Below are 227,290 nucleotides of genomic sequence, written 5' to 3'. Positions count from 1 at the left end.
CCGACCACCACTTCATCCGCTCCATCTATTTCTTCGACCCCAACGGCATCCGGCTCGAATTGACCCTGCGCCTGCCCGTGGACGACTACGTGGCCCGCAAGCGCCGCAGCGCCCATGACGACCTGGCCGCCTGGACCCGCGACAAGGCCGCCGGGCTGATGCCCGGCGCCACCGGCACCAGCAGCCAGCAGCGCGGCCAGGCCCACGCCAGCTGAACCGCCCACTTTCCATTCATTAAAGGAACACCATGAGCAAACCCTTCGCCTCCCAGGCCGACCTGGCGGAAAAGAAGATCTCCTTCGAACGCCTGTCCGACAACGCCTACGCCTACGTTGCCGACGGCGACCCCAACTCGGGCGTGATCATCGGCGACGACAGCGTGATGGTGGTCGACGCGACCGCGACGCCGGCCATGGCGCAGGCGCTGATCCGCGCGATCCGCGGCGTCACGGACAAGCCCATCCGCCACGTGGCGCTGACGCACTACCACGCCGTGCGCGTGCTGGGCGCGTCGGCCTTCGCCGCCGAGGGCGCGGCCAACGTGTACGCCAGCCGCGGCACGCATGAGCTCATCGTCGAACGCGGCCAGGCCGACATGGACTCGGAGATCGGCCGCTTCCCGCGGCTGTTCCAGTCCGCCGAGACCATCCCCGGGCTGACCTGGCCCACCGTGGTGTTCGAGCGCGAACTGACCGTGTTCCTGGGCAGCCTCGAAGTGCGCATGCTGCACCTGGGCGCAGGCCACACCCGGGGCGACTCCATCGTCTGGATTCCTTCGCAGGGCATCTGTTTTTCCGGCGACCTGGTGGAGTTCAACGCGGGCGTGTACACGGGCGACGCCTATCTGTCCGACTGGCCCGCCACGCTGGACGCGCTGCAAGCGCTGCAACCGCGCCAGATGGTGCCGGGCCGCGGCCCGGCGCTGACCACGCCCGCCGCCTGCCGCGAAGCCATCGGCTACACGCGCGGCTGGGTCGAAACGCTGTACGGCTGCGCGCGCCAGGGCGTGGAGCAAGGCAAGAGCCTGAAGCAGGTCTATGAGGACACGCGCCGCGTGATGGACCCCGAGTTCGGTCACGTCGTCATCTACGAACACGCCATTCCCTTCGATGTTTCGCGCGCCTATGACGAGGCCAGCGGCATCGCCGATCCGCGCGTCTGGACCGCCCAGCGCGACCGCGACATGTGGGCCGAACTCACCGCCTGATCCCGCACGACAAGGCCCCGGCGCGGGCCTGCCTATCCGATACGGAGTACCTGAAGATGAAACTCGCCACCCTGACCAACGGCGCCCGCGACGGCGTCCTGGCCATCGTCAACCGCGACCTGACCCGCATGCGCGCCGTGCCGCACATCGCGGCCACCTTGCAGCAGGCGCTGGACGACTGGGCCCGCGCCGCGCCGCTGCTGCAGGCCGAATACGAATCGTTGAACGCCGGCGACGGCGCCAGCCTCCCCTTCGACCCCGCCCGCTGCGCCGCCCCCCTGCCGCGCGCCTACCAATGGCTGGACGCATCGGCCTACCTGAACCACGTGGAGCTGACGCGCCGCGCCCGCGGCGGCGAGATGCCGCCTTCGTTCCTGACCGATCCGCTGATGTACCAGGGCGCGTCGGATGACTTCATGGGCCCCTGCGAAGACATCACTGCCGCCAGCGAGGAACTGGGCGTGGACCTGGAAGCGGAGATCGTGGTGGTGACCGACGACGTGCCGCTGGGCGTGGACGCCGACACGGCGCTCGAACACATCGTGCTGCTGGGCCTGGTCAACGACGTGACCCTGCGCAACGTGGTGCTGCCAGAGCTGTCCAAGGGCTTCGGCTTCCTGCAGGGCAAGCCCGCCTCGGCGCTGTCGCCCGTGCTCGTCACGCCTGATGAGCTCGCCCCCTACTGGCGCGGCGGCAAGCTGCACCGCGCCATGCAGGTGTGGCTCAACGGCCAACAGATCGGCCGGCCCCAGGCGGGCGAGGAAATGCAGTTCCACTTCGGCGAACTGATCGCGCACGCGGCCCGCACGCGCCGCCTGGGCGCGGGCACGCTGGTGGGCAGCGGCACCATTTCGAATGCCAGCGACGCGGCCGGCGTGTGTTGCCTGGTCGAGGCGCGCGTGCGGGAGATGTTGCGCGACGGCGAAATGCGCACGCCCTTCCTCAAGCATGGCGACCGTGTGTGCATCGGCATGCGCGACGACGCGGGCGCAAGCCTGTTCGGCGACATCGACCAGCAGGTGCGCATTCCCGGCACGCGTCCCATGCCTGGCACCGTATCGGCCGACGCTTCTGAGCCCGCCGCCGCCTGACCGGAGACTGCCATGGCCGATACGCCTGCCCTCACCCTGCACAGCTACTGGCGCAGTTCCGCGGCCTACCGGGTCCGCATCGCCCTGGCCTTGAAAGGCCTGCCTTACCGGCAGGTCACCTGGCACATGGTCAAGGGCGAGCACCAGCAGCCCGCCTACCGCTCGCTCGCGCCCTTCGGCCTGGTGCCCATGCTGGAAATCGACGGCCTGCGCCTGCAGCAGTCGCTGGCCATCATCGAGTACCTGGACGAGCGGCATCCCGGCGCGCCGCTGCTGCCGGCCGATCCGGCGCTGCGCGCGCAGGCCCGCGCGCTGGCGCAACTGGTCGCCTGCGAAATGCATCCGCTCAACAACCTGCGCGCGCTCAAGCGCCTGCGCGCCCAGTTCGGCGCGGATGACGAACAGATCCAGGACTGGTACCGCCACTGGTGCGCCGAGGGCTTCCAGGCCTTCGAGGCGGCGCTGCCCGTGGCGCAGGACGGCGGCTACGCGCTGGGCGCCGCGCCCACGCTGGTCGAGTGCTATCTGATCCCGCAGGTCTACAACGCCTTGCGCTACGGCGCGGACCTGACGCCCTTCGAACGGGTCCGCGCCATCGTCCAGGCCTGCGCCAGCCTGCCCGCGTTCGTAGCGGCCCGTCCGGAAAACCAGCCCGACGCGCCGCAGAGCGCCGCGGCCTAGGCAACGCCTCCCAATAAGAAGCTGAACCGCCGCATTCCCCCACGGAGACAACCATGCAGACAGAAATTCCCGCCGACGGCGCCGCCGTCGCTTCCGCCCGCCGGGCCGCATCCGGCCCGCTGGTCAGCGCCGACGACCGCAAGGTACTGGCCGCCACCCTGGTCGGCTCGGCCATCGAGTGGTACGACTACTTCATCTACGTCCAGGCCGCGGGATTGGTGCTGGGTTCGCTGTTCTTCGCGCCATTCGCCAAGGAAAATCCCGAGCTGTCGCTGATCCTGTCCTTCGCGACGGTGGGCGTGGCCTTCCTGTTCCGGCCGCTGGGCGCCATCGTCTGCGGCCATCTGGGTGACCGCTACGGCCGCAAGCGGGTGCTGGCGGCCACGCTGATCCTGATGGGCGTGTCCACCGCGCTGATCGGCGTGCTGCCCACCTACGCGCAGATCGGCATCTGGGCGCCGGTGATGCTGGTGACGCTGCGCGTGCTGCAAGGGTTCTCCGCCGGCGGCGAATGGGGCGGCGCGGCGCTCATGGCGGTCGAGCACGCGCCGCGCGACCGGCGTTCGCTGTTCGGCGCCTTCCCCCAGATCGGCGTACCGCTGGGCATGATCGTCGCCACCGGCGTGCTGTGGTGCATTACCTCCCTGGTCGGCCCCGACAACTTCATGGCCTGGGGTTGGCGCGTGTCTTTCCTGCTGTCCATCGCGCTCATCATTGTCGGCGTCTTCATCCGCCGCGCAGTCGAGGAATCGCCGGTGTTCCTGGAGATGCAGTCGCGCCGCAGCCATTCCTCGGCGCCGCTGGGCACGCTGTTGCGCAAACATCCGCGCCAGATCCTGCTGACCACGCTGATCTTCGTGGGCAACAGCACGGCGGGTTACCTGCTGGTCGGCTTCTTCATCAGCTACGGCAGCCGGGCGCTGCGCATGCCGCCACAGCAGGTGCTGATGATCTGCACGCTGGCCGCGGCCTGCTGGCTGGGCACCACGCTGCTGGGCGGCTGGCTGGGCGACCGCATCGGCCGCGTGCGCACCTTCCAGCTCGGCTACGTGCTGCTGGCGCTGTGGGCCATACCGATGTGGTCCTTCGTCGACTCCGGCGACGTCATGCAGTTCGCCTTCGCCCTGGCCGTGCTGTCGGTGCCGCTGGGCCTGACCTACGGCCCGCAGGCCGCGCTGTACGCCGAGATGTTCCCGGCCGACGTGCGCTACTCGGGCGTGTCGGCAGGCTACGCGCTGGGCTCCATCCTGGGCGGCGCCTTCGCCGCGATGATCGCGCAGTCCATCATCACCGCCACCGGACAGTCCTGGCACGTAGGCGTCTACGTCATCGCCATGGCCGTGGTGTCGTTCGTCGCCGTGAGCCTGGTCAAGGACCGGCCCGGCGTCACGCTGCACGCCGATTGAACTTGATCCTCTGCCAAAGTCACCTGCCCTCGCACGCCATGAGCACCTTCATCCGCCAGGACGACCTGATCGAATCCATCACCAGCGCGCTGCAATACATCAGCCATTACCATCCGGCCGATTACATCGCGCACCTGGCCCGCGCCTATGAACGCGAAGCCAGCGCGCCGGCGCGCGACGCCATGGCTCAGATCCTGGCCAGCTCGCGCATGGCCGCCATCGGTAAGCGGCCGATCTGCCAGGACACCGGCATCGTCAACGTCTTCCTGGAGGTCGGCATGGACGTGCGCTGGGAGGGCTTTACCGGTAGCCTGGAGGACGCCGTCAACGCCGGCGTGCGGCACGCCTACCTGGACCCGGACAATCCGCTGCGGGCCTCGGTGGTGGCGGACCCGCTGTTCAGCCGCCGCAATACCCGCGACAACACGCCCGCCGTTATCAACACACGCATCGTGCCGGGCGCAAGCGTGGCCGTCACGGTCGCGGCCAAGGGCGGCGGTTCGGAAAACAAGGCGCGGCTGGCCATGCTGAACCCAGCCGACAGCATCGTCGACTGGGTGCTGGCGCAGATTCCCGCCATGGGCGCCGGCTGGTGTCCGCCCGGCATGCTGGGCATAGGCGTGGGTGGTACCGCCGAGAAAGCGGTGCTACTGGCCAAGGAAAGCCTGATGCAGCCGCTGGACATGCACGAACTGCAGGCGCGGGCGCAGCGCGGCGAAATACTGGAGCCCGAGGACGCGCTGCGGCTGGAACTGCACGAGCGGATCAACGCGCTGGGCGTGGGCGCGCAGGGCCTGGGCGGCCGCACCACCGTGCTGGACGTGAAGATCAAGACCTACCCCACGCATGCGGCCGCCAAGCCCATCGCGCTGATCCCCAATTGCGCGGCCACGCGCCATGCAAGCTTCGTGCTGGACGGATCCGGCCCCGCGCACCTGGCCCCGCCCTCGCTGGATCTCTGGCCCGACCTGGGACCCGGGCGCGGATCCAGCGCCGGTCGGCGCGTGAACCTGGACACCCTCACCCGCGAGGAGGTCGGGTCCTGGCGCGCCGGCGAAACCTTGCTGCTAAACGGCCGCATGCTGACCGGACGCGATGCCGCGCACCAGCGCATCCGCGAAATGCTGGCCCGCGGCGAGCCCCTGCCCGCCGACTTCCGCGGCCGCGCCATCTACTACGTGGGCCCGGTGGACGCCGTGCGCGACGAGGCCGTCGGCCCTGCCGGCCCGACCACGTCCACGCGTATGGACGGCTACACCGACATGATGCTGGAGCGCACGGGACTGCTGACGATGATAGGCAAGGCCGAGCGCGGCCCGCAGGCGATCGAGTCAATCCGACGCCACCGGGCGGCCTACCTGATCGCCGTGGGCGGCGCGGCCTATCTCGTCTCCCGCGCCATCCGCAGCGCCCGGGTGGTCGCGTTCGAGGACCTGGGCATGGAAGCGATCCACGAGTTCGAAGTCCAGGACATGCCCGTGACCGTGGCGGTGGACGCGGAGGGCGGCAACCTGCATGTGTCCGGGCCGGCGCAATGGCGCCGCACGGCGGGGGCCAGGGAGATACCGGTGGCGCTGGCGGGCGCTGCCTGACCACGGGGATTGGCGTCCCCTCGAAGGCGCCGCGCGGTATGCGCCACGGCTCGGCGCGTGTTCAATCCAGCTTGAATTCCACCACGGCTCCGCCGCTGCCATAAAGCGGCGCATATTCCAGCACATTGGCGCCGCGGAACCGGTCGCCCAACGCGCCCAGCAGCCAGGACATGTGCTTGAAGCCCATCTCCGCCTTGGCCTGCCCGGCGTACTCGGGCATGAGTTCACGCAGTTTTCCGGCGTCGCCGCTTTCCAGCAGCGCCAGCATGCGGCGGTTCCAGTCGTCGTCGGTCTGGGAAATCAAGCGGTCGGATTCCGGCGCCACAGGCTCGCGGAACATGGTGTTGGACAGGCCGCCTATGCCGATGACCGCCGCCCGCTTGCCCTGGGCCGCGGCCGCCTGCAAGGCGATGCGGCTGAGCTGCTCCGTCTGCGCGTTGTCGTGATACAGGTTATTGGCCGCCAGCGTCACGGGCAGCTTGTCGGTGCCGAAGCCCATCAGCGTGCTGACCGTGATGGTGCCCGTATCGATGGGAAACTGGTCGTAGTCCACGCCGCGCGCATGGATGCCGGCGTCGCGGCAGCCCTGCACGCAGGCTTGCGCCAGGCCTGTATCGCTGGCGATGTCGAAGGGCAGCTCGCCGTACTCGTGCCAGTTCTCGTCCACGTGCACACCGGTGCTGCGCGCGCGGGTGATCCACAGCTGGTCCAGCACCGCCATCCACTGCGTCGAATACACCAGCACCACGTCGGGCCGGGAAGCGGCCAGCGACTCGCCGGCCGCGCGCAGCGCCTGATGCAGCCGCCCCCAGGGCGCCACGTCGCTGCGCAACTGCGGCAGCGGGCTGCCGGGAACGAGAAATGCGGAAACGAGAGTCATGGCATGTCTCCAACGGCTAGGCCGTAACGCCAGCGGGGGCTTCAAGGCGGGACAGCCCGGCCTCCTGCAGATTCCATTCCATCACCGCGTTGCCCGTGCCGATCACGGTGCCGTAGCCATGGAACTTGCCCGCCAGCTGCGGATAGCCCATGGCCGCGTGCATCCAGGTGAACGCGCCGGATTTCACTTCGGCGAAGGCTTCGTCGATGAACTGGGGCAGGAGTTCGAACACCTCGCCCATCCTGCCCTTGCGCATCAGTTCGATCATGCGGATGTCCCACAGATAGCCGTCGTAACGCGCCGGATGCTCCTTGGACATGTCCTCGGGCACCTCGGGCTGCTCGTGGAAATGCCAGTGCGACAGCGTATTGCTGGCCAGCAGGACCGCCCGCCGCCCGCTCTTGCGTATGGCTTCGCGCGTGGCCCGGCCCAGCAGGTCCATTTCCTTCTGCCCTTCCTGGGTGTCGAGGTAGTACGGCGTGTTGTTCGCCGACAGCCCCACCACCGGGATGTCCCATTGCGGCCGCACCATGTGCAGCGTGGTGATGGTGCCGTAGTCCACCCTGAACTTCGGATTGCGCATCATCTTGGTGACCAGGCCCAGCTTGCTGCCTTCCTCGCAACAGGCTTCGGCCAGTTCCACGTCCACGTCCATGCCGAAGTCGTAGCGGAACAGGTCGGGAAAGATCGGATCGACCGAGCGGCCCGCCAGGCGCGGCACGCCCAGGAAATGGTGGCCCACCTGGGTGATCCAGTGCGGCGAATGCACCAGCAGCACGTCGGGCTGCAGGCGTTCGATGCTCTCTCGCACGTGGTCGTAGGCCCAGCGCAGGCTTTCCCAGCCGCCGCGCGAGCGCGGCTCGTTCTGCGGCGGGTTCTCGCCGTACACCAGGTGCGGCGGGTGGGGAGCCAGGAATCCGGAAAGAATTTCGCCGTCCTTCATTGCTTACTCCTTTGCGAGAGCAGTGGGAACCCGTTAGGCCGATGCGACGCCTGTCATTTTGTACGTATACGTACTTGATTCAAGTATCGATTCGTGCAAGGCCGCTGTCAACGGGCGGCGCGTCCTCAGAAGATAGGGAGTTTCCCCGAGCGGCCACGAAAAAAAGGAGCAGCGATAGCTGCTCCTTTGAAAAGACCCTACGAAAAACCGTTTCCATCATCGCGTGCGGAGATGGCCGGTTTCTCGCGGCGCCGGCGGGCGCGATATAGCCTTGGGCGGCATTACACGCCATCTTTGGCCCCATGCATATCACTGAAATTGGGTATTTTTCGTCCGGCAGCAACGTCAACGCATAGTTGGCCACATCCAGAAACAACCGCCCGCGCCACTCCGATATCATCGCGGCTCCCTGCGCCCCGCCCGCCCGTCCATGCGTCCATCACCCGCCCGCCGCCGCCTTTCCTCCCGCCACCTGACCCGCCTGATCGTCCTGGCCGCATTGGCTGGGGCAGCCGCCGGCTTCGGCCCGTCCGTCCAGGCGCAGACTGCCCGCAAGCCTTCGCCCTACGAGAACTCTCGGCCGTTGACTCCCGACGAGCGCGCGGCGCAGCCAGCGGAAGACGCCAAAAAGGCGGGGCCGGCCTTTCTGGGGAAAATCCAGACCCAGGCCGAATTCCAGCAGTTGGCCCGGGTCTACAACCCCGGCACGCCGTTGGAGATCCCCCACGTACTGTTCGTGATCGACCGGAAACAGGGCGGCAAGATCTACTATCTCAACACACCGCGCTACTCGCTGCACGAGAACTTCGCTCGTGAACGTCGCCTCTTGCCCGCCGACGACAAAGCCACGCTGATCGCCCAGTACAAGGACCCGCAGCGGCGTCTGCTGTTCGGCACCCTGAGCTGGCAGCGCGACCTCCCCGGCTACACCTATGAATTCTGGGAAGGCGACCGGCTCACTCCGGAACTGCTGCAGCTGACCGAGGAGAAACTGCAGGCCAGCTTCTACCAACCGGTGCGCTTCAAGGCCAACTCCACGCTGCATGAACAGCTCGCGCAAAACGCCGGCCTGAAGGCCGTGACGCAGGAATCTCTGCTGCGCGAACAGACATTCCTGCCGCTGAACACAGGTCAGGCCCAGGGCCGGCTGCGCATCGTGGCCTCGGTGGACGACACGCCGGATCTGGCGCCGACCGACATCCTGGTGCTGGACGAGGTCCCGGTCGCGCTGCCGCCCGTGGCCGGCCTGGTCACGCAACGGCCCTCCACCCTGCTGTCCCATGTCAATCTGCTGGCCAAAGGCTGGCGCATCCCCAATGCCTATGTGCGCGATGCCGTCGCGACGCTGCGCGAGCACGACGGCCAGTGGGTCGAGCTGACCGTCACCAATAATGCCTATCAGGTGCAGCGCATCGCCAAGCCTGAAACCGCGCCGCCGCCCAAGGCCGCGCGGCCGCTGCCCAAGCCCGACCTGACGGTGAAGGCAATCAAGCCGCTCTCCGGCATGGTCACACGCGACAGCCGCCATTGCGGCGTGAAGGCGGCCAACCTGGGCGCGCTGAAGTCGGCGCTGCCACCCGCGGCCACCGTGCCGGACGGCTTCTGCATCCCCTTCGCGCAGTACGCGGCATTCATGGCGCAGCTGCGCGTGCCGCAACGCATCGCCGCGCTGGAACAGCGGGCGGACTTCGCCAGCGATGCCAACGTGCGCCGCGCCGAACTGGCCGCGCTGCGCCAGGACATCATCCAGGCCCAACCCGATCCGGCCTTGGCCGCGGCCTGGCGCGAACGCTGGCAAAAGCAGTTGCAGGGCCGCGGCGTATTCGTGCGCAGCTCGTCCAATTCCGAAGACCTGCCGGGATTCAGCGGCGCCGGGCTCTACACCACCGTACCCAACGTGACGCAGGCCGACGCGCTGGCGCAAGCCGTGCAGACCGTGTGGGCCTCGGTTTACAACTACGAAGCCTACGAAGCCCGGCGCGCGGCCGGCATCGGCCAGGACGGCGTGGTGATGGCGGTGCTGGTGCAACAGGCCGCCGCGTCTGACAGCTCGGGCGTCATGATCACCCGCGATCCCTTCGACGCCTCGCGCCGCTACGTCACCTACATCTCGGCCAAGCGCGGCCTGGGCATCAAGGTGGTGGAAGGCAAGCGCCAGGCCGAACAGCTGATGTACTCCAGCTGGTCCAAGGCAGTGCAGGTACTGACCCGCTCAGCCGAGGACACCCAGTTGGTAGCCGACGCAGCGGGCGGCGTGCGCGAAGTGCCGATCGAGGGCGCGCGCCAGGTGTTGAACGATGCCCTGGTGGCGCGCCTGGCCGCGGTAGGCAGCCAGGTCAAGCAGCGCCTGGGCGGCGCGGACCAGGATATCGAATGGGCCGTGCAGGGCGACAACATCCTGATCCTGCAGGCCCGGCCGTATATCGACGGCAGCCGTTAGGCCTTAATCCGGACTCGCTCCCGAGGCCTGCACGACCTGCTTCCACTGCATGTACTCGGCCTGCTGCCGCGCCGCCAGCTCGGCCGGGCCGTCGTGCATCATGGTGACCCCCAACTGGTCGAACTTCTGTTGCAGCGCCTGGTCGGCCAGGACTTTGCGGATGGCCAGATGCAAGGTGTCGATCGCCGCGCGGGGCGCTTCCTTTGCGCCATAAAACGCCACCCACAGGTCGCCGCGGAATCCCGGTATGGCTTCGTTGATGGCAGGGACGTCGGGCAGCAAGGCGTTGCGCTTTTCGCTGCTGACGCCCAGCGCGCGCAGCTTGCCGGCCTTAATGCCTTCCACGGCCGAGGGCAGGCTGGCGAACAGCATCGGCACCTGATTGCCCATCACATCCGCCATGGCTGGCGACACGCCGCGATAGGGGATGTGCTGCATGCGCAGCCCGCCCATCTGGTCCAGCATGACGCCCAGCAAATGGTTCAAGGTTCCCGCCCCGGCCGAGGCGTACTGGTACTTCTCCGGATTGGCCTTGATCAAGGCCATGAATTCCTTCATGTCCTTCGCGGGAAAGGCCGGGTTCACGCACAGCACGTTGGGCACTTCACCCACTGCGGCGATCGGCGCGAAGTCCTTGATGGGATCGAACTTCGCGTCTTTGTAGACCCAAGGCACGATCAGCTGATTGCTGTTCGCCGTGAACAGCACGGTGTAGCCATCCTGCGGCTCGCGCAGGAACGCCTGCGTGCCCACGACGCCGCCAGCGCCGGGCTTGTTGATGACGACCACCGGCTGTCCCAGTTCGGCGCCGAGTTTTTCCGCCATGATGCGCGCAACGATATCCACCGTGCCGCCGGCCGCGGTGGGCACGACGACATTGATCGGACGGTCGGGAAAAGCGGCATGCGCCTGCCCCAATCCCGTCACCGCCGCGGCGGCGCACAGGGCCAGCACGCCCTGCCTCAGTTTCTTGAATCTCATTTCATTCCCCTCGCTGTTTCAGCAGATGATGTAAATCCCGGCCGACGGCGAGCAAGGCCAGGTCCTTGCCCAGATCGCCGACCAATTGCATGCCCATGGGCAGTCCCGCGCGGCTGAATCCGGTCGGCAGGTGCAGGCAAGGCCACCCCAGCACCGACCAGATCTTGTTGTATGAAGCGTCGCCGGTGTGCTCCAGCCCAAGGGGCGCCGGACCCGGCGTGCTGGGCGTAAGCACCAGGTCGGCGCCGCCATAAAGCGCGCCCCAGCCGTGGCGCAGCGCGGCCTGAATCCCGAGCATCTCGTGGTACTCCCCTGCCCCGATGGCCAGGCCACGCGCCACCGCCTGGCGCAAGACGCCGCTCAAGGCATGACCCTGGCGTTCCACCACCGGCCCCAGACTGCGCGCGAACTCGTAGTGCATGATCACATCGTGCGCCTGCAGCAAAAGCGCCGTCTCGCGCTCGGCTTGCACTGGCACGCACTGCACGCCATGCGCGGCCAGCACCGCACGGGCGCGATCGATCTCGGCATGGCTCTCGGCACACAATCCGGCTTTCGGATTGTTCAATTGCACCGCGACGGTCAGTTGGCGGCCGGACGGTACGGGCGCGTGCGCGCCGCCCACGAGCACGTCCGCGATGAGCTGGGCGTCCGCCACGCTATTCGCGTACCAGCCTATGGTGTCCAGCGATTCGCAGGTGAGCTTCATGCCGTCCCGGAACACGCGCCCGGCGCTCGGTTTGAATCCCACCACTCCGCAATACGCCGCCGGGCGGATCATCGAACCTCCGGTCTGCGTGCCCAGCGCGGCTGGCACCATGCCGGCCGCCACCGCGGCCGCGGACCCGCTCGAGGAGCCGCCAGGCGTGTGCGCCAGCGCATGCGGATTGCGGGTGGGGCCCGGCGTCCTGAACGCAAACTCGGCCGTCACGGTTTTGCCCACCGGAATCGCGCCCGCCGCGCGCAACATGCCCACGCTGCAGGCGTCGAACGCCGCATTGCCGGCAATCAAGGCGGGCGCCCCAAAACCGGTAGGCATGTCGGCCACGTCGATCACGTCCTTGATGCCGATGGGCACGCCGGCAAGCGCGCCGGCGGCGTGCCGCGCCGGTTCCATCTGCTCCAGCGCCACGGCGGGCAGCACATGGCTCCATGCGCGGATTGCCGGATCTTGCCGCGCGATGGCCGCCAGGCTCTGGCGCGCCGCCGCGAACACCGCCGCTTCGCCATCCCGCACTCTTTGAGCGATGGCAGCGACTGACGCAGAAATGGAAGCGAGGGACATGTGCGGATCCGGAATGCCGGCGGTGTGTAGCGATGTGGCATCTTAGGAACTCGACTAATCTATGTCCAATATGTAATTTCGCCCTAATTATGTCGAAATCCGAATTAATCTTCGTGGACGGTCGCTTGCTGGTCCTGTTCTGCACGCTGGCGGAAGAGCTGCACTTCGCGCGGGCGGCGGCACGCCTGTTCATGACCCAACCGCCCCTCACGCAGCAGATCAAACGACTGGAAGCGATCGTCGGCGTGCCGCTGTTCGTGCGCACCACGCGCTCGGTGAAATTGACGCCCGCTGGCGAAATCATGTACGAGCGGGCGCGCAAGATCGCGGCGGACACCCAGCTGATGCTGCGGCAGGCGCGGCGCACGGCCCGCGGCGAAACCGGGTCGCTGGTGATAGGCATCACGCCCAGCGCGGCAAGCTCGCCGCTGGTGTCGGCGCTCAGCCATTACCGCGATGCGCACCCCGAAGTCCGCATCGATCTGCGCGAAATGAACTCCGTCGACATGGAGCCCGCGCTGCGGTCGCGCGCGGTCGATGTGGCGCTGATGCGTCCGCATCCGCTGGATGCGGATATCGTGACCCGCGTCATCTACGAAGAGCCCCTGCGCGTGGCGCTGCGCCATGATCATGCGCTGGCGCATCAGCGTGATGTTTCGCTGGAAGAACTGCTGGAATTTCCCCTGGTGGGCTACCGCCAGGACATCTCGCCGTACTTCCGCAATATGATCCAGGCGCTGTACGCGCGTGCGCAGCTGAAGCCGGAAATCGCGCAGGAAAGCGTCATTCCCACCTTGCTGACGCTGGTGGAAGCCGGCGTCGGCCCTGCACTGGTGCCCCAATCGTTGTCCCGAATGCGTTCGGATTCATTGCGCTTCCTGCCTTTGCGCGATGTGGCTGGAGCCACGGCCCAGGTGGTGTTGGCAGCGTTGCGCGACCAAGGCAACCCTGCGGTGGAAGGATTCAGCGCCGCATTGGCGCAAGCCGTAACCCCTCGCTAGGCACTGTCCGGGCTTGCGGTGGAACGCCGCGCAAGCGCGGCGTTCCCTTGCGCCTAGATATGCAGCGCGTGCCCCAGCGCCTTGAGCGCCGCTTCCTGCACCGCTTCGCCCAGGGTCGGATGCGCATGGATGGTGCCCGCCACGTCTTCCAGCGTGGCGCCCATTTCCAACGACTGGCCGAACGCCGTCGACAGCTCCGACACGCCGCGTCCCACCGCCTGCCAGCCCACGATCAGGTGGTTGTCGCGGCGCGCGACCACGCGCACGAAACCGTCGGTGGATTCCAGCGTCATCGAACGCCCGTTGGCGGCAAAGGGGAAGGAAGCCGTCAGGCAGTCCAATCCCGCGCTTTCCGCCTCGGCAGGCGACAGGCCCGCCACCACGACTTCGGGGTCGGTGAAGCAGACCGCCGGGATCGAAGCAGGCAGGAAGTGGCGGCGCTTGCCCGAAACCAGCTCGGCCACCATCTCGCCCTGCGCCATGGCGCGGTGCGCCAGCATGGGTTCGCCGGCGATGTCGCCGATGGCCCAGACGTCGCGCATGGAGGTGCGGCACTGGTCGTCGATGCGCAGCGCGTTGCCCTTGCGGTCGAGCTGCAGGCTTTCCAGCCCCCAGTCCTGCGTGCGCGGACGCCGTCCTACCGCGATCAGCACGCGGTCGGCCGGCAGCAGGGTTTCGACGCCCGCCGCGTCCTGCACGCGCACCGCGTTGCCGGCGCCATTCAGGCCCAGCACCTTGCGGCCCAGATGCAGCTCCACGCCCATTTTCGCCAAGGCGGCGGCCACCGGCTTGGTGAGTTCGGCGTCGTAGGTTGGCAGGATGCGGTCCTGCGCTTCCACCACGGCCACCTCGGCGCCCAGCTTGCGGTACACGGTGCCGAGTTCCAGGCCGATATAGCCGCCGCCCACCACCACCAATTGCTTGGGAATGCTGGAAGGCGACAAGGCTTCGGTGGACGACACCACCATGCCGCCGAACGGCATGGACGGCAGCGGCGTCGGTTCGGAGCCCGCCGCCAGCAGCAGATGCTCGCACTGGATGCGGATGGCGCCGGACTCGCCGCCATCCACTTCCACGGTCTTGCCGTCCAGCAGCCGGGCCCAGCCGCGCACCACTTCCACGCCGTTCTTCTTCAACAACGCAGCAACGCCGCCGGTCAGCTTGCCGACGATGCCGTCCTTCCAGGCCACGGTCTGGGCCAGGTCGATGGCGGGCGCCGACACGGAAATACCCAGCGCCGACTTGCCCGCGTAGTGGCGCGCCTTGTCGAATTCCTCGGCCGCGTGGATCAGCGCCTTGGAGGGGATGCAGCCGATGTTCAGGCAGGTGCCGCCCAGCTGGGCGCCTTCGACCAGAATGGTCGGCACGCCCAACTGGCCGGCGCGGATGGCGGCGACGTAGCCGCCAGGGCCGCCGCCGATCACCAGCAAAGTCGTAGTCTTAGTGATCTGGCTCATGCTTACTCCACGAAAAGCAGCGCGGGTTGCTCCAGCAGCGCGCGCACCGCCTGGATGAAGCGCGCCGCGTCCATGCCGTCCACCACGCGGTGGTCGAAGGACGACGACAGGTTCATCAGCTTGCGCGCCACCACGGCGCCATTGCGGATGGCGGGCCGCTCGACGATGCGGTTCACGCCCACGATGCCGACCTCGGGATGGTTGATCACCGGCGTGGTGACGATGCCGCCCAAAGGCCCCAGGCTAGTGATGGTGATGGTCGACCCCGACAGTTCGTCGCGGCTGGCGCTGCCCGTGCGCACCGCCTCGGCCAGACGGACGATCTCGGCCGCCATGGACCAGAGATCGCGCGCCTCGGCGTGGCGCATGACCGGCACCATCAGGCCGCCGTCGCTTTGCGTGGCGATGCCGATGTGGACCGCGCCGTAGCGCGTGACCACGCCGCCCTCGTCGTCGTAGCGCGCGTTGATCTGCGGGAAATCGCGCAGCGCCACCACCATGGCGCGCGCCAGCAGCGGCAATAGCGTGAGCTTGCCGCGCGTCGCGCCCCACTTCTGGTTGAGGCTGGCGCGCAGCTCTTCCAGCTCGGTCACGTCGATTTCCTCGACGTAGCTGAAGTGCGGAATGCGGCGCTTGGACTCGGCCATCTTCTGCGCGATCTTGCGGCGCAGGCCGATGACCGGCACGTTTTCCTCGTCGTTACGCTCGGCGTAGGCCACGCCGCCGCGGGCTTGAGCGCCCCCGCCCTGCCCTTGCAGATAGGCGTCCAGGTCCTCGTGCAGGATCCGGCCTGCCGGGCCGCTGCCGTGCACGTAGCGCAGTTCGATGCCCAGGTCCCAGGCGCGTTTGCGCACCGCCGGCGAGGCCAGCGGTTTGTCGCCGGGCTGGCGGGCGACGGCGGCGGACGCCTGGCGCGCGGGCTTGGCCAGCGCAGCGGGCGGCGCGGCCGGTTTCGCGGGTGCGGCAGGCTCAGCCTTCGGCGCTGGCGCGGGCTGCGGCGCAGGCGCTGCGGCGGCAGGCTGTGCCGCAGCGGGAGCCGCAGCCGCCTTGGCCGGCGGCGCATCGGCGCCCGGCTTCAGGTTGCCCTCGCCTTCGACCTCCAGGCGGATCAGTTCACCGCCCACCGCCATGACCTGGCCCACGTCCCCGCCCAGCGCGACCACGCGGCCGACCACCGGCGCGGGAATCTCGACCGTGGCCTTGTCCGTCATGACGTCGGCCAGCGGCTGGTCCTCGGCCACCATGTCGCCGATCTTCACGTGCCAGGCGACCAGTTCCACTTCCGCGATGCCTTCGCCGATGTCGGGCATCTTGATGACATGAATACCCATCTCTCAACCCTCCATCGCGCGCTTGAACGCTTCGCCGACCCGGCGCGGGCCGGGGAAGTACGCCCATTCCTGCGCGTGGGGATACGGCGTATCCCAGCCGGTCACGCGCTCCACGGGCGCCTCCAGATGATGGAAGCAGTGTTCCTGCACCAGCGAAATCAGCTCGGCGCCGAAGCCGCAGGTACGCGTGGCTTCGTGCACCACCACGCAGCGGCCGGTCTTCTTGACCGAGTTGACGATGGCGTCCAGGTCCAGCGGCCACAGGCTGCGCAGGTCGATGATCTCGGCGTCGATGCCGGTTTCCTCGGCGGCCGTCAGCGACACGTGCACGGTGGTGCCGTAGGTCAGCACGGTCAGCGCGTTGCCGGGGCGCACGATGGCTGCTGTATCCAGCGGCACGGTGTAGTAGCCGGTGGGCACCACGCTGCCCGGCCGTCCGGTCCAGGGCGTGACGGGCCGGTCATGGTGGCCGTCGAACGGGCCGTTGTAGAGCCGCTTGGGCTCCAGGAAGATGACCGGGTCGTCGTTCTCGATGGCCGCGATCAGCAGGCCCTTGGCGTCGTACGGGTTGGACGGCATCACCGTGCGCAGCCCGCAGACCTGCGTGAACATGGCCTCGGGGCTCTGGCTGTGCGTCTGGCCGCCGTAGATGCCGCCGCCGCAAGGCATGCGGATGGTCATGGGCGCGACGAATTCGTTGACCGAGCGGTAGCGCAGGCGCGCGGCCTCGGACACGATCTGGTCCGAAGCGGGATAGAAATAATCGGCGAACTGGATCTCGCAGACGGGACGCAGGCCGTAGGCGCCCATGCCCACCGCCACGCCGACGATGCCGCCTTCGGAGATGGGCGTGTCGAACACGCGCGAGCTGCCGTACTTGGTCTGCAGGCCTTCGGTGCAGCGGAACACGCCGCCGAAATAGCCGACGTCCTGCCCGAACACCACCACGTTGTTGTCGCGCTCCAGCATCACATCCATGGCCGAGCGCAAAGCCTGGATCATGGTCATCGGCGCGGAGGCCGGACCAGCGTTGTTATCGATAGCCATGATCAGACTCCGAGCTGCTGACGCTGCCGGCGCAGATGCTCCGGCATGTCCTTGTACACGTCTTCAAAGATGCTGGCGGCGCTGGGAACGTGGCCGTCCACCAGGGTGCCGTAGCTTTCCGCTTCCTTCTGCGCCGCCAGGATCTCGGCGTCGAGCTCGGCCTTGACGGCTTCATGCTCTTCGTCGGACCAGATGCCCAGCGAGATCAGGTGCTTCTTGAAGCGCGCGATCGGATCGCCCAGCGGGAAGTGGCTCCAGTCGTCGCCGGGGCGGTACTTGGAGGGATCGTCGGACGTGGAGTGCGGCCCGGCGCGGTAGGTCACCCATTCGATCAGGGTCGGTCCCAGATTGCTGCGGGCGCGTTCGGCGGCCCAGCGCGAGGCGGAGTAGACCGCCAGGAAATCGTTCCCGTCCACCCGCAACGAGGCGATGCCGCAGCCCACGCCGCGGCCCGCGAAGGTCGCGCCCTCGCCGCCGGCGATCGCCTGGAAGGTGGAGATGGCCCACTGGTTGTTGACCACGTTCAGGATGACCGGCGCGCGGTAGACGTGGGCGAAGGTCAGTGCGGTGTGGAAGTCGGCCTCGGCGGTGGCGCCGTCGCCGATCCAGCCGGAGGCGATGCGGGTGTCACCCTTGATGGCCGAGGCCATGCCCCAGCCCACCGCCTGGATGAATTGCGTGGCCAGGTTGCCCGAGATGCTGAAGAAGCCCCGTTCGCGGTCGGAGTACATGACCGGCAATTGGCGGCCCTTGAGCGGATCGCGTTCGTTGGACATCAACTGGCACATCATGGTGACCAGCGAGGCGTCGCGCGCCAGCAGGATGCTTTGCTGGCGGTAGGTCGGGAAGCACATGTCGCCCTGCTCCAGCGCCATGGCGTGGGCCGTGCCGATGGCCTCTTCGCCCAGGCTCTGCATGTAGAACGAGATCTTCTTCTTGCGCTGGGCGGTCAGCATGCGCGCATCGAACAGACGCGTCTTCAGCATGTTGCGCATGCCCGCGCGCAGCTGCTCGTGGCTGAGTTGCGGCGCCCACGGTCCGACGGCGCTGCCGTCGTCCGCGATCACCCGGACCAGGCTGTAGGCCAGTCCGCCGGTATCGACCGCGGCAACATCAATGGGGGGTTTGGGCACATCGCCGGGCGGCGACAGGTGCAGGTAGGAAAAATCGGTCTTGCAACCCGGGCGCCCTGTAGGCTCCGGGACGTGCAACTTCAACGGCCCATATTGGCTCATGTATTGTCTCCACGCTTGATCGTGTCATGCGCATTCTTCTTACCAAGACACTGCCCAAGGGGGTGACCTCGGACATTGCCATCGTCGGCCGGTGCAAAGGGATGAACATGCACGACCGGCAGCCAGAGTAGCACAGGGTGCAGCCCCGAGACAGGGGCCGCGCCGGGCCTCGCTACCAGCGGTAGCTGAGAGTCGCGTAGAGCGTGCGCGGATCGCCGTAGCGGCAACCGGTGGCGCCGGCGCACGACAGGTAACCACGGTTGAACAGGTTGCGCGCGTTCACGGTCAAGGACAGGCCGCTGAACTGGGGCGAGACCGCGCCGAAGTCGTACGCGGCCATCGCGTCCACCAGGAACTGGCCCGGCACCTCCGCGGGATAGCCCGGCAGGTTGGTCGAACTGGCGTAGCGCACGCCGGCGCCCAGGGTCAGCCCGGGCACGCCCGCCGCCGTCAGGTTGTAGTCGGCCCACACCCCGGCGCTATGCAGCGGCACCAGCGTGGTGCGCTGGTCGACCAGTTCGGGCAAGGTGCTGCGGATGGTGCGCGCATCGGTGTAGGCATAGCTCGCGGTCAGGTTCAGCGCCCCCAGCCGCGCCTTGGCCTCCAGTTCCAGGCCGCGCGAGCGCGCCTTGCCGGTCTGCACCGAATAGGTCGGATCCACCGGATCGGCGGTCAGGGCGTTGGTCTGCGTCAGGTCATAGACGGCAGCGCTGTATAGCATGTCGCTGCCAGGCGGCTCGTAGCGCAGACCCAATTCGTACTGCACGCCCTTGGTCGGCTTGAAGGCATTATCGGCGCGGTCCATGCCCACGGTGGGCGCGAAAGACTGGCTCACGCTCACATAAGGCGCCAGGCCCGCCGGCGCGAGGTACACCAGGCCGACCCGCCCGGTGGTGGCCGTGTCCCGCTGCCGGGTGGCGGCGCCGCTGGCATGGCTGCGCTGGTCCGTATCGGCCCAGTCCTGGCGCCCGCCCAGCACCACCACCCACTGGTCATGGATCTTGATCTGGTCCTGCAGGTAGAAGCCGATGCCGTTCGAGCGCGTCACGAAGCCGTTGTTGCGCGCGGTGTTCACCACCGGCACCGCGCCATAGACGGGATGATAGATGTCGCCCAAGGGCGCCACCGTGCCCGAGTGGCGGCTGGTGTCGTAGTTGCTGCGGTAATAGTCCAGGCCTGCCAGCACCGTGTGCTGCAACCCGCCCCCCTCCAGCTTGAATTCCAGCGAGGTGTCGGCGGCGATGCCATACGAGTTCTCGGTTCGGCTCACAACCCCGCGCCGCAGCGTAGTGCCATTGGGTTGCAGGCCACCGAACGACAGATAGTCCCACTCGCCGTAAGCGGTGAAGTAGCGCGCGCTCTGGCGCAGCTTGACGCGCTCGTTGAAGGCGTGCTCGAACACGTAGCCGGCGGTGTAGGTGTCAGTGTCATAGCGATCGAAGTCCGGTTCTCCGATGAACAGGTCGCGCGGGATTTGGCCGTTCAAGGTGTTGGCCGCCGGCATCGGAGCCGCGAAACGCGTGCGGATGCGCTGGTAGCTGGCCAGCAGCGTCAGCGAGGTCGCCGCGTTGGGCCGCCAGCTCAGGGCCGGCGCCAGGTAGGTGCGATCGTCGGGCACGTGATCGACCCAATTGTCGGCGTTGCGCGCCAGGCCGGTCAGGCGATAGGACCAGGTGCCATCTTCCGTCAGCGCGCCAGCGAAATCGCCCGACACCTGCCGGCGGGCGTAGCTGCCGGTCTCAAGGTTCAGTTCGCGCAGCGGCTCGGTGGTCGGGCGTTTGCTGACGGTGTTGACCACCCCGCCCGGCGTGAGCTGGCCATACAGCACCGAGGCCGCGCCGCGCAACACCTCGACACGTTCCAGTCCATAGGGTTCCTGGCCGCCATCGTAGACGTTGGACTGCAGCTTGAGTCCGTCGCGCAGCAGGCCCGAATTGCCGGTGGCCACGTTGAAGCCGCGCAACATCAGGTCGTCCACCATGCGGCTGAAAGCCGGCGACTGGGCCGCCACACCCGGCGTGTAGCCCAGCGCGTCGGCGACGCTGGCGGCCTTGACGACGCGGATCTGGTCGCTGGTGACCACCGACACCGATTGCGGCGTCTCGATCAGCGACGTGTCGGTCTTGGCGCCGGCCATGCTGCGCAGGGCCACGTAACCGTCGACGTGGCCGGTGGGCGATTCGGCCGCGGCGGTCACGCGCACGGGCTCCAGCATGGCCGCGCCGCCCTGCGGCAGGGGTTGCGCGCTGAAGGTGCCGTTGGCGGTGATCCGCAGCTCCAGCCCGCTACCCATCAGGGCCAGCCGCAAGGCCTGTTCGGCGGTGTAGACGCCGACCACGGCGGGGGCCTGGCGACCAGCCACCAGCGCCGGCTCGACCGACACGGCACGGCCGCTCTGGCGCGCGATGCGGGTCAAGGTGTCGGCCAGCGGCGCAGCCGGCAGGTTGTAGCGCAGCGCGGCGGATGCGCCCGCCTGGGTGCTGGATTGCGCCTGGGCGGTGCCGGCCGGCACCGCCAGGGCAATGAGGAACGCGGCCGCCAGGCGCGGCGCGGAACGAACGGGGAACATGGAATCTCCTGCTGCAAGTGTGTGCTTCAGGAGGTATGTCCAGCGGACCCGGCGCAAGCGATCATTTTTTTTCGACTGACGGGCTGCGCAGGTCGATGCTGACCAGCCAGCCGGTCAGCGCGCGCACCTCGATCGGCAAGGTCTGGCGCAAGGACTCCAGCACCTGATCGGTGTCGTCCAGGGGAAAGGCCCCCAGCACCCGCAGCCGGGCGGCTTCGGGCGTGATACGCAGGAAACCGCGCCGGTACGGCCGCAAGGCCGACACCACCTCGCCCAGCGACCGGTCGCGCACCACCAGCATGCCGTCCCGCCAGGCTGCAGCCTCGGCCAGCGCTGCGTCCGGCGCGCCGACGCCATCCGCGCCGAAACGCGCGCCCTCGCCCGCCGCCAGGACCCGCCGCTGGCCGGCCGCGCGCACTTCGACACTGTGTTCAATCACGCTGGCGATGCTGCCCCGCTCATCGCGCGCCACCCCGAACACCGTGCCCAGGGCTTGCACCTCGCCATCGGGACTGGCGACGATGAACGGCCGTGCAGCATCGGCCGCCACCCGCACGTACACCGCGCCGGCCCGCAGCCGCAGCACGCGGGCGCGGCCGCCAAATTCCAGGTCCACCGCGGAGCGGGCGTTCAGGGTCAGCAGGCTGCCGTCCGGCAATGTGTGCGTGCTGCGCTCGGCGGTGCCGCTATGCAGATCGGCGGCCAACGTGCGCAATGGCGTCTGCCGGTCGACCAGGACAGCCAGGCCCCCGGCCGCCAATGCCAGCCCCAATGCGTTGCGCAAGGCCCGACGCCGCGCCGGCGCGGTAGCCAGGGCGGCTCCCGCGGCGCGCGCCGGGACCCCGTCGGGTAACGGCGCGAACGTGTTCTTCAACGCCGCGGCGACCGTCTCCCAGGCGGCTGCGTGGCGCGGGTCGGAGCGGCGCCAGGCGTCGAAGCCGGCACGGTCGGCGTCGCCAGCCACGCCCGACGACAACAGCACCATCCAGTCGACCGCGGCCTCCAGGTCCGCCGGCAGCGTGGGCCCGCTCATGCCGCCAGGCGCGCCGCGACGCAGAGCGTGACGGCCTGTTTCATGCAGCGCCTGACGGTGATGCCCGACACGCCAAGGCGCTCGGCGATCTGCGGATACGTGAGTTCTTCCAGCTGGTTCAGCAGAAAGACCTGGCGCGTGCGCGCCGGCAGGCGTTGCAGGGCGCGGTCTATCTGCATCAGGGCCTCGACCGCCAGCGCGCGTTGTTCCTCGCTGGGCGCATGAGCCTGCGGCAGCAGTTCAAGGCTGTCGAGATAGGCCCGCTCGAGTTCGCGGCGACGCCAGAAGGTGTACAGCGTGCGCTGTGCCAGCGTGGTCAGGAAGGCGCGCGGTTCCCGGATGACCTCGGCCCGACTGCCGGTCAGCACCCGCACGAAGGTGTCGTGCGCCAGGTCGGCCGCATCGTGGCGGCAGCCCAGCCGGCGGCGCAGCCATTCCTGCAACCATGGATGATGGGCCTCGTACAGCTGGGCGGCGGTAGGCTGCGTCGGCTGCGCAGAATGGGACATGGGGGGAGGCGCGATAGCGGGTCAATAAAAATAAGAATTATTGTTATTTATTCCCCGCCACGCAAGCGCGGCATGCGCCCCGCCTGCCCCATCCCAGGCTTGGAGCGCTCTATACTTGCCGTCCCTGATTCCCTGGAAAGCCACGTGCCCGGATCGACAGCCTCAAGATGGTTCAGCTGGACCGGCATCGTCTTCGCCGCGCTGTACCTCGCCATCGTCATCCTCTGCGTTGCCGGCGCGCTCTTGGCCGACGGCGATGACAAGGGGCGTTTCGTGCTGCTGCAGTTGCCGCTGGCGCCGCAACTGGCGCTGCTGCATGAACTGAACCTGGACCGCCTGCTGGGAGACCTGTCCTGGGTCGGCGGCTATCTGCTGATCGGGCTGCCCACGCTGGCCCTCTTCTACTTCGCGGGCTGGGGCCTGGAGAAGCTCGTGCGCGCCGCATTCCGGCCGATCCCGGGCCGGCGCTAAGCCGGAGATGCCATAAAAAAACCGGCCATGGGCCGGTTTGCTTCATCCAGGGCGGCAGACTCAGACCGGACCGGTCCACTCCGTGACGAATTCGCGGTAGTCCGGGCGGTTGGCCGGCGGTACGGCGCAAGCCGGGGTGCCGATGGCCAGAAAGCCCAGGAAACGGTAGTCCAGCGCGTCCAGGCCCAGCGCGTTCTGCACGTCTTCGACGTAGGTGCCGATGCCGGTGCTCCAGAACGCGCCGTAGCCCAGCATGTGCACGGCGTTCAGGAGGTTCATGGTGGCGGCGCCGGTGGCCAGCAGTTGTTCCTGCTCCGGGATCTTGGTGTTGTCGTGCGCAATCTTCTGCGCCACCGCGACGAAGAGCGGCACGCCGGCCATCCATTCGCGCACCGACTTTTCCTTTTCCGGCGTCATGCGCGGATCGCCGCTGCGCTTGACGGCGTCCAACGCCAGATCGGCCAGCTTGCCGATGGCCTCGCCCTGGATCACCACGAAACGCCACGGGCGCAAGGCGCCATGGTCGGGCGCCGACATCGCCGCCTGCAGGATCTGTTCGAGTTCCTCGGGCTTGGGCGCCGGGGCGCGGAGGAACTTGAAGGAACGGCGGGTATTCAGGGCGTGCAGCGGGGTGGCGGTCTGGGTCGTGGTCATCGGATCGGGCGTCAATGAGAAAGAAACACAATTCATATTACGCCACTCCGCCGCCCCAGGCCGTCATCCCCCCGGACCGCCAGAGGTCATTCGATCTGGATGCCGACCTCTTTGATGACCCCCGCCCAGCGCGTCAGCTCCGCGTTGACGAACTGGCCCAGCTCGGCCGGGCTGCTGGCGCCGGGCGTGGCGCCCTCGCCCTTGAAGCGGGTCTGCAAGGCCGGCACGGCCAGCGAGCGCGCCACCGCCTGGTTCAGCACCGCCACCACCGCATCGGGCGTGCCCTTGGGCGCCATCAACGCATTCCAGGTGTTGATCTCGTAGCCCTTGAACATCGGGTCCTCCGCCACCGTGGGCACGTCGGGCAGTTCGGCCGAACGGTCGCGGGTGGTCACGGCCAGGGCGCGCAGCGCGCCCGCGCGAACCTGCGGCAAGGCTGCCGGCAAGGTGGCGAAGCTGAACTGGGTTTCGCCGCTCATGACCGAGGAATTGGCCAGCGACCCGCCGCGGTACGGCACGTGCTGGATCTGCACCTTGGCCTCCGAGGCGAACATGGCGCCGGCCACGTGCACTGGCGAGCCATTGCCGCTGGAGGAATAGTTCAGGTCGCCCGGTTTCTCGCGCGCCAGCTTGACCAGGTCGGCCACCGACGCCACGGGCAGCTTGGGATTGGCCACCAGCACCAGCGGGATGGACGCGATCATGCTGACCGGCGTGAAGCCGCCCACCGGGTCGTAGCCCAGCGATTTCTTGTACACGACCGGATTGATGCCATGGCTGGACACGGTCGCCATGAACAAGGTGTAGCCATCCGGCGCGGCCTGCTGCACGGAGGCCGCGGCGATGTTGCCGGCGGCGCCAGCCTTGTTCTCGATGATGACGGGCTGCTTGAGCTCCTTGCTCAACTGCTCGCCCAGCGCCCGGGCCAGGATGTCCGTGGTGCCGCCGGCGGCGTAGCCCACCACGATGCGCACCGGCTGGCTTGGGTACGCCCCCTGCGCGTGCAGCGGCGCCGCGCACAGCCACGCCGCCAGGCCAGCCAGGCCCGCCCTCAGATAAACCGCTTTCATGTCTGTCTCCTCGTCGCCGCGCTTCTGCTGCGCGGTCTATGGCCAGGCCGTCCCCGGTGGGATCGGTGGCCGGGTTGATCCGGTCCGCGGCGAATTCAGGACGCAAGCCTCCCCGGGCCGCGCCGGCGACGGCGCGGACCTGAAAGCCGCGTAGGGAATCCGGCCCGCGGCCGGAGATCAGGTACCGGTGAACACCGGCGCTCTCTTTTCCGCGAACGCCTTGCGGCCTTCGCGGTAGTCATTGCTTTCGAAACACTCCAGCACCAGACGGCGCATGCCTTCCACGTCGACCTCCGGTCCCAGCTGCTGAAGCTGTCGGATCATCTTCTTGCCGGCGCGCAGCGTCAGCGGGGCGTTGGCCTGGATCTGGGCCAGCATGGTTTCCAGCACCTGCGGCAGTTCGTCCACCGGCGCGACCCTGCGGATCAGGCCCAGCTCCTTGGCTTCGCGGGCGTCATAGCGCGCCGCCGTCAGGAAGATTTCCAGCGCGTTGGCCGGGCCGACCGCCGTCACCAGGTTGCGGATCGCGGTCAGGCGGTAGCCCAGGCCCAGCTTGCCTGCGGGAATCGCGAAGCTGCTGTTGTCGGAAGCGATGCGGATGTCGCAGCACAGGGCGATGTTCAGGCCGCCGCCGATGCAATAGCCCTGGATGTACGCGATCGTGGGCTTGTCGTAGTCGTACAGCGCCAGTTGCGCGGTTTCGGCCACGCGCTCGTACTCCACCACCGCGTCTTCGCCGCTGCGCAGCTTGTCGAACTGCGAGATATTGGCGCCGCTGACGAAGGCCTTGCCGCCCGCGCCCTGCAGCACCACCGCCCGGATCTCCGGGTCCTGGCGAAAGGCTTCCAGCACTACCGGCACCGCTTCCCACATGGCGAACGATACGGCGTTGTGCCGCTGCGGATCGTTGAAAGTCAGCCAACCTATCGCGCCACGCTTCTCGGCCACGATGTTGTCGGTAATGTCGCCCCGCAGGATGCGTTGTATGGTCACGGTTGCTTTCCTTGTATGACTGTCTGGTGCCGTTGTATGCCGTTGGTCAGGTGGACGCGCATGGCAAGGCGCGCTGCCTCGCTGTCGCCGGCGACGATGGCATCGAAGATGCGGTGATGTTCGCGTTCGATTTCCGGCACGCGCTCGGTGCCGGCGCTGGTGTAGCGCAGCGTGCGCACGGCGCCGCGGAACACGTGGCGCAGGTGCGCCAACAGGCGCACGAAATAAGGGTTGTTGGTGGCCTCGCCCACGGCCATGTGGAAGTCCAGCGCGTGGTCGGCGGCGGCCTGCCAGTCATTGCCTGCCGCGTCGACCCGTTGCAGGGCCTGGCGCAGGGTTTCGATCTGTTCGGGGGTACGGTGCAGGGCCGCCTGCGCGGCCGCGCCGGATTCCAGTTCCACCCGCAGCTGGAAGATGTGCGCCAGCGGCTCGGGCTGCAGCAGGTCTTCCGGCGCGATTTCGAAATTGCGCGTGCCCACGTCCTGCGCCACGAAGGACCCCACGCCGCGCCGCGTATCCACATACCCCGACAGCTTCAGCCTCGCGATCGCCTCGCGCACCACATTGCGGCTGACGGCGAACATCTGCGCCAGTTCGAACTCGGTGGGCAGGCGCTGGCCGGGCTCGAATTCGCGCGCCACGATCTTCTGGCGGATCTGCGAAGCGATCTCGTCCGGCAGGTTGTCGGGGCGTCCCAGGCTGGAAAAGACCTGGTCGGCGGCGGCGGTGGATGGTGCGTTCATGTCTGGGCTGTCTCCGTCTGGGCCGCCGGATACGCGGGCGGCCTTGGCGGCGATTTTATGCTCGGTGCCTGGACGTATCCCTTAAATGACGCCTTCGCGGGCCAGCTGCTGCAAGTCGGCAGGCGCCAATCCCAGCATGCCGCCATAGACGTCGCCGTTGTGCTGGCCGCGTTCGGGCGCGGGCGCCATTTCCCCGGTGGTGGAACGGCTCAGGATCATGGGCTGCCCCACCACCGAAATCGGCCCCAGCGCGGGATGGCGGATCTCGCGGCTGAGCCCCAGGTGGCGCACCTGCGGATCCTCGAAAGTCTGGTCCATGCCCAGGATCGGACCGCAAGGCACGCCTTCCTTGTTCATCAGCGCTATCCATTCGGCGGTGGGCCGGGTCGCGGTGCGCGCGCCGATGGCCGCGTTCAGCGCGGGTCGGTTGCGCGCCCGCAGCGGCACCGTCAGGAAGCGCTCGTCCTCGATCAGTTCCGGCAATTCCAGCACGCGGCACAGGCGCGCATAGATGTCGTTGCCCATGGCCGCGATGTTCATATAGCCGTCGCTGGTGGGGAACACGCCGGTCGGGCTGCTGGTGGGATGGTCGTTGCCGCTCTGGCCAGGCACCTCGCCGTTCATCAGCCAGCGCATCGCCTGGAAATCCATCATCCAGACCTGCGATTGCAACAGCGATGTCTGCACCCACTGCCCTTGCCCCGACACCTCGCGCTCCAGCAGCGCGATGAAGATGCCGATGGCGCAGAACAGGCCCGAGGTCAGGTCCGCCACCGGAATCCCCGCCCGCATGGGGCCGCGGCCGGGTTCGCCCGTCACCGACATCAGCCCGCCTATGCCCTGCGCGATCTGGTCCAGCCCCGGGCGTCCGGCGTAGGGGCCGTCCTGGCCGAAGCCGGACACGCTGGCGTAGACGATGCGCGGGTTCACCTGGCGCAGCGTCTCGTAGTCGATGCCCAGCTTGAACTTGACGTTGGGCCGGTAGTTTTCCACCACCACGTCGGCCTGGCGCACCAGGTCCAGGAACAGCGCCCGGCCCTGCGGATGCTTCAGGTTCAGCGTGACGCTGCGCTTGTTGCGGTGGGTGTTCTGGTAGTCCGCGAACTGGGCGGAGCCGCCCGGCTTGTCGTCCTGCTCGTCGCCCGGCTCTTCGATCTTGATGACGGTGGCGCCCCAGTCCGCGAACTGGCGCACGGCGGCGGGACCCGAGCGCACTCGCGTCAGGTCCAGAACGGTGAATCGGCCCAAGGGCTTGGAATCCATGCTTGTCTGCCTCTCTGTATGGCGCCGCCAATCGTCGACCGCGGCTGCCTTGTCATTATTTGTTGGATGTTGGACATCTTACATGCTGATTTTGGACGCAACAAGACGCCACCGCGCTTTTTGCGCGGCGGGTTTTCCCTAGGCCATCAGGCCCGTGCTCCGTGATGCCGCCCTGTCCAGGGCCGCTGTCAGCCCAGGTGCGTGTGGCGTTCCTGGCGCTCTTCGACCTGCATTTCGCTCAGGCCATGCAGGATGCCGCAGTCTTCCGTGTCGGGCCGGGCCGACAGGCAGCGCTGGCGCAATTCCGTGAGCTGGGTCTTGAGCTGGGTCAGTTCGGCGATGCGTTCATCCACGTGGGAGATGTGCTCGTCGAACAGTTCGTTGATGGGGCCGCAACCGCTCTGGTGGTTATCCGCCAGCGACAGGATGGCGCGGATCTCGTCCTGCGTCATGTCCAGCGCGCGGCAGTTGCGGATCAGGCGCAGCCGCTCCAGATGGGGCTGGCCGTAGCTGCGGTAGTTGTTCAGTCCCCTTTCCGGGGCTGGCAACAGCCCTTCTTTCTCGTAATACCTGACGGTCTCGACCGTGGTTCCGGCCGCCGTGGCCAATTCGCCGATACGCATCGCTGCCTCCCGGATCGCATCCGATTGATATAGGGGGTTGACCCTATAGTAACTCCAAGGTGTGGAATAGCGTCACCAGCTTATTTCAAGGCAGAGGACGATGTCTTTACCTCCGGTCAAAAAACACGAACATATGCCCGCCGGGCAAGGCGGCGCCTGCTGCGCGCACGACGGCTGCGACGCGCCCGCCAAGAACGCCCAGGCCCAGGCCGGACACGATCATGCGGGCCATGATCACGCGGATCACAGCCACGCGGGCCACGATCACAGCCACGACCATGCCGGCCATGACCACGCGCACGATCACAAGCACGATCGCAGCCACAAGCACGACCACGGCGGCGACGCCTGCTGCGGCCATGGTGATGGCCAGCCCTTCACCGTTTCGGGCGCCGGCGCGGCCACGCTGACCGCCGGCCCGGGCCAGTCGCTGGCGCGCCTGCGCATCGGCCAGATGGACTGCCCCACCGAGGAAACGCTGATCCGCAAAAAGCTCGACAACATGGCCGACGTCCACGCGCTGGACTTCAACCTGATGCAGCGCGTGCTGACCGTGGTGCACGCCGAAGGCGCGCTGGACCGTGTCATGGCCGCCATCAAGTCGCTGGACATGACGCCCGAGCCCCTGGCCGACAACGCTCCCGGCACGCCAGCCCCTGCCGCCAAACCGGTGAACTGGTGGCTGATCGGCGGCTCCGGCGTCCTGGCCGCGCTGTCGGAACTGTCGCATTTCGCCGGCTGGCCGCTGGGCGTCACCGCAGCCCTGGCCGTGGCCGCCATCCTGGCCTGCGGCATCAGCACCTACCGCAAGGGCTGGATCGCCGTACGCAACGGCAACCTCAACATCAATGCCCTGATGAGCATCGCCGTCACCGGCGCCGTGCTGATCGGCCAATGGCCCGAAGCGGCGATGGTGATGTTCCTGTTCAACGTGGCCGAACTGATCGAAGCCCGCTCCCTGGACCGGGCGCGCAACGCCATCCGTGGCCTGCTCGACCTGGCGCCGGAAACGGCGACCGTGCGCCAGGCCAATGGCGACTGGCTCGAAGTGCCCGCCGCCAGATTGCAGGTGGGCGATATCGTGCGGGTACGCCCGGGCGAACGCATCGCCGCCGACGGCATCATCGTCAGCGGCAGCTCGGCGGTGGACCAGTCCCCCATCACCGGCGAAAGCCTGCCCGTGGAAAAGACGCAGGACGACCCGGTCTACGCGGCCACCGTGAACGCGGCCGGCTCCTTCGAATACCGCGTCACGGCGGCCGCCGGCAACACCACGCTGGCGCGCATCATCCACGCCGTCGAACAGGCGCAAGGCGCGCGCGCGCCGACCCAGCGCTTCATCGACCGCTTCTCGCGCATCTATACGCCGGCCGTGGTGGGCATCGCGGTGCTGGTGGCGGTGCTGCCGCCGCTGTTCTGGAACCAGCCCTGGTTCGACGCCATCTACCGCGCCCTGGCGCTGCTGATCATCGCCTGCCCCTGCGCGCTGGTCATTTCCACGCCGGTCAGCATCGTCAGCGGCCTGACCGCGGCCTCGCGCCGCGGCATCCTGGTCAAGGGCGGCGTGTACCTCGAAGAAGGCCGCAACCTGAAATGGCTGGCGCTGGACAAGACCGGCACCCTGACCCACGGCAAGCCGGTGCAGACCGACATCCAGGATTGGGACGTGTCTGACCAAAGCCGCCAGCCGGCCGCGCTGGTCGCCGCCAGCCTGGCCGCCCGCTCCGACCACCCGGTATCGCTGGCCGTGGCCAATGCCGCGCGCGACGCCGGCACGGCCTTGCTGGACGTGCAGGACTTCACCGCCCTGCCCGGCCGCGGCGTCAGCGCCACGCTGGACGGCGTGACCTTCCAGCTGGGCAACCGCCGCCTGATGCGCGAACTGGGCGTCTCCAGCCCCAAGCTGGAAGCGCGCCTGGACGAACTGGAACGCCAGGGCAAGAGCGCCATCGCGCTGACCGACGGCAATCGCGTGCTGGCCGTAGCCGCCGTGGCCGACACGGTCAAGCCGACCAGCGCCGCCGCCATCGCGGACCTGCACGCCCTGGGCGTGCGCACCCTGATGCTGACGGGCGACAACACGCCCACCGCGCAAGCCATCGCGCAACAAGTCGGCATCGACGAAGCCCGCGGCGACCAGTTGCCCGAAGACAAGCTAGGCGCCATCGAAAGCAAGCTGGCGTCTGGCGGCCGCGTCGGCATGGTGGGCGACGGCATCAACGACGCCCCCGCCCTGGCGCGCGCCGACATCGGCTTCGCCATGGGCGCGGCGGGCACCGGTACCGCCATCGAGACGGCCGACGTGGCCCTGATGGACGACGACCTGCGCAAGATCGGCACTTTCCTGCGTCTGTCCCACGCCACGCATTGCGTGCTGGTGCAGAACATCGCGCTGGCGCTGGGCATCAAGGCCGTGTTCCTGGCCCTGGCCATGACCGGCAACGCCACGCTGTGGATGGCGGTGTTCGCCGACGTGGGCGCGAGCCTGCTGGTGGTGGCGAACGGCCTGCGGCTGTTGCGGGCGGCGCCTGCGGCACACTGACGCGGAGCAGTCCGATTCCCGGTGGCGCATGCATTGCATGGCCGCCGGGAAAAGCAGGCCTCAGCCCGCCTGCTCTTCCTGCGGCCAGTCGCGCAGCACCGGCGCGTCCGGCGCGCCAGGCCCCACGTCGCGCAGATGGTCGTGCTGCAGCAGCGCCATGCGGTAGGCGTCGCGATAGCCGCCGTTGGAAAAGAACTCTTCCTTCAACAGTCCTTCGATCTGGAAGCCGCAGCGCTCATAGATGTGCACGGCGGCGGTGTTGTCCTTGTCCACCACCAGATAGACCTTGTGCAGGTTCAGCACGCGGAAGGCATAGCCCACAGCGATGCGCGTCGCCGCCTTGGCGTAGCCCCGGCCCTGATAGCTGGGCGCGATGATGATCTGGAATTCGGCGCGGCGATGGATGTAGTCGATTTCCACCAGCTCGACCAGGCCGGCGGGCTGCCCGGTGTCGTGCTCGATGATGAAGCGCCGCTCGTTCTGGTCGTGCAAGTGGCGGTCATACAGGGCGACCAGTTCGTCGTAGGCCTCGTAAGGCTCTTCGAACCAATAACGCATGATGACGTCGTTATTGTTGATCTTGTGCACGAAGTGCAGGTCGCCACGCTCCAGGGGGCGTATTTTGATATCGGTTGTGACCGACATGGTGATACCTCCGAAAGTGCGCCCATTGTAAGCGGGCGCGGCCCGGCGCGCTGGCGCTCAGCCGCCCGAGAACGCCGGCAGGCGTTGTTCTATGCGCCGCATGACCTCATTGGCGGCGGACGACAGCGGCCGCCCCAGCCGCAGCAGCGCCTGGCATTCGGGCGCGCTCAGGATGGGATGCGCGATGGGAATCGCCACCAGTTCGCCGCTGGCCAGCTCATGATGCACGCCCAGGTTCGGCATCAGCGTCACGCCCGCTCCTGTCATCGCGTACTGCTTCAGTACGCGCAGCGAATTGGTGGTAAGGCTGGGCGTCAGATGGATGCGCTCGGTGAATTCCAGCAAGTCCACCGCCTGGCGCAGCCCGTAGGGCGCGGACATCAGCGCGAAGGGATACGGCATGATGTCGGCGATGGTCAGCGGCCCGCGCCTTGCGGCCAGGGCATGGCCGCGGCCCGCCAGCAGGCAGACCGGATGCTTGCGGCTGGCGCGGCAGCGCAGCCGCGGGTCCACCGGCGGGTTGTAGGCCAGCCCGATGTGGGCCGCGTCCGAGGCCACCGCCTCGACCACCTCATTGACCGAACCGACGTTGACGCTGATGTTGATCTGCGGATATTCGATGCAGAACGGCCCGACCACGTGTTCCATCAGGCCGTCGATAAAGCCTTCGCTGATCATCAGCTGCACGTTGCCGCGCTGCATGCCGCGCAATTCCTGCAGGCGCGCATTCAGATGCTCCTGCTGGGCGCGGCAGCCGCGGTGGTACTCCAGCAGCATATCGGCGGCCTCGGTGGGCGTCAGCCCGCGCGAGCGCCGCTCGAACAACTGCACGCCCAGTTCCTTTTCCAGCAGCTGGATCTGCCGGCTGATCACGGAGGCCGCGGTATCCAGCTTGTCGGCCGCGCCCCGTATCGAGCCGCAGGCCATGACCTCGTTGAAGTACTTCAGGCGGACCTGGCTGATTTCCTGCATGTCCCGCGTTCCTGGGGCGCCTGGTGGCGCCGGTTGAAGGTGATTCAAGCGTTGCCCACAGGGCAACGATAATTTATCACCCCGGTCATTGTTCGGAACGCCCCTGTCTTCCAATAATGGCGGCCGCGGAAGCCACAGGGTTTCCGGCCCAACCCCAGCCAGCGCGGGCGCCAGACCCGCGCGAGGAGACATGCAATGCCCCATCCGACCACGCCGGGCGCGGACCCGCGCCTGGCCCCGCTCTATCGCAAGATCACGTGGCGCCTGCTGCCCTTCCTGCTGCTCTGTTACGTCTTTGCCTACCTGGACCGAATCAACATCGGCTTCGCCAAGCTCCAGATGCAGCAGGACATCGGCATTTCCGACGCCGTCTACGGCCTGGGCGCCGGCATCTTCTTCCTGGGCTACGTCATCTTCGAAGTGCCCAGCAACCTGTTGCTGACCCGCATCGGCGCTCGCCGCACGATCAGCCGCATCATGGTGCTGTGGGGCCTGACCTCGGCCTCGATGCTGTTCGTGCAGGGCGAATGGAGCTTCTACGTCCTGCGCTTCATGCTGGGTGTATTCGAAGCCGGCTTCGCGCCCGGCATGATCTTCTACCTGACCTACTGGTACTCGCAGTCGCGCATGGCCGGCGTCATGGCGGTGGTGATGCTGGCCGGCCCCATCGGCGGCATCGTCGGCGGCCCCGTGTCGGCCTGGATCATGACCGCGTTCTCGGGCGCGCACGGCCTGGACGGCTGGCAATGGATGTTCCTGTTGGAAGGCCTGCCCTGCGTGCTGCTGGGCGTCATCGCGTACCGCTACCTGGACGACAAGCCGGCCGAGGCCAAGTGGCTCAGCGCCGAGGAAAAAGCGCTGCTGGCGGCCGACCTGGAGACCCGCGGCACGCAGCAAAAGCACGCCTTCAAGCAGGTGCTGCGCGACCCCGTCATCTACGGCATGGCCCTGACCTACTTCTGCCTGATCTGCGGCATCTATGCCGTCAGCTTCTGGCTGCCCACGCTGCTCAAGCTGGCGGGCGTGCACGACACCATGGAGATCGGCCTGTATTCCGCCATCCCCTACATCGCCGCGGCGGTCTTCATGCTGTGGTTCGCGCGCAGCTCGGACCGCATGCAGGAACGGCGCTGGCATACGCTGATTCCGGCGCTCCTGGCCGGCGTGTCCCTGTGCATCGCCACCGCCGCGCCGACGCAATTCGCGCTATCCCTGAGCGCGATCACCCTGGCCACGGGCTTCATGTGGGCCTCCTACACGGTATTCTGGGCGATTCCTTCGCAGTACCTCAAAGGAGAGGCAGCAGCCGGCGGCATCGCCCTCATCAACAGCATCGGCCTGCTCGGCGGATTCCTCAGCCCGTCCATCATCGGCTGGTCCAAGGAAGCCACGGGCACGCTGGCTGGCGGCCTGTACGTGATCTCCGCCTTGCTGGTGGCAGGCGCCTTGCTCCTGCTGGTGAACCGTCCGCCCCGTTCCGCGCCCGCCCGCGCCTGAAGTCCAACCCACAGGAAACGATCATGCATATTCTGGTTGCTGGCTTCCAGCACGAAACCAACACCTTCGCGCCGTCGCTCGCCGCCTACGACAACTTCGTGCGCGGCGAAGGATTCCCCGCCATGGTGCGCGGCAAGGACATGCTGGCGCTGCGCGAGGTCAACATCCCCGCCGGCGGCTTCATCAACGCGACGCTGGCCCAGGGCCATACGGTCGAGACCGTGATCTGGGCGGGCGCCAGCCCCTCGGCCCATGTAACCCGCGACGCCTACGAACGAATCGCCGGCGAAATCCTGGACGCGGCCCGCAACGGCAGCTACGACGCCGTCTACCTCGACCTGCACGGCGCCATGGTCGCCGAACACCTGGACGACGGTGAAGGCGAACTGCTGGCGCGCGTGCGCCAGATCGTCGGACCCGACGTGCCGGTGATCGCCAGCCTGGACCTGCACGCCAACGTCACCGCGCAGATGCTGCAGGAAGCCGACGGCCTGGCCGCGTTCCGCACCTATCCGCATGTGGACATGGCCGACACCGGCGAGCACGCGGCGCGCCTGCTGCAGGCCCGTATCGCGGCCGGCGACAGCTGGAGCCGCAGCGAACGCCGCCTGCCCTTCCTGATTCCGATCAACGGCATGTGCACGATGCTGCAGCCGTCCAAGGGTGTGTACGAGCTGCTGGAAAGCCTGGAGCAGACTCCGGGCGTGGCCTCCATCTCGTTCGCGCCCGGCTTTCCGGCTGCGGACTTCCCCGAGTGCGGCCCGGTGGTCTGGGCCTACGGCACCGATGCGGCAGCCGTCGAACGCGTGACCGAAACCCTGTACCAGCGCGTGCTGGAACTGGAGCCGCAATGGTCGCCCGACTTCCTCGAGCCGTCCGAGGCCGTGCGCCGCGCGCAGGCGCTGGCGGCGGGCGCATCGCGCCCCGTGGTCATCGCCGACACGCAGGACAATCCGGGCGCGGGCGGCGACGCCAACACCACCGGCATGCTGCGCGCGCTGGTGCAGGCCGATGCCCAGAATGCCGCGCTGGGGCTGTTCTACGACCCCGAGGCGGTACGCCAGGCCACCGCGGCCGGCATCGGCGGCAAGGTCCGCCTGAGCCTGGGAGGCCAATCGGGCGTGGCGGGCGACTCCGCTTTCGAAGGCGAGTTCGTGGTCGAAACCCTGTCGCCCGGCAAGCTGCGCTTTGACGGGCCGATGATGAACGGTATGGACGTGGACCTGGAAGCCGTGGCCGGCCTGCGCATCGGCGGCGTGCGGGTGGTGGTCAGCGCCACCAAGTCGCAGATGCTGGACCGCAACCTGTTCCGCGTCGGCGGCGTGCAGCCCGAGGAAATGGCAATCCTGGTGGTGAAGAGTTCCGTGCACTTCCGCGCGGACTTCCAGCCCATCGCCCACGAAGTGCTGGTGGCCAAGGCGCCCGGCCCGATGCAGGCCGACCCGGCCGACCTGCCCTGGACCCGGCTGCAGCCCGGCATCCGCGTGCGGCCGCAAGGCAAGCCGTTCTCTTACTGAACGCCCCGCCCCGCCGCCAGCCGGCGGGGTTTGCTTTCGCGCGGCGCAGTGGCAGACTGGAAGCATGAAAAAGCTCCATACGCTCGCCTATCCGCGCCTCGGCGCGTCGGACTCCGCGTTCATCGAGGAGTTCCGGCGCCAGCATGACGGCCAGCATCCGCTGGTGCAGGCGCACTTCACCATGGCATTCGGCTGCGCGGGCATCGACGAACAGGCCTACCAGCAGCACCTCGAAGAGGTCGCAGGCCTGCACGGCCCGATAGACTTCGTATGCCGTTACGCCATGCTGGGGGCCGACCCCGCGCACGCTTACGCGTACCTGGTTCCCGATGAAGGCCACAGCCAGCTGTCGCGGCTGCATGACGCCCTGTACCGCCAGGTGCTGGCGCCGACCTTGCGCCTGGACATTCCTTATGTGCCGCACATCACCATGGGGTCGTCCACCAACCGGGCACTGATGAAATCGCTGTGCGATGAATTGAACCGCAACGGACTTGAAATTCGCGGCACGGTCGACAAGTTGACGATGGCTGTCCTGGAAAATGGCGTGCTGACGGACCTGACTTCGGCCCGGCTTTCCGGCTGAGGGGCCCGGCACCGCCTGCCCCGCCCCCGCTCACTACTTCAGCTTGCCCTGCGGATTGACGAAGTCTTCCAGCGTCAGCCCCTTTTCCTTCAGGATGGCTTCCAGCAGCGGCTGCAGCTTGCCCAGGCTTTCCTGCACGGTTTCGCGCACGGTATCGACCACCACCTGGGTGCTGCGTTCGATCTCGATGTTGACGAAATCGCCCACCTGCTTGTCCTCGAACACCGTCATGCGGCGGGTTTCCGGAATCAGCCAGACCTCGAACCAGCCCTCGGCGCGGTTGACCTCCGATACGGTCAGGCTGGCGCCGTTGATGGCGATATAGCCCTTGGCGAAGACATACTTGCGGAATGCCTCGGGGATGCTGAAGCGCATCAGGCGGTTGGTATCGGACGACTTCACCATCACCACTTCAGAGGTGAAATCCACGTGCCCGGACAAGGGATGGCCGCCGATCTCGGCGCCGTCCTTGGCGGCCCGCTCGACGTTGGCGCGGTCGCCCTCCTGGTAGCTGCCCAGGGTGGTGATGGCCAGGCTTTGCAGCATGACGTCGAAAGTGGCCTGGGTCTCGGACAGGATTTCCGTGACGGTCAGGCAGACGCCATCGGTGGACACGCTGGCGCCGATGGCCAGGTCCACGCAAAAACCAGGGGGGAAATCCAGCGTGAAAGTGCGCAGGCCTTCGCGATCCGCGATCTTGGCGATCTTCGCGGTGCCTTGAACAATACCGGTGAACATACGGATCCTGAATGCGGGGCGGCGCCCCTGAAGCAAAACATCAACGTTAACCGATATTTTGCCAGGGGCCGGGCCGCCCGCAAGCCGGGATCAGTGGCGGATGGCGATCGTCTTCAGGGTGGTGAAGCCGTACAGCGCTTCAAAGCCCTTCTCGCGGCCATAGCCCGACTGGCGCGAACCGCCGAAAGGCAGCTCCACGCCGCCGCCAGCGCCGTAGTTGTTGATGAAGACTTGACCTGCGCGCAGCTTGCGCGCCAGGCGCAGCTGGCGGCCGCCGTCGCGGGTCCAGACGCCGGCCACCAGGCCGTACAGCGTGCCGTTGGCGATTTCCAGCGCCTCTTCCTCGGTGTCGAACACCATGGCGGCCAGCACCGGGCCGAAGACTTCTTCCTGCGCCAGGCGGCTGTTGGGCGGCACGTCGCGGAACAGCACGGGCGGTTGGTAGAAACCGGCCTCGGGCGTGCCTTCCTTCAATTTGCCGCGGGCCGCGACCTTCATGCCTTCAGCTTCGGCTTCAGCCAGGAAGCCGCGCACGCGGTCCTGCTGGCGCGCGTTGATCAGGGGGCCCACGTCCAGGTCGGCCGCGGCCGGACCGGTAACGGTGGCCGAGAACGCGTCGGACAGGCGCTTGAGCACCGTTTCGTACACGCCGCGCTGGATCAGCACGCGGCTGCCGGCCGAGCAGGTCTGGCCCGCGTTCTGGATGATGGCGGCCAGCAGCACCGGCATGGCGGCGTCCAGGTCGGCATCGTCGAACACGATCTGGGGCGACTTGCCGCCCAGTTCCAGCGTGACCGGCACGTGGTTTTCGGCGGCGGCATGCGCCACCATCTTGCCCGTCTGCGGCGAACCGGTGAACGAGATGTGGTCGATGCCCGGGTGGGCGGACAGCGCCGCGCCGGCTTCATGGCCATAACCCGTGCAGATGTTCAAGGCGCCTGCCGGCAGGCCGACCTCGGCCGCGATCTCCGCCAGCTTCAAGAGCGACAGGCAAGCGTCTTCCGCGGGCTTGACCACGCACGCGTTGCCCGCGGCCAGGGCCGCGCCGACGCTGCGGCCGAAGATCTGCAGCGGATAGTTCCAGGGCACGATGTGGCCGGTGACGCCGTGAGCTTCGCGCACCGTCAGCACGGTGAAGCCCGGGGTGTAGGGAATGGTCTCGCCATGCAGCTTGTCGACCGCGCCGGCATAGAACTCGAAGTAGCGGGCAACGGCGGCGGCGTCGGCGCGCGCCTGCTTGATGGGCTTGCCGGTGTCGGCCGATTCCAGCTGCGCCAGCTCTTCCTGACGCTCCAGCAGCGCAAAGGCGATACGCATCAAGAGGCGGCTGCGCGCAGCGGGCGCCATCTGGCCCCACTCGCCTTCAAAAGCCTCGCGCGCCGCGGTCACGGCGCGGTCCACATCCGCCGCGCCCGAACGCGCGATCGCCTCGAAGGGCTTGCCATCGGACGGGTTCAGGACGGGAATGGTTTCACCGGTGGCGGCGGCCACCCATTGGTTGGCGATAAAGTTCTTCTGAGTCACGATGTGCGGAGTAAAGTAGCGGCCGAACGGCCGGTTGCAGGGATATGGCGTCGCGCGCGGGTTGCGTTTTGGTTTCGGGTCAAGGTACGGGAGCGCGCCGCAACTTGTCAATTGAATTGACAGCTTTTATCCCAAGAGTCAGGATATTTCCCGACCACCTCGGGTAATCCCTAATAATTCAGCGGCTTAACGCCACCCCGGATTTGTCATGGTGACTGACAAGCCCGGCAATGCATGTAGGAATGACGATGAGCAATGTGCGGGATCCACAGCTGGAATCGCTGCTGCAAGCCGTGGACCGCCCCCGTCCTGAATTGGACGTGCTGGCGGAAGTGGCTTCGGGCCTGGGCTACGTGCGCGCCGAACGCTTTGCCGAGCGCGTCTACGAAAGCCTGTTCTATGCCATTGCCACCGGCAAGATCGCGCCCGGCAACAAGCTGCCAACGGAACTGGAGCTGGCCGCGCTGTTCGAGGTATCGCGACCGGTGGTGCGGCAGGCGCTGGATCGGCTGCGCGAAGACCAATTGGTGGACTCCATCCGCGGCTCTGGCACCTATGTGCGCGCAAAACCCGACCTGATGGGCGGCATGCCCGCGGTCGACCCGGCGCGCCGCGTCGGCCATATCCTGGAAGGCCTGGAACTGCGCATGGTGATCGAGCCCGAATGCGCCTACCTGGCTGCGCTGCGCCGCACCGACGAAGACCTGCGCGAAATGGACCGCATGCTGACCGGCTACGAAGAAGCCGACGCTTCCGGCGCCATCGCCCACCATCACGATTACGGATTCCACCGCGCCATCGCCGCGGCCACCAGCAACCAGCGCTTCGTGCAGGTGCTGAAATCCCTGGAGTACGACGTCAGCCACGCCGTGAACGTCATGCGCCACCTGGTCCACAGCGAACCCTGGAAGCGCACCCGCGCCGCCATCGAAGAACACCGCCACATCTACCGGCTGATCCAGGAACAGGACGCCGAAGGCGCGCGCAACGTCATGCGCGCCCATATTGAAAAAGCCCGCAGCCGCATGCTGAACAGCGGCTCGGAACATTGAGCAGGAAGCCTTAACTACATGTCATCGCAACAACGCCCCTCCCTGGACCTGAACCAGCAGCTCGTCGTCGTCACCGGCGCCAGCCGCGGCCTGGGCGCCGCCATCGCCCGCGCCTTCCTGCGCGAAGGCGCCAAGGTCGTCGTCAACTATCTGAACAGCGCCGAACGCGCGCAGGCACTGGCCGCCAGTGCGCCTGACCGCGCCATCGCGCTGCAGGCCGACGTGCGCGACCCGGCCGCCGTCGCCGCCATGTTCGCGCAAGCCGCCAAGCATTTCGGCCAGCCCGTGACCACCGTCGTCAACAACGCCCTGCCCGCCTTCCAGTTCAACGGCGATGCCCGTCCGCATGCCGGCGCGCTGGACTGGACGCAGATGAACGCGCAGCTGGAAGGCAGCGTGCGCGCCGCGCTCAACACCACGCAGGCCGCTCTGCCCGCCATGCGGACCGCTGGCGGCGGGCGCATCATCAACGTGGGCACCAACCTGGTCCAGAACCCGGTGGTGCCATACCACGACTACACCGCGGCCAAGGCGGCGCTGCTGGCCTTCACCCGCACCTTGTCGCATGAACTGGGCGCGGACGGCATCACCGTCAATATGGTGTCGGGAGGCTTGCTGCGCACCACCGACGCCTCGGCAGCCACGCCGGACGCGGTCTTCGACATGATTGCCGCGGGCACGCCGCTGCGCGAAGTCACCACGCCCGAGCAATTCGCCGACGCCGTGCTGTTCTTCGCCAGCCCCTGGTCGCGCGCGGTGACGGGCCAGAACCTGATCGTCGACGGCGGACTGGTGAAGGGTTGAGCCGCGTTGCGCCAACACGGCGCGCTATGCCTGCAATCGTCTCGCGCTGATTTCCACTGCGGCGTACTTGATGCCCTTGAGCGCGGCGTCCTCGCTCACGAAGGCGGAATCGCCCACGCCTATCCGCGTCCATTCGCGGCCTGGCGCGGTGCGCACCCAGGCTTCGTAGCCTTGCTGCGACGCAAGCGGCCTGAGTTCGTATTCGAGCTGATGCCCGTTGAGCCTGATCACTCCGGTTCTCATTGTTTTCTCCCCGGCGCCTCAACGCTGGCCCGCGATGGCGCAGGCGCGCATCAGGATGTGCCCAGGCCCCGCGGGCGTTGCGCGGTAGTCCTGCGCCCGCACCACTTCTGACACGCGCTGCCCGTCCGCCATCCATTGGCGGGCGACGCTGACGACATCGGTGAACTCGGGTTGCGGCCCGTCCAGCAACCAGCCGACGATGGGGACGCCAGGCATGACGGCCACACCAGGAGAAACCTGATCCAAATCAAGGGGCTTCATACTCCTCTCCGTTCAGGGAACTGTAGGGAGCGTAGACGCCGGGTCAATTCTCAGGCATTAGAAAACCGCAAAAAATAGAACATTTTGTGTATTCCCCGCCAGCGGCGCGGAGCAATCATCCCTGGCTGAGCACGCCACGCAGGGTGGAAATAAAAATTCACACATAAACTATCTGGGTGGCGCCGAGGAACGGCTGCCTCTCATTGCGCGGCAGCCAGCTCGGCGGGCGCCAAGGTCGCCGGATCGCGCGCAACCGGCGTTTCGATTGCCACGATCTGGCCATTCTCCATCCGTATCAGGCGGTCGGCCAGATGGAAATAGCGGTCGTCGTGGGAGATCACCAGCACCGCCGCGCTGATCGAGTTTGCTGCGGGGAAGGAGATGCAAGCCGCGCATGGCGGCATGGCGTCAATGGAGGCAGACGTGGCGAGAACAGGCCTGAAAACTAGGCCTTGCCGCCGAGGTCCTTAGTGCCCGGAACATCGATATCGTTCGCGGAAGGAACCAGACCCGCCATCAACCACAAGCGGCCAGCCTTGTCGTAGGCCTGGCGATGTGCCGCATCGGCGGCGAGCCATTGCACCAGCTCGGCTTCGTCGGTTGCATCGAAACTATCGTGCTCGTGCTGGCGTAGCACCCAGGACCAGGCAACATCCCAGACCGGGTCTTGCTTCGAATTGATGTCATCGCCCATAGGCTACCTTGGGGGCTAAAAGGCTGGTTGGCGCTATGGTAAAGGAAAAGGTTATCCACGATAACCTCTCTGAGGGACGACACGCTGTCCAAACCGCATGCCTGCGCCCACCTGGCCCAAGGGCAACTGCGCAGCCTGATGCCTGCGGGCTCAGGCCTCCAGCAAATCGCGGCAGCTGGCGACGGCTTCGGTGGCATCCCGGAGCATGAAGTTCACAAGCGTGGCTGAGCAGCCCATTTGCCGCGCAACCTCCCGCTGCGTCAAACCGCCGAGCCTGTAGAGTTCGAAGGCGCGCCGCGTCCTGGGCGGCAAGGTGCCCAGGATCTGGTCAATGGCATCGATCACCTGCCGCTCCTGGAAGCGCCGGTCCGGGACGCAGCCGCCGGCGACCTGCGGCAATTCCCCGTCGTCGGTATAGATGCGATACGTAGATTCGACGGCCTGACGGCGGCAGTGGTCCAACGCCAGATTGCGGACCACTTGGCAACAATAGCTATAAGGTTTGCTGACATCGCGCGCGCATGCCCCTTCCATGAGTTTCAGGTAGGCGTCTTGCGTGACTTCGTCCGCGATCTCCGGCGTGCCCACGATTCTTTGCGCGATGCGACGAAGCTGCGCCCGATGCGCAATGAATATGTCTCCAAGCCCCACTCCCTGCGTACCCATGGACATTGAAGCGCCTCCGCGCAAAGATTTATGGTGACTTGTAATAACTCAATCTATTGCGAAAAATTATCATTAATGAAAAATCGAATGTCTATCGCCGCGCCCTCGTTTTCGCCCTAACCTGGCGCTTTTTACAGGGATTCGAATCTGCTCCAGATTGCTTGCGGCACGAAGCCTCGAAAGCCTCTACGTCAACTTCAGAATGGACAGCCCGCCGGCTCGGGCTGCGCGGCCACGGTATCATCTGCGTCTGTCCCCGGCGACCGCCGACCACGCCCCGGATGTATGGCCAGATGATTAACTGGAACCGGGACCGTGGCAGGCGACGCCGCCGCAAGCCGCATGAATGAACGGTCTACAAAAACCATGAAATTAGCCACTTGGAACGTGAACTCCCTGAATGTGCGCCTGCCGCAGGTGCTGGACTGGCTGGCAGCCAATCCCGTCGACGTGCTGTGCATCCAGGAACTCAAGCTCACGGACGACAAGTTCCCCGAGGCCGCCTTCACCGAAGCCGGCTACCATGCCGTCTGGGCGGGCCAGAAAACCTATAACGGCGTCGCCATCATTTCGCGCGTGCCCGGCACGTCGATGGTGCGCAACATTCCCGGGTATGAGGATCCGCAGCAGCGCGTCCTGGCGCTGACTTTCCCCAGCCCTGAAGGCGATGTGCGCGTGGTCTGCGCCTACTGCCCCAATGGCCAGTCGGTGGGTTCGGACAAGTACGCCTACAAGCTGGACTGGTTCGAAGCCATGCGAGCCTGGCTGGCCGACGAGATCAAGCAGTATCCGCGGCTGGCCGTGCTGGGCGACTACAACGTCGCGCCGGCCGACGAAGACGTGCACAACCCCGAAAAATGGGCAGGCCAGGTGCTGGTGTCCGAGCCGGAGCGCAAGGCTTTCGGCGCCCTGCTCGACCTGGGACTGGCGGATTCCTTCCGCCTTTTCGAGCAACCGGAGAAATCCTTCAGCTGGTGGGACTACCGCCAGTTCGCGTTCCGCCGCAATGCCGGCCTGCGCATCGATCATGTCCTTCTGTCCGCGCCGCTGGTCAAGCGCTGCACCGCCTGCGTCATCGACAAGGAGCCGCGCCGCAACGAACAACCGTCCGATCACGCCCCGGTCGTTGCGACCTTGGCATTCGCCTGATTTTTTGTTCGGCGGCATATTGCGCAGGCCAAGAACATTCCTGTATAGTCTTGGTCTTGCTTCATTGGGGCGGTAGCTCAGCTGGGAGAGCGTCGCGTTCGCAATGCGAAGGTCGGGAGTTCGATCCTCCTCCGCTCCACCAAAATTCCCGCCAAGACAGGGCACTACATTTAACGATGTAGTGCCCTGTCTTGCTTTATGCGCCGGGTTCCGGCATCTGCCGAATCTCGATCCCGCAACGTGCGGAAATCGACTGGCTGCCAAGGCGCCGCCCACTTATCGTAGAAGTCCGAGCAACGCGGCGCGAGCGACGGCTGCAGTCCGATTCCGGGCGCCGAGCTTGGAAATGGCGTTTTTCGTATGGAATCTGACCGTCGACTCGGCAATCGCCAGTATTTCGGACACGTCGCTGCTGGTCTTGCCGTCCGCCGCCCATTTTAGAATTTCGGTCTCGCGACGCGTCAGCGGAGTATCTGGCGTTAATTTAAATCGCGGCAGCAAGACCCTGCTGAGCGCCAGGTGCGCAACGGTCACCAGCCATCGCATGCGCAATTCCTTGCTGAGCAGTTCCTCATCGGAGAGTTGCTCCTTCTGCCTGGCCAGCGTCAGCATTCCGCCGGTTCCGTACGCGTCCAGGTTCGACTGGGCCCATCCCACACAAAGCCCGGCTGCCTGCGCCTCGTCCCAAAGCTCTGGCGTTTTGGCAAACACCCTCTCCGACCAGACGATAGGCAGCGCAGACTGGCTGCAGTGTTTTACGGTAGGGTCGACTTCCACGTAACGCGCCTGCGCGTAGCGCTCCTGCCACACAGTCGGATAATTGCTGATCATGACGACCTGAGGGTTGGTAAACGGCAAGGCCGTCCCCACTGCATACCCGCAATAAGTAAACCCCAAATCCAATGCAGCGGCTGCCACCTTCGTGAAAACAGCTTGCTCAGTGGTTGCGCTATTAGTCGCCAATAGAAGGTCTTGTGCCCACGGCTTCATTCTGAATTCCGTCCCCGTGCATTTGCATCGCAATCATTTGAAAATCGCACGGCTGAAATCAAGAAAAGGCCGCTGTCGCAATATAGTTAAACTCCTGAAATATTTCAAAATATAAACAAACATGATTACTTGTTTATATTTTATTTATTGACTGCCGGCATTCAAACGCTTGCGTCGGCGCGCACCGTCGTCGCAGCGACTCGCAGCGCATCCAGGAACAACGATGCCGCAGCCGCGGCGCGCGCATCTCGCCGCGTCATGATGCCCACGGGATGCAGCCGCGCCTGCAAGGCCAGCGGCAGGATGGCCAGTTGCCCGTTTGCCGCCAGAGAGCGCGCCACACGCAGCGGGATGGCCGACAGCAGCGAGGTCCGCTGCAACAACGAGACGATGGTCAGGATGGCGCTGGATTCGATGGCTACCTGCGGAAAGCCTGCGCCGCGCGCCGAGACGGCGGCGGCGACCATGCTGTAGAGCGCGGCGTTGCGCGACGGCAGCACCCAGCGGCAGTTGTCCAGCGCGGCGCCGCTCAGGCGGCTGCGCGAGGCCAGCGGATGGGCGGGGCCGCAGACGACTGCGGTAGCCTCGTCGTAAAGGATCTCGCATTGCAGATCCGCGTCCGCACCCTCCACCCCCAGCCGTCCCACGACGCAGTCCAGCTCGCCCGCACGCAAGGCGGGCAGCAACTGCTTTTCCAGGCCCTCGGACAGCTCTATGCGCAGAGCTGGATGGCTTTCTTGCAGGCCTTGCACCGCAAGCGGCACCAGCAGGTGCGCGACCACCGGAAAAATGCCTGCCCGGACCTTGCCGGTCGCGCCGTTGGCGGCCGCCGCGAGTTCGGCGTGCGTGGCGTCCAGCTCATTCAGCAGCAGACGCGCGCGATCGATCATCAGCAGGCCCAGCGCGGTCGGCGCGACGCCGTGATGCGAACGCTCGAACAAGGGCTGCCCTGCCAGCGCCTCGGCCTCGCCCAGGAGCTTGCTCAGCGCGGGCTGGCTAAGGTGCATGGCTTCGGCTGCCCGGTGCAGATTGCCGACCCGTCCCAGCTCGTCCAGCAAGACCAGGTGGCGGATGCGCAGGCGCGATCGCAGCTGCTGCAAAGTGGCGATTTCCGGCATGGAATGCGTCCGGCGAGTTGGTTATCGATTGATAAGGAATCGCAATTATCCAGTTATCGCCAACACGCCCATACTAGGGTCATCCCGCTAGCCGGGCGATATCCAGAAAAAAGGGGAATAGCCATGTTTCATCGTCTTGCCGCGCTGGCGCTGGCCTGCGCCCTGGCGCCTGCCGCCGCGTCCGCCGACATCCGCATTGGCGTGATCGCCAGCAGCACCGGACCCGGAGCCTCCATGGGTTCGCTGTACCGCAGCACCGTGCCGCTCCTGCCCAAGACGCTGGGCGGCCAGCCGGTGGAATACATCGCGCTGGACGATGCGACCGATCCGTCGTCCGCGGTGAGGACCGCCCGCAAGCTGATCACCGAAAACAAGGTGGACGCCATCATCGGCCCGAGCAACGTGCCAACCTCGATGGCGGTCACGGAAGTCGCCCGCGAAGCCCGCACGCCGCAACTCTCGCTGGCACCCATCGCGGTCAGCCCGGACCGCGCCGAATGGATCTTCGTGGTGGCCCACGGCATAGACCTCATGGTGGACTCGCTGACCGCCGACATGGTCAAGCGCGGCGTGAAGAGCGTGGCCTACATCGGGTTTTCGGACGCCTGGGGCGACGCTGTCTACCGCGCCTTGCAGGAATCGGCCGCCAAGCGCGGCATCAAGGTGCTCAGCAACGAACGCTATGCGCGCACCGACAACTCGGTCACGGCGCAGGTGCTGAAGATCGTCGCCCTCAATCCGGGCGCGGTGCTGGTCGGGGGCTCGGGCACGCCGGGCGCCCTGCCCCATCTGTCGTTGCGCGAACGCGGCTATCAGGGCGTTCAGTACAACACGCATGGTGTGATCAACAAGGATTTCCTGAAGCTCGGCGGCAAGGGAGTCGATGGCGTGATCGTGCCCAGCGGGCCCGTGCAGGTGGTGGAACAGCTGCCCGCGGACAGCCCGATCAAGCCGGTCGCCACGCGTTACGCCCAGCAGTATGAATCGACCTACGGCGCCGACTCTCGCAACGCCTTCGCGCCATATACCTACGACGCCTATCTGCTGCTGGACGCGGCCGTGGCCAAGATTCCGGCGGGCACCCAGCCTGGCACCCCGGCCTTCCGCCAGGCGCTGCGCGACGCCCTGGAAAGCCTGCAGGGCACCATCGGCACACAGGGCATCTACATGATGTCGCCCACCAACCACAACGGCCTGGACGAGCGCGGCGTCGTGCTGATGCAGGCCCGTTCGGGCGCCTGGCAGTTCCTGCCGTAAGCCGCCCATTTGCAGCAGGAGTCCGCATGACCGGCGTACACATTCCTTATGGCGCGTATTGGAGCACGCCTTTCTCGCGCTGGCAGGGCAGCCTGTCGCGCCTGCACAGCCTGCGTTTCGCGGCCTGGACCGCGAGCCGCGAACTGGAACGCCGCGGCATCGCGCCCGCGGCGCTGCAGAGCGCGGTGCTGGGCTGCTCGGTGCCGCAGCAGGGCTCGTTCTACGGCTTGCCCTGGGTGGCCGGCATGCTCGGCGCGCCCCATCTGGCGGGGCCGGTGGTTTCGCAGGCTTGCGCCACCTCGGCGCGGGGCCTGGCCACGGCCGCGGCCGAACTCATGCTCGGCAACGCCGAGACCTCGCTGGTCCTCATGGCCGACCGCGTGTCCAACGGACCGCAGCTCTACCATCCCGATCCCGCCGGCCCGGGTGGCTCCGGCGCGCATGAAAACTGGGTGCTGGACAATTTTTCTCACGATCCCTGGAGCGGCCTGTCCATGCTGCAGACCGGGGAGCGCGTGGCCGAGCGCCACGGCATTTCCACGGACGAGCAGAATGCGGTCACGCTGCGCCGCTACGAGCAATATGCGCAGGCCTGCGCCGACGACCGCCGGTTCCAGCAGCGCTACATGACGCTGCCCTTCCAGGTGCCCGACGCGCGCTACGCCAAGACCGCATCGGTGCTGGAAGGCGATGAAGGCATCCACGCGACGACGGCGGAGGGTCTGGCGCGGCTGACGCCCGTGCTGCCCGGCGGCACCATCACCTATGGCGGGCAGACGCATCCGGCCGACGGCAACGCCGGCATGATTCTGGCAACCGCCGAACGTGCGCGTGAGTTGTCGCAACGTCCTGAAATCGGCATCGAGATACTGGGCTTCGGCCAGTCGCGCACCGAAAAGGGCTACATGCCGCAGGCGCCCATCGAAGCCGCCGGCCATGCGCTGCAACGCGCCGGCCTGGCCGCGGCCGACCTGCATGCGGTGAAGACGCACAATCCCTTCGTGGTCTCCGACATCGCGCTGGCGCGCGCCACGGGGTTAGACGTCATGGCCATGAACAACTATGGCTGCTCGCTGGTGTGGGGCCATCCCCAAAGCCCGACCGGCCTGCGGTCCGTCATCGAGCTTATCGAGGAACTGGCCGAGCGCGGCGGCGGACTGGGCCTCTTCACGGGCTGCGCGGCCGGCGACAGTGCAATGGCAGTGGTCCTGCGCGTGGACGCTGGCGGAGCTGCACGATGAGCCAATCCAGCCTCGAAGGCGTCCTGCGCATTCCCGCGCTGCTGGCCCGCGCGGTGCGCGACTGGCCCGAACGCACGGCCTTGGTCTGCGGCGCGCGGCGCGTCGATTACCGGCGCTACGCCGCCGAAGTCTGGGCGACGGCCCGCCGTCTGCAAGCATGTACGGTGTCCGGCGCGCGGATCGCAACCCTGCTGGGCAATTCAGACCTGGCCTGTGTGGTGACGCTGGCGTTGCAGTGCTCCGGCAACCAGCATGTGCCGCTCAATCCGCTCTATACGGCGCGCGAACTGGAATTCATCCTGCGCGACGCGCAGCCCGCGCTGCTGATTGCCGATGCCGCGTCCATCGCCGTTGCGGCGCCGCTGGCTGCGGCGCTGGGCATCCGCTTGGTCGCGGAAGACGAAGCCCGTGCGTGGCTGGAGCCTGGCATGGACGATGCGCCGCTGGACGATGCCGAGGCCCAGGCGCCCGCCCTGCTGCAATACACCGGCGGCACGACCGGACATCCCAAGGGCGTGATCCTCGGACGCGACGCCATCGCCACCAATGTGTTGCAGCGGGAACTGGCGCTGCCCACCCGCTACGGCGCCGACAGCGTGCTTTGCGCCATGCCGCTATTCCATTCCTATGGCATGGCCATGGGCCTGTTCCTGGCCGCCAGCGCGGCGGCCACGTTGGTGGTGCTGCCGCGCTACCGGCCCGACGACGTCTGCGACGCGGTGGAGCGCGAGCGTATCACGCTGTTTCCGGGCAGCCCCACGATCTATACCGGCCTGCTGTCGCATCCGCGCTTTGGCGGCACCGACTGGTCCAGCGTGCGGGCCTGCTATTCCGGTTCCGCGCCGCTGGCCGAAGAGGTGCACCGGCGCTGGGAAGCTGCGGTAGGCGCGCCGATCTACGAAGGCTATGGCCAGACCGAGGCCGGCCCCATCCTGACTTACAACGGCCCGGCCGGAACCCGCCATGGCTCGGTTGGCACGCCCGTCGCGCGCACCGAGGTGCAGGTGGTCGACCTGGAAACAGGCTCGGTCGTGCTGGCGCCCGGCCAGCGCGGCGAAATCCGCGCGCGGGGGCCGCAGATCATGCAAGGCTATCTGGCCAGGCCCGACGCTACCGCTGAAACCCTGCGCGACGGCTGGCTGTACACGGGCGACATCGGCGAGTTCGCGGAGGACGGATTCCTGTACATCCGGGACCGCAAGAAGGATCTGGTGATTTCCGGCGGCTACAACGTCTACCCGCGCGAGGTCGACGAAGTGCTATACCTGCATCCCGACGTGGCCGAAGCCGCGGCGGTGGGCTGGCCCGACAGCTACCGCGGCGAGGTCATCCGCGCCTTCGTCGTCCTGCGGCCGGGCGCGGCAATCGACGAAGCCGGGCTGATCGCGCACTGCCAATCGAATCTGGCGCGCTACAAGGTGCCGGCGGTCATCTGCATACTCGACGCCCTGCCCTATACGGGCGCCAACAAGGTGGACAAGAAGGCGCTGCGCGCGCCATGAACGCAGCGCGGCGCTCGCTGAAAAGCGCCGCGCTGCAAAGCGGGCGCCTAGACGGGATCCCGATCCAGCCGGCGCACCGCCGCGCTCAGCGTCGAAAAATCGAACTCCTTGCGGCCGCGCAACACGCAGCGCATCAGCACGGTCGTCACCACCGGCACCACCGCCGCCAGCAGGAAGGACTCCAGCAGGAACGAGGGCTTGTCGCCTGGCGCCGGGAAGTAGAACAGGCCGGCCGCCAAGCCGGAGATGGTGGCGACGGTGGCGGTGAGGCCGTCGTGCTTGCGGCTGAACAATCCGTAGAAGACCGGGAAGGCGGCCGCGGAGCACAGCAGGTCGGCCAGCAGGAACAGGTACAGCACGCTGTAGCCTTGCGAGGCCACGATCATGACCGGAATGGCCATCAACAGCACCAGCCAGCGCGCCAGCCGCTTCATGGTCAAGGAACTGGCGTTGGGCATCAGGCGGCGCATGTCGACCGCGATGATGCTGGAGACGGCGCTGATCGCCGTGTCGGCGGTGCTCATGACCAGCGACAGCCCCAATGGAATCAGCGCGATCACGAACCATGCGGGGGCATGCGGCATGATGACGCTGAAGAGCGCGATGGAGCTGTCTCCCTGCGGCGCCAGGCCGACGAAGGCCAGGCCGAACAATCCCATGAGGAAGATGAAGGGCGCGACCAGCAGGCCGCCCAGCAGGAAACCGTTGCGCATGGAGCGCGCGTCGCGGGCGGCATAGATGCGCTGCCAGTTGCCCTGGTGGAATATCCCGGTCAGCAGGATGGCGACGAAGAAGGTCAGCCCCGCCTTGATGCCCACCGGATCGGTCAGGTCCAGCAACTGCGGCGCCTTGGCCTGTAGCGCTTCGATGGTGGGCATGGCCCCGCCCGCGGCTTGCCAGCCGACCAGGCACAGGATCACCAGCAGGGGCACGATCACCATCATCTGCACCTGGTCCGTGAAGATGGACGAGCGCAGGCCGCCGTAGGTGGTGTAGAGCAAGGTGGTGCCCATCACGATGGCGGCGGTGGCCCATAGCGGCACGGGGGCCAGCATGGTGACCAGCTTGGCGATCGCCGTGACTTCGGCCGACAGCGCAATGAAGAGATAGAACAGCATGATGAACAGCGCCAGGCCGTACATGGGCCGGCCGTAGCGCGCCATCAGGAATTCCGTCAGGGTGTGGCCGTGGGGGATCAGTTCGCGCATGCGCCGTCCCAGCGGAATCATGACCAGGCGCGGCGACATCGATCCCAGCGCGTAGCCGATGACCGCAGCCAGGCCGCCCCAGGTCGCCGCCTGCGCCGGCGAGAACAGGATCCAGGCGCCCAGGGTCGAGGCCATCAGCGTCAGGATGGTGCCGAAGGCGCCCTGGCTGTTGCGGGCGACGATGTAGTCTTCCAGCGTGCCGCGCTTGCGGCGGGTGTACAGCACGCTGGCCACGGCAAAGCCGCCGGAAAACAGCAGCAGCCACATCAGGGCGGTTGATTGGGTCAACATGGGTATCGGTCCTCCCGCTGCCGGCGGACAGCCGGACGCGCAACGCGGCGGCCCCGCCACGCTGGTGCGCAGGCCGCAAGATGAATGAAAGTCTAGGGAGGGCGCGCGGACTGCGCGATGTCCTTCCCTTCGCCGGCATTACCCGGATCAGGTTCAAAGGGTTACCGCGATGCCGCGGAATCTCAGCCCTTGCAGGGCTCCCCCAGGAATTGCCGCAAGATTAGGAGAGCGGCACGGCAATGTCAACGCGCCAGGCACGGACGACCGCCCACGGCTTTTGTGCTAAGTTCGCCCGCGTGCGGCGGCAGTTTTCCTGCCCGCCGCCGCAATCGTAGAGCCTGACCATGCCTATCGCGCCTTTTACCGCCCCTGCCCGGGCCGGATCGCCATGCTGCATCTGAACCTGTTCATCTTCGGCTGCGGCCACCATCGCGCCGCCTGGCGCCATCCGGATTCGGCCGCCGAGCGGCTGGGCGACATCGCCTATTACGAGGAACTGGCGCGCACCGCCGAACGCGGCAAGCTGGACGCCATTTTCTTTGCCGACGGACAATCGGTCGACAACATCGGCGACGGCCCGCGCTGGCACCTGGAACCGCTGACCGCCATGGCCGCGATTGCGCGCGCCACCTCCCGCATCGGCCTGATCAGCACGGTCTCCAGCACCTTCTTCACGCCCTTTCACGCAGCCCGCATGGTGGCCTCGCTGGACCATATTTCGGGCGGTCGCATGGGCTGGAACGTGGTCACGTCCATGTTCGACGCCGAAGCGCGCAACCACGGCTACGAGTCCATGCCGGGGCACGACTGGCGCTATGCGCGCGCCGAGGAGTTCGTCGACGTCGCATTGAAGCTGTTTGACTCTTGGGACGCGGATGCCCTGGCCATCGATCGCGCCGGCGACTATGGCGTGCCTGCGCGCGTACACAAGATCGGCCATCATGGCGGGCATTTCCTGGTCGATGGCCCCCTGACGGTGCCGCGTCCCCCGCAAGGCCGCCCGGTGCTGTTCCAGGCCGGCGCCTCGGACCAGGGCCGCGATCTGGCCGCGCGGCGCGCCGAAGCGATCTACGCCGTCGCCTACGACCTGCCCGCGGCGCAGGCCTACTACCGCGACATCAAGCGGCGCGTGCTGGCCGCCGGACGCCCGGATTTCGTGCCCATCATGCCGGGCCTGGTCACCTACGTGGGCTCGACCGAGGCCGAAGCCCGGGCCAAGCAGCGCGAACTGGACACGCTGCTGCCCAGCGACGCATCGCTGCGCCAGCTGGGCATGTTCGTGCTGCAGGATTGCTCCGCCTGGGAATTGGACGCGCCCGTCCCCACCCTGCCGCCCCTGGCCGAATTCACCGGCCCCAAGGGCCGCTACGCCACCATCCTGCGCATCATCGAAACCGAAAAGCCCACCGTGCGCCAGTTGCTCGGAAGGTTGGCGGCCGGCGGCGGCCACTGCACCATGGTGGGCACGCCCGAACAGATCGCCGACAGGATGGAACACTGGTACCGCAACGAAGGCGCCGACGGCTTCAATCTGATGCCGCCTTCCCTGCCCGGAGGCATCGACGATTTCGTCGAACAAGTGATTCCGGTGTTGCAACGCCGGGGTTTGTTCCGCACCGAGTACCAGCACCGCACGCTGCGCGGGCACCTGGGGCTGGAATCCCGATAGGCCGGCGCAGCGGCCCCTGGCCGGCCATTTCGGTCCTGCGCGCAGGATTATCCGGCTTGCGTGACAGGCCGCCTGTGCTTGGCCTTCGCGGCATCGCGCGCGGCTGCCTCGACGATCAGGGCCTGGCGTTTACGCGAAGTGGCCTGGCGCCTGGCCGCTGCGCGCGTCGCGATCCAGTCGTAGAGCAGTACGCCCGGCTGGCGCAACAGCGCCGCGGTCAAGATACCGGCGGCGGCACCCAGCAGGCCGAACAACAACCCGTGCATCAGCGCGCTCCCTGTTCCAGCTGAAGCCGCAGAATGCGCCTGAGTTCCAGGATCGCCTGCGGCGTCTCCTGCACGCTGTGCGAGAACGGAATGATCTTCTCGGACTCGGCTCCTTCCAGATGCGCGCTGCGGTACGGCACCAGCCCGTCGTCCGAATCCGCCAGCGGGACGCCGGGCGTATTGTTCGCAATGATGCTGTGGTAGCGCACCGCCGGCGAAATCGGCATGGACTCGGTCAGTTTCACAAATCGGTCCTTTTCGCTCAGGTTGTCCACGCCATTGGGCACCCGGATCGAGGTTTCTGGCCGGGGCGGCCCATCGGCGTCGGCCAGCCTGTTGAGCTTGGCGAACTGCCTGACTACGGTCACAGGCAGCGTGATCAGGTTGGACAGCCAACGCGACAAAGTGTTCTCGGCAAATGGCGTACCCCGGTGCGGCGCCGCGATGAACACCGCGCGCGAGATGCCGGGAAATGGCTCGAAGCTCAGCACCGGGTCGAATTCAGCATGCGCCTCGGCCAGGCGGGTCTCGTCCAGCTTGGCGTGGTCGCGCAATGCGTCCCACAGCACGGTGCCGGACGAGGATACCAGCAGCCGGCTCAGCACGCCCCCCATGCTGTGCCCGATGATAACGGCGTCGCGTGAAGCCTGCGCCGCCCCCATGGGATCGAAATGCTCGATCGTCTGGCGCAGCGCATCGCGGATGGCGCGGTTGTTCAGCGCCAGCGGCGTGTTGGTCGGGTAATAGACCTGCCAGATCTGGTAATTCTGGCGCAGGGTTTCATCGCCCAGCACCTCGTTGGCGACGTTGATCCAGGCCTCGGGGCTGCTCGCCAGCCCGTGCAGCATGACGACGGTGCGCCGGTCCGGGTCGTAGGGCTGTAACAGGTATACGTGCGGCGCCTCGATGCCCTCTTCCTTGCCCAGCACGTTGCGCAGCGCCTGGGTGGCGAAGCCCGACCGCGCCAGCCACAGGCCGTAGCCCGACGTGAAGTTGGCGGCCAGCGGCACCTTCGTGCCGGCCAGTTCGACCGAGTCCCGCTTGTATGGATCGTAGGCCGCCAGGGTCGCATTGTGCGTGGCCATGACTTCCTCCAGCGTGCCGCCGGGAAAAGCCATGATGACGGTCACTGCCGGAAACGGCGTTTCACTGTACGGCGTCTTGAAGGTGTCGGCATCGTTGACACGGCGCGCCGTGACCGCCACCAACTCGGCGCCGAAGCCGTCGCGCCGGTACATGCTGCGCAGCCCCCGGAAGGTCAAGTTAGCCGCGGGCACCAGTTCGTGCGGAAACTGCTTGCCGCCGGGCAGCTTGACATCGGACATCTCGCCCACGACCTGCCAGGGTCCCGCCGCCATGCTGGCCCCGGGTTCCGGCGGACGGCCGCGATGCTGCTCGAACAGGCGCGTGACGGCCTGCTGCACCGCGTAGTTGTAATAGTCGCGCACCTGGGTCTGGCGGTCCTCGAAGGCGCGGTCGCTGGGCGAGCGCGGCGTGAAGAACAGATAGGCATAGGCGGCCCGCGCCGTCTGCAGATAGGCGTCCAGCAGCTCGTCCTGGCCGGCCTGGCCGTCGGGGCGCTGCTTCTCCGTGGCCAACGCCTCCATCAGCCAGACTTCAGACAGCGTGGAGAGGCGCCGTTCGCTGTCCAGCCCATCCATGGTGGCAAGCGCGCGGGTACAGGCGTCGCGATCCTTGCGGCATTCCTGCGCGTTCAGGCCCAGCACGGCCATGGACTCGCGCGCGGAGGCGCTCAACTGGCCGGTGGTGAGCACGTCGCCGCGGCGCTGGGCGATGTAGTCCTGGGTGCTGACGGAAGACACCTTGACACCTGCGCAGCCGGCGCACAGCAGCAGGGCCAGGATCGCGCCGCCCTTCGCGCCGGCCGCCCGGATTCCGCTCACTGCGCGGCCCCAGCGGATGCCGGCTGGCGGATGGCCCGCGAAAACTCGACCGGATCGGGGCCCGGCAAAGCGGGCTTGCCAAGGTAGGCTTGTTCGCGCAGCTTGGCCAGCGGCTTGCGGGTATCCAGGCCGCCTTGTTCGTAGAGGTATTCCGGCAGGTAGCCGGACAGGAGGATGCGGTAATCCATCGGCAGGCCCGGCACGATGGCGCGCACCATGCTGTAGACCAGCGTCGTGCAATTGGCGGTCACCGTGTGATAGAAGCGCGGCGCGTCGGCCAGTTCATTCGCGGTGCGCACATAGGACAAGAACAATTCGCGCATGGCGGGCACGGGCATGTCGACGGGATACAGGTACACGCGTTCGGCGCGCGGCCCGGCCCGCACGTAGAGGATGTCGCGCTCCTGCGCGGCGATCACGCTCAGTTCGAACTGCTTGAAGAAGCCGCCGATCTCGGAAAACTGCTCGCCGCGTTCCTTGCGGATCTCGACCGAAAACACGACGTGACGGCCGTCGGTGAAACCGAAGGAGACCAGCGTGTGGGCGATGGCCGGGCTGCCCCAGTACGACAGGACCATGTCCACGGAAACGAGCTCGTTCAGGTTGTACTGCTGGCTTTCCCAGCGCGCCGTGTAGCGCGCGTCGGTATCGGCCTGCCAGTCGAAGTCGCGCACGCTGTCCAACGTGACGATGGATCCGGAGACGCTGCCGCGCAGCGTGCGCGCCACATCGTCCGCCCAGATCCGGTCGTTGGACGGGGCCAGCGTCTGCCACCAGACGCACAGCGCGGCCATGCCGATCAGCCAGGTCCAGGCGGATCGCCGCGTGCGTCCGCGCCACAGCGCGACGGCCGCATACAGGCACAGCGCGGCCCAGGCCAGCGCCGCTGCGCCTTGCACCACTGTGCCGCCCGGCATGCGGTAGAACAGCGCCAGACCGCCCCACAGCGCGGACAGGATAAGAACAAGACTGAAGATGACGCGTCCGGCGATCGCCAGGCAGCCGCGCCCGGGTCGATTACATGCCGCCATGCTGTTGCACGATTTCCAGAACGCCGTTGATCACGAACTGCACCGCCATGCACACGAGCAGGAAGCCCATGATGCGGGAGATGGCTTCCACCCCGCCCTGCCCGATCACGGCCACGATGCGCCCGGCCGAACGCAGGCATATCCAGAACAGCAGGCCCAGCAGGGAGAACACGAGGATGGGAGTCACCGCCAGCACCCAGGGCGCATAGGTCTGCGTCACCGAGGCATCGAGGGTCGCCGCGCCGCTGATAATCATGGCGATGGTGCCCGGGCCCGCCGTGCCAGGCATCGCCAGCGGCACGAAGGCGATGTTGGGCGTCTGCCGATTGGCCTGGGCATCAGCCACGTCGGCCTCGGAGGCGGTCGACGGCGCGGATGGGAACACCATGCTGAAGCCGATGCTGGCCACGATCAGCCCGCCGGCGATGCGCAGCCCCGGGATCGAAATGCCGAAGGTATGCATGATCCAGGCGCCGGCGTAGTAGGTGACCAGCATGATGCCGACCACGTAGAAGGCGGCCTGCCTGACCTGGCGTTCGCGCTCTTTATAGGGAATCTGCTGGCCCAGGGACAGCAGCAATGTCATGGAGGTCAGGGGATTGGCCAGGGGCAGCATCAAGGCCAGCCCCAGGCTGACCAGTTTTCCCAATTGAACCAGGTCGTCGATCATGGTGATGAGCGCTGCGGGCGCCGGCGTTGCGGCGGGTCACAGCTGCTTGGATGATGTTGCAAGCGCGTAATGTACTATACATTACACAAATTCAACCAGACATCCGCCTGGTGCAAGAGAGTCCGCGACCGATACGCGGCCATGGGAATGAAGTGAATACGATTCCAGACGATACGGCGCCGCGCGCGCTGACCAGCCGGGGCGAGGCGCGCCGCGAGCGCCTGCTCGAAGCCGCAACCCAGTCACTGCTGGAGCACGGCTACGCGCAAACTTCCATCCAGCGCATCGTGCGCCAGGCGGGCGGGTCGGCGGCCACCGCCTACCAGCTATTCGGCAACAAGGAAGGCCTGCTGGTTGCGGTGCTGGAGCACGAATTGAACGGCATGCGCGCGGCAGTCTTCGCCGACGCCATGCTGGACCAGCCCGTCGGTCCCGCTCTGCATGAACTTGCGCGACGCCTGCTGACCTACGCCCTGCAGCCCAAATCGGCTGCGCTCTACCGCCTGATCGTGTCGGAATCGCATCGCCTGCCGCACCTGGCCGAATCCCTGCGGCAGGCGGTGGAAGTGCAACTGCACGCGCCCCTGGAACAATGCCTGACACGCGCTTGCGCGCGCGGCGAATTGCGCATCGACGATCCGCGCCTGGCAGCGCGTACCCTGGGCAACCTGATCAACGGCATCGCCTCGCACGCGCGGCTGACCGGCGGCCGCGCCGACGGCCCCGACGCAGACCATCTGGCCACCTGCCGCTACGGGGTGGATACCCTGTTGCGCGCCTTCCGCGCGTAATCGCCGCGCCACTCGCCCCACCCAGCCCGCGCCAGCATCAGCGCCGGCCAGAGCATGCAGGCCGCGGCCAGCCATAGATTGGCCCGCAGCCCCAATGCGTCCACGCTGGGCACGCCCAGCAGCGAACCTGCCGCGATGCCCAGGTTGAACACCGCGACGAACAGCGATGTGGCGGCTTCCACGGCATCCGGCGCGGCCTTCATCATCCAGGTTTGCAGCGACACCGACACCGCGCCATAAGCCAGGCCCCACAGCAAGAGCAAGACCGCGACGGCCGGGCGCAACTGCCCCAGCATGCCCAGCAGCAGCAAGACCATCAGCAGGCTGACCGCGATCATCAGCAGCGTCGCGGCCGGCCGCCTGGCGGCCGCAGTCCCGCCCAGGAAGTTGCCCGCCACACCCGCCGCGCCGTAGGCGAAAAGCAGCGGTCCGATCCAGTTCTCTCCGAACGCCGCGTGGATCTGCAGCAGCGGACGGACGAAGGTGTAGGCCATGAAATGGCCCGCGACGAGGAACAGCGTGATCAGGAGACCCCGCCGCAGGCCCGGATTGGCCAGCTGCAACACCAGTTGGCGCGGACGCAGCGAACGCGCGGTGGGCAACGGCGGCAGGTTGAGCAGATTCAGCAGCAGCACGGCGGCGCACAGCGCGGCCATGGCGCCGAAGGCCGCGCGCCAGCCAGCCAGCTCGCCGATGAAGGCGCCCAGCGGTACGCCCAGCACGGACGCCACCGCTACCCCGCCGAAGATGACGGAAGTGGCCAGTCCCACCGAGCCCGCCCCGACCAGCCTGCCCGCCAATCCACCCGCGATCGCCCAGATGCCGCCGATGCAAAAGCCCACCAGCACCCGCGCCGCCAGGAACCACGCCATGCTGGGCGCCCAGGCGCTGGCCGCGTTGGCGCAGGCCAGCAGCGCCAGCAAACCGCAAAGGATCACGCGGCGGTCCGCCCCCTTCGCGCCGATGACGACCAGCGGCGCGAACAGCGCCGCCAGGATGGCCGGCACGAACAGCATGAAGCCGCCCATGCCCACCGAAACGTCGAGCGCAGCGGTAATGGGCACGAACAGCCCCACCGGCAGCATTTCGGTGGTGACCACGCAGAAGGTCGCCAGGCCGACGGCGATCACGCCCAGCCACGCACGCCAGCCAGCGCGCTCAGGCATGGGTTCGGTAAACGAAGCGCCAGCGATGGCGTGGTCTTCAGGGGAAATGCCGCGAGTCATGGTCAAAGGTTCCAGGCAAGGCCCAGGCCGGGCCGACTCCTGGGCAGTCTACTGTTTCCATTTCGCTGATAAAGTAGGAAAACCAATAAACACAAGGGACGAATCGTGCGCAATTCATCCTACCCAGCCGCCCGTCTGGACCACATCGGCGATCTGCTCGCGTTCGTGCGCGTGGCCGACACCCAGAGCTTTACCGCCGCGGCCGAAAAGCTGGGCCTGTCGCGTTCGGCCGTCGGCAAGTGCATCGCGCGCCTGGAACTGGGCCTGGGCGCGCGGCTGCTCCACCGCAGCACGCGCAGCGTCAGCCTCAGCGACGAAGGCCGCGTCTTCTACGAACATGCGCAGCGCATCCTGTCCGAAGTGGACAACGCCACCGACGCCATGGCCAGCCGCAAGCAGGCGCCGCGGGGCCGGCTGCGCATCGACCTGCCGGTATCGCTGGGACGGCTGCACATCATGCCGCTGCTGCGCGACTACCTGCGCGATTGGCCCGAAGTCGAGGCGGACGTCAGCTTTTCCGACGACTACATCGACCTGGTGCGTGACGGCGTGGACGTCGCCATCCGCATCGGCGGCGAAACCGACAGCCGGCTGGTGCGCCGGGTGCTGGCGCCGCATCGCCTGATCACCTGCGCCGCGCCCGGCTACCTGGCCCGCCACGGCGCGCCAGCCAGCCCGGATGACCTTGCTGGCCATCGCACCCTGGCCTACACCCATGCCGGCGCACTGGTGCCCTGGCGCTTTGCCGTCAACGGACAGGAACGCAGTGTTCATGTCACTGGACGGCTGAGGCTGGGCAACACGGAAGCGCTGCGCGACGCCGCGCTGGCGGGCGAAGGCATCGTCCAATTAGGCGCCTTCCTGGTGGGCGAGGATCTGCGCGCCGGCCGGCTGGCGCCGGTACTGGAATCGGTAGCGCCGGCCGGCGCGCCGGTGTGCGCGGTCTATCCGCACCGGCGCCACCTGGCGCCCAAGGTGCGCGTCCTGATCGATGCCATCGCCGACAGATGGCGCGGCGGCGCGCCCTGGACCAGCGACGCCGCGCCGCCGCGGCCATAGGCGCGCGCCCGATCCACTATGATTGCCGGCATTGCCCCGCCGGGCGCAATACCGGACACCCAGGGACGCTGCCAGGCATGCCCTTGCCTGCGCCCCGCCATTTCCCCCGGAGTTTTACTTGAGCGACATCTACCAATTCAGCCGCGGCACGGCGCCGCTGCTGATCTCCATTCCCCATCTGGGCAGCATGATCCCCGACTCGCAGCGCGCGCAGATGACGCCGCTGGGCCTGCAGTCGGGCGACACCGACTGGCACCTGGACACGCTGTACAGGTTCGCCGAGGCGCTGGGCGCGTCCGTCATCGGCGCGCGCTATTCGCGCTACGTGGTGGACCTGAACCGCCCGCCCAACGATGAAAGCCTGTATCCCGGCCAGACCAAGACCGGCCTGTGCCCGACCCAGACCTTCCGCGGCGACGCCCTCTACCGCAACGAGGCCGTCCTGACCGACGCGGAACGCGAACACAGGCTGCAGACCTACTGGAAGCCCTACCACGCCAAGCTGTGCGAGGAGATCGACCGCATCAAGGCCGAGCACGGCACCGTATTGCTGTGGGAAGCGCACTCGATCGCCAGCGTGCTGCCGCGCCTGTTCGAAGGCAAGCTGCCCGACCTGAACATCGGCACCGCCGACGGCGCGGCCTGCGCGCCCGACATCCTGGCGCCCGTCGAAGAGCGGCTGCGCGAAAACACCGCCTACACCTGGGCGGTGAACGGCCGCTTCAAGGGCGGCTACATCACGCGCCACTACGGCAAGCCCGCCGACAACGTCCACGCCGTCCAGCTGGAAATGTGCCAGTCCACCTACATGGACGAAACGCATCCCTACGCCTATCGCCCCGACCTGGCGGGCAAGGTCATCCCGCTGGTCGAAAGCATGGTGCAGTCGGCGCTGAAACAGACCGAAGCGCGCCAGCGCTGACCGCAAGCCGGTCCCCACCCCGAACCGCCCCAGGCGCTTGCCGCCTCGGGGCGGTTTTTTTTTGTCTCGGCGCTCGGGTATTCCCCAATTTTTCACATCACAATCCAAAACGTAGTATCTCAACCGCGCTACGTAAAACATTACGAGCCATAACGAAAAATACGCGGAGACAGAAAATGAAGACATGGAGTCACGCCGCCTGCGGCGCGCTGGCGCTGTGCGCCCTGTATGCGACAGGGGCGCGCGCCGCCGATCCCGACACGTTCAAGATCGGCGGCGTGGTCTCGCTGTCGGGGACCTACGGCATCTTTGGCGAAGACATGCGCAAGGGCGTCACCATCGCCATCGAGCAGCGCGGCGGCAAGGTGCTGGGCAAGCCCATCCAGGTCACCTGGGAAGACGATGAAACCAAGCCGCAGCCCGCGGTGCAGAAAACCACCCGCCTGATCTCCGATGGATCGCAGATGATCTTCGGCGCGGTCAGCTCGGCCAGCACGCTGGCCATCATGAACATCGCCAAGCAGCGCAAGATTCCCCATCTGGTCACCATGTCGGCCGACGACAAGATCACGGTGCCGGGCGGCTCGCGCTATACCTTCCGCACCTCCAACACGCTGGGCATGGAGCAGCGCATGGCGCTGGCCTACTCCAAGGAGCAGAAGCTCAAGCGCATCTACGGCGTGACGGCCGACTACCAGGCCACGCGCGACAGCTGGGACTGGTACCGGCGCGAAGCCGAGAAGGCCGGCATCGAGATCGTGGGCGCCGATTTCCCGCCGCTGGGCAATCGCGACTATTCCTCCATCGCCGACAAGATCGCGCGCTCCAACGCCGACGGCGTGGCGCTGTTCATGACGGGCTCGGACGCCGTCACCATGGTCAAGCAGGCCGGCCAGATCGAACTGGGCAAGACGCGCAAGATCTTCGGCCCGGTGATCGCCGACGAGACCATGGCGGCCGGCGTCGGCCCCACCGCGGTCGGCGTGCAGTCGGGCGTGAGATATCACTTCACCGTCGAGAACGACGCCAACAAGGCATTCGTCGAGGCTTTCCGCAAGAAATACAACGAGTTCCCCTCGGCCGCCGCTGGCGAAGCCTACGACGGCATGAGCTGGTGGCTGGACGTGGTCGACAAGACCGGCACCTGGGACAAGGAAAAGTGGGTCGAGGCGTTTGCCGCCAGCGAGCGCACCAACTCCGTGGAAGGCAAGAAAACCATGCGCGCCTGCGACCACCAGGCCATGCAGAACGGCCTGTGGGGCGTGGTGGACACGGGCAAGCCGCCGCAGCCCGCCTACGTCATGGACATCGTCAAGGTGTTCCCGCCGGAGCAGGTTTTCGAACCCTGCGCGGGCTGAAGCCGCCGAGTGACGCACCCGCCGGTCCTCGTGGACCGGTTTTCCCCCCGGCGCGCCCCTGCGCGCCGCCTGACGGATTTTTGCCATGTCCACCGTGATCATCGGCCTGAGCCTGGGAATGCTGCTGTTCCTGCTGGCGTCCGGCCTTACGCTTATCTTCGGCATGCTGGGCGTCATCAACTTCGCCCATGGCGCGCTGTACATGCTGGGCGCCTACCTGGCCTTCGACATCCAGCTGCGCACCGGTTCCTTCATCGCCGGGCTGGTCGTGGCAACGGTGGACGTCGGCCTCGTCGGCGTGGCGATGGAACGGCTGGCCCTGCGACCGCTGTACAACCGCCCGCACTTCTATCAACTGATCCTGACCTTCGGCTTCATCCTCGTCATCAGCGAGGCCGTGAAGTTCGTCTGGGGCCTGGGCTACCAGGAAACGCCGATGCCGGCGCTGCTGGCGGGCACGGTCGAACTGGCCGGCAGCACCATCCCCGTCTACCGCCTGTTCGTCATCGTCTTCGGCCTGCTGGTGTCGGCCGCGCTGTTCTTCGTGCTGGAAAAAAGCACCTTCGGCATGCTGGTGCGCGCGGCCAGCAGCGACGGCGAAATGGTGCGCATCCTGGGCCTGCCGGCCGCCACCATCCGCAGCGCGGTGTTCGGCGTGGGCGCGGCGCTGGCCGGGCTGGCCGGCGCCATCTCCGCGCCGTTGTTCCCGATAGAGCTGGGCATGGCCACCAACACCATCATCGACTGCTTCATCGTGGTGATCCTGGGCGGGCTGGGCAATATCCGCGGCGTGGTCGCGGCGTCGCTGTTGATCGGCATGGTGCGTGCGGTGGGCTACACCTTCATGCCCAGCTGGGTCGACATCCTGACGTTCGCCATGCTGATCGCCACCCTGCTCACCCGTCCGCAAGGACTGTTCTCCCGCCAAGCGAGGCTGGCATGACGACTTCCCGCCAAGATGCCGCCATCGCGGCAGGCGTGGCCGCCGCGGTGATCGCGGTGCCCTTCTGCACGCAAAACGACTTTCTCCTGAACCTGACCATCCTGATCATGGTGTGGTCCATCTTCGCCGTGGGTTTCGACCTGGTGTTCGGCCTGCTGGGCATGGTGTCCTTCGGCCACGCGGCCTTCCTGGGCACCGGCGGCTACGCGCTGGCGCTGGCCACCCAGCGCTACGGCCTGCCGTTCGAGGCCGGGCTGGCGCTGGCCGTCGTGGCGGGCGCGGCCTGCGCCTGGATCTTCAGCGTGTTCGCGCTGCGGGTCTCGGGGATCTTCTTCGCCCTGGTCACGCTGGCGCTGTCGCAGCTCATGTACATCCTGGCAGACAGCAAGTTGCGCGAATGGACCGGCGGCGCCGACGGCCTCCCCGGCATCGGCCGGCCGGAACTCGCGGGGATAGACTTCTTCGATACCGTGAACTTCTATTGGTATGTCGCCGCCGTGTTCGCCCTGGTGATGGCGCTGATGGCGATGCTGCGCGCTTCGCCATTCGGCCGCGCGGTCGCGGGCGTGCGCCAGAACGAGATCCGCTCCGCCCAGCTAGGCTACAACGTGCAGCGCCTGAAACAGATCACCTTCCTCGTGTCCGGCGCGATCGGCGGCCTGGCGGGCGGACTGCTGGCCGCGGTGCTGATGTACATGAACCCGCAGATGCTGCACTGGACCACCTCCGGCGACGTCATCATCATGACCCTGCTGGGCGGCGCCGGCACCCTGTGGGGGCCGGTGGCCGGCGTGCTGCTGTTCGAGGCGCTGAAGGAATGGCTCAGCGGCTGGACGCCCTATTGGTACGGCATCCTGGGCCTGGTCTTCATCCTGGCCACGCTGTACTTCCCGCAAGGAGTGCTGGGCGCGCTGCAGGCCCGCTGGAGCCGCAAGCGCCCCGCGGCGCCCGCTCCCGCCAGTCCATCCGCGCCCGCCGTGCCGCTGGCGCCGCGCGAAGGGAGCCCGTCATGAGCGATATCGCACTGCAATGCGCACAGGTCAGCGTCACCTTCGGCGCGCTGCGCGCCATCGAGGACTTCAGCTACACCTTCGAAACCGGCCGCGTCTACGGCCTGATCGGCCCCAATGGCGCGGGCAAGACCACCCTGCTCAACGTGCTGTCCGGCAACCTGCCCGGACATGGCGGGCGCATCCTGTGCCACGGCGCGGACATCTCGCGCCTGCGGGCCCATGAGCGCGCCAGGCATGGCATCGGCCGCAGCTTCCAGATCACCAAGATCTTTCCTGAAATGACGGTGCTGGAGAACCTGCGCATCGCCGCGCAGATCAGCCACTCGCATCTGCTGCCGTTCTGGCTGGCGCCGCGCTACGACCGCCGCCTGGCGTCCACCATCGACGCCATGCTGGAACTGACCGACCTGACGGCATGGCGCGACACCGTGGCGGGTACCTTGTCTTACGGCTTGCAGCGCGCGCTGGAGCTGGGCCTGACGCTGCTGCCGGACCCGCGCATCCTGCTGCTGGACGAACCGCTGGCCGGCGTCGGCCACCATGAGATAGCCGCCGCCACCCGCCTGATCCGCCACGCCGCCGCCGGCCGCACGGTGCTGCTGATCGAACACAACATGGACGTGATCATGACGCTGTCCGAACACATCGTGGTGCTGTCCAACGGCCGCAAGGTGGCCGAGGGACCGCCGGCCGCCATCCGCGACGACGCCACCGTGCGCGCCGTCTATCTGGGCGAGGAGGTGGCGGCATGATCGAACTGCAACATGCCAGCGTGCACTACGGCCAGGCGCTGGCGCTCAAGAACATAGGCTTGCGCGCGGCCCAGGACGAGATCGTCGCCATCGTCGGGCGCAACGGCGCTGGCAAGTCCACCGTGCTCAAGACGCTGATCGGGCTGCTGCCGCTGTCCGCCGGCAACCGCCTGATCGCCGGCCAGGACGCCACGCGCCGCGCCGTCGAACAGATCAGCCGCGACGGCATCGCGCTGGTGCCCGACACGCGCCGCATCTTCCCCAACCTGACGGTGCGCGAAAACCTGCGCATGGGCGCACTGGCGCACCAGCCCGGCTACTGGACGCAGGACCGGGTGCTGCAGGTCTTTCCGCGGCTGGGCGAACGCATAGGCTTCCATGGCGACCAGCTATCCGGCGGCGAACAGCAGATGCTGTCGATCGCGCGCGCCCTGCTGGGCAATCCGCGCGTCCTGCTGCTGGACGAGCCGACCGAGGGGCTGGCGCCACGCATCGTCAACGAACTGATCGAGGTCTTCGCCGAAGTCCACCGCCAGGGCACCGGCATCGTGCTGGTCGAGCAGAACCTGAAGGTGCCTGCCCGCCTGGCGCACCGCCAGTACGTGCTGGACCACGGCGAAATCGCCTGGAGCGGATCGGCCGCGGAAGTCCAGGCCGACCGCCACATCATCGAATCCATCCTCACCACGGGCATCCAAGCATGAGCAACGACACCACCTACATCGCGGGCGTGGGCATCACCCGCTTCGACAAGCAGCCGGCCAAAAGCGTCAAGGACCTGGTGCGCGACGCGGTCACGCAGGCGCTGGCCGACGCGGGTTGCGACGCCGCCGACCTGCAGGCGGCCTATTTCGCCACCGCCGGCCAGGGTTCCATCGAAGGCCAATACATGGTGGCCGGCCAGGTTGCGCTGAAGGCCATGGGCATCGCCGGCATCCCCGTCGTCAACGTGGAGAATGCCTGCGCCAGCTCCAGCACCGCGCTGAACGCCGCGCACTTGTACGTAGCCTCGGGCGCGGGCGACATCTGCCTGGCCGTGGGCGTGGACAAGCTGTTTTCCGAGGACAAGGCCAAGAGCTTCGCCGTGTTCGACGGCGCCTGGGACGTGCACGACGCGCCGGCGCAGATGGCGCGCCTGATGGCGCTGGCGCCCGACGTGACGCCCCCGCCCGGCTTCGAAGAGCCGGGCAAACGCAGCGTGTTCATGGACATCTACGCCAGCCTGGCGCGGCTGCACATGAAGACCTTCGGCACCACCCAGCGCCAGCTTGCCGCCGTGGCCGCCAAGAACCACATGCATTCCACCCGCAATCCGCTGGCCCAGTTCCAGTACCCCATGACGATAGACGAGGCCCTGGCCGCCCGGCCCGTGTCCTGGCCGCTGACCCTGCCCATGTGCGCCCCCATCAGCGACGGCGCGGCCGCCGCCATCGTCTGCAACGCCCAGGGCTTGAAGCGCCTGCAACGCGCCCGCGCCGTGCGCTTGTACGCCAGCGTGCTGCGAACCGCCACCGACCGCCCGGCCGACCGCTACGACCGGCACCTGTGCCATCTGGCCGCGCTCGAGGCCTACGAGCGCGCCGGCGTCGGCCCGCAGGACATGTCGCTGGCGGAAGTGCACGACGCCACCGCCTTCGCCGAGATCCAGCAGACCGAGGCGCTGGGCTTCTGCGCCTTCGGCGAAGGCGGACCGATGGCCGAGTCCGGCGCCACCAGCCTGGGCGGCCGCATCCCCATCAACGTGTCCGGCGGCCTGTTGTCGCGCGGCCACCCCATCGGCGCGACCGGGCTGGCGCAAGTCCACGAAATGGTGATCCAGCTGCGCGGCGAAGCCGGCGCTCGCCAAGTCGAAGGCGCGCGCTTCGCCATCGCCGAGAACGGCGGCGGCTTCAACGGCGTGGAAGAGGCGGTGACCTGCATCACCCTGCTTGGCCGCTGATCCGCGCCCCCATCAACCCAGAGACCGCCATGCATCTCAGCTCTCTCTTTCACCGCAGCGCCACTATTTACGCCGATCAGCCCGCGCTGGCAGCCGGCACCCGCGATCCCCTCAGCTACGCCCAGCTTCAGGCCCGGGTGCAGGCGCTGGCCGGCTGGCTGCGCGGCCCGCTGGGCCTTTTGCCCGGCCAGCGCGTCATGCTGGCGCTGCGCAACCACCCCAGCTACATCGAATCGATGCTGGCCATCTGGCACGCCGGCCTCTGCGCCGTGCCGGTCAACGCCAAACTGCATCCCAACGAACTCGAATACATCCTGCGCGACAGCGATGCGCGCCTGTGCCTGTCGCAAGGCGAATTGCTGCAAGCGCTGGCGCCCGTCGCCCGCAGCTTGCCAGCGACGCGCGTGGTGGACGTGGAGTCGGCCGAATACGCGGCCGGCGCCCTGGGCCAGCACTTGCCCCTGGAAACGCGTCCGCCCCAGGACCTGGCCTGGCTGTTCTATACCAGCGGCACTACCGGCAAGCCCAAGGGCGTCATGCTCAGCCATGCCAACCTGGTCGGCATGTGCCTGAACTTCTATGCCGACGTGCAGCCGGTACAGCCCGGCGACGCCATGGTCCACGTGGCGCCGCTGTCGCACGGCGGCGGCCTCTACAGCATTCCGTACTGGCTGCACGGCGCCTTGCAGATCGTGCCCGACAGCGGCGGCCTGGACGAAGAAGAACTGTCCGGGCTGCTGACGCACTACCGCAACGTCAGCCTGTTCGCCTCCCCCACCATCGTGCAGCGCATGGTGCGCCACGCCCGTCAGGCAGGCGGCCCGCCGCCCGGCCTGCGCACGCTGATCGTGGGCGGCGCGCCGTTCTACATCGAAGACATCAAGGACGCGGTGGCCTGCTACGGCGCGCGCGTGGCGCAGATCTACGGACAGGGTGAAAGCCCCATGTCGATATCGGCCTTGTCCGCCGTCCAGATCGCCGACGCCGTGGCCCGCAACGATGACGCGCTGCTGGGCTCGGTGGGGTACATCCAGTCGGCCATGGACGTCGAAATCCGCGAGGCCTCCGGCCGGCCGGCAGCCCCTGGCGAATTGGGCGAAGTCGTCGTCAGCGGGCCGACCGTAATGCAGGGCTACTGGAACAATCCGCGCGCCACCGCCGACACGCTGGCTGGCGGCTGGCTCCATACGGGCGATATCGGCATCCTGGACGAACGCGGCCTGCTGCACCTGAAGGACCGCTCCAAGGACGTCATCATCAGCGGCGGCACCAACATCTATCCGCGCGAAGTGGAAGAGGCGCTGATGCGCCACGATGCCGTGCAGGAGGTCTCGGTGGTCGGCAGCCCCGACCCCGAATGGGGCGAGTCGGTGCTGGCCTTCGTGGTGCTCAAGCCCGGCGCCCGGGCCTCCGAGCAGGATCTGGACCGACTCTGCCTGGAATCCATCGCGCGCTTCAAGCGCCCCAAGCGCTACGTCTTTCTGGAGGAGCTGCCCAAGAACAGCACCGGCAAAGTGTTAAAACGCGAACTCCAACAACGCGCGCTTCCGACTCCATGACCCAAGCTTTCCCCCTCTTTGGCCGCACCGCTGTCAGCCAGACCGAAAAGGCCTATTGCACCCTGGAGGAAATGATCGTCACCGGCGAACTGCCGCCTGGCAGTCAGTGGTCGGAAACCACCCTGAGCGAACGCGTCGGCATCGGCCGCTCGCCGGTGCGCGACGCCCTGCAGAAGCTGGCGTTTCAACGCCTGGTGGAAATCGCCCCGCGCCAGGGCATCTTCATCTCCGAGATCGACTACCAGGGCCAGTTGAAGATCATCCAGGCGCGCCGCGAGATCGAACGGCTGATCGTGGCCCAGGCCGCGCAGTGGGCCGACGACGGCGAACGCGCCGAATTGGCGCAACTGGCCCGCGAACTCGAAGACCTGAAGGCCGTCAACGACATGCGCATGTACATGCGCCTGCATTTCACCCTGACCAGCCAGATCGGCGCCGCCTCGCGCAACAGCTACGCGGCAGAGTTCCACGCCATGCTGCAGACGCTGGCGCGGCGCTTCCTGTACTTCCACCAGAAGCGCCACCCGGACCTGGTGCAGATCTGCGAGCTGCACATCCAGCAGATCAACGCCATCGTGGAGGGATCGGTGGAGCGCGCCATCGCCACGGCGGAGGCGCGCAACGACTATGCCGAGAACCTGGCGCGCAACATCCTGATGGAGCTGATCGTCACCTCGGCGGTCACCATCAGCAAGCCGCCGCGAGGCCGCAGCGGCGCGGACTGACGCCCGGGCGCGGTCTCAGCGCCCCGCGTCCACCAGGTTCTGCCAGGCGCCGGTGCTGCGCCCCTCTTCCGCCAGGAACTCCACCAGCGTCGGCAAGGCGGCGTCCATCGGCCGGTTGGCCTGGATCCGCATCACGTAGCCCCAGGAGCCCGGCATGCGCAGGTGCGGCACCAGGGGTACCAGCCGGCCGCTGGCCAGTTCCTCGTCAATCAGCGGCGCGCGGCCCAGCGCGATGCCGACCCCGGCAGCCGCGGCTGCGGCGACCGTGCTCAGGCCGCTCAGCACCATGGGTTCCTGCCAGTCGGATTCGGCCAGGCCCAGCCGCGGACTCCAGGTGCGCCAGTCGGTCTCCGGGCTGTCGACGTGCTTTTCCTCCAGCCAGCGATGGCGCAGGAACACGCCAGGATCGCCGCGCTCGGCCGGATCGACCAGCGACGGACTGCACACGGGCACCACGGTTTCGGTCATCAACGGGATGTCGCCGGGCTCGGCGATATGCGGCCCCATGGCGCGCACGTGCAGGAACGCCAGGTCGATGTCCTGGCTTTTCCAGGCCGGGTCCTGGCTGGCGTGCAGGTACACCTGGATGTCGATGCCGGGATGCAGCTCGATGAAGCGTCCGATGCGCGGGGCCAGCCACATGGCGGCCAGCGACGGGTTGGCGGAAACGTTCAGGGTATTGCGCCGTTTGCCCCGGGCGGAGGCCCGCACGTTGCGGCAGGCGGTCTCCAGCAGGGTCAAGGCCTGTTGCACGGATGCCAACAGGTCCGCGCCCGCCGCGGTGGTTTCTGCGCGGCGCACCGTGCCGCCGCGGCGCAGCAGCGCCACCCCCAGGTCCGCCTCCAGCGCCCGCAGTTGATGGCTGACGGCGCTCTTGGTCACGTGAAGTTCGGCGGCGGCGCGGCTCAAGCTGCCCAGGCGGGCTACGGCCTCGAAGGCGCGCAAGGCCGCCAGGGGCGGCGTGTGGTTGGGAAGATCGGCCATGGGTCAAGTCTAGCTCAACCCTAGATTGAAAAACTATCGCTATCGCCGGGTCGCGGGATCGGGGACCATGCAAGCACTGAAAGGAGTTTGCTATGTATTTCGATTCGCGCCTTTGGCAGTTGACGGCGGGCTTGCGCGCCAGCATGGCGGGCGGCATTTTCCTGGGCCTGCTGGCCCTGGCCGCCGGCATCGCCCGTTACGTGTTCCTGGGCCAGTTGCTGGCCCGCGTATTCGATGGCGCACCGTCGCAGGACTGGCTCGCGCCGGCGCTGTGGGCCGCCGCCATGGTGCTGCTGCGCGCCTTCCTGGACCATTGGCGCACCGTGCAGGCCAACCGCTGCGCCGCCACCGTGCAGCATGCGCTGCGCGCGCGGCTTTATGACCGCATCGTGAGCCTGGGCCCGGCCTGGTTCGCCAACCAGCGCACGGGCGGCGTGATGCTGACGGTGGTCGACGGAGTCGAGCAGTTGCAAGCCTTCTTCGGCCAGTACCTGCCGCAAGTCGCGATCGCCGCCGCAGCGCCCTTCGCCATCTTCGCCGTGATCGCGTTCTGGGACGTGCCCACCGCGCTGGTGTTCCTGGCGGCGGCGCTGTTCGCGCTGTTCGGCCCCATGGCCGTGCACATGCTGGACCGCCGCGCCAGCCTGGCCCGCAGCAAGTCCCTGAACGATTTCGGCGAGGACTTCCTGGACGCCGTGCAGGGCCTGCCCACGCTGAAGTCCTATGGCCAGGGCAAGGCCTGGGGCCAGCGGCTGGCCGCCCGCGCCCGCAGCCTGTCCGACAACACCTTCTGGGTGCTTTCCGTCAGCCTCTTGACGCGCGGCATCAGCGACCTGGGCGTGGCCCTGGGCGCGGCGCTGGCGCTGACGCTGGGCGCCTGGCGCGTGGCCCACGGCGACATGAGCGTGGAAGCCCTGCTGATCGTGCTGATGGCCGGCACCGAGATCTTCCGCCCGCTGCGCGACCTGCGCTCGGTACTGCACCGGGGCATGCTGGGCCAGTCGGCCGCCGCCAGCATCCATGCGCTGACGGATGCGCAGCCGCTGACACCCGCCCCCGCCGCCGGCGGCAAGACCCCGGGCCGGCTCGCGCCCACCATCGAATTCGACAACGTGGCGTTTTCCTACACCCCCGAGCGCCGCGCCCACCAGGGCTTGAGCTTCCGGATCGCGGCGGGCGAACGCGTCGGCGTGGTCGGCCCCAGCGGCGCCGGCAAGTCGACCATCGTGCGCCTGCTGCTGCGCGAATGCCTGCCCCAATCCGGCAGCATCCGCATCGGCGGCCATGACGTGAACGAACTGGATACGCAGGCACTGCTTTCGCACATCGCGCTGGTAAGCCAGGACATCACGCTGTTCCATGGCACCATCGACGACAACCTGCGGCTGGGCCGCCCCGACGCCACCCACGAACAGGTGCGCGCCGCCGCCCGCGCCGCCAATATCGACGACTTCATCATGGCGCTGCCTGAGGGCTACGCCACCCGCATCGGCGAGCGCGGCCTGCAGCTGTCCGGCGGCCAGCGCCAGCGCGTGGCGATCGCCCGCGCGCTGTTGCGCGACGCGCCCATCCTGATCCTGGATGAGGCGCTGTCGTCGGTGGATACGGAAAACGAAGCGCTGATCCAGCAGGCGCTGGACCGCCTGATGGCCGGCCGCACGACCTTGATCCTGGCCCACCGCCTGGCCAGCGTCATCGGCGCCGACCGCTGCCTGGTGCTGGACCAGGGCCGGGTCGCGGAGGAAGGACCGCACGCAGAACTGATGCGGCAAAACGGCCTGTACTACCGCCTGATGCACGAACAGGCGGCCGCGCACCGCAATCCGTCGGCGGGATCGCCTGCCTCCGCCGCTGCCGTCCCCGCGGAAACGACCGACCGCAACGCCTCCGGCGAAGAATCCGGCGCGCAAGGCCCGGCCCTGCGCTCGCTGGACGCGGACGCGGTCCAGGTCGGCTGGCGCGCCACGCTCGGCACCCTGCTCTCGGTGGTGCGGCCGTGGCGCGGCACGCTGACCGCCACGATCCTGCTGGGCGTAGCGCGGGTCGCGGCCTACATCGGCGTGGGCGTGTTCAGCGCGCTGATCGTCGCCGCCATCCGCGACGGCCGCGACTACTCGGCCCTGATAGCGGGCCTGCTGGTCGCCGCGCCGCTGGCCGCGCTGTTCCACTGGCTCGAATCCTGGCTGGCCCACGCCATGGCGTACCAGCTGCTGGCCGACATGCGGGTCAAGCTCTACGACAAGCTGGAGCGCCTGGCCCCGGCTTACCTGTTGCAGCGCCGCTCCGGCGACCTGGTGGCGCTAGCCACCCAGGACGTGGAAATGGTGGAGTACTTCTACGCGCACACCATCGCCCCAGCCATCGTCTCGGTCCTGGTGCCGCTGTCGGTGCTGGGTTTCCTGGGCGTCTACAGCTGGCCGGTGGCGCTGGCGCTGCTGCCCTTCCTGGCCTATGCGCTGGTGTCGCCGGTGCGCGGACGCCGCAAGGTCGACGCGCTGGGCGACAAGGCGCGCGAGGCGCTGGGCGAGATGAGCGCCCACACCACCGACACCATCCAGGGCCTGGCCGACCTGACCGCCTTCCAGGCCACCGGCCGCCGGCGCGATGAATTCCTGCGGGTGGCGGACCATTACCGTACGCGCCGCCTGGACATCCTGGACGACCTGTCGCGCCAGACCGCGGGCTTTGAAATCGCGATGGGCCTGGGCGGCCTGGCGGTGGCCGTCGTGGGCGCGCTGCAGGTATCGGCCGGCGCGCTGTCGGCCGGCATGCTGCCTTTGCTGGTGCTGATCGCCCTGGCGACCTTCTTGCCAGTCTCCGAGATCTCGCAGGTCAGCCGGCAATTGGCGGACACCATCGCCGCCACCCGCCGCCTGCATGTGGTCGCCAACGAGCCCGAACCCGTGACCGACGGACCGCTGCCGGCGCCCGTCTCCGCCCACGGCCTGTCGCTGGCCTTCGACCACGTGAGCTTCGCTTATCCAGGCAAGACCGCGGACACCTTGCGCGACCTGAGCTTCAAGGTGCCGGCCGGCGCCACCGTGGCGGTGGTGGGCGCATCGGGCGCGGGCAAGAGCACCGTGGCCAGCCTGCTGCTGCGCTTCTGGGATCCGCGCGCGGGACAGGTCAAGCTCGATGGCGTGGACCTGCGGGAACTGCAGCTGGACGGCCTGCGCGAACGCGTAGCGCTGGTGACGCAGGACACCTATCTGTTCAACGACACGCTGGAAGGCAACATCCGCCTGGCCCGCCCCGAAGCCAGCCCCGAGGACCTGGCGCGCGCGCTGGAACAGGCTGCGCTGGCGGACTTCGTGCGCGCCCTGCCGGAAGGCCTGGCGACGCGCGTGGGCGAACGCGGCATGCAGCTATCCGGCGGCCAGCGCCAACGCATCTCGATTGCCCGCGCCTTCCTGAAGAACGCGCCCGTGCTGATCCTGGACGAAGCCACCTCGCACCTGGACACCTTGTCGGAAATGCAGGTGCGCGGCGCGCTGGACGTGCTGATGCGCCATCGGACCACGCTGGTCATCGCGCACCGCCTGTCGACGATACGCGATGCCGACCTGATCCTGGTGCTGGATCGCGGCACGCTGGCGGAGGCCGGCACGCACGACCAGTTGCTCAGACGGCAAGGGGTCTATGCGCGCCTGGCCAGCCACCAGGGCGGCTACGCCGTCAATAGCGCAACGTCTCTACCGACTTAGCGTTGGCGCGCACTTCCGCATCCGTGAACCAGACCCGCTTGTTGCCGAAGCTGGTGTACAGGTCGAACTGGTCGCGGATGTGGGGCGACGGCGTGCCGTCCGGGGCGACAAAACCGCTTTGCCCCGGCGCCACCACGTCCACCGCGCGCACGCCTTTGCCATCGAACACCGTCATGTTGTTCTCGGTGCCGCGGTTCTGCGTGGCCGCAAAGCTCAGCACCGCCTTGTCATCCGCCTGCGGCACGCCCAGGAAATTCTTGGGCGCGAACACCATGGGCGGCGCGGGTATGCGCCAGCTTGCCGGATCCTGGCCGTAGGTCTTCTGCAAGGCCGCCAGCGCATCGTCCAGCGCGGCCAGGCTCACGTCCCGCGGCCGCTGGCCATTGAAGAAGTCGTACTTCTGCGGCACGCCCGAATCGCGGCCGGCCAACGCGTTGAACAGCGCCTTCACCCCCACCGTCAGGTTGACCGAACCCGTGGCGGGCGCCGCCTGCGTCGGATAGCCGGTGGCGCTGTACCACTTGAAGAAGTCCGCTGGCATCTCGTCGGCCAGCGTGCGCTTGAGCATGGCGCGCAGCCAGGCGTCCATCACGGCAGGTCCCGCGTTGTCGTAGTAGCCGGCCTGCTTGTCGCTGGTGGCCATGCCGTCCCAGGACGCCAGCCCCGCAACCAGCCCGGCCCGCGCATCGTCCGCCGGCAAGCCCTGCACCGCCTGCTGCAGATACGGCAGGAAGTGGCGGCGGTTGACGTCGGCATAGCTGGTGGTGCGGATCAGGTCCCACATCTGCTGCGCGCTGACCTTGCCGCCGTTGGCCGTCATGGCTTTCAGGCGGGTCTCGATCTCGGCGTAGCGGTCGGCCTGGCCCCACACGATGGCGAACAGGTCGGTGGACGGATAACCGCGCATGGGCTGGTTGTTCCAGTTGGCGATGAAGCCCTGGCGCGGGTTGTAGACCTGCGGATTGGTCGAGAACGGCAGCATGCCGTCCCAGTCCATCTCGCCCGTGCCCGGCACGGGCAGGCGCGGATCATGGCCCGGACGGCGCTTGGGATAGAAGCCCGTGTGCGCGTAGCCGATGTTGCCCTTGTCGTCGGCGTAGTACCAGTTGATGGTCAGCGCGTGCCGCGCCGCCTGCTGCTTCCACTGGTCCCAGTTGCGCGACTGCGCCTTGTGGGTCCAGGCCATCAGCGATTGCAGCTCATAGCCTTCCCAGGCGCGCGCCTTGGCATAGGCCACGTGCTGCTTGTCGTCGAACTTGGTGACGATGCCGTGCACCGTGCGGTACACGTCCATCACCACCGGCTGCCCATCCTTGACCTCGATGAGCTCGGTGCGCTTTTCCATCGTCTTCCAGACGCCGTCGTGGAAGTAGCGGGTGCGGTCGTTCGGGTCGAGCTTTTCGGCGTAGATGTCCACGTCGTCGCCAAAGCCCGCGGTCGAGCCCCAGGTCACGTGCGCATTGTGGCCGAACAGGATGCTGGGATAGGCGAACGGCGTGTTGCCCACCACGTCGAAACCCGCGCCGTGCAGGCCGATGCCGTAGGTGTAGGCGGGATTCCACCAGCCGAACTGCGGCCCGTTCAGCAGGATGGAACGAGCGTCCTTGGCGTGGTCGCGGCCCACGATCCACATGTTGCTGGTGGTCGGAAAACCGGCGATGCCCGGCTGCCCCGATTCCGCGAACTGCGCCAGCAGGCGCGCCGACGCGGCCGCGGGCGTCTCATCCAGCACGCCGCGCGTCTGCGGATCGCGCGCCACGCGTTCCAGCATGGGCGGCGTGCCGTCGTAGCGCGGCAGCGCATAGGACAGCCTGGCGGACGGCTTGGCGCCATCGGGCCGGTACACGCCCTCTTCCTCGGGCACGGTGGTGGGCGCGCGGCTGTCGGTCATCCAGCGCAGCTGGTTGAAGATCTGCATGGCGCGCTCGTCGCCATGCTGGTCCTTCAGGGCAGTCAGCAGCGCCAGGTTGTCGATCTCGCTGTTGGCATCGGAAAAACGATTGGCCATGGTGCCCACGAACACCATCGCCACGTCATAGGCCGTCCAGTCCGCGGGCTGGAAACGCAGATCGTTGAATTCCTTGGGCATCAGGCTGCCGGGCTCGGCCCGCACCCGCGCGATCCAGGCGTTCATGCCGGCCGCATAGCCGTCCAGGATCTGCCGCTCGGATGCGGGCAGCGCGGCCAATTGGCGCTGGATGCGCTCGGGCGAGAAATTGCCGCGGATGGATTTGTCGAACGCCACCATGGGCTGGCCCAGCACCTCGGCCACGCGGCCCTGGGTACTGCGCCGCGCCATTTCCATCTGGAACAGGCGGTCCTGCGCCACCGCATAGCCGTAGCCATAGAAAATGCCGTACACGGTGTTGGCGTACACATGGGGCATGCCATAGCCGTCGCGCCGGATCGTGACCTGGCCGCTGGCCGCGCCGGCCGGACGCAACGCGGCCTCGGACTGCTTCTGAGCGTGCTGCTGGACTTCCTGGGCATGGGCTTGGGCGCCCATGGCCGCGCAGGCCGCCAGGATGGCGGCCGACAACAAGTGCTGCTTCATTCGAATCTGTCTCCGTATTTGACGAGCCGCGCCGCGGTGCGAGCCCCGGGCACGGTTTGCGGCGCCTCTGCGGGCGTCGTCTGGGACCATGATACGAACAGCCTATTTATAATTCCAATGCATTTATTTCATAGTATTTATGCGGCTTGGACATGGATTTCCAGAAACTCAAACACCTGCTGGCGGTGGTCGAACACGGCACTTACTCGCGCGCCGCAGAGGCGGTCAACCTGTCGCAACCGGCGCTCAGCCGCAGCATCCAGGCGCTCGAAGCCGAACTGGGCCTGCCTCTGCTCGACCGCGGCACCCGTCGCGTGCGCCTCACGCCCTACGGCGCCTGCGTGGCCGAACGCGCGCGCCGCATGCGCTTCGAAGAAGCGGAGCTGCAGCGCGAACTGAAAACACTGCACAGCGGCGAATCGGGCACGCTGTCCATCGGCCTGAGCCCGGCGCCCGCATCGCTGCTGCTGTCGCCCTTCCTGGCCCACATGGCAGAGCGCCATCCCCAGGTACGCGTGGGCGTCGAACTGGGCGCCACCGCCGCCTTGCTGGAAATGCTGCGCGACGAACGCATCGACGCCATGGTCTGCGACGCCCGCATGCTGTATGACGCGGCCGACCTGGAAACCCGCGCCCTGCCCCCGCTGCGCGCGGGCCTGGTGTGTCGCAGGGGCCATCCCATCCTTGCCCACAAGCGGCCCGGCATAGAACAGGTCCGCCAGTACCCCGTGGCATCCACCACTCTCAGCCCGGAAGTCTCGCTGCGGCTCGCGGAAACCCTGGGGCCGGGCGGCGCGCCGGAACAAATGGTCACCCACCGCTGCGAGAATCTGGACGCGCTGGTGGAACTGGCGCTGCGCACGGACGCCTTGCTGCTGGGCGTGATCTGCGTCACGCGGCAGCAGCAGGAAGCCGGGCTGCTGGTCGAAGTGCCGATCCCGTCCGACCCGCAACGCCAGGGGCACTATGCGCTGGCCCGGCTGGCGGGGCGCACTCCGTTGACGGCACAGGATGCGCTGTATGAGTTCACCCGGGAATGTTGGAACGGATTCTTGGCGCCTATCGGCGCGTCGCCAGCCTGAAAAGGACGAAGCTGAGCAGCGCAGCCGCAATGTTGTAAAGCATGGCCGCCGCCAGCGCGCCTCCGTAGATCGATGCGCCGTCGCTGGCGGGCAAGCTCCCCGCGGCCTCAAGCATCGTGAAGATGACGCCGCCCACTACCGCCACGCCCGCGGAAGTCCCGACGACTTGCAAGGTGCTGAGCATGCCGGAAGCCATGCCGGCCTGTTCCTCCTGCACCGCCCCCAGAATGGCGTTGAATGCCAGCGGGATCACCAGCCCTTGCCCCGCGCCATTCAGCACCAGTGACGCCACCAACAGCGCCAGATTCTGGGGCTGCGTGGCGGCGGTAGCCGCGGACAGCGCCAAGCCCGCGGTAAAGACCAGCACACCGAACAGCAGCGCCCCGCGTCCATAGCGGGTGGCCAGTTTCGGACCGGCAAGCGACGCGCCAAAGAACGCCAGCGCCGAAGGCGTGAACACGGCGCCCGCCGCCAGCGGCGCGAACCCCAGCCCGAACTGCAACAGCAGCGTCAACGCGAAGAAGAACGAACTGATGGCTGAAAAAAAGAAAAACACCGCGCCTATGCCTGCCACGAATGGCCGGTTGGCAAACAAGCCCATATCCAGCACAGGCACGCCACCGCGCCGGGCCAGCGCTTTCTCATAGCGGACGAAATACGCCAGCACACCCAACGCCAGCACGGGCCCCGCAAGCGACCACCAGGGCCATCCATGCTCTCGTCCCTCCATGACAGGCACCAGGATCAGGGCCAGCCCGGCAGCGCCCGCAAGCGCGCCGCGCAGGTCCACCCGCGTCGGAACCGGCGCGCGCCATTCGGGAAGCGCCCGCCGCCCCGCCAGCAACGCGGCAATGCCGATCGGGACGTTGATGAGAAACACCAGCCGCCACCCCAAGTCCAGCGGATTCAGCGTGATGAGCATGCCGCCCAGCAACTGCGAAATGCTTGCGGCCACGCCCTGCACCGCGCCCATGATGCCGAACGCGCGCCTGCGCGCCTCGCCCTCGAACACCACTCTTATCGAAGCCAGCACTTGCGGCATCAGCACGCCCGCCCCCACGCCCTGCAGGGCGCGCGCCAGGATGAGCTGCCACGGCGTGACCGCCAACCCGCATAACGCCGAAGCCACGGTGAACAGCCCCATGCCCGCCAGGAACAAGCGCCGCCGCCCGAACAGGTCGCCCAAACGCGCGCCATTGATCAGGCACAAGCCATAAGCCAAAGCGTAAGCCACCACGATCAGCTGCAAATCGGTATCCGATGCCGACAAGCCGCTCTGGATGCTGGGCAATGCGACATTGACGATGAAGAGATCCAGGATCGTCACGAAGTTGCCCGTCAACAGCACAGCGAGGGCGCGCCAGGGGCGGTTCTTTTCAGCTTGCAGCGCAAATTCAGCGTTCATTCTTCACATTTATATATGTACGATCGTATTTATAGTATCGTGAAAGAATGAAACCCGTGCAAGCAGAAAAACAAGGTCCGATGAAACCGTTGCCCCCCTCTCCCCCACCCGATGGCCGCCGCTTGCGCGGCGAGCGCGCGCGAGCCCGCGTGCTCGACGAAGCCGTAAAGCTCCTCTCCGTCGAAGGACTGGGCGGCCTGACCTTCGGCCAGGTGGCCGACTTGGCTGAAGTGGGAAAAAGCAATCTTCAGGTTCTGTTCGGCGACAAGGAAAACCTGCAACTGGCGGCCTTGGCCCATGCGATAGGCCTGTACCAGACCCAGGTTGTCGAGCCAGCCATGCGCAAGCGCACGCCGCTGACGCGGCTGCGCGCCCTGATGAACGGCTGGTTCGACTTCGTGGAAACCCGCCAGCTTCCGGGCGGCTGCGTCATCACCGCGGTAAGCAGCGAATATCGTGCGCGTCCCGGCCCCTTGCGCGACGCCATCCAGCAATACCGCGAAGCAGGACGCACGCGTCTTTACGGATTGATCCGCGAGGCCCGGGCGCAGGGACAAATCGCAGCCGACGCCGACGAGGCGAAACTGGTCATGGAGCTGCTGGCCTACCAGGCATATGCCAACGTCGCCGCGTCGATGGACGACCATGCGGAGTTCGGCCGCGCCAAGGCGGCTGCCATGGAAGTGCTTGCAAAAGCGGCTCGCTGACAACGGCGAACCCGGGTTCCGGCCAGACCGCCTACGCTTTCTTGCGGCCCGGTTCTTGCGCCACCGCCTGCATGCTCAACCAATGTGCAACCGCCTGGACAGGCGCCGAGGGCGGCCGGTCGGCGGGCATGGCCAGATGGTAGGTATGCCCGGCGATCTCCGGGCCGAAGGGCTGCACCAGATGGCCCGCTTCCAATTCTTCGGCGATCAACGCCAGGCTGACCAGCGCCACGCCATGGCCGGCGACGGCGGCCTGTATGGCGTGGCCTTCATCGGAAAAGCGCAACTGGCCCGCCTGCCGCGGCAAGGAACGCTGCGCGACCGCGAACCAGCGCTCCCAGGTCGGATTGTCCGGATGGGACCATTTCCAGTTGAAACGGATCAAGGGCACGCCGGCCAGATCGTCCGGCGATGCCACGCCCAGCCGCGGATTCGCCACGGGCGCGAAGCGGTCCGTGAACAGCGGCTGCGCGACGAGGCCCGGATACGGCCCGCGGCCATAGCGGATCGCGATGTCGACCGCGGCCGATCGCAGATCGACCACGTCGTCGCTGGCTTGCAACTGTAGATCGATGCCCGGATGCTTGCTGCGGAAATCCGCCATGCGCGGCACCAGCCATTTCACCGTGAACGCGTTGGTCGCGGAGATGGTCACCTGCATCCGCGTGCGCTGCTGCGTCAAACGCGCCAGCGCCGCCTCGAAGGCATCGAAACCATCCCGCAGCACAGGATAGAGCTGTGCGCCCGCCTCAGTCAGCGACACCCTGCGCACGTGGCGATCGAACAGCGCCAGCCCGGTCTGCGCTTCCAACGCGCGGATCTGATGGCTGACGGCGGTCGGCGTGACGGCCAGTTCCTCGGCGGCGGCCTTGAAACTGCCCAGGCGCGCGGCGGCCTCGAATACGCGCAGTCCAGAGAGCGGAAGAGATCGGCGTTGCATGGTCATGGATGAGATTTTCTCATCTTATAGCTGATAAATGAACCTTTGTCAGCGTCCCGGCAGATTCCTACATTTACGGCATGGACCAGCGATTCTCGCGCTGATTCACAGATCAACCATAAATGAAGGAAATCGCATCATGCTACAGCGCGTCATCACCCAGCCCGACAACTACGAACCCTTCCTGCTGTCGCAAGGCATCCAGTTCGGCAATCTGCTGTTCATCTCCGGCCAGGCTGGCGCCGGCGATGACGGCAAGATCGTCGAGGGCGGCTTTCTGGCCCAGGGCGAACAAGCCTTCCTGAACTTGCGCCGCGCGCTCGAAGCCGGCGGCTCCAGCCTGAAGGACGTCATCAAGGTGACCATCTTCGTCACCGACATGGGGCACTTCCAGGACGTGGTCACGCTGCGCCGCCGCCACTTCTCGGCTCCCTACCCCGCCGACACGATCGCCGAGATCAAGGCGCTCTACGACCCGGCCGCCATGATCGAGATCGAGGCCATCGCGGCCGTCCGTCCGCAGGAGGGCCGTTGACATGGGCGCGCTCGACTATCGTACGAACGACGCGGCGCAGGCCGGACTGTTCACGCCGCTGCAGCTGGAAAGGGGCTTGACCCTGGCCAATCGTCTCGCCGTCGCCCCCATGACCCGCGTCAGCGCCACGGAAGATGGCCGCGCCACGCCGCAGATGGCCGATTACTACGCAGCCTTCGCGGCCGGCGGCTTCGGCCTGGTGATCACCGAGGGCATCTACACCGACCGGGCGCATGCGCAGGGCTACCTGTTCCAACCCGGCCTGACCGACGAGGCCCAGCGCGACGCCTGGCGCCCCGTGGTCGACCGTGTGCATGCGCACGGCGGCCGCATCATCGCGCAGCTCATGCACGCGGGTGCGCTGTCGCAGGGCAACCCATACCGCGGCACGACGAAGGGTCCCTCGGCCGTACAGCCCAAGGGACAGCAGATGGCGTTCTATCGGGGCGATGGGCCGTACCGGACGCCTGAAGCCATGTCGGACGTGGACATCGCGGAGGCCATCGACGGCTTTGCCCAGGCCGCGCGCCGGGCGCAGGAGGCCGGCTTCGACGGCGTCGAGATACACGGCGCCAACGGCTACCTGCTGGACCAGTTCCTCACCACCCACACCAATCTGCGCACAGACCGCTATGGCGGCAACCTGGACAACCGGCTGCGCTTGACGCTGGAAGTCATCCAGGCCGTACGCCAGGCTACGGGGCAGCGCTATGTCGTGGGCGTGCGCAGCTCCCAGGGCAAGGTCAATGACTTCACCCACAAGTGGGAAGGCGGCGAGGCGGATGCGGCGCAGATCTACCGCACGCTGGGCGCCCAGCCCATCGACTACCTGCACACGACCGAGTTCGAGGCCTGGCGTCCGGCTTTTGGAGATCAGGGCCCAAGCCTCGCGGCATTGGCGCGGCGGCACGTCGCGGTCCCGGTGCTGGCCAACGGATCGTTGCATGACCCGATGGCGGCCAACGGGATGATGGCGCGGGAGGAAGCGGACTTCGTTTCGCTCGGGCGCGGCGCGCTGACGCATGCCGATTGGCCCGCAAGATTGCGCGCGGGCGCGGCGATGGAGAGTTTTGATCGGGGGTTGCTGGCGCCGATTGCGGATCTGGCCAATGCGGCGCGGCATCGCGAGGCACGCCCGGAATGATGATCCTATACAATTAGCAATCATTCCCATTAGCGTTTGAACGGAAGCCCCCTTGCCTAGCGCCGACTTTGCCTCCTCCGACGATTTCGTCAGCCTGTATCGAGAGCATCACGGCTGGCTCGTGCAGATGCTGCGCCGCCGGCTCAGCGGCAACACCGAAAACGCCGCGGACCTGGCGCACGACACCTTCGAACGCGTCATGCGCAGCGAGTCGCGCGCGGCGTTCGCCGAGCCGCGCGGTTTCCTCACCACCGTCGCCAAGCGCCTCCTTATCGACCAGTCGCGCCGCCGCGCGGTGGAACAGGCCTATCTGGAAACGCTGGCCTCGCGCAGCGAGGCCGTCGAGCCTAGTCCCGAAACGCATGCGCTGGTGATGGAGGCGCTGAACGCCGTATGCCGCATGCTGGAGCAGTTGCCGCCGCGGGCGCGCCGGGTCTTCGTGCTGGCGCAGGTGGAAGGCCTGCCCTACCGCGACATCGCCCAGCAGCTCGACATTTCGGTGGCGGCCGTGCAGCGCGACATCGTCAAGGCCTGGGAGCATTGCTACGCGGTGCTGTACGCATGAGCGCCGCCCAAGCCGAACGGCTGCATCCCGACATCATCAAGCAGGCGGCGCTCTGGATGATGCGGACCGGGGACGCGCCCGATGCGGCCACGCAAGCCGCCTGTGCGGCTTGGCGTCAGGCAGACGCGCGCCACGAACTGGCTTGGCAGCGCCTGCAGGGCATCGGGCGCGAGGTCCACACCATCAACACCGGCAAGGTGTCCGAAGGCGCCGCCAGCCAGACCATCCTGCGTTACTGCGAGCAGCGTTCGCGCCGCAGCGTCATGAAATGGGCCACGGGCGGCATCTGCCTGGGCACGCTGGCATGGGCGGGCGCGCGCGAAGGCTGGTGGGAAGGCAGCACCGTCTATCGCACCGCCACCGGCGAGCAGCGGACCATGACCCTGACTGACGGCACCCTCTTGACGCTGAACACCGACACTGCCGTGGCGTTGCGCTACGACGCGCAGCAACGCCGCGTCACGCTGCGCAGCGGAGAAATCCTGATCGCGACGGGCGCGGATGGCGCCGGACGCCCCTTCAGCGTGCAGACCCGGCACGGCCTGCTCACGCCGCTGGGCACGCGCTTTACCGTCCGCCAGCTGGACGACAGCGATGGCTCGACGCGTCTTGCCGTCTTTGAAGGGGCTGTGCGCGTGGATCCCGCCGGGCGGGTCGTGCATGCCGGCGAACAGGCGGAATTCGACGGACGCACGCTGGCTCCCGCAATCCGTGTCGACGGCACGGAGCCTGCCTGGGCCGCCGGCATGCTGGTCGCGAACCGCATGCGGCTGGACCAGTTCCTCGCGGAACTGGGGCGCTACCGCGTCGGCATCCTGCGTTGCGACCCCAGGGTGGCGGACCTCGAAGTCACCGGGGCGTTCCGCATCGACGACACCGACCGGGCGCTGGAAGTCCTGGCCGGCGTGCTGGACCTGAGGCTGCGATACCGCACGCGCTACTGGGTCAGCGTCGATCGCGCCTGACGTGCAGAGCCTCAGCCTGGGCGATCTTCCAGGAAATTTGTAACGACGGCGAAGATTTTCGGATGTGGTTCGTTAGACATAGAGACAGACCCGAGGCGCCCGCGGTCTGGCCTTACCCATCGACGAACCAGGAAGCCCTCATGGCAGCACGCCATACACCCTCTACTCTTGCCGCGCCCCAGACCCCCGGGGTAGTCCCGGCGCGCTTGCGCCTTGCCGTCCATCTGGCCTTGGCCGCAATGGCCCCGCTCGCCGCGCCCGCCGTGTCCTGGGCCCAGCCCGCGACCGCGCAAGGGGTCGCCTTCGCCATCGCCCCCACGACGCTGGACGAAGCGCTGGGCCAGTTCGGAGTCGCCGCCAACGTCACCGTGGCCGCGTCGCCGACGCTGACCCGCGGGGTGATGACGCAAGGGCTTAGCGGCCGCTACACCGCGGAACAGGGCCTCACGCGCCTGCTCGCAGGCACGGGCCTGCAAGCCGTGGCCAACGCCAACGGAGAGGGTTATCACCTGCGCCGCATTCCGCAGGGCGACGCGACCACGCTCGCGCCAGTCACGGTGACAGGCATGGCCGACCCGGCCGTCACCGAAGGCACGGGCAGCTATACCAGCGGGTTCGTGACCATAGGCAAGGGCGAGCAGACCCTGAAAGAGATTCCGCAATCGGTCACGGTGGTGACGCGCCAGCGCATGGACGACCAGAACGCCAACACGCTGGACGACGTGCTGGCCAATAGCACCGGCATGACGCTCTACAAGAGCCCGATGGGCGGCAACTACGTGTTCTCGCGCGGCTTCCGCGTCGACAGCTACCAGTTCGACGGCGTCAACCGCGCGTTCTATTACCCCCAGGCCAACAGCTTCACCAGCAGCACCGTGATCCTGGACCGCGTCGAAATCATCCGCGGCGCCACCGGCCTGTTGCAGGGCGCCGGCTCGCCCAGCGCCGCGGTCAACCTGGTGCGCAAGCGCCCGCTGGCCGAAAACCAGGTGCAGTTGTTAGCCAGCGGCGGCTCCTGGAACAACTACCGCGCCGACATCGATGCGACCGGCCCCTTGAACGCGTCGGGCTCCCTTCGCGGACGCGCCGTGGCCAGCTACAACGATCGGGACTACTTCTACGACAACGCCGACAGCCGCACCGGCGTGCTGTATGGCGTACTCAGCTACGACCTGGGCCCCGCCACCACCTTGACCGGCGGCGTCAGCTACGAAGAACTGCGATCCACGCCGTTCTTCCACGGCCTGCCCCACTACACCAACGGCGACGACATCGGGCTGAAGCGTTCGACTTCGCTCTCGCAAGACTGGAACCGCTGGAACGGCAAGCAGACCACCGTGTTCGCCGAGCTTGCGCACCGCTTCAACCAGGACTGGTCGCTGAAACTCACCGGGACTTCTACCCAGGAGTCCAACGATTCCAAATACGCCTTCACCGAAGGCGCGGTCAATCCGGCCACCGGACTGGGGCCGACGATGTACGCCGGCATCTTCGATTTCTCCACGCACAACAAGGCGCTCAACCTGGATGTGGACGGCGCGTTTGAGGCGCTGGGCCGCAAGCATTCGATCAGCGTGGGCGCCAGCATCAACGAACTGACCAGCAAGAACGATTTCGCGACCGCGCGACTGAACCGCGCCGTAAACGTCTGGGACCCGGATCACCATGTGCCCGAACCCACCGACGACTGGCTGCGCGAGAATGCCTACCGCGGCGCCGCGACCGTCATCACGATGAAGCAGACCGGCGTCTACGGCGTCGGCCGCTTCAAGCTGGCCGATCCGTTGACGCTGGTGGCGGGCGCCCGCGTCAGCTGGTACGAGAACACCGGCAAGTACCGCGACGACGGCAAGCAGTACACCGACCCCTACAAGGAAAACGGCGTCGTCACACCGTACGGCGGCCTGATCTACGCCTTCAATCCCCAGTGGTCCGGCTATGTCAGCTTTGCGGAAATCTTCGAGCCGCAGAACGCCGTGGACGCGTCGGGCCAGATACTCGACCCCATCATGGGCAAGAACTACGAAGCAGGCATCAAGGGCGAGCTGCTCGATGGCCGGGTCAACGCCTCGGTCGCTCTCTTCCGCGTCGACCAGAAGAACCGCGCCCAGCAAGACCTGGTCAGCGCATGCACCGTGGGCGACGTCTGCTATCTGTCCAGCGGCAAGGTGCGCAGCCAGGGCGTGGACGCCGAAATCAGCGGCGAGGTGGCCCCGGGCTGGCAGCTGTTTGCCGGCTACACCTTCAACACCCTCAAGTTCCTGGACGACACCGAGGTATCAAGCACCAACTTCGGCCGCACGGTAACGCCCAAGCACATCCTGCGCCTGTGGTCCGACTACCGCCTGCCCGGCGAATGGTCGGCGTGGACCTTGGGCGGCGGCGTGAACTACCAGACCGGCAGCTACACGGAAACCCGCTCGGTGCGAGTCTCGCAGGCGCCTTACGCCGTCTGGAATGCACGCATCGGCTACAAGATCAACAAGAACTGGTCGGCGGCATTGAACGTGAACAATCTCTTCGACAAGACCTACTACCAGACGATAGGCGCGCCGGGCTGGGGCAGCTTCTACGGCGAGCCCCGCAACGCGACGCTGACGGTGCGCGGGACCTTCTGATAGAGCGAAACGATTAAGTAAAATGGTTTTATCTCAATAAACCATGAATTTTCATCATGCTTGATCGTGTCCATCTATCCATCGTGCAGGAGGTCGAAAAGCAGGGTTCGCTGACTGCCGCCGCTGGCGTCCTGCACGTGACGCAGTCGGCCCTGAGCCACAGCATGAAGAAGCTGGAGCAGCAACTGGGCACCGACATCTGGCTGCGCGAAGGCCGCAGCCTGAGGCTCACGCAAGCCGGCCAATACCTGTTGGCGGTGGCCAACCGGGTATTGCCGCAACTGACCCTGGCCGAAGAACGACTGCGCCAGTTCGCCCAGGGAGAACGCGGGTCGCTGCGCATCGGCATGGAATGCCATCCCTGCTATCAATGGCTGCTGAAGATCGTCTCGCCGTATCTGGCAGCCTGGCCGGATGTGGACGTGGACGTGAAGCAGAAATTCCAGTTCGGCGGCATCGGGGCGCTGTTCGGCTACGAAATCGACCTGCTGGTCACGCCTGACCCGCTGAACAAACCCGGGCTCGTGTTCGAGCCCGTGTTCGACTACGAACAAGTGCTGGTCGTCGCCGGCAACCACCCTCTTGCCCGGGAGGAGTACGTCACTCCCAAACAGCTTGCCAACGAAGTACTGGTGGCTTATCCGGTGCCGGTAGACCGGCTCGACATCTACAACATGTTCCTGACGCCGGCCGGCATCATACCCAAGCGCCACAAGGCCATCGAGACCACCGACATCATGCTGCAAATGGTCGCCAGCGGCCGTGGGGTGGCGGCGTTGCCGCGGTGGCTGGTGCTGGAGTACGCGGACACGATGCATGTGGTGCCAGTCCGCTTGGGCAAGAAAGGCATTGCCAAACACATCTATCTGGGTGCACGCGAGGCAGATATCGGCATCGACTATCTGCGCGCATTCATTGAACAAGCGAAAAAGCCTGCCACGGCTTGATTCGCGGCTGCGGCTGCTCGCCAGGCGGTCTGATCTTCCGGCAGATCGGCCGCGCGCTCATCCATGAATCAGACTAATTGATCCATTAGATCAATTCACTTTTATTCATGGATTGCCCGACATAAACTACGCCCCCTGTACCGCCAAAGTCAAGACTGCTGAATAAAGAAAGAAAACAGGCAGCGCTGGAAAAGCAGGAAATAGACGCGGGTTTTATCTCAGGATTCAGGGCAGCAGAGCACCATGAGTAAAGAGTTTGCATTTGCCATCAAGAGCATTTGTTTCGATGAGGACTATCGTCCTTCAGACAATACGCGGATCACAACCAACTTCGCCAATCTGGCCCGGGGCACGAGTCGCCAGGAGAACCTGCGCAACACCCTCCGGATGATCGACAACCGCTTCAATGCCCTGGCGCATTGGGACAATCCCAAGGGCGACCGATACGCCGTCAACCTTGAGATCATTTCCGTCGAGATGAGCATCCCCGGCGCAAGCAGTGGCAATGCCCTCCCCTTGATCGAAATACTGAAGACGAGCATCGTCGACAAGAAGACCAACGAACGCATCGAAGGCATCGTCGGGAATAACTTTTCCTCGTACGTGCGGGATTATGACTTCAGCGTGCTGCTGCTGGAACACACCAAGAACCAGCCGGTATTCAGCGCTCCAGAGAATTTCGGAGACCTGCACGGGAAGCTGTTCAAGTGCTTTGTAAATTCAAGCACTTACAAGCAGCACTTCAGCAAGCCGCCCGTGATATGCCTGAGCGTATCGAGCAGCAAGACCTATCATCGGACTGAAAACCAGCACCCTGTACTGGGCGTTGAGTATCAGCAGGATGAATATTCCCTGACTGACGAATACTTCAAGAAGATGGGCATGAAGGTCCGCTACTTCATGCCGCCGAACAGCGCCGCGCCTTTGGCTTTTTATTTTTCCGGCGATTTGCTGAGCGACTACACCAATCTGGAGCTGATCAGCACCATCAGCACGATGGATACCTTCCAGAAGATATACCGGCCAGAGATCTACAACGCGAACTCCGCGGCAGGAAAATCCTACCAGCCCAGTTTGAAGCATCAGGATTATTCCTTGACCCGGATTGTCTACGATCGAGAGGAACGTAGCCAATTGGCTATCGAGCAGGGAAGGTTTGTCGAGGAACACTTCATCAAACCGCACCAGGCGATTCTTGAGCAGTGGTCCGCCAACTACCCTCTTTGACCAATCAAAAATATCAAGGCATCTATTGTGAAAAAATTGCTCCCTACTTCCACTGCCGGCAGCTTGCCTAAACCCTCCTGGCTTGCTGAACCCGAGAAACTCTGGTCTCCCTGGAAATTGCAGGACGAGGGCTTGGCCGAAGGCAAGCAGGATGCGCTGCGTCTGTCGCTGCAGGAACAGCAGCACGCCGGCATCGATATCGTCAGCGATGGCGAACAAACGCGTCAGCATTTCGTGACGACGTTCATCGAGCACCTGGAAGGCGTGGACTTCGAGAACCGCAAGACCGTCAGGATCCGCGACCGCTACGATGCGAGCGTGCCGACGGTTGTGGGCGCCGTGGCGCGCCGCAAGCCGGTGTTCGTCGAAGATGCCAAGTTCTTGCGCCAGCAGACCAAGCAACCGATCAAATGGGCCTTGCCGGGTCCCATGACGATGATCGATACGCTTTACGACGGCCACTATCAAAGCCGCGAAAAGCTGGCGTGGGAATTCGCCAAGATTCTCAATCAGGAAGCCAGGGAGCTGGAGGCTGCGGGTGTCGACATCATCCAGTTTGACGAGCCCGCATTCAACGTGTTCTTTGACGAGGTGAATGATTGGGGCGTGGCCACGCTGGAAAAGGCCATTGAAGGGCTCAAGTGCGAAACCGCCGTCCATATCTGCTATGGCTATGGCATCAAGGCCAATACGGATTGGAAGAAGACGCTGGGATCGGAGTGGCGGCAATACGAAGAGGCTTTTCCCAAGCTGCAAAAATCCAGTATCGACATCGTCTCGCTGGAATGCCAGAACTCGCGCGTCCCTATGGATCTGATCGAACTCATCCGGGGCAAGAAAGTGATGGTGGGCGCCATTGATGTGGCAACCAACACCATTGAAACTCCCGAGGAAGTCGCCGACACCCTGCGCAAGGCGCTTCAGTTTGTCGATGCCGACAAGCTCTATCCTTGCACCAACTGCGGCATGGCTCCCTTGTCCCGCGCAGTCGCACGAGGCAAGCTGAGCGCCTTGAGCGCCGGCGCGGAAATCGTCCGCCGGGAACTCTCGAACTGATTCCCAGGCGGAAATGGTCGTCGCGCGGCTCGCGACGACCAAATCGAGCTGCACCCAGTATTCAACCCCCACTATGTCACTTTCCAGTACTGCGATCGAGCCCAGGCGCTTTCGCGAAGCTCTCGGGCACTACGCGTCCGGCATCACGGTAATCACATCGCAGATCGAAGGCGAGCCGATAGGCTTCACCTGCCAGTCATTCCACAGCGTTTCGATGAATCCGCCGTTGGTGTCGTTCAATGTGATGTGCAGTTCGGCCAGTTATCCCAAAATTCGCCAGGCGGGTCGATTCGTAGTCAATATTCTCTCCGACGAGCAAGTCAGGATTTCCAACCAATTCGCGCAGCGCGGCACGGACAAGTGGCACGACGTGGACTGGCAGGAATCGCCGCTGGGTAACCCGATCATTGCCGGCAGCCTGCATTGGCTTGATTGCGAGATTTATGCCGAACACGCCGCAGGCGATCACCTGATCGTGATTGGCGAGGTGAAAGCGTTGGATCTGCAAATCGCTGCTTCCACGCAGCCATTGCTGTATTTCAAAGGGCAGTATCGGAATATCGCCGCGCATGGCGCGATATAAGGTCTCGCCTCCTCCGCCCGGACACCGGCTTACAGCATCTGCCCATGAACGGGGCCTGAAGCCACCGCATTAGGCGACTGCAGCCGAGGCTGCCCGGAGCCATCCGAAGCGCAGCCCCACCGGGGCGAGCATCGGAATGGCGCAGGGCAGCCTCGGCGGCTAAAGAACGCCGACGTCCGCAAGCCCGAGACCCTGCCGCTTCGGTGTTGTGAGGCGGCGTTCTTGAGTCGCCGGCGTCCGGACTGCGGGATTCCGATGCTCGCCCCAGTGGGGCTGCGCTTCGGATCCCTCCGTCCGGCCCCCGCCTCACGGCATCTGCCCATGAACGGGTCCGAAACCAACGCATTAGGCGACTGCCAGCCGAGGACCCCGGAGCCATCCGAAGCGCAGCCCCACCGGGGCGAGCATCGGAATGGCGCAGGGCAGCCTCGGCGGCTAAAGAACGCCGACATCCGCAAGCGCGAAGCCCTGCCGCTTCGGTGTTGTGAGGCGGGGTTCTTGAGTCGCCGGCGTCCGGACTGCGGGATTCCGATGCTCGCCCCAGTGGGGCTGCGCTTCGGATCCCTCCGTCCGGCCCCCGCCTCACGGCATCTGCCCATGAACGGGTCCGAAACCAACGCATTAGGCGACTGCCAGCCGAGGACCCCGGAGCCATCCGAAGCGCAGCCCCACAGGGGCGAGCATCGGAATGGCGCAGGGCAGCCTCGGCGGCTAAAGAACGCCGACGTCCGCAAGCGCGAAGCCCTGCCGCTTCGGTGTTGTGAGGCGGGGTTCTTGAGTCGCCGACGTCCGGACTGCGGGATTCCGATGCTCGCCCCGGTGGGGCTGCGCTTCGGATCCCTCCGTCCGGCCCCCGCCTCACGGCATCAGCCCATGATCGGGTCCGAAACCAACGCATTAGGCGACTGCCAGCCGAGGACCCCGGAGCCATCCGAAGCGCAGCCCCACCGGGGCGAGCATCGGAATGGCGCAGGGCAGCCTCGGCGGCTAAAGAACTCCGACATCCGCAAGCTCGAGGCTCTGCCGCTTCGGTGTTGTGAGGCGGGGTTCTTGAGTCGCCGGCGTCCGCGACCTCGAAGCCCTACCCCCCGCACTGAAGGTACGCCGACGGCGCGACGGCAATCGCGATCTTTCCTTGGATACCATTGTTGGGACTTTCCAGCCGCGCATGAGCCTGTGCAATGTCGGCAAGCGCATAGACCGCGCCCACGTGCGGCCGCAACTGGCCGCGCGCGACCAACGCGCTCAATTCATCCAGCTTGCCGCGGTTCTGCCGCGTGAACACGAAGTGGTAGCTCGCGTTCTTGCCCCAGGCCTGGATCAGGTTTTGCGGCTGGGCGATGTCCACGATCGAGACGACCCGCCCCAATTGCGCAAGCGCATCGGGGCTGCGCGCAAGCGTGTCGCCGCCGATGGTATCGAACACGACGTCGACGCCGCGCCCGCCCGTTTCCCGCATGACGGCCTCGACGTAGTCTTCCTTTTCGTAATCGATGACCACGTCAGCGCCCATGCTGCGCGCGAACTCGGCGTTGGCGGCGCGCACGGTCGTGTACACCTGCGCTCCGATGGCTTTGGCCAGCTGGATAGCCACATGGCCGACGCCGCCCGCGGCGCCGTGCACCAGGATGCTCTCCCCGACTCTCAGCCCCGCGCGCACGACCAGCGCTTCCCAAGCGGTCCCGCCGACCAGGCTCAGGCTTGCCGCCTCAAGATGACTCAGCGCGGGCGGCTTCTTCCCGACTATGCCTTCCGCGGCGACGTGATACTCGGCATAGCTGCCCGGCCCGTCGAAGATTTGCGGGGTGTACCAGGCTTCGTCGCCAGGAACGAAAGCCGTCACGCCCGGCCCCACCGCTTCGACCACGCCCGAGACGTCGTGCCCGGTAATGGCCGGCAGCGGCACCAGATCGGCATAATCGCCGCGCCGGACCTGGTAATCCAGGGGATTGATCGAGGTCGCATGTACCCGGACCAGGACTTGTCCCGCCTGCGGCACCGGCTTGGGCAATTCGCGGAGTTCGAACGATTCCGGGCCGCCGAATGATTTGAGTGTCATCGCTTTCATGGTTTTCCTTGTTTCGAAAAATAGGGATATCGGGAAATACCGATATTTACCTGCAAAAAAATTACAGCTCTTTCCCGATGAGCCCGGCAAGAGCACGTATGGTTGCTTCGTTCCGCTTGTAGTAGGTCCACTGCCCGATGCGCCTGGCTTCCACCAGGCCCGCGCGCTGCAGCGTCGCCAGATAGTCGGACACCGTGGACTGCGACAGCCCCACGCCTTCCTGGATGCTGCTGACGCAGACCCCCACCGTATGAACGTCGCCCTCGTCCTGCGGCGGGAAGTTCTTGGCGGGATCCTTCAGTCCTTTGAGGATCTCAAGGCGCGTACGGTTGGAGAGGGCTTTGAATATTTCGAGCAGATCCATGGCGCCATGATATCGGGATTTCCCGATATGTCAATAAATTGGACTCGCACGAACGCCTGCTCGTCTGCTCACTTGTCCACCGACCGCATGTCGCAAGTCGTCTCCGACGACGAGCAGACGCCGCGAAACCACGCCCGTCCCCGCGTGCGGTCCTTGGACGCCAGCGGCTCGAACGTGTCGCTGTTGCGCATCTGGTAGTCCAGCAACAGCCACTCGCCTTCGCAGGCGGCGATGCCGCGCAGCGTAGCTCTTTCGGTCAGCCAGTCGCTGCCCAGATCCAGCAACCGTTCACTGCCGGTGTCGGGGCGGGCGTAGCCGCGCGCAGACTGGATGCCGACCTGTGCATCCGCGGCCTCGATCCAACCCTCGCCCCGATATACGGGTCGCGGCTTGCTCTGTTCGTCGCCGGTCTTGTCGTCGCTGGCGTTCCTGATTTTGAGCCAGCCGTCGCGCGCCTCGGTCACGTCGAAGGTCACGCTGTAGTAGTCGATCTCGGGATCAGGGCCATCGCCGCGAGTGGTCGGCAGGCTGCCCACCACCGCTGCCTGGGCGGATGCCGCCGCGCGCACCTGGATGGCAGGCTTATCGTTCGTCGTCCATCCGGAGAAGCTGCATGCGGTCGGGCCCGGCGGGGTCCAGGCGGCAGGCTTGGAAGGCGTCTGGGCGTTGATGGCCGGCGACACGGCCAGCGCGGCAAGCGCCAGGAAAATCCGTCGCATGGTCATGGGCTTGGTCATATGTCAGTTGCTGTTGATCCAGTCCTGCGCATCCCGCACGAACCAGGGCAGGTTCAGGCGCTCTCCTTCGCCGGATTGTATGGTCAAGCGTTGGTCCGAGGAGCCGGGGGTATCGCTCTTGCCCTGTCCCGTGGAAGGCGCGCGGCTGCGATAGTCCAGCTCGGTTTGCTGGGGAGGTTTATCCGCGCAGGCGGCGATCAAGGTGCATGCGGCCGCGGCAAGGACGGTCCGCAGCGCCGGACGGAATATCTTCATGGTATTCAGGTTCCCGCTGAAGGGCACAGGCCAACGTGCCGGAAAATCAGGGCCTCCAGCCCATACCTTACTCGCAATGCAAAGCCAGCGTTGGCGCCTCAGATCGGCATATTGAAATAGACGACCCGTTCCGTCTCCCTGAACCCCAGACGCGTATGCGCGGCCTGGCTCACGACATTGTCCAGCGCGGTATCCGAGGCCAGCTCTTTGCAGCCCCTGTCCCGCGCCCATGCCCGGACGGCGTCGATCAAGGCCCTGGCCGCGCCCTGTCGCCTGGCCTCGGGCATGACATACAGGCCCTCCAGGAACGCCACGGGACTGGAGTCGGTGCCATTGACGTAGTCCGTCCTGATCGCAGCTTCGGCAAGGCCGATCGCCTGCCCGTCGTCGGCGCGCGCCAGGAACTGGACGTATCGGTCCGGCGCGCAAACCTGATCCTCCATGTCTTCCTGATGCTCAGACGCTGACGCGTCAGGCCAGAGCGCCATGCGCAGTTGCAGCCAGGCGGCATCCCGGGAGGAGGTAATCGGGGCGGTTTTCATGGGCAGGGTTTGTGTTCCGGATGACGCGTGGAAATTTATCACTCTGCCCTTCTTGCTGTCGAAGCGTATCCGGCCTCGGCCTGCCCCGCCCTACTCCTGCACCGGCACCGTATAGTTCAGCGCCAGCCGGCCGCCATCCGCGTACACCGTCTGCCCGGTGACGTAGCTGGCGTCATCGCTGGCCAGGAACACCGCCACCTTGGCGACTTCGTCCGTCGATCCCAGGCGCTGCATCGGTATGCGCGACAGCACGGTCCTGCGGGCTGCGGGATTGCTGGTGATCGTGGCGAGGATTTCGGTGTCGATGCTGCCGGGGCCGATGGCGTTGACGCGGATGCCGTGCGGCGCCAGGGACAGCGCCATCGACTTGGTCATCTGGCGCACCGCGCCCTTGCTGGCGCCGTAGGCCAGCTGGTCCGGCATCGCCAGTTCCGCCGTCATCGAGGACAGCGTCACGATGGCGCCGTTGCCGCGTCCGCCAGCCACCATGGCGCGCGCGGCGGCCTGTGCGACCAGAAAGGTGCCGCGCACATTGACGTTCATGACCGCATCCAGGTCTTCGAGCTTCAGGTCCAGGAAGTCCGCCGCGCGGATCACGCCGGCGTTGCAGACGCAGATGTCCAGGCCGCCCCAGCGCCGCACGCACTCGTCGGCCAGCTTCTGGGCATCAGCCGGATCGGTCACGTCCGCCACCAGCGCGGCGGCGCGATCGCCCAGCGCGCGGGCCGCGGCCATCAGTTCGGCCTCCTTGCGGTCGGCCAGCAGCACGTATGCACCCTCGGCCGCGAAGCGCCGCGCGATCGCCAGTCCGATGCCACCGGCCGCGCCGGTGACCAGCGCCACCTTGTCCTGCAATCTCATCTCAGACTCCTACGTAGGCGGCCACCAGGTCGGGCCGCTGGGACAATTCCGCCGAGCTGCCGCGCCACACCGTCACGCCCTTGTCGAGGATGACGTTGCGGTCCGACAGGCGCAGCAAGGCCGTGGTGTTCTTGTCCACCACGATCATCGATAGACCTTCGGCTTTCAATTGCGCCAGCACGCGCCAGATTTCGGCGCGCACCACCGGCGCCAGCCCTTCGGTCGCTTCGTCCAGCACCAAGAGGCTGGGGTTGGTCATCAGCGCCCGGCCCAGCGCCAGCATCTGCTGCTCGCCGCCGGATAGCTGCGTGCCCAGGTTGGCGCGGCGTTCGTGCAGGCGCGGAAACAGCTCATACACGCGTTCCAGCGTCCAGCCGCGGCCGCCGCCGCGGTGTATAGCCGTGGCGATCAGGTTTTCTTCCACCGTCAGCGTCGGGAAGATCTGGCGCCCTTCGGGTACCAGCGACAGGCCCAACCGGCCGATGCGGTACGGCGCCAGTCCGCGCAGGGAACGCTCGCCATACCGGATGCTGCCCTGGCTGGCCGGCAGCAGGCCGAACAGGCATTTGATGACGGTGCTGCGGCCCATGCCGTTGCGGCCGATGAGGCCGATGACCTCGCCCTGGCCCACGTCCAGGTCTACGCCGAACAAGGCCTGGCAATGCCCATAGGCCGCCGTCAATCCGCTGATGCTCAACATGGCGGCTCCTTATGCGTCGGCGTCGTCGCCCAGATAGGCGCGGCGCACGTCGGGATGGTTGCGTATCTGTTCCGCGCTGCCGGTGGCGATGACCTTGCCGTAGACCAGCACGCTGATGCGGTCGGCCAGCGCAAACACGGCGTTCATGTCGTGTTCGACCAGCACGATGGTGTAGCGGCCCTTCAGGCTTTGCAGCAAGGCGATCACGCCCGCGCTTTCCGCCGCGCTCATGCCGGCCATGGGCTCGTCCAGCAGCAGTACCGACGGCTCGCCCGCCAATGCCATGGCGATCTCCAGCTGGCGGCGCTGGCCATAGGCCAGGCTGTCCACCTGGGCCTCGGCCACGTCTTCCAGCTTGCAGGCCCGCAGCGCCGCGGTCGCGGCGCTAACCACGTCGGCGCAATCGCGCAAGGCGGTCCAGGCCGACAGGCGCCGGCGGCGCTTGCGCAAGGCTGCCAGGCAGGCGTTGTCCAGCACCGTATAGCTGTCGAACACCGAGGTCACCTGATAGGAGCGCAGCATGCCCAGCGCCACGCGTTCCTGCACCGAGGCGCGGGAAACGTCGGCGGCGCCCAGGCGCACGGCGCCGCCATCGGGCCGCAGTTCGCCCGACAGCAGGTTGATCAAAGTCGTCTTGCCCGCGCCGTTGGGGCCGATCAGCGCGTGCAGTTCGCCAGGCGCCACGTCCAGCGACACGCCGTCGGTCGCCTTCAGGCCGCCGAAGCGGCGCACCAGGTCCTGCGTGGACAATCCAACGGGCGCGGCTGCGGTTTGCATGCTCATGCCGAAGCCTCCTTGGCGATCGCGTCCGGCGGGCGGCGGTCCTGTTGTTCACCCGCGGCCGGCGGCTGGGCCGTCGGCGCGGCGGGCGGCGGACGCCGGAGCCAGGCCAGGGAGTTGGCATAGCCGCCCTTGGCCACCATGGCGATGACCACCACCGCCGGCCCCATCAGCAGCATCCAATGCTGCGTCATGCTCTTGAAGGCCTCTTCCATCAGCAGATAGGCAACGGCGCCGAAAATCGGCCCCAGCACATTGCCCAGGCCGCCTATCACCACCATGACGATGAGTTCGCCCGACACCGGCCAGGACATGTAGCTGGGCGAGGCGAAGGCGGTCAGGTTGGCCAGCAGCAGCCCGGCCACGCCGGTCAGCACGCCAGAGGCCACGTAGGCCGTCAGGCGCACGCCGAACACCGAATAGCCCAGCGCGTCAACACGGCGCGGGTTGGCATGGGTGGCGCGCAGGATCATGCCGAAGGGCGAGCGGCGCAGGCGCAGCATCGCCAGGCTGGACACCAGCAGCACCGCCCAGGCCGCCCAGTACACGGGCTGGCTGCCGCCCAGGTCGAACAGGCCGAAGGAACTGGCTTCGTAGATGTTCAGGCCGTCGTCGCCGCCGTACTCGCGCAGGCTGACCGCCAGGAAATAGAACATTTGCGCAAACGCCAGCGTGATCATGATGAAGCCTATGCCCGAGGTCCGCAGGCAGACCGTGCCGACGATCAGCGCCACCAGCGCGCACACCGCGATGCACACGGCCAGCTGCAGCCAGCCGTTGCCAAACCCGTAATAGCTGAGAATGCCCACGGCATAGCAGCCCAGGCCCAGGAACATGGCGTGGCCGAAGCTCACCAGTCCGGCAAAGCCCAGCACCAGGTTCAGCGCCAGCGCGGCCAGCGCATAGATCAGGATGCGCGCGCCCAGCGTCACGTAGAACGGTTCACCCAGCCATTGCGCCACGAAAGGCACGCCGGCCAGGACCAGGAACAGCAAAGGCAGCGCCCAGCGCCGGTATGTGTGTTCTTGCATGATGATCCAACCCCAGTACAAGCGCGCGTCAACGCCGCGCCGAGAAGACCAGGCCTTGCGGCCGGAACGCCAGCACCACGGCCATCAGCACGTAGATCAGCATGGAGGCGAGCGCCGGCCCGACCGCATTGGCGACGGAAGCGTCGAACACGGCGCGCAGCATGTCGGGCAGGAAGGCCCGGCCCAGCGTGTCTATCATCGCGATCAGCAGCGCCGCGACCAGCGTGCCGCGCACCGAGCCGATGCCGCCCACGACGATCACCACCAGCGCCAGGATCAGCACCGGCTCACCCATGCCGGACTGCACCGACAGGATCGGCCCCGCAAGCGCGCCCGCCACGCCGGCCAGCACCGCGCCCAGCAGGAACAGCAGCGTCTTCTGCAGGTCCACGTTGGCGCCCAGCACGCTGGCCATGGGCGCATTGCTGGCGCCGGCGCGGATCAGCATGCCGAAGCGCGTGCGCTGGATCAGGAACCAGGCGCCAACCGCCACCAGCGCGCCCACGCCGATGATCATCAGGCGATACACCGGATAGTCGTTGCCGAACAGGCTGACCGCTCCTTCCAGCCCCTGCGGCACGGCGGCGTAGTACGGCCGGCTGCCCCAGATAACCGAAGCCAGTTCATTGAAGAACATCATCAGCCCGAAGGTGGCCAGTACCTGATAGAGGTGATCATGCTTGTACAGCGGCCGCGCAATCAGGCGTTCCAGCGCCACCCCTACCAGGCCGCTGCCCATCACCGCCGCCAGGATGGCGAAGGCGAACGAGCCGCTGGCGTTGTAGGCGGTGGCGCCCAGGAAGGCGCCGATCATATACAGCGACCCGTGCGCCAGGTTGATGAAGTTCATGATGCCGAAGATCAGGGTCAGCCCCGAGGACAGCAGGAACAGCAAGGCGCCGAGCTGCAGGCCATTAAGCATCTGCGACAACAGCAAGGATCCGTTCATGGGGCGTCTCCCGGGACGTTACTTCAGCGGGCAGTCGGCCACGTAGGCGTCCTGATGGTCGGTGAACACCTTGGCCAGCTGCTTCAAGCCCACGCCGTCGCCTTCCTTCACGACCTGGTAGGCATACAGGTCCTGCACCGGCATGTTGTTGCTGTTGAAGCGGAACTTGCCGCGCACCGTGGGGAAGTTGGCGCCGGCCGCCTTCACCGCCGCGGCCAGGGCCTTGCTGTCACCGACCTTGCCGCCCTGCTGCTTGATGGCGGTATCCAGCAGGAACGCCGCGTCATAGCCGCCCACCGCATATTCCGACGGCAAGCGGCCGTACTTGGCCTTGAAGGCCTCGACGAACTTGCGGTTCTGCGGGTTGTCCAGCGTGGTGGCCCAAGGCGTGCCGTAGATCGCGCCCACCGCCTGCTCTTTCAGCGCGGTCAGCGTGTTGGAATCGATCAGGCTTTCCGAGAAGAACGGCAGCTTTTCCATCAGGCCGGCCTGGCGCAGCTGGCGCACGAAGTTCACGCCCACCCCGCCGGTATAGAACACGAACAGCGCGTCGGGCGAGGCCGACTGCATGCGCGAGATCTCGGCCGAGTAATCCAGCTGCCCCAGCTGGGTGTAGATCTCGTCGGCGGGCGCGGCGCCATAGAAGCGCTTGAAGCCCGCCAGCTTGTCCTTGCCGGCCTGGTAGTTGGACGACATCAGGTAGGCGCGCTTGTAGCCCTGGTCCTTGACGTACTTGCCCATGGCTTCGGACATGCTGTCGTTCTGCCAGCCGAGCACGAACAGATTGGGCAGGCACATGCGGCCGGCGATGGGCGCGGGTCCGGCGTTGGTGGACAGCGCCACCACGCCCGATTCCTTGATGCGCCGCAGTTCGGCCATGAGCACGTTGGAGAAGCCCAGCCCGACGATCACGTCGACCTTGTCCTTCTCGATGAACTTCTGCACGATCTGCGCGCCCACGTCGGGCTTGAGCTGGTCGTCATCGCGGATCACCACCGCCTTCTGGCCGCCCAGGCTGCCGCCCAGCTGCTCGATGCCCAACATCAGGCCGTCGTACTGATCCTGGCCCAATGCCGCCTGGGGGCCGGACAGCACCCCGGTAAAGCCGATGCGGACGTCCGCCATTGCGGCGTTGGCCACGGTCAGGGCCGCGACCGCGGCCAGCGCGGACAGGCCGCGTGCGTATGCTTGCATGCTAAGTCTCCTTGGGGGATGGACGGCGGCGCCGTTCTGCGCGGCGCCTGCCGGTACTAAGGCCTGCTTACAGGTCAGAGCTTCACGCAGACATTGCGCAGCTCCGTGTAGAACTCGAGCGAATGCACGCCGCCCTCGCGGCCGATGCCGGACTGCTTGGCTCCGCCGAAGGCCGTGCGCAGGTCACGCAGGAACCAGGAATTGATCCAGCAGATGCCCACTTCCAGGGCCTGTCCCATGCGATGGGCGGTGCCCACGTTGCTGGTCCAGACCGAGGCCGCCAAGCCGTAGGGCGTGGCGTTGGCCAGGGCGACGGCTTCTTCTTCCGTGTCGAAGGGCGCGATGTGGCAGCAGGGGCCGAAGATCTCCTGCTGGATCACGGCCGAGCTTTCCGGCAGGCCGGTCCAGACCGTGGGCTGGATCCAGGCGCCGCCGGCCAGGTCGTCCGGCATGTCCGGCACGCCGCCGCCGGCCACCACCGTGGCGCCTTCTTCACGGGCGCGGGCGTAGTAGCCCAGCACCTTGTCGCGATGGCGCTGCGAGATCAGCGGACCCAGGTTGACGCCGGGATCCTTCGGACGGCCCAGCTTGAAGCCGCGGGCGCGCTCGCCCAGCGCCGCCACGAAGCGGTCGAAGATCGGCCGCTGCACGTAGACGCGCTCGGTGCCCAGGCAGACCTGCCCGGTGTTGTCGAAGGCGGCCCGCGCGATGCCGGCCACCGCCTTGTCGAAGTCCGCATCGGCGAACACGATGCCGGCATTCTTGCCGCCCAGTTCGAAGGACACGGGACGCACGCCCACCGCCGCGGCCTGCATGATGGCTTCGCCGGTGCGGGTTTCGCCTGTAAAGGTGATGCCGTCGACCAACGGATGGCGCGTGAGCTTTTCGCCCGCCGAACCGGGGCCGCGGCCATGCACCACGTTATAGACGCCGGGCGGCACGCCGACCTCGTTCATGACTTCGCCCAGCAACGTGGCCGTGGCCGGGGTGTCTTCGGAAGGCTTGACCACCACGGTGTTGCCGCAGGCCAGCGCCGGCCCCACCTTCCAGGTCATCAGCAGCAGCGGCAGGTTCCACGGGCAGATCACGCCGATTACGCCGCGCGGCACGCGCACGCCGTAGTTCAGGGCATGGCCGCCATCCGGCGTTTCCAGGTCGAAGGTCTCGTTGGGGATGTTGCGCACCAGGTCGGCGAAGATCTTGAAGTTCGCCGCGCCGCGCGGAATGTCCAGATGGCTGGCCAGGTCGTAGGGCTTGCCGGTGTCGGCGATCTCGGCATCGACGAATTCGTCGAAGCGGCGGATGATGCCGTCGGCCACCGCGTGCAGCAACTCCACGCGCTGCTGCGTCTTGAGTTTGCCCCAGGGGCCGCGCAACGCCGCCTTGGCGGCCCGCACGGCGGCGTCGACCTCGGCGTCGCCGGCCTCGTGGATGCGCCCGATCAGGCGGTTGTCGACCGGATCGCGGTTGTCGAACGTCTTGTCCGTGGCGACCCATTCGCCGTTGATGAAATTGCGGAAATCGGTCATTGCGTCCTCGGTTGTGACAGGTCTGCCAGCGCCGCTTCAGGGTCGCCGGCGGTCAGGTATTCCCACATGCGCTCGTAGATCCGGCCCGTGCCCACGGCGCGGGTCGCCGCCTCTTCGGGCGAGAACGTGGGCGCGCCGTCGGCCAGGCCGGCCGAGCGCAGTTGCCATTCGATGCGCGCGGCATCCTCCAGATACCAGGTCAGCACCACGGCATGCATCAGCGATTCGGCTGCCACCACCGCGCCGTTGCCGCGCATGGCCACGGCGCGGGCCGCGCCCAGGGTCTGGGCCACGCCGCGCGCCTGGGCGTCGCTGCGCACCAGTTGCGGGTCGTCCCAGAGCGGCACGGACGGAGAGAAATACGAACCCATCCCATGGCGCGGCTGCGGCGTCACGCGGGCCGAGGACAGCGTCATGACCGTGGGCGGCATGGAGCGCACCACCCCGCCCACTTCGGGGCGCATGCGGTAGATGTGCTGGTGGATGCGGACCTCGCCCAGCACGCCCTCGGGCAGTTCGCCGTGCACCGGCACCACCGTGCCCGCCTCGCCCGGTTCGATCAGGCCCATGGGCCGCGCGGCGCATACCAGGAAGTGATCGGCGTCGAGGCGGCTGCTGCAATGGCCGTAAGCGTGGACCAGGCCGGCGCGGGCCAGGCCGCGCGCCGCCGTCCGCACCAGCGCTTCCTGGCCGGCATCGGCTTTCATCGGCGCGGCGCTCACGTCTTGAACTCCGGGATGTCGGGCTTGGCGCCCCACATGCAGAACGAGGACGGCACTGCGGGGAAGCTGCGCGGCCGGTAGGTCTTCTCGTCTTCGGCGGTGATCAGGCGCACGCCGGTGGAGTACTCGTAGATCATGCCGTCGGGGCCGTCGAAGTACAGGAACATCGCCCCCGAGGTCGGATGGCGCCCCGGGCCGAAGCGGATCGGCACCTGCCATTCCTTCAGCTGGTACCAGGCACGCATGATGTCGTCGATGCTTTCGACCTGGTGGTTGATGTGCTGCACGCCCGGATAGCTGGACGGGAACAGCGCGATCTTGTGGTGCACTTCGTCGATGCGCAGCAAGGGCGCTTCGCCGATGCGGTCGCTGACCCGGGCTGAAAGCAGCCCGGTCCAGAAGGCCTCGTCGCGTCGCGCGTCCAGCGTGCGCAGGCCGATATGCGAAAAGCCCGTCACGCCGGCATCGCGGCTGGGGAAATAGCGGCGGCCGCTGTGGTGCGGCGCGTGCACCAGCTCGATGCGGTTGCCGGACGGGTCGATGAAACTGAGGAAATCGCGTACGTAGCGCTGCTCGGCGTCCTCGCGCTTGCCCGCGGCGACCTGATAGCCGCTGCGCTCCAGCACCGCGCCGGCATGCTCCAGTTCCTCGGACGTGTCCACTTCGAACGCCGTCGTGTGGTCGCGCGGATCGCCTTCGAAATAGCACAGGGTGTGGTCGCGCGAGTCGGATTTGAAATAGACCGCGCCGTGCTCCTTGCGCGCCACTTCCAGCCCCAGCACCGCGGTCGCGTAGCGGACCGCGGATTCCAGGTCGCGGGTACCCAGCCGGACGTACCGGATGTCGTGTAGCCGTATCACTGCTTGTCTCCAGGTTGCGCCTGCCGCCGGCTGATTACCGGTCGTAGTCTCGACGCTTTTTTTCTACGATAAGCAGCATAAATCTCGGCGTCAATAATTTTTATCGAGATTTTTTAAAGCCAGTGATAAAGTAGCTCCCATGTCAGACGGCGCCACCCTCCCCCCGCTTGCCCATTCCGCCTCGGCCAACACCCTGGTCGGCGCGGCCTATGTCAACCTGCGCCGCGACATCATCCAGGGCGTGCATCCGCCGGGCTCGCGCCTGCGGGTCGAACACCTGAAGGACGATTACGGCGTGGGCGCGGGCACGTTGCGCGAAGCGCTGGCGCTGCTGGTGTCCGACGCGCTGGTCATCGCGCAAGGACAGCGCGGCTTTCACGTCACGCCGATTTCGCTGGAAGACTTCCGCGACATCACCGAGAACCGCGTGCTGCTGGAGACCCAGGCCCTGCGCCAGTCCATCGCCCTGGGCGATGACGACTGGGAAAGCGCGGTGCTGGCCGCCTTCCACCGTCTGAGCAAGGCCGAACAGCGCCTGGCAGCCGACCCCGACACCCGCTTTGAAGAGTGGGAACAGCGCAACCGCGAGTTCCACCGCGAACTGATCCGCGCCTGTCCGTCGCGCTGGCTGCATCACTTCCTGGGCATCCTGTACCAGCAGGCCGAACGCTACCGCCGCCTGACCGTCACGCGCAAGCCCATCGCGCGCGACCTGGACGACGAACACAAAGGCATCCTGGACGCCACGCTGGCGCGCGATGCGGACCGCGCCTGTGAATTGCTGGCCGCCCACATCCGCCTGACCTACGAGGCCGTGGCGCGCCTGCCTCCCACGCTGTTCACCCCGGATTGAACGCCGCGTCAGTTGAAAAAAACCCACACCGGCACGCGCCTACCCGTTGATTCGCCTACACCACTTCTATAGAATCTTCAATTCGGGCCTCTGCCCATTCCCTTTCCCCACATCTCACACCATTGGGAGGCGCAAGATGATGAATCCGCATACCGCCATCCCGCGCGTGTCCCCGCGACGTCATTAAGTCGTCGCCCGCGCGGACCCATCGCTGGATGCCTATCTAGCGACCGGTCCTCCGTGCCCGCCCCAAAAACCTGAACGCAATCGCCCGCGCCTCGCCGCGCAGGCCGCTCCTTCCTCTTTCCACACAAGGACTCCCGGCGTCCTGGTGACGCCGGGCCATTGCAATGGCCAGAAAAAAAATCGATCTACGAGGACAGACCTTCAAGGATGTCCTTGGCTTTACCTTCCGCCATTGGCGCGCGCAGCCCTGGCGCACCTCCGGCATCATCGTGCTGGCCCTGCTGTCGGCGGTGACCGACGTGCTGACGCCGCTGTACGCCGGCAAACTGGTTGACGCCGTGGCCTCGGGCGCGGCTGGCGACGAGATCGTCTGGAGCGCGGCGCTGACCGCGTTCTGGCTGCTGCTCGCGCTGGGCATCGGCGGCACGCTGCTGCGTCAGGCCGTGTTCCAGAACATCATCACCTTCACGCTGAAGATGATGAACGGCATCGTCTCCAACGCGTTCTACCGCGTGCAGCGTTTCTCCACGGACTGGCACGCCAACAGCTTTGCCGGCTCCACGGTGCGCAAGATCACGCGCGGCATGTGGGCGGTCGACATCCTGAACGACACGCTGCTGATCGCGCTGCTGCCGTCGGTCGTGATGCTGGTGGGCGCCACCGCGCTGCTGGGTGTGCACTGGCCCATCATGGGCCTGGTGGTGGGCCTGGGCTCGGTGCTGTACATCGCCGTGACCGCGGCGCTGTCGCTGGGCTATGTGGCGCCGGCGGCGCGCCTGGGCAACGCCTGGGACACGCGCATGGGCGGCGCCCTGGCCGACGCCGTCAGCTGCAACGCGGTGGTCAAGGCCTTCGGCGCCGAAGACCGCGAAGAAGTCAGGCTGGACCGCGTGGTCGACAAATGGCGCCGCCGCACCCGCCGCACCTGGATCCGCGGCACGATCAACGGCGGCATCCAGGGCGCCATGCTGGTCGCCATGCAGGCGGGCATCCTGGGCGCGTCGCTGCTGCTGTGGTCGCGCGGCCAGGCCAGCGTGGGCGATATCACCTTCGCCCTGACGATGTTCTTCATGCTGCAGGGCTACCTGCGCGACGTAGGCATGCACATCCGCAACCTGCAACGCTCGGTCAACGACATGGAAGAACTGGTCGCGCTGGAAAAGCAACCGCTGGGCGTGGACGACCGGCCCGGCGCGGGCGAGCTGCGCGTGACGGCCGGCGAGATCCGCTTCGAGGACGTGACGTTCCGCTATGGCGCGCACGACAAGGCGTTGTACGACCATTTCTCGGTACGCATCGCCCCGGGCGAACGGGTCGGCCTGGTCGGCCATTCGGGTTCGGGCAAGACCACGTTCATCAAGCTGATCCAGCGTTTGTATGACGTGAACGACGGCCGCATCACGATCGACGGGCAGGACATCGCCCAGGCGCGGCAGGCGTCCCTGCGCAGCCAGATTGCCATCGTGCAGCAGGAGCCGGTGCTGTTCCACCGCACGCTGGCGGAGAACATCGCCTATGCCCGCCCCGGCGCCACGCAGGCCGAGATCGAGCAGGCGGCGCGGCTGGCCAGCGCCCATGACTTCATCATGGCGCTGCCCAAGGGCTACGACACGCTGGTCGGCGAACGCGGCGTCAAGCTGTCGGGCGGCGAACGCCAGCGCGTGGCCCTGGCCCGCGCCTTCCTGGCCGATGCGCCCATCCTGATCCTGGACGAAGCCACGTCCAGCCTGGACAGCGAAAGCGAGGTGCTGATCCAGCAGGCCATGGACCGTCTGATGGTGGGTCGTACCACGCTGGTGGTGGCGCACCGCCTGTCGACGGTGCGCGCGCTGGACCGCCTGCTGGTGATGGACCGCGGCCGCGTCATCGAGGAAGGCAGCCATGACGCACTGATCCGCCTGAAGGGCGGTCTGTACCGGCGCCTGTTCGAACGCCAGGCGCTGGAGCTGACCAAGGGCCTGACGCAGTCCGAACTGCTGGAGGACGGCGCGGTTCCGCCGCTGCCGAAGGATGAGGAAGCCGACGAGTCCTCGTACGCCTACGCCAAATAGGCCGGACAGCCGGTCCCGTAGCGCAAGCTGCGGGACCGGCCGCTTCAGGCCGGACGCTGGGCCACGGTCAGGCGCAGGCCGAAGCCGATCAATGCCAGCCCGAACACCCGGCTCTGGATCTTCTGCGCACGGGGGCTGGCCGACATCCAGCGCCCCACCGCCCCGCCCGCCAACGCGCACAGCACGTCCAGCGCCAGGCCCAGGCTGACCAGGATCACGCCCAGCACGGCGAACTGCTGGCCTATCGGCCCCTGGGCGGGCGACACGAATTGCGGCAGCAGCACCGAGCAGAACAGCAAGGCCTTGGGATTGAGCACATTGGTCAGCACGCCGCTCAATAGCGCCGGCCCCAGCCCCGCGCGGCTCGCGGGCGCCTGCCCGGTGGCATCGTAGGACACGGGTCCTGCGCGCAATAGCCGCACGCCCAACCAGACCAGATAGCATCCCCCCACCGTGCGCGCCGCGTCGAACGCCCAGGGATGCGTCTTGAACAGCGCCGCCAGTCCCAGCGCGGCCAGGGTCACGTGCGCGGCCCGCGCGATGGCCAGCCCCACGGCCACCGCCAGCGCCTGCCCTCTGCCGCGCAGCACGCCGGTTTCCAGCAGCAGGATCATGTCGGGTCCCGGCACCACGTAGACGATCAGCAAAGCCCCTAGAAACATCGCCATATCCGCCATTTTCCCGCTCCTTTTCGTCCTGGCTCAGGCGATCATTCTAGGAAAACCAGGCTGGCATGTGCATCCTATTCATGCCATTCGATTTATGATGATTGGCATATTCCGCCAATCCAATAATCCTTATCCTGATTTCATGCCAAAACGCGAATTGGACGCCTACGACCGCCGGATCCTCGAGGCCCTGCAGCAGAACGGCCGGCTGACCAATGTCGAACTCGCCGAGCAGATTGGCCTGTCCCCTTCGCCCTGCCTGCGGCGGGTGCGGCTGCTGGAAGAAGCCGGCGTCATCCAGGGGTACGAAGCCCGCCTGGCGCCGGACGAAGTCGGCCTGGGCCTGACCGTCTTCGTCGGCATCAAGGTGGAGCGGCACCACGAGCGCGACTCCGCCCTGTTCCGCGAGGAGGTCAGCACCTTGCCGGAAGTCATCGCCGCGCATCTGGTGTCGGGCGAGTCCGACTTTCTGCTGCAAGTGGTGGTGCCCGACCTGCGCGCCTACGAACGCTTCCTGCTGGGCACGCTATTGAAGCTGCCCGGCGTGAAGGACATACGCAGCAACTTCGCGATCCAGACCGTCAAGCCGCAAAGCCCGCTGCCGCTGGATCATCTGGCGAAGTGAGCGCGCCGCGCGCTCGAACTCAGGCCATCGCGGCCGCGGCCCGGTCCACCGCCTGCGAGCGGCGTTCGAAGCGCGCTTGCGACATCTCCAGATAGCGCTGCACCACGGCCGGCTCCGAGGTCTTGGGCGTGCCACCGGGAAACGGTGGTTGGGGGTCATATTCGATCTGCAGCTGTATCAGCTTGGCCACGTCCTCGCCGCACAGGTCCGCCACCACCTTCAGCCCCATGTCGATGCCCGAGGTCACGCCGCCCGCGGTGTACAGGTTGCCGTCCACGCACATGCGCTCGTCGCTGGGGATGGCGCCGAAGCGCGACAGCAGTTCGCGCGCGCGCCAATGGCTGGAAGCGCGCCTGCCGCGCAACAGGCCAGCCGCGCCCAGCAACAGCGAACCGGTGCAGATGCCGAATACGTAGCGTGCCCCCAGACCCTGCGCGCGCGTGAACGCTACCCAGTCGGCGTCGACAATGGCATCATCCGTGCCCGGCCCGCCTGGCACCACCAGCAGGTCGCAGGGCGGCGCCGATGCGATGGTCTGCGTGGGCACGAAACACAGCCCGCGATCGCTGCGCACCGGATCGCGCGTTTTTGCGACAAAATCCACGGTGAAGCCCGGCGCGCCTGCCAGCACTTCATACGGCCCGGTCATATCCAGCTGGGTCAGCCCTTCAAACAAGAGAAAATTCACATGCATGACGATGCTCCGTTAGAAACGACGACTCCCAGCATAGGCGGACGCGCCCGGACGCGTGCGCCAAATACTGCGCCGGATGCGCCATTGCGCGTGCAGTTCGTCCTGTATGACGGCTTCCAGCCGCTGGATCTGGCCGGACCGTGGCAAGCCTTCAGTTCGGCCAACGAGGAAGCCGGTCGCAAGCTCTACCGCCTGGGCACCATCGCCGCGACGCCGCTGGTCTCCACCTGGGAACAGGGCCTGCGCATGCAGGTGGACGGCACTTTTGCCGACGATGGCGATGAGCGCCTGGACATGATGTTCGTGCCCGGCGGCCCCGGCGCCGATTTCGCGGGCGCCCATGGCGAGACGCGCGCCTGGCTGCGCCGCCGCGACGCGACCGCCGGGCGCACCTGCAGCGTATGCACCGGCGCCTTCGTGCTGGCCGCCGCCGGCCTGCTGGACGGCCGCGCCGTCACCACCCACTGGCGATCGGCCGACCGGCTGCGCCAGCTTCACCCGGCCCTGCGCGTCGAAGACGACCGCATCTACGTCGAAAGCGGCAAATACTGGACCTCTGCCGGCGTCACCGCCGGCATCGACCTGGCGCTGGCGCTGATCGAACGCGACTTCGGCGCGGACCTGTCGCAACGGGTTGCGCGGCGGCTGGTGGTCTTCATGCGCCGCAACGGCGACCAGCGCCAGTACAGCCAGGCGCTGCGTTTGCAGGACCGCGTGGCCGCACCATTCCGGGACCTGGTGGAAAAAATCGAGGCGCAGCTATCGGCGCGCTGGTCGGTCGACGACATGGCCGACGCCTGCCAGATGTCGCGCCGCACCTTCCAGCGTAAATTCGCCGCGCATTTCGGCGTCGCGCCCACGGAAGTGCTCAAGCGCCTGCGCCTGGAGCGGGCGCAGGCGCTGGCGGCGTCCGGCAAGGTGTCCAGGAAGGAAATGGCGCGCGAGTTCGCCATACACGCGCCGCCGCAAGGGACGGCGCCGCAAGCCTGAGCAACCGCGCAACGCAACAAGCAGCTAGCCGGCAAGCCCCACCGACACTCCCCCGCACACATACAGCATCTGTCCCGTCATGAAGCCCGCCCGCGGGTCCATGAACATGGACACGGCATGGGCGACCTCTTCGGGTCGGCCCACGCGCCCCGCCGGGATCGCCGCCTCCAAAGCCAGCGTCTGCGGCGCGCCCGGCGGGTTGGACTGGTTGAACAGTTCAGTCGCGATGGGTCCGGGCGCCACGGTATTCACCGTGATGCCGCTGCCCGCCAGCTCCAGCGCCCAGGTGCGTGTCATCCCGGCCAGCGCCGCCTTGGAAGCGCCGTAAACCGTGCGCCCGTCCTTGCCCAGGGCGGCGCGGCTGCCAATGTTCACCACCCGCCCGTAGCCCGCCGCCCGCATGCCGGGCAGCAGGGCCTGCATCAGCAGCACCGGCGCCGTGACGTTCAGCGCCATGATCCGCGCCATCTGTTCCTGCGTCACGTCCCCGATGCGCGCGACCTGGATCATGCCGGCGTTGTTGACCAGATGCAGGACCTGGCGCTCGGCCGCCAACTCCTGCGCGGAGGCCACCGTGGCCGCAGGGTCGCCCAGGTCGACCGAACGGAACGTTTCGCCGGGCAGGAGCGCTGCGGGCGCGCCGCGGCTGAAGTTGACGACCTCGAAGCCATCTTCGATCAGGCGCGCGACGATGGCGCGGCCTATGCCCCGGCTGCCGCCGGTGACCAGTGCGGTGGGCGTTTTCATTGCGCGGTGATTCCCTTGTCCTTGATGAGTCCGCCCCACTTCTTGCGTTCCCCGGCTTCGAAGGCCGCCAGGTCCGCGCCGAAGAGCGTGCCGGGCCTGGCGCCCATGCCGGCAAAGTTGGCCGCGACGGCCGGGTTCTTCAGCCCGCTGCGCGCGGCTTCGATCAACTGCTTGACCACGGGTTCCGGGGTATTGCGCGGGGCGTAGAGCGCAAACCAGGCGGTGACGTCAAAGCCCGGCAGTCCCGATTCCGCCACGGTGGGCAGGTTGGGCACCGAGGCGTCGCGCGCGGCCGACGTGACCGCCACGCCCCGCACCAGATTGCCATCCTTGATCTGCGCCAGCGCGCCCGGCAGGTTGTCGAACAGCAGGTCGACCTGCCCGCCCGCCACCGCCGGCAGCGAGGCGGACGTGCCCTTGAAAGGCACGTGCAGCATGGTCACGCCGGCCATGGCCTCGAAATAGGCCCCGGTAAGATGCACCGAGGACCCTATGCCCGGCGACGCATAGGTCAGCTTCTTGTCCTTGGACTGCTGGGCCGCCTTGATCACGTCGGCCACCGTCTTGTAGGGCGACTTGGCGCTGACGGCGATGACGTTGGGCGTGGTGGACACCAGCGCAATGGGCACCAGGTCGCGTTCGGGGTCGAACGCCATGTTGTTGTAGAGGAACTGGTTGATGGTCTGGGTGCCGATGGTGCCCAGGCCCAGCGTGTAGCCGTCGGGCTTGGCGCGCGCCACGTAGGCCATGCCGATATTGCCGCCCGCGCCGGGCTTGTTCTCGACCAGCACGGTCTGCTTCAGGCCCGGCTCCAGCGCGTGAGCGATGGCGCGGCCAAAGATGTCGGCGCCGCCGCCCGGCGGATACGGCACGACGACGGTCACGGGATGATCGGGATAGCCGGCGGCCTGGGCCGCGGGCAAGGTCAGGAAGGCCAGCGCGGCCAGGGCCGGCGCAGTGATCGCCAACCTGCGCTGCAGGAATTGCGTCATGGGCTTGTCTCCTATCGAACCCGCTGATTGCGGATTTCTTTTTAAAGTACGTAAATACGTACTATATTCATAAGAACATAGAAAACCTCCAGGAGACAAGCAGATGAAACGCTGGACCCAACGCCCCGAAGGCTCCACCTGGGGCGACTTCGGCCCGGATGACGAGATCGGCCGCCTGAACCTGCTGACCGAGGAAAAAGTGCTGCAGGCGGTGCGCGAAGTGCGCACGGGCAAGGTGTTCTGCCTGTCCCTGCCGCTGGACCTGCCTGGCGGCAACGTGCTGAACCCGCGCCGCCACGCGCCGATGCTCAAGCCCACCTTCCGCGAAGGCACGCCCTACCTGAACTTCCAGATGTCGCAGGTGCAGCCCGAAGCCGTGGACGTGCTGTCCGACGACCAGGTCACGCTGTCCATGCAGTACTCCACCCAGTGGGACGGCCTGTGCCACGTGGGCGCGCTGTTCGACATCCAGGGCGATGGCCAGGCGCGTCGCGTCTACTACAACGGCTACGCCGCCGGCGTGGACGTGTTCGGCGGCGCGGATCCCGACAAATCGGACGACGCCTGCTGCCCGCCCGGCGGCTCGTACGCGCGCAAGCTGGGTATCAACCGCTACGCCGAAAAAGGCATGCAGGGCCGCGGCGTGCTGGTGGACCTGGCGCGCGCCTACGGCCCCGGCCGCACGGTCGTCGACCTGGCGGCCCTGCAGGCCGCCATGCGGGCACAGAACGTGACGGTCGAACACGGCGACATGTTGGTGCTGCGCACGGGCTTTGCCGAGGCGATCGTTGCCATGGACGGCCAGCCCGATCCGCACAAGCTGGAGCAGACCGGCGCCGTGCTGGACGGCTCCGACCCGGCGCTGCTGGACTGGATCACGCAATCCGGCATCGCCGCGATCTGCGCCGACAACTACGCGGTCGAAGCCTATCCGGCGCGCACCTCCGGCCCCGGCCACTCCATCCTGCCGCTGCACCACCATTGCCTCTTCAAGCTGGGCCTGCCGCTGGCCGAACTCTGGTACCTGAAGGACCTGGCCGACTGGCTGCACGCGCAGGGCCGCAACCGCTTCCTGCTGACCGCCCCGCCCTTGCGCATGCCTGGCGCGGTGGGTTCTCCCGTGACGCCCATCGCCACGGTGTAAGCCATGAACATGCCGTACTCGACGTTCTCCGAACACCTGGACGCCTTGGTCGCGCGCCGGCCCGATGCGCCGCTGCTGATCGACCAGGACCAGCCCATCGGCGCCGCGCAACTGCGGACGCAAAGCCGCGCGCTGGCCGCCGGCCTTGCCCGCATCGGCGTGCGCCCGGGACAGCGCGTGGCGGTCTGGCTACCCAATTGCGCCGCCTGGGTGGAATCCTTCCTGGCCTGCGCGCACCTGGGCGCGCTGGTGCTGGCGGTCAACACGCGCTTCCGGGCGCTGGAGCTGGCCGACATCCTGGGACGCGGCAAGGCGGACTGGCTGGTGTTCTGGCCGGGGTTCAAGGGCATAGACTTCCAGGGCATCCTGGGCGAAGTGGCGCCGGAACACCTGGAGCGCCTGCAAGGCGTGATCGCGCTGACGAATGCCGACGAGGCGCTGCCCCCCAGCTTCCATGGCAAGCCGGCGCACCGCTACCAGGACCTGCAGTCCTGCACCGACACAGCGCCGCCGGCCCGGCCCAATGCGGGCGTGCTGTGCTTCACCACGTCTGGCACCACCTCCAAGCCCAAGTTCGTGCTGCACGACCAGCGCACCTTGTTGAACCACGGCGCGGCCGTGGCGCGGGCCTATGGCTATGACGAGGGAAGCTGTGTACTCGCCAGCGCGCCGTTCTGCGGCGCCTTTGGCTTCGCGACGCTGGTCGGCGGCCTGGCGCAAGGCGCGCCCGTGGTCTGCGCGCCGGTGTTCGACACCGCCCAATCCGCCGCAGCGGTGCGCCGCCACGCGGTGACGCACACCTACGCCAACAACGAGGCCTTGGTCGGCATGATGCGGGCGGGAGCCCAAGGCGACTTCGCCTCGGTACGGCTGTTTGGCTTCGCCAGCTTCACGCCGGCGCTGGACAACATGCTGGACCTGGCCCGCGAGGCCGGCGTGCCGCTGACCGGCCTGTATGGTTCCAGCGAGCTGGTGGCCCTGGTCGCCGGCCAGCCGCGCGATCCCGCCGAGGGCGACGTGTCCGCGCGCCACCAGCCCGGCGGCACGCTGATCTACCCCGAGGCGCGCGTGCGCGCCCGCGATCCCGCCACGGGCGAAATCCTGCCGCATGGCCAATCCGGCGAACTCGAAATCCTCTCGCCCAGCCTGATGCAGGGTTATCTGGACAATCCCGAGGCCACCCGCGGCGCCTGCACGGATGACGGCTACTTCAAGACCGGCGATCTCGGCTACACGCTGAATCCGCGCCAGTTCGTGTTCCAGACCCGCATGGGCGACTCGCTGCGCCTGTCCGGCTTTCTGGTCAATCCGGTGGAAATCGAACAGGTAGTCGAAACCCTGCCGGGCGTGCGCGCCTGCCAGGTGGTCGGCGCCACGCAAAAGGGCAAGACCGTGCCCTATGCCTTCGTGCTGCTGCAGCCGGGCGCAGCCGCCGACCCCGCGGGCTGGACCGCCGCGTGCAAAGCCGCGATGGCGGGCTTCAAGACGCCGGCGGGCTTTACCGTGCTGGATGCATTCCCCTCGGTGGAAAGCGCCAACTCGGTCAAGATCCAGAAGCACCGGCTGCGCGAGATGGCCGATGCCATGCTCGCGGCTCCGAACACGACGCCCTCCGCCTGAACATGGCCGACCCCAAGCTTTTCTCGCGGAGCCCCCAGCCGCTGTATCTGCAGGCGGCGGCGCTGTTTCGCAGCAACATCCAGAACCGCACCTGGCGGCCCGGCCAGCAGATCCCGCCACTGGAAGCGCTGATGGAAACCTATGGCATCTCGCGGGCGACCATCCGCCAGGCGTTCGGCCTGCTGGAAGACGATGGCCTGATCCGCCGCTCGCGCGGATCGGGCACCTTCGTCAATGCCGAACTGCCCGAAACGCCCACCCTGCTGATCCCCAAGACCTGGGCCGAAACCGTGGAACTCAGCAATCAGCTGGGCACGGTTTCACTGGTGGAGTCCAACGCCGATTCGCCCCTGCCCGACACGCTGGGCATGCCTTGCGGCGCCGACCGCAGCGGCAGCTTCCAATATTTGCGGCGGGTGCACACGACCGATGGCGCCCCCTTCTGCTATAGCGAGGTCTTCCTGGATAGCGCGCTGTTCCGCAAGCATCGCGCCCGCATCCGCAAAAGCACCGTGGCGCCGGTGCTGGACCAGTACTACGGCGCACGCATCAGCGAAGCGCGCCAGGTGCTGAACGTGATCCAGGCCGGCCAGGAATCCGCCGAGTCCCTGCAGATTCCCGTGTCCTCGCCCGTGGCGGAAATACGCCGCTACGCCTGCATCGATGGCCGCGTGGTGTACTTCGCGCGGCTGGAGTTCCCGTTCAGCAAGGTGCGGATGGAATTCGACCTGCTGTCCCATCGCTAGACCACATTCAAGACAAGGAGGCATCCCACCTCGACCCGCCAGCGTCAAGCCAGAACAGAGCGCCGCAGCAGATCCCCAAGCGCCAGCAGTATCCGAACAAGATCCGGCATAAAGGAGACCCACCATGAAATGCCGTAGAACCCCCCGGATTTCCCTGAAGTTGCGCAGCACGCTAGCCCTGTTATCCGCCTTTGCCGCCGCGCCCTGCGCCATGGCGCAGGCGATCTCCGACGACGTGGTCCGCCTGGGCCTGATCCTGGACATGAGCGGCGTGTACGCCGACGTCACGGGCAAAGGCAGCGCGACCGCCGCCGAAATGGCCATCGCCGACTTCGGCGGCAAGGTGCTGGGCAAGAAGATCGACCTGATGGTGGTGGACCACCAGAACAAGGCCGACATCGCCGCCGCCAAGGCACGCGAGTGGTACGACACCCAGAAGGTCGACGCCATCATGGACGTGGCCGGCTCCGCCCCCGCGCTGGCCGTGCTGGAAGTGGCGCGCGAGAAAAAGAAGATCGTGGTGTTCAGCGGACCCGGCACCGAGCGCATCACCAACGACCTGTGCTCGCCCTATTCCGTGCACTACACCTACGACACCTGGTCGCTGGCCAACACCACGGCGCGCGCCACGGTCGAGCAAGGCGGCAAGAGCTGGTATTTCCTGACGGCCGACTACGCTTTCGGCCACACCTTGCAAGCGTCCGCCACCGAAGTCGTCAAGGCCAACGGCGGCACCGTGCTGGGCGCATCGCGCCACCCGCTGGGCTCCAGCGACTTCGCCTCGTACCTGCTGCAGGCCCAGGCCAGCCGCGCGCAGATCGTGGGCCTGGCCAACGCCGGCGGCGACACGGTCAACGCCATCAAGGCCGCCAGCGAATTCGGGCTGACCAAGGGCGGCCAGAAAATGGCCGGGCTGCTGCTCTACATCAATGACATCCACGCCATCGGCCTGGACGCCGCCGCCGGATTGACGCTGACCGAGGCCTTCTACTGGGACATGAACGACCAGACCCGGGCCTGGTCCCAGCGCTACTACGACAAGCTCAAGAAAATGCCCAACATGAGCCAGGCCGGCACCTACTCGTCGGTGATGCACTACCTGAAGGCGGTGCAGGCAGCCGGCACCGACGAGCCCACGGCGGTGATGAAGCAGATGAAGTCCATGCCCATCAACGACTTCTTCGCCACCAACGGCCGCATCCGCGAGGACGGCCGCATGGTGCATGACATGTACCTGTTCGAAGTCAAGAAGCCGTCCGAGTCCAAGCGGCCCTGGGACTACTACAAGCTGGTGGCCACCCTGCCCGGCGACCAGGCCTTCATGCCGCTGTCGCGCTCGTCCTGCCCGCTGGTGAAGAAGTAGCGGTGACGCGGGCGCCCGGTGGGCGCCCGCCATGTCATGCCCGCAGCTTGCGGTCCAGTTCCAGCACCGACTGGTACAGCACGCGGGTGCCATCCAGCAGCTGCGCGGGTTCGATCCACTCTTCCGGACAGTGGCTGCGGCCGTTCAGGCAGGGGATGAAGATCATGCCGATGGGGCCGGTGGGCGCCATGTAGACCGCGTCGTGGCCCGCGCCGCTGGGCAGGCGCATGGAGGCGTAGCCGAGCTGGTCGGCGGCGGCCTGCACCGCGTCCATCACCAACGGCGTGCAGTCCGTCGGCCGCGCGCGGCTTAGCTGCGTGAAGCTTGCGGACAGGCGCAGCGCGGTCAGGTCGGTGGCCACGCCGGCCATCAGCGTTTCCGGGAAGGCGTCCAGCACGGCATCGCTGTCGCCGCGCATTTCCAGCGTCAGCTCGACCCGGCCTGGCACCGCGTTGGCGGCGTTCGGCGTCATGGACAACCGGCCCACGGTGGCGACCACGTAATGCGGATTGCCGCTGGCGGCGCTGGCCTGACGGTGGGCGGCATCGATGATGCGGGCCGCGCCCACCAGGGCGTCGCGGCGGATGTCCATGGGCGTGGTGCCGGCATGATCCGGCTGGCCTTCCACCGTGATCAGCACGCGGCGGATGCCGACGATGTTGGTGACCACGCCGATAGGCAGGCCGCGGCTTTCCAGCACCGGGCCTTGTTCGATATGCAGTTCGACGAACGCCGCGGTGCCGTCAGGGCCGCGCAGCGGCGCGCCCAGCGCCGAGGGGTCGCCGCCGATGCGGGCGATGCCGGCCGCGAGCGTCTCGCCTTCGGGATTGCGGGCCGCCAGCATGTCGGGCGTCAGCTGGCCACAGAGCGCGCGGCTGCCGACGCAGGAAATGCCATAGTCGCTGGGCTCCTCGGACAGGAAGTCGATGACCTCGAAGGGATGTTCCAGCTGCACGCCTTGCTCGCGCAAGGTGTGGGCCACTTCGATGCCGGCCAGCACGCCGATGATGCCGTCGAAACGGCCCCCGGCCATCACGGTGTCGCAATGCGAGCCGGTGGCGATGGGCTTGCGCGCGGGATCGCGCCCGGCCAGCGTGCCTATCAGGTTGCCGCCGGCATCCAGGCGGGTCGCCAGGCCCGCGGCCTCGAATTCGCTGCGCAGCCAGGCGCGGGCCTCGTCGAACAACGGCGAGAACGCGCGGCGCGTCCAGGGGACGTCGGGCAGGGTGAAACGGGAAAGGGTTTCGACGCGGGCCCAGAGGCGCTCGGCGTTCAGGGGAGGAAACTGCACAGACATTGCCGTTTCCCTCAGGCCTGGCGCGGACGCAGGAAGCGGCCGTCGCCCTTCTGATTGACGATGCCCTTGCCATCGTAGACCTGCTGGCCGCGGCACCAGGTGCCCGCGACGCGCACGGTGAACTCGCGGCCTTCGAACGAACTCCATTGCACCGCCGACAGGCTGGTAGACGGATCGAAGGCATAACGTTCCGGCTTGAGGATGACGATGTCGGCGTCCTTGCCCACCTCCAACGAGCCCTTGCGGTCATCCAGCAGGAAGTGCTGCGCGGGGTTGCGGCTCAGTTGGCGCACCACCATGGACGGCGCGATGCCATGCTCTTCGCAGCCGGTCCAGAAAGCGGGCAACAGCGTTTCCAGGCCCGGGCCGCCGGACGAGTTCTTGAATACGTTCGGATTCTGCTTGCGCTCCAGGCCCCAGCTGACATGGTCCGACGACACGAAGGTGCATTCGTCCTTGGCGATATGGGTCCAGAGCAGGTCGACCTCGGCCTTGGGACGGATCGGCGGATAGTGCTTGGTCTTCGCGCCGAAGCGGCGGGTGTGCTCTTCGTGGTTCAGCATCAGATACTGCACGCAGGTTTCGATGCTGGCGCGATGGCCGTTGCGGCGGTACATGTTGCAGATCTCGAAACCGCGGGAAGTCGACACGTGTACCGCATGGGCGCGCGCGCCGGTTTCGGCGCCGATCTCATAGATCAGCGCCGTCGCCAGGTTCTCGATCAGCGGCGTATGCGCGCGCATGAACGCGTCCCAGCCGGTGTCGTCGGCCTCGACCAGCCGCGCGATGTTCTTGCGGGTCAGTTCCTGCATCTGGTTGTGCACGCCGCAAACCAGTCCGGATGGAGCGATCAGGCGGAAGGCTGCGTACAGATCGTCTTCCTCGATGCGGGGAAATCGGCCCGGGGTCGCTTCGAAGGTCGAAAACTTGAAGGCGCATACGCCGCCTTCGATAAGCCCCGCCGCGGCCGCCACGCCGTGCTGGGTGTTCAGGGTGCCGAACAGCGCCACGTCCACATGGCAATCGCGCTCCACCTCGGCGATCTTGGCGTCGAGCTGCGGACGCGAAGCCACGGGTTCCGGATCGTCGTAGGGCATGTCGACCATGACCGTCACCCCGCCGGCGGCAGCCGCGCGCGATGCCCAGCCCAGTCCTTCCTGGTTCAGCTGGCTGCCCGAATGCACCTGGCCGTCGACCACGCCGGGCACGATCCACTGGCCCCGCGCATCCACGCTGTCGCGGCCCGCGGGGGCCTCGCCAGCGCCGCGCGCCGCGACCTTGCCGTCCCTGACCGCCAGCCAGCCGTCCATCACCACGCCATCCGGGTCGACGATGTTGCCGCGCACCACCAAATCGAAATCGCTCATGACCGCTTCCATCCTGTGTTGAGTGCAGGCAGTGTAGGAGCGGCCATCCAAAACGTCTTATGCTTATATGTGCGTGAGAATTAACATCAGGTTAAGCATATGAAATTGAATCTGCGGCAGATCGAAGTCTTCCGGGCCATCATGCTCAGCGGCTCCATCAGCGGCGCATCCAAGCTGCTGTTTGTTTCGCAGCCCGCGGTCAGCCGGCTGATCGCCTATACGGAGCAGCGCCTGGGCTTGATGCTGTTCCAGCGCATCAAGGGCCGGCTGTACCCCACCCCTGAGGCCCACCGGCTGTTCGTGGAGGTCACGGCGCTGTACCAGAACGTGCAGCGCGTGAACGAGGTCGCCGAAAACCTTGCGGAGAACCGCGAAGGCCAACTGCGGCTGTCGTGCAGCCCCAGCCTCGGCCAGTCCCTGCTGCCCCGCGCGATCGCGCAGTTCCGGCGGCAATTCCCGGAAGTGCGCATCGTCCTGCAAACCTTGATCCCCACGGTGATGCAGCAATCGCTGTTGACGCAACAGGTGGAACTGGGCGTGGCCTACATGCCGGTGGAACACCCCAGCCTGGCGTGGCAGCCGCTGTATGAAAACCAGATCGTGGCGGTGCTGCCCAAAGGGCATCCGCTGGCGGCGCGCGGCCGCGTGACGGTGCACGATCTGGCCGAAGAGCCGCTGATCGGTTACAGCGCGGACATTCCCTTCGGCATGTTGATCAACAAGCTGTTCGGCGGCGAACATGCACAACCCGAACCGCGCATCGAGGTCCAGCAGGCGCACGTCGCCTGCGCCCTGGTCCAAGCTGGCGCAGGCGTGGCGCTGGTGGACGAGATTACGGTAGCCGGGCCGATCTGGTCGGAAGTGGTGACCCTGCCGATCATCGGCACCGTGAACGCGCCGGTCAATGTGTTTCATCTCGCGCTCCAGCCCCTGTCCCGGCTGGCGCTAGCCTTCATCGACGTGCTCCACAAGCTCGACCAGCGCGGCTGAATCAGCCCGGCGCCTCGATCACGCGCCTAGGGGATATCCCTCAGACCCTTTTCCCGCTGCCCAACCGCTCCGCTATGAGCGCGTCCAGCAATTAACATCATGTTATGTACAAAGCATAAAAGGTAATACGACATTATCAGGGCTGCTTCCTATGATCCCCCGTCCATCCCGCAACCGTTGCGGGAATCATTGAAATGAGCAACCGGGAGGAAAGGCGTCATGGGAAGAATTTTGACGATGCAAGATGTCGAGGCTGCGGTTCGGGGCGGGTCGGTATTCGCCTGCGGCGGAGGCGGCTGGGCCGAGCATGGGCGTGAGCTGGGCTCGCTTGCCGTCACCATAGGCCGCCCTGAACTGGTAACCATGGATGAGGTGCCGGACGACGCCTGGATCGCCACGGCGGCCGCGATTGGCGCGCCGGGCGGGCTCACCGACTGGCAAATGCTGGGCATCGACTACGTCAAGGCCGCGCAACGGCTGCAGGACGCGCTCGGAGAGCGGATCTACGGGCTGATCATCGGCCAGAACGGCATGTCCAGCACGCTGAACGGCTGGCTGCCTTCGGCCGTGCTGGGAACCAAGGTCGTCGACGCCGTCGGCGACATCCGCGCCCACCCCACCGGCGACATGGGTTCGCTGGGATTGGCGGGCAGCCCGGAACCGATGATCCAGTGCGCGGTGGGTGGCAACCGCGCCAGCAATTCCTATATGGAGCTGACCGTCCATGGCGCCACCGGCAAGGTATCGCCGGTGCTGCGCAAGGCGGCCGACATGGCGGGCGGCTTCATCGCCAGCTGCCGCAACCCCATACGCGCTTCCTATGTGCGCCGCCATGCAGCGCTGGGCGGCATCAGCAAGGCCCTGGCGCTGGGCGAGGCCATCATCGCCGCACAAGCGCGCGGCGGCAGCGCGGTCATCGACGCGATCTGCAAAGCCACGCAGGGCGAGATCATCGCTTCCGGCAAGGTGGTGCGCAATACGCTGCGCTACACCGACGAAGCCTTCGACATCGGCACCGTCGAAATCGGCGAAGGCGCCTCCAAGCGCGTCATCCATGTGATGAACGAACACATGGCGGTGACCGACGGCCAGGGAGAACGGGTGGCCTGCTATCCGGATGTGATCACCACGCTGGACAGCGACGGCAACCCCGTCAGCGCGGGCAAGCTACGCGAGGGCCTGCAAGTCAGCGTGCTGCACGTGCAGAAGCAACACATCCCCCTGTCTTCCAGTGTGACGGATCCTTCCGTCTATCCCATCGTGGAAAAGGCGCTGGGCATGAACTTCACCGACTACGCATTGGCATCCTGAGGTAAACGGCGTGAAACGAGAATTCAACATCCCCGGCGGCAACACCCTGCGCTGCAAAGGCTGGCGCCAGGAAGCGCTGCTGCGCCTGCTGGAAAACGTGCTGGCGGTGGGCGAAGACCCGGCCAACCTGGTGGTCTACGCCGCGCTGGGCCGGGCCGCGCGCGACTGGCCCGCGCATGACGCCATGGTGCAGGCCCTGATGGAACTGGAGGAGGACCAGACCCTCATCGTCCAGTCGGGCAAACCCATAGGCGTGCTGCGCACGCATCCGCAAGCGCCAATCGTGATCATGGCTAACTGCAACATGGTCGGCCAGTGGGCGCATGCCGAGAACTTCTACCAGATGGAACGCGACAACCTGATCTGCTGGGGCGGACTGACGGCGGGCGACTGGCAGTACATCGGCTCGCAAGGCGTGATCCAGGGCACCTATGAGATCTTCTCGCGCATCGCTGAACGCCACTTCGACAACGATCTGCGGGGACGCTTCATCCTGACGGCGGGCATGGGCGGCATGGGCGGCGCGCAGCCGCTGGCCGGCCGCATGGCGAATGCCGCCATCCTCACGGTGGAGATCAACCCCGAGCGCATCGAAAAACGCATCAAGGCAGGCTTTCTTGAACGGCGCGCCGACACCCTGGACGAAGCCCTGGAGTTGATCCAGGCGGCACAGGCCCGCCGCGAACCCGTTTCGGTCGGCCTGTTGGGCAATGCCGCGGACGTCTACCCCGAAATCCTGGCCCGCGGCATCGTGCCCGATATCGTCACCGACCAGACCTCGGCGCACGACCTGGTCTACGGCTACATTCCCGCCGGGCATACGCTCGAACAGGTGGCCGACATGCGCCGCAGCGACGTGCCTGGGCTGATGGACGCCAGCCGCGCCTCCATCGTCCGCCACGTCACCGCGATGCTGGGATTCAAGGACCGCGGTTCGATCGTCTTCGACAACGGCAACCTGATCCGCACCCATGCGAAACAGGGCGGCGTCGAGCGCGCGTTCGAAATCCCGGTTTTCACCGAGGCGTTCCTGCGGCCCCTGTTCGCGCGCGCCATCGGTCCGTTCCGCTGGATCGCGCTGTCCAACGACGCGGACGACATCCGCAAGATCGACGACTTCCTGCTGCAACGTTTCCCGGACAACTTCATCGTGTCCAACTGGATCCGGCTGGCGCGCAAGGAAGTGCCGTTCGAGGGCCTGCCCGCGCGCATCGCCTGGCTCGGCCACGGCGAGCGTACCGAGCTGGCGCTGGAAGTGAACCGGATGGTGCGCGAAGGCGTGCTGAGCGGGCCCGTGGCCTTCACACGCGACCACCTGGACGCCGGCGCCATGGCCCATCCGAACATCATGACGGAAAACATGCGCGACGGCTCCGACGCCATCGCCGACTGGCCGTTGCTCAATGCCATGATCAATTGCTCGTCCAGCGCCGACCTGGTGGCGATCCATTCGGGCGGCGGCGGATACAGCGGCTACATGACCAGCGCCGGCGTAACCGTGGTGGCGGACGGCACCGAGGCCGCCGACCAGCGCCTGCGCCTGTCGATGACCAACGACACGGCCAGCGGCGTACTGCGCTATGCGGATGCGGGCTACGAAGACGCGCTGGACGAAGTGCGCAAGAAGAACATCGCACGAATCGACACCCCCCGATACAGCCACAACAGCCCTGGACAGAGCGACTAGCGACCGTGGGCGGCACGATGCTTGAAGGCGTGCGCGTGCCGCCGCAGGGCCAAGGGGCGGCGGTTCATTTTCAGTTTATTCAGAGCGTGCTCCAAGCACGCATGATTCCAGGGGAAAGCAATGAAAGACATCACGATCAATCCGGGAGCCGGAGCTCCACCCGGCCGTCCGGCGCATCAGGCCACGGCGCAGGAGCGCAGCGGCCGCAAGGCAGTGATTGCCGCGTCGGCCGGCAATGCCCTCGAATGGTATGACTTCACCGTCTATGCCCTCTTCGCTGTCTACATCGGACAGAACTTTTTCCACAACTCCGATCCCACCGTGCAACTGATGGCCTCGTTCCTGGCCTTCGGCCTGGGCTTCGTGGTGCGTCCCCTGGGCGCGTTGGTGCTGGGTTCCTATGGCGACCGCGCCGGCCGCAAGGCGGCATTGACCCTGACCATCATGCTGATGGCCGTGGGCACGCTGCTGATCGCGGCAGCTCCGCCGTATGCCGCGATCGGCGTGGGCGCCCCGCTGCTGATCGTCTGCGGCCGCGTGCTGCAAGGTTTCTCTGCCGGCGGCGAGGTCGGCGGCGCCACCGCCTTCCTGGTCGAACATGCGCCAGAGGGCAAACGCGGCCAGTATGCCTCGTGGCTGCAGGCCAGCATGGGCATCTCCAACCTGCTGGGCGCGCTGGTGGCGACCTTGGTCACCACGCTGCTGACCGAACAACAGGTGGGCGAATGGGGCTGGCGCGTGCCGTTCATCATCGGGCTGGCGATCGCGCCGGTGGGTCTGTGGATGCGCCGGGCGCTGGACGAAACGCCGCATTTCCGCGAGGAACAGGCGCGCCAGGAGCGCCAGGGCGACCACGTCAAGGCGCCGCTGCTGGCGGTCCTGCGTAACTACCCCAAGGAGCTTCTGACCGGCCTGTGCATGTCGGTGCTGTGGGCGGTCGGCCCCTACGCGCTGATCATCTTCATGCCCATTTATGTGCAGAAATCGCTGGGCTTCTCCAGTTCACAGGCCTTCACGGCGGCGCTCGTGGGCAATCTGTTTCTGATCGGCGGTTGCGTATTTTCCGGCACGCTGTCGGACCGCTACGGGCGCCGCACCGTTCTGCGCGCAGCGGCGCTGATCCTGCTGATCGCCGTCTACCCGCTGATGATGTGGCTGAAGGCGACACACACCCTGGGCGCACTCATCGTGGTGCAATCGCTGTTCTGCCTGATGGTGGCGATGTACGTGGGCGTGGCCCCCGCGGCCTTGTCGGAAGTGTTTCCCACGGCAGTCCGGTCTTCGGGCATGTCCCTGTCGTACAACACGGCGGTCACGGTGCTGGGCGGATTCGCGCCCGCCATTCTTACCTGGATCACCTACACCACGGGCGTGGCGTTTGCGCCCGCGCTCTACGTGATGGGCGCCTGCGTGGTCGCACTGGTGGCGCTGACCCTTCTTCCGCAGGGCCGCCATGTTTGACGCGCGCAAGACATGGATCGCAGCCGCCGCCCTGACCCTGGCCGGCTTTTGTTCGGCGCCGTTCGCGGCTGAACCGCCCGGCTCGGCCGAGCTGGTGCTCCTGGGGGTCGCCGGCGGCCCGACCTGGTACGGGGATGACTCGCCGCACGGAATATCCTCGGCCGTACTGGTGGATGGCAAGGCCTACGTCGTCGACCTGGGCTCGGGCGCCTATCGCCAGTTGCGCCGCGCGGGCGTCAAGCCCGGCTCGGAGCAGGCCGTCTTCCTGACGCATCTGCATACCGACCACATCATCGATCTGGCCAACCTGCTCATGTATGACCCCAGCGCCCGCCGCCGCGCCAAGGCATCGATGCAGATTTACGGGCCTGGCCGGCGCGGCGCGCTGCCGCCGCTCGCGCCTGGCATGAAGGACGCCCCCGTGATCCACTCGGAGAATCCTTCCGCGGGGACTCGCGACCTGGTCGAATCGGTCATTGCCGGCATGTCGGCCGATCTGAACATCCGGGTGCGCAGCGAAGGCGTGCCGGACATCCGGCAGTTCTTCCAGGCGCACGACATCGAGGTTCCGGACGGCGTGGTCAAGGACCCCAACACCGACCCGGCCCCGCCGATGGACCCGTTCCCCGTCTGGCAGGACGAGCGCGTCAAGGTCAGCGCCATCCTGGTTCCGCACGGGCTGGTGTATCCCAATTTCGCCTACCGTTTCGACACCAAGGCGGGTTCCGTGGTGTTCTCCGGCGATACCGCGGTCAGCGAAAACCTGATCAAGCTGGCCCGCGGCGCGGACTTCCTGGTGCACGAGGCGATCGATCCGGCCTGGGTCGACCACATCGTCGGCGCCAAGCCCTGGGATGCCCGCCAGCAAGCGTTGGCCCGCCAACTGCTGGAAGCCCACACCACGCCGCAACAGGTCGGCGAAGTCGCCACCCGCGCTGGCGTCAAGACGCTGGTGCTGTCGCACCTGGTCCCGGGCGACGCCCCGGCGGAGCATTGGCTCCAGGCACGGCAGACCTTCCAGGGACCGGTAGTGCTGGGACAGGACCTGCTGCGCCTGCCCCTCGGTCCCTAACGCCCGACCCACCCCCATTTGCACGCTTTCCTCCGCGGACCGCCAGTCGGTCCGCGGGGCGCGCCGCATCCACAGCATCCGTAGCTTCCGTCATGCCAGGAGTCGCAATGCCCACGCTGAACTCACCGTTCTCCCCTACCCGCCTCCATGGCGCACTCATCCGCCGTTCACTGGGCGCCGCCCTGCTCGGCGCCTTGCTCTGGCCATTGGCCGCCACCGCAGCCGCCTGCGCGCCAGTCGAGCTGGACGGCCGCTCGCTGACCCTGGCGCAGATCGAATCCGTGGCCAGGCAAGGCTGCCGCGTGACGGTGGCCGATGACGCAATGCAGCGGGCGGAACGCTCCTATGAGCTGCTGCTGGCGTATGCCCGGTTGGACCGCCCGGTGTACGGATTGAACCGGGGCGTGGGTCTGAACAAGGACCAGACCATATTCCAGGGCGGCGCGATTTCGCCCGAGGTCCGCAAGCTGTCGGAGCAGTTCAACCGCAACCTGCTGCGCTCGCACAGCGCCGCCTACGGCAGCGAGGCGCCCCAGGAAGTCACGCGGGCCGCGATGCTCATCCGGCTGAACACGGCCCTGTTCGGCGGCGCCGGATTGCAGCCTGCCGTGCTGCGCCAGTACGCCGAGTTTCTCAATCGCGGCGTGACCCCCGTCATGTTCGGCGAGGGCTCGGTCGGGCAGGCCGACATTACGATTCTTCCGCAGATCGGACTGGCGATGATGGGCGAAGGCCAGGCCTACTACGGCGGTCAGCGCCTGCCCGCGTCGCAGGCATTGCGTCAGGCGGGCCTGACGCCGATACAACCCTTCGGCAAAGACGCGCTGGCCATCGTCAGTTCCAATGCCTATGGCGCCGCCGTCGCGTCGCTGGCGGCGTTGGACGCCGCCAGGCTGCTTTCCCAGGCCGATGCGGTCGCCGCGCTGTCGCTTGAAGGGCTGGACGGCAACCTCGCTCCGCTGTTGTCCGCGTCCCAGGCCCAACGCCCGTATGACGGACAGGTAAGCACGGCCCAACATATCCTCACGCTGTTGCGTGGCAGCTCGCTGTGGCGGCAGGACCCGAAACGCGCGCTGCAGGATCCGTTGAGCTTTCGCACGGTGAGCCAGGCCCATGGGGCCGCCCGGGACATGCTGGAGCTGCTGCAGCGACAACTGCTGCTGCAGATCAATAGTTCCGACGACAACCCTACCGTGGCGCTGGATGCCCGGCCCGCAAGCGATGCCCAGCCTTATGAATTGCAGTTCTACGTCACGCAGGGTCCAGTCCAGGGCGCCGTGATTCCCAACGCCGGATTCGATCCCAGCGCCTGGGCGCTGCCCTTGCAGAGCATGGGCGTGGCCTTGTCACAGGTGGCCCAGTTGTCGGCGCAGCGCACGCTTCGGTTGACCGATACGGCGTTCACCGGGCTGCCGCGGTTTCTCAGCCCGGGCAATGGCTCGATCGGATATGGCCCGATCCAGAAAACCGTCTCGTCGCTTGCCGCCGAGATACGGGTACTGGCGCTGCCGATCGCCACCGATGTGCAGCCCCAGGCCGGCAATATCGAAGACGTGGGGACCAATGCCCCCGCCACGGGCCGCAGAGTGGCCGCTCAGATCGACCGGCTGACCACCCTGCTCGCGGTGGAACTGATGCACGCCGCCCAGGCGGTGGACTTGCGCGTGGCCAAGCATCCCGATTTCGCCGTCGGGACAGGCACTGGTGCGTTGCGGCATGACTTCCGCGAGCGCGTCCCCTACATGAAGGAAGACCGCCGCAACGACGAAGACATCGTCGTTGCGGCCGATTTCCTGGCTCACTCCAGGCAGCAGCAGCCGGCAGCGGCCTCTACGGCGCGCTGACGCCTCCCAGCCTACGCCGCCACCGCCTCCTCCAGCATCTCCAGCCGGTCCTGCCCCCAGAACACTTCGCCCCGGTACACATACGACGGCGATCCGAACACCCCAGCCGCGACCGCGTCGTTGGTGTTGCGGCGGTAGACGGCCTCGATGCCGGGCTCGGCCGCCGCGGCCAGCAGCGCCGGAGCGTCCAGCCCCTGCTGTGCCAGGATGGCGCGCAGGGTGGCCTCGTCGGAGATGTCCTGCTCGTCGCACCACTCCGCTTTCAGGATCGCCTTGTACAGCGCCGCCACCGGCAGGCCGGCATGGTCCGCCGCGATGACGATGCGCGAAGCCAGGCTGGCATCCGGGCACATATAGGCCGGTTGCGGATTGACGCGGATGTCCAGCTTGCGGCACCAGCGCGCCAGCTCCGTCACGCGGTAAGCCTGGCGCTCAGGTGCGCGCAGGCCCAGCAGGATGCCGCCGGTGCGGGCGTAGACCTCGGGCAGGTCCACCGGCAGGTAGCGGATCACCGCCTGCTGGCGCGCCGCCAGCGCCTCCAGCCTGTCGGCGCCGAGGTAGGCCCAGTCGGAGTTCATCCAGAAGTAATAGTCGATGGTCTTCATGGCGTCCTCAGGTTGGCGCGGGCCGGCACCCGCAAGGCCGCAACCGCAGGCGCCTCGCTGCGCATCAGCCAGGCGCTGAACAGGGCGATCACACCCAGGATGCTCAGGTACCACACCACGTACTGGGGATCGCCCCCGCCCTTGGCCAGCAGCCAGGTCGCCACGATGGGCGCCAGGCCGCCGCCGATGGCGCCGGACACCTGTACCGCCAGCGATATGCCCGTGTAGCGCACCTCGGCCGGGAACTGGCTGGAGAACAAGGTGCCTTCCGGCCCATAGAGGCAAGCGTAGACCAGGCCGACCGCCAGGCAAACCGCCAGGATGATCCAGCCCGTGTCCCGCGTGCCCAGCAGATGGAAGAACACCGGCGCGCACGCCAGGATGCCCAGGGTGCCGGCCATGAACACCCACTTGTGCCCGATCTTGTCGCCCAGCATGCCGAACAGCGGCATGGTGAACAGCGCCACGGCCGCGCCCCAGATCGTGGCGTCCAGCATCACGGAACGCGCAATGCCCAGCGTGCCCGTGGCGTAGGCCAGCGAGAACGTCACCACGGTATAGAACCAGGTCACTTCCGCCAGCCTTGCGCCCACCACCACCAGCAGCGCGCGGCGATGGTGCTTCAGGACTTCCGCCACCGGCACTTCGACCTTGGCGCCCTTCTCTTTCATCTGCTCGAAGTCTGGCGACTCGGCCACCTTGACCCGGATGAACCAGCCCACCAGCAGCAGAACCACGCTGGCCAGGAAAGGCAGGCGCCAGCCCCAGGCCAGCATGTCGGCCTCGGGCAAGGTCGCGACCGCCCCCATCGCCAGCGACGACAGGATCAGGCCCGGCGCCACGCCGGCTTGCGGCAGGCTGCCGAAAAAGCCCTTCTTGCCATCCGGCGCATGCTCCACCGCCATCAGCACTGCCCCGCCCCATTCGCCGCCGACCGCGATGCCTTGCAGGAAGCGCATCAGCACCAGCAGCACCGCGGCCCAGTAGCCGATCTGTTCATAGGAAGGGATCAGTCCGATCAGGATGGTGGGCACGCCCATCAGCAACAGGGTGATCAGCAGCATGGATTTACGGCCGATCTTGTCGCCGTAGTGGCCGAAGATCACGCCGCCCAGCGGCCGCGCGAAAAAGCCCACGGAATAGGTGGCGAACGCCGCCAGCGTGCCCGTCAGCGGATCGAAGGAAGGAAAGAAGATCTTGTTGAAAATCAGCGCGGCAGCGGTGCCGTAAAGGAAAAAGTCGTACCACTCGATGGTGGTGCCCATCATGCTGGCCAGTCCGGCCGTCACGTAATCGCGGCGCGAGCGCGCAGCCGCAGGCTTGGTCGTCATCATCATGACTCCCCGAAAAAAGTTCTGGAGGAATGGGGCTGCGCGGTATCAGGCGGCGGGCAGCGGCAAGGGCGCAATGCCATGCGTCTGCCGGGCCCAGTAATTGAACGTCGCATTGACGATCGAGGGCTTGAGCAGATAGTCGTGCGCTTCGCGCGCCAGCGCGTCGTCCACCGGCGTCAGCGGGCCGAAGGCCTGCGCGCGGATCTGCATGCGCGCCGCGCGTTCCAGGTAGACCGACAGGTAGGTCGCCTCTTCGCAAGACACGCCGGCCGTCAGGTAGCCGTGATGCGCCAGGATGATGGCGCGCTTCTTGCCCAGCGCGCCGGAGATGATCACCCCTTCCTGGTCAGCGATCGGCACGCCTGGCCATTCCCCCAGGAAGGCGCAGTCGTCGTGCAAGGGCGTCATGTCCATCTGCGAGATCACCAGCGGCTGGCGCGCCGCGGCCAGCGCCGAGGCCCACGGCGAATGCGTGTGGATGATGGATTGCACGTCGGGCCGCGCTTCGTATACCCACAGGTGAAAGCGGGTGGCCGGGTTGGCCATGCCCTCGCCCGTCAGCGTGTGCAGGTCGCGGTCCACTTCGATGAAATCGGCCGGCGTGGCTTCGTCAAAGCCCAGCCCGAAGCGCAGGGTCCAGTAGGCCCCCGGGCGCTGCGAACGCACGCTGATCTGGCCGGCGAGCCCGGCTTCCTGCTCGGTCATGGCCAGGATGCGACAGGCATAGGCCATGGTTTCCTGGATGCTGCGCGGCACGGCGCGCAGATGGTGCGCCATTTCCTGCGTGGCGCGGGTGTCGAAATAGGATTTCTCTCGTAATGCGGTGCTCATGTCTTCCCCTGTGTAATGCCCGCGCCATCGGCGCCACCGGACGCCGCGCGAGGTATGCACAGTATGGAAAGCCATGCGCAATACAGCCATGCAGCCACGGTCATAGCTGCTATTCGACCCGCCAGGCCGGCTATTGCGCCGCGATGCGGTGGGCGACGGCCAGCAGCTCGCTCACCAGCGGCAGGGGCTGGCGGTTGGCCAGCGTGATGGCGACCACGCGCCGCCGCAAGATGGGGCTCTGGACCCGGACCTTGCGCAGGCCGTACTCGGTCAGCAGCTTGTCGGGGATGCGGGACGGCAGGATACAGGCGCCCACGCCCGAGGACACCAGCTTGAGCATGGCGTCTATGGTTTCGGCCTCGGCCACGAACTCCGGCTCCAGCCCCGCGCTATGGATCATCTTGCGCAGCGCATAATGCGGCGGAAAGCCCACCAGCCGCAGGTCCATGCCGGCCAGGTCGACGTCGTCCTGCATGGGCACGTCGCCGCGCACGATCAGGCACATGTCGTCATCGAACAGGGTGGCCGACGCCAGGTTGTCCGAAGCCACAGCCGCGTCGTAGACGAAGCCCACGTCCGCCTTGCCGCTCTCCACCAGCGCCACCACCTCGGGCGAACTGCGGCCCATTACGGACAGGTTCACGTGTTCATGGCTGCTGACGAAACTGGCCACCACTTCTGCCATGAAGTAGTAACTGAGCGTATGCACGGTGGCCAGCCGGACCGTGCCCTGCGTCACGCCTTCGCGCTGGCGCACGGCCTCCAGCACCCGGTCGATGTTCCTGTACGCGGGCTGGATGCCGTCGAACAGCCGCGCGCCGGCCTCGGTCAATTCCACGCCGCGGCCTGTGCGCACGAACAGCGGCTTGCCCACGTGGGCCTCCAGCGCCGCCAGTTGCCGGCTCAGCCCGGACTGGGTCTGGTCCAGGTCCTCCGCAGCACGCGATAGCGATTTGAGTTCCGCGATGCGCAAGAAATAGCGCAACTGCCGGTCCGGTGTATCCATGCTGCCCTCCCGCCCCCTTTTTGATGCGCTCATGCTGGCGCGGTTGACAGTGTGCACCAGCGACCGGTCCGGCACTACGGGGATTTGCGCTAAGGCCGGGTTGGCGTACCCTGGCATACCCAGGCCTCTGCCACGAAAAGGAACCTCGCATGACCGCGTCCCCGCCCCAGCGTCCCATCGCCGCCACCATCGCAGCAGTCGTGCGCGACGGCCGCGTGCTGCTGGTGCAACGCGCCAACCCGCCTGACCAGGGCCGCTGGGCCTTTCCCGGCGGCAAGATCGACGCGGGCGAAGGCGTGCTTGCCGCCGCCGCGCGTGAACTGCTGGAAGAAACCGGCGTGCGCGCGCAACCGCTGCACGTGTTCGACGCGGTGGACGTCTACGACCGCGACGACGCGGGCGCGCTACGCCGCCACTTCATCCTGATCGCGGTGCTGTGCCGCTGGCAATCCGGCGAGCCGGTGGCGGGCGACGATGCCGCCGACGCCCGCTGGGTGCCGCTGGAAGCATTGGACAATCATTCGCTCGCGACCAGCTTCGGCGTGGCCGAACTGGCGCGCAAGGCGGCGGCGCTATCATCGGCCGCGCCGTAGCGTTTCAGGCTGGCTCCCCCAGGCCGCTTTCCAGCAGCCAATCGCGAAACACCCGCGCCTTTTCCGGCATGGCGCCCCTGCCCGGCCACACGAGGTAGTAGCCAAACTCCTCCAGCCAGGCGTCGCCGGCCAGCCGGACCAGGCGTCCAGCAGCCACGTCATCCTGCACCATCGCCACGGGCAGCAGTCCTGCGCCCTGGCCAGCGGCCACGGCCTGCAGCAGCAGGCTGCCATCATCGAACGCGGGCCCACGCGGCATGCCCGCGTCCTCCACGCCCTGCGCCGCAAACCACAGTTGCCAGCCGTTGCGCGCTTCGTCATGCACGCGCGGCCAGCGCAGCAGTTCCCGCGCGCCAGCCGGCATCCCCAGTTTCGCCACCAAGCCGGCCGATGCCACCGGCACGACTTCCACGGTCAGCAGGTGTTCGCTTTGCAATCCCGCATAGCGGCCCAGTCCGTGGCGGATCGCGATGTCCGCGCCGTCCCGGCCGAAGGCCGCCAGCGCGTTGCTGGTGACGAGCTGCAGGTCGATCTCCGGATGGCGGGCATGGAAGTCATGCAATCGAGGGATCAGCCAGGCCGACGCGAAGAACGCGGTGGTGCTGAGGGTGAGCACGCGGCTCTCGGGCGGCTGGGCGACACGGGCGGACGCGGCCAGGATCTGGCGGAAGGCATTGCGCACCGGCGGCAGGTAACCGTGGCCGGCATCCGTCAACTGAATGCCGCGGTTCACGCGCAGAAACAGCGCCACGCCCAGATGCTGCTCCAGCGACTTGATCATCTGGCTGACCGCGCCGGGCGTCACGCATAGCTCCTGCGCCGCGTCCTTCACCGACAGATGGCGGGCCGCGGCTTCAAAGGCGCGCAACGCGTTGAGCGGAGGCAGTCGCGAAGAGCTCATTTCCGAAGAGTTCAATGATTTAGTTTTTCTAATTCAAATCGAATAGAAATCATGGTTTGTACGCTGGTCCAGCAGACATTAACTTGATCGGATCTGTGACGAATAGAAGATGGATAAAGAATAGATGAACTATACGGAAGATATCAAGGCCGCCGACCTGTACCAACTCGATCTGCTGGCGCTCGCCGCCCTGATCCGGGCGGGCGAGGTCTCGCCCGTGGAGATCACGCGCGCGCAACTGCGGCGCATCGAAGCGCTGGACGGCGACCTGCGCAGCTACGCCCATGTGACCGCGGCCTCTGCGCTGCAGGAAGCCCAGGCCGCCGAAATCGAAATACGCCAGGGGCGCTACCGCGGCCCCCTGCATGGCGTCCCCCTCGCGCTGAAGGACCTGTTCCGGCGCAAGGGCGTGCCGACGGCTGCCGGCGCCGCGCTCCACCGGGGCGTGCCCGCCGACCATGACGCCACGGTAGCCAGCCGCCTGCGCGACGCGGGCGCCGTGCTGCTGGGGCAGCTGCAAATGACCGAAGGCGCGTACTCCGACCATCACCCCGACGTCGCGCCGCCGCGCAACCCCTGGCACGCGGATTACTGGATCGGCATCTCATCCAGCGGATCGGCGGCGGCGACGGCCGCGGGCTTGTGCTTCGGCGCGACAGCCTCGGACACCGGCGGTTCCATCCGCTGGCCTTGCGCGGCCGCGGGGCTGACCGGCATCAAGCCGACCTGGGGCCGTGTCAGCCGCCACGGCATGTTCGAACTGGCGGCCTCGCTGGATCACGCCGGCGTCATCGCGCGCAGCGCGGCCGACGCCGCGGCGCTGCTGGAAGCGATTGCCGGACCCGACGCGAAGGATCCGACCGCGTTGCAAGCGCCCGTGCCGCGCTACGCCTTGGAGGCCGCCGTTCCCGCTGCCGGCCTGCGGATCGGCGTGGATATGAACTGGAACCACCGCAACGTCGATGCGCAGACCCAACGCATGATGGAATCGGCAATGCAGGCCTTCGAACAGCTGGGCGCAACCCTGGTGCCGCTGCAGTTCCCCATCGAAGACGCGGCGCAGGCCGTGCGCGACTGGGCGCCGCTCTGCGCGGTCGAAGCGGCGGTGGCTCACGCCAGCACCTATCCATCCCGCAAGGCGGAGTACGGACCGGTGCTGGCCGGCGTGATCGAAGCGGGACGCTCGCTATCCGGCCTCGACTACCAGCGCATCCTGTTGCGTCGCATGGCCATGCGAGGCAAGGTCGACGCCTTGTTCGGCCGCGTCGATGCGCTGCTGACGCCAGTGCAGCCCATGGCGCCGCTCACGCTCGAAGCCATCAGCGTCCTGGGACTACAGCCCGGGCTGGTCGAAGCGCTGCAACGCTATACCTGCGTGTTCGACATGACCGGGCATCCCTGCCTGACGCTGCCCGCCGGGCAGTGCGAAGCCGGCATGCCCATGGGCCTGCAACTGGTGGCGGCCCATCTGGGCGAGCCCGTGCTGTTCCGCTTGGGCGCCGCTTTCCAGGCGGCGACAAGCTGGCATCTGCGCCGGCCGGCACTGTGAGGCCGAAGATGAACACGCATGCGCGGCACGGCGCCAGCCGGATCTTCCACGGCTGGCGGGTGGTGGCCGCGGCCTTCGCCATCACCTTGCTCGGCTTTGGCAGCGCCTATTCCTTCAGCGCCTTCGTCGACGCCTTGCAACGCGACTTTTCCGCCACGCGCGGCGCGGTGTCGCTGGTGTTCTCGCTGGCGGGCTTTCTCTACTTCGGTTTCGGCGTGGTCAGCGGTCCGCTGGCGGACCGCTACGGCTCGCGTCGCATGGCCTGGATAGGCATGCTGCTGGTGGCGTTGGGCCTGGCGCTTGCCAGCGCCGCGCAGAGCATGATGCAGATCTACCTGGCCTACGGCCTGGGCGTCGGGTTGGGCGTGGGCTGCGCCTATGTACCGGTGGTGGGCGCGGTGCAGCGTTGGTTCCTGCGCCGCCGCGGGCTGGCCTCGGGGCTGGCCGTCAGCGGCATCGGCGTGGGCACGTTGCTGGTGCCGCCGCTGGCGTCGGCGCTGATCGAACTGTGGGGCTGGCGCGCCGCGTATCTGGCGCTGGCCGCGGCGGTGGCTGTCCTGGGCTGCGCCGCGGCGCGCTGGGTTGAAAATTCGCCGCAAGACCGCGGACTGCAACCCGACGGCGACGCAGCCTCCACAGTCCGCGCAGCGCCGGCCTCCCCGCCCGCCGGCGTGCCGGTGCTCACCGCCATCCGCAGCAGGGTCTTCCTGCTGCTGTACCTGGCAGCCATGGCCGGCGCCTTCGGCGTCTTCGTGCCTTTCGTGCATCTCATCCCGTACGCCTTGGATCATGGGATCGCGCCGGGGCTGGCCGTGCTGCTGCTGGGCTTGGTCGGCGTGGGCAGCACGGCCGGCCGATTCCTGCTGGGCACGCTGGCCGACCGCCTGGGCCGGCGCGCCTCGCTCGCCACGATGTATGGCGGCATGGCGGCGTCGCTGGCGCTATGGGGCGCTTGCGGCCAGTTCTGGACGCTGGCTTTGTTCGCCCTGGTGTTCGGCGCGTTCTACGGCGGCTGGGTGGCGCTGATGCCGGCGGTGGTCATGGATTACTTCGGCGGCCGCCACGTCAGCGGCATCATCGGCGCGCTCTACACCAGCGTGGCGTTCGGAACGCTGATCGGTCCGGTGGCGGCGGGCCATGCGTACGACCTCAGCGGCTCCTATCTGCTGCCCATCGTCGCCAGTGCGGCGGGCAACGCTTTGGCGGCGGCGATCACGGCACTGCTGCCGCGGCAAGGCGCGACGCAGGCCGCGCCGCGCCCAGCTCTACTATAGGGGTCCATCCAGGCACTTCCGGCGCCCCATGTTCGACACCTACCTTTCCCGCTGGCAACTCACTCCCGACGGCGCTCCCGTCATCACGCACGCCGCCCAGTTGCTGCCCGTGCGCCATCACGGCCTGCCCGCCATGCTCAAGGTCTCGCACGAGGAAGACGAAAAGCAAGGCGGCGTGCTGATGCGCTGGTGGGACGGCCAGGGCGCGGCGCGCGTGCTGGCTCACGACGACGCAGCCATCCTGCTGGAGCGGGCCACCGGCACGCGCTCGCTGGCGGACTACGCCCGCAACGGGCGCGACGACGAGGCCACCCGCATCATCTGCAGCGTGCTGCGGGACCTGCATGCCCCACGTGCCCAGCCGCTGCCCGCGCTGCGTCCGCTGGAAGAATGGTTCGAGGAACTGTGGCCCATGGCGCAGGCGCAAGGCGGCATCCTGGCGCACAGCGCGCGCCACGCCCGCGCCCTGCTCGACAGTCCGCGCGACCTGACGGTGCTGCACGGCGACGTACACCACGACAACATCCTGGACTTCGGCGAACGCGGCTGGCTGGTCATCGACCCCAAGCGCCTGCATGGCGAGCGCGCCTTCGACTACGCCAACATCTTCTGCAACCCGGACCTGGCAGATCCCGTTCCGCCCGTCGCCATCGTGCCTGGGCGCTTCGAGCGGCGGCTGGAGCTCATCGTTGCTCAGTCGGGCCTGGAGCGCCGCAGGCTGCTGCAATGGATCCTGGCCTGGTGCGGACTCTCCGCCGCCTGGTTCATGGGCGGCGGCGAAGACGCCGCGATCGACCTGGACATCGCCCGCCAGGCGCACGCGCTGCTGGAACGCTGAATCGCCGCCGCTGTAAACAAGGCATTCGGCTCGATGCGGTAAGGTGTAGCCCCACACCCCTTATCTCTTCATTCCCGGAGTACCGAATGACCGGATTGTTCATCGTGGTGGCGGCGCTGGCGTTCCTGATGCTGGCGGCGTATCGAGGCTACAGCGTGATCCTGTGCGCGCCCATCGCGGCCATGGGCGCGGTGCTGCTGACCGACCCGTCGGCGCTGGCGCCCGTGTTCTCGGGCATCTTCATGGAGCGCATGGCGGGCTTCGCCAAGCTCTACTTCCCCGTGTTTTTGCTGGGCGCCGTGTTCGGCAAGCTGATCGAGCTGTCGGGCTTCTCGCGCGCCATCGTGCAGGCAGTGCTGCGCCTGATCGGCGCCGAACGCGCCATCATGGCCATCGTGCTGGTCTGCGCGGTGCTGACCTACGGCGGCGTGTCGCTATTCGTGGTGGTGTTCGCGGTGTATCCGTTCGCGGCCGAGATGTTCCGCCAGGGCGGCATCCCGAAACGGCTGATGCCGGGCGCGATCGCGCTGGGCGCGTTCACGTTCACCATGACCGCGCTGCCCGGCACGCCGCAGATCCAGAACATCATCCCCACCACTTTCTTCGAAACCACCACCTGGGCCGCGCCGTGGCTGGGCCTGATCGGCGCCTGCTTCACGCTGACCGCCGGCATCGCCTACCTGGAGTGGCGGCGCAAGCGCGCGGCAGCCGCGGGCGAGACCTACGGCACCGACCTGCGCAACGAACCGGTCACGCCGCCCAATGAACGCGAGCACCATCCGCTGATCGCGCTGCTGCCGCTGGTGGTGGTGGGCGTCGCCAACTACCTGCTGACGCGCTGGATACCGGGCTGGTATCCGGCCGGCTCCGAAGTCGCGCTGCCGGGCCTGCCCAAGCCCATGCCCGTCAACGCCGAGGACCAGGTGGCGCTGTGGGCGGTGATGGGCGCGCTGATCGCGGGCATCGTCACCATCCTGCTGTTCTCGTTCCGCGGCATCAAGGCGCATTTCGCCGAAGGCAGCAAGAGCGCGGTGTCGGGCGCGTTGCTGGCCTCGATGAACACCGCAGCGGAATACGGCTTTGGCGGCGTCATCGCCGCCCTGCCCGGCTTCCTGCTGGTGGCCGACGCGCTCAAGGCCATTCCCGACCCGTTGGTGGGCGAGGCGGTGGCCGTGACCTCGCTGGCCGGCATCACGGGTTCCGCCTCGGGCGGCATGAGCATCGCGTTGGCGGCCATGGCGCAGACCTTCATCGACAGCGCCCACGCGGCGGGCATCCCGATGGAAGTGCTGCACCGGATCGCCGCCATGGCCAGCGGCGGCATGGACACGCTGCCGCACAACGGCGCGGTGATCACGTTGCTGGCGGTCACGGGCCTGACGCACCGGCAGTCCTACGGCGACATCTTCGCCATCACGCTGATATCGACCACTTCGGTCTTCCTGGCGATCGCGGTGTACTACCTGACCGGCATCGTCTGAGCCAGGCCGGCTGCGATGACCTCCGCCAGCCATTGCGTGAAGACGCGCACCCGCGCCGACACCTGGCGGTTCTGCGGATACAGCACCGACACAGGCATGGGCGCGGGCGGCGCGCCGGGCAGCACGATCTTCAACTCGCCCGCCGCCAGCTCGCGCTCGACGCGGTAGCGCGGCACCTGCACCAATCCCAGGCCGGCCAGCGCCGCACCGGTGTAGAGCTCCGCGCCAGTCACGCTGACCACGGCCCTGGGGCGTACCTGCACGTTCTTGCCGTCGACCATGAAATCGAGCGGCAGGCTGCGCCCAGTGGCGCTGGACAGGTAGTCCACCGCCCGATGGCCTTCCAGATCTTCCAGCCGCCGCGGCTCGCCGTGGCGCGCCAGATAGGCGGGGCTGGCCACCGTGACCTGCGGCATCAGCGCGATCTGGCGCCCCACCAGCGAGGAATCCTGCAGCGTGCCGGTGCGCAGCACGCAGTCCACGCCTTCGCGCACCAGGTCCACCAGCCGGTCGTCCTCGCCCAGTTGCAGCACGATGTCGGGATAGCGTTCCAGAAAGGCCGGCAGGCCGGGCATGACGAAGAACCTGGCCAGCGTGCCCTGCGCATTGACGCGCAACAGGCCCTTGGGCGAGGTGTCCAGGAAGGCGCCGTCGGCCTCTTCCAGATCCGCCAGGAGCCGCACGCAGCGCTGGTAGTGGGCCTCGCCATCATGGGTCAGCCGCACCTGGCGCGTGGTGCGTTCAAGCAGCCGCGCCCCGAGGCGCGCTTCCATCCGCTTGACCAGATTGGTGACCGTGGGCCGCGGAATCTGCAGGTCCTCTGCCGCCTTGGAAAAGCTACGCCTTTCGGCGATGCGCACGAACACCTGCATTTCCTGGAACCGGTCCATTGTCACTCGCCCATTATTAATGCAGATGAAATTATGTTAGCGAATATAGAGTAATTATCTTTTTTCTGGAATAGTTCAAGATACGCCTCACCCCCATCCAACCGGATACGACATGAACACCCAGGCCACGCAACGCATCGCGCTCGTCACCGGCGGATCGCGCGGCATAGGCGCCGCCATCGTCCGCCGCCTGGCGCGCGACGGCCACGCCGTCGCCATCAACTACGCCTCCAGCGCCGCCGAGGCCGAGGCGCTTGCCGACGAAATCCGCGCCGCGGGCGGCCGCGCCCTGGCAGTGCGCGCCGACGTGTCCCGGGCGGACCAGGTGCGCGCCATGTTCGACCAGGTGGAAGCGGGACTGGGCCGCATCGACGTCCTGGTCAACAGCGCCGGCATCCTGAAGATGGTGCCGCTGGCCGAGACCAGCGACGAGCTCTACGAGCAGACCTTCGGCATCAACACCCGCGGCACCTTCAACACGCTGCGCGAAGCTGCCACGCGCTTGGCCGACGGAGGCAGCATCGTCAACGTGTCCAGCACCACCATCGCGCTCAACCTGCCGAACTACTCCGTCTACATCGCCAGCAAGGCGGCGGTGGAAAGCCTGACCCAAGTGTTCGCCAAGGAATTGCGCGGCCGCCGCATCACCGTCAACGCGGTGGCGCCCGGCCCCGTCGCCACCGACCTCTTCCTGAACGGCAAGAGTCCCGAGCTGATCGAGCACTACGCCAAGATGCCCCCGCTGGAACGCCTGGGCCAGCCCGATGACATCGCCAACGTGGTGTCGTTCCTGGCAGGCCCCGAGGCAGGCTGGGTCAACGGGCAGATCCTGCGCGCCAACGGCGGCGTCGCCTGATCCGCCGCATTCCGAAGCGGTACAACGCAAGTCCGCGCGCGGCCATTCGGCCGCGCCATCCCTCATCCCTACGCATGAGCGCGCCGCTTTCGGCGCGTGCGCGGCGCATCGCCCCGACAGCCGCGAATTTGCGTGTATCCCTCATCCGTTTTACCCATGCCCCCATCGCCTGATGGGTTGAGCGGCTGCGCCCGCTCGTCGCGTTTCTCCATTGATCACTCGGGCCTTTGACTTACGGACAAGTCTGGCCAGCTGGACGAGGTTTGCATGAGACGAGAGCCGGAAGGTCTGTATTAGGCTGATCCCGTAGTACTCCGACTCACCTTGATCAATTGGACGAAAGTAAATGAATCAACTCATTCATCCGGATTGCCACCCCTTCACCGCCGCAGGCAACCTGAAGCAGCTCTCGGCGTTCTACGAGGAGGGACGTCGGGTCATGTGGATGATGCTGCGCGCTCAACCGCGTCCGTGCTTCAACCATGAATTGATCGACGAGATCATGACCCTGGCGCGCGCCGCCAAAGACTCCGGCCTGCCCATCGATTTCTGGGTCACCGGCTCGCTCGTTCCTCAGATCTACAACGTGGGCGGCGATCTGAATTTCTTCGCGGAAGCCATACGCACCGGCAAGCGCGAAGCGCTGCGGGCGTACGCCCGGGCTTGCGTGGATTGCGTGCATGCCGCCACCCGCGGCTTCGACACCGGCGCGATCTCGCTGGCGATGATCGAAGGCACCGCCCTGGGCGGCGGCTTCGAGGCCGCGTTGGCCCACCACTTCGTGCTGGCGCAGAACACCGCCCGCATGGGCTTTCCTGAAATGGCGTTCAACCTCTTCCCTGGCATGGGCGGCTACTCGCTGGTGGCACGGCGTTCGGGCATGAAGCTGGCCGAAGAGCTGATCGGCACGGGCGAATCCCATACCGCCGAATGGTTCCATGGCCGCGGCCTGGTCGACGTGCTGTTCGAGCCGGGCGACGCCTACAAGGCCACGCGCACCTTCATCGACGTGATGCGGCCCAAGCTCAACGGCATGCGCGCCATGCTGCGCGCGCGCCAGCGCGTGCTGAGCCTGTCGCGCTCGGAGCTGATGGACATCACGGAAGATTGGGTCGAAGCCGCGTTCTCGATCGACCCGAAGGACCGCGCCTACATGGAACGCCTGGTGATGGCGCAGAACCGCCGCAGTTCTTCCAGCGCGGAGTCCGCGCTGGAAGCCACCATGCATTGATGCGGTAAGGCGCTGCCGGCTGCGTCAGGCAATGAGATGCAGCCGGCGGCGCTGAGCCAGCCAGGCGGTGAACTCCGCCGCCGGCATGGGCTTGGCGTACAGGTAGCCCTGTTTGGCGTCCACGCCCAGGGTGTCGACGAACACGGCCTCTTCGGTCGTTTCCACGCCCTCGGCGATCACCTTCAACTCCAGCGTGCGCGCCACCGCGACGATGGCGCGCGCCAGCGCCTGCGACACGGGGTTCTCGTTGACGCCGCGCACGAAGCTGGCGTCCAGCTTGATCGCGTCCAGCGGAATGCGGGCAAGCTGCGACAGCGAGGAATAGCCGGTGCCGAAGTCGTCCAGATGGACTCGCGCGCCAAGTTGGCGGAACTGCTTGATCAGTTCGATGGCGGCGCCTTCGTCGTCGATCAGGCAGCTTTCGGTCAGTTCGATGTCCAGCAGGCAGGGATCCAGGCTGGCGTCGTTGATGGCGCGCATGAAGTCGCTGACCACGCCCTTGTCGTTCAACTGCCGCGGCGACACGTTGATGGCAACGCGGATATTCAGGCCGTCGCGCTTCCAGGCCGCGGCCTGCCGGGCCGCTTCGCGCATGACCCACACGCCCAGCGGCGAGATCAGGCCCGACTCCTCGGCGTACGGAATGAAGACGGCGGGGCCGACCATGCCGCGCTCCGGCGAGCGCCAGCGCACCAGGGCTTCGACCCCGTCGACCTCGCCGTTGCGGCCGGCCAGCTTGGGCTGGTAGTACAGCATCAGATGGTCTTCGGCCAGCGCCTTGCGCAGGTTGGTGTCCAGCCAGACGTAGTCCGCGTTGCGGCGGTCCATCTCGGGTTGGAATACGCGGTAGGTATGGCGTCCCGCTTCCTTGGCCACATACATGGCGATGTCGGCGCTGCGCACCACGCTGTCCAGGTCGGCGCCGTGGTCGGGATACATGGCGATGCCGATGGAGCAGCTGGTGTAGACCTCGATCAGCCCCTGACGGAAAGGCTCGCGCAGCCGTTCGATGATGCGCTGGGCGGTCGCCTCCAGTTCCCAGGTCTGCGCGGCCTCGTGCAGCACGATGAATTCGTCGCCGCCCAACCGCGCCAGCGTCTGGCCTTCTGCCAGGCAGGACGAGATCGCGACCGCCACCGACTTGAGCAGACGGTCGCCGAAGCCGTGGCCGTAGTGGTCGTTGATGCGCTTGAAATTGTCCAGGTCCAGGAACAGCACGCCGCCGCGCCCATCCTGGCCCGCCGCCAGCGCCGCCTTCAGCCGCGTGGTGATCGCGTGGCGGTTGGGCAGGTTGGTCAGCATGTCGGTGTTGGCCAGCACCCGCAGGCGCTCCTGCGCCTGGCGTTCCTCGGTGATGTCGGTGCCCGAGCAGATCAGGTAGACGCGCTTTTCGCCGCTGCCGCTGGTGACGAACTTGTTGCGGAACAGGAAAAGGCGCGGCCCCTTGACCGTATTGATGAGGCGCTCGGCCTCGTAGGATTGTCCGCGCTTGTAGAACTCGGCGATATTGCGGCGCGAGGCGATCGCCTCTTCGCGCGTCATGAACATCTCGAACACGCTGCGGCCGATGATGTCCTGCTCGCGCTTGCCGGTGTATTCCTCGCTGAGCTTGTTGAAGCGCTGCACCCGGCCGTTCTGGTCGACGATGACGATGACCGAGTTGGCCTCGGACACCACCGTCTCGGCGAAGGACAGGCCTTCGACCAGATCCTTGGCCACGGATTCAGTATCGGAATGGGCGGACGCGGTGCCGGCCCATTCGTTGGGATTGATCTTGCGGCCCACCAGGTGGAGCCTGAGCATGTCGCCATACAACGAGATGTCGATGCGCACACTGGACGTGATGCCCGTCAGGCTGCGTATCGTCTCGGCTTGTTCCGGGCGCAACGCCATCGCGATATTGGCTGCGCCCTTGACTGCGGCAAGTTCGAACGCGTCGCTATCGGCGGACAGACGCCAATACGGACTGTGCGTTCCGAAATGCGTGTACAGAATCGACTTTTCGTCCTGGTCGTCTGTCATTGTTATCCCCCTTCTGCCGTCCTGGGAAGGCCCGCAAACTACATTACGGCCTAGTCTATTCGGGGTCAACCACTGTATACAATCTCGCGAGAGCTTTATTGCGGTTTATTGCGTCCCCTTTGGCGGTTCATAGCGCAAAAGTTTGCATCCACCCTTTTTTCAGTGCGTATTCCCCAGTTTGCGCGCAAGCCTTGTTGCGTCTTTCGTGAGCGCATGCACAAACAAAATCGCCGGAGGTTCCAGGCGGAACTTCCGGCGTGTGACGTATAGCCACAACTTTAGGGGTATTAATCCCCCTTCACACCCGCTTCGTCGATGACTTTGGTCCAACGCGCCAACTCGGCCGACACGCGGGCGCCGGCGTCGGCCGGCGTGGTCCAGGTGGCGATGGCACCCTGGTTCAGCAGCGAGGCCTGGACCTCAGGCTTGGCCAGGATCTTCTTCAGTTCGCCATTCAAACGCTCGATCACCGGCGCCGGGGTATTGGCCGGCGCCACGATGCCGAACATCGAACTGACCTCGAAATCCTTCAGGCCGGCTTCGGCCGCGGTCGGCACGTCCGGCAGCGCGTCCACGCGCGCAGCCGAGGTCACCGCCAGCGCGCGCAGCTTGCCGGCCTTGATGCTGCCCTGCGCCGCGGGCACGGTCTCGATCATGCTGAGCACCTGCCCGCCCATCAGGTCGGTCATGGCTGGGCCGCTGCCCTTGTAGGGCACGTGCAGCACGTCCACACCCGCGGTGCGCTTGAACATTTCGGCGGCCAGATGCTGCGGCGAACCATTGCCGGCAGAACCCATGGTGATGTAGCCGGGCTTGGACTTGGCCAGCGCGATGAACTCGGCCAGCGTTTTCGCCTGCACCGACGGATTCACCACGAACACCAGCGGCACCGTGCCTACGATGGACACCGGCGCGAAGCTCTTCTCCACGTCATAGGTGACGCGGCCGCGGTACAGGGCGGCGTTGATGGAATGGCTGGTCAGCGCGCCCATCAGCAGTGTGTAGCCATCGGGCTGCGCCTTCGCAACCTGGTCGGCGCCGATGTTGCCGGCGGCGCCCGCGCGGTTCTCCACGATCACCGACTGGCCCAGCGCGCCGGTCAGCTCCTGCGCCAGCACGCGGCCGATGACGTCGGTCGCGCCCCCGGGCGGGTACGGCACGATCATGCGGATGGGCTTGTCGGGGTAGGCGTCGGCGGCCAGGGCGGGAGCGGACACGCCGGCGCACAAGGCCAGCAGGGAAAACAACACGGCGCGGCGCGGCCGCAGACGCAGGTCTGACATGTAGGTCTCCTGCCGGGATGGGTATAGGAATGAAACGGACGCCCGGCTCGTCAACCGCGCCAGTGTAGGTTCGACAACTTGATTGAAGAATCAGAATTTTTCTATCGACTGATCCATATGAAGGATCAATTGAAAGACGCCGACAAATCGCTTGCAGCCGTTTTCAAAGGCTGGCTATGATGCCGTCGTCGGATTATCAATAATATTATCGAGATCAAAATGAAGGACGAAACCAAGAACAACGCAGCTGCGCCCGGCCCTTTCAGCAGTGACGGCGCCAGCGCGCACGGCGTGGCCCGCGGGCTCACCAACTATGGCGACACCGGCTTTTCGCTGTTCCTGCGCAAGGCCTTCATCAAGGGCGCGGGTTTGACCGACGACGCCTTGTCGCGCCCCATCATCGGCATCGTCAATACGGGCAGCAGCTATAACCCCTGCCACGGCAACGCGCCGCAACTGATCGAAGCGGTCAAGCGCGGTGTCATGCTGGCCGGCGGCCTGCCCATGGACTTCCCCACCATTTCGGTGCACGAGAGCTTCTCCCAGCCCACCAGCATGTACCTGCGCAACCTCATGTCCATGGACACCGAGGAAATGATCCGCGCCCAGCCCATGGACGCGGTGGTGCTGATCGGCGGCTGCGACAAGACCGTGCCGGCCCAGCTGATGGGCGCGGCGTCCGCCGGCGTGCCCGCCATCCAGCTGGTCACGGGATCCATGCTGACCGGCTCGCACCGCGGCGAACGCGTGGGCGCCTGCACCGACTGCCGCCGCTACTGGGGCCGCTACCGCGCCGAAGAGATCGACGCGGCCGAGATCGCGGACGTGAACAACCAGCTGGTCGCCAGCGTGGGCACCTGTTCCGTGATGGGCACGGCCAGCACCATGGCCTGCATCACCGAAGCCCTGGGCATGATGGTGGCCGGCGGCGCGTCAGCCCCGGCCGTCACCGCCGACCGCGTGCGCGTCGCCGAGAAGACCGGCGCCACCGCCGTGGCCATGGCCGCCTCGCGCCTGACGCCTGAGCGCATCCTCACCGGCAAGTCCATCGAGAATGCCCTGCGCGTGCTGCTGGCCATCGGCGGCTCCACCAACGGCATCGTGCACCTGACGGCCATCGCCGGCCGCCTGGGCATAGACATCGACCTGGCCGGACTGGACCGCATCAGCCGCGAAACGCCCGTGCTGGTCGACCTGAAGCCCTCCGGTCAGCACTACATGGAAGACTTCCACCACGCCGGCGGCATGCCGGCGCTGCTGCGCGAGCTGCGCCCCTACCTGCACCTGGACGCGCTGACCGTGTCGGGCCGCACGCTGGGCGAGGAACTCGACGACGCCCCGCCCGCCTTCGCGCAGGACGTGATCCGCACGGCGGCCTCGCCCATCTACCCCGTGGGTGGGCTGGCCGTGCTGCGCGGCAACCTGGCCCCCGGCGGCGCCATCATCAAGCAATCCGCCGCCAACCCCAAGCTGATGGAGCACGAGGGCCGCGCGGTCGTGTTCGAGGACGCCGAAGACATGGCGCGGCGCATCGACGACGAGACGCTGGACGTCACCGCCGAAGACATCCTGGTGCTCAAGCGCATCGGCCCGACCGGCGCGCCCGGCATGCCCGAAGCCGGCTACATGCCCATCCCCAAGAAACTGGCGCGCGCCGGCGTGAAGGACATGGTGCGCATCTCCGACGGCCGCATGAGCGGCACCGCCGCCGGCACCATCGTGCTGCACGTCACGCCCGAAGCCGCCATCGGCGGCCCGCTGGCCTACGTGCAAAACGGCGACCGCATCCGCCTGTCGGTAGCCAACCGCGAGATCGCGCTCCTGGTGGACGACGCCGAACTCACGCGTCGCGCCGCGGCCCAGCCCATCGTCCGCCCCGTCGCCGAACGCGGCTACCGCAAGCTGTTCCTGCAGACCGTGACCCAGGCCGACCAGGGCGTGGACTTCGACTTCCTGCGCGCCGGTGTCACGCGCGACACCGTGCCGAAGAAGTAGGCGGCAAATCCATGGACGCCCTCGCCCCCGACTCCGCGCAGGTACTGGCCCCGGACGCCGCGCAGGCCGCGGTCGCCATCCTGGAAGAAGACATCGTCTTCGGCCGGCTGCACCCGCGCCAGCGCCTGACCGAAGACGAACTCATGGCGCGCTTCGCGCTCAAGCGCCACGTGGTGCGCCAGGTCCTGGCCGACCTGGAGGCGCTGGGCGTGGTGGAAAAAAAGCGCAACATCGGCGCGGTCGTGCGCGCCTACGCGGTGCGCGAAGTCATGGAGCTGTACGCGCTGCGCCAGGTGCTGGAAGTGCATGCCGCCAGCCAGATCCCGCTGCCCGTGCCGCAGGCGCGGCTGGCGGCGCTGGTGGCCGTGCAGCGCGAACACGATGCGGCGGTAGCCGATGGCGACGCGCGCCGCGTGTTCCGCAGCAACCAGCGCTTTCATCGCGAGTTCTTCGGTTTGCTGGACAACGCGGTGCTGGGCCAGGCCATCGAGGAATACGCCCGCCGCACCCACCCCATCCGCTTCGGTTCGCTGGCCGCCGCCGGCTACCGCGAACGCGCCCGCCAGGAACACTGGGCCATGATCCACGCACTGCGGGATGGCGACCGGGAGGGGTTGATGGCGCTGTGCCGGGAGCACCTGCTGCCGTCGCGGGACGCTTATCTGGCGGCGGAACAGACGCGGCTGGGGGCATGAGCCCACACCCGGCGCCGGTCGCCAGGCGACCGCGCCGCGCCTAAAATGGTGTTCCCAGCCGCAGGACGCGGCTGCGTTGAATCTGAAGACCGCCCCGCGCGGCCGCTTTGGAGTCGAACATCATGAACACTGCTCCTAGTGATCGTGTTTTCTCCGGATCCATCCCGCAGTTCTACCAGCGGTACATGGTTCCTCTCGTCTTCCAGCCCTATGCCGCAGACATCGCCGCGCGAACGGCGGCGCTGCATCCTGCGGCCGTGCTGGAGATCGCCGCAGGCACAGGCGTAGTGACGCGCCAACTCGCGGAGCAGTTGCCCGCCGGCGCGGCCATCGTCGCCACCGATCTGAACCCGGCCATGCTGGAACAAGCCCAGACGCTGGGCGCAAGCCGCGCCATCACCTGGCGCCAGGCCGACGCCCTGCAACTGCCTTTTGAGGATCAGGCCTTCGATGCCGTGGTGTGCCAGTTCGGCTACATGTTCCTGCCGGACAAGGCTGCGGCCTACGCCGAAGCGCGTCGGGTCTTGCGGCCGGGCGGCGCCTTCCTGTTCAACGTCTGGGACCGCATCGAGGACAACGCGTTTGCCGATACGGTGGAACAGGCCCTGGCGCGGCTGTTCCCCGGTGATCCTCCCAGGTTCATGAGCCGGATTCCGCATGGTTATTACGACGCGGCCGTCATCAGAGCCGACCTGGCCCGCGCCGGATTCACCGGCCGCCAGACGCTGGAAACCATTGCATTCGAAAGCCGCGCCGACACGCCGCAGACGGCTGCAATCGCCTATTGCCAGGGCACGCCGCTGCGCAACGAGATCGAGGCCCGCGGCGCGGACATGCTGGGGCAGGCGGTCCATGCCGCGACCGATGCGCTGCGTGCGCGCTATGGCGCGGGGCCCATCGCAGGAAAGATCCAGGCGCATGTGATCACGGCGCCGCGCGGCGCATAGCTGCGCGACGGCCGCGCGATGAACCGGCGGCGGGCGGCCGTTTGTCCCGCCGCGCCGTCCCGGTTAAGCTTGCAACCTTCTCTCCTTCCACCGGAGCACTCAGAGTGAACAAGTAAATGCCGGGATGCCCACGCATCTTGCCCCCCTCGCTGCCTGGCGCGCGAGCCGCATTGCTTGTTCGATTCTGATGTCTTGCAGGACCTGGCCCCTATCGGCGCGCCGCGTCCTGCTCCCTTCGGGCACAGGCTCGCGGATCGCGTGTCCATCGGCAGTTTTCCCCTTTTGACAGAAGGAAAACGCAATGCCTGCGACTGACACCATCGATATCTATGAACACAACCGCGCCGCCTGGGACCGCCAGGCCGCGCAGCAATGCGCCTGGTCGCAACCGGTCGGCCCCGAAACGATCGAGGCCGCGCGCCGCGGAGACTGGCAGGTGCACATCACGCCGCGCGCACTGCCCGCGGATTGGCTGCCGGCGATGTATCCGGTTCCGCGCATCCTGTGCCTGGCCTCCGCCGGCGGCCAACAGGCGCCCGTGCTGGCTGCGGCCGGCGCGGACGTGACCGTGTTCGACGCTTCGCCGCTGCAACTGGCCCAGGACGACATGGTCGCGCGCCGCGACAGCCTGGCGCTCGCAACCGTGCAGGGAGACATGCGGGATCTCTCGGCGTTCGCCGACGCGTCCTTCGACTGCATCGTGCATCCGATCTCCAACCTGTACGTGCCCGACGTGCGGCCTGTTTGGCGGGAGTGCTTCAGGGTGCTGAAGCATGGCGGCAGGCTGCTCAGCAGCTTCTACAACCCGGTCGTGTTCGTCGGCGACCGCGCGCCGGAACTGGCCGAGCAGGGCCTGATCCGGCCGCGCTTCCGGCTGCCCTACTCGGACCTGCGCGACCTGAGCGCATCGGAACTGGCGGAAAAGCAAGGCCGGGGCGACGCGCTGGTGTTCGGGCACAGCCTGGGCGAACAGATCGGCGGCCAGCTGGAAGCCGGGTTCCTGCTGAAGGGGTTTTATGAAGATGAACAGCCCCAGCCGCGCTTCCTGATCGACCGCTTCCTGCCGACGTTCCTGGCCACATACGCAGTCAAGCCCTAAAGATCAAGGGGCGTCCCCTGGACGCCCCTGCCACCTTACTTGAACGGATTGGCGTCCGCGCCGTAGGCGCTGCCCCCGTAGCCGCTGCCCCCGACCTCCAACGAGACCGAACTCGGGTCGACCACCGCAGCCGTCCCCTTGTAGTGCATCACCATGCCCGGGAAGGCCATCACCGCGGCCACCATCAGCAGCTGGATCACGATGAACGGCACCGAGCCCCAGTAGATCTGCCCCGTCGTGACCGGCTCGATCATCTTGCCCGTGACCCGGTCCTTGTAGCGGTCCCGTGGTGCCACCGACCGCAGGTAGAACAGCGCGAATCCGAACGGCGGATGCATGAACGAGGTCTGCATGTTGACGGCCAGGATCACGCCGAACCAGATCAGGTCGATGCCCAGCTTGTCGGCCACCGGCCCCAGCAGCGGCACGATGATGAACGCCAGTTCGAAGAAGTCCAGGAAGAATGCCAGCACGAAGGTCAGGATGCTGACCACGATCAGGAAGCCCCACTGTCCGCCCGGCAGGCCGGTCAGCAGATGCTCGACCCACAGGTCGCCGTTGACGGCACGGAAGGTCAGGCCGAACACGGTGGAACCCACCAGGATGAACACGACGAAGCAAGACAGCTTGGTGGTCGTGTCCATGGCCTGCTTGAGCAGGTCCAGCGACAGGCGGCGGCGCGCCACCGCCATCAGGATGGCGCCCACCGCGCCCATGGCGCCGCCTTCGGTCGGCGTGGCCACGCCGATGAAGATGGTGCCCAGCACCAGGAAGATCAGCGCCAGCGGCGGAATCATCACGAAGGTCACGCGCTCGGCCAGGGCCGACAGCAGGCCCAGGCCCAGCGCCTTGTTCACCAGCGCGATGACGAAGGCGGTTGCGCCCCAGAACAGCAGCGCCACCACGATGCGCTCGTCCATCGGCGCCGTGTTGTTCTCGACCCAGAGGCCCAGGAAGTAAGCGGACACGGCGGAAATCGTCATCAGCACCAGCAGCGACCGTCCGCCTCGGCCGCCGTTCGGCTCCTGGAAGCGGCGTGCCTCTTCTGGCAGCGCGGGCGCCGAATCCGGCTTCAGCAGGCTCATGATGACGATGTAGACGATGTACAGGCCCGCCAGGATGAAGCCCGGCACCATGGCGGCGCGGTAGATGTCGCCGATGGAACGTCCAAGCTGGTCCGCCAGGATGATGAGCACGAGCGAAGGCGGAATGATCTGCGACAAGGTGCCGGACGCGGCGATCACGCCGCTGGCCAGCTTGCGGTCATAGCCGTTGCGCAACATGATCGGCAGCGATATCAAGCCCATGGAAATGACCGACGCCGACACCACGCCCGTGGTCGCAGCCAGCATCGCGCCCACGAACACCACCGCGATAGCCAGGCCGCCGCGGATCGAGCCGAACAGCTGGCCTATGGTCTCCAACAGGTCCTCGGCCATGCCGGATCGCTCCAGTACCAGGCCCATCAGCGTGAAGAACGGCACCGCCAGCAGCGTGTCGTTGGAAATGATGCCGAACACGCGCTGCGGCAGCGCCTGGAACAGCGAGGAGTTGAGCAGGCCCAGCTCCATGCCGACCAGGCCGAACAGGATGCCGTTGGCCGCCAGCGCGAACGCCACCGGAAAGCCCAACAGTAGAAATATGATCAGCGTCGCGAACATGATCGGCGCCAGATTGGCAATGAGAAACTCCATGATCAGCGACCCTTGTTGTTCAGTTCGTTCTGCGCGGCCGCCTCGCGCGCCTGCGCTTCGCGGGCGATTTCCTCGGCCAGTTCTTCTTCCGCGCTCTTGGCTCCCTCGCGTTCGCGCGGGTCGCGGCAACGTCCCATCAGGAAGCCCACGCACTTGATCAGATGCGACAGCCCGGCCAGCACCAGCAGCGCGAAGCCCACCGGAATCAGCAGCTTCACCGGCCAGCGGATCAGTCCGCCCGAATTGGAGGAATATTCATTGCTGAGGTACGAATCCATGAACACCGGCCAGGACAGGTACATGATCAGCAGGCAGGCCGGCATCAGGAAGAACAGCACGCCGAAGATCTCGATCCCGATCTGCGCGCGGCGCGACAGCCGCGACGCAATGATGTCCACCCTGACGTGGTCGTTTTTCAGCAGGGTGTAGCCTGCGGTCAGCAGGAACATGGCGCCGAACATGTACCACTGCAGCTCCAGCCAGGCGTTGGAGCTGTCGTGGAATATCTTGCGCATGATGGCGTTGCCGGCGCTGACCAGCACAACCAGCAGCGTGACCCAGGACACGGCCCGGCCCATGCGTAGATTGATCGCGTCTATGCCACGCGACAAGGCGAGTAGTGCTTGCATCTGTTTTCCCCAGAATCGTTTCTAATCACGCACCTGCCCCACATTCAGCCCGTGGTGCCCCGGGCTTGAACCCATCAATCGTCTTCGCGGTGGTGGCGCAGCCAGGGCGTCAGGCGCCGTTCCAGCCACACCAGCAAGGCAAACAGCAGCATGCCCATCAGGGCCAGCACGAAGATCGCGGCGAACACCCGCACCGTGTCGAAGGTGCCCTGGGCACTCATGATCACGTAGCCCAAACCGCGCTGCGAGGACACGAACTCGCCCACGATGGCGCCCACCAGCGCCAGCGAGATCGAGACCTTCATGCCCGCCAGGATCGAAGGCAACGCGCTGGGCAGCCGCACCTTGAAGAAGAAATCGCGCCGCGAACCCTTCAGCACGCGCCCCAGGTCCAGCACGTCCTGCGGCACCGAGCGCAGGCCATGGACGGTGTCCACGATCATCGCGAACACGGCGATCAGGAAGGCGATGGCGATCTTGGGTTCCGCGCCCGTGCCCATCCAGATCACGAACAGCGGCGCGATGGCGACCTTGGGCACGCTGTTCAGCGCCACGATCAGGGGATAGATGAAGCGTTCGAACCAGCGCGACCCCACCAGCATGACGGCAATCGCCACCCCGGCCACCACTGCCAGCGCAAAGCCCGCCAGCGTGGTCATCAGTGTGTAGGCAGCGTGGCCGGCATACCAGCTCCATTCCGCGGCCAGCTCCAGCGCCACCTGGCCGGGCAGCGGCAGCATGATGGCGCGCACATGGAAGATCCGCGCGGCGGCTTCCCACAGCAGCAGGAAGACCAGCACCGACACCAATCCGGCCATGCGCCGGCCCGCCCCTTTCAAGAGCGCGCTCATTGGACGGACTCCAGTCCGGACGCGGCGCGCGCGCCCTCGTCTATCAGGCCCATGCTCTGGAACATGCCGCGGATGTGCCGCACGTATTCGCCGAATTGCGGCGTCTCGCGCAACGCCAGCGGCCGGGGCCGCGGCAGGTCGATTTCTATGGTTTCGAGGATCCGGCCCGGGCGCGGCGAGAACACCATCACCACGTCGCCCAGGAATACCGCCTCGGCGATGCCGTGCGTCACGAACAACACCGTGTTGCGAGTTTCCATCCAGATCCGCTGCAGCTCGACGTTCATCTGGTCGCGCGTCAGCGCGTCCAGCGCGCCGAACGGTTCGTCCATGAGCAGCAGCTTCGGATCGTCCACCAGCGCCCGGCAGATGGCGGCGCGCTGCCGCATGCCGCCGGACAGTTCGCGCGGATAGCTTTCGGCAAACTTTTCCAGCCCGGTCAGGGCCAGCAGCGCGCGCACCTTGTCGGCATAGGCGGCCACCGGCTTGTGCGCAAACTCCACCGGCAGCAGGATGTTGCGGCGCACGTTGCGCCACTCCAGCAGCGCGTCGCGCTGGAACACCATGCCCATGCCGTCCGGCGGCCCCTGCACGGGCACGCCCTCCACCCGCAGCTCGCCGCTGGAAACGGTCTCCAGCCCCGCCACGCAACGCAGAAAGGTGCTCTTGCCGCAGCCGCTGGGTCCCAGGATGCTGACGAAGCGGCCGCGCGGCACGTCGACCGACACCGACGCCAGCGCTTCCACCCCCGCCGCGCCGGGGTAGCGCTTGCGCACGTCCGTTGCGGACACGGCCCACTGCGTCATGGTTGCACCAGGCTGTCGTAGCGTTCCGGATGCACCAGGTCGGGCGCATAGAACGTGGCGGGCTGCGCGCCGGCGCTGATCAGCCCGACCGTCGACAAGGTGGCGACGGCCTGCGTCCAGTCCTGCGGCACGATGGCGCCCAGCCGCGCGCCCGCCGCCGGCTGGCCGAAATACGGCTGCAAGGCGTCGATCTGCCCGCGCAGCACCTTTTTGTCCAGGCGCGCCTGCGGCCGCTGCGCCAGGATGGCGGCGACCGCCTCGTCCTGATGGCCGGCGTAGATGTACTCCCAGGCCCGCGCGCTGACGCTGGCAAAGCGCGCGATGGCATCGCGCCGCTGCGCCAGCTTGGACTCATTGGCGAACAGGCCGAAACTGGGCATGTTCAGGCCGAAATCGGCGAAGCGCACCGCGCTGGACGGGCGATTCTGCGACACCACGGGCAGGAAGAACGGAATGGTGGAGAATGCCGCGTCGGCCCGCCCCACGGCATAGGTCGACGCCTTGCTGGCGGCGTCCACGTTGATCAGTTCCAGGTCGCTCTTCTTGAGCTTGCCCGCGGCCAGGAAGGCATCGATGAACGGCGCTTCCAAGGAGCCCGCCGTATAGGCCACCTTCTTGCCCTTGAGCTGCGCCGGGCCGGTGATGCCGGCATCGGACGGCACCAGCAGCCCGATGTCGCTCTGCCTGGCGAACACAGCCACGGCCTTGACCGGCATGCCTTTCTCGCGGGCGATCATGGCCGAGGCCAGGGCGGCATGCCCCAGATCGAAGCTGTCGCCGGCGCCAACGATCTGCACCGTCGTCACGGATCCATTGCCGTCCTCCAGCGTCACGTCCAGGCCGGCCTGCTTGTACCAGCCCTTCTGCTGCGCCAGATGGAATGCGCCGTGCACGCCCCAGGGCGTCCAGTCCAGCCGCACCTTCAAAGGCTCCAAAGCCTGGGACCAGGCGGGCGCGCTGAGCGCGACAGCAGCCAGGCCCAGCAACGCGTTGCGCCAGTTTCTTGCGAATACCGCGAGCATGATTTTCCCCGTTATGTGCCGACACAGCGCGGCCGCGCCCCGCGGCCGCTGGTACCCCGCGTGTTCAGCCGCCGCGGCCGAACCACCGCTTGATGCGCGCCCACAGCACGCTGAAGAACATGGCCGTGGGATTGAAGCTGGCCTGGACCGGCGCCTCACCCGCGGCAGCGGGTCGACGCAGTCTGGCCGTGACGTTGTTGCCGAAGTCCGCGATCATGCGGCGCACGAAGTCCTGCACCAGGCCCGAACGCGAAAACTGCGCCAGCGGCCCCTGCAGCGAATACAGCAGGTTCACGTGGACCTGCGTCTCGTTGGCCGACAGCGCCTCCAGGCGATACGTGATGTCGCCGTTGGCGCGCGACTGGCTGAGCGAGTCCTGCCCCGCGCCGCGAAACACCGCCTGCATGGCCGCGTCGTCGCGTTCCAGGCGGGCCGCGCCATTGAAGGCGGCGGACATGGGGCCGAACTTGATCGCGATCTTGCCCTTGACCCGGTCGCCTTCGTGTTCCTCGATCGAAGCGCCCGGCAGGCAGCTGGCCAGGGCTGGCAGGTCCACCATGAAGGCCCAGACGTCCGCAGCCGGGAAAGGCACCTTGAAGCCGCCGTCGATCTGGCTGCCACGGCCCTCTTTCTTGCCTTCCTTCTTGCCGGCCGGGGCTGCGGCCGGAGCCGGCGCCGCAGCGGCGCTTGCGGCCGGCTGGCTGGCCGCCGCTGGCGTGAACCCCGCGAACGCCACCGGCTTTTCCGCTGCTGGCGCAGCGCCCCGGCCCTGCGCCTGAGCGGCGCGCAGCGCCTCTACCGCGGGGTCGGGCTGTTCCCTGAGTTCGGCCAGCACCGACATGACGGCGGCGACGATGCCCATGTATCCGGTGCAGCGGCACAGATTGCCGGACAGCTCCACACGCACCCGGCCTTCGTCCGCATCCGGCAGGCGCAGCACGATATCGCGCGAGGTCGCCAGCATGCCCGGGGTGCAATAGCCGCATTGCAGGGCGTGGTGTTTGGTAAAGGCGGCGCGCAGCCGCTGCATCACCGGATCGGCGTCATAGCCTTCGATGGTGGTCACCTGCCGGCCTTCGCAGGCCACCGCGAACGAGATACAGGAGCGCACCGGCGCGCCATCCACCAGCACCGTGCAGGCGCCGCAGACCCCGTGCTCGCAGCCAAGATGGGTGCCGGTCAGGCGTGCCTGATCCCGCAGGAAATCCCCCAGATGCATGCGCGCGGGCGCCTCGTGCGATACGCGCTTGCCGTTTACTTCCAATGTCACCTGAACCATGCTCATTCCTGTCAACCCAAGGCCTGCGCCAGGCAGCGCGTCACCGCGGTCCCGTGCAGCTTGCGATGGTGTTCATCCTTGTCCTGCATGACCCCGGCCAGCTCGCTGGCCAGCAGCGCGTCATCCAGGCCCGCCAGCCCCTGCTGCGCGATGCGCGCGGCCAGTTGGGTCAGCAATCTGGGCGCGCCGTCCAGGGCCCCCACCGCGATGCGCGCCGTCTTCGAGGACGGATCGAACCACGCGGCGCAGCTGGCCTCGGCGAACTCGCCGGTCTTGCGGCAGAACTTGTAGTAGCCCCAGCGCGCCTGCGGCCCGGCTTCCGGGATGTGCACGGCGGCGATCAGCTCGTCTTCGCGCAGCCCGGTGGTATAGGCGCCCTGCATGTAGTCTTCCGCCGGCAGCATGCGCACGCCGTCCGGCCCCGCGATCTCCAGCGTCGCGCCCAGGCCGACCACGGTCAGCACCCAGTCGGCCGCCGGATCGGCATGCGCCAGGCTGCCGCCCAGCGTGCCGCGGTTGCGGATGGCGCGATAGGCGATGCCCGGCGCCACCTGCTGCATGGGCGTGCCGCGCAGCAGTTCGTGCACGCCGTCCTCGATCTCGGCATGGGTCACGGCCGCGCCGACGCGCAGCTTGCCATTCTGGCGCGACACCGTGCGCAGTTCGGACAGGCCGGAAATGTCGATGACGACGGGCGGACGCGCCAGGCGCAGATTCAACATGGGGCCCAGCGATTGGCCGCCAGCCATGAGCTTGGCGCGGCCCTCGTGCCCGCGCAGCGCCCGCAAAGCGTCCTGCAGGGTGTCCGGGCGGGAGTATTCGAATGCAGCGGCCTTCATGCCGTCACCTCCGTGGCGACGGTTGCGGTCTTGCGGCTGCCCTGAGCGATGGCGGCCAACACCCGGGTTGGAGACAGCGGCGTGCGCAGCAGTTCGACTGCGCCCAATGGCCGCAGCGCGTCGTTGACCGCGTTGAACAGCACCGCCGGCGGCGCGATGGCGCCGCCCTCGCCCATGCCCTTGGCGCCGAACTCCGTATGCGGCGACGGCGTCTCGAAGTGGTGCAGGCGCATGTTCGGAACCTCGGTGGCGCCTGGCAGCATGTAGTCCGCCAGGGTCGAGGCCAGCGGCTGGCCGTTGTCGTCGTAAGGTGTTTCCTCGTAGAACGCGGTGCCTATGCCCTGGGCCACGCCGCCTATGGTCTGGCCTTCGACCACCATGGGATTGATCATGGTCCCGCAGTCCTCCACCACCACATAATCCAGAATTTCCACGCCGCCCGTACCCGGGTCCACCGCCACCACCGCCGCATGGGTCGCATAGGTGAAACAGCCGGTGTCGACCTTGGGCTTGTAGCCCACGGTGACTTCCAGGCCAGCGGCGTCCACGTCGGGCGGCAACAATTGCGGCCGCAAGTACCAGGCGTCGGCCACGTCCTTGACCGACACCGACTTGCCGCCGGCTTCCAGCCGGTCGCCGTTCCAGGTCACACTGGCGGGATCGGCCTGCAGCAGATGCGCGCCGATATGCGTGAGCCGCGGCAGCAGGCGCTTGCAGGCCTGCGACACGGCGCCGCCGGACATCACCAGCGAGCGCGAAGCGTAGGTGCCGGTGGAGAACGGCGTCTGGCCGGTGTCGCCATGCAGCAGCTTGATGCTGGCCACGTCCACACCCAGGATTTCGTTGGCGATCTGGGCAAAGGTGGTTTCCATGCCCTGCCCGTGCGAATGCACGCCGACCCGCAGCTCCAGCCCACCGTCCGGCGTGACCCGCGCGGTGGCTTGGTCAAAGCCCGGTATCACGGGCGTGCCCCAGGCCGCGAACACCGAGGTGCCGTGCGCGGCCTGTTCGGTGTACGTCGCCAGGCCCACGCCGATGAGGCGGCCGTCGGCCTCGCCCTGGCGCTGGCGTTGGCGGATCGCGTCCACGCCGATCATGTCCATGGCCTGTTGCAGGCTGGCCGGATAATCGCCGCTGTCCAGGTGCTTGCCGGTGACGTTGACGTAGGGCATCTGCTCGCCCTGCACCAGGTTCTCCTGGCGGATCTCCCAAGGCTCGCGCCCGACCTCGCGGGCGATCGCGTCCATCGTCAGTTCGATGGCGAAGCACACGCCCGTGCGCGCCACGCCGCGATACGGCACGAAGCCCGGCTTGTTGGTGGCCACCGCCCGCGTCACGCAGCGATAGCCCTTGAATGCATACGGTCCCGGCAGGTTGCCGATGGCCTGGCCCGGTTCCAGGCCGATGGTGAACGGCCAGACCGAATAGGCCCCGCCGTCGATGGTGATCTTGGCGTCCAACGCCAGCAGCTTGCCGCGGCGATCCGCGTAGGCCACCATTTCATAATGGTGCTCGCGCGAATTGGCGCCCGCGGTCAGGTGTTCGCGGCGGTCTTCGATGAAGCGGAACGGCTTCTTGAAGGTCTTGGCCAGCCAGGCTACGCACAGCTCTTCCTGCTGCAGCACGCACTTGTAGCCGAAGGCGCCGCCCACGTCCGGCGACACCACCCGCACCCGGCCCTGCTCCAGGTCCAGGCACTGGGCCAGCACGCTGCGGATCATATGGGGCACCTGGGTCGCGCTGACCACCACCAGCTGGTCGGCCTGGTGGTCCCAGTAGGCCAGCACCGCCTTGCCTTCCATCGGCACCATGCATTGCCGCGACAGGTCGATCTTGCGGCGCACGACCACGTCCGCCTGCGCTGCCAGCTCATCGAACTGCTTGTCGACATTGAGGGTGACGAAGACGTTGTCGCGCCACTGCTCGTGCAAGAAATCGCCCTGGGCCGCCTGGGCGCTGACGACGTCCGCATACACCGGCAGGTCGTCGTAGTCGACCTCGATCATCTCGGCGTAGTCCTCGGCTTCGGCGCGGGTCGGCGCGAACACCATGGCCACGGGCTCGCCCACGAAGCGCACCTTGCCCGAGGCCAGCGGCGGCTGGGCCGACACCTGGTAGCTGGGCAAGGTGGAATCCGCCACGATGTCGCGCGCATCGGCCATGGCCTGGCGCACAAACGCCTTGTCCGCGATCTGCTCGGCCACGCGCACCGAAGCGATGCGCGCATGCGCCAGCGGACTGCGCAGGAAGGCCACCTCGCAGAGACCGGGCATGGCCATGTCGGCCACGAAATTGCCCTTGCCGTGCAGATGGCGCGCGTCCTCCTTGCGCGGCACCCGCGCGCCCACTCCCTGCGGCTTGCCTGGCCGGCCGTGCGTATCGGCGTTTGCTGTCGTCATGACTACCCTTTATCTCCTGTTAGTGTCCTGTCCCGTAGATGCGCCCGCCTGGCGAAATTCCTCCACGAGCATCGGGGCTAGGCGCAAACCGCAGCGATACCCGAAGGTATCGCGAGGATTTGCAACGACGCCCTGACGTTCATGGGGGGATTTCGTGCGGGCGTATCTGCGGGGCAGGACACTGGTTATTTGGCCTGGGCCTTCGCCACGGCGGCGAAGGTGTAGTTGTCCAGCGGGCTTTCAGCCACACGGAACCAAGCCGCCTGCTCGGCCTGGAATTTCTTCCAATCGGGGAAGATGGCGGCGAAGTCCGGGTTCTTGGCCGAGAGTTCGGCCCACAGTTCCTGCGAGGCGTTGTACGCCGCGTCCATCACTTCCTTGGGAAAGAAACTGACCTTGGCGCCGCCGGCAATCAGCTTGCGCAGCGCCAGCGGATTGCGCGCATCGTAGTTGGCCAGCATGCGCATGGTCTGCTCGCCGGCCGCCGCCTCGAACGCTGCCTGGTAGGCCGGCGGCAGGGCTTCCCATGCCTTGTCGTGCACCATGCTGGTGATCGAGGCGCTGCCTTCGAACCAGCCCGGCGAGTAGTAGTACGGCGCCACCTTGTTGAAGCCCAGCTTCTCGTCGTCGTAGGGGCCGATCCATTCGGCCGCGTCGATGGTGCCCTTTTCCAGCGCGGGATAGATGTCGCCCGGCGGGATCTGCTGCGGCACCGCGCCCAGCTTGGACAGCACCATGCCGCCGATGCCGCCGATGCGCATGTTCAGGCCCTTCAGGTCGGCGACCGACTTGATCTCCTTGCGATACCAGCCGCCCATCTGCACGCCGACGTTGCCACAGACGTGGTTGACGATGTTGTACTTCTTATAGAGCGCGCGCAGCATCTTCAAGCCGCCGCCGTAGGCGATCCAGGCGTTATGCTGGCGCGCGCTCAGGCCGAAGGACAGGCCGGTGTCGAAGGTCAGGGCGGTGTTCTTGCCGATGTAGGCCGTGCTCAGCACGTGGTTGCATTCCACCGTGCCATTGCTGACCGCGTCCATGTTCTGCGCCGCGGGCACCAGTTCGCCGCCGGGAAAGGCGCGGATCTCGAACTTGCCGTCGGTCAGCTGCGCCACGCGCTTGCAGAGTTCTTCGGCCGAGCCGTAGATAGTGTCCAGGCTCTTGGGCCAGCTGGTGGACATGCGCCAGCGCACCGACGGCGCGGATTGCGCGACGGCGGGCATGCCCACGGTGGCGAGGCCCGCGCCGGCTGCGCCGGCGGCTTGTGCGAGGAAACGGCGTCGTTGCATTCATTGCTCCCGATCTGGTTCGATTGAGTCCCCTTGGACCCGCCTCAACTCATGCCAACGCCACTCGCGTACATCCGAAAAAAACGTTAGCACACTGAATTGTTGATCAGCATACTGACAGTAATTTTGAGTGTCAACAAGGTAAATCCCCACTGCCGACGCCCGCGAAACGCCTGGGTTTCCACTCATTCCGGCGGTTTTTTTTCACGGGTCCGAGGGCTATTTGCGGGTACTCCTTACATATAGCGGACGGTCGCGATTGCGCACCGCGAACGCCGTGCATAATAGGCCCGCGCCGCCGCCCTTCGACCCGCCGCCTGTCGGGGAAATCCCTAGCTCCTGACTTGTTTTTTTAGGCAGTACACTGACGACAATTACTCAGCATACTGACGAGCGAGTTGATATGAACTGGATCCGCATTGCCTCTACCGACCAACTGACCGAAGACGACGAGGTGATCCCCGTCGCCGCCGGCGAAAAGCAGCTTGCGCTGTATCGCATCGAAGGCGAGTTCCACGCCTCCGACAATGTCTGTACCCACGCCTACGCGCTGCTGTCCGACGGCTATCTGGAAGACGGCTGCATCGAATGCCCGCTACACCAGGCCAAATTCGACATCCGCACCGGCCAGGCCATGTGCGCGCCCGCCACCACTGGCATCCGCATCTATCCGGTCAAGGTCGAAGGCCAGGACATCTATGCCAACCTGCAAGGCTGACCATGGCTGACGCAGATCCGATCCTCATCATCGGCGCCGGCCAGACCGGCGCGGTGGCGGCGGCCACGCTGCGCGGCCTGGGCCACGCAGGCCCCATCACGCTGATCGGCCAGGAAGCGCACGCGCCCTATGAGCGCCCGCCCCTGTCCAAGGACGTGCTGCAAAGCCCCGGCGCGCATGGCCAGACCGCTGTGCACCCCCAAGACTTCTATGCGCAGCAAGGCGTCACCCTGCTGACCGGCATGCAGGCCTTGCGGATCGACGCTGCCAACCGTCTGGTCGAACTGGCCGACGGCCGCAGCCTCCCCTATAGCCGCTGCCTGCTCGCCACCGGCGGGCGGGCGCGCGAACTGCCCAGCCTGCCGCGCGGCACGCCGGGCGTGCATTACATCAGGACGCTGGACGATGCCGCGGCGCTGCGCGCCGCCCTCGCGCCGCAGTCGCGCGTGGCCGTCATCGGCGGCGGCTTCCTGGGCCTGGAGGTGGCGTCCACTGCGCGCGTCCTGGGCGCCGCAGTCACCGTGCTGGAAAGCGCGCCCCGCTTGCTGGAACGCGTGCTGCCCGCGGCCCTGTCGGATTGGCTGGCCGAACGCGCCCGCCACGCCGGCGTGGACCTGCGCCTGGACGCGCGCATCGCGCGCACCGACTGGCAGCCCCATGCGGATGCCGCTGTGCGGCATCAGGCGCGCTTCAATATAGAACTGCAAGACGCTTCCTCTATCGAGGCCGACGTCGTGGTGGTGGCCATCGGCCTGGTGCCCGACGTATCGCTGGCCGCACAAGCCGGTCTGGCGCTGGATCCCGCCAATGGCGGCATCGCGGTGGACGCCGCCTGCCGTAGCAGCGACCCAAATATATATGCGGCCGGCGATTGCGCCAGCCAGCACCGGCGTCACCTGAACATGGCGCTGCGGCTGGAATCCTGGCAGAACGCCAACGAACAGGCGCGCGCGGCCGCGGCCGGCATGCTGGACCAGCCCGCGCCGGCCGAGCCCTATCCGTGGTTCTGGACGGACCAGTATGGCTGCAACGTACAGATGTTGGGCCTGCCCCAGCCGGACCTGGTCTATGCCTGCCGCGGCGTGCCCCAGGCGCAGGCCGAGGCGCCCAAGTTCATCTGGCTTGGCCACCGCGACGGCGTGCCGGTGCATGCCATCGCCATCAACGCCGGCGGCGACCTGCGCCAGCTGCGCGTGCTGTTCGAACAAGGCATCGCCATCGATCCCGAGCGCTATGCCGACGAGACCGTGGCGCTCAAGCCGCTGGTGAAAGCCTGCCAGCAAAACGCCGCCGCGTCCTGACCCCACCATTACCGCCCCCGCATCGACAGGAGCTTTTCATGTATCAATCGCAAACCGTCATCGGCCTTACGATGGCGTCCAAGGACACCGCCCTGGCCGACTGTGTCTGGCCGGAAGACGCGCTGCACTACATCCCCGACTGGGTCTACACCAGCCGCGCCGTCTACGACCAGGAAGTGGAAAAGATCTTCCACGGCAAGACCTGGAACTACGTGGCCCTGGAAGCCGAGCTGCCGAACCCGGGCGACTACAAGCGGTCTTATGTGGGGCCGACCCCGGTGGTGGTGTCGCGCGCCGAAGACGGCTCGGTCAATGTGTTCGAGAACCGCTGCGCCCACCGCGGCGCGGAGTTCTGCCGCCACAGCCAGGGCAACGCCAAGGAATTCGTCTGCCCCTACCACCAGTGGTCCTACGACCTGAAGGGCAATCTGCAGGGCATCCCCTTCAAGCGCGGCGTGAACCGCGAGGGCGGCATGCCCAAGGACTTCAAGAACGAAGACCACGGCCTGCGCAAGCTGCGCGTCACCACGCGCAACGGCGTCATCTTCGCGTCCTACAGCGATGAGGTCGAACCCATCGAGGAATACCTGACACCCGAAATCCTGGCCGATTTCGACACCGTCTTCCCGGGCAAGAAGCTCAAGATCCACGGTTACTACCGCAACGAGCTGCCGTGCAACTGGAAGATGTACCACGAGAACCTGAAGGATCCGTACCACGCAACCCTGCTGCATTCGTTCCTGGTGGTGTTCGGGCTGCTGGTGGCGGGCAACAAGTCCGCCATGCTGGTCGATCCGGTGCATGGCCGCCATGGCACCATGGCTTCAGCCAAGAGCGAGGACAAGTACGCCAACGTCAGCGAAGAGAACAAGAAGGAAATGCGCTCCTTCCACGACGGCCTGCACCTGCAGGACGACCGCTTCCTGGAGTTCGTCAAGGAATTCGACTCGCCCTGGTCGGTCACCATGCAGACCGTCTGGCCCAACCTGATCGTGCAACGTGAAATGAACACGCTGGGCGTGCGCCAGATCGTGCCCAACGGGCCCGACAGCATGATCATGCAATGGACCATGTTCGGCTACGAGGACGACACGCCCGAAATGGAGCGCCATCGTCTGCGCCAGGGCAACCTGATGGGGCCGGCGGGCTTCCTCGGCCTGGAAGACAACGAAGCCATGAAGTTCGTGCAGGAAGGCGTGCGCCGCGCCAGCACCGACGTCAACGTGCTGAAGCTGGAGTCCGGCAAGCAAGGCACCTCCAACACGCTGATCTCGGAAGCTGCGATCCGCTCCATGTACAGCTATTACCGCAGCGTGATGGGCTTCTGAGGCAGGAACCAGGAAACATGAGAACCCGATTCGAATACTCCCCCCGCAAGATCGATCCCGCGCGCGCCATCGCGCTGCGACTGGAGATCGAGGAATTCCACGCCGACTACTGCGCCGCCCTGGACGCGGGCCAGGTCGAGGCCTGGCCGGACTTCTTCACCGAGGACGGCCTGTACCGCGTCACCGCGCGCGAGAACGCCGAACTGGGCCTGCCCGTCGGCCTGGTGTACTCCGAAGGCCGCGCCATGATGCATGACCGCGCCGTGGCCATTTCTCGCACCCAGATGTTCGCCCCGCGCTACATGCTGCATCTGGTCAGCAACACCCGCGTCATCAGCGAATCCGCGGATGGCGAGATCGAGTCCCAGGCGGCATTCATGCTGATGCAGACGCTGGTGGAAGGTCCCACCACCCTGCACCTGGCCGGCACATACTACGACCGCTATACGCGGCAGGACGGCGTGCTCAAGCTGAAGGAACGGCAGGTGGTGTATGACACCACCATCCTGGCCAACGACCTGGTCTATCCCGTCTAGAACGCGGAAGGGCAATGTAAAAAAAGGGTTGCGCCCCGTGGCGCAACCCTTTTTTTTGTTCCGGTCTGCGGCGCCAGCTCAGGCCTGCGTAGCGCGCATGGCTTCGTCCCGCGTCAACACGGTGGCGTACTTCTGCTGCATGTCGAAGAGGTTGGCGTCATGCGGGCCGATGGCGCGGTCGCCCACGCAATCCGACACCACCAGCGGCCGGAAGCCGTACTGCATGGCGTCCACCACGCTGGCCCGCACGCAGCCGCTGGTGACCGCGCCCGCCACCAGCAGCGTCTGCACGCCGCGTTGCGACAGCCAGGCCGCCAGGCTGGTGCCGAAGAACGCCGAAGGCACCGTCTTGCGCACCACCAGTTCGCCGGCCGCGGGCGCAAGCTGCGGCACGATGGCGCTGTTGTGGTCCGCTTCCTTCAGGGTCAGCATGCCCGGCACCTTCAAGGTGAAGATGTTGTGGTCCGCGTCGTCATCGGCGAACACGATGCGGCTGTGCGCCACCGGCCAGCCCTGCTTGCGCGCATGCGCCAGCAGGCCTACGGTCTGCTCGATGGCCTGGGGGATGTTGCCGCCGCCGAACACAGCCGGATCGGCAAAGCCGTTGACCAAGTCCACGATCAGCAGGCCATAGGGCGCCTTGGGCGCCATCGCCGTGCCGAAACCCTGGCGCGCGTAGGCCGAGATATCGTCATTCATGTAGGGAACTCCTAGTACGGTGATTGCGTGCTAAGCCTGGAGGCCGGCACCGTCCAGCACCTTGCCCTGGCGCACCACGTCCTCCCCGTCCAGCCGCACCGTGCAGGCGCGCAGGGGGATGTCGATGTGGCAGGTGGTGGTCCGGTTGCCGCCGGCCTCGTTGTTGGGACCCAGCGAGAACAGGAAATTGCCCTCGTAGGCGCGCGCGTCCATGCCTATGGTGGCCTCGCGGTCGTACAGCCCCAGCGTGGTCCAGTGCGCGCGCGGTTGCAGGCCCCAGCCTATGTGCGAAATCGCGTAGGCTTCCGGGTCCTTGAACGAGGCCACGTACTCGCGCAGCAGTTCCGCGTCCACGCCGCCGTCGATGCGCGTGGCGTAGCCGTTCTCGACCGTCAGCTCGATGGCCGAGCGCACGTAGAGCTTCTGCGGCAGCAGGATGTCGCCGACGTCGATCACGATCTTGCCGTTGGCGCCGCCTTCGTTCGGCCAGGTCAGCACGAAGCCGCTGGGCCAATGGTCCCAGCGCCCGGGTTCGTCGACGAAGCCGTATTCGCTGATGGCCGGGAACTCGCCCAGTGGACAGCGCAGGTCCGTACCCGCCTCGGATACCACGCTCATCTCGCGCGCCGCGCCGATGCGCGCGGCGGCCGCCTTGACCCGCGCACGGTCGGCCTCGGTCGGCACCAGCCGCGCCAGCACTTCCGGCGGCTCCACCGCCAGCAGGATCTTGGTGCCGGTCGCCAGGATCTCGTGCTGTTCCGGAGAGAACAGCAGCGTCATCAGGTCCAGTACCAGGTCGCTTTCCTTCAAGGCCGCAATGGCGGCCTTGTTGCCGGTCAGCGGCGTGGTGCCCAGGTAGGCCAGCGAGTCCCGGCTCAGCGCCCGCTCGCCATTGACGGGCGGCAGGTCCAGGCGGTTCACGATGGCGCCCATGGCTTGCGTCGCGATCAGCGCCGTCGCCAGGGTTTGCGGATGGGTGGCCGCGCTGGTCAGCACCGTGACGGTCTGCCCCGCTTGCAGCTTGGACAGGGTCAGCACCTGCTGCCAGGCCTTCACCATTTCATAGTCGCTTATAGGCATGATGCCCTCCTTGCTTGACGGTCGCGCGCTTCAGCCGCGCGCCAGCGGCGCGCCCAGGAAATCGCCGAAGGCGGCATAGAAGCCTTCCTCGTTGTCCCACGGAATCATGTGGCCGGCGGCGGGCACGCGGTGGTGTTGCGTGCCGGGCGCCAGCCGTTGGATCTCGGCCACGTCGGCGTCCAGCACCACGTCGCCCCGCTCCGCCGTGATCAGCAGCACCGGCACGTCCAGGCGCGGCAGGTCGGCATGGATGTCGTCGCTCTGGAAGGCCTCGAAGCTCTGGATGATGGCGCGCTCGTCGCAGGTGTGCAGCCATTCGGCGCGCAGCTGGCGCTGCTCCTCGGTCCAGGTCGGGCAGAACGCGCGCATGGCCTCGGCGTCCATGCCGTGCCGCGCCTGCGCCATGGAATCGACGTACCAGGGCAGTTTGGCGGGATACGGCCGGCGGCCGGGACCGGACACCGGCGGGTCCACCAGGACCAGGCGGCTCAGTCCTGCCGGCTTGCCGCGCCCGGCGCGCACGCCGATGCGTCCGCCCATCGAATGGCCGACCACGCTGTAGCGCGCCAGGCCCAGCGCCTCTGCGAAGGCCAGCACGTCGGCGGCTTGCGCGTCCAGGCTGTAGTCCAGCGTCGCGCCGGCTGCGGACAGGCCGCGGCCCCGCACGTCCAGCACATAGGTGTCGAAGGCCGCGCCGAAGCGCTCGCCGACGAAGCCCCAGGTGACCGCCGGGCTGGTGATGCCCGGCACGATGATGACCGGATCGCGCCCCGCCCCACGTTCGCCGCCGTAGCGCAGGTAATGCTGGCGGATGCCGTTGGCATGGACGTTGCCGCCGTACAGGAAGTTGCTCATGTCGGTCTCCCGGGCTGGACTCAGAGTTTGAACAGGCGTCGCGCGTTGCCGTTGCAGATCAGTTCGCGGGTCGCGTCGTCCATCGGCGTCTGCTCGATGAATTCCACGGCCAGCGCGGTCGATTCGTAGGGATAGTCGACCGAGAACATCACCGCCTCGCGGCCCATTTCGGCGATGGCGGCCATCAGCGTGGGAGGCGAACAGACCCCGGACGTGGTGATGAGGATGTTGCTGCCCAGGTATTCGGAAGGCGCGCGCGCCAGCTTGATGCCGTGCGAATAGACCGCGAAGCGGCTGTCGAAGCGCCAGCGCAGGAACGGCAGGCCTTCGCCCATGTGGCCCAGGATCAGCTTGACGGCGGGGAACCGGTCGAACACGCCGCCGAACAGCAAACGCAGCGCATGGGTGGCGGTTTCGACGCCCCAGCCCCAGCATGCCCCCACCAGCTCGGGGTGGCCCGAGTAGGCCTGCGGAATGACGTAGGGATCGGACGGGTGCAGGTAGACGGGCACGTCCAGCTCCTGCACCTTTTCCCAGAACGGGTCATAGGCGCGGCCGTCGTAGTACACGCCATTGGTGTGGCCGTTGATCAGCGCGCCCTTGAAGCCCAGCTGTTTGACGCAGCGCTCCAGTTCTGCGGCGGCGACCACAGGATCGTGCATGGGCACGGTGGCGAAGGCGCCGTAGCGCGTCGGGTGGCGGGCCACCTGCTCGACCAGGAAATCGTTGTTCTCCTTGGCGCGGCGCAGCGCGACGGCGGCGTCGGCTTCGGCCTGCACGCCCGGCCCGGTCTGCGACAGGATGACATAGTCGATGCCGCCGCGGTCCATTTCGCCCAGCCGGACTTCGTCGAAATCCACCAGGCGCGCGGCCAGGTCGGCCAGCACGGCGGGATCGATGTGCTGCGCGAAGCTCTTCGAATAGTCCTTGAATCCGACCGCGGTGTAGTGCTCCTCAAACGCGATCTTGCGTACTTTGCTCATTCCCCTACTCCCAGTTTGATGGCGCGGACCCTGTCCTGCCACGGCGCGTCAGCATTGTTTATCAGTACACTGACTATTACATCGGAACAACCGGAATCGCGCGCAGCCGCTTTCCCATTGGGAAAAGCCCTGCGAGGGCTTCCGAATTTACGTCAGTATACTGACTTTATAGTCAGCGTACTGACAAATTAGGGAAATCCCGAAGCGCAAAAAAAAGGCCGCCGCGGCGGCCTTGCCTGCAGGCGGCGTTCAGCCGTCTTCGTCCAGGTCGGCAGGCGTGTCGACATCGCGCAACACCCCGGGATCATCGACGGGGACCAATTGCAGGCCGGGCCCTTTGAGCAGCCGCCGCGCGCCTTCGTCCCCGCTCAGCGCGGCGAGTTGCGCCAGCAGGTCTCCGCGGAATCCCACCGGGTGGCCGCGCTGCCCCTGGTACGAGGGCGCGGCCATGGGCGCATCGCGCAGCGCCTCCAGCACGCTCGCCAGGCTGGCGCGCTGGATCCAGGGCATGTCGGCCAGCGCGACCAGCACCGTGGCAGGCGTGCCGGGCAGGCCCTGCAAATACTGCGCCGCCGCGGCCAGACTGGCGCCCATGCCCTCCTCTGCCAGGTCGGTCTCCAACACCACGCAGTCTTCAGCCCGCAGCAATCCGGCCAACGCGGCGCTGCCGGGCCGCACCACGGCGACGACCATCTCCACCGCCGCGCGCAGCGTGCGCGCGCTGGCCGCCGCCACGCGCGCGCCCTGCGGCAGCGGCGCCAGCAGCTTGTCGGCGCCGGGCCGCTGCGCGGCGTAGCGCGAGCCCCGCCCCGCAGCCAACAGGATGCCGACACGCGCGGGAATCGGGTAGGGATAGACACTAGAGACAGTCGCCATGATGATCAGTATAGTGAATATAAGCCGTGGCAGCGCCGCGGCCTTTCACTGTGAGAAGCCGATGAACGCTCTGGATCTGGACGTATTGCAACATGCGCGGGACTGGGTAGCCGCGGGCAGCCGCGTGCACCTGGTGACCGTGGTGCAGACCTGGGGATCGGCCCCGCGCCAGGCCGGGGCCATGCTGGCGCTGCGCGAGGACGGCCGCATGGTCGGGTCGGTTTCCGGCGGCTGCATCGAAGACGACCTGATGCTGCGCGCCCGCGAAGGCACGCTCGAGGATGCCCCGGCGCGCCTGACCTACGGCGTCACCCGCGACGAGGCCGCGCGCTTCGGCCTGCCTTGCGGCGGCACGTTGCGCCTGATCAGCGAACCGCTGCGCGACACGCAATGGCTGGACCTGGTGCTGCAATCCATACGCGGCCATGGCCTGATCCAACGCACGGTGGACCTGCAGGACGGCAGCAGCTCGGTGTCTCCCGCCGGTCCGGCCGACGGCCCGGACTTCGATGGCCGCATCTTCCGCAGCGTGTACGGCCCGCGCTGGCGGCTGCTCATCATCGGCGCCAACCAGACCGCCCAGGTGCTGGCCAGCATCGCCGCCACGCTGGATTTCCACGTCACGGTCTGCGACCCCCGCGAGGAGTTCTACGGCGACTGGAACCAGTCCCAGGCTACCTTGCTCACCAGCATGCCCGACGACGCCGTGCTGGAAATCGGCACCGACGAGCGGACCGCCATCGTGGCGGTCACCCACGATCCCAAGCTCGACGACATGGCTTTGCTGGAAGCATTGAAATCGCGGGCCTTCTATGTGGGCGCGCTGGGTTCGCGCGCCAACCAGCAGAAGCGCCGCGAGCGGCTGCGGCTGTTCGACCTGGACGACAGCCAGATCGCCCGCCTGCACGGCCCGGTGGGCCTGCGCATCGCCAGCAAGACGCCGGCCGAGATCGCCGTGGCGATCGCGGCCGAACTGATCTGGGTGCGCAACACGCTGGGCGACGGCGAAGCCGCCCGCAGCGCGCCGCAGACCAGCGCGCTGCAAGGCTGAGCCAGGCAGCCGGCCTCGGCCCTACATGGGTTTGAGCGTGGTGCGGCTGTACTGGTTATTGGCTTCCACCAGGGTGGAAAGCAGCTTCATGAAGATTTCCTGATTGCGCGTGGACAGCGGCTCCAGCAGGCGCTGCTGGGCGCGCGCCATGCCTTCCTGCAGGATGCCCATGATGCGCAGGCCTTCCTGGGTGATGACGGCCTGGCGCGAGCGCTTGTCGTTGGGATTGATGCGCCGTTCCACCAGGCCGCGCTCCTGCAGGCGCTTGACCACGTCTGCGGTGGTGGTGCGATCCAGCCCCAGCTCCATGCCGATGGCGGTCTGGTCCAGCCAGGGACTGAGCGACAGCGCGGTCAGCACGCCATACTGCACCGGCGTCACGTTCTGCGTCTTGCACTCCTCGTAGAACATGGCGTAGTGGATCTGGTTCAGGCGCCGCACCAGATATCCCGGACGCGACCAAAGCACCTGCTTGGCCGGATCGAAGATCTTGGTGTCTGTCTTATGAGTTGCGACGCGCTTCTGGGACGTCGTCTTTTTCTGTACATCCGGCACGTTGAGGCAGCTCCAGTTTAGTTAGTGTACTGAGGATAATACCACCGGCCCGGCCTGGCGCGCCTGCTGCGCCAGATACTCCTTCAAGGTCTGCACCAACGCCGCCGCGGCGGGCGACAGGCTGCGGTTGCGGGCCGTGACCAGCCCGATCGAACGCTCGGCCACCGGTCCGATCAGCGGACGCTGGACGATGCCATTTTGCGCTACCGCCGCGGCGGCGATTTCGGGCAGCGCGGCAACGCCGAATCCGCATTCGACCATGGCGACGATGGTGGTCAGATGCTCGGCCTCGAAGGCCGGCGTAAAGCGTATCCGGTTCTGCAGGAAAGCCCATTCCGTGTACTGCCGCACGCTGCTGGGCTGCACCATGGACACGTGCCCCGCATCCGCCGTATCGGCCCAACGCAGCGGACCGCGGGCGCGCGCCAGTGGATGGGCTTCGGGGATCAACAGCAGGAAACTGTCGGACATCAGCGGCACGTAGTGCAGATCCGCATGCTGCGGGTCCGCCGCGGTCAGGGCGAAGTCGACTTCGCCCGCGCGCACCAGATCGAAAGCCGGCCCGGACAAGGTATCGCGTACTTTCAGGGCGACCAGCGGATGGGCCTGGCGATAGGTCATGAGCACCCGCGGCAGCAGGCGGGCCGCGATCGAGGGCAAGGCCGCCACCGACACCTGCCCCTGTTCCGCGTTGACGATGCCGCTGACCGCGGCAATGGCGTCGCGGAAGGCCACTTGCAGCGCGGCAGCCTGCTGCATGAAGACCTCGCCGGCGGCGGTGAGGCGGACGGTGCGCGTGGTGCGGTCGAACAGGCGCACGCCCAGCGCCTCTTCGATGCGCTGGATCTGCGTGGACAGAGCCGATTGCGACAGGTGCAACTGCGCGGCGGCCTGGCGGAAGTTGAGCGTGCGGCCCAGCACCAGCGTGGTATCGATATCGCGCATCGAAAGATTGATCTGCATGCCTGGCGCGGCCCCTCTATTGATCTAAATATAAGATCATTCTATCCAAAAAATCTGATTCATCAATCAAAACCGGTTCTCTACACTCGCCCGCAGCGTAGTTTCAGATAAAGGAGCAAACCATGCAGACGGACGCGATAGCGCTGCCCAATCCGGGCGCGGCGCATGCGGTGGTGGTGGGCGGCGGCACCATGGGCGCCGACGTGGCCGTGGTATTGACCCGCGCGGCCTGCCGGACCACGGTGATCGAATCGAATGCCGAGCGCGCGGCGGGCGTGCCCGCCCGTGTCGCGGAAAACCTCAAGACCATAGGCCGGGAAGCGAACGCCGCCCTGCTGTCCACCGCCGCCAGCCTGGACGAGGTGGACTGGTCCGGCGTGGACCTGGTCATCGAGTGCATACCCGAACGCCTGGACATCAAGCAGGCGCTGTTTGCGGACCTGGCGCAACGCGCCCGGCCCGATGCCATCCTGGCCAGCAACAGCTCCAGCTTCCCGATCAGCGCCATCAGCCAGGGCCTGGCTACCCGCGGCCGCATGCTGGGCCTGCACTTCTTCATGCCCGCGCATCTGGTGCCGCTGGTGGAAGTGGTGCTGGGCGAAGCCAGCGACAACGCCTGCGCCGACACGCTGATCGAATTCATGCGGCGCTGCGGCAGCGTGCCGGTGAAGGTGCGCCAGGACCTGCCTGGCTTTCTGGCCAACCGCCTGCAGCACGCGCTGTCGCGCGAAGCCTTCGACCTGATCGACCGCGGCATCGCCTCGCCGGAAGACGTGGACGCGGCAGTGCGTTTCGGCTTCGGCTTCCGCTTCCTGGCGGCCGGCCCGGTGATGCAGCGCGACCATGCCGGCATCGATGTGCATGCCGCCGCCGGCGCCACCATGTACCCCACCTTCTGCAACGCCAGCGAGCCGGCGCGCTGCCTGACCGAACGCGCCCAGGACGGACGCCACGGCATGAAGACGGGCGAAGGTTTCTACACCTGGACGCCCGAAACCATTGCTGCCGAGCGCGCGCGCTACGACCGCCTGTTACGCGCCGGCCTGGACCTGATTGCACCCGAACTGCCGGAGATCAAGCCGTGAGCAACACCCCCCTGCCCCGCGCCGCGCTGGCCGACTCGCCCGTCATCATTACCGTGGCGCCCAATGGCGCCTACAAAAAGGCCGCCGACCATCCGGCCGTGCCGCTTACCGCCGAGGCTCTGGCGCACGAAGCGCGCGCCTGCCTGGACGCCGGCGCCGCCATGATGCACATGCACGTGCGCAAGCCTGACGGCAGCCACCTGCTGGACGCCCAGGCCTACCGTGACGCCCTGGCCGCGGTGCGCGGCGCCGTGGGCGACGAACTGCTGGTGCAGGTGACCAGCGAAGCCGCCGGCGTCTACAAGGCGGCGGAACAGATCGCCCTGGTGCGCGAATTGCAGCCCGAGGCCGTGTCCATCGGGCTGCGCGAGATCGCCGTGCCGGAGATCCCGGAAAGCGAGCTGGCGGCTTTCCTCGCCTGGATCGCCGAGCGCCGCATCATGACCCAGATCATCCTGTACGACGAGGGCGACGTGCGCCGCTGGCTGTCCCTGCGCGCGCGCGGCCTGGTGCCGCCAGGAGCGTGGTCGGTGCTGTTCGTGCTGGGCCGCTACAGCGCGGGCCAGACCTCTTCGGCCTATGACCTGCTGCCCTTCCTGGCCGCGTACGACCAGTCCCTGCCGTGGGCGGTATGCGCCTTCGGCCCCGAGGAAAACGCCTGCGTCACCACGGCCGCAGCGTTCGGCGGCCACATGCGCGTGGGTTTCGAGAACAACCTGAAGCTGCGCGACGGCAGCACCGCACCGGGCAACTCGGCGCTGGTATTGCAGGCCGCGCAAGGCGCGCAGGCGTTGGGCCGCCCGCTGGCCACGGCCGCTGACGCGCGCCGCATCTACGGGGCGATCGGCTGACTCCGCCTGGGCGGCGCTACTGCGCCGCCCCTTCTATCGCTTGCGCAACGCTGATTGCCTGCTCCTCCGAGTTCATCGTCAGGTTCAGGATGCCCTCCTCCATGGGGCCTGCGATGCGCGGCACGCCCACCAGCCTGCCGTCTATCGTGAACACCAGCCACTTCCCGGGGTACTGGCGGCCGATCTGCGCCAGCTTGCGCGCGCCTGGCGGCGTGAATCGCAAGCTGACAAAAGGCTGCCCCTCCCGGGTCTTCATGGGCGTGGCGGTATTCAGGTCTGCCCGGGTAAGCGCGGGCGCCAGCAGGAAGTAGTAGGTCTTGTCGGACATGCGCAGCTCGCGCAGATCGGCGCCCGGCTGGTCCTGCGCCAGGCGGAACTCGACCGCCGGGATGGCCGTCCGCGCCCGCGCCGCGGTGTCTTGCGGCGCAGGCTGGGCGGCGCGGGGCGCGGCATTCGCGCCCTTCTGAGCCACCATGGGCTGGCAAGCCGCCAGCAATGCGCTCGATGCAATCAAAGCCGGAAGAATGATGCGACGTGTCATGGCTGTATACCTCTCATGAATCATTGAGGCCGCAGCTGCGGGCCGCGAGCCTGCGTTCGTGCCACATGTATTCACCATTGATATCCCACTCCCACGCTAGCGCCGTAGTCGCCGCGCGAACTGCTGCTGGCCAGGCCCTTCACCACCCATCTTCCGCTGTCGGACACCGTGGACAGCCCCATGGCAAAGCCGCTTTCTCCGCGCCACGTACCGCCGCCCATGCTGAACATGCTCCTGCCGGGCAGATAGGCCTGCGGCAGCGCCGACATCGCCATGGCGGAAGCCACGCCGGCGCTCAACCGGTTGTCCAGCCCTTGCACGTTCTTGCGCAAGCCCGCCACCTGCTTGCTCAGGCCGCTTTCTACTTCTCGCAACTGGCTCACGTTCACCGCGTCGGTTCCCGCAGCGCCGCGGGCCACGTGCGTGATCTGGCGTTCGGCTCCGGCCGCGCCCACCGAAACCGTGTCGTCGCGGTCGGCGACAGACCCCGCGCCCAGCGCCACGGCATTACTGCCCGACGCCTTGCTGCCGTTGCCCAACGCCGTGGCTCCCGCGCCGGACGCCTGCGCGCCATTGCCGATCGCGGTGCTGTTCTTACCCGAGGCCACGGCGCCCGCGCCGCCCGCCGCCGAGTTGCCGCCGCTGGCCTTGGGCGGCTTGGCCGCCTTTACTTCCTGGCTGGTCTGGAACATGCCCGCGGCGCCATTGCCGATGTTCGTCACATCGCCTTCGATGCCGGTCATGCGTTCGTCCAGCGCGGTGAGTTGGTCGCCGACCTGGAGCACATTGCCTGCCACGTCCTGCAAGCGTTTGTCGGTATAGTCGTTGGCCTGCTTGAGCGCGCCGTCCAGCTGCCGCAGATTCACGGCGTCCGTGGCCTCGCGGCCGTCGGCCAGATTGCTGAGCGTGCGTTCCGCGCCCGACGAGCCCACCGACACCGTGCCGGCCGACTTGTTTTGCGCCTCCGAATACTTGCCGGCATAGCTCTGCGCTCCCCGGTCCGCCACGGCGCCTCCGCCCAACGCCACGTCGCCATCCTTCCCTGCGACCGCGCCGTTGCCCAAGGCCACCGAGTTCACCCCGTTGGCCGCCGCGCCCGGTCCGACCGCGATACTGCCTGGACCATTGGCCTGTGAATCCGGCAGCGCCGCCGACGCCCCGCCGTTGGCATGGAAGTACTTGATTCCGGCGCCGCCCTTGGTGAAGTTGTCGACCGTATCGCCTATAGCCTTCACGTACTGGTTGGTCTCGAACAACTGCGAACCATTGACCGCATCCGTGCTGTCCGCCGACAGCGCGCCCCGCGCCACATTCCTCAGCACGGTGGCCGCCCCGCCGGGATTAAACGTCACCATGCCGTAGTTGCTGGTGCCGTCCGCATTGAGGTCGTATTTCACCCCTCCCGCGTCGAGCCCGCTCACATTCGAGGCCAGCGCCTTCAACTGGCTGACGTTCACGGCGTCGGAATCCACAGTACCCGCAGCCACCCCGTTGATCTGCCGATACATGCCGGCATCGGCGTCACCCACAGACAACGCGGCCAAGGTGCTGCGCGTGGCGTTCACGGACGCGCCATTGGCGCCCAGGGGCACATATCCTGCTGCCCCGGCCACCGTCTTGGCGACCGATCTCGCACCCAGCGCTACGCCACCGCCCGCGACAACCTGGCTGCCGGCGCCCAGGGCCACCCCCTGGACGGCATCAGCCAGGGCCTGCGTTCCCGCCGCAATGCTATCCGCTGACGTGGTACGCGCCTGCTGTCCCAGGGCGATGCCGCCGGGCGCCCCCTGGTCCACTACCGCCCGATCCCCGATCCCCAGGCCGCGGTCCCCATTGACCACGGCCTGCGGGCCGACCGCGATCGACTCAAGCCCTACCGCCAGCGAATCGGAAGTCGTCGAGTTCACATGGAAGTACTGGGTCCCAGTGGTCGTCAAGGAGCCGATCGCGCCGGTCAGTTGGCGCAAAGTCACCGCATCATGCTCCTCGGTCCCGTCCGCCACGTTGGTAATCTGGCGGTACGCGCCATCGCGACCCACGGATACCGCTCCCAGCAAGGTGAGATCCGCCGTGTTGAACGGCACCAGGGCGCCACCGCTGCCGACCGCAAGGCTGCCCGTGGTCGGCGTCAGCGCCCGGGCGGACACGGAGCCTGAACCCAGCGCCACGCTCCCTTCCTGGCTCGCCTGGGCATCGCGTCCCAACGCCAGCGCGTCGCCGGCCGACGTCCGCGCGTTGTAGCCCAGCGCCGTGCTGCCCACGCCCTGCGCGTAGGCATCATCTTCCGCCAGTCCCAACTCGTTGGTCCGCGCATAACGCAAGCCCAGCCCATTGTCGGCCTTGCTGATCAGGCTAGGGTTCCCCGTCAGGTGTGTGTACGTGTCGCCCATGGTCGTCAGGGTATCGCCCATGCCCGTCAAGGTATCGCCCATGCCCGTCAGCCTGTCGCCCACGCGCTGTACGTCCTGGTTCGTCTCATGCAGTTGCGCGCCGTTCACTGCATCGGTGCTGGTGGCCGTCACGGCCCCGCGCGCCAGGTTGGTCAGCCTGGTGCCGCCCGTCATGCCGCCGTCCGTCGATGCCGATCCCGCCAGCGTGATCAGGTTCTTGGGATCGCCCGCGTTGCCGTCATAGGTCACCGCCCGGTCGCCCAGGCTGCCCACGTTCTCGGCCACGGACTTGAGCTGGCTTACGTTCACCGCATCCGTGTCGGACGCGCCCGCGGCCAGGTGGCTGAGGCGGCGTTCCGCGCCCGCCGAGCCTATGCTCACTTCGCCGACTGGCGCAGCGCCCGCCACCGCCGCCGTACCTGAGCGGTACGCCGCCGCGCCCAGCGTCGCGCCATTGGCGACCGCGTTCGCGCCCAGCGCCACGCTGCCGGCATGGCTTGCCTGGGCCTCGCGGCCCAGCGCCAGCGCGTTGTCGGCCGTGGCTCGCGCGTTGTAGCCCAGCGCCGTACTGCCGGGGTTCTGCGCATAGGCGTCGCTGGGCGTCAACCCGCGCTCGTTGGTCCGCGCATAGCGGATGCCCAGGCCGTTGGCGTCCGTGTACGTTGCGCTCGTGTCCCCGGTGAGATTCGCCAGCGAGCCGCCGAGGCTGGTGAGCGTATCGCCCAAGGTCGTGACCGTACCGCCGATGGTCGTGACCGTATCGCCGAGATTCGTCACGGTGTCGCCCAGGGTCGTGACGGTGTTGCCCATGCTGGTCACCGTGTCGCCCATGGTCGTGACCCTGTCGCCCACGCGCTGCACGTCCTGGTTCGTCTCGTGCAGTTGCGCACCGTTCACCGCATCGGTGCTGGTGGCCGACACGGCCCCGCGCGCCAGGTTGGTGAGCCTGGTGCCGCCCGTCATGCCGCCGTCCGTGGATGCCGATCCCGCCAGCGTGACCAGGCTCTTGGGATCGCCCGCGTTGCCGTCATAGGTCACCGCCCGGTCGCCCAGGCTGCCCACGTTCTCGGCCACGGACTTGAGCTGGCTTACGTTCACCGCATCCGTGTCGGACGCGCCCGCGGCCAAGTGGCTGAGGCGGCGTTCCGCGCCCGCCGAGCCTATGCTCACTTCGCCGACTGGCGCAGCGCCCGCCACCGCCGCCGTACCTGAGCGGTACGCCGCCGCGCCCAGCGTCGCGCCATTGGCGACCGCGTTCGCGCCCAACGCCACGCTACCGGCGTGGCTTGCCTGGGCCTCGCGGCCCAGCGCCAGCGCGTTGTCGGCCGTGGCTCGCGCGTTGTAGCCCAGCGCCGTACTGCCGGCGTTCTGCGCGTAGGCATCGCTGGGCGTCAACCCGCGCTCGTTGGTCCGCGCATAGCGGATGCCCAGGCCGTTGGCGTCGGTGTATGTCGCGCTCGTGTCCCCGGTGAGATTCGCCAGCGAGCCGCCGAGGCTGGTGAGCGTATCGCCCAAGGTCGTGACCGTACCGCCGATGGTCGTGACCGTATCGCCGAGATTCGTCACGGTATCGCCCAGGGTCGTGACGGTGTTGCCCATGCTGGTCACCGTATCGCCCATGGTCGTCACCCTGTCGCCCACGCGCTGCACCTCCTGGTTCGTGTCATGCAGTTGCGCACCGTTCACCGCATCGGTGCTGGTGGCCGACACGGCCCCGCGCGCCAGGTTGGTGAGCCTGGTGCCGCCCGTCATGCCGCCGTCCGTGGATGCCGATCCCGCCAGCGTGATCAGGCTCTTGGGATCACCTTCGTTGCCGTCATACGTCACCGCCCGGTCGCCCAGGGCATTCACCGCCTGATTCGTCGCATTGAGCTGCGAACCGTTGACGGCATCCGTGCTAAGGGCGCCAAGCCGCCCCGCCGCAACGTTCGTGATGGAGCGCTCCGCACCCGTGCTGCCCACGCTGACCGTGCTGGCGGGCGCCGACCCGGCGAACGAATAGGACCGCCCCGCGATCGCGGCGCCAGACGTGCCGACGGCGGCAGCAGTCGCGGAGCCCGCCCCCAGCGCGACGTCGTCCGAGTTGGTTGCGACCGAATCGAACCCCAACGCCATGCTCCGCGCCGCCAGCGCGTTGGCATCGTTGCCTACGGCCAACGCCGCGGCGCCCGCAGCCGCCGAGCTATTGCCCAGCGCGACGGCGCCTGGTCCCGAGGCCCGATTGGCATTGCCCAACGCCACCGAGTTTTCACCGATCGCCGAGCTGCCGCGACCGATAGCCACCGCGGAGAAGTTTCCTGTTGCGCCATCAGCCACGCTGCCAATGCCCAGGGCCACATCGCCATCGCGCCGTGCCTGCGCACGCGTGCCTATCGCAACGGAATCCGCCCCCATGGCACGCGATTCTCCTGCGACCGCAACGGCGTTGAGCCCCGATGCCTGCGCACCCGCCGCCGCCGAATTGGACGAATTATTGCCGCCGATCGCGACGCTGCCGACGGCCGTGGCACGCGCCCATTGACCAAGAGCGGTCGAACCCAGGGCAAGGGCTCCGGCCTGCATGCCTACAGCGGTGCTCCGAATTGCCGCCGTAGCCGCAAACCCCAGGGCGGTCGCGGCATTGCCCGTCGCCGTCGCTTGAAAGCCCAGGACCTGCACGCCGGTGTAGCCGCCGCCATCAGCATCGCATCCGATAACGTTGGACCACAGGCCGGATCCATCGCTCGGAGTCTTGCCCGCAGGATAGGCTACGCCGTCGGGTCCCGTCGCCTTGGGAGAGGCGCAACCATTCGGGTTGTACGTTGATGCATGAACCTGCGGACCCGTACCCGCCAGACCGGCAAGTATCGCAAGCCCCGCTGCGATATCCAGCCGCATGTTCAGCTTCAGGCGCTTCCGAATGGACTGCCGGCCTCCCGCCGCGTCTTCGTCCGCATCGATCCAAACGTTCCTGAGTATCTTGTTCATGAATGGATGCTCCAGTTCAAAAACTCTAGGGAAGTTCTCGTCTACGCAGCCATTACGTGTGACTCAAACGGCACCCGGAACACGCTGCGGCGACTAACGCCACCCGCTATGCAAGCGGCCGGGCTCTCGCCAACTGCGCCACGCAAGCGGTCGATCTATTGATGGAGATGGAAAAGGAAATGCGCCAGGACCAACGCGGGACGCCTCGCTTGCCGGCGGAGGAGTCCCGCAGCGACTGCATCGGGTGATGCATTGAGGCCAAGACTACGGCGCGCAATTGCAATCGCACATTGCACTTGGGCCTATGGGACGTATCGGCGCAGCCTTCCTATGCCGGCTGGCCGCAGGTAGGTAACAGCGGAAACCAACATTTCCGCCATTCCACCCACTAAACAAATGGACCGCTCATCCGTCTCAGAATCGGGGCATTGGTTTCATGAGGAGCGTTCCGTGGATTTGTTGGCAGCGATACGCATTTTTCTCCGCGTGGTGGAACGCGGAACCATCTCGGGCGCGGCGCGCGATCTCGACATGAGCCAACCATCCGTGAGCGAACGCATCGACAAGCTGGAGCGTTTCCTAAGCGCCCGCCTCTTGGTGCGCAGTTCGCGCAAGCTGAGCTGCACGGCTGAAGGCCGGACGTTCTACGAACAGGGCAAGCAGCTGCTGGACGCGGCGGAATTGACAATAAATTCCGTATCGTTAAGTAACGCCAAGATACAAGGAAGCCTGAGACTCGCCGCGCCGCAGTGCCTGGGCGAGATCGTGGTTCCCAAGGCCCTGATGAACGTGCGCACGGCACACCCCGATCTGCACGTGGATCTCATGCTGAACGACACCATCGCCGACCCGGTCACCGAGGGCCTCGACATTTCGCTGCGGCTGGGCCGCCTCAATGAAAACGGAGGCTATATAGCTTTCCCGCTTGGCTGGGTGGCCCGCAAGCTGGTCGCGGCGCCTTGTTACCTTGCGGCTCACGGCCCCATAGAAACGCCGGCGGACTTGGCCTTCCATCCGTTCATTCGTTTGAAGGCCATTTTCGCGAACGACCAGGTGCCGCTCTCGCGCGAAAACGGGCCGGTGGTCCAGACGCGCATCAGGACCGCCATGACGGTCAGCCACTGGCGTCCCATGTACGATCTGATCCTCTGCGGCGGCGGCACGCGGCATCCTGCAGCATCCCGCGTGCGCCAAGGCACTGGCGCAAGGACGCCTCGTCGAACTGCTGGACGGCTATCGCGTTCCGCCGCTTCCGCTCAATGCGCTGATTCCGCCCCTGCGTCCGATGCCGCAGCGCGTGCGGGCGGTCCTGGACCTGTTGAAGCGGGACATTCCAGCGCTGCTCCCGCCAGCTGCTTGAACCGCCCATCCGTCCCAGCACATTGTTACGCCGTGGTGCAACATTGACGCCCTTCAAAGCCATCTGCTAAAAGCTTCGGTATCCGCACGTTAAACGCAATGCCCCAACTGTCGTAGTGAGGTGCTGTGTGCAAAACGAGTCCGATGGCTACACCAAGCCTCAGGAACTACGAAGTTTCCTGTTCCTGACGGCTGTCATGGCCCCCGTCCTGTCGGTCATCATCGTGGCAGGCTACGGTTTCCTCGTCTGGTTCTATCAGCTGATTGCCGGCCCTCCCGGTAGCTGATGCGACGCGACGGAACCCCTCCCATGTCCGCGCTCCCCCACTCCGCGCCGCCTGCGGCGCCGCCAGAGCTGCACATCGCCAGCATGGTGGTGCACGCCGCGCCGCGCCGCTTGCCCGACGTCCGCCAGGCGATTCTTGCAATTGCCGGAGCGGAAATCCATGGCGCTTCCGACACTGGAAAGCTGGTGGTCACCCTGGAAGCCCCCTCCACCGACGACATGATGGCCCGGATCTCAGAGATCCAGCGCCTGGATGGCGTGCTGGCTTCGGCGCTGGTCTACCAGCACGCCGACTCGCTGGACGCGATGAACGAGGAGATTGACGATGGCAATGGCTCGTAGAGACTTCATCAAGCAATCTGCCGCGGCCGCGGCCGCGACTGTGGCTGGCATACCCATCGTCGGTTACACGCAGAACATCGTCACCGAATCCGAGGCCGCCAAGCTCAAGTGGTCCAAGGCGCCCTGTAGGTTCTGCGGGACCGGCTGCGGCGTGAACGTCGCCGTGAAGGACAACCAGGTCGTGGCCACGCACGGCGATTTCAACGCCGAGGTGAACAAGGGCCTGAACTGCGTCAAAGGTTATTTCCTGTCCAAGATCATGTACGGCAACGACCGGCTGACCACGCCGCTCTTGCGCATGAAGGACGGCAAGTACGCCAAGGACGGTGAATTTGCCCCAGTGTCCTGGGACCAGGCCTTCGACGTCATGGCCGAGCAGTTCAAGCGCGTACTGAAGGACAAGGGTCCCGAGGCCGTGGGCATGTTCGGCTCGGGCCAATGGACCGTCTGGGAAGGGTATGCCGCGCTCAAGCTGATGAAGGCGGGCTTTCGCAGCAACAACCTGGACCCGAACGCGCGCCACTGCATGGCCTCGGCCGCGGTGGGCTTCATGCGCACCTTCGGCGCTGACGAGCCCATGGGCTGTTACGACGACATCGAGAACGCCGATGCCTTCGTACTGTGGGGCTCCAACATGGCGGAGATGCACCCGATCCTGTGGACCCGCGTGACCGATCGCCGACTGTCCGCGCCCAAGACCAAAGTCGTCGTACTGTCCACCTTCGAGCACCGTTCCTACGAGCTGGCCGACATCGCGCTGACCTTCACGCCGCAGACGGACCTGGCGATCCTGAACTACATCGCCAACCACATCATCCAGACCAAGCGCGTGAACCGGGATTTCGTGGACAAGCACACGACTTTCCGCGAAGGCAATGCCGACATCGGCTACGGCCTGCGGCCCGATCATCCGCTGCAGAAGGCCGCCAAGAACGCGGGCGACGCCGGCGGCTCCAAGCCCATCACGTTCGACGATTTCGCCAAGTTCGTTGCCAAGTACGACCTGGACTACACCGCCAAGCTGAGCGGCCTGCCCAAGAAGCAGCTGGAAGAGCTGGCCGAACTCTATGCCGACCCGAAGGTGCGCGTCACATCCTTCTGGACCATGGGTTTCAACCAGCACACCCGCGGCGTATGGGCCAATAACATGGTCTACAACATCCATCTGCTGACCGGCAAGATCTCCACGCCGGGCAACAGCCCGTTCTCGTTGACCGGCCAGCCCTCGGCCTGTGGCACCGCCCGCGAGGTGGGCACCTTCTCGCACCGCCTGCCGGCCGACCTGGTGGTGACCAATCCCAAGCACCGCGCGCACGCCGAGGAAATCTGGCAGTTGCCCGACGGCACGATCCCCAGCAAGGTGGGTGCGCATGCGGTCCTGCAGAACCGCATGCTCAAGGACGGCAAGATCAACGCCTATTGGGTGATGGTCAACAACAACATGCAGGCCGCGGCCAACCTGATGAATGAAGGCCTGCCCGGCTACCGCAACCCCGACAACTTCATCGTGGTGTCGGACGCCTACCCCACCGTTACCACTATTTCGGCCGACCTGATCCTGCCGGCCGCCATGTGGGTCGAAAAGGAAGGCGCCTACGGCAACGCGGAACGCCGCACCCAGTTCTGGCACCAGCTGGTCAACGCGCCGGGCGAGGCGCGCTCGGACCTGTGGCAACTGATGGAGTTTTCCAAGCGCTTCAAGGTCGAGGACGTCTGGCCTGCCGATCTGCTGGCCAAGAAGCCCGAATACCGCGGCAAGACGCTGTTCGACGTGCTGTTCGCCAACGGCAAGGTCAACCGCTATCCCAACACCGAGCGCGACAAGGACTACGCCAACCAGGAAGCCGAGGCTTTCGGCTTCTATGCGCAGAAGGGGCTGTTCGAGGAATACGCCGAATTTGGCCGCGGCCATGGCCACGACCTGGCGCCGTTCGATACCTACCATGAAGTGCGCGGCCTGCGCTGGCCCGTGGTCAAGGGCAAGGAAACGCTGTGGCGCTACCGCGAAGGCAGCGACCCCTACGTCAAACCAGGAGCCGGTTTCGAGTTCTACGGCAACGCCGACGGCCGCGCCGTGATCTACGCCCTTCCCTATGAACCGCCCGCGGAATCGCCGGACAAGGAATACCCGTTCTGGCTGTCCACCGGACGCGTCCTGGAACACTGGCATTCGGGCTCGATGACGCGGCGGGTGCCGGAGCTGTACCGGGCCTTCCCCAACGCGGTCTGTTTCATGCACCCCGATGACGCCCAGGAAATGGGCCTGCGGCGCGGCGTCGAGGTGGAGGTCGTGTCGCGGCGCGGCAAGATGCGCACGCGCCTGGAAACCCGCGGGCGCGACAAGCCGCCGCGCGGCCTGGTGTTCGTGCCCTGGTTCGACGCTGGCCAGTTGATCAACAAGGTCACACTGGACGCCACCGATCCGATCTCGTTCCAGACCGACTTCAAGAAGTGCGCGGTCAAGATCGTCAAGGTCTGAAAGGCGAACCGGAGACAGCCATGAACCTACGCGCCCTTACTCTCGCGACATGCGTCATCCTTGGTTCGGCCGCCTGGGCGGCGCCGCCGCTGGAGGTCGAAGACCCCATGCGCGGCCCCACCCCGGTCGCGCAGGAAACCGACCCGCCGCTCATCAGTCCGGTCGAAAACAAGGACATCCGCCGCATGCGCACGTATTCCATGCAGCCGCCCACCATTCCGCACAAGATCGACGGCTACCAGGTCGACAAGGACTTCAATCGCTGCCTGGCCTGTCACGCCCGCGTGAACACCGAGGAAACCCAGGCCCCGCCCCTGAGCGTGACCCACTACATGGACCGCGACAGCAACGTGCTGGCGGAAGTCTCGCCGCGCCGCTACTTCTGTGTGCAGTGCCACGTGCCGCAGACCGAGGCCAAGCCTCTCGTGTCCAATACTTATCAGGACATCGATGTGATCCTCAAGCGCCTGTCCGCCCCGGCGCCCGCCAAGAAGTAAGCGACCGGAGGCAGCCATGCTCGGACTCATCAAGCGCTACTGGAACATCATCCGACGGCCCAGCGTGCATTTCAGCCTGGGCTTCCTGACGGTCGGCGGTTTCATCGGCGGCATCCTGTTCTGGGGCGCCTTCAACACCGCCATGGAACTCACCAACACCGAGAAGTTCTGCACCGGCTGCCACGAAATGCGCGACAACGTGTACGCCGAGCTGAAAGGCACCATCCACTTCACCAACCGCTCCGGCGTACGCGCGCTGTGCTCGGACTGCCACGTGCCGCACAACTGGACCGACAAGATCGCGCGCAAGATGCAGGCGTCCAAGGAAGTCTGGGGCAAGATCTTCGGCACCATCGACACGCGCGAAAAGTTCGTTGAAAAGCGCCTGGAGCTGGCCCAGCACGAATGGGCGCGCTTCAAGGCCAACGATTCGCTGGAATGCCGCAACTGCCACAATTACGAGTACATGGACTTCACGCGCCAGAGTCCGCGCGCGCAGAACATGCACTCCACCTATCTGGCGGACAAGAGCAAGACCTGCATCGATTGCCACAAGGGCATCGCCCACAAACTGCCGAACATGGGACCGGGCCCGACCTCCATGGCGCCCGAGCCCACGGGCCCGGGCAAGGAAGTGGCGCATGCGGCCCGCTGATGCGCCGCCGCCCATGCTTTGCGCGCGCGGCCTGACCAGCCGCCGCGGCTATTCCGCGCCCGTGGACTTCGAGCTGCATGGCGGCCAACTGCTGCATGTGCGCGGCGCCAACGGCAGCGGCAAGACCAGTCTTCTGCGCATGCTCGCGGGCTTGCTGCGGCCGCTGGCCGGCAGCGTGCTGTGGCGCGGCGGCGACGCACGCCACGATCCCGCCGGCTACCGTGCCTGCATGGCCTACCTGGGGCATGGCAACGGCCTGTGCGGCGAACTGAGCGCCGCCGAGAACCTGCGTTACGCCCTGCACGTCGCCGGCACGCCGCAGGCAGAAACTCGTTTATCGGACACCTTGCGCGCATGGCGCCTGGAATCCTGCGCCGACATGCCCGCCCTGCGCCTGTCCCAGGGACAGGGCCGGCGGCTGGCGCTGGCGGCGGTCGTGCTCGGCGCCAAGCCCCTGTGGCTGCTGGATGAACCCGACGCCGGGCTGGACACTGCCAGCCTGGAGCAATTGCGCCTGGCGCTGGAAGCCCACCTCGCGGCTGGCGGCGCCGCCGTGCTCGCCTCGCACCGCGAACCTGGCACCGCCGCCGCACATACTCAAACCCTGGACATGGATGACTACGCGGATGCTGGCTACGCTGTCGCAGTTGGCATTGCGTGAAATCCGCCTGGCCTGGAGACGGCCCGCGGACACGCTGGGCGCCACCCTGTTTTTCATCGTGGCCGGCACGCTGTTCCCCCTGGCGGTCGGTCCCGACCCCGCGCTGCTGCTGGCCATCGGGCCGGGCGTGCTGTGGGTCTGCGCCCTGCTCGGCGTCCTGCTGACGCTGAACCGGCCTTTCGCCCAGGACTACGACAACGGCGCGCTGGAACAGCTGCTGGTGTCGCCGCATCCGCTGCCGCTGCTGGTGGGCGCCAAACTGGCGGCGCACTGGTTCAGCAGCTGCCTGCCCCTGATCCTGGCCAGCCCGGTGCTGGCCCTGCAATTCGGCCTGTCGCCGCAGGCCATCGGCATCCTGGTCCTGTCGCTGCTGCTGGGCACGCCGACGCTGGCGCTGGTCGGCGGGCTGGGCGCGGCGCTGACGCTGGGCCTGCGCGGCGGCGCCCTGCTGCCGCTGCTGGTGCTGCCGCTGTATGTGCCGGTGCTGATCTTCGGCGCTGGCGCGGTGTCGGCCTCGCACGCCGGCATGGGCGCCGGACCGCAATTGTCATTGCTGGGCGCATGCCTGTGCCTGGCCATCCTGTTATGCCCCTGGAGCGCCTCGGCGGCGCTGCGCGTGGCGCTGGACTGAGGACGCCATGCACAAGCATCCTGCCCTGAATGCGTATCCGCCGGCCGCGGCAGCCGGCGCGGGCTGGCTGCGCTACGCCTCGCCCGCTGCCTTCTATCCGCTGGCCGGCCGCATGATTCCGTGGCTGGCGCTGGGCGCCGCGCTGTTCGCGGCCGCAGGCCTGTATGTGGGGCTGGCCGTCGCCCCCACCGACAGCCAGCAGGGCGAGGTCTACCGCATCCTCTTCATCCATGTCGGGGCGGCCTGGATGTCGATGTTCCTGTATCTGGTCATGGCGCTGTACGCCGCGCTGGGACTGATCTTCAATACCCGCCTGTCGTTCATGATGATGCGGGCGCTGGCTCCCACCGGCGCGCTGTTCACCTTCCTGACCCTGTGGACCGGCGCGCTGTGGGGCAAGCCGACCTGGGGCGCCTGGTGGGTATGGGACGCGCGGCTCACCTCCGAACTGATACTGCTGTTCCTGTACCTGGGTTTCATGGCCTTGCAGGCAGCCGCTGCCGACGACGCGCAGCGCGCCGACCGCGGCGGCGCCATCCTGGTGCTGGCGGGCGTGATCAACGTGCCCATCATCTATTTTTCGGTGCGCTGGTGGAGCACGCTGCATCAGGGCGCATCGATCAATCTCACCACCGCGCCCAGCATGGCCCATATCATGGTGACCGCGATGCTGCTGATGGTGGCGGCGTTCTGGCTCTATAGCGCAGCGGCCGCGCTGGCGCGCGTGCGCGGCATCATTGCCGAGCGCGAGCCGGGTGCGGTCCGTGCGGACCGGACGCGGCGGGAGGCGGCATGAGCTGGCAAGCGCTATTCTCGCTGCAAGGCCACAGCCCCTATCTGCTGGGCGCGTACGGCGTGACGCTGGCGCTGATCGGCCTGGAAGCGTTGGTGTTATGGCGCCGTAGCCGCGCCCGGCGCGCGGCGCAGAATACCGCCCGCGCTGACGGGACGGCGCGATGAGCCCGCGCAAGCGCCGCGCGCTGGCCATCCTGGGCGGCCTGGGCCTTCTGGCCGCGGCCGCCGCGCTGGTGCTCAATGCCCTGCAATCCAACCTGGTGTTTTTCTTCAGCCCCACGCAGGTGGTGGCCAAGGAAGCGCCCGCCAGCGGCAGCTTCCGCGTCGGCGGCCTGGTGGAGCAAGGGTCGCTGCGCCGCGAGGCCGACGGGCTGACGCTGCGCTTCGTGGTGACGGACACCGCGCACACCGTGCCGGTGACCTACCAGGGACTGCTGCCCGACCTGTTCCGCGAGGGTAAGGGCGTGGTGGTGGCCGGCAAGCTGGGGCCGGACGGCGTGTTCCGCGCCACCGAGGTGCTGGCCAAGCACGACGAGAACTACATGCCGCCCGAGGCCGCCGATGCGCTCAAGCGCGCGGGCGCCAAGCCCAACGCCATGCGCGCGGAGGCGCAATGATTCCCGAGATCGGCCTGTTCAGCCTGATCCTGGCGCTGCTGGTGGCGCTGGCGCAAGGCGTGCTGCCGCTGGTGGGCGCAGCCACCGGCTGGCAGGCGGGGCTGAGGGTGGCGCGGCCCGCCGCCATCGGCCAGTTCGGCCTGACCACCGTGGCCATAGGCTGCCTGGCCTGGGCGTTCGTGGACAACGATTTTTCCGTGCTGTACGTGGCCGCGAATTCGCATGCGGACCTGCCCGCCGCCTACCGCTTCGCGGCGGTGTGGGGCGGACATGAAGGATCGCTGCTGTTGTGGCTGTACCTCCTGACCGCCTGGACCCTGGCCGTGGCGCTGTGCAGCCGCCGCCTGCCCCTGCCCTTCGTCGGCCGTGTGCTGGCGGTGATGGGCTGGATCAGCGTGGGCTTTCTGCTGTTCCTGCTGTTCCTGTCCAACCCCTTCGAGCGGCTGATGCCGCCCGCCATGGCCGGGCGCGACCTGAATCCGCTGTTGCAGGATCCGGGGATGATCGTGCATCCGCCCATGCTGTACATGGGTTACGTCGGCTTCTCCGTGGCCTTCGCCTTCGCCATCGCGGCGCTGCTGTCGGGCGAACTGGACGCCATGTGGGCGCGCTGGGTGCGCCCCTGGACGCTGGCGGCCTGGACCTTCCTGACCATAGGCATACTCCTGGGCAGCGCCTGGGCCTATTACGTGTTGGGCTGGGGCGGATGGTGGTTCTGGGATCCCGTGGAAAATGCCTCCTTCATGCCCTGGCTGGCGGGCACCGCGCTGATCCATTCCCTCATCGTGACCGAGAGGCGCGGCGCTTTCCGCAGCTGGACCGTGCTGCTGGCGATCTGCACGTTTTCGCTCAGCATCCTGGGGACGTTCCTGGTGCGCTCGGGCGTGCTGACCTCCGTCCATGCCTTCGCCGTGGATCCCGGACGCGGCCTGTACATACTGGGATTCATGCTGGTGATCGTGGGTGGATCGCTGGCGCTCTATGCCTGGCGCGCCCCCACGGTAGGCCTGGGCGGCGGATTCTCGCTGCTGTCGCGCGAATCCCTGCTGCTGTCCAACAATGTGGTGCTGACGGTGGCGGCGGGCTCGGTGCTGCTGGGCACGCTGTATCCGGTCGTGCTGGACGTGCTGGAGTGGGGCAAGATCTCCATCGGTCCGCCCTATTTCGAAGCCGTGTTCGTGCCGCTGATGACGCCGGCCATTTTCCTGATGGGCGTCGGTCCGGTGGCGCGCTGGAAGCAGGCAGAGCTGCCCGACCTGGGCCGCCGCCTGCGCGTGGCCTTCGCAGTCAGCGTCGCGACCGCGGTGCTGCTGCCGCTGGCCATGCCGGGCCCGGCGCGGCTGGGGTCGCCCATGGTGATGCTGGGGCTGTGGCTGGCCGCCTGGTCGGTCGCCAGCGCCGCGGCGCACGCCTGGCAGCGGCTGACGGACGGCGACGGCCAATGGCTGCGCCGGCTGGGCCGCCAGCCGCGTTCCTGGTACGGCATGCTGCTGGCGCACGCGGGTGTAGGCATCTTCATTGCCGGAGTCACCCTGGCCAACGGCTATGAAGTCAAGCAGGAGCTGCGGATGGAGCTCGGCTCCACCCAGGAAGCGGGCGGCTACGCGTTCACCTTCGCCAGCATTGCCCCGGCTGCCGGGCCGAACTACAGCGCGCAGCGCGCCGTATTCCCGGTGACCCGGGACGGCAAGCCGGTGCTGACGCTGTATCCGGAAAAGCGCCTCTACACGGTGCAGGACATGGCGCTGAGCCAGGCCGACATCGACAGCGGCTTCACCCGCGACCTGTTCGTGGCGCTGGGCGAACCGGTGGGCGACAAGGCCTGGACGGTGCGCCTGCAGGTCAAGCCCTTCATGACCTGGATCTGGACGGGCTGCATCCTGATGGCGCTGGGTGGTCTGCTGGCGGCCGGCGACAAGCGCTACCGCCGCGCGCAGGAGCCGGCGCGTGCGCCGCAGCCGGCCATGCCCGCCGCCGCGCGACCCACGCGGGAGGGAGCCTGATGCTGCGTTACCTGGTGCCGCTGGCCGCCTTCCTGGCCATGGCCGTGTTCCTGGCGATGGGCCTGTCGCGCGATCCGCGGGCGGTTCCCTCGGCCATGATCGACAAGCCCGCCCCCGCCATCGGCCTGCCCGTCCTGCTGGATCCCGGCAAAAAGCTGGAGGTGCAATCGCTGCGCGGCCAGGTCTGGCTGCTGAATGTGTGGGCCTCCTGGTGCGGGCCATGCAAGGACGAACTGCCGGTGCTGCGCGAAGCCGCCCGGCGCCACGGCATTCCGCTGTACGGCTTGAACTACAAGGACAAGCCGGAAGAAGCCGAAGCCTGGCTGGCGCGCAACGGCAATCCCTACATCGCATCCGCCAGCGACATCGACGGCCGCGTCGGCATCGAATATGGCGTGTACGGCGTGCCCGAGACCTTCGTGATCGACCGCGACGGCCGCATCCGCTACAAGCAGCTGGGCCTGATCACGCCCGAGATCTGGCGCGACCGCATCCAGCCCGCCATCGAGGCGCTGCGATGAAGCGGCCCGCTGCCCTGTCTTGCAGCCTGTTGCGGGCCGTCCTGCGCACCCTGCTGCTGGCGCTGGCCTTGACCGCCGCCGCGCGCGCGCAAGTCCACGCTGGCGCCGCGCAGCCCTTGCCGCCTGTCCTGGAACAACGCGCCGACAAGCTGGCCCATGGACTGCGCTGCCTGGTGTGCCAGAACCAGACCCTGGCCGAGTCGAACGCGCCATTGGCCCAGGACATGCGCAAGCTGATCCGCGATCAATTGGCGGATGGCCGCAGCGACGCGCAGATCATGCAGTTCTTCGAAGACCGCTATGGCGACTTCGTGCGCTACGACCCGCCCTTCAAACCCATCACCTGGCTGCTGTGGCTGGGACCCTTCGCCCTGCTGGCGCTGGGCTTCGTGGTGCTGGTACGCACCTTGAAGCGCCGCGCCGGCGCGCGCGCCCCCCTGACCGCCGACGAACGCGCGCGCGCGGCGCGCTTCCTGGATACCGGCTCATGACCACACTCTGGATCATCGTGGTGCTCCTGCTGCTGGCGACCCTGCTCTGCCTGGTCCCGCCCTTGCTGCGGCGCGCGCCCGCCGCGCAACCCGAATCCGAGGCCAATGTGCGCGCGTTCTATCTGGCGCAGCGCGAGCAGTTGCGCCGCGACATGGACAACGGCAGCCTCACTGCCGCTGCGGGCATGCGTGCGGAAGAAGAGCTGCAGCGCGACCTGCTGCAGGATCTGGACTTGCGGCGCGGGCGCAGCGCGCCCTGGGCCGGGCAGCGCGCGGGCATCACCGCCGCCTGCCTGCTGACCGTGCTGATCCCGGTGGCGGCCGTGCTGCTGTACGGCCAATTGGGCAACCCGCGAGCGGCGGCCAGCGCCAGCGCGGGCCAGCCCGCCGAACCCCACGCGGCCGATACCGGCACCGACATGACGCTGGCCATCAATGCCCTGGCCCAGCGGCTGCGGACCGCGCCCGATGACGCCGACGGCTGGTACATGCTGGCGCGTTCGTATGAAACCCTGGGACGCTATGTCGATGCAGTGGCGGCCTACCAGCAGGTGCTGCGCCTGGTCCCCGGCCAGCCCGCGGTACTGGCCGACCTGGCCGACGCGCTGCTGTCGGCCAACCAGGGCAACCCCGACGAAGCCTCCATCGGGGCAGTGGCGCAAGCCCTCGCCGCACAACCGGATCAGCCCAAGGCCCTGGCCCTGGCCGGCATGATGGCGTTGCGCCGCGGCGACGCCGCCGAGGCGCTGGCGCATTGGGAACGGTTGCAGGCCCAGTTGCCGCCGGACTCTGAAGCCGCGCGGCAGATCCAGTCCAACATCGCGCAGGCGCGCGCCATGGCGGCCGCGCCTGCCAGTACAACTGCCGGCGCATCGACCGCGGCATCCGCGGCTTCGCCCCCCGGATCCGCCCCTGTCTCGGCATCGGCTCCTGCGTCCGCCGGCGCAGCGCCCGCGCCCTCCGCGACCGCCGCCCGCATCAGCGGACGCGCCAGCATCGCCGACGCGCTGCGCGGGCGGGTCCAGCCCTCCGACACCGTGTTCATCCTTGCGCGTCCCGAGGAAGGGTCGCGCATGCCGCTGGCAATCCTGCGCATGCAGGTCTCGGACCTGCCGCGGGATTTCGTGCTGGACGACAGCAGCGCCATGTCGCCGGACGCGACCTTGTCGCGCGCCAGCAAGGTGCGGGTGGAGATCCGCGTCAGCAAGTCCGGCACGGCCGCCGCGCGGCCGGGCGACCTGGGCGGTGCGCTATCCGGCGTCGGCATCCATACGGATGGACTGACGCTGGTAGCCGATACCGTCGTGCCCTGAGGCACACGATACCGGCCGCCTGCGTCCTCAGACCCGCTCGATCCGCGCCGGCAGCCCCTGGCGCACCGCCGCGCCGGACACCCAATCGATCCAGACGTTGGCGTGCTCGCCGCGCGTGGCGTCGCCGAATCCCAGGTCGTTCAGGTTCACGCCCGCGGCCAGCGCCGGATCGTGCGCCATGGGCTTGCCATCCACCACGTGCGCGCGGGCGCCCAACTCAGTGTGGCCGTAGCCGTGCTCGATCCCCACCGCGCCCGGCTGGATGCCGTCGCGCAGCAGCGCCAGCCCGGTCACCGCGCCGCCCGGCGTCACGATGCGCACCGCATCGCCGTTACGGATGCCCAGGCGTTCGCCGTCCTGCCGGTTGATCGATACCGGGTTGTGCGGATGCACCTGGCGCAAGCGGTTCACGCCGATGGACATGGAGCTCATCAGGTTGGACTTGAACGAGCTGAGCAGGAAGGGCCAGTCCTGCCGCGTGTATTGCGCGCGCATGTCGCTGCCGTCGGCCAGCCGCGTCGGGTACCAGGTCGGACAGCCGCTGTAGCGCTCGCCCGTCATGGAATGGCGAAAGCCCGCCAGTTCCTCGCTCCAGACCTGCAGCGGCTTGGCATAGGCCATGCGCGTCTGCCGCGTTCCGCCCTCTTCCACCCAGGCATCCTGCACTTTGTCGAAGCGCCCACCGCGGCTCATCACCATGGCCACCTGACGCCATTCGCCCGGTTTGAGCTTCTGCTGCAATAGCGCACCATAGCGGTCCACGCCGGTGAGCGCCATGTCGTCGTCGCTGGCCTCGGGCACGGGCTTGCCCGCCGCGAAGGCGATGTTGGCGATGCCGCGCAGGAAGAAGTCCTCCGGCGTGTCCAGCGCGTACTTGGCGCCGTCCTTGTCGGAGATGGCGCCCGCGCCGAAGCCCGGCATGCCCAGCCGCTTGGCGCAGGCGATCAGGAAGGTTTCCAGGCAGACCGGCTCGTCCGTGGCGGTACGCGCCACGCGCGGCTGCACGGCCGGCCAGCGCACGGTGGACGCCTTGGCCACCACGTCCGCCCAGGGCGCGGAGACGCCCCAGCTTTCGTAGGTCACCGTATCCGGCACGATGTAGTCGGCCAGCGCATTGGTCTCGTTGATGAAGGGGTTGATCGATACCGACAGCGGCAAGAGGCGCGGATCCTTCATCTTGTCGATGATGACGTTCTTCAGGCCGGCGATGCCGTAGATCGGGTTGCTCATGTGGTTGAACCAGACCTTGGCATGGTACGGATAGCCCGCCAGCGCGGACGCCAGCATTTCCGAGCTGAGCCCGCCGGTGGCCGGATACCAGGGCGCCGCGGCCGGATAGGCCGATTGGCCGGCAGCCTTTTTGCGCTTGAACTCGCTGGACTTCTCGTACGGGAAGCGGTTGCGCGACAGGCCCACGCCCTTGGGCGTGGCGCGGTTGGCAAAGCCGGCGATGTTGTAGCGCGGCCCCTGCCCATAGGGGGGGAACGGACCCGCGTCCAGCACCAGGCCGCCTTCCACGTTGAGGTTGCCCACCAGCGTGTTCAGCATGGCGATGGCATAGGCCGTATAGAAGCCCGAGCCGCTCATGGTGCCACCGTGCGCATCGGCCACGGCGCGCTTGCCGTAACTGGTGAAACGCTCGGCCAGCGACGCGATCTTGGCGGCCGGCACGCCGCTCAGTTCCGCGTATTCGTCCAGCGTCTTGCGGCGCGCTTCCTCGCGCAGCAGCGACAGCGAACTGCGCACGCGCAGCGCTTCTGGCGCGCCATCCATGCCGGGCGCGGCGACCGCGTCGTCCACGAACAGCGTGGCGGGCGCGGCCGCGGTGTGCGGCGCCAGCGTGCCGTCTTCCAGGCGCACGACGTACACGTCTTCCCACTTCTCGCCGGCATCGGCCGGACGCGGCCAGCCCAGGTCGGCGCCGCGCAGGAAACTGCCCAGGCGGGGATGACCAGGTTCCGCCACCACCAGATGGGTGGCGTTGGTCCAGGCCGCCTCGCCCGCGGCCTTCATGGCCGCAGGGCCGGGCTGCGCCAGCGCGCGGGCATCGTAACGTTCGTTGTCCAGGATCCAGCGGATCAGGCCCATGGCCAGACCCAGGTCGCCGGCCGGATTGACCGGCACCCATTCATTGCCCGATCCCGCCGACAGGCTGGACGAGGCAGGCAGCATCGGCGACACGACCACGTACGTAAAGCCAGTCTCTTCCGGCCGCACGCGGGCCTCGGCCAACTGGCGGGCCTGGCGCTGGAACGGGTTGCCGGCCTGCGCCGGCGCCGCGCCGATGAACAGGCCGAAGCGCGCGTTGTCCCAATCCGGCTTGCCGTGGGGCATGCCCTTCAGATCGCCCAGCGCCGCCCCCGCGCCCACGCGGAAGCTCTGGCCGCAATAGGAACCGTGGTTGCTGAAATTCACCGTGCCGAACGATTGCCCGGCAAAGCGCTGGATCAGCGGCGTACGGCCTTCGTTGGACGCGTCGGTGAACAGGAACTGGTTGACCTTGGCGCCATACTCGGGATTCTGCGGATCCAGCGGCGTTTCGCGGTCAAAGATGGCGCGCAGGCCGTCCACCTGGCCTTCGCCAAACAGATCGCCGCCTTCGCAGACTTCCTGAACCAGCTGTTCGAACGAGATGGTCTGCCACTTGCCCTCGCCGCGCTTGCCCACGCGCTTGAGCGGCTGCAGCACGCGGAACGGGCTGTTCATCTGCTCCAGCATGGCCGAGCCGCGCGCGCAGGACGTGGCGCGTCCTTCCAGGCCGTTGTCGCCGCCCAGTTGCGCATAGACGTCGCGCACCGGCGCTTCCATCGCGGCCGGTCGGGTCGTGGCCAGCGGATGGTAGGGGTTGCCGGCCACGCGCAGGATGCGGTTTTCCTTCGTGTCCACGCGCAGGCGCACGCCGCACTGGGTCCAGCAGCCCAGGCAGCTGGAGGGGCTGACCGTCTGGCCCGGCTGGGCGCTGAGCACGCCGGTCAAGGGATCGATGCGGAATTCCGGCGTCAGTGAATTGCCGCGCACGGCATGCGCCGTGGGCACGCCCGCCGTGCCTTGCGCCAGGCCCTTCACAGCCCGGACCACGGTCTCGCCGTAGCCCGCCGCGAACGCCGCCATGCCGCCGGCGACCACGCCGCCGCGCACCATCAGCTTGCGCCGCGCCTCGTCGCGCGGCTGATTGGCGGCCTCGTCCGGCGGGGCGTCGCGCTTGTCGTCTTCGTGTTGCTTGTCCATTGCTTTCATTCCATGTTCTTTCGTCTAGGGCCTGCGCACACACAGGCCCGGGCGACGGCGCTCAGGCCGCCACGCCGCGCGTGCGCGCTGGGAACAGTTCCAGGGCGTAGGTCACGGCGGCAACCAGCGCCACACACAGGCCCAGCACGCCCACCATGCCCAGCAAGCCATCGCTGCCCCAGGGCATGTCGTACAGGTAGAGGCCGGCGCCGTACTTCGGCACGCCCTGCACGCTCATGAAGACCACCCAGCGGAAGATCCACGCAGCCGCCAACATGGTCAGTGCCAGCGCCGCTGAAGGCAGCGGCGCGGCCAGCGTGCGCGCCGGGCGCTGCAACAGCGCGATCATGCAGAAGCCGGTCGCCACCGCGCCCGCCAGGCTGACGCGCCAGATCGGGAACTCGGCGAACAGGCGCAGCGCGGCGTCGAACGAAGGGTCCATGCCCAAGAGGCCCAGCAGCGCCCAGGCGCCGGCGCCCAGCGCCATCATCACCACCGCCGTCACGCTCAGGCTGCGCAACAGTTCCACCGGCATGGCCTGCGTGCCGCCCCGCAGCCAGCGGCCCACCAGGAACATGGCTCCCAGCGCGCCCAGCCAGGCGGTCAGCGCAAAGTTCACCGGCAGGAACACCGTGTGCCACAGCGGCCGCGAACGCAGCACCATGACCTCGGCGCCGGTATAGACCAGGATCGACAGCGCCGACACCGCCAGCGCCATGCCCAGCGCGCGCACCCAGCCGATGCGGCCCCACCACCAGGCGGCGCAGAACAGCAGCGCCAAGGTCACGAACACCGGCAGCAGCAAGGCGCCCAGCCACATCCAGGACCAGGGCGTGAAATGCGCGTAGAAGTGCCAGAAGCGGCCCGGCTGGTGCAGGTCCGCCAACAGCGACACGGGTGCGGCGATGGCGCTGACCAGCAGCACCGTCACGGCCGCGGGCAGCAACCGGCGGGCGGGCGAACCCGCGCTGCCAAAGGCCGCGAAAGCGGCGGTCAGCGCAGTGGTGGCGCTGATGCCGATGAGGAAGAAGTACTGCACGGCCCACGGCAGCCAGGCGGCGTCGTAGACCGGGGTCAACAATTCAGAGATCTGCATGGTCATCCCCTTCGATGGCTCAATGACCGCCAGCCAGCCGCACGCCGGCCTGGCCGTCGACCTGATGGACGAACGCATCGGGCAGGCCGATGTAATAGACGTGGGGATCGGTCTTCATTTCGGGCTTGAGCACCTTGATGTCCTGCTTGTGCTCGACCAGCAGCTTGGAAATGGCGCTGTCGGGATCATTCATGTCGCCGATGACGCGCGCGCCGCCCACGCAGCTTTCCACGCAGGCCGGCAGCAGCCCCGCTTCCAGGCGGTGCTCGCAGAAGGTGCATTTGTCGGCGGTCTGCGTTTCGTGGTTGATGAAGCGGGCGTCGTAGGGACAGGCCTGCACGCAATAGGCGCAGCCCACGCAGCGCTCGTTATCGACCAGCACGATGCCGTCTTCACGCTGGAAGGTGGCCTGCACCGGACAGACGGGCACGCAAGGCGGGTTGTCGCAATGGTTGCAGAGGCGCGGCAGCATCACCATGGAGGCGGGGCCGCCGGCGTCGGGCAGGACTTCGTATTGCAGGACGGTGGTGCGGAACTGCCCGATGGGAGGCAGGTTCTCCATGGAGCAGCTGACCGTACAGGACTGGCAACCGATGCACTTGCGCATGTCGACCACCATTCCGTAGCGCTTGCCCGGCATCCCCGGACGGCGCGGCGGCTGGCCGTTGATGCCGGTAGCCTCGGCGCGGATGGGAATAACGGTGGCCGCGGCCCCCAACCCCAATAAGCCCTTCAGGAAGCCACGTTTACCCGGGAGTGGCGGTTCCGGGGGGCTGGCGGGGGTACTCATAGTGCTTCTCCAAGCGTTAATTCTGTTACGGGAATTAACTTATCACTTGGAGTTATATAGAGACTTGATAAGGATCAAACCGGGGACGGATAAGCGTAAACCCGGAGCCGGTCCGCAACCCAACCCGTCAATCATCGACCTTGAGCGCCCGGCCCCAGGCGGCCAGCTTGTGCTCGAACGAGGCCGCCGCATGCGCCGGGCTGGTCGAAGGCAAGTCCATGTATTCCAACGGCACGGCCAGCCCCGGCAGCACGTGGCGGCGGTACATCGCCGCGGCCTTGGCGCCGTTGAAGCAGACCCGGACGATGCCAGGGTGGCGTTCAAGGAAGGTGGCGAAGTCATTGGCGACCAGGGTGTCGCCACGGATATCGGCGTCCAGGCTGCCGGGACGTTCACAGGCCTGCAGCACGTCCCACAAGGCGATGCCGGCAGCCTGCAGGGCCAGCAGGCGCTGTGCATAGTCCAGGCCGGGATCGAAGCCGAAGACGCTGGCCGCGATGGGCCAGAAGGCGTTGCGCGGATGGGCGTAATAGCGGCCCTGCCTGAGCGATGCCACGCCGGGCATCGAACCCAGCACCAGCACGCGCGCGCCAGCCCCCGCCACCGGGGCGAAGCCCTGGACCTGATCGTTATTGCCGCCCGCCTGGGCCGTGCGCATGCCGTCTTCCATGCCCAAAGGATACGCCAGCCGCGAGTTCCGCCTCCACTGTCCGATCCATGGAACAGTGCTTATCAATGCCAGGGACTACCGCCGAAGAGGTGGCGCCCTTATCTTATTAATCATGACGGACGGCCCCGCTGGGGCCGCGCAACAGGAAATACGACCATGAAGAAGATCCTCGGATTGCATGCCAGCCCCCGTCCCCACTGGGTGGGCGACGGCTTCCCGGTGCGCTCCATGTTCTCCTACAACGACAAAGGCAAGAACACCAGCCCGTTCCTGCTGCTGGACTACGCCGGCCCGGCGCAGTTCGAGCCGGCCGAGCATCCGCGCGGCGTCGGGCAGCATCCGCACCGCGGCTTTGAAACCGTGACCATCGTCTACAGCGGCGAAGTCGAGCACCGCGATTCCACCGGCAACGGCGGCGTCATCGGTCCCGGCGATGTGCAATGGATGACGGCGGCCTCGGGCATCCTGCATGAGGAATTCCATTCCCACGCCTTCACCCGCAAGGGCGGCGAGCTGGAAATGGTGCAGCTCTGGGTCAACCTGCCCGCCAAGGACAAGATGGCGCCGGCCGGCTACCAGGGCATCCTCGACGCGGACATCCCGACGGTGGACCTGCCGGACGGCGCGGGCAAGCTGCGCGTGATCGCGGGCAACTACGCGGGCCACGCGGGGCCGGCGCGCACCTTCACGCCGATGGACGTGTGGGACGTGAGGCTGACCGCCGGCAAGTCGGCGACCTTCCCCGTCGCCGAAGGCCGCAACAGCATGCTGGTCGTGCTGCGCGGTACGGTGCTGGTCAACGGGGAAACCGTGGCGCGTGATGCGCAGCTGGCGCTGTTCTCCCTGGAGGGCGAGGACATCACCGTCGAAGCCAACAACGACGCGGTGTTCCTGGTGTTGAGCGGCGAGCCCATCGACGAGCCGGTGGTCGGCTACGGCCCCTTCGTGATGAACACGCAGGCGGAAATCGTCGAAGCCATCCAGGACTTCAATGCCGGACGCTACGGCAAGATGCACTGAGGCAACAGGGCCGGCTGGCCTCTCGTTCCGCGCAGCGGGGCGGGACGCTAGGACCGGCCCTGTTCTTGCGCGCCCCGCCGCAAGCGGCCCAGCCTGAGGCCGTCGCGGATGTTCAGTCCGATCAGCGCCAGGTTGGCCGCGCCTGCCGCCAGCTCCAAGACCTGCACCCCGTAGAACACCCCGTCCAGCAAGCCCGCCTGCGCGCGCAGCGCCAGGAACACCGCCGCGGGAACCAGAATCAGCAAACCATTGGCCGCGATGAAGGGCATGCGTTTACGCTTGGCCAACAGCAGCGGATGCCTGCCCTTGCCGCCCATCAGGAAACCGCTGGCGGCGGTCAGCATCATGACGGGCACGAAACCCAACAGCGCATAAGCGATGGCAAGCTTGACCTGGGCCACCGCGGATGCGGCCAGGAACAGTTCGGACGCCACTGTCGAGATCCAAAACGCCGCCAGAAACAGCAGCGTCAACAGGGCGGCAGCGGCATGGATTCTATGTTTCATGATCTTGCTCCGGTAACGCGGGAACGTGCGCGGCCAGCAGGCCCGCCAGCACCCTCCCCGCCGTTTCCAGTTCAGCGGCGCTGAAGCCGCCGGCCAGTTGGCGCGCGCGCTCCTTCCAGCGCGCGTCGATGGCGCCATAGACGCGCCGCCCCCCATCGGTCAGCTGGTACAGCGGCGAGCGTTTGTGCTGCGGATTGGGGCGGACCTCCACCAGTTGCGCCTCGGACAGCAGGTTCAGCTGCTTCTGCGCGCCCTGGCGTGTCACGCCCATCGCGGCGGCGACCTGCGGCGCGCTCAAAGGCTGCCCTGCCAGCGCCAGGGCGCCCAGCATCTGCCAGCGGGCGCTCGTCAGCGCCTCGGGCGCGACGAAGGCGTCGCCCCAATCAAGCAACGCGCCGTTCAACTGGAACAAGGTCAGGATCACCCCGGTGAGCCGTTCTTCCTTGGTTGGATTCATTTCTGGCCTCCTGTGCATTGCCTAATTGACAACCAGTTTCCAATATTGGAAACCGGTTGTCAATATACGCTTGCAAGAGGTTTTCTGCGCATGTCGGATAGCCGACGCCAAAATCGGATAGGTCCGGCCTCCTCTGGACGGGTTTTCCACCAGTCCGCCCTGTCCGGCGCAGCTTTACTATCAAAGCCTTCAAGGCCCCGGCAGTGGAGTTTCCCCATGCTCGACACGATGCAGTCCGCCACCAGCACGACTTGGCCGCCGGCCGCGCCGCGGATCGAGTCGGTCCTGGGCCTGCCGGCGCAGCAATTGTTCGCCTCCGGCGATCTGGACGAAGCCCGTTCCATGGTCGGCCGCGTGATGCGTCCGCACCACCTGGGCGTGGTCGGCGCGCTGCAGCGCCTGGACGCCCGCATGCACCACCAGCCGCTGGGCGAGGTCTCGCTGAATCGCCTGCGCTATGGTGCCAACGTCGAAATCCGTCCCGGTCCGCTCGAGGACTTCTTCCTGGTGCAGATGCCGTTGTCGGGCTGCGCCCGCATCAGCAGCGGCCCGCAGCAAGTGGATTCGACGCCCGAGGTCGCGTCGGTCGTCAGCCCGGACGACGACCTGGCCATGCGCTGGGCCGACGACAACGACCAGTTCATGCTGCGCGTGGGCCGCTCGCTGCTGGAACGCACCCTGGTGGGCCATCTGGGCTGCGCGCTGGATCGGCCGCTGCGCTTCCAGCTGGGGTTCCGCTGGCGCGAATGTCCAGCTTGGCGCTGCCTGATGAGCTATCTGCTGGACTGCTCCACCCAGCACGCGAACCTGGCCGAACACAAACTCATCGTGCATCAGATGGAACAGCTGGTCGCCGCCACCTTGCTGGCGGCCCAGCCCCACAACTACACCGGCGCCCTGCCCGGCCGGCGTGGCGCAGTGCTGCCGCGCCACGTGCGCAGCGTGCAGGACTATTTGCAGGCGCATGCGCACGAACCGGTCACGGCCGAGCAGCTGGCGCGCATCGCCGGCGTCAGCGTGCGCAGCCTGTACGCGGGATTCAAGGAATTCCTGGGCGTCAGCCCCATGCATTACCTGCGCGACCTGCGCATGGAACGCGCGCACGCCGAACTGGTCTCGGGCGAAAGCCGCAACATCGCCGGGGTGGCGCTGCGCTGGGGCTTCGCGCACATGGGGCGCTTCAGCGCCGGATATAAGGAACGCTACGGCGTGAGTCCCAGCCAGAGTTTGCGGCGACGCGGGTGAGGCGGCGGCGCTTCAGGGTCGGGCTGGCGCAGCCGGCTTGGCCTTGGCAGAGGAGTCCTGCGCCATGACCTCCCGCGCGATTTGATTGATCCTGGGAGCGGCCTTCATGGCGCCGTCCTTGTGCTGTGTCAGGAATTGACGCGCGTAGTAGCGCTCGAGCTCGCAGGGGTTCGCATTCTTGCCCGTAAAAGCCACGGAGGCGTCTATCAGCTTGCCCGCATGCGCCTGCTCGGCCAAGACGCGCTTGCGCATGGCCTGGATTTTTTCCGCCGCGTCCTTGCGCCCTTCCTGGGAATTCAAGCGCTGGGCGAGCCTGGCGCGCAGCGCGGCCGGGTCTGTCGGCGCGCGGGCCAGGTCCATGCCCAGGCTCGCTTGGGCCAGGGCCATGGCCACCATCCCCTGGACCTCCGGCCCGTCTGCCGGGTACAGCCTGCAGGCTGCAATGAAACCCATGTGCGCGACCGCCTTGTCGCCGAGCCACTCCTGGCCGTCGCTACCCATCGCAAAACCCAGCGAATTGCGCATCGGCTCCTGTACTTCAAAGCTGCTGCTGGTGTTCTGCGCTGCGGCAAGTCCGCCGCACAAGCAAAGCGCCAGCGCCGAAATCGTTCTTTTCATCATGTCCCCCTGTGAGCGCTCGCCGGCGCGGATATCTCCACGCGGGATGCTATTCCACCGTCAGCCGGAATGGTGCGCGAGGCCCCAAAACGCCCACGGAAGCATTCCTGCAGTTGCATCCGAACAACGCATGCCTTCCTCATCCGTTGACCGCTATGGCGCGGAAGGTGCATTTCCAGGACACTCGCGCAACAGGAAGCTCGCTGGTACGACGCAGCCCCGGGGAAGGAAACTCGATGAAAACGCTAAAAAGCAGTCTTCTTCTTTGCGCGACGCTGTCCATCGGGACGGCATTCGCCTCGGACGATATCGACATGAAGGCGTTCGAGGCGTCGAGCCAGGCCTTGCGGTCGGCCGATGCGAAGGCCGAAGCCAGGCGCGCAGCCGTCGCCGCGCTTTCACCCCGACTGCAGAAAATCCCGCTTGGCGAACGGGCCGGCGCGCACATTGGGGCGGCCGGCGCTTGCGCCATCGACGTTCCCATCGACGACCTCAATAAGCTGTCTTCGCTGGCGGTGGCGGAAGCGGTCATAGGCAAGCCGCTTGCTCAAGTCCCCTACGACCCCAAAGCGATCTTGAAAGCGACCAGCGACGCGATTCGTACTCCGGAGGCGGCCGCTGCGGCAACCAAACGCCAACAGCGGGCGAAAAAACTGGCTCAGAACGAGCGCGACTGGGTTTCCCGAGTGCGGGTCGAGGTCAAAAAGATCAATCCCAAAGGCGAGCCCAGCGACTGCCGGCATCTGCGTGGACAGATCGATGATCTGCTGGAAAATGCGGAACGCGACGACTCCCTCGACAAGGCCGAACTCGTTCTATTTACCGTCCAGGAACTTCAAGGGCAACGCAAGCAGTCCGCCCGCTGAGGTGCCCCTCGCCTAAGACTGCTCGACCCAAGGCGCCGCCGCCTCGTCCCGGCTCCAGTGCCGCCAGCCGTACCGGTAGGCGTGCTGCAAATAGGGTCCACGCAAGATTCGAGGTTCACTGTCCGTGGCCTGTTCCGTGCCGAGCAAGTGCAGAACCTGGGTCCAGTCCGCCAGCCCGCACCGGGCGCCGCGCAATGCCGCATCCGCAAGCCGTCCAGCCTCCTCGACCGATTCCGCCCGCACCAGGAAACAGGTATCCGCGCCATCCGGACCGCCAGTGTACGGGTCCTCGGATTCGTTGCCCCAGCGTATCGCTTCGTACAGATTCATGTCCCTGCCCCGTCCCATCGACAGCGCAACGATACCAGCAGGACAGCCCCGCAGAGACGGACAGCCAGGGCCTTCCAGTGCAGCCGCCAGACCTAGAACGGTATCCCCAGCTTCACATACAGCTGCGCGCCCTCGGGCCGGTTCTTGACCTTGAAGTCCTGCTGCCACTTGGCCGTGAACAGCCAGCCTTTTTCATTCATGTAGCGCACCGAGGGGCCGAAGCCGAAAGCGCGGGCGCGGCCGGCGGCGCTGTTCGGGCCGCTGTCGTCGGTGACTTGCTGGAAGGCGTAGCCGCCCACCCCTAGCACCCAGCCCTTGCCCACGCCCCAGCCCAGCGCGTAGTCGGCGTGCAGGGCCTGGCCTGAACGCGTATCGGTGGCGGAATTGGTGAAGTTGAAGTCGTACATGACTTTCAGGTCGGCGTTGAAGCCGTCCGGGCTGATGCGGCTCAGGGCGAACACCGGCTGCGCGGTCCAGTAGTTCTTGCCCAGGCTGGACGGGTCCTTGCGGTCGTATTCGCCGGTGGGCGCGTACATGTCCAACCCCACCACGTAGTGCAGGCTTTCGGACGGGTGATAGCCCAGCGCCACGCCCAGCGTCATGTCGCCCAGGCCGGTGCTGCGGTTGCGTTGCCCAGCAGCCTTGGCGGTCACGTCCAGCAGCGGCGCGATGGCGTGGAAGGCCAGCTGGCCGCCCATGACCTGCTGCTGCGTAACCCAGATCAGGCGCGGCGCCAGCACATTGACGTCCACCTTGAAGCCGGGCACCGGCACGCGCTGGCCGTCGTTGCCGCGCAGCGTGTCGTAGCGCGCCCCGCCGGCATAGACCAGCATGTGCACGCCGGGCGGAGGCAGCGCGCCCGACATGAAGTTCTCCAGTCCGTCCGGATAGATGCCCAGGCCGCCGCCCTCCGTGGCCTGGGCTCCCGTGCCAGCCAGCGCCAATGCCAAGGCGCCAGCAAGCCGCCGGATTTTCAGGTGTCCGTTCATGTTCCCCTCCTGCCTATTTGTTGTGCGACGAGATAGCCGGAACCGCCCCCCAGGCCGGGGCCCGGGTGGGTGGCGGCGCCGATGTGAAAGAGATTGCGCAGCGGCGTGCGGTGGCCGCGCGCACCCTGGCTTCCGGCGAAGGGCCGCAGCCAGAAGAACTGGTCGGGCGAACACACGCCCGAATAGGGGTCGCCGCCCACCAGGTTGCGGTTCAGGCCTTCCAGGTCCGCCGGCGAGTACGCCCGCCGGCCGACGATGCGCCGCGCCAGGCCCGGCATCACCCGTTCCATGCGCGCCTGCACCCGGTCGGCCATTGCCTCGCGCACGGCCTCGTTCCAGCGGCCGTCGGCAGGCGCCGCGATCTCGCCCGCGGCATCGCCCTTGATCCGCGCCGGCAGTTCCTGCATCTGCACCCACAGGATCCAGCCGCCCGGCGGCGCGCGCGTCGGGTCGACCGCGACGGGCTGGCCGATGGCCAGCGTGGGGCGCGCGGGCAGCAGGCCGTTGTTGGCCTCGGTCACCGAAGCGCAGACCTGTTCCATGCTCTCGGTCAGATGCACCAGCGGCACGTGGCGCAATTCCGGCGTCAGCCAATCCGGCGGCGCATTCAGCGCGAAATGGATCTGCATGCCGCCGCGGCCGTAGCGATAGCCAGCGGCGCGTTCGCGCACGGCGGGCGGCGCATCGGGCAGCAACTGGCCGTACAACTGGCCGGGCGTCACATTGCAGACCACCGCTACTGTCGCGCGATATTCGCGTCCGCCCGCCAGCACGCCCACCGCGCGGCGCCGCTTGCCCTGGCCGCTTGTGATGATGCGTTCGACCTCGGCGCCGGTCTGCAGGCGGCCGCCGTATCGTTCGATGACGGCGGCCAGCGCGTCCACCACGCCGCTGCCGCCGCCCTTGACCACCGGCATGCCGCCGGCCACGACCGCGGCAAAGGTCAGCTTGCCGATCAGCGCGGAACAGGCGTCGTCCGGACCCAGGCCGGTGTGCAGTACCCAGGGCGCGATCAATGCACGCGCGGCATCAGACTGCAACGCGCGTTCGGACCAGCGGCGAAAGCTCTCCATCGAGTCGGCGGCAAAGGCGGCCAGGCCGTCCATGCCGCGCTTGCGCCATTCGCCGAATAGCAGCTTGAGCATGCCCGCGCCGTAGGGATTCTGGCCCAGCAGGCCGAAGGTCAGCGCCGCGTCCTCGCCGAACAGGCGCTGCGCCATGGCGCCGAAGGCTGCGCCATCGCCGGGCGCCCAGGCATCCAGCCGCCGCGCGCTGTCCGCCACATCCTGCTTCAAGGCCAGGCCCGAGCCGTCGGGCAGCACCAGCCCGGTGGCGTACTCGCCCTGCATGAATTCCAGTCCGGCTTCCTGCAACGCGGGTTTGAGCGCCGCATAGGCGGGACTGCCGACAAACAGCGGATACCAGCAGGACAGCACGTCGTGGCGGTAGCCGGGAAACAGCTCCTCGGTGCGGATGCAGCCACCCAGCCTGTCGTTGCGTTCCAGCACCAGCACGGACTTCCCGCGCTGCGCCAGCAAGGCCGCGCAGACCAGCGAATTCATGCCGCTGCCGACGATGATGACCTGCGCCTCTGACTCCAGGGGCATGATGCGCTCCGATGGGAAAACAGGCCGCCCGGGCCCGTGGACATTGAAAGGAATCGCGTGCGAGCCCTATGCGGCGCTCAACGCAGTGAAGCGCCCTGCATGGAACACCAACGGCGTGGCCGTCACGCTGGCCACGCGCAGCACCCGGCCGAACAGCAGCAGGTGATCGCCCGCGGGGCTTTGCTGGTCGTTGGCGCAGACCAGGGTGGCCACCGCCCCTTCGATGGCGGGCACGCCTTCCGGCACGTCGTGCACGGGCGCTCCCGCGAACTTGTCCGGAACAGAAGAACTGGCAAAACGCAGCGCCAACTCTTCCTGGCCGCAGGCCAGCACGCTGATGGTGAAGTGGCTGCAATCGCGGAACGCCGCCAGGTTGGGCGAATGGTTCACCAGGCTCCACAACACCAGCGGCGGGTCCAGCGACAGCGAGGCGAAGGAGTTGATGGTGAGCCCGACCCGGCGGCCGTCCGGACAGCGCGTGGCGACGATGGCCACACCGGTCGGATAGCTGCCTAACACGCCGCGCAGGACCTTGGGATGCAGATCGGTGCAGCCCCAGTCCAGGGGCAGGCCCGCTGCGCAATCGGGCTTCATGCCGCCGCCCGCGCCGGCTGCGCCGCGATGAAAGCCTCGCAGGCCGTGGCGTCGCCCCACCAGGGGTACAGCGACGGCGGATGGTTGAAGCCGTTGGCGATGGTGCTGGCGATCGCCGGCGTGAGGTCCGCGGCCTGCAGCAATTTGAGCAGGTGCGGCGCCGGCGGCAGCAGCATGGAGTTGGTCCATTCCACCACCGCGCCTGCGTAGTCCCAGAAGCGTTCGAAGGTGCGCTGCATCCATTCGGCCGTGAACGTAGCGTCGCCATGCGCCAGAATGGCGTCCAGGTACACGGCGCAGGCCTTGGTGGCGTTGTTCGAGCCCTGCCCCGTGATAGGGTCGTTGGTCACCACCGCATCGCCCAGGCCGAACACCAGCCGGCCCGACGGCAGGGTCAGCACCGGCTTGCGCACCGTGGGCGCGAAGCTACCGGCCAGGATGCCGTTGGCGTCGGTCAGCTCCACCGCGCTGCAGCGCTCGGCCTCCCAGGGCAGATAGCTGTGCAGGATATGCAGGCTTTGCGCCAGATGCTCCTGCGGCGACTTGATGTCGCGCCAGCAATCCATCGGCCCGCCAGGCACGCCCTCGAACACCATGATCTCGCAGGGACCGCTGATGGTCAGCGCCGGGAACACGAAGTACTCGCCCACGCCCGGAATCAGGTTGAAGGCGACGCGAGAATGATCCGGCGCCGGGCGCATGCCGTGCACATAGGTCAGCGCCAGCGCGCGCTGCGGCCGGTCGAAGCGCGAGCGCAGCGCGTCGCGCTCGAACAGCTTGACCACCTCGCCCTTGCCCGCGGCCAGCAGCACCAGGTCGTGCGAGGCGGCCAGCAGTTCCAGTTCGGCCACGCCGCCGTCCTGGATCAGCAGCCTGCCGCCGCGCGCCGCGAACAGCTCCATCCAGGCCGGCATCTTGATGCGCTGGTCCACCGCCTGCGCGGGCCGGTCCAGGCGCGCCACCCAATCGATCAGCTTGTGGCCGGGCCGCTCCGGATGCGGGATCGCCAGGCCGATGCCGTCGACGGTCGGGCATTCCGCCTCCCACTGGTTCAGGCCCAGGTCACGCTCGATCTGCAGCGAGGCATCGAACATGCACTGGCTGGACATCACTTTGCCGCGGCGGATGTCGTCCGGTTCGCGGTTGGTGACGACGGTCACCTCATAACCTTTTTCCAGCAGTCCCAACGCCAGGGGCAGGCCGGCCTGCCCTCCACCCACGATCGCGATTCGACGCATGTTTGTTCTCCTTTGTTTGGCTAGGCGGCCAGGCGCGGAATCGCGGGCTTGGCCTGTTCGGGACCCATGGCGGAATAGCCGCCGTCCACCGCGTAGTCGGCGCCGGTGACGAAGCTGGCATGGTCTGAGAGCAGGAAGGCGACCACCTCGGCCACTTCGGCCGGATCGCCGGCGCGGCCCAGCAGGTGGTAGTCCGCGGCCACCCGGTCGGTCTTGGCGCGGTCGCCCTGCGTCAGCTCGTCCATCACGCGCGACCAGGTCCAGCCTGGCGACACGGAGTTGACGCGGATGCCGTCGGCGGCATAGTCCATCGCCATGTTGCGGGTGACTTGCAGCAGCGCCGCCTTGGACACCGGATAGAGCCAGCGCCCGGTCTGCGCGACGCGCGACGAAATGCTGGTGAAATTGACGATGGCCCCGCCGCCAGCGGCCAGCAGATGGGGATGGACCGCGCGCGCGACCATCACGGCGCTGACCACGTTCACGTCGAGCGCGCGCAGCCAATCGGCGCGGCCCGATGCGGCGCCGTCGTCCAGATAGGTCGCGGCCAGGTTGACCAGGAAATCGATGCGGCCAAAATGCGCCGCGGCGTCGGCCACGCCGCGCTCCAGTTGCGCGTCGTCGGCAATGTCCACCGGCCAGAAGCGCGTGCCGGCCGGATCGGCCGCGGCCACGCGTTCGCCGCCGGCCGCGTCGATATCGAACAGCGCCACACGCATGCCGTAGGCGCGCAGCGTGGCGACCACGCCCGCGCCGATCAGCGTGGCGCCGCCGGTCACGATGGCCACTTTATTGTCCAGACCCTTCATCGCATCACCTCGCCGTTGGCTGATTGAGTGAGGCGAATACTGGCGTGGCGCGCCTGGCCCGCGTTAGCCGGATCCGGCCGACGCTATCCGCAAACTGCGCTTATTCGAGGCAAGCTTGCGCCAGGTCCAACAGGCGTGTCCGGAAAATGCGCCGGCTGTCCGTTCCCTGCGGATGCCGGCTACGCCGCTGGCCGGGCGCGGCCCGGCTTGCGCGAGGTCCGCGCATGCTCCTTGATCAGGCGCACGAAGCGCTGCACCTGGCGGCTGGGGCGCTCGAATCGCGAACGCACCAGGCTCAGCGACAGCGGGATGGACTCGCGCAGCGGCCGCGTCACCACGCCGGGCCAACCCTGCTGCCCGACCGAGAACTCGTCGACGATGGCCACGCCCGCGCCGACCCGGACCAGGGCGCAGGCCAGCTCGGCGCGCACGATTTCCACGGCCGGATTCCAGCTGACGCCAGCGCGCTGGAAGGCCGCTGCCACCAACTGCCCGAACGGGATGTTGCGGTTGTAGAGGATCAGCCGGCACTCGGCCAGCTCGGCCAGGCTGACTGCCCGCCTTGCGGCCAGCGGATGGCCTTGCGGCAGGATGCAGACCATCTCGCCCGTGGCCAGCGGCTCCACGACCAGATTGGGATGGTCTATCGGCAGCACCGACACGGCCAGTTCCGCCTTGCGTCCCAACAGCTCATGCGCCATGTCGGACAGCAGCGTGGTGTGGAACTTGAGCCTGACGTCGGGATAGAGCTCCATGTACTGCGCGATCACCGGCGGCACGAAGTTCAGCGCCAGGCTGGGGCTGGAACACAGGGTCAACGCGCCCTCCGGCCGCTCGGCCAGGTCGCGCGCCAGTTCGTCGATGCGCAGGGCCTCGTCGAACAGCGGTCCCACTTCCTGGAACAGGCGCTGCGCTTCAGGGGTGGGCGTGAGCTTGCCCTTGTCGCGCTCGAACAGCTGCAGGCCCAGGCTTTGCTCGGTATGGGCGATGAGACGGCTGACCGCGGGCTGCGACACGAACAGCAGCTTGGCCGCGCCATTCATGGAACCGGTCAGCATCACCGCCCGGAACGCTTCCATCTGCCTGAGTTTGAATCGCATGGCTGACCCGATAATCGTTTGTTATAACCCCTGGCCAACTTAGCATAAGCGCTGAAATGGCGCTTTCATTAGCATCCCAGATGGCTCCTGGCGCGCTTTCCAGGACGATTCGATAAAGGGAATGCATGACTCTCACAGTAGGATTCGTGGGCCTGGGCATGATGGGTCTGCCCATGCTGGAAAACCTCGCCCGCGGCGAGGAGCGCTACAACATCCTGGCGTATGACCGCGACCCCGCGCGCCTGGAGCGCCTGGCGGACCACCCCGCCTGGAACCAGACGCTCAAGCCGGCCGCCGGCCTATCGGCGCTGGCCGCCTGCGACGTGGTCATCACCATGCTGCCCGACAGCGCCATCACCAACGCGGTGATCGAAGGCGAGCACGGGCTGGCGGGCGTGATGCGCCCAGGCTCCGTGCTGCTGGACATGGGCTCGTCCAACCCGGCCGAAACGCTGCGGCTGGCGCCGCTGTTGCGCGCGGCGGGCGTGACGCTCATCGACGCGCCGGTGTCGGGCGCGGTGGCCAAGGCGGCCGCTGGCACGCTGGCCATCATGGTGGGCGCCGATGCCGACGGCCTGGCGCGGGTGCGTCCCCTGCTCTCGCGCATGGGCGCGTCCCTCATCCACACCGGCGCCGTGGGCTCCGCCCATGCGATGAAGGCGCTGAACAACTACGTCTACGCGGCCGGCCTGCTGGCGGCCAGCGAAGCGCTCTTGATCGCGCAGCGCATGGACCTGGACCTGGAAGTGTTCACCGATGTGCTCAACGCCTCCAGCGGCCGCAACGTCGCCACCGAAACCAAGCTGCGCCAGTTCATCGTGCCCGGCACCTACAACGGCGGCTTTGCCCTGGCGCTGATGGCCAAGGACCTGCGCACCGCCGATGCGCTGCAGGCCCTGGCCGGCGTTCCGGCCTCGCAGCTGTCGCTGTGCACGGCGCTATGGCAGCGCGCGCTTGCAGACATGCCGGCCGGCGTGGACAACACCGAGATCCACCGCTATCTGCAGCGCCTGGAAACCCCGGCTCCCGCCTGAAGCGCCGGACGCCAACGATAACGAGATCCACAGGAGACAAGCATGAAACGATCCGCCGCCGCGCTTGCGCTGGCGCTGGTGCTGGGCGCCCCGCTCGCGCCCGCCGGCGCCGCGGGCTACCCCGACCATCCCATCCGCATGGTCGTACCCTTTCCGCCAGGCAGCATCACCGACGTGGTGGCCCGCAGCCTGGGCAAAGCCATGGCCGACGATCTTGGCCAGCCGGTAGTGGTGGAAAACAAGCCCGGCGCCAACGGCATCATCGGCACCCATGACGTGGCCCGCGCCAAGCCCGACGGCTACACCCTGGTGGTGGTGGGCGTGTCCACGGCGGCCAGCGGCGTGAGCCTGTTCAAGGACCTGCCCTACAACCCCGCCACCGACCTCGCGCCCATCGGCGCCGTCGCCGAAACGCCCTATCTGCTGGTGGGTTCGCCGCGCATGCCGGGCAGCAAGGTATCCGATCTGTTTGCCTATGGCGCCCAGCATCCCGGCAAGCTGACCTATGCCTACGGCTCGGGCAGCGCGCAGGTGTTCGGCGCCAAGCTGGCGTCCATGGGCAAGATCAACGTTACGCCGGTGCCCTACCGCGGCGGTCCGCAGGCGCTCACCGACGTCATCGGCGGCACCGTCGACCTCACGTTCACCGATCTGGCCAACGGCCTGCAGCAGGCGCGCGCCGGCAAGGTCAAGACCTACGGGGTCAGCACTCCCGAACGCTTTCCGCTGGCGCCGGACATCCCCACGCTCAATGAAACCGGCGCCGCCGGCTTCGATCTGACCGTGTGGTTCGGCTTGATGGGTCCGGCCGGCCTGCCCGCGCCCGTGGTGGAACGCCTGTCGCAATCGCTGGGCAAGGCCCTGGCCAACAGCGAACTCAAGCAGACCTATGAGCGCCAGGGCCTGACCGTCAAGCAGCAGACCCCGGCCGAATTCGGCGGCTTCGTACGCGCCGAGATCGACAAATGGGCGGCCATCGTCAAGGAAACCGGCATTCCGCCGCAATAGAACCTCCTCTTTCAACTGCTACCAGGAATTCCCCGCATGTCGCTGATCGATATCCGCAAACGCTGCCTCATCCTCGAGACCACCTACCACGAGAACGGCCCGGCGCCCGAGAGGCCACTCAAGCTGGCGGCGTCCTGCGCCGTCATCCGCAATCCCTACGCTGGCCGCTACGAGCCGGATCTGATGCCCTTCATGGCCGAACTGCGCAGCCTGGGCACGCTGCTGGCGACCGAGCTGGTCGAGACGCTGGGCGGCAAGGACCAGATCGAGGTCTACAGCAAGGCCGCCATCGTCGGCCTGGACGGTGAAATGGAGCACGGCGCGGTCTGGCACGAGGCCGGCGGCTGGGCCATGCGCAGCGTGCTGGGCGAACCCCGCGCCATGGTGCCCGCCGTCAAGGCCGTGGCCGTAGCCGGCTACCGCATGATGGTGCCGGTGCACTACATCCACGCTTCGTATGTGCGCAGCCACTTCAACAGCATCGAGATCGGCATCCAGGATGCGCCGCGCGCCAACGAGATCCTGTTCGCCCTGGTCATGGGCACGGGCGGCCGGGTGCATTCGCGGCTGGGCGGGCTGACCAAGGAAGCCGTGTCCGTGCACGACGGACAGCGGTAGGGAGACTCAGGCGCCCGGGATCGTCAGCGACAGGCCCGCGCGGTCGGCCACGTTGCAGATGTGGGCGCGCATGGCGCGCCGCGCGGCGTCGGCCGAACCGGTAGCCAGCGCGTCGATGATGGCCGCGTGTTCGTAGATGGGCTCGCGCACGCGCGCCGGATCGGCGAACGCGACCTGCCGGCTGCCGTCCACCACTTCGGCGATGTTCTCGGCCAGGTCCAGCAACATCGGGCTGCCGGCGATCTCGTACAGGCAGGCGTGGAAGGCGCGGTCGCCTTCCGACATGGCCACCAGGTCGCCGGCGTCGGCGGCCTGTTCCATGTGCGTGATGGTGGCGCGCAGGCGGGCCAGCCCCGCCTGGGTGACGACGCCCGCGGCCAGGCCGGCTGCCAGCTCCTCCAGCTGGTTGCGCACCAGATAGACATCACGCAAGGCATAGCGGCCCTGGAAACGCCAGCGGCCGTAGGCGCTGCCCAGGCCTTTTTCGCCGGGCCGGGCGATGAACACGCCGCGGCCGGCTTCGCTGCGCAGCAGTCCCAGCCCTTCCAGCATGGTGATGGCCTCGCGCAGCGAGGCGCGGCTTACGCCCAGTTCCTCGGCCAGCTGGCGCTGCCCCGGCAGCTTGCCGGCCTCGGCCCAATCGCGCTGGCGGATGCGGGCCTGCAACTGCTGGGCTATGTGTTCGACGGTGTTCATCGCGGAATTCTCAAGGCAGGGGTGCGCGGCCGCCCCCGGTTTGGCGTTGACAGCCATATACTGCCTGGGCATTATGACATTCAACTGGTCTGACCGGTTAGGATAAAGCCGTACTGCAATGCGCCCCGGCATGGCCGCGGGCCCCACGCACTTTCTCGTACATAGCGCCGCTCATGACCGACCTCTACGATCGATTCGCCCGCGCCGTCGACGCCATGGCCCGACTGGCTGACTACCCCTATGCCGAACGCCGCCAGGCCTGGCTGGACCGGCTGCGCGTCAACCTGCCCGAACTCACCGTGCTGGACTCGCTGGCGCCGGAAGCCGAGCTGGGCTACCTGGCGCCACCGCCCGCTGCGCCCGCCGAACGGCTGCCCGCCGCGCAGGCAGGCCGCGGCGTCGCGGTGTCGCGCCATGCGCGCGGCATCGCCGCCATTGCCCGTGAATGCCGCGAGGACCCGGCGCGCGCCGCCGACGCCGCCCGCGCCGCGCTGGCCGCGGCCCGGCAGCAGGCCGGCCTGAATGCCTTCATCAGCCTGTCCGACACCCCGGCGCTGGACGGCGCTGCGGCGGCCGCCGCGCGCCGGCTGCGTGAAGGCGCGGCCATGCCGCTGATGGGCGTGCCGATCGCCGTCAAGGACTTGATGCAGGTCGCGGGCTTTCCCCAGACCAACGGCAGCGGCGGCCTGAAACCGCCACCCGCGCTGCACGACGCGCTGGCCGTGGCGCGGCTGCGCGAAGCCGGCGCGCTGGTGGTGGGCACGACCAACCTGCACGAACTGGCCTACGGCATCACCAGCGAAAATCCCCATTACGGCTGGGTCGGCAATCCCCGCGGGGCGGGCTACACCGCGGGCGGCTCCAGCGGCGGATCGGCCGCGGCGGTGGCCGCCGGCATCGTCCGCCTGGCCGTCGGCACCGACACCGCGGGCTCCATCCGCATCCCCGCCGCCTGCTGCGGCGTGGTCGGCTTCAAGCCCACCTTCGACGCCATCTCGCGCGACGGTGCGCAGGCGCTGGGCGCAAGCCTGGACCACCTTGGGCCCATCGCCGCCAGCGTGGCCGACGCCGCCCTGGCCTATTCCATCATGTCGGGCCAGGCCGAACGCACCGTCAGCGCCGGCGCGCTGACCGGCCTGCGCGTGGGCGTGCCGCGCAATTACTGCTACGACCCGCTGGCCGAGGACGTGGCGCAGGCGGTCAACCATGCCCTGGCGCGGATGCAGGCCGACGGCGCCACGCTGGTGCCGCTGGACCTGCCGGGCGTCGAGCACAGCGCGGCGCTGCAATTCGCCACCCTGTGCAGCGAAGCCACCGACATCCACTGGCGCCGGCTGATCGACCAGCCCGAGACGCTGGGCGACGACGTGCGCGTGCGCCTGGAGATCGGCCAGTTCTTCCCCGCCACCTGGTACACGCGGGCGCAGCGCGGCCGCGCCGCGCTGGCGCACATGTTCGACCAGGCGATGCAGTCGGTGGACGTGCTGGTCACCCCCACGCTGCGCATCGAGCCGCCGCGCTCCGGTGCGGGCGCGGTCAACATCGCAGGCCGCGAAGTGCCGCTGCACACGGCCGTCACAGGCCTCACCATGCCCTTCAACCTGACCGGCATGCCGGCGCTGACGCTGCCCTGCGGCAGCGGCCGCAACGGCCTGCCGCTGGGGCTGCAGATCGCGGGCGCGCGCGGCGCCGACTGGCGCGTGCTGAATACCGCCGCCCGCATCGAAAACCTGCTGGCGGCCTGACGCCCCCCTGCCGGGCCGGCGCCAACGCCGGCCCGATGCTGGTAAGCCCTAACTGGTCAGACCGGTACTACAGGATTACAAACGAGCAGAGTTCCCGCCCGCCGACGCCTCGCCTGCGCGAGCGGCGGCATCGCCGCACCTCCTTTCCAGAAGGAAACCACGATGAAACTGCTCCGCTTAGCCGCAGCCGTATCCGCGGTCGTACTCGCCTCCGCCGCCCATGGCGCCGATCCCGTCGTCATCGGCGTGAGCATCGCGCAGTCCCCGCCCGGGTCGGTGGTGCAAGGCACCCAGGTGAAGGACGGCGTGGAAATCATCGCCAAGATGATCAACGACAAGGGCGGCGTGCTGGGCCGGCCGCTGAAGATCATCTACGAAGACAACCAGGGCATTCCGGAAAAGGGCCGCGCGGCGGCCGAGAAACTGATCTCGCGCGACAAGGTAGTAGCCGTCACTGGCGGTCACCAGAGCTCGGTCTGCCTGGCCGAAATCGAGGTCGCGCACCGCTACAAGGTGCCCTACGTCAACACCAACTGCTGGTCCGACGACGTGCGCGCCAAAGGCTATCCGGAAGTCTTCAATCCGGCCAACTACAACACCCGCGTCTCAAGCGCCATGGCCGACACCATCGCGGCGCTGAAGGTCAAAAGCGTGGTCGCCTTCGCCGAGAACACCGACTACGGCATCGGCCAGGCCAAGCTGTTGGGCGAATTCCTCAAGAAGGCCGCGCCGCAGACCCAGTACAAGTACGTGGCGCTGGACCGCGCCGGCAAGGACTTCACGCCGGCCGTGCTGCCGTTGCGCGCAAGCCCGCCGGACTTGGTGGTCAACATCATGCTGCCGCCGGCCGCCTACATCCTGATGAACCAGTTGTACGAACAAGGCGTGGCGCCCAGCGCCAAGACCTGGTTCTACGACGGCGCCGGCATCGCCGACTATCCGGACTTCTGGAAGAACGTAAAGGAAGCCGGCAAGTACATGCTGGCCTTCGGCCTGTACCACCCGCAGATGCCCATGCCGCAGATAGGCATGGACGTGGCCGCCACCTACCAGAAGCAGGCCAAGACCGAACCCAACCGCCTCATCTTCCAGGCCGCGGACTCGGTGCTCCTGATCGCCCGCGCGATCGAAGAGGCCAAGTCCACCGACAGCGCCGCCATCATCAAGGCGCTGCAGGGCATGCAGTTCGAAGGCGTGCGCGGCAAGTTCAGCTTCTCGCAGCAGCCGGGCTACACCTACCAGCAGTGGGTCGACATCCCCTACGTCACCTACCAGTTGACCGAAGTCGACCAGCCGCTGAGCAAGACCACGCTGATCCAGGCCACCGGCCAGCCGCTGCAGGTGGAAAAGCTGGTCAAGCCAGCCAAATAAAGAGAATGCGCCCCCAAAGCGGGGGCGCCGCCCTCGGCAAAAGTACCGGATCGCCTCCACAGCATGACCGCAACACGCCGGGCCCCGCCCCGGCGCCAGGGAGAATCGAGTGCTGGCATTGGACCTGTTCGTCAACGGCCTGATCATCGGCCTGTACTACGCGCTGATGGCGGTCGGCCTGACCATGATCTTCGGCATCCTGAAGGTCGTGAACTTCGCCCATGGCGAGTTCTACATGATAGGCGCCTACACCTACACCCTGGTCTCGCTGGCCCTGGGCGTGCCGCCGTGGCTGGCGCTGCCCGTGGCCGCCGCCGCCGGCGCGCTGCTGGGCTGGGCCACGGAACGCTGGCTGATGCGTCCGCTGTACGCGGGCTACGGCTCCTGGGGGCTGATGAAGGACGAGTACGCGGTGGTGGTCACTTTCGGGCTGTCGCTGCTGCTGATCAACCTGGTGGACAAGGTCGTGGGCCCCTACCCCATGCGCGGCCCGGCGCTGTCGGACGTGACGCGCATGGCGGTCGGTCCTTTCATGATGAGCGGGCAGAAGCTGATCACTGCCGGCCTGTCCATCGTGCTGCTGATCGGGCTGGCGCTCTTCATCAAGCGTTCGCTGTGGGGCCGGCAGGTGCAGGCGGTAGCGCAGAACCGGCTGGGCGCCTCTATTGCCGGCATCGACACCGCGCGCGCCAGCAGCATCATCTTCATGGCCTCCGGCGTGCTGGCGGCGCTGGCCGGGGCGCTGCTGGCGCCGGTCATCAATCCGGCGCCGGACGTGGGCGCGTTTCCGGCCATCAAGTCCTATGTGATCGTGGTGATAGGCGGCATGGGCTCGATTCCCGGCAGTATCGTCGCGGCGCTGGCGCTGGGCGTGCTGGAGAGCTTCGGCGCGGTCTACCTGTCCTATGACTACCGCGACACCTTCGGCCTGGCCTTGCTGATCCTGATCCTGCTGTTCCGGCCCAAGGGCCTGTTCGGCGAACGCGCGCGGGAGGTCTGAACATGGATCCGCTGGCCCATCCCAATCTGCTGCGCAACAAGCTGACCCAGGAAATGCGCCTGTCGCTGGCGTTCCTGGCCGTGCTGGCGCTGCTGCCGCTGGGCGTGTCCTCGCCGTACTGGCTAGGCGTGCTGATCGTCAGCATGTACTTCGCCATGCTGGCTTGCGGCTGGAACCTGCTGGCGGGCTACGCCGGCCAGTTCTCGCTGGCGCCGGCCGCCTTCGCCATGCTGGGCGGCTACACCACCGGTCTCCTGGCCTATCACTGGAAGGTGCCGCTGTGGCTGGGCCTGCCGCTGTCCGCGGTGGTGCCGGGGCTGATCGGCCTGGTGCTGGGCCGCATCGTGCTGCGGCTGTCGGGCCCCTACCTGGCGCTGACCACGCTGTCCTTCGCCGAGATCGTACGCCTGGTGATCTACAACTCCATTGACTTCACGCGGGGCGACCAGGGGCTGCACGTGCCAGCGCTGCTGGAAAGCCGCGTGGGCAACTATTACCTGTTCCTAGCCGCGCTGGCGGCGGTGACGCTGCTGATCTTCCTGCTGCTGCGGGCGCGCCCGGGACGTTTCCTGCAGGCCATCCGCGACGACGAGATCGGCGCGGCCAGCCGCGGCATCGACGTGGTGCGCTACAAGACGCTGGCCTTTCTGGTCAGCTGCGCCATCTGCGGCTTTGCCGGCGGCCTGTACGGCACCTTCGCGCAGCTGGTCAGCCCGGAACTCGGCATCGTGACGCAGACCGGCATGGTGATCGCCATGGTGGTGATCGGCGGAATGGGCACGCTGGTCGGGCCGCTCCTGGGCGCGGTGCTGGTCTACGTCGCGTCGGAATTGCTGCGCGACGCGGGCAACATCCAGATGATCGTGTTCGCGCTGCTGGTCATCATTTTCGCGCGCTTCTTCCGTGAAGGGCTGTGGGGCCTGGCGCGCCGCGCTATCCTGCGCCGCTCCGGCGACGCCCGCGCCAGCGCCAGGGGGGCCTGATGCCACTGCTGCAGATATCCGGAATACAAAAGCGTTTCGGCGGCCTGCTTGCCGTGAACGGCGCGGGCATGGACGTCGCCGACGGCGAACTGCTGGGGCTGATCGGCCCCAACGGCTCCGGCAAGACCACCCTGCTCAACGTGCTGTCCGGCCACCTGGCGGCGGACGCGGGCCAGGTGCTGCTGGACGGCCGCAGCGTGATGGGGCTGAACCCCACGCGACTGACGCGGCTGGGCGTGCTGCGCATGTTCCAGATGACCCGCGTCTTCAACCGGGTAAGCGCCTACGACAACCTGATCGTATGCGGGCTGGCCATGGGCCTGGACGAGGCGGCCGCCAGCCGCCGCGCGCTGGAACTGCTGGACGAGCTCAAGCTGACCCACGTCATGCACCTGGACGCGGGGCAGCTGTCGGGCGGGCAGAAAAAGCTGCTGGAGTTCGGCGCCTGCTTTATGGCGCCGCCGCGCATCGCGCTGCTGGACGAACCCTTCGCCGCGGTGCACCCGGTCATGAAGGAAACCATGTCGGAATTCATCCGCCGCCGCAACCAGAGCGGCCAGACCTTCATCCTGGTCAGCCACGACATGCCGGTGGTGGTGGACCTGTGTGCGCGCTCGGTGTGCATGAACGCCGGCCGCGTGCTGGCCGACGGCCCCACGCAGCAGGTGCTGCGCGAACCCGCGGTGATCGAAGCCTATCTGGGCGAACCGGGACAAGAGGAGCAGGACCATGCCTGACACGCTGCTCGCCATGGAAGGCGTGACCGCGGGCTACATGGGCGACATCGACGTGCTGCGCAACGTCTCGCTCACGGTGCAGGCCGGCCGCATCAGCGGCCTGATCGGCCTGAACGGCGCGGGCAAGTCCACGCTGATGAAAGCCATCTGCGGCTTCCTGCGACCCAAGTCCGGCCGCGTCACGCGCGCCGGACGCGATATCTCGGGCCAGCCGCCGCACCGCATGATCGACGACGGCCTCTGGTACATCCCGCAGGAATCCAGCCTGTTCCCCTACCTGACGGTGGAGGAGAACCTGCGCCTGCCGCTGGAGGGCCGGCACAAGCGCTACGGCGACGTGCTGGAGCCGCGCTTTACTGAAACGCTGGAGCGCTTTCCGGTGCTGAAGGAAAAGCTCAAGGACCAGGCCGGCAACCTGTCCGGCGGCCAGCAGAAGTCGCTGGAATTCGCCAAGGCCTATATGGTGCAGCCGCAGGTCTGCCTGATCGACGAACCCAGCATCGGGCTGGCGCCGCGCGTGGCGGCCGAAGTCTTCCAATGGATCCGCGCCTTCGCCGACGCCGGCATGGGCATCCTGCTGGTGGACCACAACGTGCGGCGCGTGGTGGCCATGTCCAATCACATCTACGTGCTGAGCCTGGGCGAAATCACCGCCTCCGGCTCGCCCGAGGATTTTGCCGGCGACCTGCATGAACAGGTGCGCGAATGGCTGGGGATCAATTTCTGATGGCTGCCCACACCCTGATAGCGCAGCCTCTGGCCGCTGCGGCGTTCGCACCCTATGGCGAGGTCGTCAGCAGCGCCGGCCGCGCCGGCCGCTCGATCAATGCGGGTACCTCGCTGCGCGTGGAAATGGGCGAGCCCGATCTGCTGGACGCGGGCGGCCGGCCATCGCTGTCGGTATTCCGCGCGCAGGCGATCGCCCTGCCCTTTGCCGCCCGCATCCTGGAACGCCACAGGCTGGGCAGCCAGACCTTCCTGCCGCTGGCGGGCACGCCTTATGTGGTGTTGGTTGCGCTGGGCGCAGAGGCGCCGGACCTGGCCACGCTGCGCGCCTTCATGGCGGGCGCGGGCGTGGGCATCACGCTGCGCCGGGATGTCTGGCACCACCCGTTGATGGCGCTGGCGGACGGCGAATTCGCCGTGCTGGAACGCGCGGGCCCCACGGTGGATTGCGAAGTGATCGATCTGCCGGACGCGCCCTGGACCATCCAGGCCGCCTGAACTACGCCGTGCGCCGCCAGACGCTGGCCAGCCAGGGCTGCTGCTCGCGCGGCAGGCCCTGCGGCCGGTAGTAGTGTTCAAGTTCCTCGAAGCCGGCCGCCGTCAGCAGCGCGCTCCAGCCTTCCAGGTCATGGTAGGCGCCATAGCGCCCGCGATTCCAGCCTTCCTGGTTGCCGCCGCGCGGGTTGGAGCTGAACAGCACACCGCGCGGCTTGAGCGCGCCATGCAAGGCGCGCAGCACTTGCGGCAGCTCCTGGCCAGGCACGTGGAACAAGGCGGCGTTGGCAAAGATGCCGTCGAAGCGCGCCGGCGGCAGGGCAAGGCGCAGAAAGTCCTGCTGCCAGACCTCGCAGCCAGTAGCCTGCCGCGCCATCTCGACGAAGCGCGGCGTGCCGTCCAGGCCGACCGCGCGATGGCCCAGGGCCGCGAACGTTTTCAGGTCGCGGCCCGGCCCGCAGCCGAAATCCAGGATGTCGTAGGGAGGTTCGCCTTCGATGTGACGCAGGAGCGCCGCGATGTTCTGGCTGACGTCGTGGTCGCGCGTGCCGGCCTCGAACGAGTCCGCGTTCTCTTGGTAGTGCGCGACGGTCAGCGAACTGATCTTGGCGAGGTCTTCAGCGTCGAGTTTCATGGGGTGATTGTGCCGCAAAAAACAGCACGCGGCCGTGCCGGAAGCCGGCTCCGTCCGGCCGTCTGGCAACCGGGCGGATCCGTCTCAACCTGCGCAAGCTTCCCATGGGGTGTCAGACGCCTGACGAGCGCCAGCGCCAGACACCCTCACGACGCCCGGCCTCAGGCCGCCAGGCGGCCTTCGATGCTGGCCTTGGTGGCCGGCAGGTCTTCGGGCAGGCCCTGCTTGAGCTGGGCGAAGAGCTCCTGGTGCAATGCCAGTTCGTCGCGCCAGGCGGCGGCGTCCACCGACATGACCTGCTCGAACTTGTCCGGGCTGAACTCCAGGCCCGTCCAGTCGATGTCCTGGTAGCTCGGCGAAATGCCGAACACCTGGTCCACGCCCTTGGACTGGCCGTCGATGCGGCCCAGCATCCAGCGCAGCACGCGCATGTTGTCGCCGAACCCCGGCCAGACGAACTTGCCGTCCGGACCCTTGCGGAACCAGTTGACGCAGTAGATGCGCGGCAAGGTGGCGCCGGCGGCTTCCAGCTGTTTGCCCAGCTTCAGCCAGTGGCTGAAGTAGTCGCTCATGTTGTAGCCGCAGAACGGCAGCATGGCGAAGGGATCGCGGCGCACCACGCCCTGCTGGCCGGCAGCGGCTGCGGTGGTTTCCGAGCCCATGGTGGCGGCCATGTAGACGCCTTCGACCCAGTTGCGGGCTTCGGTGACCAGCGGCACGGTGGTGGAGCGGCGGCCACCGAAGATGAAGGCGTCGATGACCACGCCTTCGGGGTTCTCCCATTCGGGGTCGATGGACGGGCATTGCGCAGCCGGCGCGGTGAAGCGCGCGTTCGGGTGCGCCGCCTTGCGGCCGGTTTCGCGCGCAATGGCGGGCGTCCAGTCCTGGCCCTGCCAGTCGATCAGGTGCGCCGGCGGCTCGTCCGTCATGCCTTCCCACCAGACGTCGCCGTCATCGGTGAGCGCCACGTTGGTGAAGATGACGTTGGCCTTGAGCGTGGCCATGGCGTTGAAGTTGGTCTGCTCGCTGGTGCCCGGGGCCACGCCGAAGTAGCCGGCTTCCGGGTTGATGGCGTGCAGGCGACCGTCCTTGCCGGGTTTGATCCAGGCGATGTCGTCGCCGATGGTGGTGACCTTCCAGCCGTCCATGCCTTGGGGCGGGATCAGCATGGCGAAGTTGGTCTTGCCGCAGGCCGACGGGAAGGCGGCCGCCACGTGGTACTTGCGGCCCTTGGGCGAGGTCACGCCAAGGATCAGCATGTGTTCGGCCAGCCAGCCCTGGTCGCGGCCCATGGTGGACGCGATGCGCAGCGCGAAGCACTTCTTGCCCAGCAGCGCGTTGCCGCCGTAGCCCGAGCCGAAGCTCCAGATTTCGCGGGTCTTGGGGAAGTGGACGATGTACTTGGTCGGGTTGCACGGCCAGGCCACGTCGGCCTCGCCTGCGGCCAGCGGCTTGCCCACCGAATGCACACAGGGCACGAAGTCGCCGTCGGCGCCCAGCACGTCATAGACCTGCTTTCCCATGCGCGTCATGATGCGCATGTTCACGGCTACGTAGGGGCTGTCGGACAGTTCCACGCCGATGTGCGCGATGTCCGAACCCAGCGGGCCCATCGAGAACGGCACGACATACAGCGTGCGGCCGCGCATGGCGCCGTCGAACAGGCCGTTGAGCGTCTCGCGCATGGCGGCGGGTTCGGCCCAGTTGTTGGTCGGGCCGGCATCCTCGGCGCGATCGGAGCAAATGAAGGTGCGGTCCTCCACGCGGGCGACGTCGGAAGGATCCGAGCACGCCAGGAAGGAATTAGGCCGCTTGGCGGGGTTCAGCCTGCGCATGGTGCCCGCCTGGACCATCTGTTCGCACAGCCGGTCATATTCTTCCTGGGAACCGTCGCACCACACGACCTGGTCCGGCTTGGCCAGCGCCACAAAGCTGGCGACCCAGTCGATCAGGCCGCGGTGCTTCACATAGGCAGGCACGTTCAAGGCTGCCAATCCCCCATCCAAAGGCTTATTCATCGGGGTTTATCTCCATACTAGTAAGGCTAATGGTGATACGGCCCCAATTGGCATGGGGCCGTATCAATTTGCGCCATCATACTTGCAGCGGCTGGCTGCCCGTCAACCCATCCTCTTGGACGACATTGTCACCGGTTGAGACCGGTCAGGCGTAGCTGCCGTCGCGCAGCTCGCGGCGGATGATCTTGCCGGTGGCGGTGGTCGGCAAACTGGTTACAAAACGGATCGCGCGCGGATACTCGTGGGCCGCCAGGCGCTTGCGCACGTGGGCCTGCAGTTCCTTCACCAACGCGTCATCCCCTGCATAACCTTCGTTCAGCACCACATAGGCCATCACGATCTCGGTGCGCTGGGCGTCCGGCACGCCCACCACCGCGGCCATGCGCACGGCGGGGTGGCCGATCAGGCAGTCCTCGATGGGGCCGGGGCCGATGCGGTAGCCGGCGCTGGTGATGACGTCGTCGTTACGGCCGACGAAGCGGATGAAGCCCTGCGCGTCGCGCACGCCCTGGTCGCCGGTCAGCAGGTAGTCGCCCGCGAACTTTTCGGCGGTGGCCTCGGGGTTGTTCCAGTAGCCCAGGAACATGACGGGATCCGGGCGCAATACGCCGATGTTGCCCTCCTGTCCATCGGCCACTTCGACGCCCCGCTCATCCACAATAGCGACGCGGTGGCCCGGCGCAGCGCGGCCGATGGCGCCGATGCAGGGGTCGAACAGGGACGAGCAGGACGACACCAGCATGTTGCATTCGGTCTGGCCGTAGAACTCGTTGATGGTCACGCCCAGCACGCGCCGGCCCCAGTCTATGAGTTCCGCCCCCAGCGACTCGCCGCCGCTGGCGACCGAGCGCAGCGCCAGCGCGCCGGCGCCGGCCGGCAGCTCGGCGCCGCGCATCATCTTCAGCGCGGTGGGTGGCAGGAAGGTGTGGGTCACGCCATGGCGCGCCATCAGCTCGAAGGCGCTGGCGCCGTCGAACTTCTCGAAGCGGCGCGCCAGCACCGGCACGCCGTGGTGCCAGGACGGCAGCAGCACGTCCAGCAGGCCGCCGATCCAGGCCCAGTCGGCCGGCGTCCACATCAGCGCGGCATTCTCAGGGAAGAATTCGTGCGACATCTCCACGCCCGGCAGATGGCCCAGCAGCACCCGGTGCGCGTGCAGCGCGCCCTTGGGCTTGCCGGTGGTGCCCGAAGTATAGATGATGACGGCCGGGTCGTCGGCCGCCGTCGCCACCGGCGTGTAGCCCTCGGATTCCGCGGCCAGCGCGGCGTGAAAAGGTACGGCGTCGTCCGGGCAGTCCTGGTCGATGCAATAGACCACCTTCAGGTCGGGCAGGCCGGCGCGAATCTCGCGCAGCTTGCGGCAGCCTTCGGCGTCGGTCACCAGCGCGGCCGCGCCGCTGTTGGCCAGGCGGTACTGGATCGCGTCCACGCCGAACAGCGTGAACAAGGGCACAGCCACCGCGCCCATCTTGTAGACCGCGATATGGGTTACCGCCGTTTCGGGCGCCTGCGGCAGGTAGACGGCAACGCGGTCGCCGCGCTTGACGCCGTGGCGCTCCAGGCTGTGCGCCAGGCGGTTGGACAGCGTCTTGATCTGATCAAAGGTGTAGCGCGATTGCGCGCCGTCGCTCTGCTCGTAGATCAGCGCCAGCCGGCCGCTGCCGTCGGCCCATTTGTCGCAGGCGTCGACGCCGATGTTGTAGGCCGCAGGCACCTGCCATTGGAATTGGGACGCGAGCTGCGCGTAGGAATCGGCTCTGGACAGCATGGTTTGTCTCTGATGTTGTTGTCGAACGCGCCGGCGCCCGGCGCCAGCGATGTAACGTCTTGCCTCAAACTTGACCCTGGCTCAATAATAAGCCCCCGTCCCCCCGCAGCCCACTCCCCCCGCATGGAAAAAGCCGCCACCGTCCCGATGCGCCGACCGCCGGCCAGCGCCAAATCCGAACAGCGCATCCGCGACATCCTGCGCGTCGCCCGCCAGGTCTTCTCCGAAGCCGGCTTCCAAGCGGCCACCACCACCGAGATCGCGCAGCGCCTGGGCGTGTCCGAAGCCACGGTGTTCACTTATTTCGGCGGCAAGCGCGAACTGTGCGTGCGGGTGATCAGCGACTGGTACGACGAGATCATCGCCAAGGTCGAGGACAGCCTGCCCCACGTGCACGGCGCGCGGGCCCGGCTGCATTTCCTGGTGCATGCGCACCTGCGCCACCTGCTGGCCGAAGGCACCGGGCTGTGCGCCTTCATCCTGTCCGAAGGGCGCGCGCGCAACGACGATTTCGGCGATGTCTACGCGGGCCTGCAGCGCCGCTACACCGCGCCGCTGATGGGCATCCTGGCCCAGGGCCAGGCCGACGGCGACATCCGCCGCGACATGCCGCTGCGGCTCTTGCGCTCGGCCGTCTACGGGCCGATGGAGCATGTGCTGTGGGACGCCATCCTGCGCGGCGCACGGGTGAACGTGGCCGCCACCGCCGACCAGTTGGTCGGCTTCCTGTGGCAGGCGCTGCAGCCGCCCGCGCAGGACGCCCTGGCGCTGGCGCAATTCCGCGGCGAAGTGCGGGACGCCCTGCATCGGCTTCAATCGTCGGAAAACAAGGACGGCGGCTCGTACTGAGGAAAGCCGTTGTAGGCTTCGCCCCGTTCGGCGGGCGCCAGGGTCCAGGAATGGCGGGCATTGGGCACGCCGCCATCCACCCGGATGACGCTGCCGTTGATGAAGGCCGCGGCCGGCGACAGCAGGAACACGACCGCCGCCGCCAGCTCGGCCTCGGTGCCGAAGCGCTGCAGCGGCACCTTGGTGCGCAATTCGCGCAGCACGGCGCGGTAGTCCTCGTCGTAGCTGTCCATGCCGCTGGAAGCGATCCAGCCCGGCGCCACCGCGTTGACGCGCACGCCTGCATGGGCCCATTCGCAGGCGGCGGTTTCGGTCAGGTTCCAGACGCCCGCGCGCGCCGCGCCCGAATGCCCCATGCCCGGCATGCCGCCCCAGATGTCGGCCAGCATGTTGACGATGGCGCCGCCGTGCTGGCGCATGTGCTGGGTGTAGACCTCGCGCGACATCAGGAAGGTGCCGTGCAGATTGTTCTGCACTACCGCGTTCCAGCCGTTGTAGGTGATGCGGTCCAGCGGCGCCGGGAACTGGCCGCCCGCGCAATTGAACAGGCCGTCGATGGCGCCGTGCCGCGCCAGCGCATCGGCAACCGCGCCGCGCACGCCGGCCTCGTCGCGGATGTCGCAGGCGTGCAGGCTGATGCGGCCGCTGGCCTCGGGGTAGATCCGGCAGATTTCGTCCTGCGCCGCCTGCAGCTTGTCGAGCTTGCGCCCTACCAGCGCCAGGCCCGCACCCAGCGACGCCAGCTCGTGCGCGGTGCAGCGGCCCAGCCCGCTGCCGCCCCCGGTCACGACGATGGTCTTGCCCTGATACAGCGCCGGCCGGAATACCGACGCGTAGCGTTGGCCGGCGGCGACGCCGCCTGCTTTCTGGCTCATGTCTCGCTCCATTATTTTTTTTGAGGATAACTCAATATTTGTTCCGATTCGATGGCTGGAACAGAAATTTCAACCTAGAATTGACCGCTAGCCCGCCGCTTTGTTGAGCCTGAATCAAGAAAACTGGAGACCCGGAATGACCACGCCCGCCCCGCTGGACATCGCCCACGACGGACCCATCACCCGCCTGACGCTGAACCGCCCCGACATGCGCAACGCGTTCGACGACACGCTGATCGCCGCCCTGACCGGCGCAGTGCAGGCCGCGGTGGACGACCCCGCCGTGCGCGTGCTGCTGCTGACGGGCGCGGGCAAGGCCTTCTGCGCCGGCGGCGACCTGAACTGGATGCGCAAGATGGCCACGCTGACCGACGCCGAAAACCGCGCCGACGCGGCCAAGCTGGCCCGCATGCTGCACGCGATCTGGTCCTGCCCCAAGCCGGTGGTGGCCTGCGTCAACGGCGACGCCTATGCCGGCGGCATGGGCCTGGTGTCGGCCTGCGACATCGCCATCGCCGCGGACAGCGCGCACTTCTGCCTTTCGGAAACACGGCTGGGGCTGCTGCCCGCCACCATCAGCCCCTATGTGCTGCGCGCCATGGGCGAGCGCGCGGCCAACCGCTACTTCCTGACCGCCGAGCGCTTCGACGCCACGACCGCGTTCCGGCTGGGCCTGGTGCACGACGTCGCCCCCCTGGCCGACCTGGCGCAACGCGCCGAGGCGCTGTGCCTTGCCCTGTGCGACAACGGCCCCGGCGCGGTGCAGGCCAGCAAGCGGCTGGTGCGCGATTTCGCCGGCCGGGAGATCGACGCAGCCCTCATCGCCGACACAGTGGAACGCATCGCGGCCGTGCGCAGCACGGACGAAGCGCGCGAAGGCGTCGGCGCGTTCCTGGAAAAGCGCGAACCTTCCTGGCGCCTCAGGCGCTAGGCGCCCAGCCGCTCGGCCAGGAAATCGACGAAGGCGCGCAGCTTGGGCAGCGGGTGCCTGCTGTCGGGCCACAACACGGAAAAGCGGCCGCCAGCGTCGAGGTGCTCGTCCAACACAGTGATGAGCCTGCCTTCGTCCAAAGCCGCCCGCAGCGCGAAGTCCGGCAGGTAGGCCAGACCCAGCCCGGCCTGTGCCGCGCCGATCAGCGCCTCGACACTATTGAAGGTCAACGCCGCGGGCTGCGGCGCGAGTGGCCCGTCGCGGAACTGCCAGTGCTGCGCCTGGCCCGAGCCCGGATAGCGATAGGCCAGCCTGGCGTGGCCATCCAGGTCGTCCGGCGTGCGCGGCGCGCCATGCGCGGCCAGATAGGCGGGCGCGCCCGCCACCACGAATCGATACGGCCCCAGCGGCCGCGCCCTGAGGCGCGAGTCAGCGAAGTCCCCGCTGCGTATCACTGCGTCCAGCCCCTCGCCGATCACGTCGACGATGCGGTCGTTGAAGTCCAGGTCGAGTTCGATCTCCGGATAAAGGCGGGTGAATTCAGGCAGCAGCGGCAGCAACAAGCGGTAGCCGATGGCCGGCACGCTGACCCGCAAGCGCCCGCGCGGCGCTTCGCGCCCCTGCGTCACCTCGGCTTCAGCCTCATCCAGCTCGTGCACGATGCGCAAGCAGCGCTCCAGATAGAGCGCGCCCGCTTCGGTCAGGCTGATGCGCCGCGTACTGCGGTTGAGCAGGCGCACGCCCAGCCTGTCCTCCAGCCGCGCCACGCTCTTGCCCACCGCCGAGGCCGACAGGCCCAGATGCTCGGCGGCCGCGACGTAGCTGCCGCGCTGCGCGGCATGGACGAAGGCATGTATTCCGCTCAGGCTGTCCATTTCCGCTCCATTAAGGAATATTTATCCGCTTAGATAGGAAATACGCGGCATTTTTGTTTTATTGACGCGATTTTATCCTTCATCGACGCCTATCCCGGCTATTCCAACCTGATTCGTCGATGCCTTCCTCTACCTCAGTTCCCGTTTCCCCTGGCTGGACCATGCTTGCCGTCTGCACGGCCGCCCTGATCCTGCCCTTGAGCTTTTCCGGCGGCGCCATCGCCACCCCCGCCATCGGCCGCGATCTGGGCGGCCACGCCCTGGCGCTCGGCTGGATCACCAACGCCTTCATGCTGAGCTTCGGCAGCCTGCTGATGGCGGCAGGCACGCTGGCCGACGCCTATGGCCGCAAGCGTTTGTTCGTGGCTGGCGTGGCCTTGTTCGCGCTGGTATCGGTTGCGCTGGCGTTCGCACCCACTGTGGCCTGGCTGGACGGCCTGCGCGCGCTGCAAGGCGCGGGCGCCGCCGCAGCCCTGGCCGGCGGTTCGGCGTCCCTGGCGCACGCCTGCCCTGGTCCGGCGCGCACCCGCGCCTTCGGCCTGCTCGGCGCCAGTTTCGGCGCGGGCCTGGCGCTGGGGCCGATGCTGGCCGGCCTGCTGATCGACAGCCTGGGCTGGCGCTCGGTCTTCTTGTCGAGCGCCGCCGTCGGGGCGCTGGCGCTGGCCGTCGCCCTGCCCCGGATGCAGGAATCGCGGGACCCGCAAGCGGGTCCGCTGGACTGGGCGGGCAGCCTGGCCTTCACCTGCGCGCTGGCGCTCTTGACCTGGGGCATCCTGGAAATGCCTGCCGCGCGCGGCGCGTCCGCGCTTGCCTGGAGGCTGCTGGCCGCTGCGGCGCTGTGCCTGCTGGCCTTCGTCGCGATCGAGCGCCGCGTGCGCCGGCCGATGCTGGACCTGACGCTGCTGCGCTATCCGCGCTTTGTCGGCGTGCAGATGCTGCCCGTAGCCACCTGCTATTGCTATGTGGTGCTGCTGGTGTTGCTGCCGATCCGCTTCATCGGCATCGAGGGGCGCAGCGAAGCCAGCGCAGGATTGGCGATGGCGGCCCTGTCCGCGCCGCTGCTCTTCATGCCGGCGGTCGCCGTCTGGACCATGCGCTGGATGAGCGCGGGCCGCAGTTGCGCGCTGGGCCTGCTGGCCGCAGCCCTGGGCCTGTACTGGCTCAGCCGCATCGGGGTGGAACACGCGCCCCAGGCCGCACTCTGGCCCATGCTGCTGATCGGCGCAGGCACCGGCCTGCCCTGGGGCCTGATGGACGGCCTGTCCATGAGCGTCGCGCCGCCCGAGCGCGCCGGCATGGCCGCCGGCATCTTCAGCACCACCCGCGTAGCCGGTGAAGGCATCGCGCTGGCCAGCGTCAACGCCTTGCTGACCTTCTTGATCGCCCACCGGCTCGGCGCGGATCCAGGCGCCGCCGCGCAATACCTCGCAGCCGGCGACATGGCGCAAGCCCTGGTCCATCAGCCCGGCGCGGCCCCGGCCCTGTTGCGCCAGGCTTATGACGACGCCTTCCGCCAACTGCTGCACGCGCTGATCGCTATCACCCTGGCCTGCGCTGCGGTGGTGGCGCTATTCCTGGATGCGCCACGCAGCCAGACCTTGCAGGCACGCATGCCATAATTCCTGGCGTATTTTCAGGAAGTCTCATGCCACACGCTTTTCCTCCCCTGAACGCCGAGCGCCTCTGGGCCCGCGTCGAAACCCTTTCCCGTTTCACCCTGCCCGACGTCCCCTGGACGCGCCGCGCATTCTCGCCGCTGTTCGACGAGGCCCGCGCCTGGCTGCGCAGCGAGTTCGAGGCCGCGGGCCTGGCGACCCGCCTGGACGCCGGCGGCAACCTGATAGGCACGCTGGCCGGGCGCGATCCCGCGCGCAAGCCCATCGCCACCGGCTCGCATTGCGACACCGTGATGGCCGGGGGCCGTTTCGACGGCATCATCGGCGTGCTGGCCG

General features: G+C 67.2%; 207 protein-coding genes, 1 tRNA gene, 4 pseudogenes and 1 riboswitch (1 of these 213 cut by a window edge). Of the genes and pseudogenes, 108 read left to right on the top strand and 104 right to left on the bottom strand.

Annotation, left to right across the window (positions count from 1 at the left end):
* The 6 genes in view from IB268_RS09485 to IB268_RS09460 are tightly spaced (at most 56 nt apart) and all read left to right on the top strand, a layout consistent with a single transcriptional unit that may run on beyond the window.
* A protein-coding gene (locus tag IB268_RS09485; RefSeq protein WP_225591346.1) for a VOC family protein crosses the window boundary here: on the top strand, positions 1-215 show its 3' portion. It extends 388 nt beyond the left edge of the window; 215 of the gene's 603 nt are visible here — the last part of the coding sequence; its start codon lies beyond the left edge, outside the window; its stop codon occupies positions 213-215.
* 32 nt (positions 216-247) lie between these two features.
* The gene (locus IB268_RS09480) at positions 248-1,207 is read left to right on the top strand and encodes an MBL fold metallo-hydrolase (RefSeq protein WP_192354152.1); all 960 of its coding nucleotides are present in this window, start codon (positions 248-250) and stop codon (positions 1,205-1,207) included.
* 56 nt (positions 1,208-1,263) lie between these two features.
* Entirely contained in the window at positions 1,264-2,298 is a 1,035-nt protein-coding gene (locus IB268_RS09475) for a fumarylacetoacetate hydrolase family protein (protein ID WP_192354151.1), read from the top strand.
* Positions 2,299-2,310: 12 nt separating this feature from the next.
* Positions 2,311-2,979: a maleylacetoacetate isomerase gene (gene maiA, locus IB268_RS09470; protein WP_119449485.1), complete on the top strand. Its 669-nt coding sequence runs from the start codon at positions 2,311-2,313 to the stop codon at positions 2,977-2,979.
* 53 nt (positions 2,980-3,032) lie between these two features.
* Positions 3,033-4,385, top strand: a complete 1,353-nt coding sequence (locus tag IB268_RS09465) for an MFS transporter (protein WP_054456581.1) — start codon at positions 3,033-3,035, stop codon at positions 4,383-4,385.
* A gap of 38 nt (positions 4,386-4,423) precedes the next feature.
* Positions 4,424-5,977, top strand: coding sequence for a fumarate hydratase (locus IB268_RS09460; RefSeq protein ID WP_192354150.1), 1,554 nt, complete (start codon positions 4,424-4,426; stop codon positions 5,975-5,977).
* A gap of 61 nt (positions 5,978-6,038) precedes the next feature.
* On the opposite strand, the gene IB268_RS09455 is transcribed toward IB268_RS09460, so the two are convergent.
* Entirely contained in the window at positions 6,039-6,857 is an 819-nt protein-coding gene (locus tag IB268_RS09455; protein WP_054456580.1) for a tRNA U-34 5-methylaminomethyl-2-thiouridine biosynthesis protein, read from the bottom strand.
* Positions 6,858-6,873: 16 nt separating this feature from the next.
* Entirely contained in the window at positions 6,874-7,800 is a 927-nt protein-coding gene (locus IB268_RS09450; protein WP_054456579.1) for a tRNA U-34 5-methylaminomethyl-2-thiouridine biosynthesis protein, read from the bottom strand.
* Between the two features lie 430 nt (positions 7,801-8,230).
* Between IB268_RS09450 and IB268_RS09445 the strand changes: the two genes are divergently transcribed.
* A complete protein-coding gene (locus tag IB268_RS09445; protein ID WP_192354149.1) occupies positions 8,231-10,240 on the top strand; it encodes a PEP/pyruvate-binding domain-containing protein in 2,010 nt (669 codons plus the stop codon).
* 3 nt (positions 10,241-10,243) lie between these two features.
* On the opposite strand, the gene IB268_RS09440 is transcribed toward IB268_RS09445, so the two are convergent.
* Both IB268_RS09440 and IB268_RS09435 read right to left on the bottom strand, forming a co-directional pair.
* On the bottom strand, positions 10,244-11,221 hold the full coding sequence (locus IB268_RS09440) for a tripartite tricarboxylate transporter substrate binding protein (protein WP_192354148.1): 978 nt from the start codon (positions 11,219-11,221) through the stop codon (positions 10,244-10,246).
* A 1-nt stretch (position 11,222) separates the two neighbouring features.
* Positions 11,223-12,506, bottom strand: coding sequence for an amidase (locus IB268_RS09435; protein WP_192354147.1), 1,284 nt, complete (start codon positions 12,504-12,506; stop codon positions 11,223-11,225).
* A gap of 113 nt (positions 12,507-12,619) precedes the next feature.
* Between IB268_RS09435 and IB268_RS09430 the strand changes: the two genes are divergently transcribed.
* Positions 12,620-13,507 (top strand): LysR substrate-binding domain-containing protein, encoded by an 888-nt coding sequence (locus IB268_RS09430; protein WP_233564481.1) that lies wholly within the window; start codon positions 12,620-12,622, stop codon positions 13,505-13,507.
* A gap of 53 nt (positions 13,508-13,560) precedes the next feature.
* Here the strand turns inward: IB268_RS09430 and lpdA are convergent, their stop codons facing one another.
* The 7 genes from lpdA to IB268_RS09395 all read right to left on the bottom strand — a co-directional run bounded on the left by lpdA (position 13,561) and on the right by IB268_RS09395 (position 22,688).
* Positions 13,561-14,964: a dihydrolipoyl dehydrogenase gene (lpdA, locus tag IB268_RS09425; protein ID WP_054456575.1), complete on the bottom strand. Its 1,404-nt coding sequence runs from the start codon at positions 14,962-14,964 to the stop codon at positions 13,561-13,563.
* 2 nt (positions 14,965-14,966) lie between these two features.
* Positions 14,967-16,295, bottom strand: coding sequence for a dihydrolipoamide acetyltransferase family protein (locus IB268_RS09420; RefSeq protein ID WP_192354146.1), 1,329 nt, complete (start codon positions 16,293-16,295; stop codon positions 14,967-14,969).
* 3 nt (positions 16,296-16,298) lie between these two features.
* Positions 16,299-17,342, bottom strand: a complete 1,044-nt coding sequence (locus IB268_RS09415; RefSeq protein WP_054456573.1) for an alpha-ketoacid dehydrogenase subunit beta — start codon at positions 17,340-17,342, stop codon at positions 16,299-16,301.
* Between the two features lie 2 nt (positions 17,343-17,344).
* Positions 17,345-18,577 carry a 3-methyl-2-oxobutanoate dehydrogenase (2-methylpropanoyl-transferring) subunit alpha gene (locus IB268_RS09410; protein ID WP_175213193.1) on the bottom strand — a complete coding sequence of 411 codons (1,233 nt, stop codon included), beginning with the start codon at positions 18,575-18,577 and terminating at the stop codon, positions 17,345-17,347.
* Positions 18,578-18,749: 172 nt separating this feature from the next.
* A complete protein-coding gene (locus IB268_RS09405; RefSeq protein WP_192354145.1) occupies positions 18,750-21,146 on the bottom strand; it encodes a TonB-dependent siderophore receptor in 2,397 nt (798 codons plus the stop codon).
* Positions 21,147-21,207: 61 nt separating this feature from the next.
* The gene (locus tag IB268_RS09400) at positions 21,208-22,179 is read right to left on the bottom strand and encodes a FecR domain-containing protein (RefSeq protein WP_192354144.1); all 972 of its coding nucleotides are present in this window, start codon (positions 22,177-22,179) and stop codon (positions 21,208-21,210) included.
* Complete coding sequence (locus IB268_RS09395) at positions 22,176-22,688, bottom strand: sigma-70 family RNA polymerase sigma factor (protein ID WP_175162625.1); 513 nt, start codon at positions 22,686-22,688, stop codon at positions 22,176-22,178. The genes IB268_RS09400 and IB268_RS09395 overlap by 4 nt, the downstream gene beginning before the upstream one ends.
* Before the next feature lie 144 nt (positions 22,689-22,832).
* On the opposite strand from IB268_RS09395, the gene IB268_RS09390 reads away from it, so the two are divergent.
* Entirely contained in the window at positions 22,833-23,159 is a 327-nt protein-coding gene (locus IB268_RS09390; RefSeq protein ID WP_192354143.1) for a hypothetical protein, read from the top strand.
* A 60-nt stretch (positions 23,160-23,219) separates the two neighbouring features.
* On the opposite strand, the gene IB268_RS09385 is transcribed toward IB268_RS09390, so the two are convergent.
* The 6 genes from IB268_RS09385 to cadR all read right to left on the bottom strand — a co-directional run bounded on the left by IB268_RS09385 (position 23,220) and on the right by cadR (position 28,505).
* On the bottom strand, positions 23,220-23,813 hold the full coding sequence (locus IB268_RS09385) for a nitroreductase (RefSeq protein ID WP_041653427.1): 594 nt from the start codon (positions 23,811-23,813) through the stop codon (positions 23,220-23,222).
* 86 nt (positions 23,814-23,899) lie between these two features.
* Positions 23,900-24,883, bottom strand: coding sequence for a tripartite tricarboxylate transporter substrate binding protein (locus tag IB268_RS09380; protein ID WP_082401186.1), 984 nt, complete (start codon positions 24,881-24,883; stop codon positions 23,900-23,902).
* Between the two features lie 177 nt (positions 24,884-25,060).
* A complete protein-coding gene (locus IB268_RS09375) occupies positions 25,061-25,876 on the bottom strand; it encodes an enoyl-CoA hydratase (RefSeq protein WP_192354142.1) in 816 nt (271 codons plus the stop codon).
* A complete protein-coding gene (locus tag IB268_RS09370; protein WP_192354141.1) occupies positions 25,873-26,619 on the bottom strand; it encodes a FadR/GntR family transcriptional regulator in 747 nt (248 codons plus the stop codon). The genes IB268_RS09375 and IB268_RS09370 overlap by 4 nt, the downstream gene beginning before the upstream one ends.
* An 81-nt stretch (positions 26,620-26,700) precedes the next feature.
* Positions 26,701-27,882 carry a CaiB/BaiF CoA-transferase family protein gene (locus IB268_RS09365; RefSeq protein ID WP_054456565.1) on the bottom strand — a complete coding sequence of 394 codons (1,182 nt, stop codon included), beginning with the start codon at positions 27,880-27,882 and terminating at the stop codon, positions 26,701-26,703.
* A gap of 188 nt (positions 27,883-28,070) precedes the next feature.
* Complete coding sequence (gene cadR, locus IB268_RS09360) at positions 28,071-28,505, bottom strand: Cd(II)/Pb(II)-responsive transcriptional regulator (protein WP_054456564.1); 435 nt, start codon at positions 28,503-28,505, stop codon at positions 28,071-28,073.
* A gap of 133 nt (positions 28,506-28,638) precedes the next feature.
* Between cadR and IB268_RS09355 the strand changes: the two genes are divergently transcribed.
* Positions 28,639-31,047: a cation-translocating P-type ATPase gene (locus tag IB268_RS09355; RefSeq protein ID WP_225591345.1), complete on the top strand. Its 2,409-nt coding sequence runs from the start codon at positions 28,639-28,641 to the stop codon at positions 31,045-31,047.
* 60 nt (positions 31,048-31,107) lie between these two features.
* Here the strand turns inward: IB268_RS09355 and speG are convergent, their stop codons facing one another.
* Together speG and IB268_RS09345 are read right to left on the bottom strand one after the other, a co-directional pair.
* Positions 31,108-31,692: a spermidine N1-acetyltransferase gene (speG, locus tag IB268_RS09350; RefSeq protein ID WP_013393257.1), complete on the bottom strand. Its 585-nt coding sequence runs from the start codon at positions 31,690-31,692 to the stop codon at positions 31,108-31,110.
* A gap of 57 nt (positions 31,693-31,749) precedes the next feature.
* On the bottom strand, positions 31,750-32,664 hold the full coding sequence (locus IB268_RS09345; protein ID WP_119449121.1) for a LysR family transcriptional regulator: 915 nt from the start codon (positions 32,662-32,664) through the stop codon (positions 31,750-31,752).
* Positions 32,665-32,859: 195 nt separating this feature from the next.
* Between IB268_RS09345 and IB268_RS09340 the strand changes: the two genes are divergently transcribed.
* The 3 genes from IB268_RS09340 (at position 32,860) to IB268_RS09330 (ending at position 36,264) form a co-directional block, all read left to right on the top strand.
* Positions 32,860-34,161, top strand: coding sequence for an MFS transporter (locus IB268_RS09340; RefSeq protein ID WP_054456562.1), 1,302 nt, complete (start codon positions 32,860-32,862; stop codon positions 34,159-34,161).
* 23 nt (positions 34,162-34,184) lie between these two features.
* Positions 34,185-35,678 carry a M81 family metallopeptidase gene (locus IB268_RS09335; protein ID WP_192354139.1) on the top strand — a complete coding sequence of 498 codons (1,494 nt, stop codon included), beginning with the start codon at positions 34,185-34,187 and terminating at the stop codon, positions 35,676-35,678.
* Between the two features lie 64 nt (positions 35,679-35,742).
* Positions 35,743-36,264: a 2'-5' RNA ligase family protein gene (locus IB268_RS09330; RefSeq protein WP_054456560.1), complete on the top strand. Its 522-nt coding sequence runs from the start codon at positions 35,743-35,745 to the stop codon at positions 36,262-36,264.
* Positions 36,265-36,297: 33 nt separating this feature from the next.
* Here the strand turns inward: IB268_RS09330 and IB268_RS09325 are convergent, their stop codons facing one another.
* Together IB268_RS09325 and IB268_RS09320 are read right to left on the bottom strand one after the other, a co-directional pair.
* Complete coding sequence (locus IB268_RS09325) at positions 36,298-37,002, bottom strand: riboflavin synthase subunit alpha (protein WP_192354138.1); 705 nt, start codon at positions 37,000-37,002, stop codon at positions 36,298-36,300.
* A gap of 90 nt (positions 37,003-37,092) precedes the next feature.
* A complete protein-coding gene (locus tag IB268_RS09320) occupies positions 37,093-38,529 on the bottom strand; it encodes an aldehyde dehydrogenase family protein (RefSeq protein ID WP_119449139.1) in 1,437 nt (478 codons plus the stop codon).
* Between the two features lie 245 nt (positions 38,530-38,774).
* On the opposite strand from IB268_RS09320, the gene IB268_RS09315 reads away from it, so the two are divergent.
* The gene (locus IB268_RS09315; RefSeq protein WP_054456557.1) at positions 38,775-39,578 is read left to right on the top strand and encodes a FadR/GntR family transcriptional regulator; all 804 of its coding nucleotides are present in this window, start codon (positions 38,775-38,777) and stop codon (positions 39,576-39,578) included.
* A gap of 18 nt (positions 39,579-39,596) precedes the next feature.
* Positions 39,597-40,382, top strand: a complete 786-nt coding sequence (locus IB268_RS09310; RefSeq protein ID WP_175162609.1) for a 3-oxoacyl-ACP reductase — start codon at positions 39,597-39,599, stop codon at positions 40,380-40,382.
* 24 nt (positions 40,383-40,406) lie between these two features.
* On the opposite strand, the gene IB268_RS09305 is transcribed toward IB268_RS09310, so the two are convergent.
* The 5 genes and pseudogenes from IB268_RS09305 to IB268_RS09285 all read right to left on the bottom strand — a co-directional run bounded on the left by IB268_RS09305 (position 40,407) and on the right by IB268_RS09285 (position 42,252).
* On the bottom strand, positions 40,407-40,625 hold the full coding sequence (locus IB268_RS09305; RefSeq protein WP_125472666.1) for a hypothetical protein: 219 nt from the start codon (positions 40,623-40,625) through the stop codon (positions 40,407-40,409).
* A gap of 18 nt (positions 40,626-40,643) precedes the next feature.
* Complete coding sequence (locus tag IB268_RS09300) at positions 40,644-40,886, bottom strand: hypothetical protein (RefSeq protein WP_054456554.1); 243 nt, start codon at positions 40,884-40,886, stop codon at positions 40,644-40,646.
* A gap of 200 nt (positions 40,887-41,086) precedes the next feature.
* Positions 41,087-41,236, bottom strand: a pseudogene (locus tag IB268_RS09295) (cyclic peptide export ABC transporter); the annotation flags it as partial.
* Between the two features lie 95 nt (positions 41,237-41,331).
* Entirely contained in the window at positions 41,332-41,580 is a 249-nt protein-coding gene (locus IB268_RS09290) for a DUF4880 domain-containing protein (RefSeq protein ID WP_054456553.1), read from the bottom strand.
* Between the two features lie 150 nt (positions 41,581-41,730).
* Positions 41,731-42,252: a sigma-70 family RNA polymerase sigma factor gene (locus IB268_RS09285; protein WP_119449087.1), complete on the bottom strand. Its 522-nt coding sequence runs from the start codon at positions 42,250-42,252 to the stop codon at positions 41,731-41,733.
* Between the two features lie 360 nt (positions 42,253-42,612).
* Here IB268_RS09285 and xth point away from each other — a divergent pair, with 360 nt between their 5' ends.
* Both xth and IB268_RS09275 read left to right on the top strand, forming a co-directional pair.
* On the top strand, positions 42,613-43,395 hold the full coding sequence (gene xth / locus IB268_RS09280; protein WP_192354137.1) for an exodeoxyribonuclease III: 783 nt from the start codon (positions 42,613-42,615) through the stop codon (positions 43,393-43,395).
* Positions 43,396-43,461: 66 nt separating this feature from the next.
* A tRNA-Ala gene (locus tag IB268_RS09275) sits at positions 43,462-43,537 on the top strand.
* 134 nt (positions 43,538-43,671) lie between these two features.
* Here IB268_RS09275 and IB268_RS09270 read toward each other — a convergent pair.
* Complete coding sequence (locus tag IB268_RS09270; protein ID WP_192351964.1) at positions 43,672-44,385, bottom strand: autoinducer binding domain-containing protein; 714 nt, start codon at positions 44,383-44,385, stop codon at positions 43,672-43,674.
* A gap of 161 nt (positions 44,386-44,546) precedes the next feature.
* Positions 44,547-45,503, bottom strand: coding sequence for a LysR substrate-binding domain-containing protein (locus IB268_RS09265; protein WP_054456549.1), 957 nt, complete (start codon positions 45,501-45,503; stop codon positions 44,547-44,549).
* 123 nt (positions 45,504-45,626) lie between these two features.
* On the opposite strand from IB268_RS09265, the gene IB268_RS09260 reads away from it, so the two are divergent.
* Genes IB268_RS09260 through IB268_RS09250 form a run of 3 tightly spaced genes read left to right on the top strand, consistent with a single transcriptional unit; the run spans position 45,627 to position 49,503 of the window.
* Positions 45,627-46,760 (top strand): ABC transporter substrate-binding protein, encoded by a 1,134-nt coding sequence (locus IB268_RS09260; protein WP_119449090.1) that lies wholly within the window; start codon positions 45,627-45,629, stop codon positions 46,758-46,760.
* Between the two features lie 26 nt (positions 46,761-46,786).
* Positions 46,787-48,001, top strand: a complete 1,215-nt coding sequence (locus IB268_RS09255) for a thiolase family protein (protein ID WP_192354136.1) — start codon at positions 46,787-46,789, stop codon at positions 47,999-48,001.
* Positions 47,998-49,503, top strand: coding sequence for an AMP-binding protein (locus IB268_RS09250; protein ID WP_192354135.1), 1,506 nt, complete (start codon positions 47,998-48,000; stop codon positions 49,501-49,503). The genes IB268_RS09255 and IB268_RS09250 overlap by 4 nt, the downstream gene beginning before the upstream one ends.
* Positions 49,504-49,550: 47 nt before the next feature.
* Here IB268_RS09250 and IB268_RS09245 read toward each other — a convergent pair whose 3' ends face one another.
* Positions 49,551-51,002: a sodium:solute symporter family protein gene (locus tag IB268_RS09245; protein WP_192354134.1), complete on the bottom strand. Its 1,452-nt coding sequence runs from the start codon at positions 51,000-51,002 to the stop codon at positions 49,551-49,553.
* Between the two features lie 107 nt (positions 51,003-51,109).
* Positions 51,110-51,216: riboswitch (TPP riboswitch) on the bottom strand.
* Positions 51,217-51,390: 174 nt separating this feature from the next.
* Here IB268_RS09245 and IB268_RS09240 point away from each other — a divergent pair.
* Positions 51,391-52,671 carry an LLM class flavin-dependent oxidoreductase gene (locus IB268_RS09240; protein ID WP_192354133.1) on the top strand — a complete coding sequence of 427 codons (1,281 nt, stop codon included), beginning with the start codon at positions 51,391-51,393 and terminating at the stop codon, positions 52,669-52,671.
* A 47-nt stretch (positions 52,672-52,718) separates the two neighbouring features.
* On the opposite strand, the gene IB268_RS09235 is transcribed toward IB268_RS09240, so the two are convergent.
* From IB268_RS09235 to IB268_RS09220, 4 genes are read right to left on the bottom strand one after another with little or no spacing between them, the layout of a single operon-like run.
* Positions 52,719-52,937 carry a hypothetical protein gene (locus IB268_RS09235; protein ID WP_119449095.1) on the bottom strand — a complete coding sequence of 73 codons (219 nt, stop codon included), beginning with the start codon at positions 52,935-52,937 and terminating at the stop codon, positions 52,719-52,721.
* The gene (locus IB268_RS09230) at positions 52,937-54,841 is read right to left on the bottom strand and encodes a triacylglycerol lipase (RefSeq protein ID WP_119449096.1); all 1,905 of its coding nucleotides are present in this window, start codon (positions 54,839-54,841) and stop codon (positions 52,937-52,939) included. Before IB268_RS09230 ends, IB268_RS09235 begins: the two co-directional genes overlap by 1 nt.
* Entirely contained in the window at positions 54,838-55,872 is a 1,035-nt protein-coding gene (locus IB268_RS09225) for a DUF4105 domain-containing protein (RefSeq protein ID WP_192354132.1), read from the bottom strand. The genes IB268_RS09230 and IB268_RS09225 overlap by 4 nt, the downstream gene beginning before the upstream one ends.
* Entirely contained in the window at positions 55,859-56,542 is a 684-nt protein-coding gene (locus IB268_RS09220) for a MarC family NAAT transporter (RefSeq protein ID WP_054456540.1), read from the bottom strand. Before IB268_RS09220 ends, IB268_RS09225 begins: the two co-directional genes overlap by 14 nt.
* Before the next feature lie 152 nt (positions 56,543-56,694).
* On the opposite strand from IB268_RS09220, the gene IB268_RS09215 reads away from it, so the two are divergent.
* Complete coding sequence (locus IB268_RS09215) at positions 56,695-57,333, top strand: TetR/AcrR family transcriptional regulator (RefSeq protein ID WP_054456539.1); 639 nt, start codon at positions 56,695-56,697, stop codon at positions 57,331-57,333.
* On the opposite strand, the gene IB268_RS09210 is transcribed toward IB268_RS09215, so the two are convergent.
* Positions 57,294-58,559 carry an MFS transporter gene (locus IB268_RS09210; protein WP_192354131.1) on the bottom strand — a complete coding sequence of 422 codons (1,266 nt, stop codon included), beginning with the start codon at positions 58,557-58,559 and terminating at the stop codon, positions 57,294-57,296. The genes IB268_RS09215 and IB268_RS09210 overlap by 40 nt on opposite strands.
* 105 nt (positions 58,560-58,664) lie before the next feature.
* On the opposite strand from IB268_RS09210, the gene IB268_RS09205 reads away from it, so the two are divergent.
* From IB268_RS09205 to IB268_RS09160, 10 genes are all read left to right on the top strand, one after another.
* Complete coding sequence (locus tag IB268_RS09205) at positions 58,665-59,618, top strand: LysR family transcriptional regulator (RefSeq protein ID WP_192354130.1); 954 nt, start codon at positions 58,665-58,667, stop codon at positions 59,616-59,618.
* A gap of 118 nt (positions 59,619-59,736) precedes the next feature.
* A complete protein-coding gene (gene hutG, locus IB268_RS09200; protein ID WP_192327274.1) occupies positions 59,737-60,540 on the top strand; it encodes an N-formylglutamate deformylase in 804 nt (267 codons plus the stop codon).
* 176 nt (positions 60,541-60,716) lie between these two features.
* A complete protein-coding gene (locus IB268_RS09195; RefSeq protein WP_175162583.1) occupies positions 60,717-61,898 on the top strand; it encodes an ABC transporter substrate-binding protein in 1,182 nt (393 codons plus the stop codon).
* 85 nt (positions 61,899-61,983) lie between these two features.
* Positions 61,984-62,841 carry a branched-chain amino acid ABC transporter permease gene (locus IB268_RS09190; RefSeq protein ID WP_192354129.1) on the top strand — a complete coding sequence of 286 codons (858 nt, stop codon included), beginning with the start codon at positions 61,984-61,986 and terminating at the stop codon, positions 62,839-62,841.
* A complete protein-coding gene (locus IB268_RS09185; protein WP_192354128.1) occupies positions 62,838-63,854 on the top strand; it encodes a branched-chain amino acid ABC transporter permease in 1,017 nt (338 codons plus the stop codon). The genes IB268_RS09190 and IB268_RS09185 overlap by 4 nt, the downstream gene beginning before the upstream one ends.
* Entirely contained in the window at positions 63,851-64,606 is a 756-nt protein-coding gene (locus IB268_RS09180; RefSeq protein ID WP_119449392.1) for an ABC transporter ATP-binding protein, read from the top strand. Before IB268_RS09185 ends, IB268_RS09180 begins: the two co-directional genes overlap by 4 nt.
* Entirely contained in the window at positions 64,603-65,310 is a 708-nt protein-coding gene (locus tag IB268_RS09175; protein WP_054456532.1) for an ABC transporter ATP-binding protein, read from the top strand. Before IB268_RS09180 ends, IB268_RS09175 begins: the two co-directional genes overlap by 4 nt.
* Positions 65,307-66,545, top strand: coding sequence for a thiolase family protein (locus IB268_RS09170; RefSeq protein WP_054456531.1), 1,239 nt, complete (start codon positions 65,307-65,309; stop codon positions 66,543-66,545). The genes IB268_RS09175 and IB268_RS09170 overlap by 4 nt, the downstream gene beginning before the upstream one ends.
* A gap of 29 nt (positions 66,546-66,574) precedes the next feature.
* Positions 66,575-68,104: an AMP-binding protein gene (locus IB268_RS09165; protein ID WP_192354127.1), complete on the top strand. Its 1,530-nt coding sequence runs from the start codon at positions 66,575-66,577 to the stop codon at positions 68,102-68,104.
* Positions 68,101-68,829 (top strand): GntR family transcriptional regulator, encoded by a 729-nt coding sequence (locus tag IB268_RS09160; RefSeq protein WP_192354126.1) that lies wholly within the window; start codon positions 68,101-68,103, stop codon positions 68,827-68,829. Before IB268_RS09165 ends, IB268_RS09160 begins: the two co-directional genes overlap by 4 nt.
* A gap of 15 nt (positions 68,830-68,844) precedes the next feature.
* Here the strand turns inward: IB268_RS09160 and IB268_RS09155 are convergent, their stop codons facing one another.
* Complete coding sequence (locus IB268_RS09155) at positions 68,845-69,813, bottom strand: LysR substrate-binding domain-containing protein (protein WP_175214458.1); 969 nt, start codon at positions 69,811-69,813, stop codon at positions 68,845-68,847.
* A gap of 92 nt (positions 69,814-69,905) precedes the next feature.
* Here IB268_RS09155 and IB268_RS09150 point away from each other — a divergent pair, with 92 nt between their 5' ends.
* Positions 69,906-73,517 carry an ABC transporter ATP-binding protein gene (locus IB268_RS09150; protein WP_192354125.1) on the top strand — a complete coding sequence of 1,204 codons (3,612 nt, stop codon included), beginning with the start codon at positions 69,906-69,908 and terminating at the stop codon, positions 73,515-73,517.
* Here the strand turns inward: IB268_RS09150 and IB268_RS09145 are convergent.
* Positions 73,489-76,071, bottom strand: a complete 2,583-nt coding sequence (locus IB268_RS09145) for a penicillin G acylase (RefSeq protein WP_192354124.1) — start codon at positions 76,069-76,071, stop codon at positions 73,489-73,491. The two genes, IB268_RS09150 and IB268_RS09145, sit on opposite strands and share 29 nt — an antisense overlap.
* A gap of 152 nt (positions 76,072-76,223) precedes the next feature.
* Here IB268_RS09145 and IB268_RS09140 point away from each other — a divergent pair, with 152 nt between their 5' ends.
* The gene (locus IB268_RS09140) at positions 76,224-77,153 is read left to right on the top strand and encodes a LysR family transcriptional regulator (protein ID WP_192354123.1); all 930 of its coding nucleotides are present in this window, start codon (positions 76,224-76,226) and stop codon (positions 77,151-77,153) included.
* On the opposite strand, the gene IB268_RS09135 is transcribed toward IB268_RS09140, so the two are convergent.
* Positions 77,131-78,558 carry an MFS transporter gene (locus tag IB268_RS09135; protein WP_192354122.1) on the bottom strand — a complete coding sequence of 476 codons (1,428 nt, stop codon included), beginning with the start codon at positions 78,556-78,558 and terminating at the stop codon, positions 77,131-77,133. The two genes, IB268_RS09140 and IB268_RS09135, sit on opposite strands and share 23 nt — an antisense overlap.
* A gap of 15 nt (positions 78,559-78,573) precedes the next feature.
* Here IB268_RS09135 and IB268_RS09130 point away from each other — a divergent pair.
* Positions 78,574-79,265, top strand: a pseudogene (locus tag IB268_RS09130) (TetR/AcrR family transcriptional regulator).
* 31 nt (positions 79,266-79,296) lie between these two features.
* Here the strand turns inward: IB268_RS09130 and IB268_RS09125 are convergent.
* On the bottom strand, positions 79,297-80,205 hold the full coding sequence (locus IB268_RS09125; protein ID WP_175182278.1) for a LysR substrate-binding domain-containing protein: 909 nt from the start codon (positions 80,203-80,205) through the stop codon (positions 79,297-79,299).
* Between the two features lie 139 nt (positions 80,206-80,344).
* Here IB268_RS09125 and IB268_RS09120 point away from each other — a divergent pair, with 139 nt between their 5' ends.
* The 9 genes from IB268_RS09120 to IB268_RS09080 all read left to right on the top strand — a co-directional run bounded on the left by IB268_RS09120 (position 80,345) and on the right by IB268_RS09080 (position 89,845).
* Positions 80,345-80,740, top strand: coding sequence for a RidA family protein (locus tag IB268_RS09120; protein WP_054456521.1), 396 nt, complete (start codon positions 80,345-80,347; stop codon positions 80,738-80,740).
* Position 80,741: 1 nt separating this feature from the next.
* Positions 80,742-81,884 carry an NADH:flavin oxidoreductase gene (locus tag IB268_RS09115; RefSeq protein WP_054456520.1) on the top strand — a complete coding sequence of 381 codons (1,143 nt, stop codon included), beginning with the start codon at positions 80,742-80,744 and terminating at the stop codon, positions 81,882-81,884.
* 52 nt (positions 81,885-81,936) lie between these two features.
* Positions 81,937-82,449: a sigma-70 family RNA polymerase sigma factor gene (locus IB268_RS09110; RefSeq protein WP_054456519.1), complete on the top strand. Its 513-nt coding sequence runs from the start codon at positions 81,937-81,939 to the stop codon at positions 82,447-82,449.
* Complete coding sequence (locus IB268_RS09105; RefSeq protein ID WP_054456518.1) at positions 82,446-83,414, top strand: FecR domain-containing protein; 969 nt, start codon at positions 82,446-82,448, stop codon at positions 83,412-83,414. The genes IB268_RS09110 and IB268_RS09105 overlap by 4 nt, the downstream gene beginning before the upstream one ends.
* Before the next feature lie 239 nt (positions 83,415-83,653).
* Complete coding sequence (locus IB268_RS09100) at positions 83,654-86,032, top strand: TonB-dependent receptor (RefSeq protein ID WP_225591344.1); 2,379 nt, start codon at positions 83,654-83,656, stop codon at positions 86,030-86,032.
* Between the two features lie 56 nt (positions 86,033-86,088).
* Positions 86,089-86,979 (top strand): LysR family transcriptional regulator, encoded by an 891-nt coding sequence (locus tag IB268_RS09095; protein WP_054456516.1) that lies wholly within the window; start codon positions 86,089-86,091, stop codon positions 86,977-86,979.
* A 243-nt stretch (positions 86,980-87,222) separates the two neighbouring features.
* Positions 87,223-88,206, top strand: coding sequence for a DUF1852 domain-containing protein (locus tag IB268_RS09090; RefSeq protein WP_054456515.1), 984 nt, complete (start codon positions 87,223-87,225; stop codon positions 88,204-88,206).
* A gap of 27 nt (positions 88,207-88,233) precedes the next feature.
* On the top strand, positions 88,234-89,262 hold the full coding sequence (locus tag IB268_RS09085; protein ID WP_118933039.1) for a methionine synthase: 1,029 nt from the start codon (positions 88,234-88,236) through the stop codon (positions 89,260-89,262).
* A gap of 73 nt (positions 89,263-89,335) precedes the next feature.
* The gene (locus IB268_RS09080) at positions 89,336-89,845 is read left to right on the top strand and encodes a flavin reductase family protein (protein WP_054456513.1); all 510 of its coding nucleotides are present in this window, start codon (positions 89,336-89,338) and stop codon (positions 89,843-89,845) included.
* Positions 89,846-90,926: 1,081 nt separating this feature from the next.
* On the opposite strand, the gene IB268_RS09075 is transcribed toward IB268_RS09080, so the two are convergent.
* The 14 genes from IB268_RS09075 to IB268_RS09010 form a co-directional block, all read right to left on the bottom strand.
* The gene (locus IB268_RS09075; protein ID WP_192354120.1) at positions 90,927-91,913 is read right to left on the bottom strand and encodes a zinc-dependent alcohol dehydrogenase family protein; all 987 of its coding nucleotides are present in this window, start codon (positions 91,911-91,913) and stop codon (positions 90,927-90,929) included.
* A 61-nt stretch (positions 91,914-91,974) separates the two neighbouring features.
* Positions 91,975-92,277 (bottom strand): helix-turn-helix transcriptional regulator, encoded by a 303-nt coding sequence (locus IB268_RS09070; RefSeq protein WP_054456511.1) that lies wholly within the window; start codon positions 92,275-92,277, stop codon positions 91,975-91,977.
* A gap of 68 nt (positions 92,278-92,345) precedes the next feature.
* Complete coding sequence (locus IB268_RS09065) at positions 92,346-93,014, bottom strand: hypothetical protein (RefSeq protein ID WP_225590569.1); 669 nt, start codon at positions 93,012-93,014, stop codon at positions 92,346-92,348.
* 3 nt (positions 93,015-93,017) lie between these two features.
* Positions 93,018-93,269 (bottom strand): hypothetical protein, encoded by a 252-nt coding sequence (locus IB268_RS09060; protein ID WP_082401205.1) that lies wholly within the window; start codon positions 93,267-93,269, stop codon positions 93,018-93,020.
* Positions 93,270-93,367: 98 nt separating this feature from the next.
* The gene (aac(6'), locus tag IB268_RS09055; RefSeq protein WP_125473742.1) at positions 93,368-93,811 is read right to left on the bottom strand and encodes an aminoglycoside 6'-N-acetyltransferase; all 444 of its coding nucleotides are present in this window, start codon (positions 93,809-93,811) and stop codon (positions 93,368-93,370) included.
* A gap of 90 nt (positions 93,812-93,901) precedes the next feature.
* Positions 93,902-94,672 (bottom strand): SDR family NAD(P)-dependent oxidoreductase, encoded by a 771-nt coding sequence (locus IB268_RS09050; RefSeq protein WP_119449067.1) that lies wholly within the window; start codon positions 94,670-94,672, stop codon positions 93,902-93,904.
* 1 nt (position 94,673) lies between these two features.
* The gene (locus IB268_RS09045) at positions 94,674-95,372 is read right to left on the bottom strand and encodes an ABC transporter ATP-binding protein (RefSeq protein ID WP_054456508.1); all 699 of its coding nucleotides are present in this window, start codon (positions 95,370-95,372) and stop codon (positions 94,674-94,676) included.
* A gap of 9 nt (positions 95,373-95,381) precedes the next feature.
* A complete protein-coding gene (locus IB268_RS09040) occupies positions 95,382-96,155 on the bottom strand; it encodes an ABC transporter ATP-binding protein (protein WP_054456507.1) in 774 nt (257 codons plus the stop codon).
* Complete coding sequence (locus IB268_RS09035) at positions 96,152-97,183, bottom strand: branched-chain amino acid ABC transporter permease (RefSeq protein WP_125473739.1); 1,032 nt, start codon at positions 97,181-97,183, stop codon at positions 96,152-96,154. The genes IB268_RS09040 and IB268_RS09035 overlap by 4 nt, the downstream gene beginning before the upstream one ends.
* 28 nt (positions 97,184-97,211) lie before the next feature.
* On the bottom strand, positions 97,212-98,132 hold the full coding sequence (locus IB268_RS09030) for a branched-chain amino acid ABC transporter permease (RefSeq protein WP_192354119.1): 921 nt from the start codon (positions 98,130-98,132) through the stop codon (positions 97,212-97,214).
* An 18-nt stretch (positions 98,133-98,150) separates the two neighbouring features.
* The gene (locus IB268_RS09025) at positions 98,151-99,326 is read right to left on the bottom strand and encodes an ABC transporter substrate-binding protein (RefSeq protein WP_192354118.1); all 1,176 of its coding nucleotides are present in this window, start codon (positions 99,324-99,326) and stop codon (positions 98,151-98,153) included.
* Positions 99,327-99,400: 74 nt separating this feature from the next.
* Complete coding sequence (locus tag IB268_RS09020; RefSeq protein WP_175162561.1) at positions 99,401-100,855, bottom strand: 2-hydroxymuconic semialdehyde dehydrogenase; 1,455 nt, start codon at positions 100,853-100,855, stop codon at positions 99,401-99,403.
* Positions 100,852-101,577, bottom strand: a complete 726-nt coding sequence (locus IB268_RS09015; RefSeq protein ID WP_233564475.1) for a class II aldolase/adducin family protein — start codon at positions 101,575-101,577, stop codon at positions 100,852-100,854. Before IB268_RS09015 ends, IB268_RS09020 begins: the two co-directional genes overlap by 4 nt.
* Positions 101,574-102,437 carry a VOC family protein gene (locus tag IB268_RS09010; protein ID WP_054456504.1) on the bottom strand — a complete coding sequence of 288 codons (864 nt, stop codon included), beginning with the start codon at positions 102,435-102,437 and terminating at the stop codon, positions 101,574-101,576. The genes IB268_RS09015 and IB268_RS09010 overlap by 4 nt, the downstream gene beginning before the upstream one ends.
* Before the next feature lie 139 nt (positions 102,438-102,576).
* Here IB268_RS09010 and IB268_RS09005 point away from each other — a divergent pair, with 139 nt between their 5' ends.
* Together IB268_RS09005 and IB268_RS09000 are read left to right on the top strand one after the other, a co-directional pair.
* On the top strand, positions 102,577-103,290 hold the full coding sequence (locus IB268_RS09005) for a GntR family transcriptional regulator (protein ID WP_054453767.1): 714 nt from the start codon (positions 102,577-102,579) through the stop codon (positions 103,288-103,290).
* Positions 103,291-103,640: 350 nt separating this feature from the next.
* The gene (locus tag IB268_RS09000; protein ID WP_175182367.1) at positions 103,641-105,527 is read left to right on the top strand and encodes an ABC transporter ATP-binding protein; all 1,887 of its coding nucleotides are present in this window, start codon (positions 103,641-103,643) and stop codon (positions 105,525-105,527) included.
* A 44-nt stretch (positions 105,528-105,571) separates the two neighbouring features.
* On the opposite strand, the gene IB268_RS08995 is transcribed toward IB268_RS09000, so the two are convergent.
* A complete protein-coding gene (locus IB268_RS08995) occupies positions 105,572-106,195 on the bottom strand; it encodes a LysE family translocator (RefSeq protein ID WP_225591343.1) in 624 nt (207 codons plus the stop codon).
* Between the two features lie 142 nt (positions 106,196-106,337).
* On the opposite strand from IB268_RS08995, the gene IB268_RS08990 reads away from it, so the two are divergent.
* On the top strand, positions 106,338-106,820 hold the full coding sequence (locus tag IB268_RS08990) for an Lrp/AsnC family transcriptional regulator (protein WP_054454795.1): 483 nt from the start codon (positions 106,338-106,340) through the stop codon (positions 106,818-106,820).
* A gap of 19 nt (positions 106,821-106,839) precedes the next feature.
* Here IB268_RS08990 and IB268_RS08985 read toward each other — a convergent pair whose 3' ends face one another.
* Positions 106,840-107,514 carry a DJ-1/PfpI family protein gene (locus IB268_RS08985; protein WP_054453759.1) on the bottom strand — a complete coding sequence of 225 codons (675 nt, stop codon included), beginning with the start codon at positions 107,512-107,514 and terminating at the stop codon, positions 106,840-106,842.
* A 90-nt stretch (positions 107,515-107,604) separates the two neighbouring features.
* Between IB268_RS08985 and IB268_RS08980 the strand changes: the two genes are divergently transcribed.
* The gene (locus tag IB268_RS08980; RefSeq protein WP_054454793.1) at positions 107,605-108,504 is read left to right on the top strand and encodes a GlxA family transcriptional regulator; all 900 of its coding nucleotides are present in this window, start codon (positions 107,605-107,607) and stop codon (positions 108,502-108,504) included.
* A gap of 24 nt (positions 108,505-108,528) precedes the next feature.
* On the opposite strand, the gene IB268_RS08975 is transcribed toward IB268_RS08980, so the two are convergent.
* Together IB268_RS08975 and IB268_RS08970 are read right to left on the bottom strand one after the other, a co-directional pair.
* On the bottom strand, positions 108,529-109,251 hold the full coding sequence (locus tag IB268_RS08975; RefSeq protein ID WP_054453757.1) for an SDR family oxidoreductase: 723 nt from the start codon (positions 109,249-109,251) through the stop codon (positions 108,529-108,531).
* Entirely contained in the window at positions 109,248-110,243 is a 996-nt protein-coding gene (locus tag IB268_RS08970) for a tripartite tricarboxylate transporter substrate binding protein (RefSeq protein ID WP_175214445.1), read from the bottom strand. Before IB268_RS08970 ends, IB268_RS08975 begins: the two co-directional genes overlap by 4 nt.
* 103 nt (positions 110,244-110,346) lie before the next feature.
* On the opposite strand from IB268_RS08970, the gene IB268_RS08965 reads away from it, so the two are divergent.
* The 4 genes from IB268_RS08965 to IB268_RS08950 all read left to right on the top strand — a co-directional run bounded on the left by IB268_RS08965 (position 110,347) and on the right by IB268_RS08950 (position 115,116).
* The gene (locus tag IB268_RS08965; protein WP_192354117.1) at positions 110,347-111,387 is read left to right on the top strand and encodes a cyclase family protein; all 1,041 of its coding nucleotides are present in this window, start codon (positions 110,347-110,349) and stop codon (positions 111,385-111,387) included.
* 3 nt (positions 111,388-111,390) lie between these two features.
* Positions 111,391-113,007, top strand: a complete 1,617-nt coding sequence (locus IB268_RS08960) for an AMP-binding protein (protein WP_370540011.1) — start codon at positions 111,391-111,393, stop codon at positions 113,005-113,007.
* Between the two features lie 2 nt (positions 113,008-113,009).
* Positions 113,010-113,753 carry a GntR family transcriptional regulator gene (locus IB268_RS08955; protein ID WP_192354116.1) on the top strand — a complete coding sequence of 248 codons (744 nt, stop codon included), beginning with the start codon at positions 113,010-113,012 and terminating at the stop codon, positions 113,751-113,753.
* Positions 113,754-113,877: 124 nt separating this feature from the next.
* On the top strand, positions 113,878-115,116 hold the full coding sequence (locus IB268_RS08950) for an ABC transporter substrate-binding protein (RefSeq protein WP_054453748.1): 1,239 nt from the start codon (positions 113,878-113,880) through the stop codon (positions 115,114-115,116).
* A gap of 34 nt (positions 115,117-115,150) precedes the next feature.
* Here IB268_RS08950 and IB268_RS08945 read toward each other — a convergent pair whose 3' ends face one another.
* Together IB268_RS08945 and IB268_RS08940 are read right to left on the bottom strand one after the other, a co-directional pair.
* Positions 115,151-116,413, bottom strand: a complete 1,263-nt coding sequence (locus IB268_RS08945) for a Zn-dependent hydrolase (RefSeq protein WP_192354115.1) — start codon at positions 116,411-116,413, stop codon at positions 115,151-115,153.
* Positions 116,414-116,424: 11 nt separating this feature from the next.
* Complete coding sequence (locus IB268_RS08940) at positions 116,425-117,780, bottom strand: dihydroorotase family protein (protein WP_125473084.1); 1,356 nt, start codon at positions 117,778-117,780, stop codon at positions 116,425-116,427.
* Positions 117,781-117,879: 99 nt separating this feature from the next.
* Between IB268_RS08940 and IB268_RS08935 the strand changes: the two genes are divergently transcribed.
* From IB268_RS08935 to hutH, 6 genes are all read left to right on the top strand, one after another.
* Entirely contained in the window at positions 117,880-118,770 is an 891-nt protein-coding gene (locus IB268_RS08935) for a LysR family transcriptional regulator (protein WP_054459123.1), read from the top strand.
* Between the two features lie 219 nt (positions 118,771-118,989).
* Positions 118,990-120,081: a DUF917 domain-containing protein gene (locus IB268_RS08930; RefSeq protein ID WP_175182222.1), complete on the top strand. Its 1,092-nt coding sequence runs from the start codon at positions 118,990-118,992 to the stop codon at positions 120,079-120,081.
* A 10-nt stretch (positions 120,082-120,091) separates the two neighbouring features.
* Positions 120,092-121,768 (top strand): urocanate hydratase, encoded by a 1,677-nt coding sequence (locus tag IB268_RS08925; protein ID WP_192354114.1) that lies wholly within the window; start codon positions 120,092-120,094, stop codon positions 121,766-121,768.
* A 120-nt stretch (positions 121,769-121,888) separates the two neighbouring features.
* A complete protein-coding gene (locus IB268_RS08920) occupies positions 121,889-123,229 on the top strand; it encodes an MFS transporter (protein ID WP_054459118.1) in 1,341 nt (446 codons plus the stop codon).
* Complete coding sequence (locus IB268_RS08915) at positions 123,222-124,301, top strand: MBL fold metallo-hydrolase (RefSeq protein ID WP_175182220.1); 1,080 nt, start codon at positions 123,222-123,224, stop codon at positions 124,299-124,301. The genes IB268_RS08920 and IB268_RS08915 overlap by 8 nt, the downstream gene beginning before the upstream one ends.
* A gap of 107 nt (positions 124,302-124,408) precedes the next feature.
* The gene (gene hutH, locus IB268_RS08910) at positions 124,409-126,145 is read left to right on the top strand and encodes a histidine ammonia-lyase (RefSeq protein WP_192354113.1); all 1,737 of its coding nucleotides are present in this window, start codon (positions 124,409-124,411) and stop codon (positions 126,143-126,145) included.
* An 11-nt stretch (positions 126,146-126,156) separates the two neighbouring features.
* Here hutH and IB268_RS08905 read toward each other — a convergent pair whose 3' ends face one another.
* The 4 genes from IB268_RS08905 to IB268_RS08890 form a co-directional block, all read right to left on the bottom strand.
* Complete coding sequence (locus tag IB268_RS08905; protein WP_119451794.1) at positions 126,157-126,750, bottom strand: 2-hydroxychromene-2-carboxylate isomerase; 594 nt, start codon at positions 126,748-126,750, stop codon at positions 126,157-126,159.
* Entirely contained in the window at positions 126,747-128,084 is a 1,338-nt protein-coding gene (locus tag IB268_RS08900) for an MFS transporter (protein WP_082401350.1), read from the bottom strand. Before IB268_RS08900 ends, IB268_RS08905 begins: the two co-directional genes overlap by 4 nt.
* A 45-nt stretch (positions 128,085-128,129) precedes the next feature.
* The gene (locus IB268_RS08895; RefSeq protein WP_054459111.1) at positions 128,130-128,915 is read right to left on the bottom strand and encodes an aldolase; all 786 of its coding nucleotides are present in this window, start codon (positions 128,913-128,915) and stop codon (positions 128,130-128,132) included.
* Positions 128,916-129,045: 130 nt separating this feature from the next.
* The gene (locus tag IB268_RS08890) at positions 129,046-129,921 is read right to left on the bottom strand and encodes a LysR family transcriptional regulator (protein WP_119451795.1); all 876 of its coding nucleotides are present in this window, start codon (positions 129,919-129,921) and stop codon (positions 129,046-129,048) included.
* A gap of 149 nt (positions 129,922-130,070) precedes the next feature.
* Between IB268_RS08890 and IB268_RS08885 the strand changes: the two genes are divergently transcribed.
* On the top strand, positions 130,071-130,514 hold the full coding sequence (locus tag IB268_RS08885) for an NUDIX hydrolase (RefSeq protein ID WP_175163618.1): 444 nt from the start codon (positions 130,071-130,073) through the stop codon (positions 130,512-130,514).
* Between the two features lie 4 nt (positions 130,515-130,518).
* Here the strand turns inward: IB268_RS08885 and gcvA are convergent, their stop codons facing one another.
* The gene (gene gcvA / locus IB268_RS08880) at positions 130,519-131,415 is read right to left on the bottom strand and encodes a transcriptional regulator GcvA (RefSeq protein ID WP_175163620.1); all 897 of its coding nucleotides are present in this window, start codon (positions 131,413-131,415) and stop codon (positions 130,519-130,521) included.
* A gap of 124 nt (positions 131,416-131,539) precedes the next feature.
* Here gcvA and IB268_RS08875 point away from each other — a divergent pair, with 124 nt between their 5' ends.
* From IB268_RS08875 to IB268_RS08860, 4 genes are all read left to right on the top strand, one after another.
* A complete protein-coding gene (locus IB268_RS08875) occupies positions 131,540-132,964 on the top strand; it encodes an amidase (protein ID WP_192354112.1) in 1,425 nt (474 codons plus the stop codon).
* Between the two features lie 8 nt (positions 132,965-132,972).
* A complete protein-coding gene (locus IB268_RS08870; RefSeq protein ID WP_119451798.1) occupies positions 132,973-134,238 on the top strand; it encodes an MFS transporter in 1,266 nt (421 codons plus the stop codon).
* 28 nt (positions 134,239-134,266) lie between these two features.
* A complete protein-coding gene (locus IB268_RS08865) occupies positions 134,267-135,076 on the top strand; it encodes an aminoglycoside phosphotransferase family protein (protein WP_192354111.1) in 810 nt (269 codons plus the stop codon).
* A gap of 86 nt (positions 135,077-135,162) precedes the next feature.
* On the top strand, positions 135,163-136,557 hold the full coding sequence (locus IB268_RS08860; RefSeq protein ID WP_119451800.1) for a GntP family permease: 1,395 nt from the start codon (positions 135,163-135,165) through the stop codon (positions 136,555-136,557).
* On the opposite strand, the gene IB268_RS08855 is transcribed toward IB268_RS08860, so the two are convergent.
* Positions 136,536-137,447, bottom strand: a complete 912-nt coding sequence (locus IB268_RS08855) for a LysR family transcriptional regulator (RefSeq protein ID WP_054459096.1) — start codon at positions 137,445-137,447, stop codon at positions 136,536-136,538. The two genes, IB268_RS08860 and IB268_RS08855, sit on opposite strands and share 22 nt — an antisense overlap.
* A gap of 112 nt (positions 137,448-137,559) precedes the next feature.
* Between IB268_RS08855 and IB268_RS08850 the strand changes: the two genes are divergently transcribed.
* Positions 137,560-138,303, top strand: a complete 744-nt coding sequence (locus IB268_RS08850) for an SDR family oxidoreductase (RefSeq protein WP_119451801.1) — start codon at positions 137,560-137,562, stop codon at positions 138,301-138,303.
* 346 nt (positions 138,304-138,649) lie between these two features.
* Positions 138,650-139,534 carry a crotonase/enoyl-CoA hydratase family protein gene (locus IB268_RS08845; RefSeq protein WP_054459094.1) on the top strand — a complete coding sequence of 295 codons (885 nt, stop codon included), beginning with the start codon at positions 138,650-138,652 and terminating at the stop codon, positions 139,532-139,534.
* Between the two features lie 24 nt (positions 139,535-139,558).
* Here the strand turns inward: IB268_RS08845 and pdeR are convergent, their stop codons facing one another.
* Both pdeR and IB268_RS08835 read right to left on the bottom strand, forming a co-directional pair.
* The gene (gene pdeR / locus IB268_RS08840; RefSeq protein WP_125471618.1) at positions 139,559-141,556 is read right to left on the bottom strand and encodes a cyclic di-GMP phosphodiesterase; all 1,998 of its coding nucleotides are present in this window, start codon (positions 141,554-141,556) and stop codon (positions 139,559-139,561) included.
* A 287-nt stretch (positions 141,557-141,843) separates the two neighbouring features.
* Positions 141,844-142,839, bottom strand: coding sequence for a tripartite tricarboxylate transporter substrate binding protein (locus tag IB268_RS08835; protein WP_192354110.1), 996 nt, complete (start codon positions 142,837-142,839; stop codon positions 141,844-141,846).
* 219 nt (positions 142,840-143,058) lie between these two features.
* Between IB268_RS08835 and IB268_RS08830 the strand changes: the two genes are divergently transcribed.
* The 4 genes from IB268_RS08830 (at position 143,059) to IB268_RS08815 (ending at position 147,575) form a co-directional block, all read left to right on the top strand.
* Positions 143,059-144,834, top strand: a complete 1,776-nt coding sequence (locus IB268_RS08830) for an IlvD/Edd family dehydratase (RefSeq protein ID WP_192354109.1) — start codon at positions 143,059-143,061, stop codon at positions 144,832-144,834.
* Between the two features lie 11 nt (positions 144,835-144,845).
* Entirely contained in the window at positions 144,846-145,529 is a 684-nt protein-coding gene (locus IB268_RS08825; protein WP_175163633.1) for a GntR family transcriptional regulator, read from the top strand.
* Positions 145,530-145,651: 122 nt separating this feature from the next.
* Positions 145,652-146,476 (top strand): class I SAM-dependent methyltransferase, encoded by an 825-nt coding sequence (locus tag IB268_RS08820; protein ID WP_119451805.1) that lies wholly within the window; start codon positions 145,652-145,654, stop codon positions 146,474-146,476.
* A 301-nt stretch (positions 146,477-146,777) separates the two neighbouring features.
* Complete coding sequence (locus IB268_RS08815) at positions 146,778-147,575, top strand: class I SAM-dependent methyltransferase (protein WP_192327213.1); 798 nt, start codon at positions 146,778-146,780, stop codon at positions 147,573-147,575.
* Positions 147,576-147,610: 35 nt separating this feature from the next.
* Here the strand turns inward: IB268_RS08815 and IB268_RS08810 are convergent, their stop codons facing one another.
* From IB268_RS08810 to IB268_RS08770, 9 genes are all read right to left on the bottom strand, one after another.
* Positions 147,611-149,269, bottom strand: coding sequence for a TRAP transporter large permease subunit (locus tag IB268_RS08810; RefSeq protein WP_192354108.1), 1,659 nt, complete (start codon positions 149,267-149,269; stop codon positions 147,611-147,613).
* 2 nt (positions 149,270-149,271) lie between these two features.
* Entirely contained in the window at positions 149,272-149,898 is a 627-nt protein-coding gene (locus IB268_RS08805) for a TRAP transporter small permease subunit (RefSeq protein ID WP_054459069.1), read from the bottom strand.
* A 74-nt stretch (positions 149,899-149,972) separates the two neighbouring features.
* Positions 149,973-150,749 carry an ABC transporter permease gene (locus IB268_RS08800; protein ID WP_054459065.1) on the bottom strand — a complete coding sequence of 259 codons (777 nt, stop codon included), beginning with the start codon at positions 150,747-150,749 and terminating at the stop codon, positions 149,973-149,975.
* Positions 150,746-151,555 carry an ABC transporter ATP-binding protein gene (locus IB268_RS08795; RefSeq protein ID WP_054459062.1) on the bottom strand — a complete coding sequence of 270 codons (810 nt, stop codon included), beginning with the start codon at positions 151,553-151,555 and terminating at the stop codon, positions 150,746-150,748. The genes IB268_RS08800 and IB268_RS08795 overlap by 4 nt, the downstream gene beginning before the upstream one ends.
* Positions 151,552-152,577, bottom strand: a complete 1,026-nt coding sequence (locus IB268_RS08790) for an ABC transporter substrate-binding protein (protein ID WP_054459060.1) — start codon at positions 152,575-152,577, stop codon at positions 151,552-151,554. Before IB268_RS08790 ends, IB268_RS08795 begins: the two co-directional genes overlap by 4 nt.
* Before the next feature lie 64 nt (positions 152,578-152,641).
* Positions 152,642-153,862 carry a 2Fe-2S iron-sulfur cluster-binding protein gene (locus IB268_RS08785; protein ID WP_054459058.1) on the bottom strand — a complete coding sequence of 407 codons (1,221 nt, stop codon included), beginning with the start codon at positions 153,860-153,862 and terminating at the stop codon, positions 152,642-152,644.
* Positions 153,863-153,867: 5 nt separating this feature from the next.
* Positions 153,868-154,695: a xanthine dehydrogenase family protein subunit M gene (locus IB268_RS08780; protein ID WP_192354107.1), complete on the bottom strand. Its 828-nt coding sequence runs from the start codon at positions 154,693-154,695 to the stop codon at positions 153,868-153,870.
* A complete protein-coding gene (locus IB268_RS08775) occupies positions 154,692-157,094 on the bottom strand; it encodes a xanthine dehydrogenase family protein molybdopterin-binding subunit (RefSeq protein WP_192354106.1) in 2,403 nt (800 codons plus the stop codon). The genes IB268_RS08780 and IB268_RS08775 overlap by 4 nt, the downstream gene beginning before the upstream one ends.
* Positions 157,095-157,279: 185 nt before the next feature.
* A complete protein-coding gene (locus IB268_RS08770; RefSeq protein WP_054459047.1) occupies positions 157,280-158,383 on the bottom strand; it encodes a TRAP transporter substrate-binding protein in 1,104 nt (367 codons plus the stop codon).
* A 403-nt stretch (positions 158,384-158,786) separates the two neighbouring features.
* On the opposite strand from IB268_RS08770, the gene IB268_RS08765 reads away from it, so the two are divergent.
* From IB268_RS08765 to IB268_RS08750, 4 genes are read left to right on the top strand one after another with little or no spacing between them, the layout of a single operon-like run.
* On the top strand, positions 158,787-159,101 hold the full coding sequence (locus IB268_RS08765; protein ID WP_054459045.1) for a non-heme iron oxygenase ferredoxin subunit: 315 nt from the start codon (positions 158,787-158,789) through the stop codon (positions 159,099-159,101).
* A 2-nt stretch (positions 159,102-159,103) separates the two neighbouring features.
* On the top strand, positions 159,104-160,402 hold the full coding sequence (locus tag IB268_RS08760) for an NAD(P)/FAD-dependent oxidoreductase (protein WP_175214433.1): 1,299 nt from the start codon (positions 159,104-159,106) through the stop codon (positions 160,400-160,402).
* Positions 160,403-160,440: 38 nt separating this feature from the next.
* Positions 160,441-161,730: an aromatic ring-hydroxylating dioxygenase subunit alpha gene (locus IB268_RS08755; RefSeq protein WP_119451812.1), complete on the top strand. Its 1,290-nt coding sequence runs from the start codon at positions 160,441-160,443 to the stop codon at positions 161,728-161,730.
* Positions 161,731-161,747: 17 nt separating this feature from the next.
* The gene (locus IB268_RS08750; RefSeq protein ID WP_054459037.1) at positions 161,748-162,266 is read left to right on the top strand and encodes an aromatic-ring-hydroxylating dioxygenase subunit beta; all 519 of its coding nucleotides are present in this window, start codon (positions 161,748-161,750) and stop codon (positions 162,264-162,266) included.
* A 78-nt stretch (positions 162,267-162,344) separates the two neighbouring features.
* Here IB268_RS08750 and IB268_RS08745 read toward each other — a convergent pair whose 3' ends face one another.
* The 5 genes from IB268_RS08745 to IB268_RS08725 all read right to left on the bottom strand — a co-directional run bounded on the left by IB268_RS08745 (position 162,345) and on the right by IB268_RS08725 (position 166,759).
* The gene (locus IB268_RS08745; RefSeq protein ID WP_119451813.1) at positions 162,345-162,965 is read right to left on the bottom strand and encodes an N-carbamoylsarcosine amidohydrolase; all 621 of its coding nucleotides are present in this window, start codon (positions 162,963-162,965) and stop codon (positions 162,345-162,347) included.
* Positions 162,966-162,995: 30 nt separating this feature from the next.
* Positions 162,996-164,045, bottom strand: a complete 1,050-nt coding sequence (locus IB268_RS08740; RefSeq protein WP_054459034.1) for a 2,5-dihydroxypyridine 5,6-dioxygenase — start codon at positions 164,043-164,045, stop codon at positions 162,996-162,998.
* 30 nt (positions 164,046-164,075) lie between these two features.
* The gene (locus IB268_RS08735) at positions 164,076-164,900 is read right to left on the bottom strand and encodes an alpha/beta fold hydrolase (protein ID WP_054459033.1); all 825 of its coding nucleotides are present in this window, start codon (positions 164,898-164,900) and stop codon (positions 164,076-164,078) included.
* 20 nt (positions 164,901-164,920) lie between these two features.
* Positions 164,921-165,883, bottom strand: a complete 963-nt coding sequence (locus IB268_RS08730) for an amidohydrolase family protein (protein ID WP_054459030.1) — start codon at positions 165,881-165,883, stop codon at positions 164,921-164,923.
* A gap of 249 nt (positions 165,884-166,132) precedes the next feature.
* Entirely contained in the window at positions 166,133-166,759 is a 627-nt protein-coding gene (locus IB268_RS08725; protein WP_192354105.1) for an NTP transferase domain-containing protein, read from the bottom strand.
* Between the two features lie 61 nt (positions 166,760-166,820).
* Here IB268_RS08725 and IB268_RS08720 point away from each other — a divergent pair, with 61 nt between their 5' ends.
* Entirely contained in the window at positions 166,821-167,810 is a 990-nt protein-coding gene (locus tag IB268_RS08720) for an XdhC family protein (RefSeq protein ID WP_192354104.1), read from the top strand.
* Positions 167,811-167,831: 21 nt separating this feature from the next.
* On the opposite strand, the gene IB268_RS08715 is transcribed toward IB268_RS08720, so the two are convergent.
* Together IB268_RS08715 and IB268_RS08710 are read right to left on the bottom strand one after the other, a co-directional pair.
* Complete coding sequence (locus tag IB268_RS08715) at positions 167,832-168,299, bottom strand: MarR family winged helix-turn-helix transcriptional regulator (protein ID WP_370127811.1); 468 nt, start codon at positions 168,297-168,299, stop codon at positions 167,832-167,834.
* An 87-nt stretch (positions 168,300-168,386) separates the two neighbouring features.
* The gene (locus tag IB268_RS08710) at positions 168,387-169,328 is read right to left on the bottom strand and encodes a LysR family transcriptional regulator (protein ID WP_054459021.1); all 942 of its coding nucleotides are present in this window, start codon (positions 169,326-169,328) and stop codon (positions 168,387-168,389) included.
* A gap of 122 nt (positions 169,329-169,450) precedes the next feature.
* On the opposite strand from IB268_RS08710, the gene IB268_RS08705 reads away from it, so the two are divergent.
* Positions 169,451-170,413: a 3-hydroxyacyl-CoA dehydrogenase family protein gene (locus IB268_RS08705; protein ID WP_119451816.1), complete on the top strand. Its 963-nt coding sequence runs from the start codon at positions 169,451-169,453 to the stop codon at positions 170,411-170,413.
* Positions 170,410-171,264, top strand: coding sequence for a 3-keto-5-aminohexanoate cleavage protein (locus IB268_RS08700; protein ID WP_175182201.1), 855 nt, complete (start codon positions 170,410-170,412; stop codon positions 171,262-171,264). Before IB268_RS08705 ends, IB268_RS08700 begins: the two co-directional genes overlap by 4 nt.
* 16 nt (positions 171,265-171,280) lie before the next feature.
* Here the strand turns inward: IB268_RS08700 and IB268_RS08695 are convergent, their stop codons facing one another.
* Positions 171,281-171,805, bottom strand: coding sequence for a preprotein translocase subunit SecD (locus tag IB268_RS08695; protein WP_125473732.1), 525 nt, complete (start codon positions 171,803-171,805; stop codon positions 171,281-171,283).
* Between the two features lie 71 nt (positions 171,806-171,876).
* A pseudogene (locus IB268_RS08690) lies at positions 171,877-176,730 on the bottom strand (YadA-like family protein); the annotation flags it as partial.
* A gap of 882 nt (positions 176,731-177,612) precedes the next feature.
* On the opposite strand from IB268_RS08690, the gene IB268_RS08685 reads away from it, so the two are divergent.
* The 15 genes from IB268_RS08685 to ccmI all read left to right on the top strand — a co-directional run bounded on the left by IB268_RS08685 (position 177,613) and on the right by ccmI (position 189,812).
* Positions 177,613-178,569 (top strand): LysR family transcriptional regulator, encoded by a 957-nt coding sequence (locus IB268_RS08685; RefSeq protein WP_370540010.1) that lies wholly within the window; start codon positions 177,613-177,615, stop codon positions 178,567-178,569.
* Positions 178,570-178,649: 80 nt separating this feature from the next.
* Entirely contained in the window at positions 178,650-178,808 is a 159-nt protein-coding gene (gene napE, locus IB268_RS08680; protein WP_013393095.1) for a periplasmic nitrate reductase, NapE protein, read from the top strand.
* Positions 178,809-178,831: 23 nt separating this feature from the next.
* Complete coding sequence (locus IB268_RS08675; RefSeq protein ID WP_054459214.1) at positions 178,832-179,149, top strand: chaperone NapD; 318 nt, start codon at positions 178,832-178,834, stop codon at positions 179,147-179,149.
* The gene (gene napA, locus IB268_RS08670; RefSeq protein WP_054459212.1) at positions 179,133-181,628 is read left to right on the top strand and encodes a periplasmic nitrate reductase subunit alpha; all 2,496 of its coding nucleotides are present in this window, start codon (positions 179,133-179,135) and stop codon (positions 181,626-181,628) included. Before IB268_RS08675 ends, napA begins: the two co-directional genes overlap by 17 nt.
* A 20-nt stretch (positions 181,629-181,648) precedes the next feature.
* Entirely contained in the window at positions 181,649-182,125 is a 477-nt protein-coding gene (locus tag IB268_RS08665) for a nitrate reductase cytochrome c-type subunit (protein ID WP_054459211.1), read from the top strand.
* Between the two features lie 16 nt (positions 182,126-182,141).
* Entirely contained in the window at positions 182,142-182,780 is a 639-nt protein-coding gene (locus IB268_RS08660) for a cytochrome c3 family protein (RefSeq protein ID WP_054459208.1), read from the top strand.
* Positions 182,767-183,441: a heme ABC exporter ATP-binding protein CcmA gene (gene ccmA / locus IB268_RS08655; protein ID WP_054459206.1), complete on the top strand. Its 675-nt coding sequence runs from the start codon at positions 182,767-182,769 to the stop codon at positions 183,439-183,441. Before IB268_RS08660 ends, ccmA begins: the two co-directional genes overlap by 14 nt.
* Positions 183,407-184,072 carry a heme exporter protein CcmB gene (gene ccmB, locus IB268_RS08650; RefSeq protein ID WP_175163846.1) on the top strand — a complete coding sequence of 222 codons (666 nt, stop codon included), beginning with the start codon at positions 183,407-183,409 and terminating at the stop codon, positions 184,070-184,072. The genes ccmA and ccmB overlap by 35 nt, the downstream gene beginning before the upstream one ends.
* Before the next feature lie 7 nt (positions 184,073-184,079).
* A complete protein-coding gene (gene ccmC / locus IB268_RS08645) occupies positions 184,080-184,868 on the top strand; it encodes a heme ABC transporter permease CcmC (protein ID WP_118933960.1) in 789 nt (262 codons plus the stop codon).
* Positions 184,865-185,032 carry a heme exporter protein CcmD gene (gene ccmD, locus IB268_RS08640; RefSeq protein WP_054459202.1) on the top strand — a complete coding sequence of 56 codons (168 nt, stop codon included), beginning with the start codon at positions 184,865-184,867 and terminating at the stop codon, positions 185,030-185,032. The genes ccmC and ccmD overlap by 4 nt, the downstream gene beginning before the upstream one ends.
* Positions 185,029-185,484: a cytochrome c maturation protein CcmE gene (gene ccmE, locus IB268_RS08635; protein ID WP_125473117.1), complete on the top strand. Its 456-nt coding sequence runs from the start codon at positions 185,029-185,031 to the stop codon at positions 185,482-185,484. The genes ccmD and ccmE overlap by 4 nt, the downstream gene beginning before the upstream one ends.
* Positions 185,481-187,487, top strand: coding sequence for a heme lyase CcmF/NrfE family subunit (locus IB268_RS08630; RefSeq protein WP_175163828.1), 2,007 nt, complete (start codon positions 185,481-185,483; stop codon positions 187,485-187,487). Before ccmE ends, IB268_RS08630 begins: the two co-directional genes overlap by 4 nt.
* On the top strand, positions 187,487-188,008 hold the full coding sequence (locus tag IB268_RS08625) for a DsbE family thiol:disulfide interchange protein (protein WP_054459197.1): 522 nt from the start codon (positions 187,487-187,489) through the stop codon (positions 188,006-188,008). Before IB268_RS08630 ends, IB268_RS08625 begins: the two co-directional genes overlap by 1 nt.
* On the top strand, positions 188,005-188,499 hold the full coding sequence (locus IB268_RS08620) for a cytochrome c-type biogenesis protein (RefSeq protein WP_225591342.1): 495 nt from the start codon (positions 188,005-188,007) through the stop codon (positions 188,497-188,499). Before IB268_RS08625 ends, IB268_RS08620 begins: the two co-directional genes overlap by 4 nt.
* Positions 188,496-189,812: a c-type cytochrome biogenesis protein CcmI gene (gene ccmI / locus IB268_RS08615; protein ID WP_192354102.1), complete on the top strand. Its 1,317-nt coding sequence runs from the start codon at positions 188,496-188,498 to the stop codon at positions 189,810-189,812. Before IB268_RS08620 ends, ccmI begins: the two co-directional genes overlap by 4 nt.
* 27 nt (positions 189,813-189,839) lie before the next feature.
* Here ccmI and IB268_RS08610 read toward each other — a convergent pair whose 3' ends face one another.
* The 4 genes from IB268_RS08610 to IB268_RS08595 form a co-directional block, all read right to left on the bottom strand.
* On the bottom strand, positions 189,840-193,040 hold the full coding sequence (locus tag IB268_RS08610; protein ID WP_192354101.1) for a tetrathionate reductase subunit A: 3,201 nt from the start codon (positions 193,038-193,040) through the stop codon (positions 189,840-189,842).
* A 61-nt stretch (positions 193,041-193,101) separates the two neighbouring features.
* Positions 193,102-194,136 (bottom strand): NrfD/PsrC family molybdoenzyme membrane anchor subunit, encoded by a 1,035-nt coding sequence (nrfD, locus tag IB268_RS08605; protein WP_054459218.1) that lies wholly within the window; start codon positions 194,134-194,136, stop codon positions 193,102-193,104.
* 19 nt (positions 194,137-194,155) lie between these two features.
* The gene (gene dsrO, locus IB268_RS08600; protein WP_054459191.1) at positions 194,156-194,926 is read right to left on the bottom strand and encodes a sulfate reduction electron transfer complex DsrMKJOP subunit DsrO; all 771 of its coding nucleotides are present in this window, start codon (positions 194,924-194,926) and stop codon (positions 194,156-194,158) included.
* Positions 194,927-195,053: 127 nt separating this feature from the next.
* Entirely contained in the window at positions 195,054-195,584 is a 531-nt protein-coding gene (locus IB268_RS08595) for a DNA-deoxyinosine glycosylase (protein ID WP_156337486.1), read from the bottom strand.
* A gap of 168 nt (positions 195,585-195,752) precedes the next feature.
* Between IB268_RS08595 and IB268_RS08590 the strand changes: the two genes are divergently transcribed.
* Positions 195,753-196,616: a pirin family protein gene (locus IB268_RS08590; protein WP_192354100.1), complete on the top strand. Its 864-nt coding sequence runs from the start codon at positions 195,753-195,755 to the stop codon at positions 196,614-196,616.
* A 47-nt stretch (positions 196,617-196,663) separates the two neighbouring features.
* Here the strand turns inward: IB268_RS08590 and IB268_RS08585 are convergent, their stop codons facing one another.
* Entirely contained in the window at positions 196,664-197,122 is a 459-nt protein-coding gene (locus tag IB268_RS08585) for a hypothetical protein (protein ID WP_054459186.1), read from the bottom strand.
* Entirely contained in the window at positions 197,112-197,579 is a 468-nt protein-coding gene (locus tag IB268_RS08580; RefSeq protein ID WP_192354099.1) for a MarR family winged helix-turn-helix transcriptional regulator, read from the bottom strand. Before IB268_RS08580 ends, IB268_RS08585 begins: the two co-directional genes overlap by 11 nt.
* Positions 197,580-197,795: 216 nt before the next feature.
* On the opposite strand from IB268_RS08580, the gene IB268_RS08575 reads away from it, so the two are divergent.
* The gene (locus IB268_RS08575) at positions 197,796-198,824 is read left to right on the top strand and encodes an AraC family transcriptional regulator (protein WP_192354098.1); all 1,029 of its coding nucleotides are present in this window, start codon (positions 197,796-197,798) and stop codon (positions 198,822-198,824) included.
* A gap of 12 nt (positions 198,825-198,836) precedes the next feature.
* Here IB268_RS08575 and IB268_RS08570 read toward each other — a convergent pair whose 3' ends face one another.
* Positions 198,837-199,445, bottom strand: a complete 609-nt coding sequence (locus IB268_RS08570) for a hypothetical protein (protein ID WP_192354097.1) — start codon at positions 199,443-199,445, stop codon at positions 198,837-198,839.
* 233 nt (positions 199,446-199,678) lie between these two features.
* Between IB268_RS08570 and IB268_RS08565 the strand changes: the two genes are divergently transcribed.
* Positions 199,679-200,308, top strand: coding sequence for a hypothetical protein (locus IB268_RS08565; RefSeq protein ID WP_175182191.1), 630 nt, complete (start codon positions 199,679-199,681; stop codon positions 200,306-200,308).
* 12 nt (positions 200,309-200,320) lie between these two features.
* On the opposite strand, the gene IB268_RS08560 is transcribed toward IB268_RS08565, so the two are convergent.
* The 7 genes from IB268_RS08560 to IB268_RS08530 form a co-directional block, all read right to left on the bottom strand.
* A complete protein-coding gene (locus tag IB268_RS08560; RefSeq protein ID WP_175214420.1) occupies positions 200,321-200,638 on the bottom strand; it encodes a hypothetical protein in 318 nt (105 codons plus the stop codon).
* 92 nt (positions 200,639-200,730) lie between these two features.
* Complete coding sequence (locus IB268_RS08555) at positions 200,731-201,627, bottom strand: transporter (protein ID WP_054459177.1); 897 nt, start codon at positions 201,625-201,627, stop codon at positions 200,731-200,733.
* A complete protein-coding gene (locus IB268_RS08550; RefSeq protein ID WP_192354096.1) occupies positions 201,624-203,234 on the bottom strand; it encodes an NAD(P)/FAD-dependent oxidoreductase in 1,611 nt (536 codons plus the stop codon). Before IB268_RS08550 ends, IB268_RS08555 begins: the two co-directional genes overlap by 4 nt.
* A 66-nt stretch (positions 203,235-203,300) precedes the next feature.
* On the bottom strand, positions 203,301-203,828 hold the full coding sequence (locus tag IB268_RS08545; RefSeq protein WP_054459173.1) for a flavin reductase family protein: 528 nt from the start codon (positions 203,826-203,828) through the stop codon (positions 203,301-203,303).
* Complete coding sequence (locus tag IB268_RS08540) at positions 203,825-205,066, bottom strand: styrene monooxygenase/indole monooxygenase family protein (RefSeq protein ID WP_192354095.1); 1,242 nt, start codon at positions 205,064-205,066, stop codon at positions 203,825-203,827. Before IB268_RS08540 ends, IB268_RS08545 begins: the two co-directional genes overlap by 4 nt.
* A 20-nt stretch (positions 205,067-205,086) precedes the next feature.
* A complete protein-coding gene (locus IB268_RS08535) occupies positions 205,087-205,875 on the bottom strand; it encodes an SDR family oxidoreductase (protein WP_192354094.1) in 789 nt (262 codons plus the stop codon).
* Between the two features lie 179 nt (positions 205,876-206,054).
* Positions 206,055-206,975, bottom strand: coding sequence for a LysR family transcriptional regulator (locus tag IB268_RS08530; protein ID WP_175163806.1), 921 nt, complete (start codon positions 206,973-206,975; stop codon positions 206,055-206,057).
* Positions 206,976-207,100: 125 nt separating this feature from the next.
* Between IB268_RS08530 and IB268_RS08525 the strand changes: the two genes are divergently transcribed.
* From IB268_RS08525 to IB268_RS08515, 3 genes are read left to right on the top strand one after another with little or no spacing between them, the layout of a single operon-like run.
* Positions 207,101-208,009: an NAD(P)-dependent oxidoreductase gene (locus IB268_RS08525; RefSeq protein WP_192354093.1), complete on the top strand. Its 909-nt coding sequence runs from the start codon at positions 207,101-207,103 to the stop codon at positions 208,007-208,009.
* A gap of 42 nt (positions 208,010-208,051) precedes the next feature.
* A complete protein-coding gene (locus IB268_RS08520; RefSeq protein ID WP_125473136.1) occupies positions 208,052-209,017 on the top strand; it encodes a tripartite tricarboxylate transporter substrate binding protein in 966 nt (321 codons plus the stop codon).
* A 36-nt stretch (positions 209,018-209,053) separates the two neighbouring features.
* Positions 209,054-209,635, top strand: coding sequence for an amino acid synthesis family protein (locus tag IB268_RS08515; protein ID WP_054459160.1), 582 nt, complete (start codon positions 209,054-209,056; stop codon positions 209,633-209,635).
* A 6-nt stretch (positions 209,636-209,641) separates the two neighbouring features.
* Here IB268_RS08515 and IB268_RS08510 read toward each other — a convergent pair whose 3' ends face one another.
* Positions 209,642-210,331 (bottom strand): FadR/GntR family transcriptional regulator, encoded by a 690-nt coding sequence (locus IB268_RS08510; RefSeq protein WP_054459156.1) that lies wholly within the window; start codon positions 210,329-210,331, stop codon positions 209,642-209,644.
* Positions 210,332-210,504: 173 nt separating this feature from the next.
* Between IB268_RS08510 and IB268_RS08505 the strand changes: the two genes are divergently transcribed.
* The 7 genes from IB268_RS08505 (at position 210,505) to IB268_RS08475 (ending at position 217,391) form a co-directional block, all read left to right on the top strand.
* Positions 210,505-212,076, top strand: a complete 1,572-nt coding sequence (locus tag IB268_RS08505; protein ID WP_192354092.1) for an amidase — start codon at positions 210,505-210,507, stop codon at positions 212,074-212,076.
* 162 nt (positions 212,077-212,238) lie between these two features.
* On the top strand, positions 212,239-213,447 hold the full coding sequence (locus tag IB268_RS08500) for an ABC transporter substrate-binding protein (RefSeq protein ID WP_054459154.1): 1,209 nt from the start codon (positions 212,239-212,241) through the stop codon (positions 213,445-213,447).
* Between the two features lie 109 nt (positions 213,448-213,556).
* Positions 213,557-214,447, top strand: a complete 891-nt coding sequence (locus IB268_RS08495) for a branched-chain amino acid ABC transporter permease (RefSeq protein WP_054459153.1) — start codon at positions 213,557-213,559, stop codon at positions 214,445-214,447.
* Positions 214,448-214,449: 2 nt separating this feature from the next.
* The gene (locus IB268_RS08490) at positions 214,450-215,430 is read left to right on the top strand and encodes a branched-chain amino acid ABC transporter permease (RefSeq protein ID WP_054459151.1); all 981 of its coding nucleotides are present in this window, start codon (positions 214,450-214,452) and stop codon (positions 215,428-215,430) included.
* On the top strand, positions 215,430-216,167 hold the full coding sequence (locus IB268_RS08485) for an ABC transporter ATP-binding protein (protein ID WP_054459145.1): 738 nt from the start codon (positions 215,430-215,432) through the stop codon (positions 216,165-216,167). The genes IB268_RS08490 and IB268_RS08485 overlap by 1 nt, the downstream gene beginning before the upstream one ends.
* On the top strand, positions 216,160-216,894 hold the full coding sequence (locus IB268_RS08480; RefSeq protein ID WP_192354091.1) for an ABC transporter ATP-binding protein: 735 nt from the start codon (positions 216,160-216,162) through the stop codon (positions 216,892-216,894). The genes IB268_RS08485 and IB268_RS08480 overlap by 8 nt, the downstream gene beginning before the upstream one ends.
* A complete protein-coding gene (locus IB268_RS08475) occupies positions 216,894-217,391 on the top strand; it encodes an ureidoglycolate lyase (protein WP_175214413.1) in 498 nt (165 codons plus the stop codon). The genes IB268_RS08480 and IB268_RS08475 overlap by 1 nt, the downstream gene beginning before the upstream one ends.
* Before the next feature lies 1 nt (position 217,392).
* Here the strand turns inward: IB268_RS08475 and IB268_RS08470 are convergent, their stop codons facing one another.
* The 3 genes from IB268_RS08470 to IB268_RS08460 all read right to left on the bottom strand — a co-directional run bounded on the left by IB268_RS08470 (position 217,393) and on the right by IB268_RS08460 (position 221,808).
* Positions 217,393-218,022, bottom strand: a complete 630-nt coding sequence (locus IB268_RS08470; RefSeq protein ID WP_054459139.1) for a bifunctional 2-polyprenyl-6-hydroxyphenol methylase/3-demethylubiquinol 3-O-methyltransferase UbiG — start codon at positions 218,020-218,022, stop codon at positions 217,393-217,395.
* 161 nt (positions 218,023-218,183) lie between these two features.
* Positions 218,184-220,040 (bottom strand): phosphoenolpyruvate carboxykinase (GTP), encoded by a 1,857-nt coding sequence (locus IB268_RS08465; RefSeq protein ID WP_054459137.1) that lies wholly within the window; start codon positions 220,038-220,040, stop codon positions 218,184-218,186.
* 145 nt (positions 220,041-220,185) lie between these two features.
* Positions 220,186-221,808, bottom strand: a complete 1,623-nt coding sequence (locus tag IB268_RS08460) for an acyl-CoA synthetase (RefSeq protein ID WP_192354090.1) — start codon at positions 221,806-221,808, stop codon at positions 220,186-220,188.
* Positions 221,809-221,931: 123 nt separating this feature from the next.
* On the opposite strand from IB268_RS08460, the gene IB268_RS08455 reads away from it, so the two are divergent.
* Positions 221,932-222,657: a TetR/AcrR family transcriptional regulator gene (locus tag IB268_RS08455; RefSeq protein ID WP_125473651.1), complete on the top strand. Its 726-nt coding sequence runs from the start codon at positions 221,932-221,934 to the stop codon at positions 222,655-222,657.
* On the opposite strand, the gene IB268_RS08450 is transcribed toward IB268_RS08455, so the two are convergent.
* On the bottom strand, positions 222,621-223,532 hold the full coding sequence (locus IB268_RS08450) for an SDR family oxidoreductase (protein ID WP_192354089.1): 912 nt from the start codon (positions 223,530-223,532) through the stop codon (positions 222,621-222,623). The two genes, IB268_RS08455 and IB268_RS08450, sit on opposite strands and share 37 nt — an antisense overlap.
* A 136-nt stretch (positions 223,533-223,668) precedes the next feature.
* On the opposite strand from IB268_RS08450, the gene IB268_RS08445 reads away from it, so the two are divergent.
* Positions 223,669-224,463, top strand: coding sequence for an enoyl-CoA hydratase/isomerase family protein (locus IB268_RS08445; RefSeq protein WP_192354088.1), 795 nt, complete (start codon positions 223,669-223,671; stop codon positions 224,461-224,463).
* Here the strand turns inward: IB268_RS08445 and IB268_RS08440 are convergent.
* Positions 224,460-225,338, bottom strand: a complete 879-nt coding sequence (locus IB268_RS08440) for a LysR family transcriptional regulator (protein WP_119449099.1) — start codon at positions 225,336-225,338, stop codon at positions 224,460-224,462. The two genes, IB268_RS08445 and IB268_RS08440, sit on opposite strands and share 4 nt — an antisense overlap.
* 161 nt (positions 225,339-225,499) lie before the next feature.
* On the opposite strand from IB268_RS08440, the gene IB268_RS08435 reads away from it, so the two are divergent.
* Both IB268_RS08435 and IB268_RS08430 read left to right on the top strand, forming a co-directional pair.
* A complete protein-coding gene (locus IB268_RS08435) occupies positions 225,500-226,957 on the top strand; it encodes an MFS transporter (protein WP_225591341.1) in 1,458 nt (485 codons plus the stop codon).
* 26 nt (positions 226,958-226,983) lie between these two features.
* Positions 226,984-227,290 (top strand): annotated as a pseudogene (locus IB268_RS08430) (Zn-dependent hydrolase); the annotation flags it as partial.

Origin of the sequence: Achromobacter sp. ACM01, assembly GCF_014851745.1 — a bacterium.
In the GTDB taxonomy this organism is placed as follows: Bacteria; Pseudomonadota; Gammaproteobacteria; order Burkholderiales; family Burkholderiaceae_B; genus Achromobacter; species Achromobacter aegrifaciens.
Note: the sequence above shows the minus strand (reverse complement) of the source record. Positions and strands in the feature narration are given on the sequence as shown.

Excerpts from the sequence above, each read along its gene's own strand:
- IB268_RS09480 (WP_192354152.1), top strand. The coding sequence starts at position 248 with ATGAGCAAACCCTTCGCCTCCCAGGCCGACCTGGCGGAAAAGAAGATC.
- IB268_RS09475 (WP_192354151.1), top strand. The coding sequence starts at position 1,264 with ATGAAACTCGCCACCCTGACCAACGGCGCCCGCGACGGCGTCCTGGCC.
- maiA (WP_119449485.1), top strand. The coding sequence starts at position 2,311 with ATGGCCGATACGCCTGCCCTCACCCTGCACAGCTACTGGCGCAGTTCC.
- IB268_RS09465 (WP_054456581.1), top strand. The coding sequence starts at position 3,033 with ATGCAGACAGAAATTCCCGCCGACGGCGCCGCCGTCGCTTCCGCCCGC.
- IB268_RS09460 (WP_192354150.1), top strand. The coding sequence starts at position 4,424 with ATGAGCACCTTCATCCGCCAGGACGACCTGATCGAATCCATCACCAGC.
- IB268_RS09455 (WP_054456580.1), bottom strand. The coding sequence starts at position 6,857 with ATGACTCTCGTTTCCGCATTTCTCGTTCCCGGCAGCCCGCTGCCGCAG.
- IB268_RS09450 (WP_054456579.1), bottom strand. The coding sequence starts at position 7,800 with ATGAAGGACGGCGAAATTCTTTCCGGATTCCTGGCTCCCCACCCGCCG.
- IB268_RS09445 (WP_192354149.1), top strand. The coding sequence starts at position 8,231 with ATGCGTCCATCACCCGCCCGCCGCCGCCTTTCCTCCCGCCACCTGACC.
- IB268_RS09440 (WP_192354148.1), bottom strand. The coding sequence starts at position 11,221 with ATGAGATTCAAGAAACTGAGGCAGGGCGTGCTGGCCCTGTGCGCCGCC.
- IB268_RS09435 (WP_192354147.1), bottom strand. The coding sequence starts at position 12,506 with ATGTCCCTCGCTTCCATTTCTGCGTCAGTCGCTGCCATCGCTCAAAGA.
- lpdA (WP_054456575.1), bottom strand. The coding sequence starts at position 14,964 with ATGAGCCAGATCACTAAGACTACGACTTTGCTGGTGATCGGCGGCGGC.
- IB268_RS09420 (WP_192354146.1), bottom strand. The coding sequence starts at position 16,295 with ATGGGTATTCATGTCATCAAGATGCCCGACATCGGCGAAGGCATCGCG.
- IB268_RS09415 (WP_054456573.1), bottom strand. The coding sequence starts at position 17,342 with ATGGCTATCGATAACAACGCTGGTCCGGCCTCCGCGCCGATGACCATG.
- IB268_RS09410 (WP_175213193.1), bottom strand. The coding sequence starts at position 18,577 with ATGAGCCAATATGGGCCGTTGAAGTTGCACGTCCCGGAGCCTACAGGG.
- IB268_RS09405 (WP_192354145.1), bottom strand. The coding sequence starts at position 21,146 with ATGTTCCCCGTTCGTTCCGCGCCGCGCCTGGCGGCCGCGTTCCTCATT.
- IB268_RS09400 (WP_192354144.1), bottom strand. The coding sequence starts at position 22,179 with ATGAGCGGGCCCACGCTGCCGGCGGACCTGGAGGCCGCGGTCGACTGG.
- IB268_RS09395 (WP_175162625.1), bottom strand. The coding sequence starts at position 22,688 with ATGTCCCATTCTGCGCAGCCGACGCAGCCTACCGCCGCCCAGCTGTAC.
- IB268_RS09385 (WP_041653427.1), bottom strand. The coding sequence starts at position 23,813 with ATGACCACGACCCAGACCGCCACCCCGCTGCACGCCCTGAATACCCGC.
- IB268_RS09380 (WP_082401186.1), bottom strand. The coding sequence starts at position 24,883 with ATGAAAGCGGTTTATCTGAGGGCGGGCCTGGCTGGCCTGGCGGCGTGG.
- IB268_RS09370 (WP_192354141.1), bottom strand. The coding sequence starts at position 26,619 with ATGAACGCACCATCCACCGCCGCCGCCGACCAGGTCTTTTCCAGCCTG.
- IB268_RS09365 (WP_054456565.1), bottom strand. The coding sequence starts at position 27,882 with ATGGATTCCAAGCCCTTGGGCCGATTCACCGTTCTGGACCTGACGCGA.
- cadR (WP_054456564.1), bottom strand. The coding sequence starts at position 28,505 with ATGCGTATCGGCGAATTGGCCACGGCGGCCGGAACCACGGTCGAGACC.
- IB268_RS09355 (WP_225591345.1), top strand. The coding sequence starts at position 28,639 with ATGCCCGCCGGGCAAGGCGGCGCCTGCTGCGCGCACGACGGCTGCGAC.
- speG (WP_013393257.1), bottom strand. The coding sequence starts at position 31,692 with ATGTCGGTCACAACCGATATCAAAATACGCCCCCTGGAGCGTGGCGAC.
- IB268_RS09345 (WP_119449121.1), bottom strand. The coding sequence starts at position 32,664 with ATGCAGGAAATCAGCCAGGTCCGCCTGAAGTACTTCAACGAGGTCATG.
- IB268_RS09340 (WP_054456562.1), top strand. The coding sequence starts at position 32,860 with ATGCCCCATCCGACCACGCCGGGCGCGGACCCGCGCCTGGCCCCGCTC.
- IB268_RS09335 (WP_192354139.1), top strand. The coding sequence starts at position 34,185 with ATGCATATTCTGGTTGCTGGCTTCCAGCACGAAACCAACACCTTCGCG.
- IB268_RS09330 (WP_054456560.1), top strand. The coding sequence starts at position 35,743 with ATGAAAAAGCTCCATACGCTCGCCTATCCGCGCCTCGGCGCGTCGGAC.
- IB268_RS09325 (WP_192354138.1), bottom strand. The coding sequence starts at position 37,002 with ATGTTCACCGGTATTGTTCAAGGCACCGCGAAGATCGCCAAGATCGCG.
- IB268_RS09315 (WP_054456557.1), top strand. The coding sequence starts at position 38,775 with ATGAGCAATGTGCGGGATCCACAGCTGGAATCGCTGCTGCAAGCCGTG.
- IB268_RS09310 (WP_175162609.1), top strand. The coding sequence starts at position 39,597 with ATGTCATCGCAACAACGCCCCTCCCTGGACCTGAACCAGCAGCTCGTC.
- IB268_RS09305 (WP_125472666.1), bottom strand. The coding sequence starts at position 40,625 with ATGAGAACCGGAGTGATCAGGCTCAACGGGCATCAGCTCGAATACGAA.
- IB268_RS09300 (WP_054456554.1), bottom strand. The coding sequence starts at position 40,886 with ATGAAGCCCCTTGATTTGGATCAGGTTTCTCCTGGTGTGGCCGTCATG.
- IB268_RS09290 (WP_054456553.1), bottom strand. The coding sequence starts at position 41,580 with ATGGGCGATGACATCAATTCGAAGCAAGACCCGGTCTGGGATGTTGCC.
- IB268_RS09285 (WP_119449087.1), bottom strand. The coding sequence starts at position 42,252 with ATGTCCATGGGTACGCAGGGAGTGGGGCTTGGAGACATATTCATTGCG.
- xth (WP_192354137.1), top strand. The coding sequence starts at position 42,613 with ATGAAATTAGCCACTTGGAACGTGAACTCCCTGAATGTGCGCCTGCCG.
- IB268_RS09270 (WP_192351964.1), bottom strand. The coding sequence starts at position 44,385 with ATGAAGCCGTGGGCACAAGACCTTCTATTGGCGACTAATAGCGCAACC.
- IB268_RS09265 (WP_054456549.1), bottom strand. The coding sequence starts at position 45,503 with ATGCCGGAAATCGCCACTTTGCAGCAGCTGCGATCGCGCCTGCGCATC.
- IB268_RS09260 (WP_119449090.1), top strand. The coding sequence starts at position 45,627 with ATGTTTCATCGTCTTGCCGCGCTGGCGCTGGCCTGCGCCCTGGCGCCT.
- IB268_RS09255 (WP_192354136.1), top strand. The coding sequence starts at position 46,787 with ATGACCGGCGTACACATTCCTTATGGCGCGTATTGGAGCACGCCTTTC.
- IB268_RS09250 (WP_192354135.1), top strand. The coding sequence starts at position 47,998 with ATGAGCCAATCCAGCCTCGAAGGCGTCCTGCGCATTCCCGCGCTGCTG.
- IB268_RS09245 (WP_192354134.1), bottom strand. The coding sequence starts at position 51,002 with ATGTTGACCCAATCAACCGCCCTGATGTGGCTGCTGCTGTTTTCCGGC.
- IB268_RS09240 (WP_192354133.1), top strand. The coding sequence starts at position 51,391 with ATGCTGCATCTGAACCTGTTCATCTTCGGCTGCGGCCACCATCGCGCC.
- IB268_RS09235 (WP_119449095.1), bottom strand. The coding sequence starts at position 52,937 with ATGCACGGGTTGTTGTTCGGCCTGCTGGGTGCCGCCGCCGGTATCTTG.
- IB268_RS09225 (WP_192354132.1), bottom strand. The coding sequence starts at position 55,872 with ATGGCGGCATGTAATCGACCCGGGCGCGGCTGCCTGGCGATCGCCGGA.
- IB268_RS09220 (WP_054456540.1), bottom strand. The coding sequence starts at position 56,542 with ATGATCGACGACCTGGTTCAATTGGGAAAACTGGTCAGCCTGGGGCTG.
- IB268_RS09210 (WP_192354131.1), bottom strand. The coding sequence starts at position 58,559 with ATGACTCGCGGCATTTCCCCTGAAGACCACGCCATCGCTGGCGCTTCG.
- IB268_RS09195 (WP_175162583.1), top strand. The coding sequence starts at position 60,717 with ATGAAGACATGGAGTCACGCCGCCTGCGGCGCGCTGGCGCTGTGCGCC.
- IB268_RS09190 (WP_192354129.1), top strand. The coding sequence starts at position 61,984 with ATGTCCACCGTGATCATCGGCCTGAGCCTGGGAATGCTGCTGTTCCTG.
- IB268_RS09185 (WP_192354128.1), top strand. The coding sequence starts at position 62,838 with ATGACGACTTCCCGCCAAGATGCCGCCATCGCGGCAGGCGTGGCCGCC.
- IB268_RS09180 (WP_119449392.1), top strand. The coding sequence starts at position 63,851 with ATGAGCGATATCGCACTGCAATGCGCACAGGTCAGCGTCACCTTCGGC.
- IB268_RS09175 (WP_054456532.1), top strand. The coding sequence starts at position 64,603 with ATGATCGAACTGCAACATGCCAGCGTGCACTACGGCCAGGCGCTGGCG.
- IB268_RS09170 (WP_054456531.1), top strand. The coding sequence starts at position 65,307 with ATGAGCAACGACACCACCTACATCGCGGGCGTGGGCATCACCCGCTTC.
- IB268_RS09165 (WP_192354127.1), top strand. The coding sequence starts at position 66,575 with ATGCATCTCAGCTCTCTCTTTCACCGCAGCGCCACTATTTACGCCGAT.
- IB268_RS09160 (WP_192354126.1), top strand. The coding sequence starts at position 68,101 with ATGACCCAAGCTTTCCCCCTCTTTGGCCGCACCGCTGTCAGCCAGACC.
- IB268_RS09155 (WP_175214458.1), bottom strand. The coding sequence starts at position 69,813 with ATGGCCGATCTTCCCAACCACACGCCGCCCCTGGCGGCCTTGCGCGCC.
- IB268_RS09150 (WP_192354125.1), top strand. The coding sequence starts at position 69,906 with ATGTATTTCGATTCGCGCCTTTGGCAGTTGACGGCGGGCTTGCGCGCC.
- IB268_RS09145 (WP_192354124.1), bottom strand. The coding sequence starts at position 76,071 with ATGAAGCAGCACTTGTTGTCGGCCGCCATCCTGGCGGCCTGCGCGGCC.
- IB268_RS09140 (WP_192354123.1), top strand. The coding sequence starts at position 76,224 with ATGGATTTCCAGAAACTCAAACACCTGCTGGCGGTGGTCGAACACGGC.
- IB268_RS09135 (WP_192354122.1), bottom strand. The coding sequence starts at position 78,558 with ATGAACGCTGAATTTGCGCTGCAAGCTGAAAAGAACCGCCCCTGGCGC.
- IB268_RS09125 (WP_175182278.1), bottom strand. The coding sequence starts at position 80,205 with ATGCAACGCCGATCTCTTCCGCTCTCTGGACTGCGCGTATTCGAGGCC.
- IB268_RS09120 (WP_054456521.1), top strand. The coding sequence starts at position 80,345 with ATGCTACAGCGCGTCATCACCCAGCCCGACAACTACGAACCCTTCCTG.
- IB268_RS09115 (WP_054456520.1), top strand. The coding sequence starts at position 80,742 with ATGGGCGCGCTCGACTATCGTACGAACGACGCGGCGCAGGCCGGACTG.
- IB268_RS09105 (WP_054456518.1), top strand. The coding sequence starts at position 82,446 with ATGAGCGCCGCCCAAGCCGAACGGCTGCATCCCGACATCATCAAGCAG.
- IB268_RS09100 (WP_225591344.1), top strand. The coding sequence starts at position 83,654 with ATGGCCCCGCTCGCCGCGCCCGCCGTGTCCTGGGCCCAGCCCGCGACC.
- IB268_RS09095 (WP_054456516.1), top strand. The coding sequence starts at position 86,089 with ATGCTTGATCGTGTCCATCTATCCATCGTGCAGGAGGTCGAAAAGCAG.
- IB268_RS09090 (WP_054456515.1), top strand. The coding sequence starts at position 87,223 with ATGAGTAAAGAGTTTGCATTTGCCATCAAGAGCATTTGTTTCGATGAG.
- IB268_RS09080 (WP_054456513.1), top strand. The coding sequence starts at position 89,336 with ATGTCACTTTCCAGTACTGCGATCGAGCCCAGGCGCTTTCGCGAAGCT.
- IB268_RS09075 (WP_192354120.1), bottom strand. The coding sequence starts at position 91,913 with ATGAAAGCGATGACACTCAAATCATTCGGCGGCCCGGAATCGTTCGAA.
- IB268_RS09070 (WP_054456511.1), bottom strand. The coding sequence starts at position 92,277 with ATGGATCTGCTCGAAATATTCAAAGCCCTCTCCAACCGTACGCGCCTT.
- IB268_RS09065 (WP_225590569.1), bottom strand. The coding sequence starts at position 93,014 with ATGACCAAGCCCATGACCATGCGACGGATTTTCCTGGCGCTTGCCGCG.
- IB268_RS09060 (WP_082401205.1), bottom strand. The coding sequence starts at position 93,269 with ATGAAGATATTCCGTCCGGCGCTGCGGACCGTCCTTGCCGCGGCCGCA.
- IB268_RS09050 (WP_119449067.1), bottom strand. The coding sequence starts at position 94,672 with ATGAGATTGCAGGACAAGGTGGCGCTGGTCACCGGCGCGGCCGGTGGC.
- IB268_RS09045 (WP_054456508.1), bottom strand. The coding sequence starts at position 95,372 with ATGTTGAGCATCAGCGGATTGACGGCGGCCTATGGGCATTGCCAGGCC.
- IB268_RS09040 (WP_054456507.1), bottom strand. The coding sequence starts at position 96,155 with ATGAGCATGCAAACCGCAGCCGCGCCCGTTGGATTGTCCACGCAGGAC.
- IB268_RS09035 (WP_125473739.1), bottom strand. The coding sequence starts at position 97,183 with ATGCAAGAACACACATACCGGCGCTGGGCGCTGCCTTTGCTGTTCCTG.
- IB268_RS09030 (WP_192354119.1), bottom strand. The coding sequence starts at position 98,132 with ATGAACGGATCCTTGCTGTTGTCGCAGATGCTTAATGGCCTGCAGCTC.
- IB268_RS09025 (WP_192354118.1), bottom strand. The coding sequence starts at position 99,326 with ATGCAAGCATACGCACGCGGCCTGTCCGCGCTGGCCGCGGTCGCGGCC.
- IB268_RS09020 (WP_175162561.1), bottom strand. The coding sequence starts at position 100,855 with ATGACCGATTTCCGCAATTTCATCAACGGCGAATGGGTCGCCACGGAC.
- IB268_RS09005 (WP_054453767.1), top strand. The coding sequence starts at position 102,577 with ATGTCAGACGGCGCCACCCTCCCCCCGCTTGCCCATTCCGCCTCGGCC.
- IB268_RS09000 (WP_175182367.1), top strand. The coding sequence starts at position 103,641 with ATGGCCAGAAAAAAAATCGATCTACGAGGACAGACCTTCAAGGATGTC.
- IB268_RS08995 (WP_225591343.1), bottom strand. The coding sequence starts at position 106,195 with ATGGCGATGTTTCTAGGGGCTTTGCTGATCGTCTACGTGGTGCCGGGA.
- IB268_RS08990 (WP_054454795.1), top strand. The coding sequence starts at position 106,338 with ATGCCAAAACGCGAATTGGACGCCTACGACCGCCGGATCCTCGAGGCC.
- IB268_RS08985 (WP_054453759.1), bottom strand. The coding sequence starts at position 107,514 with ATGCATGTGAATTTTCTCTTGTTTGAAGGGCTGACCCAGCTGGATATG.
- IB268_RS08975 (WP_054453757.1), bottom strand. The coding sequence starts at position 109,251 with ATGAAAACGCCCACCGCACTGGTCACCGGCGGCAGCCGGGGCATAGGC.
- IB268_RS08970 (WP_175214445.1), bottom strand. The coding sequence starts at position 110,243 with ATGACGCAATTCCTGCAGCGCAGGTTGGCGATCACTGCGCCGGCCCTG.
- IB268_RS08965 (WP_192354117.1), top strand. The coding sequence starts at position 110,347 with ATGAAACGCTGGACCCAACGCCCCGAAGGCTCCACCTGGGGCGACTTC.
- IB268_RS08960 (WP_370540011.1), top strand. The coding sequence starts at position 111,391 with ATGAACATGCCGTACTCGACGTTCTCCGAACACCTGGACGCCTTGGTC.
- IB268_RS08955 (WP_192354116.1), top strand. The coding sequence starts at position 113,010 with ATGGCCGACCCCAAGCTTTTCTCGCGGAGCCCCCAGCCGCTGTATCTG.
- IB268_RS08950 (WP_054453748.1), top strand. The coding sequence starts at position 113,878 with ATGAAATGCCGTAGAACCCCCCGGATTTCCCTGAAGTTGCGCAGCACG.
- IB268_RS08945 (WP_192354115.1), bottom strand. The coding sequence starts at position 116,413 with ATGTCTGTGCAGTTTCCTCCCCTGAACGCCGAGCGCCTCTGGGCCCGC.
- IB268_RS08940 (WP_125473084.1), bottom strand. The coding sequence starts at position 117,780 with ATGAGCGATTTCGATTTGGTGGTGCGCGGCAACATCGTCGACCCGGAT.
- IB268_RS08935 (WP_054459123.1), top strand. The coding sequence starts at position 117,880 with ATGAAATTGAATCTGCGGCAGATCGAAGTCTTCCGGGCCATCATGCTC.
- IB268_RS08930 (WP_175182222.1), top strand. The coding sequence starts at position 118,990 with ATGGGAAGAATTTTGACGATGCAAGATGTCGAGGCTGCGGTTCGGGGC.
- IB268_RS08920 (WP_054459118.1), top strand. The coding sequence starts at position 121,889 with ATGAAAGACATCACGATCAATCCGGGAGCCGGAGCTCCACCCGGCCGT.
- IB268_RS08915 (WP_175182220.1), top strand. The coding sequence starts at position 123,222 with ATGTTTGACGCGCGCAAGACATGGATCGCAGCCGCCGCCCTGACCCTG.
- hutH (WP_192354113.1), top strand. The coding sequence starts at position 124,409 with ATGCCCACGCTGAACTCACCGTTCTCCCCTACCCGCCTCCATGGCGCA.
- IB268_RS08905 (WP_119451794.1), bottom strand. The coding sequence starts at position 126,750 with ATGAAGACCATCGACTATTACTTCTGGATGAACTCCGACTGGGCCTAC.
- IB268_RS08900 (WP_082401350.1), bottom strand. The coding sequence starts at position 128,084 with ATGATGACGACCAAGCCTGCGGCTGCGCGCTCGCGCCGCGATTACGTG.
- IB268_RS08895 (WP_054459111.1), bottom strand. The coding sequence starts at position 128,915 with ATGAGCACCGCATTACGAGAGAAATCCTATTTCGACACCCGCGCCACG.
- IB268_RS08890 (WP_119451795.1), bottom strand. The coding sequence starts at position 129,921 with ATGGATACACCGGACCGGCAGTTGCGCTATTTCTTGCGCATCGCGGAA.
- IB268_RS08885 (WP_175163618.1), top strand. The coding sequence starts at position 130,071 with ATGACCGCGTCCCCGCCCCAGCGTCCCATCGCCGCCACCATCGCAGCA.
- gcvA (WP_175163620.1), bottom strand. The coding sequence starts at position 131,415 with ATGAGCTCTTCGCGACTGCCTCCGCTCAACGCGTTGCGCGCCTTTGAA.
- IB268_RS08875 (WP_192354112.1), top strand. The coding sequence starts at position 131,540 with ATGAACTATACGGAAGATATCAAGGCCGCCGACCTGTACCAACTCGAT.
- IB268_RS08870 (WP_119451798.1), top strand. The coding sequence starts at position 132,973 with ATGAACACGCATGCGCGGCACGGCGCCAGCCGGATCTTCCACGGCTGG.
- IB268_RS08865 (WP_192354111.1), top strand. The coding sequence starts at position 134,267 with ATGTTCGACACCTACCTTTCCCGCTGGCAACTCACTCCCGACGGCGCT.
- IB268_RS08860 (WP_119451800.1), top strand. The coding sequence starts at position 135,163 with ATGACCGGATTGTTCATCGTGGTGGCGGCGCTGGCGTTCCTGATGCTG.
- IB268_RS08855 (WP_054459096.1), bottom strand. The coding sequence starts at position 137,447 with ATGGACCGGTTCCAGGAAATGCAGGTGTTCGTGCGCATCGCCGAAAGG.
- IB268_RS08850 (WP_119451801.1), top strand. The coding sequence starts at position 137,560 with ATGAACACCCAGGCCACGCAACGCATCGCGCTCGTCACCGGCGGATCG.
- IB268_RS08845 (WP_054459094.1), top strand. The coding sequence starts at position 138,650 with ATGAATCAACTCATTCATCCGGATTGCCACCCCTTCACCGCCGCAGGC.
- pdeR (WP_125471618.1), bottom strand. The coding sequence starts at position 141,556 with ATGACAGACGACCAGGACGAAAAGTCGATTCTGTACACGCATTTCGGA.
- IB268_RS08835 (WP_192354110.1), bottom strand. The coding sequence starts at position 142,839 with ATGTCAGACCTGCGTCTGCGGCCGCGCCGCGCCGTGTTGTTTTCCCTG.
- IB268_RS08830 (WP_192354109.1), top strand. The coding sequence starts at position 143,059 with ATGAAGGACGAAACCAAGAACAACGCAGCTGCGCCCGGCCCTTTCAGC.
- IB268_RS08825 (WP_175163633.1), top strand. The coding sequence starts at position 144,846 with ATGGACGCCCTCGCCCCCGACTCCGCGCAGGTACTGGCCCCGGACGCC.
- IB268_RS08820 (WP_119451805.1), top strand. The coding sequence starts at position 145,652 with ATGAACACTGCTCCTAGTGATCGTGTTTTCTCCGGATCCATCCCGCAG.
- IB268_RS08815 (WP_192327213.1), top strand. The coding sequence starts at position 146,778 with ATGCCTGCGACTGACACCATCGATATCTATGAACACAACCGCGCCGCC.
- IB268_RS08810 (WP_192354108.1), bottom strand. The coding sequence starts at position 149,269 with ATGGAGTTTCTCATTGCCAATCTGGCGCCGATCATGTTCGCGACGCTG.
- IB268_RS08805 (WP_054459069.1), bottom strand. The coding sequence starts at position 149,898 with ATGCAAGCACTACTCGCCTTGTCGCGTGGCATAGACGCGATCAATCTA.
- IB268_RS08800 (WP_054459065.1), bottom strand. The coding sequence starts at position 150,749 with ATGAGCGCGCTCTTGAAAGGGGCGGGCCGGCGCATGGCCGGATTGGTG.
- IB268_RS08795 (WP_054459062.1), bottom strand. The coding sequence starts at position 151,555 with ATGACGCAGTGGGCCGTGTCCGCAACGGACGTGCGCAAGCGCTACCCC.
- IB268_RS08790 (WP_054459060.1), bottom strand. The coding sequence starts at position 152,577 with ATGCTCGCGGTATTCGCAAGAAACTGGCGCAACGCGTTGCTGGGCCTG.
- IB268_RS08785 (WP_054459058.1), bottom strand. The coding sequence starts at position 153,862 with ATGAGCATGGTTCAGGTGACATTGGAAGTAAACGGCAAGCGCGTATCG.
- IB268_RS08780 (WP_192354107.1), bottom strand. The coding sequence starts at position 154,695 with ATGAAGGCCGCTGCATTCGAATACTCCCGCCCGGACACCCTGCAGGAC.
- IB268_RS08775 (WP_192354106.1), bottom strand. The coding sequence starts at position 157,094 with ATGACGACAGCAAACGCCGATACGCACGGCCGGCCAGGCAAGCCGCAG.
- IB268_RS08770 (WP_054459047.1), bottom strand. The coding sequence starts at position 158,383 with ATGCAACGACGCCGTTTCCTCGCACAAGCCGCCGGCGCAGCCGGCGCG.
- IB268_RS08765 (WP_054459045.1), top strand. The coding sequence starts at position 158,787 with ATGAACTGGATCCGCATTGCCTCTACCGACCAACTGACCGAAGACGAC.
- IB268_RS08760 (WP_175214433.1), top strand. The coding sequence starts at position 159,104 with ATGGCTGACGCAGATCCGATCCTCATCATCGGCGCCGGCCAGACCGGC.
- IB268_RS08755 (WP_119451812.1), top strand. The coding sequence starts at position 160,441 with ATGTATCAATCGCAAACCGTCATCGGCCTTACGATGGCGTCCAAGGAC.
- IB268_RS08750 (WP_054459037.1), top strand. The coding sequence starts at position 161,748 with ATGAGAACCCGATTCGAATACTCCCCCCGCAAGATCGATCCCGCGCGC.
- IB268_RS08745 (WP_119451813.1), bottom strand. The coding sequence starts at position 162,965 with ATGAATGACGATATCTCGGCCTACGCGCGCCAGGGTTTCGGCACGGCG.
- IB268_RS08740 (WP_054459034.1), bottom strand. The coding sequence starts at position 164,045 with ATGCCTATAAGCGACTATGAAATGGTGAAGGCCTGGCAGCAGGTGCTG.
- IB268_RS08735 (WP_054459033.1), bottom strand. The coding sequence starts at position 164,900 with ATGAGCAACTTCCTGTACGGCGGCAACGTCCATGCCAACGGCATCCGC.
- IB268_RS08730 (WP_054459030.1), bottom strand. The coding sequence starts at position 165,883 with ATGAGCAAAGTACGCAAGATCGCGTTTGAGGAGCACTACACCGCGGTC.
- IB268_RS08725 (WP_192354105.1), bottom strand. The coding sequence starts at position 166,759 with ATGGCGACTGTCTCTAGTGTCTATCCCTACCCGATTCCCGCGCGTGTC.
- IB268_RS08720 (WP_192354104.1), top strand. The coding sequence starts at position 166,821 with ATGAACGCTCTGGATCTGGACGTATTGCAACATGCGCGGGACTGGGTA.
- IB268_RS08710 (WP_054459021.1), bottom strand. The coding sequence starts at position 169,328 with ATGCAGATCAATCTTTCGATGCGCGATATCGATACCACGCTGGTGCTG.
- IB268_RS08705 (WP_119451816.1), top strand. The coding sequence starts at position 169,451 with ATGCAGACGGACGCGATAGCGCTGCCCAATCCGGGCGCGGCGCATGCG.
- IB268_RS08695 (WP_125473732.1), bottom strand. The coding sequence starts at position 171,805 with ATGACACGTCGCATCATTCTTCCGGCTTTGATTGCATCGAGCGCATTG.
- IB268_RS08675 (WP_054459214.1), top strand. The coding sequence starts at position 178,832 with ATGTCCGCGCTCCCCCACTCCGCGCCGCCTGCGGCGCCGCCAGAGCTG.
- napA (WP_054459212.1), top strand. The coding sequence starts at position 179,133 with ATGGCAATGGCTCGTAGAGACTTCATCAAGCAATCTGCCGCGGCCGCG.
- IB268_RS08665 (WP_054459211.1), top strand. The coding sequence starts at position 181,649 with ATGAACCTACGCGCCCTTACTCTCGCGACATGCGTCATCCTTGGTTCG.
- IB268_RS08660 (WP_054459208.1), top strand. The coding sequence starts at position 182,142 with ATGCTCGGACTCATCAAGCGCTACTGGAACATCATCCGACGGCCCAGC.
- ccmA (WP_054459206.1), top strand. The coding sequence starts at position 182,767 with ATGCGGCCCGCTGATGCGCCGCCGCCCATGCTTTGCGCGCGCGGCCTG.
- ccmB (WP_175163846.1), top strand. The coding sequence starts at position 183,407 with ATGCTGGCTACGCTGTCGCAGTTGGCATTGCGTGAAATCCGCCTGGCC.
- ccmC (WP_118933960.1), top strand. The coding sequence starts at position 184,080 with ATGCACAAGCATCCTGCCCTGAATGCGTATCCGCCGGCCGCGGCAGCC.
- ccmD (WP_054459202.1), top strand. The coding sequence starts at position 184,865 with ATGAGCTGGCAAGCGCTATTCTCGCTGCAAGGCCACAGCCCCTATCTG.
- ccmE (WP_125473117.1), top strand. The coding sequence starts at position 185,029 with ATGAGCCCGCGCAAGCGCCGCGCGCTGGCCATCCTGGGCGGCCTGGGC.
- IB268_RS08630 (WP_175163828.1), top strand. The coding sequence starts at position 185,481 with ATGATTCCCGAGATCGGCCTGTTCAGCCTGATCCTGGCGCTGCTGGTG.
- IB268_RS08625 (WP_054459197.1), top strand. The coding sequence starts at position 187,487 with ATGCTGCGTTACCTGGTGCCGCTGGCCGCCTTCCTGGCCATGGCCGTG.
- IB268_RS08620 (WP_225591342.1), top strand. The coding sequence starts at position 188,005 with ATGAAGCGGCCCGCTGCCCTGTCTTGCAGCCTGTTGCGGGCCGTCCTG.
- ccmI (WP_192354102.1), top strand. The coding sequence starts at position 188,496 with ATGACCACACTCTGGATCATCGTGGTGCTCCTGCTGCTGGCGACCCTG.
- IB268_RS08610 (WP_192354101.1), bottom strand. The coding sequence starts at position 193,040 with ATGGACAAGCAACACGAAGACGACAAGCGCGACGCCCCGCCGGACGAG.
- nrfD (WP_054459218.1), bottom strand. The coding sequence starts at position 194,136 with ATGCAGATCTCTGAATTGTTGACCCCGGTCTACGACGCCGCCTGGCTG.
- dsrO (WP_054459191.1), bottom strand. The coding sequence starts at position 194,926 with ATGAGTACCCCCGCCAGCCCCCCGGAACCGCCACTCCCGGGTAAACGT.
- IB268_RS08595 (WP_156337486.1), bottom strand. The coding sequence starts at position 195,584 with ATGCGCACGGCCCAGGCGGGCGGCAATAACGATCAGGTCCAGGGCTTC.
- IB268_RS08590 (WP_192354100.1), top strand. The coding sequence starts at position 195,753 with ATGAAGAAGATCCTCGGATTGCATGCCAGCCCCCGTCCCCACTGGGTG.
- IB268_RS08585 (WP_054459186.1), bottom strand. The coding sequence starts at position 197,122 with ATGAAACATAGAATCCATGCCGCTGCCGCCCTGTTGACGCTGCTGTTT.
- IB268_RS08580 (WP_192354099.1), bottom strand. The coding sequence starts at position 197,579 with ATGAATCCAACCAAGGAAGAACGGCTCACCGGGGTGATCCTGACCTTG.
- IB268_RS08575 (WP_192354098.1), top strand. The coding sequence starts at position 197,796 with ATGCTCGACACGATGCAGTCCGCCACCAGCACGACTTGGCCGCCGGCC.
- IB268_RS08570 (WP_192354097.1), bottom strand. The coding sequence starts at position 199,445 with ATGATGAAAAGAACGATTTCGGCGCTGGCGCTTTGCTTGTGCGGCGGA.
- IB268_RS08565 (WP_175182191.1), top strand. The coding sequence starts at position 199,679 with ATGAAAACGCTAAAAAGCAGTCTTCTTCTTTGCGCGACGCTGTCCATC.
- IB268_RS08560 (WP_175214420.1), bottom strand. The coding sequence starts at position 200,638 with ATGAATCTGTACGAAGCGATACGCTGGGGCAACGAATCCGAGGACCCG.
- IB268_RS08555 (WP_054459177.1), bottom strand. The coding sequence starts at position 201,627 with ATGAACGGACACCTGAAAATCCGGCGGCTTGCTGGCGCCTTGGCATTG.
- IB268_RS08550 (WP_192354096.1), bottom strand. The coding sequence starts at position 203,234 with ATGCCCCTGGAGTCAGAGGCGCAGGTCATCATCGTCGGCAGCGGCATG.
- IB268_RS08545 (WP_054459173.1), bottom strand. The coding sequence starts at position 203,828 with ATGAAGCCCGATTGCGCAGCGGGCCTGCCCCTGGACTGGGGCTGCACC.
- IB268_RS08540 (WP_192354095.1), bottom strand. The coding sequence starts at position 205,066 with ATGCGTCGAATCGCGATCGTGGGTGGAGGGCAGGCCGGCCTGCCCCTG.
- IB268_RS08535 (WP_192354094.1), bottom strand. The coding sequence starts at position 205,875 with ATGAAGGGTCTGGACAATAAAGTGGCCATCGTGACCGGCGGCGCCACG.
- IB268_RS08530 (WP_175163806.1), bottom strand. The coding sequence starts at position 206,975 with ATGCGATTCAAACTCAGGCAGATGGAAGCGTTCCGGGCGGTGATGCTG.
- IB268_RS08525 (WP_192354093.1), top strand. The coding sequence starts at position 207,101 with ATGACTCTCACAGTAGGATTCGTGGGCCTGGGCATGATGGGTCTGCCC.
- IB268_RS08520 (WP_125473136.1), top strand. The coding sequence starts at position 208,052 with ATGAAACGATCCGCCGCCGCGCTTGCGCTGGCGCTGGTGCTGGGCGCC.
- IB268_RS08515 (WP_054459160.1), top strand. The coding sequence starts at position 209,054 with ATGTCGCTGATCGATATCCGCAAACGCTGCCTCATCCTCGAGACCACC.
- IB268_RS08510 (WP_054459156.1), bottom strand. The coding sequence starts at position 210,331 with ATGAACACCGTCGAACACATAGCCCAGCAGTTGCAGGCCCGCATCCGC.
- IB268_RS08505 (WP_192354092.1), top strand. The coding sequence starts at position 210,505 with ATGACCGACCTCTACGATCGATTCGCCCGCGCCGTCGACGCCATGGCC.
- IB268_RS08500 (WP_054459154.1), top strand. The coding sequence starts at position 212,239 with ATGAAACTGCTCCGCTTAGCCGCAGCCGTATCCGCGGTCGTACTCGCC.
- IB268_RS08490 (WP_054459151.1), top strand. The coding sequence starts at position 214,450 with ATGGATCCGCTGGCCCATCCCAATCTGCTGCGCAACAAGCTGACCCAG.
- IB268_RS08485 (WP_054459145.1), top strand. The coding sequence starts at position 215,430 with ATGCCACTGCTGCAGATATCCGGAATACAAAAGCGTTTCGGCGGCCTG.
- IB268_RS08480 (WP_192354091.1), top strand. The coding sequence starts at position 216,160 with ATGCCTGACACGCTGCTCGCCATGGAAGGCGTGACCGCGGGCTACATG.
- IB268_RS08475 (WP_175214413.1), top strand. The coding sequence starts at position 216,894 with ATGGCTGCCCACACCCTGATAGCGCAGCCTCTGGCCGCTGCGGCGTTC.
- IB268_RS08470 (WP_054459139.1), bottom strand. The coding sequence starts at position 218,022 with ATGAAACTCGACGCTGAAGACCTCGCCAAGATCAGTTCGCTGACCGTC.
- IB268_RS08465 (WP_054459137.1), bottom strand. The coding sequence starts at position 220,040 with ATGAATAAGCCTTTGGATGGGGGATTGGCAGCCTTGAACGTGCCTGCC.
- IB268_RS08460 (WP_192354090.1), bottom strand. The coding sequence starts at position 221,808 with ATGCTGTCCAGAGCCGATTCCTACGCGCAGCTCGCGTCCCAATTCCAA.
- IB268_RS08455 (WP_125473651.1), top strand. The coding sequence starts at position 221,932 with ATGGAAAAAGCCGCCACCGTCCCGATGCGCCGACCGCCGGCCAGCGCC.
- IB268_RS08450 (WP_192354089.1), bottom strand. The coding sequence starts at position 223,532 with ATGAGCCAGAAAGCAGGCGGCGTCGCCGCCGGCCAACGCTACGCGTCG.
- IB268_RS08445 (WP_192354088.1), top strand. The coding sequence starts at position 223,669 with ATGACCACGCCCGCCCCGCTGGACATCGCCCACGACGGACCCATCACC.
- IB268_RS08440 (WP_119449099.1), bottom strand. The coding sequence starts at position 225,338 with ATGGACAGCCTGAGCGGAATACATGCCTTCGTCCATGCCGCGCAGCGC.
- IB268_RS08435 (WP_225591341.1), top strand. The coding sequence starts at position 225,500 with ATGCTTGCCGTCTGCACGGCCGCCCTGATCCTGCCCTTGAGCTTTTCC.